Genomic DNA, 227,273 nt, shown 5'->3' on the forward strand with positions numbered 1-227,273 from the left:
CAAGCTTTTCAAATGCGGCATGAACATGGTTAATATTGGAGTCGACAAGCCCCATTTCTTCTCCTTTTAAGTACATGGACTTCAGTTTTCCTGAGTGGATGCCTTCGATCATTTCATGATTTGTCATTCCGATTTCTTTCGGCAGGTCTGTTCCCCAGCCCTGTTCATACTTTTTGCGGGCTTTTTCATCCGTTACTTTTTCATAGCCGGGGAAGCTGTCAGGCATACTGCCGAAATCACTGGCTCCCTGCACGTTATTATGGCCACGAAGCGGATATGAGCCTGCGCCGGGCTTGCCGTAATTTCCGGTCACGAGAAGCATGTTGGAAATGGCCGTGCTCGTATCGCTTCCTCCGATATGCTGGGTGACCCCCATCGCCCACAGTGCGCACACGCTGCCGGCTTCATGAATCATCCGGGCCACTTTGATTAGGGTATCCTTGTCCACACCGGTATGTTTTTCCGCATATTCCATTGTATAAGGTTCAAGACTTTTCACGAATTCATCTAATCCGTTCACTCTCTCATTCAGAAATGCAGTATCCGCCAAATCGTGATCAAGCAGATATTTCGATACGGCATTCAGCCAGACAATATCTGATCCGGCACGCGGCTGGAAAAACACATCGGAGCGCTCGGCCATTTCATGTTTTCGCAAGTCAGCGACGACGAGCTTCTGTCCGTGCAGCTTATGAGAACGTTTAATGCGTGTGGACAGGACGGGGTGAGACTCAGACGTATTTGAACCGATAATCAGCACGAGCTCAGCTTTTTCTATATCTGTAATCGATCCTGAATCACCGCCGTATCCGACCGTTCTGAACAATCCGGCCGTGGCGGGAGACTGGCAGTAGCGTGAGCAGTTGTCGACATTATTTGTGCCAATGACAGCTCTTGCAAGCTTCTGCATCACGTATGATTCTTCATTCGTGCATTTGGAAGATGTGATAAAGGCAAGTGCATCCGGGCCGAAATGTTCTTTTATATCGGTAAATTTATCAGCGATCAGCTGCAGCGCTTCATCCCATTCCGCCTCCCGAAACGAGTCTCCTTCCCGGATAAGCGGTTTGGTAAGGCGCTTTTCACTATTGACGAAATCCCAGCCGAATTTCCCTTTCACACACGTCGAAATGCCATTTGCGGGCGCCTCGGCCTGAGGCTCAACCTTTAAAATGTCTCTTCCTTTCGTCCATATATCAAAACTGCAGCCGACACCGCAGTAAGTGCATACGGTTTTCGTTTTTTTGATTCTTTCATCCCGCATGGCCGATTCCATGTCCGATATGGCCAAAATCGATCCGTACCCGGTTTCGACCCCTTTTGTGATGTCAATCATCGGCCGAAGCGTCTCTTGGTTAATGCCTGTTAAATACCCCGCTTCGCCTTCCATGCCTTTTTCCATCATGGCATTGCACGGACATACCGTCGAGCAATGTCCGCAGGAAACACATGATGATTCATTGATCGGCACATCCTGATCCCAAATGACCCGCGGGCGTTTCCGCTCCCAATCAATGCTTAACGTTTCGGTTACCTGTACGTCCTGACAGGCTTCGACGCAGCGTCCGCACAAAATGCACTGGTCGGGATCATATCGGTAAAACGGATTTGATTCATCTTTAGGATACGGTTTTTGATCGAACGGAATGCTTTGATGATTGATTTTCATTTCCTTTACGGTATTATGTACTTCGCAGCTCCCATTGTTGTAATCACAGACCGTGCAGTACAATTCATGGTTGTGCAAAATGTTGTCCATGCCGATAATCTGCGCTTTTTTCACATCGGACGAAAGCGTATCGATGACATCTCCGTCCTTTATTTGCGCGGAACACGAACGCACCAGTTCCCCGTTAACATTGACGATACAGGTATCGCACGTTTCAATCGGCCCGAGACTCGGGTGATAACACACGTGCGGCACGTCAATTGAACTATTGTTCAAAAGCTGCAAAACGGTTTGGCCGTCCGGCGCTTCCATTTCAACCCCATTGATTGTAACTTTCTTTGTATCAGCCATTTTCTTTTCCCCTTTCTGTCCCCCTCTATACATCCTCTATGATTCCCAGCAGGCCTTTTACTAAAACATCTCGTTTATCTCAGGAAACATACGGGTATGAGCGGTAAAAAGGAGGCGTTCACATATGTTGAAGAAAAAAACACTCGCCACGGGATTATCGGCAGTGATGCTCACGGGATGCGCATTCGGCGCAGAAGCATTTTCAGATACACAGCCCGTCCATGCCGCAGCCGCTTCAAAAACGGAAAACCAACGTGCACAAGAACTGGTGAACAGCCTTTACCAATCGGCGTTTAAAGGGGAAATGCCGCAACATGTGGAAGGCCTGAAAATCAACCAAAGCACAAGACAGGACGTTTACGATAAAATCGGCGAGCCGGAACAAAAAGCAGACAGCCGCAATCCATTTGATTTATACAGCTGGAACATGGGAAACCCCGGTTATGGATTTTCCTATCATAAAAACGAAAAAATCTCGGAAATACGCTATTTCGGAACAGGGGTCGAGCGGCGCTTAAACCTCGGAAGCGTCACACCTGACGTCTTAAGCAAACAAATCGGCAGCGCTGACAAAATCCTGACAGTGCCAAAAACGGGCGAAACAGATTACGTCTACCATACGGGGCAGTATGAGCTCCGCTTCGTCATCGGCAGTGACCAAAAAGCAGACCACGTCAACCTAAAAGCCAGATAACGCAAAAAAGCGGCCTCCCGGGCCGTTTTTTTCATAGACAGCTTCTCCGTCGTTCCTTACAATACATGGGAGTACAAAAAAAGGGGAACAGTGTGAAGTGAATAGACATCCATTGACATACGGAATATGTACCGTTTTTATCATCGCCCTCGGTTTGCTGTCCAGAACCGCATACATCACCGCCCTATTGCCCGGCATCATAAACGCTTATTTAGGAGATGCCTTGTGGGCGGCAATGATTTTTACAGGATTCGGGCTTTTCTTTCGGCACATCCGGACGGAAACAGCCGCATTTTTGAGCCTCTCGTTTTGCTGTCTGATTGAATGCAGCCAGCTGTATCACGCGCCTTGGATTGACGCAATCAGAAGCAGCACGCTCGGCGGGCTGATCCTCGGCTGGCAATTTGTCTGGAGTGACATTTTTGCCTATACTCTCGGGGTATGCGCTGCCGCACTTTTAGAATGGGCCGTAAAAAGAAACCGCCAGTCCCCTTCATAATCGGAGCACGCCGCCGATATGAAGGGATAAGGAGGTGGAAGCTATGGATATCCCTGCGTTATCAATCGCTATGCACCAGGCATCTCTGGCGCAGAATGTAAATATCGCTTTAACAAAAACGGTCATGCAGCATGCACAGGCTGCGGCGGAAGAAACAGTGAAAATGCTGCCGTCCCAGCACCCGACTGCCGGACATTCAATTGATGTGAAAGTGTAAAAAAAGATGCCGGATGAGAACCGGCGTCTTTTTTTTGCCCGTTGTACGTACACCATACCGGGCATACAGGAATAAGGTAAACGGAACCAACATTTGAAAAGGAGGTTTTCCTCTTGTACGATCCTTTCTATCATGAATACACAGCCGAGAGCCACGAACGGGTGCCATATCATTATCCGCGGCCGCCTTATTATTTCCCCAGACCATATCCATACTATCCGCGGCCGCCTTATTATTTCCCCAGACCGTATCCATACTATCCGCGGCCGTATATCCCGTACTATCCTTGGTATTAATGTTTGAAAAGAAATGACTGCAGACAGGAGGCTTCTCCTGTCTGCTATTCAACTTTGACCGACAGAATATACGGGAGAGCTTGAACTTTTTCCATTACCGCCGCTTTCCCGCTTTTGCTTTTCACCCTTCCCTTCACTTCAAGCACCGCCTTATTCAATTCATAGGACGTAATAAGAATTCCTTTTTCCTCAAGAGAAGTTAAAATATCATGCATGACGGCTTTCTCCTCAATCCTGAAACTGACAGACAAAGAATGCGCCGCCGGTTTAAACAGAAAATTTAACAGTTCAAGCCCGATTAACGCCAAAATCGTGCCGCTGATGCCGATGACATACATACCCGCCCCGATCGTCAGCCCGATCCCCGACGTAGCCCAAATCCCCGCGGCCGTCGTAAGCCCCCGCACGACATGCCGCTGCAAAATAATCGTGCCGGCTCCTAAAAATCCGACGCCGCTGACGACCTGCGCCGCCACCCGGCTCGGATCAAAGGACGTATGGCTGTTGGATAACAAATCAAAAAAGCCGTATTTAGAAACGATCATCATCAAGGCGCTGCCGACGGCCACTAAAAAATGCGTCCTCAAACCGGCTTCCTTCGCCCTGAATTCTCTCTCTAATCCAATAAGAGCCCCAAGCAGACCCGCAACCGCCAGACGAATCACAAAATCAAGTTCCATCCGTCTCTCTCCTTTCCTTATCTTCTTACCCGCTTTTTATCCCCCGTATCTTTTTCAATCAGCCCAGGACTGCCCAGCTGAAAAAAACTGCATTTGAATATATACTTTGGTTCTTTATCATATTGTCAGTGCTCTTATTTATATGCGGAAGGTATCAAGCTGACGTTTTCTAAAATAAGGAAAATAACTTATTGAGAGTATATTCAACAAGTTTATTCGTTGAAGCCGCGGCCGCTTGTCTCTTCCAATCTTCTAAAAACAGAACGAATGCCGCTCCCTCATGCTCAAAAATTGCTTTCAATCCGCAAAGATATATCGTAATATAAGATATAATCTTAATAAACGATGTAAGGTGGATGATGATGTCAAACGAAATCATGCGATTAAATGACCTCTGGACAGATATTTACTACCGGCTCCGTTATCAGCACCATGAAAAAATCACTCACCAAGGTGTACGGATTCTGCAAGTCATTCAAAAAGAGAAGGCAGTCGGAATAAAAGACATTGCCGAAGCGATTCAAGTATCACATAATACCGCTTCGGAACATATAAAGCGGTTACTGCAGAAAAAGTACGTTTATAAAACCAGAAGTGTTGAGGATGAGCGGAAAGTCATTTTAAAACTTACCAGTTTGGGGGCGGATGTCCTTTACCGGCATTCCGGTCTTGATGAAGAAAAGCTTAAACAGCTTCTTTTTGACAGCATGAATCATGAAGAACGAACACTTGTCTTAAAAGCATTCAGTTTGATGAAGGAGCGTGCTGAAGATGTTTACGATCGTTAAAATCATTGTCTCCGCTGCTATTATTGGGATTATCACTGAAATATCAAGAAGAAGCCCGAGTTATGGAGGTATTATAGCGGCATTACCAATTGTCAGTATGCTGAGCATGGTTTGGCTGTACATCCAAGGCGAAACGAAGGAGACATTAAGTCATTTTGCATTCAGCGTGGCTTACGGCATCCCCTCCACAGTCATTATGCTGGTCATTATCGGCATCGCCCTTCGCCATTCACTGTCTTTCATTGCCGCATCAGGGCTTGGACTTACAGGATGGCTGGTTTTCTTGTATGCTCAGGATTTTATCGTAAAACATATAAACAGTCAGCAATAAGCATCTTAGCGCTTGTTTGTAAATACGAGGAATTTAAAAAAACAGGGATACCCCTGTCTTAAAAGTGACTCCGATTAAAAAGCGAACCCCCTTTCTTCACGAGAAGCAGACACCGCCGAACACAAAAACATCCCGTGTTGCGAACGGAGTCCGCAGCCTGTACAGCCATATCGGCATAAAAAACCGGCTGATCTCTCAAACAGAATGTCCGGCAATCACCTCAAAAAACGAGGTGAAATCTGTCAGTATCCCGTCATCCGCCAGCTGCTTTTCTTCAAATAGCGCGCGGTTTTTTCCGAGCGGGTCAATGGCCATAATCTTGCCTGCACCTGCTTTTTTCGCCGCTGTGAGCCCCGAAAAGGCATCTTCAATGACTAAGCATTCTTCAGGTCTGAGGCCTAACTTTTCCGATGCGATGAGAAAAATATCCGGCGCCGGTTTTCCGGGGAAGCTCCCGTCATCAAACGTGACTTTGTCAAAATCAAACCACCGATCCAACTGAAAGACGTCAAAGTAAAACTCGACATTTTCCTTTACCGTAGCCGTGGCAATGGTCATTGGCGTTTCTGATTTTTTCAGATGGTTCAATACGCCGGTCAGTCCCTTCGTCAGCTTTAACTCATCTTTGTTTTCAAGGCATAATTCTCTGTAGTAGGCTTCTTTTTCAAAAGACAGCTTCTCGATTTCTTCATTTGTTAAATCGCCGGAAATAAAACACGTCAGGATTTCACTGTTTGTTCTCCCATGAATGTTAACGAAAATGTCTTCATCAGAAATGGTTTTCGGCGCGTATTTTTTCACCATGAAAAACCATGCTTTTTCGTGCAGATGCGAATCTTGAAACATCGTGCCGTTGAAATCAAAAATAACCCCTTTCATCGAACCGCCCGCCTTTTTTATTTTTTTGCGATTTTGACATCTACATATTGCTCGTAATGAATTTGAACATCTTTCATCACTTTATCATCCGTAATCAGATAATCCATATCATGTAAGTTATAGAACACGTAAAAATCTTCCCGGTTGAATTTTTTATTATCCGCCAGTAAAAATTTCGTCCGCGAATTATTCAGCGCGATTTGATGGGCTTCCCCTTCTTCAATGCTGTAAGAAGAAATCTCATCATTATGTATGCCGTTTGCGCTGATGAAAGCTTTCGTAAAATTGAATTTCTGCAGATTGCCGTTCACGATGGGCCCGACGAAGGCACCGGTATTTTTTCGGAAATCGCCGCCAATCAGGATGGTATCCGCAGTGTCACCATGTTTTAAAATATCAAATACGGGATAGTTGTTTGTGATAATCCTGATTCGCTTATGCAGCAGGTGTTTGGCTAAAAGTTCAATCGTCGTGCCGGGCCCTAAAAAAACGGTATCGCCGTCATTTACATATGAAGCTGCGAGTTCCGCGATTTTCTCCTTCTCATCCATTTGAACACCCAGTTTTTCATTATGCGATAATTCGTGATCAATGGAATAAGATATGCTCTGTGCGCCTCCGTGAATACGTACGATTTTTCCGGCCTTATCCAGCTCGTCCAGATCTCTTCTCACTGTCATATCAGAAACATCCAGTTCATCGATAATATCACTCACCGTAATAAACCCCCGCGAGTTTACGATATCGACGATTTTTAAAAGACGCTCTTTTTTTAACATGTTCAATCATCCCCTCAACTTTACACACAATCTAACACACTGCGGCAATCTGGTCAACAAAAACAAACACTAACAAACAATATAATCAGCATATAAAACAACGAAAAACTTATAAAACCCCTATTAAAACAGATGTTATTTCTTTACGAAGCTATTGACAACAAAAATGTATGCGTTTACTATTAAACAAAAGATAACAATTACGAACATTAACAAACTCCAATTCACACATTGGCGAAGGAGGATTCAGTAATGCTCAAATTACCTCATGACTTTATTTTCGGCGGGGCGACTGCGGCATATCAAGCGGAAGGCGCCACAAAAGAAGGCGGCAAAGGACCTGTAGCCTGGGATGAATTTCTTGAAAAACAGGGAAGATTCAGCCCTGATCCGGCAAGTGATTTTTACCGTCAGTTTCCGGAAGATATTAAACTATGTGAAAAATTCGGAATAAACGGCATCCGCCTTTCTATAGCCTGGACGAGAATTTTCCCTGACGGCACGGGCAAAATCAATCAGGAAGGTGTTGATTACTATCATCGTATTTTCTCAGAGTGCCATAAACGCAACGTCACCCCTTTTGTCACGCTGCATCATTTCGATACACCGAAAGGATTATTTGATCAGGGAGATTTCCTCAACCGCGCTGCAATAGAAGCGTTTGTCAGCTATGCGGAGTTTTGCTTTAAAGAATTCAGCGAAATCAGATATTGGAGCACGTTTAACGAAATTTATCCCACAGCCACCAACCAGTATTTACTCGGGGTTTTCCCGCCATCTATTAAAGGTGATATCACAAAAGTCATTCAATGCCTCCATCACATGATGGTAGCGCATGCGATGACCGTCAATCTTTTTAAAGACGGCGGCTATCCGGGAGAAATCGGTGTCGTTCACTCATTAGAAACAAAATATCCCGCCAGCGACTCAGAAGATGACCGCCACGCCTGTTTTCTGGATGACGCGTTATCAGTGAGATTCCTCCTCGACGCCACCTACCTCGGCTATTATTCTGAGGAAACCATGCGGGCTCTGGATGAAATCTGTGAGGCAAACGGCGCTTCCTACGAGTTTTCAGACAGTGACTTTGACGTGATGAAAAAAGCTTCAACGCGCAATGATTATCTCGGCATCAATCATTATCAATGCCATTTCGTCAAAGCGTACGACGGAGAAACCGTTATTCACCATAACGGAACGGGCGATAAGGGCACTTCGGTCTATAAAGTAAAAGGAATCGGCGAAAGAATTTACAAAGAAGGCCTGAAGCGGACCGATTGGGACTGGCTCATTTATCCTGAAGGCATGTATGACATGCTGATGCGCATCAAACGGGACTATCCGCAATATAACAAAATTTACATTACCGAAAACGGCATGGGCTATAAAGATGAGTTTGAAGACGGCATCATTATGGATAAGGCAAGAATCGACTATTTAAAAGTCTATTTAGAAGCCGTCAGTAAAGCGATTACCGACGGGGTCAACGTAAAGGGGTACTTCTTATGGTCCTTAATGGATTTATTTTCATGGACCAACGGCTACAACAAACGTTACGGTCTTTTTTACGTCGACTTTGACACCCAAAAACGGTATCCGAAAGAATCGGCCTACTGGTACAAACTTGTAAGTGAAACAAAAACAATCATTTAACGATCATACATGGTGAAAAGAGTCTCTTTTCATCATGTGTGCCGTCTTTAGGAGGTTTTTTTCATGACAAAGGAAGAATTGCAGATGCTCGGTTTTGAAATCGTCGCCTATGCCGGCGACGCCAGAAGCACTTTATTGAAAGTCCTGAAAGAAGTCCGTGCCGGAAACTTCGAAAACACGGAAGCAGCATTGAAAAGCGCCGATGAAAATTTAACCCTCGCCCACAATGCGCAAACGAAAATGTTAGCTGAAGAAGCTGACGGCAAGGACATGGAATTAGGGTTTATTTTCGTTCACGGTCAGGACCACTTGATGACAACCCTTTTGCTCCGTGATCTTATTCAGGATTTTATAGAACTCTACCGAAGCCGCCGATAAGGAGTGGAAAAATGAACGGTATCATCAAGCAAATCGAAAAGGGAAAACCGTTTTTTGAAAAAATCTCAAGAAACATTTATTTAGGCGCGATCCGCGACGGCTTCTTAACTGCCATGCCTGTTATTTTATTCGCCAGCATTTTCATCCTCACCGCCGCTGTGCCGGAAGTGTTGGGTTTCACTTGGCCTAAAAGTGTTTCTGAATGGCTTTGGAAAGTTTATAACTATTCAATGGGCGCCCTCGGTCTGATCGTTGCGGCAACAAGTGCGAAATGCCTGAGTGAATCAATGAACCGAAAAATGCCTAAAAACAAAGGGATCAACCCCGTTTCAGCGATGCTTGCTTCAGTCGTCGGGTTTCTCATTTTAAGCGTCACTCAAATCGATGGCGGATTCTCCACGGAATACCTCGGCACAAAAGGTCTTTTAGCCGCTTTTGTATCCGCTTTCATAACAGTGAACGTTTACAGATTCTGCGTGCTGAAAAATATTACGATTAAAATGCCTAAAGAAGTACCGGGTACCATTTCACAAACATTTAAAGATGTTTTTCCGTTCGCTTTTTCCGTTTTGGCTATGGTGATCGTTGATTTATTGATCAGGAATACGCTGAATGTATCGTTTGCAGAGGCTCTCTCCTCTCTCTTATCGCCGTTTTTTACCGCCGCAGACGGTTATCTTGGGATTTGTATCATTTGGGGAATGATGGCGCTGTTCTGGTTTGTCGGCGTTCACGGGCCTTCTATTGTGGAACCTGCCATCGCAGCTATTATTTACGCAAATGTGGAGGCGAATCTTCAGCTTCATAATGCCGGCGAGCAAGCGTCCAACGTGCTGACCGTCGGACTCGGGAACTTCGTCGGCACAATGGGAGGGACCGGCGCAACCCTTGTTGTTCCGTTTATCTTTCTTCTTTTCGCGAAATCCAAGCAATTGAAAGCAGTCGGAAAAGCATCCGCGGTTCCGGTGTCTTTCGCAGTAAACGAACCTCTTCTCTTTGCTGCGCCGATCATTTTAAATCCTTATTTTTTCATTCCGTTTGTTGTAACGCCGATGGTGAATGTCTGTCTGTTTAAATTTTTTGTGGATGTCATCGGAATGAACAGTTTTATGTATGTTCTTCCGTGGGCCACCCCGGCGCCCGCCGGCTTGATTCTCGGAACCGGCATGGGGCTCTCGGCTTTTGTACTGACGGCTGTATTAATCATCGTCGATTTCCTGATATACCTGCCATTCTGCAAAGCTTATGACAAAGTATTAGCGGCGAAAGAAGCCCAACACACCGAACCTGAAAGCGCGCCGCAAACATTACAGCCCGCCATGGCCGGCGCCTCCGAAGACGCGGCCTCCGTCATCAGCACAAATCTTCAGGAATCCTCATCCGCCTTGGAACACAGCACCAATGTGTTAGTGCTGTGCGCCGGAGCGGGAACGAGCGCCATGCTTGCGAACGCACTGACAGAAGGAGCCGAAGAATATAACGTGCCGATTACCGCCTCAGCAGGCGCCTACGGTTCCCATTACGACATCATGAAAGACTTCGATATGATCATTTTGGCTCCGCAAGTCGGCTCTTATTACGATGACATTAAAGAAGATGCGGATCGCCTGCAAGTGAAACTCATCGCAACGAAAGGAGCGGAATATATCAGCCTCACCAGAAATTCACAAAAAGCCATTCAGTTCATACTGGAGCATACCTCAAAATAGAATCGGGGGTTTATCATGGATGCCAAACTTTTGAAATTAAGATTCGAAGACGTTTTCAAGAGAAGTAACGGAGAACTGTTTTTCGCACCCGGCCGGATCAACCTGATCGGGGAACATACGGATTATATAGGCGGCCACGTTCTTCCATGCGCGATCACGATCGGAACTTATGCCGTATGCGCAAAACGCGAAGATCATCAGATCCGGTTATACTCAGAAAACTTTCCTGACAGCGGCATTGTCTGCCTTGATCTTTCCGCCACAGCATACAAAAAAGAAGACGGCTGGGCCAATTATCCGAAGGGGATGATCCATTACCTTCTTAAAGCCGGCGGCCAAATAGACAGCGGAATGGATATTCTTTTTCACGGTACGATTCCAAACGGAGCCGGTTTAAGCTCCTCCGCTTCTATTGAAATGTTAACCAGTTCCATTTTAAGGAAGTTATTCAGTCTGGATGTTTCCGATACTGAACTGGCGCTTATCGGAAAAAGAGTCGAAAATGAATTTATCGGCGTGAATTCAGGCATTATGGATCAATTCGCAGTGCAAAAAGGCAAAAAGAACATGGCTATTCTGTTAAACTGCGATAAGCTTGAGCACGAAATGATTCCGGCTGCTTTTAACGGATATAAAATCGTCATTATGAATACGAACAAGCGCCGGGAGCTGGCGGCTTCAAAATATAATGAACGCCGCAGCGAATGTGACGAGGCTCTCTCGGAACTGCGGCAATATCGGAATATCGCATCACTTGCGGAATTGACGGCAGAAGAATTCAACGAACTCGAATCCCTTCTCTCCTGTGAAACGTTGCGTAAAAGAGCCCGGCACGCGGTCAATGAAAACGAGCGAACCCTCTCAGCCGCGGAAGCTCTCAAATCGAATGATTTGAAAACGTTCGGCGAGCTGATGAATGCGTCCCACCGTTCGTTACGCGATGATTATGAAGTGACCGGTGACGAATTAGACGCGCTCGCTGAAGCAGCCTGGAAAGAAGGAGCACTCGGAGCGCGGATGACGGGCGCGGGGTTCGGCGGCTGCGCCATAGCCATTGTAGAAAGTGAAGAAACCGCCGGCTTTATACGGGCCGTTTCATCTCACTACCGCAGCAGGACAGGTCTTGAAGCTTCTTTTTACATCGCAGATATAAGCGATGGCGCGGCTGAATGGAGGGAAAACTAATCATGGCGATTCTCGTTCTCGGCGGCGCCGGCTATATCGGTTCTCATGCGGTTGATCAATTATTAAACAAAGGATTGAAAACGATAGCTGTGGATCATCTGCAGACAGGCCACCGGAAAGCTGTCCATGAAAAAGCAGTTTTTTACTATGGAGATATCCGTGACAAACCGTTTCTTCGCTCTGTGTTTGCGAAGGAGAACGTAACAGGCGTTCTCCATTTTGCCGCTCAATCCCTTGTGGGCGAATCAATGAAAGACCCTCTTTCATATTTCAATAATAATGTGTACGGTACACAAATTACGCTGGAGGTCATGCAGGAATTCGGGGTGAAACACATTGTGTTTTCTTCATCCGCCGCTGTATACGGCGAACCTGAAAAAGTGCCCATCACAGAAGACATGCCGGAAAAGCCGGAAAGCGCATACGGCGAATCAAAACTCATGGCAGAAAAAATGCTGAAGTGGTGTGAAACCGCCTGCGGCATAAAATATGTCTCGCTTCGGTATTTTAACGTTGCCGGCGCGAAAACGGACGGTTCCATCGGAGAAGATCATCATCCGGAAACCCATCTTATCCCTATCCTTTTACAAACCGCGCTCGGTCAGCGCGAGGAGGTTTTGATATTCGGCACTGACTATGATACAAAAGACGGCACGTGCATCCGCGATTATGTCCATGTTTCCGATTTAATCGATGCTCATATTCTCGCTCTGGAATATTTGCAAAACGGCGGAGACAGCGGCATTTTCAATTTAGGATCAAGCACCGGGTTTTCCGTATCAGAAATGGCGGAAGCGGCCCGGCAAGTGACCAAAAGAGACATAAAAGTAAGAGCGGCCGCAAGAAGACCCGGTGATCCAAGCACCCTCATCGCTTCCAGCGATAAAGCGCGGAACATTCTGGGCTGGAATCCGAAACAAACGAACATATCGGAAATCATTGCGTCAGCATGGAATTGGCATCGGCATCATCCAAACGGATACAAGGACAAATGAAATGGAGGCGGCGGTCATTGACGTTTTTGAATCAGTCGCAGGGTTTCTGAAAGAAAGCACTGTCTTAGGCGACATAAATGAAACAGATGTGATTTATACAAGAAACAGACTTCTCGATCTGCTCGGACTGACGAATTATGCAGAACCGAAACATATCAAGAAACAAAACAGGCTTCACTATTTGGACGAAATGGTGAAAGACGCGGTAAAACGGTCAATCATTAACGATACGCCGGCTGAAAGAGACATGCTGGAAAGCAGAATCATGGACGTGATCACACCGGCCCCTTCTCTGATCAATGCCGCATTCAGCAAATTGTTATCAGATTGCCCGAAAAAAGCAACAGATTATTTTTATAGATTGAGTCAAAACAACGACTATATTAAGACGCAGGCCATTCGAAAAAATATCGTGTACAGCTCACCAACACCTTTTGGAGAATTGGACATCACCATTAATTTATCAAAGCCCGAAAAAGACCCTAAAGACATCGCCGCGATAAAAAACAGCCCGGAAAACCGGTATCCGACATGCCTGCTCTGTATGGAAAACGAGGGGTATACCGGAACACCGCATCACCCCGCCCGTTCAAACCACCGCATCATCAGGCTTGACTTAGCGGGAGAACAGTGGGGGTTTCAATACTCTCCTTATGCGTATTACAGCGAGCATGCTATCTTTCTTTCAAGCGTGCACAAGCCGATGAACATCAGCCGTGACAGCTTCAGAAGGCTTCTGGCCATTACGGAAATTTTCCCGCATTATTTCGCGGGATCAAACGCTGACCTGCCGATCGTAGGAGGTTCCATTCTTTCACACGATCATTATCAAGGCGGCGCCCATGAGTTTCCGATGGCAAAAGCGGGTTCCCTCTACCCTTTTCATATGCGTCATTTTCCAGACGTTCAGGCCGAAGCCGTGAAGTGGCCGGTATCAGTGATCCGCCTTCGCGCAAAAGATCCGAATTTGCTGACAGATGCCGCTGCGTATGTTTTTGAAAAGTGGCGGGAATATTCAGACGAAACCGTCAGCATCATCGCAAAGACAAATGAACCCCATAATACCGTCACCCCAATTGCCAGACGCAGGGGAACGGATTTCGAAATCGATCTCGCTCTCAGAAACAACCGCACCTCCGAAGATTATCCGGATGGCATTTTTCACCCGCATCAAGATGTCCATCACATCAAAAAAGAAAATATCGGTCTGATTGAAGTGATGGGGCTCGCCGTTTTACCTCCCCGCCTGAAAGATGAGCTGGCAGAAGTGAAAAAGTATTTACTGAATGAACCTCATGACATCAAAGACATTCATCTTCCGTGGGCTGAAAACATCAAAGCGGATGAAGACGTGACACCGGAAAATGCAGCCGCTGTTTTACAAAAAGAAACCGCGAATGTATTTTTACGCGCGCTGACCGATTCAGGCGTTTTTAAAATGACACCCGAAGGAATTCAGGCGTTTCAGCGTTTCACGACGTTATTGGAGAATGGCAGCTGAAACATTCAGAGTGAAATCAATCAACAATCTTTTTTATCAGGAGGTATTGTGATGTTCAAAAACCGATTGAAACGTGTATTTGTAAACGCAATCTGTCTTTCTCTCATTTTCACTGCTTTTACATTCTTTGAGAAGTCTCCTAAAGCAAAAGCGGATGCCCCGTTTGCCTATGGCGCTGATATAGGATGGCTGAAACAAATGGAGGACGAAGGTGTGCGCTGGCTGGATGACGGCGGAAAACAGAAAGATGCCTTGCAGATTCTTAAAGATCACGGAATAAATGCCGTGAGACTGAGAGTGTTTGTGAATCCGCCAAGCAGCTATTATTGGCTGAAAGACGGCACAACATGGACCATGCTCGGCTATAGTGACAAAGCGGGCGTACTTGCGGCGGCCAAAAGGGCAAAAGCGTTAGGAATGAAGGTAATGGTTGACTTCCATTACAGTGATGTGTTCGCTGATCCCGGCCACCAGACCAAGCCGAACCAATGGACCGGCTATTCAAGCAGCCAGCTGCAGGCAGCCGTGTATAACCATACGTACGATGTCATGAAAGAACTTAAAAATCACGGCATCTCCCCTGATTGGGTGCAAGTAGGGAATGAAATGAATTCAGGAATTTTACTGCCCGACGGCAGCACGAACGATTTCAGCAAATTGACCGCCTTACTGAACAAAGGCTATGACGCCGTGAAATCCGTCAGCCCGGCCACCAAGGTCATCAGCCATTTGGCACACGGCACGGACAACAGCCTATTCAGATGGTGGTTTGATCAATTCTTTAAAAACGGAGGAAAAACCGACATCATCGGCGTTTCGTTCTATCCCTATTGGGAGGGTAAGCCGTACTGGGAGCTCACCGGCCAATTATCCTCTAATTTAAATGACATCGCCTCACGCTACAACAAGGAAGTTATGGTGGTTGAACTGGGCGGAGATGAAAATAATCCGAAAGATTCCTACTGGACCATAAAAGACACCATAAAACTGGTGAAAGCGGTTCCGAACGGTAAAGGAACCGGCGTATTTTACTGGGAGCCCGAGGCTCACTCCAGCGTTCTGTCAGACGCGTATCCATTAGGCGCAACCGCCAAAGTGTCTAAAAACGTCTTGAAATACACAACCGCAATTGACGCTTTTTATGACGCCGCAACAGGAAAATGATTGATGCGAATCTCAAGCAGGCTCATTGCGCAGCCTGCTTTTTTATAAGGCTGTAGAGTTAGCCTGTTATGAAACAGAGAAAGTAACGAATACGGAAAGAAAGATACCCGAAAAGCCGCTTTTTAAATAGAATACTTCTTCTGTTCCCCCTCCTTCTTATTTCTGCGCACTATCTCTCAGTTCCTAAATAATAACTTTACGATTGTTGAAAAAGAAACAAAAATTTTATAATATTGTGTAAGCACCACCGAGCAGGAGGACGGGCCATGGACAAAAAAGAACAGCTCCTCACGGATTTCAGGGACTTTTTTAACAAGATGGTGTGGCTGAATAGGCTGAAGATGGAAGAAAGCCTTAAGGGGCATAAACCTTCTGAAGTGCATTGCATCGAATTCATCGAAAAAATTGAAGACGCCAATGTGACAAAACTTGCGGAGTCTCTTTATATGACAAGAGGCGCCATAAGTAAATTAACGAAGAAGCTTATCAATAAAGGCCTTATCGAAAGCTATCAGAAGCCGCTTAACAAGAAAGAAATCTATTTCAGGCTTACTGAGCAAGGAAAAGTCATTTATAAAATTCACGAGGAATTGCACAAAGAGTTTCAAGAACGCGACAAAATCGTGTTTGAACAAGTAACCGATGAACAATTTGACACGATGCTGAACTTCGTGGAAACATACAGCAGGCATTTGGATTCAGAAATAAAGAAACTTGGTGCAGACATGAAATCGGAATAAATATGAATAAAACCATAGGCAGCCCTGCTCCATGAAAACGGGCTGCCTTTTTATATCCCTCTTATTGTTGACAAAGAAACAAAATCACTCTATTATTTTGTTGACAAGGAAACAAAGACAGCGATTTTGAGAGGAGAATACTATGTCAAGACATAAAAGAAAGGAACTTCGGCTGCCAAAAGAAGTTCTCACAGCCGCCTGGGCTATTGCACTGGGAGCAATCGCTCCAATGCTTGACTCTACGATGGTAAACATCGCCATCGACAAACTGACCAAAGACTTCAACACGACATTGGATACCATTCAGTGGTCCGTTACAGGCTATGTCTTAGCACTTGCGATTGCAGTACCCGTATCCGGCTGGCTTATGAACAAATATAACGGTAAGAAAATCTTCATCGGCTCAGTCATCGCCTTTGGTGTCATTTCTGTTTTTGCGGGGATGAGCCGTGACGTTTCCAGCTTCATCTTCTTTCGTTTGCTTCAAGGATTCAGCGCCGGCATTATGACTCCGCTTATGTCAACACTCTTGGTTAAAACGGCAGGTCCGGAAAACCTGGGAAAAGTGATGGCAATCGTCAGCACCCCTATGATCTTCGGCCCGATCTTAGGACCTGTCATCGGAGGCTTCATCGTCCAAGGCGCTTCATGGCATTGGATTTTTTACATCAACGTGTTCATCGTTTTGATTGCCGCACCGCTTATGATGAAAACCATTCCAGACTTTGAACCATTCAACAAAGATCGTAAACTCGATATTTTCGGGATTATCAATTTGTCATTAATGAGCGCGGCATTGATTTACGCTATTACAAAAGCGGCGGATCATGCATCATTTAACAATAGCGACACCATTTTATGGGCGGACATCGGTCTTGTTTCAGCAGCCATTTATCTTGTATATAATCTGATCAAGAAAAACCAAACCGTGCTGCCTATGAATTTGTTTGCAAACAAGAGCTTCTTATCATCTTCGATCGGGTTGTTCTTAGCGAATGTTGCCATCATGGGGCCGATGTTAATACTTCCGCTGTTTTTTCAAAACATTCGTCATTTCACGGCAGTCGGAGCAGCACTCGCTTTAATCCCTCAAGGAGTCGGAATGCTCGTGACTCGTCCGCTGATCGGAAAAATGATTGATAAAATCGGTGCGAAATACGTGGTTACGGTCAGTCTTGTTCTTTCGCTGATCGGATCTATCCCGCTTATTTTTATCACCGATAACACAAGTATGATCTGGATTTCCGTCGTATTATTTATCCGCGGCACCAGTTTTGGAGGAATTATGCTCCCATTAATGAGTGACGCTTATACAGGCCTTGACAGCAAACAGCTTCCGGAAGCGGGTGTCGGTATTCATATGATTGAAAACCTCGGTTCCAGCTTTGGCTCAGCTGTGATCGCAACCGTTACCGCAACTGTCATACAAGGATTGCAGCCAACGATTCCGAACAGTTTAAAAGGCTACCATGCCGGATTCTTAATATCCGTCATCATCCTTGCGGCCATCTTCATTCCAAGTCTGTTCCTTACCCATAAAAAGACTGCGATATAAAGAACTTTTTAAAGTAAAAAACCCTTGCGCAGCAAGGGTTTTAGTGAACGAAACTGATGATTGTTGTTGACAGAGTCGGCCAACAATAGACAAAGCCTTTTACTCATTCACATTGCTTTTCATTAACCATTCTACTTCCGTTAATTCTTGTTTTTGAACGTCTTTTGTATGTTTTTTCGTAAAATGGACTTTAACAGCTTCTTCGTTTTCCCAAATCTCCCAAAGCATGATTTTGCGTTCTGATGGTTCGAGCGGATGAGCATGGAACTGAATACAGCCTTCTTCTTTGTTCGTTTCTTCCTCAAGTTTTTTGAATTCCTTCATTATTTCATTAAGGTCTTTATCACTGATGATTTTTAAGCATGCCGTTATGTAATGCATCGAAATTCCCCCTCTTCCCATCTTTTTATGGCTTTACATTATAACATCGAAACCGGCATACCGCATTCTCAACATATAAAAAACCGTCCATAAAAAATGAACGGCAATGTTTATTTAAGGGCATTCAGAGCGACTTTTGCAGCCTCAGCGATAAGAGCATTATTATAATTGGCATCTTCCGTAAACCGGTTTGACAGGATTGCCAAAACAATTGGGGCTCTGTCAGGCGGCCAAACGATGGCAATGTCGTTTCGTGTGCCGTAGCTTCCGGCTCCGGATTTATCGCCGACTTCCCATCCTGCAGGAGCGCCTGCCCGAATCAGTTCGTCGCCGGTAGCGTTGCCCTGCATCCAATCCGTTAAGATCGTGCGCTTGTCAGTCGTTAGAGTGTTACCCAAAGCGAAAGTCTTAAGATCAGTTGCCAGTGCTTTTGCGGTGCTTGTGTCACGACGATCCCCGGGAATCGCCGAGTTTAAATCCGTCTCGAATCGATCAGCTTTCGTTACATGATCCCCGATCTGTTTCAATGACTTTTCGAAACCTTTAGGGCCGCCAAGCTGCTGCAGCAATAGGTTCCCGGCGGTATTATCGCTGTAACGGACAGCGGCTTCTGAGATTTCTTTCAGGCTCATGCCTGTATCCAGGTGTTTTTCTGTGATTGGAGAATATGTAACTAAATCGTCTTTGCTGTAGCGGATGATGGCATTAAGTTTTTCATTTGAGCTTTTCTTCAGAACAGCAGCCGCGGCCAGAACTTTATAAGTTGATGCGTAAGCAAACCGTTCATTCGGCCGATAGGCGATTGTCTTGTTTGAACCTGTATCAATCGCATAAACCCCAAGCCTGGCATCAAATTTTTTCTCAAGCTGAACAAATTTCTGATTCGTTATACAGCTTGTCATTTTTGTGTCTTCTATAGACTTCGCTTCAGCATGCGCTGAGCCGAATAAAGGATTGAAACCGGTAAAGCTTAAACATAAAAGTCCAATGCATATTCCAACTTGTATTCCCGCTTTATTTTTCACATTCAGGCCTCCTCATTAAAATGATTTTGTATACATCTTCTAATTAACATTACAAACAGGATGAAAGTCAATATATTTCCTGTGAATGATTAAATGCGCCGCCCTTGCCGCGTTTAAGTGTTTGCATGTTTCGTGTTCATCATCTATTTGTTATCCCTCCGTGCAAATAAAAACGGACACCAATCAGAGCACAGTGATGCTGTGCAATGATCAGAGTCCGCAGGCTTTCCGTCTTGGACCTATATATGTTTCTCTTGCAGACTATAAAAATCATAAGTAAGTTAACAAACGCATTACCTTAATCTCGCCAGTAAAAAAATTATATCATTTTATATATTTCAATAAGATTATTATCTGGATCTCTGAAATGAGCAACTCGTGCACGCCATTCCTGACGATCATGTGGTTCATTGACGCATTTAATCCCTTGCTTGTGCAGATACTCATACGTTTTATCAACATCTTCTACCTTAAACTGAAGCAAAAATCTTGATTGCGCATCTCCGTCTAAAGATTTTCTTTCTTCTCCAACTATTTCAGCCATATTTTCTCGAGATAAAAGCTCTATTTTCGTTTCTCCATTATCGAAAAGTGCATATTCCATTTCCTTCTCTAACCAACTTATTGGAAGTCCTAATAAATCTTTATAAAACTCGACGCTTTTCTTAAAGTCATTAACCAATAGTCTAATTTGCAGCAACTTCATATTGAACGCCTCCTATATTTTTACTGGCCATTCATTTAATCATACAATAGGGACCTGACAGCATTATGTCAAGTTTCCAAAAAAAATTTCCCATACTGCACCCAAATTTCGGATGAAAGCCTTCGGAGATTCATGAAACTGCGTTTGATCAATTCACATTCGTAGTTTGAATTCTCCTCCTCTCCGCCGTGTAAGTCGCGCATCCGTAAACATCCGGCCGCCGCTCCCGTTAGTAATACCGCTGATAGAATTTTCCTTGTTATTGCTTCCCCTGTTTTTTGTATTCTGCGATTTCCTTAGGGGTAGCCTTCCGCACTCCGTCTGCGTCTGTCCTGTTTGCCACTTGAACGCCTTCCATGTTTTTTATCTCGCTGACTATTCCCAAATGCTCTAAATACACATGATCACCAATCTTGAAACGATTCTGTTTGGCCCGCTCCTCGGTCATGCTCCTGTATTCAGTCGCGGCTTTCATTTTTAATTCAGCCAGACACATTTGACAAAGTGTTACTGTTACAGAATTGCCGTTAAAATCAGTAAACGAAACCGATCTGACAGATTCCTTTTCCGGGTGCATCGTGCATGTTTTCTTCATAGGTGATAGCCGTGTAAATTCAATCATTCCGCTTCCTCCTCAAAAAAAGTCTTTTCGTCCCTCTCACATAACTCCGGATGAACGGGAAGTTCCATACACTCGCATTCGAACTGTCACGACACCGCCATCTGACGGATTTTCATACATCCTTCATAGCTGCAAGCCTATATTCCTTTATATTCCCAATGCTTGCCGCACTTCCCTGTTAGGATGAAATTTCTAAAGCTGTTGACCAGTTTCCACATGTTGGTTCCATGCGAAAAGCCGTATCCCAATTCATACGGGTGAATTTCAGCCCTCTCATATGTGTGTATGCTTTGTAAAGGAGGTGCATCACATGATGTTCTAACAACCGATTCAACCTGAACAAAGTGATTTAGTCGACAAAAAGATTGCCGAGAACAAAAAGAACGGTGAATCTAAAAGTAATTGATCTTTTTGAATATGGATTGTTAGTCAACGCATATTCCAAATTAATAAGATAAATAAAAATAGACCCCCTCAAAGTTAATGGTGAGGGGGTCTTGAGTATGCGGCCGATATTTCTTTATTGAACTCCAAACGAAGAGATGCAAAAATGGATTGAAGAGGTGATGATTTTGCCGCCATGTTAATGTACAAATATTTAATTAATACTGTATCAGTTTATTCAATATGTTAATTTTACTTTGATCTTTATTACTCTTCTTTGTTCTTCTATATCCATCTAATAAAGACATATTATAAACCTTGAGGTAATCATCAATAGTCAGCAAATGATATTTGGCTCCGTCATCTTCAAAAACCCCTAGGTTATGATAATCTACATCTGCAAATGGTTTTAAATCCTCAATGTAAGCAATGCCTATTTTAGTATTAGTTTTCCTAAATTCATGCTCATGTAAATCAACCAATTTATATCCTTGCAGTTCCATAATTTTTTTAAGTTTTTCCCACTTTTCCTCTAAAAATATTAAAGGAATAAGGATGTCAATATCTTCTGGTGAAAAGTTCAACCCAGTTACCTTTTCAAGACCTAAAGAGCCATATAATAATGGGGTAATGTCTAACTCTTTATTAAGAGTTTTAGCTATATTTATAAATTCATTATACAATTTCATTTTATATCCTCAATTTTTGGCTATTTACTGCTCCTTGGAGTTTCTTTGGAATTTATTTTCACTTTAAAAGGATTCTTTTATCTCAATGGATCTCCTGAAGCTATATGCCAATGCAGATGCTTTGAATCCTGATAATCTCCTAAGTTTGTAAGCACCCTGCAAGAACCACTTTCTTTTGTCACCTTCGCTGCAACCTTTTTAATCACACCCAGCAACTCGAGTAAAAGTTCATTGTCGTCTTCTTCCAAAGTGATTAAAGAAGAGATATGTTTTTTAGGAATAGCAACAATATGCACCGGCCAAAAAGGTCTTGTATGATGATACGCCAATACATTCTCGGTTTCTAAAACTTTATTTACTTTTGTTTTTCCGCTTAATACTTCATCGCAATAAAAATCTTCTGTCATCATTAATCCCCCCCTTACTTTTTAGCGTTGATCTTCATAGTCAATATACAAATTTAACCCAATGCTCTACTTTATTTTTCACCTTTATCATTAAAATAAGAGAACCACAATAAACTTATGAACCCATCAGCTCCTATAATTGTAGATATAATGTAAGTCCAATTAAGTAAATTCATAAGCTTTCTCCTCTAAGAAATAATGTCTAAATAAAATGTTTACTCTTTATCGTATTGCTTTATAGAATTTTCCATTCCGTGCAATCCAGCCGCTTTTGATACGGTGTTTAAGGATTGCTACCTATTCTAACCAATACAAGACTGCCCTCATCTACTGCTTTTAACTAAACTAATTTTTGTATCTCTTTCAATGTATCTTTAATAATGTCAACAATAATCTGGGGTTGATCAACATGTAGACCGTGTGATGCATTCTTCACAACAATATGTTTGCTATTTGTTGATAAACGCAGAAAGTCTCTTTGAAATAGATTCCACGCAGCGAAGGATTCAGTTGTATGATAAGACTGTAAACCAGCGCTGACAACTATAAGTGGGATATCTCCTAATGATGTGCATTTGTCTATTTGTTCAAAACTATCTTGAATTTCACTTAAAGAACCTTCTACCGAAAATTGATTAAAGTAAAGAGATCTTGTTTCTTCACTGAATAGTGGTGGCATAATTTTGTTTTGATCTTCATGGCAGGAATCTAAGAGAATAACCGCTGCTACTTCTTCTGGATATGTACAAGCATATAATCTTACATTTGCTCCTCCAAATGAATGCCCTACGAGCATATATGGTGGTTTAATATTCGCATTTTGTAAAAGAGTACGAAGATTTTCAACAGACTGCTTGCTGTCTTTTGGTCTATCGTCTTTTTCACTTTTTCCTAAACCTGCTCTATCGTAGATGAAAAATTGCGCAAATTTTGAAATTTCACCTTTTATAGGGTCCCAAGAAGCAGAAGGGCATCCGTACCCTGATTCAAATATGACTGTAATGTTTTCATTTTGCCTTTCAAAAAATTCGTAATAGAGCTTAATACCACCAATATCTTGCATCTTGCCAGTATTGGTAATTTTATTCATACAAAAACCTCCAGTGTTTAATCATTAGATTTATAGGTTAAAACGGGGCATTCTGTCTCTGATTTTTTTAGTCAAATGCCATCATCTCATTCCAATAAACTCTTCTTCTCTAAAAAATACTTCTTTTAAACCCTTATCATCACTTAGAACACTATATGCTACCCTAGAAATCGAGACTCTCTATGTAATAATGGGTATTCATCTAATCTGTCATTTTTTAAGATATTAGTTAAGATATTTATCATTGTTCACATCTCTCTTTGTTAGAGTAAAGACGTGTTTAAACTTAAACCATTTGAAACACGGCATACAATGCAACTTCAGCTACAAGCAAATAAATCATATATCTAGCATAATTTAATACATCTTCATCAGTATTTTTCTCTTTTTTAAAAGTCCATGCAAATAAACCTAATACAGTTGCCACTAATGCGATTTCAATTATTGTTAATATTTACATACCTTCCTCCTAAAAAAGAACAGGGTAAATAGACTTATGTTAACTTTCATTCAATTAAGTCTCTTCAGTCAGGATTTATCTTATAAAAACTTTCCACTTCTTCATGTTCATCACATTCAATGAGTTCAAAGCTGCCCGGTACATTATACATTATTTTCCGTTAATATATCAATTCCGGTTAATAACTCACCTGCATCTTGAATTACGCCATTTTCATCTTTTACACACTACAATTCATTATCTAAAAATATGTTCCAGCCTTTTAACTGGCTTAATATTTCCAATTCATTCAAACACTGCCGAGTAATTCCTGCACTCCGGTTTCCCATCCATAAGCTCTCTTCTCAAATGCTTAATCACATAATTAAAAGGACAAAGAAGTGGGTCAAATGATTCATTTTACCATTTTAGATAGTACATTGACCTTATTCCACATTCCTCCATGGTAAAATCTTGTTGAAGTATTTCGAATGAAAGGATTATGGTCATGAAAGTTTTCGAAGCAACCACCCTCCTCGCCGCTGCCAAACAGCGTGCCGATGAATACAAAAAACTGCGCGGCCAGATGGTCAATCTGAAAAAAGCGTTTCAAGGTATGGCTGACCTCGGTGACAGCGACTTCTCAGGCCGGGGCGCCAATAACATTAAAGCTTTTTTCAAGGACCACGCCGGCGTCACAGACAGCTGGCTTGATCTGATCGATATGAAAATCGCATTTCTCACAAGCCTTCCCGGCAAAGTCGAAGATGCCGGACTTTCCGGTTCGCATGTGGAAGAATCTTTTCTGGAGCACGAGCTCACCCACGCCCTCAGTAAATCAAAGGCAATTATGGAAGGGCAAAAAAAAGACATGGGGTCCATCCTCAGAGAGATCAAAGACATCATCTCGCTCGAATTGTTTTCAACCGAAAGCACGGATCAGGAGCTTTCTTCAGCTGACAAAAAAAGAAGCGCAACAATACATAAGCTCGGCAAGCTTGACCACGATCTAACGAAAGAATACGCAGAAACCGAAGCAAACGAACAGTTCATCCAGGCCGACTTCCAGCAGCTCCAAAACGCCACGGGCAAAGGAAAAAGCGCCACGCCGCTTCATTACAATGCCAAGGCGTACCGTGAAAGTGATATTCATAAGAAAAAAGGCGAGATTGCTAGGCATTCGGATGCTTATTTGACGATTAAAAAGGAAGAAGCGAAAGAGCGGGAAATCAAGGATCTGAAGAAAAAGCTGGCCGATGGAGTCACTGATCCGGATGAATACTTAGAAATCGCCAAAAAGGTTGGCTATGAGAATCTCACCCCTGAACAGCTTGAATTTGTTTCATTTCTGGAACAGCGTAAAGCTTTCATTGATAACGGAAAAGAAGCATTGCGAATCATAGGTGATGGCGCCAAAGGTCTGCTTGTAGGTGTATACGATCTTGCCAAGGATACCGGTGAAGGAGCACTTCAACTCGGACGGAATATTGGTTGGACAATTGACAACTTAAACAAAGATCCTCAAAAAGTTCTGGATACTGTTCTGGAATACGACTATCTAGGTGTCTTTCAAAGTATGGTTGACACATTGAAGGATGATTGGGATAAAAAGATGATTCACGGCGATGCATATACACGGATGCACTATGTTACTTACTTGGGCGGAAGTCTTCTGTTATTGAAAGGCGGAAAGTCCTCTGTCTCAACAGGCTCAAAAGATCTTGCTAAAGCTGGCGGCACAATTAAGAAAGGCGGAAAGTCTGTAAAACAGTTTTACAAATCTCCTGTCAATCGGTATACTCCTGCATTAGAAGGAATCCTTCAAGATGCTGAGCATACTATTAACGTAAAAAATACACCACTCCTAAAAGGAATAGCCGATTCCACTAAAGATAGGGTACTCTTTAAATCAATCAATGGTAAGTCATCAAAAAACAAGGCAGTTAAAAAAGGCCTTTCCAAAAAATCAAGAGAAGTTGCGCTTCCAAAGGTAGACACATATGAACAAGCTAGAAATGAGGCGCTAAATCTAATTGGTGATTTAGGAATAGATTCAAAGCCTTTTATAGGTACTTTATCTAAAAGCGCAGGCTTTGGTAAAGTTACTGGCCGAATGTCTGAAGATAATAAAGTCCTTTGGAGATTAGATTATGATCCCGAAAAGGGACCTCATATAAATGTTGAGGATTATAGAAATGGAAAAGGAGATATGGCAAAGAAATATTATATACCTTTTAACGGAAACGAAGATACTTATAAATCCCTTTTAAAACATTTAAATAAATAGGAAGTGTTAATATGACCTTATACGAAGAATGTCTAGAAGCTCTTGGAGATAACAAAGAAGTCCTCACTATTTCTGAGACACGTAAATATCATGAGCATCTTGGCGAAAGTTTCCCCTTCACATCATGGGGAAGAATTAAATGGGATGAAGTAACTTATCACAGATCTATTGATTACGCTGAAGATATTGATGAATGGTTAGTTGAGAATAAAATAGATAATAAAACTGTTATTCTCCTTTGGGCTTACGGTGATTATCCAGCTGTAAAAACCAGCTTAGACAACGCCTTAAACGTAATTGATGATGTAACTGCTGTAGGTTCAGATACCTTCATGTTCAGCGAATCTGGTTATGTTATTGAATTTTTCCATGATGGAGATGTAACAATAGGAAAAGCAATATGAAAATATTAGCCCTTCTTAGTTAAGAGAATCAATATGAATTTAGAGAAAAAAATGAAAGATATATTAATTAAAAGAAAAAAACTTAATCTTAATGATGACTATGGCATTCAAAAAAGTTGGGATGAAATAATTGAAGTGCTTTCAGAAAACGAAGAAAATACAATCAGCTATCTAGAAAATTGTAATAAACAGATTTATATTGGGTCAGTGAGGTATTTGAAGATTTAGCTGAAAGTTTGCACAGTAAAGAACTTATTAATTGTTTAAAAAAATTAGATGAAAAGTGCCCTGACTTAGAAATGACAAACGATATTGATATAGCAGAAAGTTATATAGAATAACGATACGCACCATTTCTCAGATTTGAAGTTCATTTCTTGGTGGTGATAAGTAATGATTGAAATTAAAGTTTCTGATCCTGTATTTAGATTTCTCGGTGGACATTTCCACCAAGGAATAGAGTCTCCGGCAAATGCACTTGATAAATATTTAAATGAAGCATCACAAAAACTAAAAGAAAGAGATTTAATAGCACTAACTGAGTTTGTAAATAGTGATTATTCAGAAGAAGACAAGAATGAATTTATAGAGGAAGCAGCGGATGGCATATACTTTCCTGAAGATGATATAACTCCATTAGAATGGCTTAAGCAAGTCACTGAACAAATTAAAAAACACCTTAAAACAACATAGTTAGAAAAAGAGCCCTCTTATAAGAAGGGCTTCTTTTATAATTTCAATTTCACTTCTAGCTCCGCTTTCGTTTTTAGTCCGTAAATGCCGTATGTCTTCAAAACAAACATGGACTGAATCGTTCGACCGCATTTTTGATGACAGATAAATTGAAGTGGTATAAACTGCAGAAAAAGAGGGTAATAAAAAAACCCATAATAATGGACTTAATTTATATTCTTTTAATCTCATTTTATGGGATTTTTCCCATCTCTCTGATGAACAAAAAGTCGCTAAACCATATCGGCTGTATTAGATGTAGAGATGTATATTAATAAAGATGGCTCAATAGCTACTGCATATCCTTTATATAAAAAACCAAGGGAATGATTGATTTTATTATGGAATATTCATTTGAATGTAAAAGAGATCATTTAGGATACTTACGAGTAATTCTCCCCGCAGAGTTAGAATACTTTTCTGATTTCATTGAAGACATTGTTTCAGTAGATGAAGCTGATGAATACTTGAAATTGATTCAAGATGTATTGGATGGTTCTTCTGAAGAATATGAGATTCAACTAAATACAACCATTGCATATATAAAAGAAGATCAAACAGTCATAGAACACCTTTATACAGAAAATGAAAACGATAGAAGCTCCATGGAGACAGAAAAATTCAAAAAACTTATACTCGATTGGAGAGACAAGATCCCCCAAAGGTATAAGAGTGATGATTGAAACTTTAGGTCCCTTGAAATTCAAGGGACCTTTTTATTACTTAATACCGCTTCAAGTTTCACTTTGTTTTCGATCCGCAGTTACTATCTGGAGAACTCATTAGGAACCGTCTGACGAATTTTCGGTTTTCAGTGCATAATAGCTATCAATGCCATTTCCTTGCCCTTCTTACTGAAATAATGTAAGCCTCTAGAGCTGTTTCAATAAAAAGTAAAAAACCCTTGCTGCGCAAGGGTTTTGGCTATGATTCCGACTGGGCTCGAACCAGCGACCTCTACCCTGTCAAGGTAGCGCTCTCCCAGCTGAGCTACGGAATCATGATATGTATGTGTTGCTGGGTATGTTGTTGTCTCTCTGACATTTATAATTATATATCCTGATTTCTCATTCGTCAACACTTTTTTTATCTAAAATAAAAAAAAGGGCGCGTCGCAAAATTGACGGCGCCCTTTTCGTTTATGATCTCACTTGGGCGGGGGTTATTTTTTTCAATGCCTGTTCGAAGTCCCGTTCTAAATCTTCGGCGTTTTCGACTCCGACGCTCAGGCGCAGAAGGCCGTCTGTGATGCCGCGTTTCTCCCTCTCTGCTTTCGGCATGGCGGCATGCGACATGGCTGCAGGGTATGAGAGAATGGACTCGACGGCGCCGAGGCTGACGGCAAATACCGGAAGCGATACGTTTTCGACCAGCTTTTTGACGGCTTCTTTGCTTTCCAATTCAAAGGACAGGACGGCGCCCGCTCCGCTCGCTTGACGTTTATGGGTATCGGCTCCCGGGTGTCCGGCAAGGCCGGGATAGTAAACGTTTTTGACGGCGGGATGCCCGTCAAAATAGGCAGCCAGCCGCTCAGCCGTCCGGCTCGCTTTTTCCAGTCTGACCTGCAATGTTTTTAAGCCTCTCAATACGAGCCAGCAGTCCTGAACGCCGAGCACCGCTCCAAATGAATTTTGCAGCTTATACAGCTGATTGCCGAGCTCTTCATCTTTTACGGCGGCAAGGCCTGACAGCACGTCACTGTGTCCGCTCAGGAATTTTGTTGCGCTGTGAAGCACAATATCAACGCCGAGATCAAGCGGACGCTGCAGAGCAGGCGTCATGAATGTATTGTCAAGGTATGTCAGACAGCCGTGATCCTTTGCCAGTTTGACGACGCCCTTAATATCCGTGATGCCGAGCGTCGGATTTGACGGTGTTTCCATATAAATGACCTTTGTGTTCGGCTGGATATTCCGCGCCACTTCGTTGATATCCGTCATATCAACAAAGGTATGTTCGATTCCGAAACGGGACAGAACCTCAGTCACCATGCGGAATGTTCCGCCGTACACATCCTCCGTGACGAGGACATGGTCGCCTTGGGATAAGAGCAGAAATGCCGTCGAAATCGCCGCCATACCGGAGCTGAAAGCAAAACCTCTCGTTCCGCCTTCAAGACCTGCGATCGTTTCCTCAAGCGCTGTTCTTGTCGGTGTGCCCGAGCGGCTGTAGTCATATGTCCCGAATTCTTCAAATGAAGACTGATGGAATGTGGAAGCATGCTGGATCGGGACGCTGACGGCTCCGGTGGCTCCGTCTGTTTTAAATGGATTGTGCACAAGCTGGGTTTCCAGCGTCCAATTGTGATTACTCATATGATACGGCCCCCTCTTTTACTTGCTGTAATGCCTGCTTGACATCCCGCTTCAAATCTTCTGCATGTTCAATGCCCACTGAAAAACGCAGCAGACGGTTGCAGACGCCGTTTGCGATACGGATGTCTTCCGGAATGTCCATGTGCGTCTGCGTCGCGGGATATGTAATAAAGCTTTCCACCCCGCCGAGACTTTCTGCGAAACAGATCGTTTTCAGCGCCTTTAAAAACGGATTGACCCATTCCTCTTTTTGCAGCCGGAAAGACAGCATTCCGCCTTTTCCGGGATATAATACGTCGGCGATTTCTTTTTCCTGTTCTAAAAATTCTGCAAGTTCACGAGCGTTTTCTTCATGACGGCGCATTCTGAGTCCGAGTGTTTTCATCCCTCTCATTAAAAGCCACGAATCAAACGGCGAAAGAACCGCGCCGATCGCATTTTGGTGATTAAACATGATCTCGCCGAGCTCTTCATCCTTAACGACAGCCAGACCGGCAAGAAGATCATTGTGCCCGGCTAAATATTTTGTGGCGCTGTGAATGACGATGTCCGCTCCCAGTTCAAGCGGGCGCTGGAGCACCGGGGTATAAAACGTATTATCCACAATTAAAAGCAGGCCGGCTTCTTTCGTAATCCGGGCAATTTTTTCAATGTCCGCCTCCTGCATTAACGGGTTTGTCGGCGTTTCAACAAATACCGCTTTCGTGTTTTCCGTTATTTTGGAGCGTAAACAGTCTTCATCGCTGAAATCATCGTAAATAAAGCTTAAGCCGTATTTTCTCCATTCGTTTTCAAACAAACGGTACGTGCCTCCGTATAAATCGGAGGATACAATCAATTCATCCCCGCTTTTAAACAATGCCATAATGGTTTGAATGGCTGCCATTCCCGAGCTGAAGGCAAATCCTCTCGCACCGTTTTCCAACACGGCGATGGCGTCTTCGACGAGCTGGCGTGTCGGGTTTTTCGTGCGCACGTAGTCAAAACCTGTAGATTCTCCTATTCCTCTATGGCGGTAAGCGGTGGACAGATAAATCGGCGGACTGACCGTTCCCGTTGCTTCTTCGCTTCTATTTCCGATTTGGGCTAATTTTGTATCAACATGCTGCGTCATCAGTAAGCACCATCCTTTTTCAAAAATAAAAAAGCCCCCTCTTCATAAGAAGAAGGAGCTTTTCTCTTCCTCTTATCTTCCAAGCATGTGAATCGCTTGCTGGATTTAGCACCTTGGCACTTTGCCTTCCCGCGGCAAAGCAAACCGGTTGCTGAGGTTTCAAAGGGCCAGTCCCTCCACCTCTCGTGATAAGAATATTGTTTTGTATTTTCTGATTGTTCTATATTAACGCACAATAAAATGGATTTCAACAACTTTTTATTTATCTGAACTCTCGCAAGAAGTGCACCTGAAGAAAGAAATTTCTAATAATTCATGGTACAATAGGAAAAAACCATCAAGATAAGAAGCGGCCTGGAGGAATGCGATGTGGCATCAAAAAACGGAATCATTCATGAGAAAAAACTTTTCTCCCATGAGCTTGAAGAGGAAATGACCGTTTTGGTCTACCTGCCCGCCACCTACTCCCCTCTCTATAAATATCATACGGTCATCGCTCAGGACGGCCATGATTATTTCAGATTAGGAAGAATCGGGCGGCAGGCGGAAGAGCTTATGTCAACAGGGGAAATTGACCGCTGCATCATTATCGGCGTCCCTTATAAAAATGTGCGGGAGCGAAGAAACACATACCATCCAGAAGGCTCTAAGTTCGCCTCATATAAGCGGTTTATCGCAAATGAGCTCGTTCCTTTTATCGACAAAGAATACCCGACTTATCAAGTCGGATACGGCCGCACGATGATCGGGGATTCCCTCGGCGGAACCGTTTCGCTCATGACGGCGATTGACTATCCGAACATGTTTGGAAACGTCATCATGCAGTCTCCGTATGTTGACGGGCACGTGCTGGATGCCGTCCGGCAGTCGGAGGATCTCAAACAGATTTCCGTTTATCATCAAATCGGAGAAAAAGAAACCGCCGTTCACACGACGGACGGCCAGGTTCTTGATTTCACCGCGCCGAACGAAGAGCTCAAACAGCTGCTGGAAAGCAAACAGTCCGAATACACGTATGAAACCTTCGACGGGGATCATAAATGGACCTACTGGCAGCCGCTCATCACGCCGGCGCTGAAAAAAATGCTGTAACCATTCATTTAAGGAGGGAACTTTCATGAAATACGGTATTGTTTTATTTCCATCAAAAAAATTACAGGATCTCGCAAATTCGTACCGGAAACGCTACGACCCGAGCTACGCGCTCATTCCGCCGCATCTGACGGTAAGAGATCCGTTTGAAGCGACAGAACAGGAAATCGAGCAGGTCGTATCACAGCTGAGACAGACGGCGAAAGAGTCGCATCCGCTCGTTCTGAAAATCACAAAATACAGCTCGTTTTCTCCTGTGAATAATGTGATATATATGAAAGCAGAACCGACGGAGGAATTAAAATCTCTGAGTGAGAAATGCTACTCAGGAGCATTATCCGGCGAGCCGGAATACAGCTTCGTTCCGCATGTCACGGTCGGCCAGAAGCTGTCGTCAGATGAACATTCCGACGTACTCGGACAGCTGAAAATGCAGGACATTTCCCACGAAGAAGTCATCGACCGTTTTCACCTGCTCTATCAGCTGGATAACGGCTCATGGACTGTGTACGAAACATTTTTATTAGGCGGAGGAGAATAAGCTGCTTGGAATCCATCATCGCAAAAACTGAAAAACAGCTGAACGACGCTTTTTTCGTCAGAAAAGAGGTCTTTGTTAAAGAACAGCACGTTCCGGAAGAAGAAGAGATTGATCAATTCGAGGACACGTCAGAACATATAGTCATATATGACGGCGGCCAGCCGGTCGGAGCCGGCAGATGGCGCATGAAAGACGGACATGGAAAATTAGAACGCATCTGCGTGATGAAAAGCCATCGTTCTTTAGGCGTCGGAGCCATCATTATGCAGGCGCTTGAAAAAGCGGCGGCAGCCAAGGGCGCCGACAGCTTTCTCTTACATGCGCAGACGCAGGCGGTTCCGTTTTACGAAAAACAAGGCTACCGCGTCACATCCGGCGAAGAATTTCTCGATGCGGGCATCCCCCATCTGGAAATGATAAAGGAACACAAACGATAAAATCAAAAGCACCCCTGTTTATAGCAGGAGTGCTTTTTTTATGAAAATAATACTATTTCATGAATTTTATTGCATTTTATGGAAGGTTAATGTATGTTTAGTATACGAAGTATTACAATTCATACAAAAAATACAATTCATATTTCGGAGGGATAAACATGACGGCACCAAAAGGAAAACACATATTCGGGACTGTTAAAGTGGGTACAAAAGGACAGATTGTCATTCCTAAAGAAGCAAGAGATGTTTTCGATATAAATCCGGGGGACTCACTGCTTATGCTCGGGGATGACCAGCAAGGTATCGCACTTGTAAAACAAGAACTCTTTTTCGAATTTGCAAAAGATATTTTAAACGCTAAGCAAATCGATGAAGATAGCGAGGATGAGTAAATGCACGCGATTGAGCTGAAGCAATTAACGAAACATTATAAAGAAACCGCCGCCGTTGACCGTCTTGAGTTCTCAGTTGAGAAAGGGGAAGTTTTCGCTTTACTCGGTGAGAACGGAGCCGGAAAAACGACATTAATCAGTATGCTTTGCGGACTTCTTTCTCCGGATGACGGTGATGCATCAGTGCTTGGACACAGTATTTTGACTGATTTGGATAAAATAAAACCGAAATTGAATATGTCCCCGCAGGAAACAGCCATCGCTCCTCATCTAACCGTACGGGAAAACTTAGAGTTTATAGCCGGAGTCTACGGAATTCCGAAAAAAGAAGCAAAAAAAAGAACAGATGAGATGCTCGAATTGTTTCAATTAAAAGAGAAAGAAAGAGCAAAAACAAAAACATTATCAGGAGGAATGCAGCGCCGCCTCAGCATCGCAATGGGAATGATCACCAAGCCGGATATTTATTTCTTAGATGAGCCGACATTAGGGCTGGACGTCCGTTCACGCCGCGAGTTGTGGAAAAATCTTGAGGCATTAAAGGGAGACATGACGATTATATTAACGACACACTATTTAGAAGAGGCTGAAGCCCTGGCAGATCGTATTTGCATTTTAGAAAATGGGACTTTAAAAGCACTGGGCACGGCGGAGGCTCTGAAAATGCAAACTCATTCAGCCACATTTGAAGATGCCTTTTTAGCGATTTGTGACGGGGAGGCGGGTCTTTATGCTTGATTTCGCCATTCGCAACCGCAAAGAAATTTTTCGTGACCCCCTGTCTATTATCCTTGGAATCGCACTGCCTGTTATTCTATTGTTTCTGTTTACGGCGATTGAAAAAAATGCGCCGCTTGATACCTTTAAAATTCAGCACTTAGCACCCGGACTCATTGTTTTCGGTTTCGCTTTCCTTACGATGTTCTCTGCATTGCTGATCGCAAAAGACAAACAGACCGCCCTTTTGACCCGTTTGTTTGCTTCCCCTTTAAAAACAGCCGATTATGTCATCGGTTATGCACTGCCGATGCTGCCGTTAGCCATTTTACAAATCGTCATTTGTTTTATCGCAGCAGCGGCTGCCGGTTTATCCGCCGAGTGGATGAATCTTCTCGCAGGTATCGCTGTCTTGCTGCCGATTGCGATGATGTCCGTTTTCTTCGGTTTATGTTTAGGGGCTGTGTTTACGGACAAACAAATTTCAGGTATCGGAACGATTTATATTACACTCGTGCAATTTCTGGGCGGGGCTTGGATGGAGGTGAGCCTGCTCGGTGACACATTCAAACATATCGCTTATGCCTTACCGTTTATTCACTCGATCGAGCTGGCCCAGGAAGTCATATCCGGAGATTATTCTTCATTTCATCAGCATATTTGGCCGATAGCGGGATATACCGTTTTGGCGCTTGCACTTGCTTTCCTCAGTTTTATGAAAATCAGGAAGAAATAAAAAAAGCCGGCACTCCGTAATGGGAGCGCCGGTCTTCTTTATTACGTTTCTTTCAGAAGGCTTATCGTATGCGGCAGCAGACGGTCATCCCCCGGACTGCCATGGCCCGGAACGACAATGCTGATGTCCTGATATCTTTTCATGACTTTGCGGACGGCGCGCGGCCACTGATCCGGATAAAAGCCCGGAGTAGGCACGATTTCCTTTGTTTCTAAAGCCTTGATTAAGCATCCGCCGAATAAGAGCTTATCCTCAGGCAGCCAGACGGTCATATTGTCTTCCGTATGCCCTTTTCCCGGATAAAACGTTTCAATTTTCATATCGCCAAACTGCAGCTTTGTCACGTTTTTCAAATCTCCGAGCGGCCGGTCATATCCCTGCTGTCGGGCGAAGTCGGCGGTCAGTTTCGTGCTGTGCACCTTTACACCGTATTTGTACAGGGTGTTCAGACCGCCGATACGATCATCATGGGCGTGTGTCACAATGGCATCGGTCATCCTTTTTCCGGGAAACCGCTTTTTTATTTGTGTCATTAATTGCTCTGTGAGACTGTCATTCCACGGAGTATCAATCAGTACGATTCCTTTGGAAGTCTCAAGAAGCAATCCGTTCGCAGGGACGGGACTTCCGTCTGCCGTACCGATGCTTGTATGCATCCAGACATGCGGCGCCAGCTGTGTGAGAGTGACATCTTTTGCTGCGGAGCCATCCGCCGCATGTGCCGGTTTCATTCCGGCAGTAAAGAGGCCGAATAGAAATAACCCCGCAATTAATAATGAAAGCTTTCTCAAATTGAATCATTCCTTTCCGCATCTTTCATATATACGACTCAAAAAAACCCGGATATTTCCGGGCTTTTTCACACGTATTGATTTATTAACCGGCCTTTTCCCATGATTTGCGGCAGACGGGAAAGAGAGCGCTTACGTTTTTCCTCAAGTACTTTCTTTTCTGCGGCTGCGGTGTTTTCCTGGCGGCGTTCCACCTCTCTGTACACCCTGTCATTGGCGAGGGCGGCTGCTTTCGTAATGCCGGCGTAATCAGGCTTATAACCCGCTGCCCGGTTTGCGTATTGAGAATACTGCTGGTTTTGAATCCGTCCTGCATAAATCATATGTACCCCTCCCCTTCGCTTTTCATTTCCCTTAATCTTACTTTTTGAAACGCGGTTCTTTTGTTATGATATTCTTTGTCTATCAAATGGATGAACACCTTTTAATGGGAGGACCCCTTTTTGAAATGCGCCCGAATGAATAACCGAACGATACATTTACATAAATATTCTAGAGAACATTACCAATTCCTTTTTGAAGAAGCTCAGAAAGGAAATATTTTTTGCGCACATTGTGAGCAGCCCGTCTTGATGCGGCTTTCGATTTTAGAGCAGCCGGCATTTTATCACCGGCAAAAGGGAGACTTCACCGCCTGTGAAAAAGCATGCGCGGCCGAGGAACCGCAAGCGGAGAAAGAAAAAGAAGAGTATAAGAAAGCCGGCATGTTCCGCCTGCCGAAAGGAAAAGCGATTTCAGAGAATCCGAAACCGATCGTCTCAGAATGGAAAAGCCCGAAAAAAGTGCCTGCGGCCGAACCGTTTTCACCAACATCCGAGGCGGCTGATACATCTTTGTTCCCCGGCATCGGCCTGAACCGTGAACAGATGAAGGCAGTTACTGAAACGGACGGACCTTTGTTAGTGCTTGCCGGAGCGGGAAGCGGAAAAACAAGGGTGCTGACAGCACGCGCCGCCCATATGATTGAACACCTCGGCATTTCACCTGAGAATATGCTGCTTGTGACCTTTACGACAAAAGCCGTCGCCGAAATGAAAGAGCGGATGGCGAATGAGTACGGTCTGGCAGCCGGAAAAGTCTCCCGTCTCGTGACCGGAACATTCCACAGCTTTTTCTATAAAATACTCTATCACTATGATTCTTCAAAATGGAACGGCAGCCAGCTTTTAAAAATGGAGTGGCAAAAAGAGCAATATGTGAAAAAGGCGCTCTATGAAGAAAATTTGGATGAAAAAGAGTTTCCCGTCGACCAGGCGCTTCAGCTTATCGGCTGCTGGAAAAACACATATCTCCCCCATGAGACCATTCCGCTTGCGGACGACTGGGAGAAAAAAGTGTACAGGCTCTACGAACATTACGAACGGCAAAAGCGGGAAAAACGGCAATTTGATTTTGATGACATGGCCCAAGGCTGTTATGAACTGTTTCAAAGCCGGCCTGATATTCTCGCACAGTACCAAAACAGATTTTCTCATATTTTGATTGATGAGTTTCAAGATATCAATCCTGTCCAGTACAACATTATGCAAATGATCGCAAGCCCTGAGAATAACCTGTGCTGCGTGGGTGATGACGACCAATCCATTTATGCGTTCCGCGGCAGCAGCCCGTCTTTCATTTTAGATTTTCAAAAGGATTATCCGGCTGCAAAGACCATTTACTTAACGGCAAATTACCGATCGCCGCATCCGATCGTCTCAAGCGCTCATGCCGTCGTAAAGAAAAATAAAAAACGGTATGAAAAAACACTTTCTGCCGTCAAAGACGGCGTTCACAATCCCGTGATATTTTATCCTTACGATGAAGAAGAAGAAGCGACCATGATCGTTTCGGATATGAAAGAGAAGATTCAAAACGGGGCGAGTCCTGACGACTTTGCCGTGCTTTACCGGACAAACAGCGCCGGACGGGCCATTTATGAAAGACTGCATCAATCATCGATTCCTTATCATGCCGACAGGGGTGTGCAGACGTTCTACAGCCGCAGAATCGTACGCCAGATCCTCGCCTACTTATATGCGAGTCAGAATGAAGATGATCCGGATGCGGTGAAAGACCTGCTGCCCGCCTTATTTTTAAAGCAATCCGCCCTGCAAACGTTAAAGGCGCTGTCAATCACGGAAGATTGCACGATGATTAAGGCACTGACGAAACTGCCTAACCTGAAGCCTTTTCAAATAGGGAAGATCAAGCAGATCGTTCCGTTTTTCGCAAGCATCCGGACAATGAAGCCGGTTGAAGCCATCACCTTTGCAGAAAGCAAAATGGGTTTTTCCGAGTATTTAAAAAAACGGGGCAATGAGGGGAACAAACTGGAAAAAGGCTCTGATGATCTCAGGGATGTCAAAGTGGCCGCCAAAAAATTCAAAACGATTCCCGATTTTCTTGCGCATGTCGATCATATGCGCGCCGCTGAGAATCTGAAAACTGATGAAAACGGCGTCGAACTGCTGACCATTCACCGCTCTAAAGGTCTTGAATTCAATACGGTCTATATTTTAGGCGCGGCTGACGGCTCGATCCCCCATGACTTCGCGCTTGAGACGGCGAGACAGGGCGATCCCGCTCCGCTCGAAGAAGAAAGACGGCTTCTGTATGTCGCAATGACAAGGGCCATGCAGCATTTATATGTATCTTGTCCCGCGTACAGGCGGGGAAAAACAGCGCGCAGCTCAAGATTTCTCGAGCCCCTTCTTCGGACGGACAGACGGAGCGCACTCAGGATATAAAGAACCCGGCAGATCACTGCCGGGTTCTTCTCACATAAAAAGGCCTTTTTAGCAAGGCCGGCTGATGCCTATTTATTGTTCAGCATTTTAGAAATGGTGCCAAAATCAAGTTTCTCTTTACCGCTTGTAATAGATTGAACGATTTTGTCTTCCAATTCTTTCGGAACACGCTTGTTAGCCAGCTGGGACACCTTCTGAATGACGCCTCTCACCGTGTTTTCATCTTTGAAATTGGCATTTTGCAATGATCCTGCAAGGTTCATGACATCCTTCATGCTGACGCCTGTTTTCTTCTCAATATTTTTGAAAAATTGATTATCCATGGTGTGCCTCCTTTTGTGGAGTAATACGATATTGTATGAATAAAGAGCGGAACATGTGCCCGTAAGACAAGGAAAAAATTCCGAGTGCCCCGTCTCTATACTCCTTCATACATCAGGGAAGCACGGGACTGAACGGTCCCGCGCTTATCCAAGGTCTTGCTAAGGTTTAGCCAAAAAAGGATGCACCGACAATGATCAGAAGGATGAACAATACGACAACAAGAACAAATGTTGAGCCGTATCCGCCTCCGACATAGCCGCCTCCGTATCCGCCGCAGCCGCCATAACCGCCGTAGCCGCCGCCGAATCCGCCATATCCGAATCCCATATCTAAGCACCTCCTTTACTCTCTATACTCTATGTGAGCCGACTTGTTTGGCTTGGATAAATGCATAGGGCCGGTGCGGATTTCATTCATTTTAGTGAGAATGCTCATTTTTCTTCAGTTTTGCTTCTGTTTCGGCGGCAAACACATCTATCCATTCCTCAAAGCGCGATCCCGCTTCATCAAACTCAGACAGCTGTTTTTCAATAGATAAGATATATTTGTCATGCTCCCGCTGGTTTTGATTGTGCCGGCGGTATTTACCGTTTATGAATGATTCAAATATATTCATAACATCCCCTCCTTCTATGATCTATGCCGAACAGAGGCCGGCGTTCGGCAAAAAACAAAAAAACCGGAAGTTCCGGTTTTTTAGAAAACGGCTATTTCGGTTTTTTCTTTTGGCCGCAGCCGCAGCCTTTTTTCTTAATTTTTTTTTCGTAAGGCTGATGCACAGTTGACTTGTATGGAGAATGTTGGGAAGGTTTGCTTGATTGATTCATGGTGATCCTTCCTTTCCTTATGTCATATATGCCAGTTTATGCCGAAAGTGACGGTAAGTTGCTGGTGGAACCGCCTTATTCCTGCAGAAGACGAGAAACCGCAGCTTCAATGATCCCGGCCGCGCCGGCGATGGCTAACAGCAAAATCAGCCATTGCGCAGCCTCGGGTACCACAATCTGGGCCGCAATTAAAAAGGCGGCGCACCACACGCCCGTACACCAGTAGCAGCTGAGAAGTTCACCGATAAATGCCCTGATGCCTTTTCCTTTTATGACAATGTAGGTTTCTGTCGTGCCGTCTGGTGCGGTTTCTGTTTTTTCCTCGTGAAAAAGGCTCCGAAGCGGCGCCATAATGGTGTCAAATACGAAAAGCCTGGCCAGCCGGAAAACGGCAAACGATAACAGAATAAATGAAAGCCAATTGATAACCACCTGTTCACTCCTTTTCAAAACTTGACCTCTTTATACATATGCGAAAACCCTGATCTTCATGAATCGCACCTTGTCCGATAAAAAAATAGGTGCGATTTAGTTGTTTTTCTTATTCCGCTCGGCGTTTCATTTGCATTATATAAAGTATGAATGAGAAAGGAGTGAAGGTTATGTCGTTTGAAGAAAAAGTCGAAACACTGCAGCCGCAAATATTCGAACAATTATCCAACGAATTCGAGCAGAAGATCGAAGTGATTGATTGCGAAAATGTCACAATAGATACAACACTTATAACGGCCGCTCTTTCAATACAAGCTTCAGTTACTACGGCGATTATCCTTGCGACACAGCTCGCGATCGCAGATGAAGACACAGCCGACCAAATGGCAACCGAACTGCTGATCCTCGATGATTGCCAAATAAAAAAGCGAACCCTCATTCAAGTCATTAACAGCCGCAATGTCAAAATCACACTGACTGCAGACGATATCATGGCCTTTGTACAAACTTTGTTTCAATTATTAAATATACTTTTTGCTGAACTAGACATCCTTTAACCTTTCTTTTCAAATATTTAAATAGAGGTGAGAACAAATGGCAGATAACGAAAAAATAAAAAAAGAACTCGAAAGTCTACCAGAAGTGGATCCGCTTTTAAAAGTGCTTGTCAGCAATGTCTTCAAAAAACACGGCGTGACAAAGGATAAAATGAGGGAAATCCCTGATGAAGAAAAAGAAATGCTGATCGCATTAGTCAAAGACATGCAGGCGAAATCAGAAGCTTTTCTTGAAAGCCAGAAACAGAAAAAAGAGCAGGAAAAAGCGCAAGAACAGCAGACAAATCCGCAAACCCGCAGAGAACAATTAATCGAACAGCTCCGGCAAAGACGCCAAAATCCCGGTCAATAACTAAAAAATAGTGATTTTTATCAGGATAGATGCCTGAGTCAAAGTAAGGGGCCGGCTCATTTAATATTAGTAAAAGAAAAGGAGGAATAGATATGGAAAGCAGACCATACTCTTGGGTTGCACTTGATCCTGAATGCGAACATCCGCGAGAAGAAAAAGAAGAAAAAGAAGGCAGAAGATGCAGTGTTTGCTGTAACGGAAACGGATTCGGCGAAGATAATGCCTTCATCGACCAGGACCTGGCTCAAGCGAATCTCAACAAACAAGTTTCTGAAGAAGCGATTATTATCAGAGACTCTTGTGATATTAACGTAACGTCAACAGACGTTCAGGCAGTCGCTTCAGTCATGACAGCTCTTAATGCAGCAGTCGTAACGGCCACTCTCACTTCAATCGCTGACGGAGTCATCGCTGAATTGGTCGCACAAGACTTATTGCAGCTAACAGCTAACAAACAAATCAACCGTCAAAAACTGCTCATCGAAAACTCCCGCGGCGTAAACGTGACAACAGTAGATGCCGATATCGCAGTGTTGATCTCAACAGCGACAAATACACTGGTTGCCATCTTAGTCATCACCCTGATCCTCTAAAAAGAAAAAGCAGAGCTAAAAATGCTCTGCTTTTTCTTATTTTCTCCGCATATGATGAATATATAGACGTTCACCCACACCAAGTGAGGCTCGCGTACATATGTTGTTAAAGACAAAAGTCAAATACCCTAAAAGAAGGAGCTGAAATCCATGAGCTGCGGAAAACACCATGGCCGAGATGAAAGTTGTGTATGCGATGCAGTCGAGAAGATTTTAGCAGAACAAGAGGCTGTTGAAGAACAATGCCCGACTGGATGCTATACCAATCTGTTAAGCCCGACGGTTACCGGTAAAGATACCATCCCGTTTCTCTTGTTTGATAAAAAAGGCGGTTTGTTCTCCACATTCGGGAACGTCGGAGGATTTGCGGATGACAGCCAGTGCTTCGAGTCTATTTTCTTCCGGGCAGAAAGAGTTTGTGATTGCTGCGCAACGCTTTCAGTATTGCGCCCCGTAGATGTGCACGGCGACACCCTCAGCGTCTGCCATCCTTGTGACCCGGATTTCTTCGGTTTAGAAAAAACAGATTTTTGCATTGAAGTTGATCTGAGCTGCTTCAGCGCCATTCAATGCCTTTCACCGGAGCTTGTTGACCGGCCTGCGCCGCACAAAGAGAAAAAGCATCACGGATAGTCATTGATTCGCATCTTTCCTAAAGAAGAATCCCCTTCCAACCTTCTATTACAGATGCAATCATCAGCCCGCCCGGACTTCCGGGCGGCTGACTCTCCGATATCGTTTAATCCGGTATATAAAACGTGAAGTCAGGAGGGATATTATGAGCAAGCATACAACATACTGTGTGCGTGAAGCGGTAGAAAATATTGAAGACCTGCAAAATGCGGTCGAGGAAGATTGCCCGACCGGATGCTATTCCAACCTTTTATCGCCGGGTTTTTCATTAGGCGATACAGTTCCGTTTGTGCTTTTCACTTCTAAATCATCACCGTTTACCGCATTCGGAAATGTCGGCGAGCTGGATAACGGTCCGTGTTTTAACACCGTTTTTTTCAGAGTTGAAAGGGTCTGTGACGGCTGTGCCACATTAAGCCTGCTTATTGCTTTTGACGAGCATAAGCACATTCTTGATTTTACAGATAAAGACTCTCTCTGCGATGTATTCCGTTTAGAAAAAACGAACTATTGCGTTGAAGTCGATCTCCATAGCTTCTGCGCCATCAATTGCCTGAACCCGAGACTGATCAACCGCACACATTCTTAAATCAAAAAGCATAAAAATAAGCTGCCGGATTAAAGAATTCAGGCAGCTTTTTGTATGGTTAAAATCCAAGCGGATGCAGCGAGGTAATATCGTCTATTGCGAGTTCTGCCGGCGCTCCGTTGCTTGTCGTCCGCAGGAAGATCGCATTATTTTTTCTGCCGACGATTACGCCTCTGTAGGTTTTCCCGTTGGCTTCTATCAGACAAAGGGTCCGCGGCATATTATGCGGCAGCTTCGTTAAGAAATCAATTTTTTCAAGAATAGACATTCTGCTCATCGGCTTTTTCACGCGCTTTGGCGGAACCTTTTCCTCTGGGGCGGCATTGTGAACCGCTTCAGGCTCTTTTTCAGCGGCGTCAGGCTTGGCAGTGTCCTGCTCCGCTTGCGCCGGAACTTCTTGAACGGCTTCTTCTGCGCGGCTGTGCTGTTCAGGCACTTGCTTTTCTGGTTCGACAGCCGCTGCTCCTTCAGGCTGAGATTTACATTCTTCCTCCCGCTTTTCATGCATCGGCTCTTCTTCCGGCGGCTGAGGCGCTTTCCTTTTTTTGATTAATATGTCCTGCATTGATGATTGCGTGTCTGAATAATCCGCCTGAACAATATACATGAGCGGTTTTTTTTCCGCGTTTCTGTTTTGTTTTGACATCTTCATCCCTCCGATTCTGTCATGTTTTATTTATATGACGGAATGATTAAAATCAGAAGAAAGAAAAAAGCAATCCCTGAAAGGGACTGCTTGTTATTTAACGAGCGGTAATATGGAATCCTGAATCAACGTGAAGATTTTCGCCCGTGATGCCTCTTGACAGGTCACTGAACAAGAATGCAGCCGTGTCGCCCACTTCTTCAGGTGTTGTCGTGCGGCGCAGCGGCGCGCGCTCTTCAATTTCTTTCAGGATAGAGTTGAAATCACTGATTCCTTTTGCAGACAGCGTACGGATCGGTCCTGCTGAAATGCTGTTGACGCGGATGTTTTCTTTTCCTAAGTCAGCGGCTAAATATCTGACGCTCGCATCAAGGGACGCTTTTGCCACACCCATTACGTTATAGTTTGAAACGACGCGCTCTCCGCCGAGGTAAGTGAGTGTAACGATGCTTCCGCCTTCAGTCATAATCGGACGCGCAGCTTTTGCGACCGCTGTCAGAGAGTAAGAACTGATGTTATGCGCAAGCAGGAATCCTTCGCGGTTCGTATTTAAATATTCGCCGACAAGCTCTTCTTTGTTTGCGAACGCGATGCAGTGCGCGATGCCGTGAATCACGCCGACCTGCTCTTTAATGCTCGCAAAGCAAGTTTCGATCTCAGCGTCATTTGTCACATCACACGGAAGGATGATGGAATCATTTCTTTCTAATGTAGCCGCAAGGTCATGAACTGATTTTTCCAAGCGCTCTCCCGCGTAAGTGAAAATGAGGCGCGCTCCGGCTTCATGCAGCGAACGGGCGATTCCCCATGCGATACTGCGTTTATTGGCAACGCCCATCACAACGATGTTGCGGCCTTTAAGTGAGAAATTCATATGTATAAAGCCTCCTGTAATCGTCTTAAAGACATAGTTTTAGTACCTGATCTTAATTTTTATCATATCATAACCTTGTCCAGATTGAAAGCATGGGAAAAAGACCGCGGATGTTGAAGCGGTCTCTTTTTTATCTCGTCTGCAGACTGTTCCTTTTAAAGGCAAAATGATTGGTCGGGCCGTGTCCCTCTCCGATGCCGAGCGTATGTTCCACGGCTTCCCGCACAAAATTGACGGCTGTCTCAAACGCGGTCTGAATGCTTTTCCCCTTTGCCGTTTCCGCCGTCAGCGCGGCTGCGAACGTGCAGCCTGTTCCGTGGGTGTGTTTGGTGTCAATATAAGCGTGGCTGATTTGGGTAAAAGACGAACCGTCAAATAATAAATCAACGATTCTCCCCTGTTCAGGCTGGTGTCCGCCTTTTATGATGACATGCTTTGCACCAAGCTTGCAAAGGCATTCGGCCGCTTTTTTCCGGTCCTCAAACGTTCGGATTTCCATTCCCGTCAATACCTCAGCTTCCGGAACATTCGGCGTCACCGCATAGCTGCGCGGAATTAACAGCTCTTTTAACGCGGCCTGAGATTCCTCACGCAGCAGGGAAGCGCCTCCTTTGGCAATCATGACGGGGTCGGTGATGACATGATCAAGCCCGTACTGATCCATTTTTTCCGCAATTTCCGCAATCATTTCCGCGCTCCACAGCATTCCCGTTTTTACAGCGTCAGGCCGCAAATCTTCCGCCACCGCGTCAATCTGGCTGCCCAGCGCTTCCCGGGTGAGCGGATAAATGCCGTGAACGCCCAAAGTGTTCTGGGCGGTTACCGCTGTAATGGCTGACATCCCGAAAACGCCGAGCTCCTGAAAGGTTTTGAGATCCGCCTGTATACCGGCACCGCCTCCTGAATCTGATCCGGCAATCGTCAATGCTTTGCATATGCTCATGATGTTTTTCTCTCCTTTCGCATTATCCGATCCATTTATGATAAAAAGATTTCGCTCTGCTGATATCACTTGTGCCGTGTATTAATGCTCTGCCGTCACGAAACAGAACCATCTTGAACTTGTCTGTGCAAAACGAAATTAAATACGGGTTGGCTGAAACATCAAGCCCTGTCCGTCTGAGCTGTCCCGCAAGTTTTTGCAGATCAAACTGTTCGGAGATCCCCGTTCTGATCTGCACCGTGTTCCGCCCGCACAGAACCGCCGCTTTTGTCTGATTTTCATAGGATAAAAACGGAAAATTGTTTGTGCCGCAGCTTGGGCAATCAGCCGACTTAAGACGGGCGACGTTTATTTCTGACCGTTCATTTTTCCATAAATCAAAGGAACGGAGAACATGCTCGATAGATCCGCCCGTTAACAGCTTCAGCGCATCTGCTGCCTGAAAAACGGCCGTCTGCAATACAGCCGGGCTGATGATTCCCGCCGTATCGCATGTCATACCGCCTAAAGGCAATGTCTCAAGCAGACAGTGAAGGCACGGCGTGACACCGGGAATGACGGTAAAAGAGAGCCCGTAGCTGCCGACACAGGCGCCGTACAGAAAGGGAATCCCTTTCTGCACAGCCGCATCATTCACAATCAGCCTCGTTTCAAAGTTGTCGGCGGCATCCACGATGAGAGAGGCGTCACGAATCAATCCGGGTGCGTTTTCCGCAGTGACATCCATGACAAATCCCTCGACCTCTACATCACTATTTATAGATCGAAGCCGTTTTTCAGCCGCCGCGGCTTTCGGCATTTCCTGTCTGACATCGTCTTCGGTATAAAGCTGCTGGCGCTGGAGATTACTCCACTCCACATAATCTCTGTCAGCGATCGTTACCTTCCCGACTCCTGCTCTGACAAGCATCTCCGCACTTGCCGTCCCAAGCGCACCCGCGCCGATAATCACGGCATGAGACGACCGGAGCTTCTCTTGGCCGGAGGGACCGATCGGCTGAAACAGCTCCTGTCTGGAATATCTGTCCGTCATACCGGAAGACCGTCTCGCGGACTGCTTGCAGTTCCGTAATCTTTCACCGGAATTCTCCCGGCTTCATAAGAAAGGCGGCCCGCTTCTACGGCAAGCTTCATCGCCCGGGCCATCTTGACCGGATCATCAGCGCCTGACACAGCGGTATTTAACAGCACGCCGTCAGCCCCGAGCTCCATCGCGTAGGCGGCGTCTTTTGAAGATCCGACGCCGGCATCGACAATGACCGGCACCTTCGCCTGTTCAATGATAAAGGATAGATTCAGCGGATTTAAAATTCCCTGACCGGAACCGATCGGGGAAGCGCCCGGCATAATGGCATGCACTCCGAGCTCCTCAAGACGTCTTGCGAGCACGACATCGTCTGACGTATACGGAAGCACGATAAATCCCTCTTCGAGCAGCTGTTCTGATGCTTTCAGCGTTTCAACCGGATCAGGCAAAAGTGACCGGCTGCATCCGATGACTTCTACTTTTATCATGTCACAAAGCCCTGAAGCTTTGGCAAGCCTTGCGATTCGGACCGCCTCTTCAGCCGTTGCGGCACCGGCCGTATTCGGCAGAAGCGTGTATTTAGACAAATCAAGCTGTTCGAGAAAGTTAGGCTGAGACTCTTCAAAGATGTTCATCCGCCGCACCGCAAAGGTTAAAATATCTGATTCCGAGACAGCCACCGCCTCTTTCTGAATCTCAAAACTCGGATATTTTCCCGTTCCTAACAGCAATCTTGACTGAAACTGTTTTCCGCCTATTGTTAACATCCTCATCCGCCTCCTACAAAATGGACAATTTCTATGACATCGCGGTCACACAAACTTGTATTTTCATAATTCTTTTTTTCAATGATTTCTTTATTTCTCTCCACAACTACGATTCTTTGATCAAGCTGGTACGATTCAAGCAAATCCTGAACCGTCCCCTCATTTCGATTCCAATCAATTTGTTTTCCGTTCAGCTGAAGAATCATATATGAACAGCCTCCTTGCGATCAATTCGAAACGCTTCTTCCCATTCCTGTTTAATCTGTCTTTCCAGGATCATATCCCGCACCATTTCAGCCGTTGCCGGCGCCAACAGGATGCCGTTCCGAAAATGGCCGGCGGCGAAGATGATGCCGCTGTCTTCAGGATGCCGCCCGATAAACGGCTTTCCGTCTCTTGTTCCCGGCCTGAGTCCCGCCCAAAACCGGTCTATTTTCATATGTTCGATGGCGGGAAGCATGGTTTTCGCTTTTCCAATGACGGCCTCAATTCCTCCGATGTCAGGCGTATCGCTCCAGTCGCCCTGTTTCATCGTGGCGCCGATGACAAGCCGGCCGCTTTTTCTCGGGACGACATAACAATGATCATGGTAAAGGGTTTTGGTCAGCGGGGTATCGTCATTCCACACGGAAAGGCATTCTCCCTTCACAGGAAAAAAAGGCTGTCCCAAGCCGAGCTGGCTGAAAAACCGGCCGCTCCATACACCGCTTGCAACTGCGACTTTGTCAGCATAGACATCCCCGCCGGATGTTGTGATGCAATATTCTCCGTTCACCCGTTTTACGGAGGTGACTTGTGTATGCTCATATATGTCAGCGCCATAGCGCCGCGCTTCTTTTGCATACGCTTTGCAGACATAGTACGGTTCGACATGGACATCGTCTTTTATAAAACTTGCGCCGAGAATGTCTTCTGAAGCGTAAGGCTCTTTTTCAAGGGCATCTTCCGCTGAAAGCCAGGTGACGGAAGGCAGATCATCCATCTTCCGTAGACGGGCGATATCTTCTTCGGTATACGCCAGTTTAAGCATTCCGCCGTTATGGCGCCTGATGTCAATGCCGCAAGCTTCCTCAAGCTCTTGCCCCGCCGCTTCATACAGCCTTTGACTGTGCATGGCAAAATCAAAAAACGCATCCCGGTTTTCACATTCCGCATGAGCGCCCAGCATTCCCGCGGCAGCGCTTGTCGTTTTTCGGCCGACTTCTCCGGCTTCAAACAAGACAACGTTCTGCTGCGTCTTCGCCAGCTCATAAGAAATGGCGCACCCGATAATTCCGCCGCCGATCACCGCTGTATCATAGTGCTTCTTCATAATCGGCCTCCCTTACCGCGCGTGCATACCGTTTTGCCGCCTCCTCAGGATTTTCAGCTGAGAAAATACCTGACATGACGGCAATTCCGTCCGGTTTCGCCTGCTTTGTGTGTCCGATCGTCTGCATTGTCATTCCGCCGATTGCGATGACGGGGATGGAAAGCGTGCGTTTGATCTCTGAAAGCAGGCTGATGCCTCTTGCTTCAAGTCCTTGTTTACATTCGGTTTCAAATACATGGCCGAACACCACATAATCCGCATCTTCCTTTTCAGCTTGGATGGCTTCTTTCAGCGAATGAACCGAACGTCCGATATGAAGATGGGGAAATCTGCTTCGCACCTGCTTTACGGAAAAGCTGCGGGACGGAAGCTGAACACGGTGTATGTTGGCAAAAAGCGCGATATCCGCCCTGTCATTGATAATCAATTTGTCCTTATCCGCACCGCCCTTTTTCAAAAGGGACAAAAGCTGCATGATCTCTCCCGCTGTTTTATCCCGCTCACGGATATGGATAAAGCTTACTTCGCGCTGAATCGAAAGAATATCCTCGGCCAGCTCGGCAACGGGTTTGCGATTATCAGTTACCGCGTGCAGCTCCAAAGGATTCCACCTCTTTTCCGCCCTTCTCGGACCAGCCTTCTTTTTGATAGGCCATTCCCCAAAATTGATATTCATAATAGCTTGAAATCACAAAATTCTCTTTCATTTTCGCGCGGATGTCCTCTGTGCTGTTTTCAGCAATCTCGTCGAAACGGCTGATTTGTTCTTCGACTTGCTGCCTGAACCAGTCTCCGCCGTATGTACCGATCCATTTTTCATAAATCGGATGCTCCGGTTTGCACTCTTTTAAGTGTTCGCCGACTTCATAATAAAGCCAATAACAGGGCAGAAGCGCAGCTAATATTTCTCCAAAATTGCCGCTCATCACCGATCTGTACATATGAGACGTATAAGAATAGGCGGTCGGTGCCGGTTTAAATGCCGCACGGTCTTCTTCCGTAATCCCTAAAAGCTCCGTAAACTCGCGGTGCAGCGCCATTTCCGCTTCATATGTCCCTTGAGCGTGGCCCGCCATCCTGCCCGTCGTAAACAAGTCTTCGGCATATGCGGCGCCGAACGCCTGAACTTTTGCAAAATGCGTCAAATAGTAGGAATCTTGCAGCACGTAATAGCTGAAACGGTCTATCGGCAGGCTTCCGTCACCGATTCCCGTTACAAACGGATGAACAAAACTTCCGTCCCACCATTCGGCAGCCGCCTGTCTGCATTCTTCAGAAAATGTCATCATGTCTTCCCCCCTGATAAAATAAAAAAACCACTTTCCCGCATCGGAAAAGTGGTTTGGAATTTAAATGGATAAAAGGAACCCCAAAAAAATACCGCTCCACTTCCCTACGCAGGTCTGAACCTGTTCAAGTTATGAGGGTCTAAAAGTCTCACTTTTATCTCAGCCCTTATGAAGGACACCCCTAGTGGTCATACGATTAATGATTTAATTGTTATGCCTTCTATATTATCACGAATTGCAATTTGGTCAAGCTTCAAGGATTTTTCTCAGTTCCGACACGTAGTTGCGCGAGCCCGTAACGATGAGACGGTCTCCTGTTTTCAGCCGCGTGTCTCCGTGCGGAACGATGCTGTCCACACCTCTGAAAATCCGGACGAAAATCACATCGCCCATCAGCGGAAATTCCCGCAGAATGATGCCGTTATACGCCGGGTTTTCCAGATTGATCTGATATAACGAAGACTCCTCATTCGTCAGGAGGCTCATCACACCCGGCGCCTCAATTAATGCGCGCAAGAGCGTTTTTGTAGACAGAAGGATAGAAAAAATACTGATGCCCTCTTCCTTCAGTTTTGTTTCATGCTCAACCGAGCCGACGCTTGCGATGATACGCTCAGTCCCTTTCTCTTTCGCTATTAAGGAAATTTCGGCGTTCACATCTTCATTTCCCGTCGCCACGACAAGAATATCCGTTTTGAAAATACCGTGCGACTCAAGCGTACCGGGCTCGTAATCAGAAATCGTGTCAACCGAAAAAACCGATTCCGCAAGCGTTTCCCCGGCATTTTCCTGATACACATGGACGACCCGTACTTCATATTCCTCCTCAGGCAATTCCAGCGTAACCGGAAGTGTCATTTGGTTGGCGCCGATAAATGTAATGCGCTTTTTTTCCTGCGGCGCGCTTTGCCGTTTGTATAATTTCTTAAAGCCGATCGGCGTGATGATGCTGGCAATAACCGCAACTAAAGTCAGCGCGCCGGACATATTGGCGCTGATAATGTGGAGCCTTTCTCCGATCGTAGCCGCCGCGATAACAAGCGACAGCGTGGACGTCAGCAAAAAGCCCGAAGCAAACACGGTTCTTTTGTCATACCATTTCTTTAAATAAAACACCGGGAACATTTTGCTGATAAACAGCGCAAGCAGAAGCAGCGGAATCATCGTTACTGTTTTCGGATCTTGGAAAAGTGTCCAAATGTCCAATTTCACCCCGACCATGACGAAAAAGATCGGAATTAAAAACCCGTAGCCGAATGAATCCAGCTGTTCCACCATTTCTTTATTCGGAGACAGAAGCGATACCAGAACGCCTGCCAAAAACGCGCCGAGAATATTTTCCGCCCCGAGAGATTCCGATAAAGCGACAAGCACGATAATCAGTGTGAAAATGGCCCGCGTGCCGATCTGCACGGTGCCTTTAGACATCGACTGCACAAATGAACGGTGTTTAAAGATCCTGCCGAAGAAATACAGCACGACCCCCGCGGCAAAAAGAATCAACAGAAGCCACATATTTCCGCTGTCTTCTCCGTAAAGAGAAGAGAAAAAAGCGAGCAGAATCATCGTAGCCAAGTCCGCGATAACAGCGACAAGCAGGATGATCTGGCCGATATTGGAGTTCATGATCCGTTCTTCCTTTAAAGTCGGGACCACCACGCCGAGTGATATCGTCGAAATAATAAGCGTCATTAAAAATGCGTTTTGTATAAAACCGGCTAATACAAAAGCATAGGACAGCAGCAATGATAAAATAAAGATGCCGAAAAAGATAATCAGTGCGGCAGAAAACGTGTTGGGCGCTTCCTTGCCATTCGGAAGGAATTGTTTTTTCTTCCCTTTCTCAAATGAAGAAAAATCAATTTCCAAGCCGCTTAAAAACATTAAAAAGATAAAGCCGAGAACAGACAGCGTCTCCAGCCACGTGTCTCCCTGAACGACAAGATTCAGGCCGCTTTTTCCGATAATAAGCCCCATGATGATCTCCGCGACGACGACGGGGATGCTGAGCTTAAACCGATGTAAAAGGAGCGGCGTCAAAAAAGCGACGATCAGAACGACGACTAAAGATGCGACAGATGTGTGTTCCATTCGTAAATACCTCCTTAAAACAAGGGTTATAAAAGCCCGCTTAAAGCGGGCGAAACCTTACTTTTTTTTAAAAACATAACGCATATTCTAACAAGGCTGAACGCGAAAAAAAAGTGATAAGGCTTTATTTCTTTAATTCTTTTTTTAATTTGTGCAAAAACAGCGTAATTAGGTATAGGAATTAGCCCCATAATAAATAAAAAACCGTTAATAAGGAGGCTGACACGAATGGCTTATGACATCATCAGCGATATACACGGATGTTATGACGAAATGATCGCGTTAATGCAAAAGCTCGGATATGAAGTGAAAGACGGAACGCCCGTTCATTCTGAAGGCAGGACGCTTGTCTTTGCGGGGGATTTAACGGACAGAGGCCCAAAATCCGTAGAAGTGATGCGTTTTGTGGCAAAAGCATATGAAAAAGGAGCCGTCCGTTATGTCCCGGGAAATCATTGCAACAAACTGTATCGTTACTTAAAAGGAAACCCCGTAAAAGTGATGCACGGACTGGAAACGACGGCAGCCGAACTGAAAGAGCTGTCTCCCGCCGACAGAACGGAAGTCTCCAGACAATTCATCCGATTATATGAGTCAGCGCCGCTTTATGACATTTTACATAATGGCGATCTCGTTGTCGCCCACGCCGGCATAAAAGCTGACGATATCGGTAAATACTCGCGTAAGGTAAAAGAATTTGTTCTGTACGGCGATATCACGGGTGAAACGTATCCCGACGGCAGACCCGTCAGAAGAGACTGGGCCGCCGCTTACGAAGGCAAGGCATGGATTGTTTACGGCCATACCCCGGTAAAACGCCCCCGGATCGTCAACCGTACAATCAACATTGACACAGGCTGCGTCTTCGGCAATCAACTGACAGGCTTTCGTTTTCCCGAGCACGAAACCGTCTCTGTGGAAAGCTCAATGCCGTATGATGCTTCACGATTTCGCGAGGATCACGGCAGGCAGGCATGAAAAAAGCCCGAAACCGGCACACGGTTCGGGCTTTACATGTGTTCAATTAATGTTTTCATATCGTCAGGCACCGGGGCGTGAAAAACGAGCGTTTCTCCGGTCATGGGGTGTACGAATGAAAGCCGCTCACTGTGAAGAGCCTGCCGCGCAATTCCCTCATTTTTTCCGCCGTACAGTGTATCACCGACTAACGGATGGCCGAGGTAGCTCATGTGCACCCGGATTTGATGCGTCCGCCCCGTTTCCAGCCGCAGGGCTGCAAGCGTAAACGCATGTCCCGCTTTTTCCGTTTGAAAATGCGTCACCGCTCGTTGTCCCTCCGGCGTTACCATCCGCTCAATAATACTGTCGTGTTTTCTTCCGATGGGCGCGTCCACCGTTCCTTCCTTCTGCGGCATGATGCCGTGTACGACAGCGAGATACCGCCTGCTGACAAGCCCCTTCTTCTGCGCTGCTGACAAAAGAGAATGGGAAAGCCGATGTTTGGCGATCAGCATCGCCCCCGATGTATCCCTGTCAAGGCGGGTGACAAGATGAACCGTTGATGGCACGCCGCTTTTTCGGTAGTGGCTGATCACTCCGTTAGCGATGCTTCCCGACGGATGTTCTCTTGATGGAATTGAGGAGACATACGGCTGTTTATTGACCACAAGCACATGGTCATCTTCATAAAGAATATCAAGCGGAACCGGCTCAGGCAAAAGCGTTTCACTCACATGCTCCTTCGGAAATTCAATCTTAAGCACGTCTCCGTCCGCTAACACGGTGCGGACGGTTACATGCTCTCCGTTCACAAGCAGGTCTCCCCCGCCGAATTTAATGTCAGCGAGTAGCCGCTTTGAAATGCCGAGCTGCGCCGTATATTCTTTTATCGTCATGCCGGCTTCCCGGGCAGTCATGTTCTTTTGGATAAAAAAGTTGTCCAATCCGTTTCCTCTTTCTATTCGCCTTTTCCGATAAAGGAGTCCTGCACCCTTTTCCAAAACGGAAAAGGGCGGAATCTTGCAAATCTGACTTTTTCATTTGCCACACGGCATAGAATGGACTTGACATCCTTATGCAGCAAGGTTAAATGATCAATTGTGACTTGAAAGTCGACGTCGTTTCTCGGTTTGATGACACAGTTATGATGATCGGGAAGCAAAAGCGGCGAACCGACAGTCCTGAACACTCTGTTGTTGATGGATGCCATTTCCGCAAGCTGAATCGCCCTGATGGAAGGGTGGATGATTGCGCCGCCTAACGCCTTATTATAAGCCGTGCTTCCGGAAGGCGTAGACAGACATAAACCGTCCCCCCTGAACGTTTCAAACAGCTGGCCTTTAATTTCCACGTCAGCGACGAGACTGCCTTCTATGCTTTTGATCGTACATTCGTTCAAAGCCAGATACCGCTCCTCACGCTCTTCATCATGATAAGTGACAATCACCTCAAGAAGGGGATACTCCACGGTATGATACGGCGTTTTGGCAATGGCCAGAACGAGCTTTTCTATCTCCTGCGGAACCCAATCGGCATAAAAACCCAAATGCCCCGTGTGAACTCCGACAAACGCCGTTTTATCGAGACGGTCGCTGTACCTGTGAAATGCGTAAAGAAGCGTTCCGTCACCGCCGACGGAAATAACGATTTCCGGCTCTTTTTCATCCAAGGTCATATCAAAATCGAGTAAATACGCCTGTATTTTGCTTTTCAGTGTATCTGAAACCTCGTCTCCTTTTGAAGAAACGGCAAATTTCATGCCATTCCCCTCCTTTCCTACTGGCGGTCTCCCGCTTTTTTCTTTCGCGAGAACGCGGCTTGGGCTTCCTGGATTTCTCCGCGGATTTCTGACATTTCTTCATCGAGCCGGGATGCGGCTTCTGAGGCCCGCTGCAGCCTCAGCTTTACTTTTTCGGGAATGTTCCCGCTGTATTTGTAATTCAGTGAATGCTCAATGGTTGCCCAAAAGTTCATGGCAAGCGTCCGAATCTGTATTTCCACAAGAACGTGCTTTTCACCGGACGTTGTTTGTAAAGGATATAAAACGACAAGGTGGTAAGACCGATATCCGCTTTCCTTATGCTCTGCTATGTAATCCCGCTTATCGACAACGGTAAAATCTTTTCTGGCAAACAGCATATTTTTGACGATCTGGATATCATCGACAAATTGGCACATAATACGCAGCCCCGCGATATCCTGCATCGTTTCAATCTGATGAAGCGGTATGCTTTTTCGTCTCGCTTTTTCAAGTATGCTCGCCACCGGCTTCACGCGGCCTGTCACAAACTCAATCGGTGAGTGGTCATCTTCATACTCATAAAGGGTTCTGACGCCTTTCAGCTTCACCTTTAATTCTTCAACAGCCTGGCGGTATGGCGCTAGAAATTGCTCCCATTGTTTGTCATCCATCGTACATCCCCCAATTCCGAACCTGTTCTAAAGAAATACGTTTTTCACTTTTTCTTCCATATCTCCGTAGTTTGCATTATCTTTAATATTTTCAAGAAGATAATCGAGTTCTTCATGCAGCCCTGAAAGTTCAACCGTTTTTCCGCCGGCCTCAAGGACCGCCGGCTTTCTTTGGTCTAAGGCTTCTTTCAGATCCGGCCAGATATGTTCTTTTATAATGACATATTCAAAAGAGTCAGCTGATTCAAGTATGTATACAAAAGCAAAGTGATCGGAATCAACAAGCATTTGACCTGAGGCTTTGCGTTCCGCTCCGCTTAAGTCCTCTCCGCATTTCAAGCGGAGCGCGTCTTCTGTTAATGATGCATTTTGGATTTCAATTCTCTTTTGCATAATGTTCTCCTTTTTTAACAAAGTACAGCATTTATTTTATCATATCAAGGTCGATATTGATAAACGTAACCTCTAAAGAGATAATGGGAATTATACAATTTTTCGTCCTGAAAGGAAGACGGTCATGACCCAAGAAATAGAAATTGAATTCAAAAACCTGCTGACAAAATCAGAATTTCTGAAGCTGAGTGAAGCACTCTGCATGAAAGAACATGATTTTAAACAGCAGGTCAATCATTATTTCGACACGAAAGATTTTTCCCTGAAACAAAAAAAATCAGCACTCCGCATCCGAGAAAAAGACGGCGCGTTCGTCCTGACGTTAAAAGAGCCTGCTGCGGTCGGTCTGCTGGAAACGCATCAAGAGCTTGCGGCACCTGATCTTGACGTCTTCAAGATTCCGGAAGGCCCCGTCAAACGTCAGCTGGAAGGTCTCGGAATCAACTCAGAACACATTTGCTATTTCGGGACGCTGTCGACCGCACGCGCGGAAAAAGAATCAGAAAAAGGCTTAATCATTTTAGATCACAGCCGATATTTAGAGAAAGAAGACTTTGAATTGGAATTCGAGGCTGCTGACTGGGATGAAGGAAAACGGGCGTTTGAACAATTGCTCAAGCAATTCGGCATCCCAGAGCGGATCACGAAAAATAAAATCCAGCGTTTTTATGAACAGAAACAAAAAAAGGTGGAATGACACAGTGAATATAACGAATTGGGCGGCCCTTCTCCAGCTGCAATCAATGGCGCTGCAATCAATCTCTCATACAAGCACGGCTTCAGGCGGACAATCTTCAGAAAGCCCGCTTGCCAATTTCAGCGCGCTTCTCAGCCAGTATACGGACACAGCCGTCCGGCAGCAGCCGGAATCAGGGATTTTAAACGGTGTGCGGACCGCTCACGCTTCATATTCACCGAGAATTCCCGTTTCATCCGATTCCGCGGCAGCTTCACAGACCGCTTCCCCAAGCATAAAGTCTGCGAATGCGGCTTCTGACATCAGCACCGGAAACTTTTCAATAGACAGCGCCATTCAGAAAGCGGCCGAAAAATACGGTGTGGACGAAAAGCTGATCCGCGCGGTTATTAAACAGGAATCAGGCTTTAATCCGAAAGCGGTCAGCGGTGCGGGGGCAATGGGACTGATGCAGCTCATGCCTTCCACGGCAGAATCACTCGGGGTGTCAAACCCGCTTGATCCCGTCCAGAACGCTGAGGGCGGCACGAAGTACTTAAAGCAGATGCTCACGAAATACGACGGAGATGTATCTCTCGCGTTAGCCGCCTACAACGCAGGCCTCGGCAACGTAGATCGGTACGGAGGCATTCCGCCGTTTAAGGAAACACAGCAGTATGTCAAAAACATAACCAAACAGTATTACGCGTAAACCAGAGAGGCTTCCTTCGCCCTCTGGTTTTTTTGCGGAGTGAAATCTTACACATGAATGAAGGCGATGTGATATGATATGAAATACAAGCGCCTGACAGAAAGGCACTTTGTTTGTAGAAATAAAATGTTATTGCTAAAATATACAGTAACTGAAGATAGTAAAACAAAAAGATAAATTCGCAATGGGAATTATGATTCCTATTAGCCATATAAAGGAGTAGTCAACATGGGACAATCGTTTAACGCACCATATGAAGCGATTGGAGAGGAACTTCTATCGCAACTTGTTGATACTTTTTATGAGCGTGTCTCGTCTCATCCCTTGCTGAAGCCGATATTTCCAAGTGATTTGACTGAAACGGCCAGAAAACAAAAGCAATTTTTAACCCAGTATTTGGGCGGACCTCCTCTTTATACTGAAGAGCACGGACATCCCATGCTCAGGGCAAGGCATCTCCCCTTTCCGATTACGGACGAGAGGGCTGATGCGTGGCTAAGCTGTATGAGCAAAGCGATGGATCAGGTCGGGCTGGAGGGCGATATTCGTGAATTTCTGTACGGGCGTCTGGAACTGACGGCCAGGCATATGGTAAACCAGTCAGAAGCGGAGGATCGATCATATTGACGAATTATCAGCATGAGCAATACTTCGCCCATTGCCACGGACATCCAAAAAAACCGCTCGAAATTTACATGTTTGTCGACCCTTTATGTCCTGAATGCTGGTCGCTGGAGCCCGCCATAAAAAAATTAAAAATCAAATACGGACGTTTTTTTACGCTGCGGATCATTGTTTCCGCGAGCATTACATCGCTGAATAAGCAAAAACGGAAAAAACACCTTCTTGCCGAAGCTTGGGAAAAAATTGCGAACCGTTCCGGGATGCCCTGTGACGGAAGCCTTTGGCTCGAGCAGGATCAGCCTCTTTCATCGCCCTACCTTGCCGCACTCGCTTTAAAAGCGGCTGAACTGCAGGGAAGAAAAGCGGGCATTCTGTTTCTCCGCAGCATGCAGGAAAGCCTGTTTGTCTCCAAGCAGAATATTACAGATGAAGACGTTCTTTTAGAAATTGCCGAAAAGACGAAATTGGATGTTAAAGAATTCAAGCGCGACCTCCATTCGCAAAGCGCGGTAAAAGCGCTTCAGTGCGATATGAAAATCGCGGCGGAAATGGACGTCACCGTCAACCCGACATTGACGTTCTTTAACAGCCTGCATGATGATGAAGGGCTGAAGGTTCCCGGCAACTATTCTTATGACGTATACGAAGAGATCTTATTCGAAATGCTCGGGGATGAACCGAAGCCTTCTGAAACGCCGCCTTTGGAATGTTTCATTGAATATTTCCGGTTTGTCGCATCGAAAGAAATCGCACTCGTTTATGATTTGAGTCTAGAAGAAGTTGAAAAAGAAATGAAAAAACTGGCATTCGCCAAAAAGGTCGCCAGAGTGGAAGCAAAGCACGGTCTGTTTTGGAAATCTCTGGCCGGCACCCAGGAGGATGTCACCTGTTGTGATCATTAAAAAAAGCTGATTCCTTACGGAGCCGGCTTTTTTTTGTGCAAATAAAGAAACCGCGCCGGGATAAGCGCGGTTTCATATGTCTTAACGACAACAAAGGGGATGGGAGAAATTTTTCACGGTCAAACAAAGGGGTAATGTTTGTTTGTGATCAATTTCACATCCTTATCATATCAAATCTTGTCGAGTTTTGACAAGCCATAAGATTAATGTTCATATTTTTGTCACAAAACATAACTGACTGCTTGTTTTCATAGAATATATCAATGAAAAACAAGGAGGGAAATCAATGCTCCGCACCGTATTGATCATCGGAATGATTGTGTTTTTCTTCTTTTTAAACCTGCTGGCCATGATGCATATGCTGCCGATTTACATTACATCTCCCCTGCTGTTTCTGTCCATATTGTTTGCCTTGTACCGACTGAACCATAGAAAAACGTTTAAAGGGTTTTAAAAAGCCTGCGCATCTTATGCACAGGCTTTTTTGAATTACGAAGGGTTCACTTTCGAAAGAAGCTCTTCCATTTCATTCAGTTTCTCTTCAAACATTTTGCAGGCCGCCTCGATCGGTTCAGGCGATGTCATATCGACTCCCGCTTTTTTCAGTATGTCGATCGGATATTCCGAGCTTCCCGCTTTTAAGAATTCGGTATAGCGCTCCACCGCAGGCTTGCCTTCTTTTAAGATCTGGCTGCTCAGCGCTTGGGCCGCACTGTAGCCTGTCGCATATTGATACACATAATAATTGTAATAGAAATGCGGAATTCTTGACCATTCCAGACTGATTTCTTTATCAATCACCATGTTGTCACCGAAATACTTTTTATTCAGATCATAATAAAGTTCGTTCAGCAGTTCAGGCGTCAGCGGCTCGCCTTCCTGCGCTTTCGTATGAATCAGATGCTCAAATTCAGCGAACATCGTCTGTCTGAACACTGTGCCTCTGAATCCTTCAAGCATGTGGTTGAGCAGGTACAGACGCTGTTTTTCATCCTTTAAGCTGTTCAGCATATATTCACCGAGCAGCGCTTCATTGGTCGTTGAAGCGACTTCAGCGACAAAAATGCTGTAGTTACCGTACGGATACGGCTGATATTTTCTCGTATAGTAGCTGTGCACGGAATGGCCGAACTCGTGAACGAGCGTAAACAGATTATTGACATTATCATGCCAGTTCATCAAGATGTACGGATTCGTGCCGTATGTACCGGACGAATAAGCACCGCTGCGTTTTCCTTTGTTTTCGTATACATCGACCCAGCGGTTTTCAAGTCCTTCTTTTAAAATAGACGCGTATTCCTCGCCCAGCGGAGCAAGTCCTTTGAGCATATAATCTTTCGCTTCCTCATATGTGACCTTCATTCCCGAATCTTTTACAAGCGGTGTGTAAAGGTCATAAATATGGACTTCATCAAGGCCGAGCACCTTTTTCCGCAGGTCAATGTAACGGTGTAATAACGGAAGATGTTTATTGATCGTTTTAATCAGGTTATCGTAAACTTCTTCAGGGATGCTGTTATTGGATAAAGCCGCTTCCCGTGCTGATTTATATTTTTTCACACGGGCGTAAAAATTATCTTTTTTCACAGTGCCGCTGAGTGTAGTCGCCATCGTGTTTTTATACTGTCCGTATGTTTTATATACGGCTTCAAATGCGTTTTTGCGGACTTCACGATTGCTGCTTTCCAGGAAATTAATAAAGTTGCCGTGTGTGATTTGAGTTTCCTTGCCGTTTTCATCTTTAATCGACGGAAACGTAATATCGGCGTTATTTAAAACACTGAATGTATTGGAAGGCGACGACAGCGCTTCTGAGGCTTCCGCAAGCAGGGCCTCTTCTTGTTCGCTCAGCACGTGCGGGCGCTGTTTTGTAATTTCTTCAATTGCATGGGAGTAAAGCTTAAGCTCTTCTTTTTCCAGAATGAACTGGTGCAGCTTGTCCTCCTGAATCGCCAGAATTTCCGGTTCAATGTAAGCAGTCGCGCTGGCAGCCTGGGAATACAGGCTTGCGGCTTTGTCGTTCAGCCCTTGGTAGAAAGAATTTCCCGTATCCTGGTCTGAGCGCATATGCGCGTATGCATAAAGTTTGCCAAGGCGGTTCGTCACTTCATCCTGTGCCGTAAGCGCCGCGTATAAATTGTCAGCCGAATGAGCAAGCGTTCCTTTAAAAGAAGATAAATTCGGGATTAATTCTTTAACTGCTTGAAATTCTTTATTCCAGGCCTCATCACTAGGAAAAATATCCTCTAGTCTCCATGTATGCTCTGCCTTTACTTCACTTCTGTCAGGCAGCTGTGCTGCTTTATTTTCCTCAGTCATGGTGATCCCCCTCGTTTTCTTTACTTCAAGCCAATTGAAAAAACGATTGTTTCTCCAAAAACTTGTGTTGTGATTATCTTCCGGCTTTTCACTGCCTTTTGTCAAATCATATGCGGCATATAAGACCGAGCATACCAATAATACAGTGAAAAAACGAAAACAAAATGCTTGTACGCCCCTCACATTCGCCACCACCTTGACGTTAGGGTGAACGAAATGAAGCATTCTCATTCCCCAAAAAAGAGCAGATCCCGCCGGCGCAGCTCTTCTGCCGTTTGAGGGCGCTTCCATGGAGATGAGGGCATATATACTTCATTCTCAATTTCCCTTAAAAAATCCTGCAAGCATAAGAAATCAGCATATTGTTTTACCGCCATTCCGATAAGGCTATCTTGTGAACCATACCTCATCCGGATCTCCTTACCCCTGATTTTTTGCCGTAAATCATGAACCATGCCGGATAATCGGATCGGCGCGCCTTTTTTAAAAAGTTCCTCAAGCCGCAAGTATAAATGGCTCTGCCACACAAAAACGGGACTTGCAAACACAAAGCCCGCTGAAACGGGAATAAACACTTCAGAGGGGAGAAATGGAAATGCAACCTGATGTCTTTCGTAAAAAAGACGCCGGATAAGACCGGCATCTTCAGATAAAAACCGCCCGCTTTTGTTGCGGAAGCCGGCTACGGCACGTCCCCACGAGGAAAGTTTGACGCTGTGCCGCCCTTCCGGATGACAAATGTCGTTCAGGTTTGCTTTGTGAAGAGGGATTGCGGTTAAGCCGGCATAAGAATAGCCGGTGTAAAACGGAGTGATGGAATGCAGCCTGTAAAAGGAGCGGGCGTCGGGGCAGTAAAACAGTAAGGAGGAAAATGAATGGACTTCAAAGAACTGCCAGTGAAAAGCAGAAAGCCGGAAAAATTGCGTGGCCATCCGTTTTAACCGTTTTGCCCCGATGATCCAGACCGGCCGGTAACCGGCATTTTTCAGGCCTGCCGTCCGGCTCTTTAAAGAGTCCGCCGAAAGGTTCGCACATTGAAATTCAAAAGCCAGCCTCTCTTCTCCGCTTACTGCCGTCAAGTCAGGCCGCTGTCCAGCGGAAGTCAGATACGGTTCCAGGCTGACACTGCACCCTTGTGTCTTTAGCCAGAGAAAAAGCTGCCTTTTTCCTTCCAGATGGTATTCGCTTTCGGGTTCGGATTCCCCCGGACACAGCCTGCTTTTTTTATGAGCGAAGTGCGGCAGTTTCTCCCGTCCCAGTTTGATATCAAGCTCACTTTTGCAAACAGGGCAGAACCAGCTTTTCTTTCTCAGCTCCGCCGCTTTTTCCTTTGAATAGCTTCCGGCCAGCTGAATGAGCCGTCCGTCGGCAGTCACAGCACTGAACATGTTGCATCTTCTCCTTTCCTGAATCTTGTTGTATTCAGCAGGAAGAAGGCATAATCCTGTTTGCGGATGAGAGCCCGTTATACGGTTTTCAGCCGTTCATCGTGTCATTCAGAACAAAAAAAACCGATTTCTGCTGAGAGAAATCGGTTTGTTATGATGCAAAGTGTTTTTTTATTGTATATAACGCATGATCAGCGATCACCAATTTGCCGTATTCTTCAAGACGGTGAATGCTGACTGATGATTCGTGCGCGTACTCCAACAGGATGCTTAGCTGATTTTCAACCTCTTCATCAGTTTGCTCATAAAAATCTGCATATAAATAATATCGGTCTTCAAACGAATACAGGGTCGTTTTGATTCCGTTAAGATTCAATTTTGATAGCGAGATGAGATCCTCAAAATCATCGAACCGCAAAGTGAACTGAAGCTTTTGCTCCTTATCTTCCCGGCTCTCGGCCTGCTCTTCTTTCTGGAAATCATCAAGTAAAGCATCGAGATTTTCATCTGCCGGCTCTTGTTTTTTATCTTCCGGGATCGGCAGTTCGAGTTTTTGTCCGTCCTTTGAAAGCTGGGCTTTTGTTACGATTATTTCCAGTCCTTTGTCCAATGCCTGAACCTGAATCCAAAGAGGACCCTCGACAGCGAATTCTTCTTCATCATGCACTTCATCCATGACTTCCCAGAACAGTTCTTCACTGCGCTCGCGATTGTACCAGATTTCTTCTCTGTCAAAACCGCGATCTTCAATATCACCATAAGACATATAAAATTTTACAGTATGCTCATTAATTCTTTCTATTTCCATTTTGCCAACCTTCCCTTCTTTATAAGATGTTGAAGGGACATCTAAGCTCCCGATGAATAGTACTTTACTACACTTTACCCATTCCGTCCACATCTTAACCTTATAGAGGACAGCGCAAATTCTTTATATTTCTATTTTATGATAAAACAGTTATAAAAGAAATAAAAAAGCATTTTCACACCGAAAAACAGGCTTTCTCCCGGTTCCCATCATAAATAGCGCACTGCTTCATATATTAGCTGTACAAGCAATCGATCTATAAGCGAGGTGTTACCATGCCGCACGATTACCTGCTGTCCCTTCTGCTTATTATCGGGATTGACCTTATTCTCGGCGGCGACAATGCCGTCGTCATCGCGATGGCCAGCCGGAATCTGGCTCATAAACAAAGACAGCAAGCGATCATCTTCGGAACGTTTATCGCAGTCGTCTTGAGAATCGTTCTGACGAGCGCTGCGGTCTATTTATTGAATGTTCCTTTTTTACAATGCGCAGGCGGGGTATTTTTATTGTATCTCGGCTATCAGCTTCTGATTGAGAAGAAAGATGCGCAGCATGTGAAAAGCAGTTCTTCTCTTTGGAAAGCCATCCGCACAATCGTTCTGGCTGATATCTTTATGTCGCTTGACAATGTCATCGCAGTAGCCGGCGCTTCTCACGGTGAGCTGACACTTGTAGTGATCGGCCTCTTCATCTCGGTGCCGATTATCATTTGGGGCAGCAAGCTCGTTCATGCCGCCATGGACAAAATGCCTTTATTGATGTACGCCGGGAGCGGTCTTCTCGCATTTACCGGCGGTGAAATGATTGCCGGAGACAGCAAGCTGTCATTTTTCATGGCAGAACACGGCATTATACAAATGATGCTGCCGATTTTGACCGTCGTATTTGTTATCCTCGCCAGTATGATTTACCAGCAGACTGAAAAATAACAAAAAGCCCAAACCGCGATGGTTTTGGGCTTTTTCCATGCTATCGTAAGCTTATATCAGTTGGCAAGACGCTGTGCTTCTCTTAATTGGAAAGAACGCACTTTTCTTGGCAGGAATCGTCTGATTTCATCTTCGTTATAGCCGACTTGCAGACGTTTTTCATCAATGATGATCGGACGGCGGAGCAGTCCCGGATGCTCATTGATCAAAGTATATAAGTCTTGAAGCGGCATAGATTCAACATTTACGTTCAGTTTCTGGAATACTTTAGAACGGGTAGAGATAATTTCATCCGTACCGTCTTCAGTCATACGCAGAATCTGCTTGATCTCATCAATTGATAACGGCTCGGAGAAAATGTTTCTCTCTACAAACGGAATCTCGTGCTCTTCAAGCCAAGCTCTTGCTTTTCTGCATGACGTACAGCTAGGTGATGTGTATAATGTAACCATTAATCTTCACTCCTCTAATTAGTAGGATGAACATGTTTGTATTCTCAAATTGAAATGACTTTAAAAAAGGAATCTTTATAGGTATTATACTATAAAAAAGTAAGTGTGAACAGTCTCCTGAGAAAAAAATGTGTCAATCCGGCAAATTTACGGCTGGCGGATTTTTCCCCATTCTCAATTAGCTCAGCTGATCGAAAATGTTTTTTCGTTTTTTCTCATCAATGACTTTGAGAACTTCATCCGTTTTTTCGTATGATTCTCCGTACCATTTTTCATCTTTATAAGTGTGAATGTTTTCATATGTCTGTTTCATCGCTTCAAACATTTCTTCTTCTGATTCCGTCTTAGGTGACCAGTACAGAATCTCCATTTTGTTCACTTCATTCGTAGCCAATGACCGGCGCCGATACCCGATTGACTGCGCGTGCTTGAAATGCTCTCTTTGATAAAAACGCAAGCGTTTCTGTGTATCCGTGTCATCCTCGTCAACAGGCTCCACCTCAAGCAGAATCGGCTTGTTTTTCTTTTTCAGCCTGCCGATCAGCTTGCTTCCGAGGCCTTGTCCTCTGGATTTCTTTGACACAAACAGGTAATCAATAAAGATGAAAGAGTCAAATTCCGCATACATCAGCACGTGGTACTGCCCCTCTTCTTTATGATAAACATCGCTTTGCTCCTTTAACAGAGCTTCCATATGCGCTTTTGATTTCATTTCTTCAATCGGAAAATATTCACTCAGCTTTTCGTACCAGTTCATTCATTTGCTCCTTATGGGTTCGTTGTCTTCACACTTTTAGATATACCCCATTTCCGATTGTTTAAACAATCTTACATCTATTAAGACGTGTGATCCTTTAACATGGTTTCAATTTTTTAAAAATGGTGTGTAATCGACGTTTTTGGTATAACGGTTTGCCGCGTCCCACAGCAAAAATTCGTCAATTCCTTCATCATGCAGCGCTTTAACCTGTTCTTCCACCTGGCGTTTTCCGTACTTTTGATAATTTCCGCTGCCGAGATATGATGCCGTGAAGTCCTGAAGCCACGGACGCGATACAGGCGGGTGTTTCAGCTTAGACAGTTTTTTATTTTCCACCTTCGCGTATTCTTTGACGACATTGTAAGGCTCAAGATCCGGTTTATCAATGCCGAAATAGCTTGTCCAATGGCTCGGATAAATCATGGATGAAATGACATCGACCTGTTCTGAAATCTTGCTGAAATTCTGGCCGATCCCCGGCGCTTCCGGCAGCGTGGCAGAATAGCCGAAAATATCAACCGACACATCCGCGCCGTACGGCTTGAGTTTTTTCTTCGCATAACCGACAAAATCGGTGACGGCGTGAACGCGTTTTTGCACATTGCTGTCTGCTGTTTTTCCGTAATCGCCGTGACCGTATGTCAGTTCGTCATCACGTTTTTCAAATCCTTCAGGAAAACGGACATAATCAAACTGAATTTCTTGAAAACCCATCTTTACGGCTTGTTTTGCAATCTTTACATTGTAATCCCATACTTCTTTCATAAACGGATTGACGAACGATTCGCCGCGGCCGTTTTTCCAGACACTTCCGTTTTTTTCTTTAAAGGACCACTCCGGCTTTTTGTTCGCGAGTTCGCTGTCTTTAAATACGACAATACGCGCAATCGGATAGATCTTTTTTTCCTCCAGCTTTTTCATCATCTTTTTTGGATCTTTGATGTACGGCTTGGCGATTTTGGCATACTCAGAATGGCCGTCCGGCTTAAAGGTGAGGTTTCCGTTGTCGTCCTTGACATCAATCACCATTGTATTGAGCTCCGTTTTGTCCACAAAGTCTGTCAGCTCCCCGAATTTGCTTCCTCCCGCTGAATGCCCTGTGACGTAAATGCCCCGCACCTTATCAGGATGTGTAAAATGCAGCCCTGACGGATAAGCGAACCGTGAATTTGATTTCGGCAGTTCTTTTTCAGCCAGCGCTATTTTTACAAGCGGCTGCTCCTCTTTCGCAGCGGCGTGGGCCGGATAAGCGGCTGCACTGATAAACAGTCCCGCACAAATGGCGCACAAAATGGTTTTCATACTGATCTCCCCCTTTTTTTCCATTATAGAAAAACGGGAGCAGGCTTAATAAACTTGAATGTGCGCAAAAAAATCCTCCAAGACTGAGTCTTGGAGGATGATACTTTTATAGATAGGTTTTAAATTCAGCTTCTGTGCACATGACAAAATGTCCCGGTTTCACTTCTCTGAATTCCATTTTTTCTCCTTCTTGGAGCTGATGAATGGACGGATCGTATTTCTTTCGCATGCGATTTCTTTCATAGTCCGGATCAGGGAGCGGGATAGCGGACAGCAATGATTTCGTATATGGGTGAAGCGGGTTTTCGTAAAGCTCATCCGCCGGCGCAAGCTCCACCAATTTTCCGAAATACATGACGCCGATGCGGTCGCTGATGTATTTGACCATTGATAAATCATGGGCAATAAACAGGTAAGTGAGCCCTTTTTCTTTCTGCAATTCTTTCATTAAATTGACGACTTGCGCCTGAATGGAGACGTCAAGCGCCGAAATCGGTTCGTCCGCGATGATAAACTCCGGATCAACCGCCAGCGCTCTGGCGATTCCGATACGCTGGCGCTGTCCGCCCGAAAATTCATGCGGGTAGCGGTTGGCGTGCTCTTTATTTAAACCGACCGTTTCCAGCAGTTCGTGAACCCGCTGCATCCGCTCTTTTTTCGTTTTTGCCAGGCGGTGAATATCTATTCCCTCGGCAATAATGTCGGCGACTGTCATTCTCGGATTTAAAGATGCGTACGGATCCTGGAAAATCATCTGCATTTTCCGGTTAAATTCCAGCAGCTTCTTGCGGGATTTTTTCCCGTGGACATTTTCCCCGTTAAAGAGAACTTCCCCGCCGGTTGCCTCATACAGCCGGATAATACTGCGGCCCGTCGTTGATTTACCGCAGCCCGATTCTCCGACAAGGCCGAGCGTTTCGCCTTTATAAATATCAAATGACAAATCATCTACGGCTTTTACCGTTCCTTTCTGCGTGAAAAAATGCTGTTTTAAATGTTTGATTTCGAGAAGTTTCTCAGTCATTTTTTTCACCTTCCTTCATTAAAACAGGATGCTGATACGTATTCGGAAGCTGACGGATTTTAGCCTTCACCGCTTCAGGGGGCTCGACCTTAGGCGCATCAGGATGCAGAAGCCACGATTTCACAAAATGCGTATCAGACACTTTATACATCGGCGGTTCCTGTTCAAAGTCAATTTTCATCGCATATGAGCTGCGGAGCGCAAATGCATCCCCTTTCGGAGGATTCGTCAGATCAGGCGGCGTGCCCGGGATGGCCGTCAGTTTTTCCTGATCGGTGCTGTCCAGGCTAGGCATTGAGGCAAGCAGCCCCCACGTATACGGATGGCGCGGATCATAAAAGATTTCATCCACCGTGCCCGATTCGACGACCTGACCTGCGTACATGACGGCGACCCGGTCGGCGACATTGGCGACAACGCCAAGATCATGCGTGATAAAAATGATAGACGTATCAATTTTCTTTTGCAGATCTTTCATCAGCTCAAGGATCTGTGCCTGAATCGTCACATCAAGCGCTGTTGTCGGTTCATCGGCAATTAACAGTTTCGGATTTGCCGCAAGCGCCATCGCGATGACGACACGCTGTCTCATCCCGCCTGAAAATTCATGGGGGAATTGGCCGATCCGTTTTTCGGGCATCGGAATCCCGACGAGATCAAGCAGCTCTATGGCGCGCTTTTTCGCCGCTTCACTTGAGATTTTTTCATGTTTGAAAAGCACTTCCGTAATTTGTTTGCCGACTCTCATCGTCGGGTTCAGAGAGGTCATCGGGTCTTGGAAAATCATTCCGATGTCCTTTCCTCTGATGGCCTGCATTTCTTTTTCAGACATCGGCACGATATCGCGTCCGTCAAAAAGAATCTGTCCTCTTTTAAAGTAGCCCGGCGGCATCGGGATCAGCTTCATAATCGCTTGGGAGGTCACACTTTTTCCGGAACCCGACTCCCCCACGATCGCCAGCGTCTCTCCTTTATTCAAATGGAAATTCACGCCGCGGATTGCCTGTACCTCTCCGCCGTATGTTTTAAATGAAATGGCTAAGTCTTTTACTTCTAGCAAGCGTGTCACTCATATCACTCCTTATTTGCGTAACTTAGGATCCAGCGCGTCTCTTAACCCGTCGCCGACAACGTTAAAGCCGAACATCGCCAGGCAGATAAAGCCGGCAGGGAAGAACAGACGCCAAGGGTAATAGGTTAATGCAGGCAATCCGTCTGAGGCCATCGTTCCCCAGCTCGCAAGCGGCGCAGGTACGCCGAGGCCCAAATAACTTAAAAACGCTTCTGTAAAAATCGCCGTCGGAACCGTCAGTGTCATCGTTACGAGGATAGAGCCCATCGCGTTCGGGACGATATGCTTAAACAAAAGCCGGCCGGTTTTGGCGCCGAGTGTCTGTGAAGCAAGCACATACTCCTGATTCTTTAATTGCAGCACCTGTCCGCGGACGATTCTCGCCATATTGATCCAGCCCGTGATTGTCATGGCGACGATAATGGTGAGCAATCCTTTCGGCAGGACAACCATCAGCAAAATAACCATTAATAATGAAGGAACAGCCCACAGAATGTCGGCGATGCGCATCATCACTTCATCTGTGCGTCCGCCGCGGAATCCGGAAATGCTGCCCCAGATTACGCCGATTAATAAATCAAGCACGGCAGCTGCGACACCGATAAAGATGGAAATCCGCGCGCCCACCCATGTCCGGACGAATATATCCCTTCCAAGGTCATCCGTGCCGAACCAATGATCTTTCGACGGCGCTTTATCCGCATTTAATAGATTGGTAGTCGCATAATCATACCTTGAAAAGACAGGCGCAAAAATCGCCATCAGAATAATAAGAACGATCAGTACGAACCCGACCATCGCAAGCTTATTGCTGCGGAAGCGGAGCATGGCGTCTTTCCAGAGGGAAAGGCTTTTTTTATTTATTTTTTCGGCATCGCCGGCATTAGCTGAAGCTGGTTCAAACATATTTTTAGGAATGTTCTGCATGGTCTAGGCTCCTTTCTTTGCTTTGGAAAGCTTGATTCTCGGATTTCGGAATTCCCGGTTTAGGCGCGCATTTTGTAAACAGCTCGATTAATCCGTACAGCACGTCTACAATTAATACGCATAAAAGCAGGAGCACGCTGAAGAACACGGTAACTCCCATAATGACCGTATAATCACGGTTTGTAATGCTGTTTACAAAATGCGCGCCTAAACCGGGAATTCCGAAAATGGATTCAATGATGAAACTTCCCGTTAAAATGGATGCCGCCATCGGCCCCATATATGTCACGACCGGCAAAAGCGCGTTTCGAAGCGCATGGCGCACGGTGACTGACGGACGGGAAAGTCCTTTAGCTTTTGCAGTCCGTATGTAATCGCTGTTTAACACTTCAATCATGCTTGAACGGGAGAGTCTGGCAATGAACGCCATCGGCATGGAAGCGAGCGCAATAGAGGGCAGAAAGGTGTATGCCCAGGATTCCCACCCTGCGACCGGGAACAGTTCTAATTTAATTGAGAAAATATATTGCAAAATCGTCGCCAATATAAAGCTCGGAACTGAGATCCCAAAGATCGTTAAAATCGCAATGGTATAATCCTGCCATTTATTATGGTACAGGGCAGCAAGCACCCCGAAAAGCACACCGAACGCTAAAGCGAGGAGAATAGCTTCTGCACCGAGAGTGAATGAGACGGGGAAGCCTGAATTGATTAAATCATTAACACTTTGGCCTTTATATTTAAAAGAAGGTCCGAAGTCCCACATCGCCACAGATTTTAAGTAGCTGGCATATTGAACGAAAAGAGGCTTGTCCAGGCCATAGTGTTCGTTTAAGTTTGCCTCAATTTCAGGCGGCAGCTTTCTTTCGCCGGAAAATGGTCCGCCCGGCGCTGCCTGCATTAAGAAGAATGTGGCGGTCACAATCACAAACAATGTGATGATCATGTAAATGAATCGTTTACCGATATATTTCAGCAAGGTGAACACCTCCATGTTTTTTACAATTTTATACGTAATCAGTAAGAAAGGTATATGGGGACATCCTCCCCATATACCTTGGGTCTTTTGTTTTCAGAACCGTCTTTTATTCAAAAGAAGCGTTTCTGAAGTAAACTTCGCCTGTTCCGGTCAAGATTACATTTTTGAGGTTTTTATCCTGCACCCAAGGATCCGTATAGAAATAAACTGGCGCGACCGGCATTGCGTCAATAAAGATCTTTTCTGCTTTTTTCAGCTCTTCGATACGTTTATCCGGATCCGTTTCAAGCTGAGATTGGTTCAGCAGCTTTTTAAACTCAGGATCTTCCCATCCGGTATCATTGTTTCCGCCTTCTTTATCACGGAACAATTCAAGGAAGTTGATCGGATCGTTGAAATCGCCGAGCCAGCCCATACGTCCGATTTGGTAGTTCTGGCTGTGCAGCTTGTCGATGTAAACATTCCATTCGGAGTTATCAAGCTCAACTTTGACGCCTAAGTTCTTTTTCCACATTTCCTGTACGGCCTGTGCGATTTTCGCATGCGCGTCATCCGTATTGTAGGACAGTTTGATCGCCGGAAGGTCAGAGGCATTCTTGACGCCTAATTCCTTCAGTCCTTTATTTAAGAATTCTTTAGCTGATTTGACGTCATTGTCTTTGAAATAACCTTTTGTGTTATCCTTGAATCCCTTCATTGACGGCGGCACCGCAGCCATGGCCGGGATTTGTTCGCCCTGCGTTACATTTTTCACGATGGACGAGCGGTCGATCGCATAAGCAAGGGCTTTACGGATGTTCACATTGTTCAGCGGTTTCTCTTCTGTGTTGAATTTGTACCAATACACGCCTGCGATCGGTTCAACGTGAAGAGATCCGTCTTTTTTCAATGTCGGCAGAGATTCAGTCGGAAGCTGGCCGAGCGGCATTCCTGCCCAGTCAAGCTCACCGGCCTGGAATTTTTTCAGTTCGGTGTTGTTATTGTTAATCATCACCATGTTGATTTTCTTCAATTTCACAGCGTCTTTATCCCAATATTGATCGTTCTTTTCGAGCGTGATGGAACCGCTGTGTTTCCAAGCCGTCATTTTGAACGGGCCGTTTGACACATAATTTTCGCCCGCGTTTGTGTTCCAGTTTTTATGTTTTTCCGCAATTTTCTTGTTGACCGGCATATACGTATAGAATGAAGTTAATTGCGTGAAATAAGGTGTCGGGTTATTCAGTTCAACCTTTAATGTTTTGTCATTTACGGCTTTTACGCCTACATCATCAATCTTGCCTTTTCCTGTATTGGCAGCTTCAGCGCCTTTGATGTAGTAGAGCTGATAAGCGTATTGTGATTCGTTGTTCGGGTCAAGCGCCCATTTCCACGCATATTCAAAATCCTGCGCCGTCACAGGGTCGCCGTTAGACCATTTCGCACCGTCACGAATCGTAAATGTATAGGTCTTTCCGTCTTTGCTTGTTTCAATTTTAGATGCCATTCCTTCTTCAGGCTCACCTTTGGAGTTTACGCGTGTCAATCCTTCAAAAGTCTGTCGGATTACGCCTCCTGACACGGAATCATTCGCTAAACCCGGATGCAGTGAGAACGGCTCAGTTTTAATATTGATATTAAGTGAAGTCTGCCCTTTGGTGTCTTTTTTACCGCCGCCTGATCCGCCGCTGAATCCGCCGCACGCACTTAATACAAGCGAGAAGATAAGCATCAAACCTACAATAGACCAACGCTTTTTCATGCACTAACCCCCTAATCAAATTTTTCAGCCTTTACTACTAAATACTCAGAAATATCAGACAAAATAACTTAATATTTTTCTAAACTTTAATTGTGTTCCGTCTTTTCTGATTATTTTATGTAAAGAAGCTGTAACAATAGAGTGAACAAGTTCATTATAATGAAATGAATAATTTATTGCAATACTATTTTCTCAATTTAAAATATTTAAATTTGGTCAGTTTTTCTGTCAAAAAGGTGATACACTTCTATAGTTTAAAGCATGACCTAACTAAATTTTTTTATTGCAATTTCCAGTTCATATTGCTTTTTACATATAATATTCGTTATACGAAATGTTGATATACGTTATCATTTAAGCATTTTCAGTTCTTTTTGAGGATTTCCAGCCCTTTAGCAAACTGGAAATAAGCTTGTATTCCTCTGATGACATTTGGCTATAATTGATTTATAATAGATCAATCAAATACATTTGTTGTGATTGCGATGATGAAGAGTAGTACACATTTTCATCCGTTTGAAGAGAGTCTGCGGTGCTGGGAGCAGATAACGGGCGATGTGGAATGGACTTCTGAGCAGCTGACCGAACGTTAGTAGGCCCAGCCGGAGCAGCCTCCGTTACCAACGTCTCGAGCGATTCCATTGTAATGGAATAATCAGGGTGGCACCACGGTTCATTCGTCCCTTTTTTCTACGGGAAGAATGGGCTTTTTTTATTATGTTTTAAGAAATGAGGTAAGAAATATGAAGAAAACGATTTTTTCAGGCATTCAGCCGAGCGGTTCCGTTACCCTCGGCAACTATATCGGCGCAATGAAGCAATTTGTCGATTTGCAGCATGACTACAACGGCTACTTCTGCATTGTCGATCAGCATGCGATTACGGTTCCGCAGGATCGGCTTGAACTGCGGAAGAACATTCGCAATCTCGCGGCCCTTTACGTGGCCGTCGGACTTGATCCTGAGAAAGCGACCCTCTTTATCCAGTCGGAGGTTCCCGCTCATGCCCAGGCGGGGTGGATGCTCCAATGCGTCGCATATATCGGCGAGCTTGAGCGGATGACGCAATTCAAAGATAAGTCAAAGGGCAAAGAAGCCGTCGTGTCAGGACTGTTAACCTATCCGCCGCTGATGGCCGGCGATATTTTACTGTACGGAACGGATCTTGTTCCGGTCGGAGAAGACCAAAAACAGCACCTTGAACTGACCCGCAACCTGGCGGAACGCTTCAATAAAAAATATAATGACATCTTCACGATTCCTGAGGTGAAAATTCCTGAATCAGGCGCGCGCATCATGTCACTGGCTGATCCGCTCAAAAAAATGAGCAAATCAGATCCGAACCAAAAGGCATACATCACGCTGCTTGATGAGCCGAAGCAGCTCGAAAAGAAAATCAAGAGCGCCGTGACTGATTCTGAAGGCATTGTAAAGTATGATAAAGAAAACAAACCGGGCGTTTCTAATCTTTTGACGATCTATTCTATTTTAGGAAACACATCAATTGAAGATTTAGAGGCTAAATATGAAGGCAAAGGGTACGGTGAATTCAAAAGCGATTTAGCCGAAGTCGTTATCGGCGCATTGACACCGATCCAAGAGCGCTACCGTGAATTAATTGAGAGCGACGAGCTTGACCGCATTCTCGACGAAGGAGCGGCGCGCGCAAACAAAACGGCCGGCAAAATGGTGAAAAAAATGGAAAACGCCATGGGTCTCGGACGGAAAAGAAGATAAAGAAAAGAGGCGGGAGAATCCCCGCCTCTTTTTTAGTTCACTTTTGATTCCTGCTCCATTTCCCAAAGCTTTTCGAAAAACGGCTGCCCTTTAATCAAATTTTCACAGAACGCAAGATGTTTATCTGACCAGCCTTCAATTGTTTCATTGTAAAGCATGTCCCAAATTTCTTCAAAGCTCATCCGTTTGATCTGCTCATACATATGCGGATTCCATTCCGTGTACCAATACACAATTTCCGCACGGTTTTTCAGCCCTTTCAGCTGGTCGAGCGCCATAAACATCAGCTGCTTGATCTGCCGCTCTTTTCTCGTCAGCCCTCTGACATGCTCCGGCGCCAATGACAAAATGTGATATTCCTTTGAAGACTCCAATTGCGCCGGCTCAAATTGAAACGATTCCGGTTCTACATCCTTTACCATTTCATAAACAAGCTGCTCCTGTCTCGGAATCAGGCGGCTCTTTCTGACCGGAATGGTATATCCGATCGTATCCACGGCAATGATGCCGATCCCGTCTGTCACGACAAAACAATACTCCAGCTTTGTCCGCTCATGATTTTTTCGCACGTATGACTTTTGGTGGACTTGGTCAAGCAGCTCTTTCGGAAGCTCTGATAAGTCGTTTTCTATGTAATGAAATAATACCGACGGCACTCTGAGCAGCGGCGTCTGATCCAAAAGCTCAACCGTGTCTTCCTTCCGCCATTCGTGAAAATGGCATACATTGTAGCCGTTCTCTTCCCCTTCAAACCAATTGACCCATACATCATGAAGAAATAACATATTCGACCCCTCACTTTATAAAAACTGTTGTCCACAGTATAGGCAAGGGATAGATAAATTATTCCATTTCGATATGAGATTTCCGCAATACGGAACTGGATTTCTGACTGCATTGCAACAAAAAAATCTCCCGTTCCGTCCGGGAGATCATTTCACATTTTTCGGATCAAGCGCATCACGCAGCCCGTCTCCGACAAAGTTGAAGCACAATACGGTAAGAAGAATGAACAGTCCCGGAAATAACGGGTACCACCAAGCCTGGATCATAAGCGTAAAGTTCTGTGCATCCTGAAGCATATTGCCCCAGCTTGCGATCGGCGGCTGAATCCCGAAACCGAGATAACTTAATGTAGATTCCGCCAAAATAACCGTTCCCACCTTTAATGTCGCTGAGACAATGATCGGTCCGAGCGCATTCGGCAATATATGAGAAAAGATGATGTGATGATTTTTTGTACCGATCGTCTTTGCAGCTAATACAAACTCTCTGGAACGAAGCGATAAAAATTCCCCCCGGACAAGGCGTGCCGTTGTTGTCCAGCCTGTAAGGGAGAAAATTAAAATTAATTTATCCATTCCGGGCTGAAAAATCGTAACAAGTGTAATAAGCAAAAATATATCAGGTATGGATAATACGATATCAACGGTTCTCATGAGAACGGCATCGACAATCCCTTTAAAATATCCGGCAACGGCTCCGACAACTGTCCCGATTGTAATCGCGCCGATCACAGAAACGAATCCGACAAGCAAGGAGACGCGCGCCCCGTACAGAACCCTCGTAAAGATGTCTCTTCCGAATTTATCAGTTCCCATTAGATGTTTTAAGCTCGGCGGCTTCAAACGATTGATAAGAGATTGACTCTCCGGAGAGTAAGGAGCGATTACCGAAGCGAATAAGGCTGACAAGATGATGATGGTTAATATAACGGCTCCGATTACAGCTAGTTTATTTTGAAAGAACTTTTCGAAAAAAATCTTCGTCATTGTTTCCGGTTTGGATTGAATATTTTCCTTTAATTTTACTTCACTGGGGGGTGTGCCGGTATTGGGCTGTAACATTTGACCTCTCACCTCTCTTTGTTAATATTCAATGCGGGGATCAACCAGCGCATATAAGATGTCCGCAATTAAATTCCCCACTACAACCAAAACAGCTGAAATGACCGTCATGGCCATGATAACCGGATAATCCCGCGAAAAGGCTGAATCAATAAACAATTTGCCGAGACCCGGCCAAGTGAAAATCTGTTCTACCACTACCGCTCCCCCGATAAATGACGGTATCATCAGACCAAAAATAGTGATGACAGGAAGAAGTCCGTTTCTCAAACCGTGTTTAAAAATCACTTTATTATCTCGGAATCCTTTCGCACGCGCCGTTCGTATATAATCCTGTTTTAACACATCCAGCATACTGGATCTTGTGTATCTCGTTATCCCTGCCATGTCTGCCGTGGCGAGCACAAAAGCAGGCAGAATCAAGTGATGCAATCGGTCAAATATGTTAAAGTCAGCATTTAAAGTGCTTACTCCGCCAGTGGGAAACCACCCCAGATTTACAGATAAAACCATGATTAAAATCAAACCGAACCAAAAATTCGGTATGGCAAGCCCTAAAAATGAAGTAACAGTTATCCCGTAATCCAATTTTGAATAAGGACGTTTCGCTGACAGAACACCAAATGGAATAGAAATAAGAAGAGCGACAAGGGTTGAGAAAAGCATAAGCACAATCGTATTCGGTAAGCGGGATAAGATAAGTTCAGAAACTGGAGTGCCTTTCTTGACGATAGAAGTCCCGAAATCCCCTTGCAGCATATTCCCCAGCCATTTCACATATTGAACAGGTTCCGGATCATTCAACCCGTATTTTTCAATGAATTTCGCCCTGTCCGCTTGACTGATTGTAGGGTCCATCATAAGTGACATCGGGTCTCCCGGCGCTGCTTTCATGATGGCAAACGACAAAATTGTAATGCCTAAGAGAATCGGCAAGGACATTAATGTTCGCCGTAAAATATATGTAACCATGTTCTTGTCCCCTTTTTAAATAGGATAAGAGAGGAAAGGAACCTCCTTCCCTCTCCAGGGCTTTTGCTATTTTTGATCCAGCCACCATTTTTCGATATTGTACAAGTCATTTTTAGGGTGGAATACATAGCCTTGTAAATTATTCGGCATCGCTCTGTGGTAATTGTAATAGAATAAGAAGCTGTACGGCTGATCTTCAGCAATCAATTTGTATATCTCTTCATATTTCTTTTGGTATTCTTTTCTGTCAGTAATTGACTTCGCTTCTTCAAGCAGCTTGTCGACTTTCGGGTTTTTATACCAGATATTATTCAGCCCGTTTTTCGATTGGCTTGAATGGAAGATAGAGAATTGATCCGGGAACGTTGCAAGACTCCATCCGAGAAGAAGAGCGTCATAATCCCAATTAGGGGCACTTGTCTGTTCGATTAACGCACTGAATTCAACAATTCGCGGTTTAGCCTCGATTCCCACTTCTTTTAATTGCTGCTGAACGACAACAGCTAAATCTTCACGAATTTTATTGCCCTGATTCGTTTTAATTTCAAATGAGAATTTTTTCCCGTCTTTATCAAGGTAGCCGTCACCGTCATGGTCTTCCCATCCGGCTTCTTTTAGCAGCTGCTTTGCTTTTTTCGGATTATAATCAAATGTCGGCACTTTAGACTTCGGATAATTCCATGACAGCGGACTCTCAGGAACATCCGCTACCTTACCGTCTCCGTTCAGCACTTGATCCACCATTGCCTGCCTGTCAAGAGCGTAAGTCAATGCCTGACGCACTTTTTTGTCCTTAAAGATCTCTTTTTTCTCATTCCAGCCGATATAGCTGTAGTTTAAGCCAAGGTCAGATTTGACCTTCACGTTTCCAAACGTTTTAACCGTATCAAAATCTGTGCCCGGCACAACGAAGAAATCAATATCCCCCGCTTTTAACTGAGCCACAGCAGCGTTAGAATCAGGTATTGTTTTTACTGTCACTGTATTAAGGTAAGGTCTGCCGCCAAAGTAATCATCATTTGCTTCCAGTTTGACATACTCGCCCTTTTTCCACTCAACAAACTTAAACGGACCGGAACCGATTGGATTTTTACGGTTAAATTCATTCTCTCCCAGATCTGCAACCGGCACCTTACCCAATATATGTTTAGGCAAAATGCCGTAACTGTCGAGAACGACATTATAGAAATAGGCATCTTTTTTCTTCATTTTAAACTGAATTTCATATTTCCCTTTTTTCGTTACGGATTTAAGGGACTCAAAACCCGAGCCACGCTCACCGTTGTAATCTTTGTTAAGAGGGATGCTGTAGGTGAAAACAACATCATCGGCCGTCAGCTCTTTTCCATCATGGAATTTAACGCCTTTTTTCAGTTTTACATCATACGTTAATCCCCCGTCAGCTTCTGTTACTTTTTCAGCCAGCGACGGCTTGACGTTTAATTTCTCATCAGTTTCCAATAATGTGCTGTAAATCATTCCTTCAATATCAGAACTTGCAACATCGGTAGAATAAAGTGGATTAAAAAGTGTGGGTTCCCCGGTTGACCCGACAACCAAATCTCCGCCTTTTTGCGGTTTTCCTGCCGGTTTGGATTCGGTGCTTGTGGATTTTGAACCGGAGCAGGCTGACAGGAAGATGGCGAGCGCCATAAAAACACTTAGCATCATCAGTGCGCTTTTACGTAATTTCATATCAATTCCCCCTTTGTGATATATATGCAGCAAACTGGTTATGTAATCCGGCATACCCCCTCTCGATGCTTGTCATTTCAGGCATATAAATGGCAGGCGACGTAATGGCCGGGAGCGGCTTCTTCAAATGCCGGGATTTGTTCCTTGCAGATCGGTTTGGCCATCGGGCACCGCGTGTGGAACACGCAGCCTTTCGGCGGGTTTGCCGGGCTTGGCAGTTCTCCTTTCAGGATGATTCGTTCCCGCTTGACGGCGTCTTTTTTTCTCGTGACGGGCACTGAAGACAAAAGCGCCTGCGTATAAGGGTGAAGCGGATTGCCGTACAGCTCGTGTTTTTCAGTCAGCTCCATCATTTTTCCCAGATACATGACGCCGACTCTGTCGCTGATATGGCGGACAACACTCAAATCATGAGAAATAAACAAATAGGTCAGGTTGAATTCTTCCTGCAGTTCTTCCATCAGATTGATGACCTGGGCCTGAATGGAGACATCGAGTGCGGAAACGGGTTCATCCGCAATAATCAGCTCGGGATTCAATGTCAGAGCCCGCGCAATCCCGATCCGCTGGCGCTGCCCCCCGGAAAGGCGGTGCGGATATTCTTTCATCACTTGTTCCGCTCTGGAGAATCCGACGAGTTCCAGAAGCTCAACGGCTTTTTTGGACGCTTCTTTTTTATTCATTTTTTTATGGTATTCAAGCACTTCGGTAATTTGTTCGCCGATAGTCAGCACCGGATTCAGGGAAGTCATGGGCTCCTGAAAGATCATAGAGACGTCATTTCCGCGGATTTTGCAATATTCGTTTTCGGTGAAGGAGGCCAGGTCTCTGCCTTCAAGCTTAATCGAGCCATCCATAATTTTTCCGCCCGAGCCTTGGACAAGTCCCATAATAGAAAGCGAGGTGATGCTTTTGCCCGAGCCGGATTCTCCTACAAGAGCGACGGTTTCGCCTTTGTTAATGTGAAAATCAACCCCGTCGACTGCGGGGATCGGCTGTTTCTTTCTGAAAAAATAGGTCTTTAAATTATTCACTTCTAATAGTGTGCTCATGATACGCCCCTTTCTCATTCCGCTGAAGCAGAGGGAAACATACGTTTCGCTATCACAAAATATAGAATAGTCGAAAAATTTTATAGTTGTATATTATTACATCATTATTACAAAAGCAAGAATTTTTTAGGATAAATGTAATATCCTTAAATAATTTCCATTGTTTTAATCTATTAAAGCGTTGCCTCCAGAAAGGTTTTTGAAGGAATGGCCAATGCTTCTTTTACTGTTTTTTGATGGTCGGTTAAATATTTTTTTACTATATTGAATCCGACGGCATAGCCGAGCATTGAGGGGAAGTATCCTTTTCCGTATAACAGCTGGGAAAACATTCTGCTGTCTCTCGTTAAGCGGAGGTTCGGCTTGACTCTTTTTTCAAACAGAAAATCAAGCTGCTCAGGCGTATAGTAGGACGTCCATTCCGCCGTAAGACTTGAGCCGAACCGCTCATATACAGCATATTCTGCCAGTCCCTCCATCATGATTGTATCAAGGAATGTCTCATCTTTTTCGTCCTTTGTCACATGTTCTAACCGGCAGACGTGATTATATTCATGTGTCATAAGGGCGGATACAGCTGAATTGGAACTATCCGATGATAGAAAGAGGAACATTTTGTCCCGAAAGGCCAGACCGGATTTTGACCCGAATTCCTGACGGATTTTCCGGTTTCGTTCATCGACGGGCAAAACTACGATCGGCACGTCCGGCCCGTTCCACTTCTCCTTTAAATAGGCTTCCTCCTTTTGAATATGGCTGTAGCATCCTTTTTCTTTCAGCCGTTTACTGGTCCTAACGCCGTCCTTCAAATAGCGGAACATGCCGTGGTTTTGCAGCATCCCGAGTATCGGCTTCCACTCTTTCTTATCGGCCCCTGAAAAAAGCGGCAAAAGATGCTGGGCCAGATCATTTACGGATGCCGCCTTTTCCATCCATTGATATGTCTGCTTGACGCTCATACCGTTCGCCTCCTCTTGTTGTTATCATATGCACGCACAAAAAAACCGGCCACCTTTTTCAGGCAGCCGGTCAAAAACTGTATTATTGATATTTTTTAAAGATCAAAGTGGCATTATGTCCGCCGAAGCCGAGCGAGTTGCTGAGAACGATGTTGACATCCTGCTCGCGCGCTTTGTCCGGTACATAATCTAAATCACACTCTTCATCAGGTGTTTCGATGTTAATCGTCGGCGGGATAATGCTGTCTTTAATGGCCATGACGGAGAAGATTGCTTCAATTCCTCCGGCAGCGCCTAACAAATGACCCGTCATTGATTTTGTCGAACTGACGGCAAGCTTGTACGCATGATCACCGAAAACGGTCTTAATGGCTTTTGTCTCGTATTTATCATTGTAGTACGTGCTTGTGCCGTGAGCGTTGATATAATCAATTTCTTCAGGCTTGATGCCCGCATCTTTGATTGCTTCCTGCATCGCTCTCGCACCGCCTTCCCCGTCTTGGGCAGGCGCGGTAATGTGGTAGGCGTCACCCGTTGAGCCGTAGCCGACAATTTCCCCGTAGATTTTCGCACCGCGGGCAAGGGCATGCTCAAGCTCTTCAAGCACGATGATCCCCGCGCCTTCTCCCATGACAAAGCCGTCACGGTTTTTATCAAACGGGCGGCTTGCCGTTTTCGGATCAGGATTTGTAGAAAGGGCTTTGTTTGCACTGAAGCCCGCAAATGACATTCTTGTCAGCGGCGCTTCCGTTCCGCCCGTAATCATCGCATCGGCATCGCCGCGCTGAATGACTTTAAACGCGTCACCGATAGAGTTCGTTCCCGTGGCACATGCCGTCACCGTACAGGAGTTGACTCCTTTTGCTCCGAGAGCGATTGAGATTTGGCCTGTCGCCATATCCGGAATCATCATCGGAACAAAGAACGGGCTGACCCTTCTCGGCCCTTTTGTCAGGAAGATTTCGAATTGGGATTCAAGCGTTTCAAGACCGCCGATTCCGGACCCGACCCAAACGCCGACTCTCGGCGCGATCTCGTCTGTGATGTTCAGACCGGCATCTTGAACGGCCATTTTCGCGGCTACGACAGCGTATTGCGTGAAGCGGTCCATTTTTCGCGCTTCTTTTTTATCCATGTGATTTTCAATATTGAAATCTTTCAGTTCAGCAGCTACTTTCGCCGGATACTCGTCCGATTCCACACGTGTGATCGGTCCGATTCCGGATACGCCGCCGATTGCATTTTTCCAGCTTGTTTCGGCGTCGTTGCCAAGCGGAGACAGGGCTCCAAGCCCTGTAACGACTACTCTTTTTTTACTCATCTTGTGTGCACCTCACTTTTTTTTATCGTCCCCAGCGTATTGCTATGGCGCCCCATGTCAATCCTCCGCCGAAACCGACCATGACGATGACGTCGCCGTCTTTAATTTTGCCTGCTTCCAGTTCCTCTACTAATGAAATCGGAATGGATGCTGCGGATGTGTTTCCATATTTATGGACTGTTTTAGACATCTTTTCAACCGGAAGCTCCAAACGTTCCCGTGCCGCTTCCATGATGCGGATGTTTGCCTGATGCGGAATCAAAAAGTCTACGTCCTCTTTGGAGAGGCCGGCTTTTTCAATGACATTTACACTCGATTCACCCATTTGCCGGACGGCGAATTTGAATACTTCTCTTCCATGCATGATTGTATGCCCTTTTTCATCTAAGTACAAGTGCTGACCGCCTGTACCGTCTGCTCCGAGCTCAAATGACAGTATGCCTCTGTCGTCGCTGACCGGTCCGATGACCGCCGCTCCGGCTCCGTCTCCGAACAGCACAGCCGTATTGCGGTCGTCCCAGTCGGTAATGCTTGAGAGCTTTTCCACGCCGACCACGAGGACATGTTTGTATGTTTGCGATTCAATGAATTGTTTGGCGGTTACGATACCGTACATAAAGCCCGCACATGCGGCGCTGATATCCATCGCGCACGCTTTTTTGGCCCCGAGCTTCTCTTGTATCATACAGGAAACGGTAGGGAAGGACTGGTCAGGAGTAACCGTCGCCACGAGGATCATATCAAGCTCCTCAGCGGAAATGCCGGCCTGATCAAGCGCTTTTTGCGCTGCCTCAGCGGCCATGCCGGATGAATACATATCTTCCGCGGCGATTCTTCTTTCTTCTATACCTGTTCTCGTACGAATCCACTCGTCCGATGTATCTACCATTTGTTCAAGATCATGATTTGTCAGCACTTTTTCCGGGATGTAACGGCCGACGCCAAGAATTCCAGCTTTCATTGGAAAGACTCCTTTTTTATAATGAATTTAAAACTAATTAGTTATGATCAATTATTAGTATCAGGTACTAATTCTACCCTATTTTTTTTCTGTTGGCAATATATTCGTCTAAACTATCGGACGCTTCTCCTCATAGAATAAAAGGAAGACGAAAGGAGGCTTCACTATGGATATTTTCTCCAAAATGATGTTCGGCGATTCCAGAGACCGGGATAAAGAACCGGAAGAAAACCCGGAGCAGCCTCAGGCTGAAAACGAAGAAGAGATCGATTACAACCACGTGATGAATCAGCTGGGGTCCATCATGAACTCTCTGGATCAATTAAAGCCCGTATTTAAAGACTTCGCGCCGATGGTGTCCGCTATAAAGAAAAAAATCATGTGAAAAGCCACTTCATGAAAAGTGGCTCTCTTTATTTATTCAGCTCCCCGGCATCAGATCTGCCAAGCTCATACGCTTCCGCCATGACCGATGTAAACAGGTCCATAAACGGCTGAATTATTTCCATAGACAGATCTATGCCGGATTTCTCAAGCTCCGCCTTTGCTTCCGGCAGGTATTTCATCGCGATCTGCATAAATTCAAGAGACTTTTCATGCTGCATGTATATCCACCTCTATTCATTTGACGGCAGTTCATTTGTTCTGTTATACGTTTTGACAAGGTCTGAGATTTTGTCTTGAAATGCTTTGTCCACCAGAGGGCTGAACGTCCCCATTTCAACGACTCCTTCCCTGAAATCAAAGTTGTGATCTCCGCTCTTGAGCGTACCTTTATTATATTGCTCGGCAATTAATGTATAGGCTTTATCTACGTTTTGCACCGTGCTTGTCAGCACCGTGTTTTTGCCGAGATTCGATTGCTCGGCGACATAGCCGATGGCGTAAAGCCCGTCTTTTTTGATTTGCTGAATGACAGGAACATTATACCCGTCTCCGGCCGGATATACAACATCCGTGCCTTCCGCTTTTAACTTCTCGTAAAGATGCAGCGCTTCATTGCCGTTATCCCAGTGGTCCGTAAATTCAGTATTGACGGTGATATCAGGCTTTTCATATTTCGCTCCTTTGATAAAGCCGTCTACTTCAGGCTGCCACAAAAAAGAGGCGATGACGCCGACCTCATTGTTTTTTGACATATGGGCGGCCGTCATTCCCCCGAAAAAGCCCATTGCTTCTCCCATAAGATGAACGCTTGTGACATTATCGCTTTTCGCCGTTCCGTTTGCGACGACGAATTCCATGTCGGGATAATCCTTGCTGATCATATTGAAAATTTCCTCGTATTCATTTCCGTGCCCGTATAAAAGATTGACTCCTTTTTTATGAAAATCATCTATCGCTTTTAAAATATCTTCATCGGATCTGATATTTTCTTTATAATAAACGTCAACGTTAAATTCAGATTGTATCGCTAATAAACCTTTGTAACCTTTTGTCCCCCATACCAAGTCACTGATGGTATCGGGAAAAAGCATTCCGACCTTCTCAATTTTTCCTTTAAACGGAGTTTGTGCGCATCCGCTCAATAAAAGGAGGACAGAAAAGGTCATGACAAGCCTGGTGATCAAGCCATGTTCAACCCCTTTTCAAACTCATAACATGTATAAATTGATATACGTTTATTGTAGCGGTAATGCACATAACATGGAAGGTATTTCTTAAAAAATGTCGAATATTGATGAAAATTGTCTTTTCCACTCTTTAATTTTTTCTTCCGCTTCCGTTTTTTGTGTTTTTTCTTTTATTTCCAGGGTAATAATCTGGTTTTCGTCTTCTGTACCGTCAGCCTCAAGCTGATTCATCAGCCCGCAGACTGCGTCTTCTAAATAGATCCTGCTTTCGCCATCTTCTTTTGCTTCCGTCCACGGACCGTAGAGGGGAGGAAGGATAATCGCTTTTGCCGTATCCCGCTGACCGTTTTTTTCCCAGTCTCCGTGATCCTCACTGTAAACAATCCAATATAAAGGCTCAGCCCTTTCTTCAGGCAGACACCCGCTCCCGTATTGAACGCAGATACGATCGTATTCCTTTTCACCGATTTCATCTATTATTTGAAAAAGCCCGTTTCTCGCGAGCCACATTAAACGTTCTTCTAAATACAGCTGCCTCGTTTTGTCCTCCGGTTCTGCCAAAATGACATCAACATGCACACCCTCATCCATCAACCGTTCGCACAATGAAAGGCCGAGAAATTCATCTGCTCCAATGATCAACGCTGTCTTCATCACATCTGCCGCCTTTCCGGTTATTCATTCGCACACAAGCCAAACAGCCCTCTGAAAAGAGATGGCTGTTGTATTCTATTCATTACAGGTCTTTTTCATGACTGCGGAAAAACCGGCAGATGGCTCTGTACATACGCGCAGGGTTCTCAAGCAGGTGATACGTGATATCAGTCTTGCTTCCGGTCTTTTCCCGGGCTTCTTTATACGCGTTCGCATGCAGGGTGTACGGGTACGGCGCTCCGGTCGTTCTTTGCCATATATGTACCGGCGCGCGGGTGCGGCAGCCGGTAATGGTCTGATAGCTCAGTGAGCTTGCCTCTTTTTCAGAAACACCGAAGCTTTGTGCCGTTTCCCTCAGAAACTGCTTATAAAAAAACTTATTTTCTTTCTCTGATTCAAAATGGGCTTGAAGATCAAGACAAGGATCTAACATTGCGGCTGAACGGATATGCTCCGGTGAAGACTGCAGCAATTGATCGGCGATGAGGGCGCCCATGCCTTCTGCGAGCAAGTGTATTTTCGGATTGAGGGTTTCTTGTTTCAGCACATAATGAATCAGCTGTCTGGCGTAAAGGACGGCTTTTTCCGAACCCCAATGCCGTCCGTATAAATTGCTGTTGAAAATGGTGTACCCTCTGTCAAGCATCGTATTTAACAGCTGGTTTCTCCCTTCATGTTCGAGCCAAAAGCTTGAGTCCCGGCTGACAAAGTGGGTTCTGTCCCCCAGAATAAAGATACAGAAGCCGTTCGGCCGATACGGCAGATGGATGACGTTCAGCTCAGATCCGAATTGGAAGAATCTTTCCGTTATCCCCATGCCTGCCCGCCTCCTTTTACTCCTAATCTCTCTATTGGCTATCATATGTAAGAAGAATGAAAACGGATCGGATAAACTCCTATTTGCTGCTATGTTTTGGCTATTATCCCGAGCACGGGAACCGAATTTTCCTTCAGACGGCCTGACAGGCGGGCAAATGTCAGTTTCAGGCGCGCTTTTTGATGAGAAAATGACCTTCCGCCCGCGCTTTATGTATGGTATGATACAACGTAGAATAAAATGAAGGACGAGGTGGAAACGTGCGGTTTATTATCGGTTTTATTTGGACGTTCCTTTTAACACATATGGCCTGTTATTTGGTCGCCTCCATGAACAGTGCGGCGTACAATTTCAAGCAATCATCCGTTATTGCCGTAGTTATTGCGGTGCTTGTCTTTGTTCTTGCGGAGATCATGCCTGTCAAACAGGATGCAAGCCAGCATTAAATAAAAAAACCTGCTATTCAGCAGGTTTTTTTGTGTTCACGGTTTTCGTTGATACGTCCATAATCTGTTGTGGTTTGAAGTTTCAGGGAACATTTCTCCCACTGTGAGCTTGATTTTCTGCGGATTTTTGACCATGCTTCCCGTTTCGCCGATTTCAACGTACACACCGTTATTCGGCGCTTTTTGTCCCGGGCGGAATTGATGCTGCTGTCCCACGTCATTTCCTCCTTTTTCTTTTTTATGTAGTATGCGCTTGTATGCGGAGAAATATCAAAAACCGCTGAATGAGGTTCAGCGGTTTTTTTGTTCATCCTGTTTGTATAGAAGAGCTTTCAGGAGCGCTTTTTGCGCGTGAAGCCGGTTTTCCGCCTGCTGGAATACCGCAGAGTTCGGGCCGTCGATAATCTCGGACGTGACCTCTTCTTCCCGATGCGCGGGCAGGCAATGCAAAAATGTATAGTCAGGTTTGGCGAGACTGACAAGTGAGGCGTTGACTTGATACGGGGCAAACACATTCAGCCGCTGCTGCGTCTCTTCCTCCTGCCCCATGCTCGTGAAGACGTCGGAGTAAATCACGTCTGCATCCCGCACCGCTTCCTGCGGATTTTCGGTAAGTGTGATTTTCGCTCCGGAAACAGCCGCCGCTTCTTTTGCGGCATTCACAGCCTCTTCTTCGGCTTCATAGCCTTTCGGCGAAGCAACCGCAATGTCACAGCCCATTTTTGCGCAGCCGATCATTAGTGAATGCGCTACATTATTTCCGTCACCGATATAGGCGGCTTTTACTCCTTTTAATTTTCCTTTTATTTCTTGTATCGTTAACAGATCCGCGAGTGCCTGACACGGGTGATACCGGTCGGTCAGCCCGTTTATGACAGGAATATCTGCATGCTCAGCAAGCTCTTCGACTTTTTCATGTTCAAAGGTGCGGATCATTATGGCATCAACGAAGCCGGACAGCACCTTCGCCGTATCCGCGACCGTCTCCCCCCGCCCAAGCTGCAGGTCGCTGCTTGAAAGAAATAGTCCCGTTCCCCCGAGCTGGGCCATTCCCGCTTCAAAAGACACACGTGTGCGGGTTGAAGATTTTTCAAAAATCATCGCCAATGTTTTCCCTTGGAAAATCGGCTGTATCGGATGTTGTTTTAATAATGAAGCTTCTGTCAAAAGCGCATTGATGTCTGACGGGCTGACATCTTTTAAGGAAAGAAAATCTTTGCCGTACAAATGGGTTAATGTGTGTTCCGCTTTTATTGTGTGCATGATGCCACTTCCTTTTGATAAAGATCTTTGAGCGATACAGGCTGAGGTTTGCCGGAGCCGCTTGCTAAAAATGCCTTTACGGTTTCCGGTTCAGTAAAGACCGTCACGCCGTGCGTCATGGCTTCGATCCGTTGTTTACGCGCTTCTTCAGAGTAATTGAAATTGATATGGACCGCTTTATCCTTTCGCTCTGCCCATGCCGGGAACGCATCTTTGCATACCGTAAATCCCGCCTCTTGAGCCTGACGTTCCAATTCCGCATCACAGCCTTCCAGATAGATGCTGCCTTTTTTCTCCCAGACGTGCGCGTAGATTTTTTTCAGGGCGCTTTCTGCGTCAAACGCGACACACATGCCTTCTCCGGTCGACTTCATTTCCGGCCCGGGCTTTACGTCCACATCCTGAATGGCGTGCGAAGAAAAAACCGGGAATTTCACTGCCGTTCCGTGCTGATTTTGAACCTCGGGCTTGATGTCTTTAAGGGAAGCGCCGGCCAGCAATCTGGCGGCAAGCGGGATCATCGGCACCCCCATTACCTTAGACACGACAGGAACCGTGCGGCTTGCCCGCGGGTTCACTTCAAGAACGAGAATATCTCCTTTGTCATCAATGACAAACTGAATGTTCATGATGCCTTTAAAAGCCAGTTTTACCGCGATTTTTTCGGCGGCCTCTTTTATATTCCGCTGCATATCAGGTGTGACAGACGGACCCGGAAGAATCGCAAAACTGTCGCCCGAATGGACGCCGGCGCGTTCAATATGCTCTGTGTAAGTCGGCACGAATACTTCATGTCCGTCGGAAATCAGATCGATCTCCAATTCTTTTCCTGTAATGTACTGATCGATCAAAATCGGATACGGCATGCCCGCTTCATTTTCCAGCAGTTCTGACATTTGCGCTTCTGAATCAACGATGATCATGCCCATCCCACCGATGACATAAGACGGACGGATCAGCACGGGGTAGCCGATTCGGCTTGCTTTTTCCGTTGCTTCTTCTTTTGAATAAGCGGTTTCGCCTTTGGCATGTTTCAGGTCAAGATCATCAAGCAGCTGATAAAACAGATCCCGATCCTCCAGCGCATCAAGGGTTTCAAAGGATGTTCCGAGCAGCGGAATGCCCGCTTTTTCCAGCGGTTCAGCGGCATTGATCGCGGTCTGTCCCCCAAATTGGACGATGGCAAAATCAATGTTTTCATGTTCCGCCACGTTCAAAATATGTTCTGTCGTCAGCGGTTCAAAATAAAGCCGGTCGGCGATTTCATAATCCGTGCTTACTGTTTCCGGATTGTTATTGATCATAATCGTTTCATACCCCAGCTTTTGCAGGGTCAGAACGCCGTGGACGGCGCTGTAATCAAATTCCACTCCCTGACCGATGCGGATCGGGCCGGAGCCGATGATGAGGGCGCGTTTTTTCTCTTTTCGGCTGATATCTCCATCACTTTCCCCTAGATAGGTGGAGTAGAAATAATTCGTCTTGGCATCAAATTCAGCGGCGCATGTATCTACGATTTTAAACGACGGGACGATGCCTGATTTCTTTCTGAGAGCACGGATGTCTTCTTCCGTTTTTCCCGTGAGAGATGCGATCATGACATCAGTGAAGCCTTTTACCTTCGCCTGCTTTAAAAGCGGGACAGACAGATGATCCCCTTCTTCCATCAGCTTGTTTTCCAATGTGATGATATTTCGGAATACATGGAGAAAAAACGGGTCAATTTTCGTTTTGGCATGGATGTCTTCTATCGTTTCACCGCGGCTTAACAGTTCCATGACGACGAAAAATCTCCGGTCATCCGGCGTTACCGCTAATTCCCACAGCTGATTGATCGTACAGCCGCCGAGTTCAGGCAGGCGGGTGCCGATCGTTTTCAGCTCAAGGGAGGCCGCCGCTTTTTGAATGGCCGCTTCCATATTTCTTTCGATCGCCATGACCTCTCCCGTCGCTTTCATCTTCGTTCCGAGCGTGCGATCGGCATGTTTAAACTTATCAAACGGCCAGCGCGGGAATTTGACGATGACATAATCAAGCGCCGGTTCAAAGCTTGCATAAGTAGAGCCCGTCAGCGGATTTTTCAGTTCGTCGAGCGTATAGCCGACGGCAAGTTTCGCCGCCATTTTGGCAATCGGGTAGCCGGTCGCTTTTGACGCGAGGGCCGATGAACGGCTGACACGCGGGTTCACTTCAATGACATAGTACTGTTTGCTGAACGGATCCAGCGCAAATTGAATGTTGCAGCCGCCGACCACATCCAGCGCCGAAATAATCGCCAGGCTTGCTGAACGCAGCATCTGATATTCTTCATCCGTTAACGTCTGGGACGGTGCGACGACGATGGAGTCTCCTGTATGCACGCCGACGGGATCGATGTTTTCCATATTGCAGACGGTGATGCATGTATGATTGCTGTCGCGCATGACCTCATATTCGATTTCTTTAAATCCGGCGATGCTTTTTTCGACGAGGCATTGGCTGATCGGGCTTGCTAACAGCGCCTGTTTAATAAGCGTCTGAAACGCTTCTTTCGTTTTCGCGATTCCGCCTCCCTTTCCGCCTAACGTGTACGCCGGTCTCAGAATGACCGGAAATCCGATAGACTCAGCGAAACGGAGGGCGTCTTCTTCGTTGTCGACGATTTCGCTTTCCGGAACGGGCTGATCGAGCTCTTTCATCAGGGCGCGGAACTGCTCCCGGTCTTCGCCTTTTTGAATGGTTTCCACTGATGTTCCCAAAAGCTTGACGTGATGCTTCTTCAGCACGCCTGCTTCTTCAAGCTTAACGGCTAAATTCAATGCCGTCTGGCCGCCCAAATTGGCAAGCAGACCGTCCGGTTTTTCTTTTTCAATAATGGCCTCGATGCTGTCGGTTGTGAGCGGTTCAAAATATATTTCATCGGCAAACGCCTCATCCGTCATAATCGTTGCCGGGTTGTTGTTGACTAGAATAACGCGGTATCCTTCTTCTTTCAGAGCCATGCAGCCCTGCGTTCCTGAATAATCAAATTCTGCCGCCTGGCCGATGATGATGGGGCCGGAGCCGATGACTAATATGCTGGAAATGGTTGTATCTTTAGGCATGAGCGATTTCTCTCCTTGCTGGTATCACTTTCTCTAGAAATTCATCAAATATCCACTCGCTCTCAGCCGGGCCGGGATGAGCTTCAGGGTGGAACTGGACGCTTAATACGGGAAGGCGCTTATGAATGAGCCCTTCCACCGATGTGTCATTGACATGGTGAAATCTGATGGACAGCTCGTTTTCGTCAATTGATGCTTCATCGACGACATAGCTGTGGTTCTGGCTTGTCATAAACACCCGTTTCGTTTTCCGGTCAATGACGGGATGGTTGGCACCCCTGTGGCCGAACGGCAGCTTATACGTATTTCCTCCGAAAGCCAGGGCAATCAGCTGATGCCCGAGGCAAATGCCGAGTGCGGGGAAAGCCTTCAGTAAAGCCTTAATCCGGTTCATGTACGGCGCAATCGCTTTCGGGTCGCCCGGGCCGTTTGAGAGCACGATTCCGTCAGGCTGAATGTCATAAACGGCGTTCATCTGCTGATACGGAATGACCGTTACTTTACAGCCGCGCTTTACAAGTGACGAGGCGATTGATTTTTTATAACCGAAATCAATCAGCGCAATATGCCGGTCTCCGTTTCCCATTGACGTGATGTCTTCAGACTGCGCCAGCTCCGCCGGGTTTTCTGTTCCGGATGCTGCGGGAATCTCTCCTGTTGTTGACACGGCAGCGTTCATCGTGCCGCCGGAGCGGATGGTTTTGACGACGGCCCGTGTGTCCACTTCGGTTAAGAGCGGGATGTTCCATTTATTTAAATACTCTCTCAAGCTTGAAACTGCTTCATGGTGAGAAAAATGTTCACACGCTTCATAGACGGCAACAGCCTTGACTTGAGGAATCTTACTTTCGAGGTCTTTTTCATTAATTCCGTAGTTTCCGATCAGAGGATACGTAAAGACGACGATCTGACCCTTATATGACGGGTCAGTAAGCACTTCCTGATAGCCCGTCATTCCGGTGAAAAAAACCGCTTCGCCAACACAGCGGGCCTCTTTTTCAAGTTCACCGCCGAATGATGTTCCGTCTTCCAATACTAAATAGCCTTTCATCTAAAGCCCACCTCTTGATGAATAATTAATTAAAAACATGAATTTTTATACCCTTATATCGAAAAAAAATTACCGTTTCACTGCCGAATGCGCTTCGATCGCTGCTTTCAGCATACTGACGGCCGACAGCATTTCTTCTTCAGAAACTGTAAGCGGCGGAAGCAGCCTGATGACATTCGGTCCGGCCGGAAGCACGAGAAGTCCGCGTTCCTGCAGATCTCCGATGATGCCGGACACGGAACCTGCGCATTCAATGCCGATTAATAACCCTTTTCCGCGGATTTCTTTTACAAAAGGCCCTGTCAGTTCACGGTTCAGCTGCGCTTTTAAAAATGATCCTTTGTCTGCCGCCGCCTGGAGAAAGTCCGGCTGAAACACAATGTCCAAGGTTGCTTTCACAGCTGCCATGGCAAGCTTATTACCGCCGAAAGTCGTACCATGCGTACCCGGCGTAAAGGCGTCGCCAAGCTTCTTTTTGCCGATCACGGCTCCGACGGGAAAACCGTTTCCAAGCCCTTTCGCAGCAGTGATGATGTCCGGAGAGATGCCGAAATGCTCATAGCCGAATGCCTTGCCCGTCCGGCCGATTCCGGTTTGAATCTCGTCTGCGATAAGCAGCGTCTGTTTGTCTTGGCAAAATGTCTGTAAGGCTTCGATGAATTCCGGATCGGCGGGATTGACTCCCCCTTCTCCCTGCACCGTCTCAAGCATGACGGCGGCGATATCATCCTCTTTTGAAAGCGTGCTGAATGCCGACGGATCATTGAACGGAAGATAGTGAAAGCCTTGAAGCATCGGTCCGAAACCGGTCTTGATTTTGTCTTGTCCGGTGGCGGCCATCCCCGCATAGGTCCGGCCGTGAAAGGATTGATGAAATGTTACGATTTTTGTCTTTCCCGTTGCTTTACGGGCAAGCTTAATGGCGCCTTCATTCGCTTCGGCCCCGCTGTTGCAGAAGAAAACGAGATCCCCCGCGCTATGTTCGGCAAGCTTTGCCGCGGCTTTTTCCTGAAGATCATTTTCAAACAGATTGGAAACGTGCCATACGCTGTCAAGCTGTTCTTTCACCGCTTCTGTGACCTCATCATGACAATGGCCGAGATTGGAAACGGCGATGCCCTGAATAAAATCGAGATACGTTTTTCCGTTTTCATCCTCTGCGATTGTCCCTTTCGCTTTTTTGATATCGATGGGCCAGCGGCTGTAGGTTTGAAATAGACTGCTCATGACACGCTCTCCTTTTCTTTGACGATTTTTGTTCCTTGGAAGGCTTGATCGGTGAAAAACGCTCCTTTTCCGTTTACGATCATCACTTCCTCGACATCTTCACTCAGTGCCGATAATGCCGAGTTTACCTTCGGAATCATCCCTCCTGAAATCACGCCGTCATCTATGAGGGCCTGAATCTCTTGCGGCGTCAAAGTATCCAGCCTGTTCTCTCCGTCCATAATTCCTTCGACATCCGTGACAAATAAAAGTTTATCGGCGTGTAAGGCTGAAGCAACGGCCGATGCCGCGGCGTCTGCGTTGACGTTCAGCGTTTCGAAATCACTTGTCATGGAAAGCGGAGCGATAACGGGAATGATGCCTGCTTTCATTAACGCTTGGATGATTGACCGATCGGTTTTTTGTATTTCGCCGACTTCTCCGTATTTGTCTTGATTAAGATAGGATGCTTGAAGGAGACCGCCGTCCTTACCTGATATTCCCGCGGCTTTCAGCCCGTTTTTCGCGAGTTCGGTTACGAAAAATTTATTGATCGTCCCTGACAAGACCATTTCCGCTGTTTCCAGCACCGGTTTGGTCGTTTTCCGCTGTCCATCGACAAATTCCGTTTCAATCTGCAATGTTTTCAGCATTCTTGAAATGTCCGGGCCGCCTCCATGCACGACGGCAATGTTCCAGCCCGATTGCATAAGCTCTTTTACATTTTGAAAAAAATCGGCGGATAACTCGCGGATCACGCTTCCGCCGCACTTAAAAACGATGGTTTTCTTCATGCCGCTCCCCTTTGTTATGTGCGATAGCTCGCATTGATTTTGATATAATCATAGGTTAAGTCACAGCCCCATGCCCGGCCGCTGCCGGAGCCTTCCTGCATGCGGACTGCAATCATAATCTCATCACCTGATAAGTACTCCTTGGCATCAGTTTCCGAAAACGGCTGAGGTTCGTTGTTTTTAAACAGACACTGGCCGCCGAGGAAAACTTCCACTTGTTCGGCCGTTACGCTTGCCGCACTGTGCCCGATTGCGCCGATGATGCGCCCCCAATTGGCGTCTGTGCCGTAAACGGCGGTCTTCACAAGGCTTGAACCGACGATTTTTTTGGCGATAATATTCGCCTCAAGGTTATTTTTCGCGCCTTCGACTCTGGCTTCAATTAATTTCGTCGCTCCTTCACCGTCTCTGGCTATATCTTTGGCAAGGTCTTCGCATACAAGCTTTAATCCCTTTTTAAAAGCCGGCCAGTCAGGGTGCTGCTCCGTCAGGCAATCATTCCCCGCGCAGCCGTTCGCCATCACAAGCACCATGTCATTCGTCGATGTTTCTCCGTCAACGGTGATTTGGTTAAATGAAACATCCGTAATCTCTCTGAGCGCGTTTTTGAGCGCCTGTTCTTCCACGGCCGCGTCCGTTGTGACAAAGCCGAGCATTGTCGCCATGTTGGGGTGGATCATGCCGGAGCCTTTCGCCGCTCCGCCGATCGTGATGATGTCTCCGCCGATCACCAGTTCATAACACGTCTGTTTCGTCACTGTATCCGTCGTCAAAATGGCTTCTTCAAATGCTCCGGACACGGACGGCGCTTGACCGAGCTGTTCAATGCCCGCTTGAATTTTTTTCATATCTAAAAGCTCGCCGATCACCCCGGTTGACGAAACCGCAACGAGTTCCGGCTCAATGCCGAGCTGGCTCGCGAAGCCGTCCCGCATTTCATAGGCGTCCTTTAATCCTTGGTCTCCCGTACAGGCGTTGGCAATCGCGCTGTTGACGATAACCGCCTGAAGCACACCCTCTTTTTTCAAGCTGGCTTGCGTCACTTTCAGCGGCGCTGCCTGAAAATGGCTCTGCGTATATACCGCTGCACTGACTGCAGGCGCTTCGCTGATAATCGCTCCGAGATCTTTTTTTGAATAGCGCAGACCGCAGTGCACGCCCTTTGCCTCAAACCCTTTCGGCGAGGATACGCCGCCTTTTATTTTCGTGATTTCCTCACTCAGCTGAATCATATTTTTGAATCCCTCTTTCGTTCTATGGATAGACTGGCGTCATCGTAAGTCCCGTTTCTTCCTGCCAGCCATTCATGATATTTAAATTTTGAACCGCCTGCCCTGCGGCGCCTTTCATCAGATTATCTATGACAGAAACGATGGTGACACGGTTTGTTCTTTCGTCCACAGTGACACTGATATCACAAAAATTGCTGCCGTATACCTCTTTCGTCGCCGGAAATTCACCTTCCGGCCTGATTCTGACAAAATATGAATCTTTGTAGAATTCGGAATACAATTCTCTTACCTGTGCAGCAGACATACCCGGGGGAGCCTCCGTATACATCGTCGCCATAATGCCCCTTGTCATCGGCGCCAAATGAGCGGAAAACGTGATCGGGCCTGTGCCGGGCTGCCAAGCCGCTAATTGCTGTTCAATTTCCGGAGTATGCTGATGCTCATTAACCTTATAAATTTTGAAATTATCATTCAGCTCAGAATAATGAGTGCCCATGGATGCTTTTCGGCCGGCGCCGGATACGCCTGTTTTCGCATCAACAATCAGAAATGAATCTTGTAAAAGCTTATTCTTCGCCAGCGGGGCGAGCCCGAGCAGCACAGCCGTCGGAAAACATCCCGGATTGGCAATCAGCTTTGCAGTCTGAATCTCTTTTTTTTGCAGTTCGGCTAAACCGTAAACCGCGTTTTGAATCGTTTCTTCCGGAGCGGCCTTCCGCTTATACCACTTTTCATACACGGCCGGGTTTTGAATCCGCAGATCGCCGGATAGATCAATGACCGGGATGCCCGCCTCCGCCAGCTTGGGCGACCACTCTCCGGAGACGCCGGGCGGCGCGGCTATGAACATGACATCAATTTCGTTTCGGATCGTTTCTATGTGAAGCGGCTGAAGTGATTGTGACGCTATATTCCTCAAATGCGGATATGAAGCGGCATATTCTTTTCCTTCGTCGCTCGATGAATATAATATACAATCCTCTGCATAAGGGTGATGGTTAAGAATCCTGACAAGTTCGGCGCCTCCATAACCAGTAGCGCCTATAATACCTATTTTCAACGGGTTCACCTTCTTGGTTTTTGTGAAATTATTTAACATTATAACATGAATAAAAATTAATTCAATTGTATATTTAATATTTTTTCATTCATTTTCCATCTGCTTTTGCGGACAAAAAAACAGGCTGATCGGATCAGCCTGTTTTCTTCAGCATCATCAGCCCGCTTATAAAAAACAGCACGGAGCTGGCGTAAAAAATAATATAAACCGTAAAGAAATCAGCGAGAAACCCGCCGAGAATAATGGCGGCAGCTGAAAATACGGCCGTCCAGAAATGATAGCTGCCGACTTTTTTTCCCCGCTCCCCGCCGTCGGTGTAATCGGCGATCATGATTTTCTCGCCGTGTTTTTGCATCGCGCCGAACAGGCCCAAAAGCACCTGCACAACATAAACCTGGTGCACGCCGGTAATGTGCGGGAGCGTCAGAAGAAGCACCGCCATCCCCCACGAATTTGCCATAAGGAACCAGCGGGGGTCCAGTCTTGCCGACAGCCGGCCGAGCAGCGGATGAATCAATGCGCCGCTCAGGCCGAACAAGCCGTATGAGAGACCGAATTGCGTGTAGCTGGAACCGATGTTTTTAATAAATAAAATATAAAACGGAAAGATCAGGCTGCCGGCAAAAAAGACACTGCTCTGAGACAGGATCAGCCATTTTAAATGGTTGTGTTTCATGATTTGTACCTCTGATAAAAATAATTCATAAACAAGTCATCCGGATCATATTTGTGTTTTTTCTGAAAGAACATATCGCTTTTCGGATATGCCTCGCGCATCTGCTCTTTCGTTTGGTACAGCATATACGGGAGATAATAACTGCCGCGGTGGCGCAATGCCGTATCCGTCATTTTTCTGACAATCCGCGCCGCACTCGCCTGGCCGTCTTTTGAAAACCCTTCATTGATTAAAAGGACGAGTGAAAACATGTCTTCCTTTGCGTATGACAGATCGGCTTTTTCATTTTTTTGCACGTAGCGGATCGTAATATTTACGAGATTGAGATCTTCATGTGACAGCGTCTTGCGTAAATCATGAATGTACGGCGCAAATTCGCCGACGGGCACGAAGTATTCTTGTAGCACGTCGGTGTTGTCTGTGTTTTCATATTCCAAAAATTTCGATTCTGACCGCATGACATTGTTCCTGGAGACTTTCACGCCGTTTTGGCTGAGAAAATAAGACTGCTGGGTTGACCAGAACCAATTTCTCCCCCAGTCATACCGGCGGGAGAGGCCGAGCGCGAATTTCGTCAGCGCCGGATGCTCATCTTCTTTCAGTTCATTGTGCTGCTTTAATTCTTTCTGATTGTCTGAGAGCGTGTAATCAGTCACATACATGTCATGCAAAAAGCCTTTATCCCCTGTTGCGATCCGTGCGAGATGCATGCGCACGGCGGGGTTGCGCTGAACATGCTGCGTAAAATATTCACTGTATGTATCAGCGTTCATGCGTTTCGTTTTCATTTCATAAAGTTCATCATCCGTCAGCTCAATATCCGCGTCAAGGATGACGCCGAACAGGCCGTAGCCGCCGATGACGGCTGAAAACAGGTCATCTTTCGGAGTAACGGTGATGATTGTGCCGTCCGCCTTTAAAAGATGAAACGATTTGACCGTATCAATCAGCGAACCGTATCGGATATCCCGGCCGTGGGCGTTGGCGCTCAGTGAGCCGCCGATCGTAAAAATGTTTTGCGATTGCATGACTTTTACCGCGAGCCCGTACGGATTGACATAGCGCTGAATATCATTCCACGTCGCTCCCGCCTGCACTCTGATGATTTTTTTCTTTCGGTCGAGACCGAGTATTTTGTTGTAGCCCGTCATGTCGAGAACGATACCGTCTTCATAATACGTCTGGCCGCCCATTGAGTGCTGGGCGCCTGCGATTGAGATCTTCAGATGCTTTCTCTTTGCTTCCTTAATGGTTTCGATCAATGTTTCTTTCTCTTTTCCTTTGACCGTCTGCTTAATTTTCACGGGCATGAGACGGCTGACATCCGTCATTGTCCCTGCCTGCTGCTCCGGCTCTTTGTGAAAAGCGGAAACAGCGAACAGCGCCGTATAAACAAGAATGCTAAGGATAATGAGAAGTAATTTTTTCTTCATGGGTTCCTCCCTCGCATGCAGCCGGTCTATTATATCATGCCTTACGTCCGTTTTTTTCCTTTTTAATCCGATACCGGAAAACACACGGCATAAAAAATACACAGAAATCCTTAAAATGATTTTTTAGTCAGTATATAATCGATATATATGCAGATGTATTACCAAAGGGATTGTTTAAGACAAACATGTTAAATGAGGTGGGGAAAATAAACATAAAAGGAATCAATCATCTTCTTTTTTCTGTTTCAAATTTGGAAAAATCTATAGAATTTTATGAAAAAGTATTTCATGCACAACTCCTGGTTAAAGGGCAAAAAACAGCATATTTTGATCTGAACGGGCTTTGGCTTGCACTTAACTTAGAGGCGGATATACCAAGAAATGAAATACATAAATCTTATACGCATATGGCCTTTACAATTGACCCAAAAGATTTTGATGCAATACATCAACGGCTAAAAAATCTAAATGTAAATATATTAAATGGGCGTCCTAGAGATAAACAAGATCAAAAGTCAATTTATTTTACTGATCCTGATGGACATAAATTTGAATTCCACACAGGCACACTCCAAGACAGACTGTCCTATTACAAAAAAGATAAACCTCATATGAAATTTTATATATAAAGGTTTGTTTGCGATCCAAAACAAACCCTCACTGTCGCTTATATGCAGACAAAAGAAAAGCACCTCCAAACTTTAGGATGTACCTAAAATCCGAGGTGCATTTTCTTATTACTGAATCCCTAATGCGATTTTTGCGTAGCGTGACATTTTGTCTCTTGTCCACGGCGGATTCCAGACGATGTGGACCTCCGTCTCTTTTACATCCGGAATGTCGGCGAGCGCTTTTTTCACCTCGTCGACGATGATCGGAGCGAGCGGGCACCCCATTGATGTCAGTGTCATCGTAACGTGCGTCAGGCCGTCGTCATCCATATCAACGTCGTATACAAGGCCGAGATTGACGATATCGACGCCGAGCTCAGGGTCAACAACCTGCTCCAAGGCGCCCATGATGTTTTCTTTTAATGCTTCTTCCACGTTCCATCACTCCTTTTTCCTCAGTATAACGTAAAAGCGGGTTTTGTTAACACCTTTGTGCTTTATAAATGCTTATCGAACCAGGCGACGGTTTCTAAAACGGCGTATCTCGGGACTTTATGGTCAGCCCGTTCGTCTTTCAGAAACTGAAGATGGTCAGGCCGGCTGCTGTAATGAGGTTTAATCGTTTCATAAAAGCCGCGGGTCGGTGCATACGGAACGACTTTGTCTTGAACGCCGTGCCAGAACAGCAGCGGGCGGCTCCGGAGTTTTTCCGGTTCCAGACTGAGATCGAACGGTTTGAGCCGCGCAAACAGTTCATCGACCTGTTCTTTTGTGACGTCAATGTCGATGTCCTGCTTTTGAATGTGGTCAATCTGCTGCTGAAAAAACGCCGTATAGTTCGGGCTTCCCATCAGGCTGACGCCGGCTTTGACCCAATCATACGCGGCCATCGCGCCGAATGTCGTAATTCCGCCCATTGACGTGCCCGCAAGACCGATCCGCCCGTCTTCAATCAGACCGCGCGCTTCAAAATCCTTTTTCAGCACGTCAAGCTCCTCGATTTCATTTAATACAATGTCCCAAAAATGGACGGCGAGCTCTTCTGCTGACAGCTGTTCAGCGCGTTCACCGTGGTAAAGAGCTTCCGGCAGCACCGCCCTGAAGCCCTTTTCAGCAAGCAGGTAAGCGAAATGAAGATTATGCTCCTTCGCGCTTGTAAAACCGTGAATAAAGAAAACAAGGGGAGCGGGACGGTCCCGATTTTCTTCTTTTACAATATGTAAAAACGGAATGCCTGATACGGTTTGATGATCAATAAGAATCACGTTGACTCCCTCCTTAGGATAACCATAATCATAAGTGTAACATGTAGACAATAAAGATGGTAAAAAGCTACACTGTATATAAGAGAAAAACAGCAAATTACATGACAAAAGGAGTTATTTATGGAGACAAAACCTTACCTCATCGCTTTAGATCTGGATGGAACCTTATTAAAAGATGATAAAACCATTTCCCCTGAAACGGCGCGGACGATTCAGACGCTGAAAGAAGCGGGTCATCATGTCTGCATCTCAACCGGCCGCCCTTTCCGTTCCAGTTCGATGTATTATGACGAGCTCGGGCTGACAACGCCGATTGTCAATTTTAACGGGGCATTTGTCCACCACCCGAAAGACGAGTCATGGGGACGATACCACACGTCCTTATCTGTCGATGTGGTCAGACAGCTTGCCGAACTTACAGAGACCTATCAAATACATAATGTGCTCGCTGAGATCATTGATGATGTGTACTTCCATTATCATGATGAGCATTTAATTGAGGCGTTTCATATGAATACGGCGAATGTCACATTCGGCGATCTGCGCGAAACAGTCCAAGAAGATGTGACGTCCGTATTGATACATGCAAAGGAAGAGGACGTCGCGGACATACGCGCGCATTTATCCGATGTGCACGCCGAGGTCATTGACCACAGAAGATGGGCGGCTCCTTGGCATGTGATTGAAATTATTAAACACGGGATGAATAAAGCGGTCGGCCTGAAGAAAATCAGCGACTATTACCAAGTGCCGAGAGAACGGATCATCGCGTTCGGCGACGAAGACAACGATCTTGAAATGCTCCGATTTGCCGGGTGCGGCGTAGCGATGGGAAACGGCACGGATGAAGTCAAACAGGCCGCCGACCGCGTCACGGGATCAAATGAAGCGGACGGAATCGCCGAATTTTTAAAATCCTATTTCTCCCTGTGAGGTTTTGCCGCTCATAACACAAAGCCTTCCGCCCATACTAAAACAGACGACTCATCTCGTCTAAATATGGAAGGGGGACATTGCAATGGGTAAACGAAACAAATCAAAACGGTTTATTCAGCAAGGCAAGGACTCTGTCAGTCTTCATGACGCAAGATTTCCATATCGGTCTACATTAGAGGAAGCACAGCATGATGCAGCAAAAGATTCGGCTGAAAGGCAGGTTGACTTTTAATGAGAAACGAACTGTTTTCTCAAGCCAAGTCATTTGTCCAGCAGGCCGTCATGATTGCTAACGGTTTCGAGGACGGCGATCAGGAAAAAGCTGTCTCACGCGCCAAAAACGCCGTGTCTTCCGCGTACGCCAATTCGACGGATGCAGAACGTCAGCAGCTGCACCAATTTCAGGATCAGCTGGAGAAATTGCAATAAAAAAAGGCGCCCCGTTTAGACGAGGGCGCCGCTTTTTTATTTCACTTCAAATGTTTTTACCGTTTTCAGTCTTTTTCCGATCTGATCGGACTTCCCTAAAAACGTCACCGTCACCGTGTATGTTCCCGGACCGGGCACGTTTTTCCACACATCTGAAAAGTCATACGTTTCATTCGGCATTAAGGTCACGGTCTGAAACGCCTGAGTAAACATTCTGTCTTTTGAATAGCGGTACAGTTCTTTGTGATGTTGGTCATGTACGGTCAATTCGAATTTCTGCCCAGAGCTGAATGTGAAATCGATCGGGCTGCCGCTTTTGTTTTTTAAAGACATTTGAAATTCGATCTGCTGATCCGTCTGCACAGGGTTTACGGCTAATTCCGCTTGCTGTTCATTCATCTCTCCGGATACCTCCTCAGCGGGCTCCTTCTGCCCGGATTGACTGCTGCACCCGATCAATAAAATGACCGGTAATAACAGGCCAAACAGCCACTTCATTCTATCCGCTCCTATCAGTCTTTTCTGAAGAAACCAAAGATCCCCGTCGTTTGCACGATGTTTGTGAAGGCTTTCGGGTCGACTTCTTTCACGATTTTCTCAAGGTCATACAATTCGTACCGCGTGATGACGATGATCATCATTTCTTTCTGTTCGTTTGTGTAAGCGCCTTTTGCCGGCACCGTCGTAATGCCGCGGACCATTTTCCCGTAAATCGCTTCTTTGATTTCATCGGCTTTTTTCGTAACGATCATGGCGGTCAGTTTCATGTGGCGGGTGTGAATGGCGTCAATCACCCTTGTTGTGACATACAGAGCGACAAGGGTATATAATGCTTTCTCCCATCCTTGCAATAATCCTGCCGTCAAAATGATAATCCCGTTCAAAATGAAGAAATATGTGCCGACCGGTTTATCCTTCCATTTGGCCAGCACCATCGACACGATATCAAGACCGCCTGTCGAAGCACCGAATTTCAGCGTTAAACCGATGCCGATAGCTGAGATGACTCCTCCGAATACGGTATTCAGAAGAATATCGTGCGACAGTCTCATTTCCGGGAGAATTCCCATAAAGACGGACGTCATCGCTACGCTTAATATGCTGTATACGGTGAATGATCTGCCGACTTTCAGCCACCCTAACACACCGATGGGAATGTTTAAGAGGAACATGAGAACTCCTGTCGAAATATAAAAGGGGGCGTATTGATCAACGACGCTTGACAGCAGCTGGGCGACACCGGTAAAACCGCTGGCATATACATTCGCCGGTATCAGGAATAAATTCAGTCCCGCCGCATACAGAAACGCGCCGATGACGACGATTGCTAATTTTTTTGCTTGTTCTAGTACCATGGCTTGCTCCTCCGCTCATTTTCATTATTAGCTTTTCCCTTAAAACAAAGTTTTGAACACTATTTTGCCACATTTATATGATATAGTTGGCATCACTCTCACCAATCGGAAAGAAGGGAATTATGATGACAGTTCACCTTATTGCTGACAGCGCCTCTGACCTGCCGAAATCTTATATTGAAGAAAACCGGATCGGGTTCATTCCGCTGCACGTAACACTTGACGGAAACGAATATGAGGACGCGGTCACCATTCAGGCGGATCATATATTTCAAGCGATGCGGGACGGGAAAGTTCCGAAAACATCCCAGGCATCACCGGATACGATAAAAAAAGTATTTTTACAATACGCGGAACTGGGAGAACCGGCGATATACGTCGCCTTTTCCTCAGGTCTTTCCGGCACCTATCAGACGGCCGTAATGATGGCCAATGAAGTAAAAGAGGAATTTCCCGATTTTGATTTACGGATTGTAGATTCCAAATGCGCTTCATTGGGCTGCGGCCTCGCGGTGATGCACGCGCAAACACTCTGTGTTAACGGGAATACAATACAAGAAATCGAAACGTCTGTAAAGAGCTTTTGCGCACGGATGAAACATATATTTACGGTCGATGATGTCGCTTATCTCGCGCGGGGCGGCAGAATTTCAAAAACGTCCGCTTTTGTCGGGGGGCTTTTGAACATCAAACCGATTCTGCATGTGGATGACGGCAGGCTCGTGCCGCTCGAAAAATTGCGCGGACAAAAGAAACTGTTTAAACGGATTATAGAAATGATGAAGGAAGAAGGCGGCGATTGGGCGGATCAAACCGTGGGGATCAGCTATGCAGATAATGAGGAGACAGCGCTTCGGATGAAGGAAATGATTGAAGAAGCGTTCCATCCGAAAGAGATCATTCTTCATTCAATCGGCTCTGCGATCGGCGCCCACTCCGGGCCGGGCACGCTCGCGATTTTTTTCCTGAAGCCATAATTTCAATGCGGGCGGGCATCCTAACGGACAGAAGGGAGGCTTTGCCGCATGAAAGATGATGACAAAAAACCGTTGGACAATAACGCCGTAAATCAGAAAAAGAACCGGCTTGCCGAAAAAAACCGGCAGGCGGGAAAAAACCAGAATTCCAAAAAACCGGACCATCTGTAAAAGCAAAACAGCCCTCTTTGTCTTAGAAGAAAGAGGGCTGTTTTTTGTTCTATATGCGTCTAACATCACTTATCACGAATCCGCTTTCAGGCAATGCCGGCATTCTGGACAGGCTGAAGCTTAAATCTTGGGACGGAACATCGTACTCTATTTCATTGGCAAGAAACGCAAGGGAAGTTTTCATGACTTCCACGGTCATTCCCTCACCCGGACAGCGGTGGCCGTTAGCCGGATCACCTCCGCCCTGGGGAATGAAATCAAATTTATTTTCCTCCCGCCCCTGAAAACGTTCCGGGCGAAATTCATTCGGATTCTCCCAAAGCCGGGAATCATGGTTTGTCCCATATAGGTCAAGCATGACGGAAGCACCCTTTTTAAACTCACAGTTCTTCCATACGAAATCTTTTTTCACAACGGCTCCTAAAAACGGGGCAAACGGGTAATACCGCCGAACTTCATGTGCAAATCTTTCGGCTTCCTGATCATCTCTCGATCTAAGTTTGCCCCGATATTCAGGGTAATCATGCAATGCAAGAGCTGAAAACGTAATGAAGTAAGAAATGGCGGCAATCGGGCGCAGAACATTAATAAGCTCAACAGCAGCCATGTGAGAATCAAGTCTGTTCCCGTCAAGTTCAGTATGAAAAGCCATTTCATACAAGGCTGAGCCCTCCGGCGTTTGCAGCTTGCCGGACCGCACATCCTCAATGACCTCCTCTATCCATTTCTCCGTTTTCAGCCTCGCCCTTCTGCCTTTCCAATGACGCGGTCCGACAGCGCCGAATGCGTCTACCATATCGGTGAAATCCTCTGCCCGCTCTTTCACTTCTGAGTCTTTCAGCGGGACGCCGGCCCACTCACAGGCAGCCCGGCACAGCACTTTCTTCGCTTCATCAAAAAGGACAATTCGGTTTGAACCCTCCCACATTTCCGCAGATGCTTTCCACTGTTTTGCCACCGCTTCCGCAAGCCGTTTTTGCCGGGGCGGCGTCATCAGCGACATAAATAGAAGCTTCCTGTGCTTATGCCGTTCACCGTCCATTGCCTGGATTGCCCCTGTTCCGAATAACGTTTTCTGCACCCGTTTGGGGAGGGCCTGCTGCCGCTGAAATCGTTCTGTGTCATAAAAAAGCTTTGCGGCTTCCGCTCCGCTCATACAAATGAATGTCTTCCCTAATAAACGGGCGCGAAACACATCTGAGCGATAAGTCTCCGCTCGTTTTTTCACAAATACATAACCATCGCGTAATAAAGCCAGACTATTATCAAGACCCTTTTCATGCGGAATTTGTTCATCCATCCCGATTCCTCCCTTCTTTTTTCACCTTTCACGAAAAAGAATAAATATAAACACATGTATATTCAGTATTTGTGTTTCATTCAGAAGTTACTCATGTCAGGCTGCAAAAATCAGGGGCGGGGCAAAAGCCCGTTACAAAGTAAACCGGCGGACCTGATCGTTTAACCGCTCTGTCAGGCTCACCAGATTATTGACGCTTTCCGCCATTTTATGAAAAGAAGACAGCTGCTCAAGCGCGGAGGCAGAAATCTCTTCGCTTCCTGCAGCCGTTTCCTGAACGACGGCGCTGATGCTTTCGGCATGATGCAGCACTTGCCCGCCAAGCTGTTTCGATTCGATGATCCGTCCATCCAATTGAGTAAGCTCCGCTTTAATATGGGCGGCTTTTTGTTCAATATGGGCGAATGATTCTGACGTTTTCTCCATCAGCTCCTGCTGTCTGTCCGCTAAAGCGACGCCGGTCGTGACAGCTCCGGTAATAGACGTGATGCCGTCTTCAATTTGCTTTACCATATCGAAAATCTGCGCTGTCGCTTTGGCTGATCCGTCTGCGAGCTTCCGTATCTCCTCGGCAACGACGGCAAATCCTTTTCCGGACTCGCCTGCTCTGGCCGCCTCGATTGCGGCGTTTAATGACAGCAGATTGGTCTGGCCCGCAATGTCAGAAACGGTCTGCGCCATCATACTGATGCCTGCCGCATGCTCTATGAAGAGATCGGCGGCTTCGGAAATCTCTTTTGATGTCTCATTGCTTTTATCAATGGCTTGCTTGGTCTCAGCTAAAGCACCGCGCCCCGCAGCCACCGCCGCAATCGTCTCTTCGCTGCTTCTCGTCGTTTGTTTTGAACGTTCGGCGTTCGCCTTTGAATGTTCATCCATTTGTTCAATGAATTGCACCGCATGCTGCAGATCTTCTGAAATGGTTTGGGAGCCTTGCGCCATTTCTTCCGTCGACACGGACACCTGCTCGGTCATGTCCTTCAGCGTCTGGTTTTCCTTCGTCAAACCTTCCGCAAACGTCTCGACTTCACGGCCGACCTCTCCGATCGCCTGAATTAAGGTGCGGAGCTGTTCAGCCATCATTCCGAATGAGTCATTCAGCTCTTTCAGTTCGTCCTTCCCTTTATAATCAAGCATTTCAACAGCAAGGTTCCCTCCCGCAATACGACGGGCATTTTCAGCCATGCGGCGGATCGGCCCTGCAATTCTCTTCGTCAGCCTGATGGAAGATATGACGGTAACAATAAGTATCACGATGGTCAGCACGGCTGCGCTGTAAACGATAAACTGAATCTGGTCAGCCGTCTGCTTCTGCATGTCTTCATAGTGATCCCGGCTTTTCAGATTCAGCATATAAATATCATTCAGAAGACCGTTGATGCGGGCCGCCGTCCTTGTCGCTTCAGCCGGGCTTTTCGAATCAAGAGCAGCGTCCGCCTCCGCCTGCCACGATTCGTATTTTTTGGCGAGTTTGTCATAAGCGGCTTTGTCCGCATCGTCCGTCATCGTTTTTTCGAGCGCCGCCAGTTTGTCTGAGCTGCTTTTCATATAGCTTCGCACATCTTCTTTCTGAGCGTCTGCGAGCGTATAGGAATAGCCGGTGATGCTTTCTTTTAACGTATTAAGGTCAGCTTTTGCTTCCTGGACGTTTAACAGAGTGTCCACTTCATCTTCATTTGAAGCCTGAATCTTCATCATGTTTACGATGGTAAAGCCGATGACGGCGGCGAAGCAAATCATCGTAACGGCTGCGTTAACGAGCAGCCTTGTCCGTAATGTCACTTCAGATCGCCTCCTTTTTCAATCAGGCTGTTTTTCATATCCGTGATCTTTTTCGTCAGCCCGCCTGCGTTTTTGACAACTCTGATCTTAGCTAAGACCATGCCGTTTTCCTTCAGTCCGTAAACGATCTCACCGCTTTTGATCTCCTTGTTGTCTTTTAAATCTTTCGCCAATTCATAGATGACATGGTCGACATTTTTCACTAAAGATGAGATAACGGCGTGCTCGGCGGTGTAATATTGATCGCTGTCAACACCGATGGCGTATACTTTTTGCGCCTCCGCTTCTTTCAGTGCGCCGACGCCCGTGAAGCCGGCCGCCGTAAACAGGACATCGGCTTTTTTTCGGATCATGTTTTGGGCGATGCGCTTCCCGAGCTTATCATCATCAAACGTACCGCTGATGTCCGACAGTACGCGGATGTTCGGTTTGACTGATTCCGCGCCTTTCAGATAGCCTTTTTTAAACCGTTTAATGACGTCGGCATCGGAACCGCCGATAAATCCGATCGTGCCGGTTTTGCTCGTCATGGCCGCCAGCGCTCCGGCTAAGAAGCTTCCTTCATCCTCTTTAAACGTGACGGAGGTGACATTATCCAGGTCTGATACGGAATCAATCAGCACAAACCGCTGCTTCGGATATTTTTTGGCGACCTTTTCTAAATCCGCCTGCATGCTGTAACCGAGCCCCACAACAAGATCATTGCCTTCCCGGACAAGCTGGGTCAGTCCTTTTTCGTATGTACCGGTATCTTTTATTTCCCGGTAATCAAATGTGATGCCGAGCTCGTCTCTCGCTTTCATCAAACCTTGAAAGCCTGAATCATTAAATGATTGGTCGCCGAGGCCGTTGTCTGTCAGCATGATGCCGATTGTTTTCGTTTTTTCGGCCGCCGTTTCCTCAGATTTGCCGGCACATCCCGCCGCGCTGAGCGCAAGCAGCAGTACAGCCGCAAATATCGCCATTTTTCTCATTGAAACTCTCCTTTTGTTTTTTCTATAGTTATATATCGGTTCGGATGTCAGAATATTTTATTTCAATAAAATATGTATGTTCGGCAGGGTGTTAAACAAATGAGGAATATAGCAGCTTTTGAGAAAATAAAAAACATCGGTTTTGGTTCACCGATGTTTTTGCAGAACATTTATTGTTTTTCGTATGTCCAGCCGTCTTCCTGATAGACCTTGCCGTTTTTCATCAGATGCCCGAGCGCCCGCTTAAAGGCGGCTTTGCTTAAATGAAACCGTTCGCGGATATCGTCAGGATGGCTTTTGTCTCCGTAAGGCATCGCGCCGTTTCTTGATCTCAGATAGGTCAGAATCTCTTCCGCGTCAACCGAAAGCGCATCCTGCTTTCTCGGCAGCAGGGACATGTTGACGGAGCCGTCTTCCTTCACCTCGATGACACGCCCTGTCACGCGGCTGCCGAGTCTCGGCTCATCTTTTCTTTCTGAAGGGTGAATAAACGCGCGGATGCCTTCATCGGTAATCAGAAAAGATCCTGATGCAATCAGTCTGTACACCGTGCCTGTCAGGTCTTTATTCATGACGTCTTCCTCTGCATCCGTAAATAATTCACTGATGATATCCTCAGGCGCCGGTTTGGCAAACATGCGCCCGCGGCTTGTCACCTTCAGCATGCAATACAGTCTGTCTCCTTTTTGCGGCCAGACGGATTTGTACGGAGGCAGGTGCTCCGTTGCAACGAGCGCGTCTTTTGACAGACCGACGTCGACGAATACGCCCATATCTTCCACAGCGTCCGTCACTTCCACCCATCCGTAGTCATAAAAGCTGATGAGCGGCTTTTTCATCGTCGCCGCGAGTCTTTCCTGATGATCGACGTAGATAAATACGTCCACTTCATCTCTGTCTTCGATATCCTCTGTGATTTCACTGTTATGTAAAAGAACCGTATCCTCGCCGTCGGTTAAAAAATAACCGAAATCGGTTTGGTGATCTATACTAAGCGTGAGCTGCTGCCCTGGTCTCATGTTATCGTCCTTCCTGATTCGCCCGTATGAGGCTGATGTTTTTCTCATTTTTTCCAATATGCATAAATTCATGCTTTACGCTGTTGGACATTTCTCTTTATTCTACTATAATCAACTCATAAGTGAAATGTTATAGGAGGTTTTCTCATGGCAAAAGAAAGTTCTTTTGATATTGTATCCAAAGTTGAATTTCCCGAAGTGCAGAATGCGATTCAGATGACGCTGAAAGAAATCGGCACGCGCTATGACTTTAAAGGATCGAAAAGCGATGTGAAGTTAGAAAAGGAAGAACTTGTCCTGATTTCTGATGACGAGTTTAAACTGAATCAGCTCAAAGATGTGCTGAGCGGCAAGCTGATCAAACGGGACGTGCCGACGAAAAACATTGAATACGGCAAAATCGAAAATGCATCGGGAGGCACGGTGCGCCAGCGCGCGAAGCTTGTACAGGGCATTGATAAAGACAACGCCAAAAAAATCAACGCGGTGATTAAAAACTCCGGCTTGAAGGTCAAGTCGCAGATTCAGGACGACCAAGTGCGCGTCACCGGAAAAAATAAAGATGATCTGCAGCAGATTATCGCAGCCGTCCGCGGAGCAGACCTGCCGATTGACGTTCAATTTATTAATTTTAGATAAATTATGTGATTCCTATTGATTATTGTCTCTATTTTCGGTAAATTTGGAGAAAGGGATTTTCACAGTTAAGTTTTGGAAACCCATGACAATTACATGAACGTTCTTATCAAGAGAAGCCGAGGGACTGGCCCGACGACGCTTCAGCAACCGGTGTAGTGGTTTACCCAAACCATGACCAAGGTGCTAAATCCAGCAAGCTAAAAACAGCTTGGAAGATAAGAAGAGAGACAAATGATTACAAAGTCTTCTTCTTAAGAAGACTTTTTTTATTTCTCTTTTTTCCTTGCTGAATGTGATGAAGGAGGCAAACAATGGGACTATTACAAGACTTAAAAGAACGGATTTTAATCGGAGACGGCGCGATGGGCACTCTCCTCTATTCCTACGGCATTGACAGATGTTTTGAGGAACTGAACGTATCAAAGCCCGAAGAAATCAAGCGGATACATAAGGCTTACGTGGAAGCCGGGGCAGACATCATCCAGACAAATACGTACGGCGCGAATTTTATTAAGCTCTCAAGATACGGACTTGAGGATGAAACGAAAAAAATCAATCAGGAGGCGGTCAGAATCGCGCGCGCTTCCTCAGACGGCGCTTATGTATTGGGAACGATGGGCGGCATCCGCACCTTTAACAAAAACGCCTACAGCCTGGAGGAGATTAAACGCAGCTTTCGGGAGCAGCTTTATTTATTGCTGCACGAAGAGCCGGACGGTCTGCTTCTGGAAACATACTATGATTTAGAAGAGGCCCGCGAAGTGCTGAAGATCGCGAGAAAAGAAACGGAACTTCCGATTATGCTGAACGTATCCATGCACGAACAGGGCGTGCTGCAGGACGGAACGCCGCTTCGGGAAGCCCTCAGGTCCATTGCCGATCTCGGCGCTGACATAGCGGGAATCAATTGCCGGCTCGGCCCGTACCACATGATTGAAGCGCTCACCGAAGTGCCGATTTTCCGTGACGCTTATTTATCGGTCTATCCGAACAGCAGCCTTCCGTCTTTAGAAGAAGGCCGGCTTGTTTATGATACGGACGATGCCTATTTCCGGGAGAGCGCCGTACAGTTCCGCACTCAGGGCGCGCGCATTATCGGCGGCTGCTGCGGTACGACGCCAAACCATATCAGAGCCATGGCTGAAGCGGTCCGCGGACTTTCTCCCGTCACTGATAAAGAAGTGAAAATCAGACGGGAAGAGGAAGTCATCTCAGTCCGTAATGAACGGACCGAGCCTGGTTTAAACGAAATCGCCGCTCAAAAACGGTCAATTATCGTAGAGCTTGATCCGCCGAAGAAATTGAATTTTGACAAATTTCTGCAAGCGGCCGCTGAATTAAAAGAGACCGGCATAGAAGCGCTGACGCTCGCCGACAATTCATTGGCGACACCGCGGATCAGCAATGCCGCCTGCGGTTCATTGCTGAAAGAGCGCCTTGATATCCGTTCTCTCGTTCACATTACATGCAGAGACCGCAACATAATCGGCCTTCAGTCACATTTAATGGGCCTGGATACGCTCGGGCTCACCGACATTTTAGCCATCACGGGCGATCCTTCAAAAATCGGCGACTTTCCGGGGGCTACCTCCGTCTATGATTTAACGTCCTTTGATTTGATCAGGCTGATTAAACAATTCAACGAGGGCATTTCTTTATCAGGGAAACCGCTCGGCAAGAAAACGAACTTTTCCGTAGCCGGAGCATTTAATCCGAATGTCCGCCACCTTGATAAAGCAGTCAAACGGCTGGAGAAAAAAATCGAGTGCGGAGCTGACTACTTTGTGTCCCAGCCTGTCTACTCGGAGCAGCAGCTCATTGACATTCATCATGAAACGAAGCATCTCAAAACACCGGTGTATATCGGAATCATGCCGTTAACGAGCAGCCGCAACGCAGAGTTCATTCATCATGAAATCCCGGGCATTAAGCTGTCAGACAGCATCCGCGAAAAAATGGCGCTCGCCGGCGAAGACAAGCGAAAGCAGAAAGCCGAAGGCCTCGCCATCGCCAAGTCGCTTCTCGACACGGCGTGCGAACTGTTTAACGGAATTTATTTAATCACCCCGTTTCTCCGTTCTGATTTGACGTCAGAGCTTGCAGCTTATATTAAGCAAAAGGATGAAAAGCGGGCTGATGTATATTTGCATTGACGCGAAAGAAGCCGCCTGATATGACAGGCGGCTTTTTCATGGTACGATACAGAAAAAGAATCAAGCAAAGGAGGATTTTTTCATGGTTGAAGTAAAACCCATCACCGCAGAAGACACATACGCGATCAGACACAGCGTGCTGCGCCCCCATCAGACGATTGAGGATTGTAAATATGATCAGGACAGCGTCAAAGGAGCCTTTCATCTCGGAGGTTTTTACGACGGAACATTGATCAGCATCGCTTCTTTCTACCCGCAGAACCAGCAGGCTTTACAGGCAGCGCCCGCCTACCAGCTGCGCGGCATGGCGACGCTTGAGGAATACCGGACGCAAAAAGCGGGAAGCACGTTAATCGCCTATGCGGAACGGAAACTGGCAGATATGGGGGCGGCGCTTGTCTGGTGCAACGCCAGATGTCACGTAAAGGGATATTACGAAAAGCTCGGCTGGAAAAGCACGGGCAGCCCCTTTGATATACCCGGCATCGGCCCGCATGTAATCATGTATAAAGAACTCGCCTGAAACAGACAAAAGCCCTTGGGGACATGTCTCTAAGGGCATTACCTTGAAGGTCACGTCTGCTTTTATATGCGACACTATTGACGTCCTCCCGCTTTTACGCAACAGCAAAGATGGCAGGCAGAAAACGATATCTGTCAATTGCCGATTTCAGCGATTAATTCAGAAAAGGAAGTATGAGATGAATACGATCCAAAAACCGAAAATCCCGAAAGAATTGCCGGTGCTTTCTTTCACAGAAGCGCTTCAGGACGACCTCATCAAAGAAGTCGTCATAGAAAACGCCGTGATAAGCGGCAAACTGGACGGCCTGCGCGCCGAAAAAGTCATTTTCAGAAACACCGTTTTTACGGATGTCTCTTTCAGACATATGGAATGTACGGATGTCCTGTTTGACAAATGTGATGTCTCAAACGCTGACTTCAGCGGAAGCATCATCCATAGAACGGCGTTTCAGCATTCAAAACTTCTCGGCTTGAATCTGGCGGATTCCGCCATGCGTCATGTACGGTTTGAAGACTGCCTCGCACATTACAGCTCCTTCAGCTATTCCAATATGAAGCATGTCCGGTTTGACACGTGCGGCCTATCAGAAAGTGAGTGGAATGATGCCGTTCTTGAATACACAGATCTTGACGTCTGTGATTTGAACGGCGCAAACTTCATCGGCACGTCTCTTTTTAATATGGATATCAGCACGTGCACATTTGATCATCTGCACGTCTCGCTTGATAAGCTGAAAGGATGCCGCATCTCTCCGTCTCATGCCGTGACATTCGCAGAAGCGCTCGGAGCCATTGTGACGTGATCTTTTTATTAAACGAAACGGCGGGCAATGTCCACTATCGTTTGAATGCCTTTTTCCAAGTCCGGTAAGGATGCGTACGAATAGGAAAGACGCAGGCTTTGCCGGTCTTCGGGAAGATAGAGAGCTCCCGGATTGATCAGCACGCCGGCCTCCAAGGCACGGGTGAAAAGCTTCTGAACGGCGATTGCTTGATGAAAAGTGACCCAAATATAAAAGCCCCCCTCCGGCACACGCCACTCCGCAATATCTCCCGCGTATCTTTCAAGAAAACGCAATGCCGCATCTCTCCTGATTTTGAGTTCCTTTCTGAGACGCAAAAGACGCGCTTCATAGCGGCCGCTTGACAGCCATTGACATGCCGCCCATTGAGATAAAGCGCTGGAGCCGTAATCCGTCTGCATTTTAATATCGGCGAGCCTGTCTGCAACCGGCTCAGGGGCGACGACCCATCCGATGCGCAGACCCGGGCTTACGGTTTTTGACAGCGTGCCGATATACAGTACATTCCCCTCACCGTCCATGGATTTTAACGAAGGCGGCGGTTCTTTATCGATCCATATATCACCGTAAGCGTCATCTTCAATGACAGGCAGACGGTGATTTCTTGCGAGCGCGATGAGTTCCTTCCGCCGCTTAAGGGACATTACCGTTCCGGTCGGATTATGGAATGACGGAATGGTGTACAGCAGCCCTGCTTCGTATTGCCGACGGTAAGCGGGAAGATGATCCGTTTTGATTCCGCTCTCATCCATCGGCACTCCCTTAAGCCTGACGCCCGCTGATTGAAACACACGCAGGGAATGGAGGTACGACGGATTTTCAGTCAGCATGACAGAGTTTGGCTTTAACAGCCCGATTGAAATGAGCTGAAGCGCCTGCAGCGCGCCTGAGACGATTACGATGGATGCCGGGGACGCGTGAATCCCCTTTGTTTTTACATGTTCCGCGACGCTTTGCCGAAGCTTCAGGCTGCCCTTCGGCTCTTCATAGCCGAGCGCAAAAATGTTAGTTCCCGCTTCACGGAACAGTTCGGCCATCTCCTTCTCAGGCAGAAGCTCTTGACTCAGCTCACCCGTCCCCAGCCTGATCAGATCCGGACGCGGCTCGTTTTGATTAATGGCCTGAACCAAGGCTGAATTCGGCTGATGACTCCCCGATGTAACGTATGTGCTCCAATCAAGGGGCTTAGCCGCTGCCATGATGCTCCACGTACTGTTGACGACTTTTGTGCCTCCCCCTCTTTTTCCTTCCAGAAGACCTTGGGCGATTAACTCATCAACTGCTGCCGTCACTGTGCTTCGGTTGACCTGAAGCTCCTCGGCGAGCTTTCTTTGTGAGGGAATTTTCGTGCCGATGGTCCATTCGCCATGAAGTATTTTTTCTTTTATATGCTGTTCGATCTGGAGATAAAGCGGTATGTACGACTCCCGATCCGGACGCCAGCTGTTCATACGTCATCCCTCCTTCTTTATTTATTATACATTTGGCTGGTTCAAGTACCAGCCAAATGGACGGAGACATCAGCACATAGTACGGCTACAATGAGATTTAGTTGACGATTGGAGGGTTTTACGATATGAATGCCATTCTTCACGGAGTGATGCTCGCTTTCGGCCTTATTTTGCCATTGGGCGCGCAAAATGTATTTATTTTTCAGCAGGGAGCCTGGCAAAAACATGTGTGGCAGGCGTTTCCCGCAGTGATTGCCGCCGCGGTATGCGATACGATTCTCATCATCGCGGCCGTCGCAGGCGTTTCAATGATTATTGCAGAGATTCCCGTTTTTCAGACCGTCATGCTTATAGGCGGCTTTTTGTTTCTCAGTTTTTTAGGCTGGCAGACTTGGAGAAGCAAACCGCAGGCCGAACAGGCGAAAAAAACGGTTTTCTCGGCAAAAAAACAGGCGGTCACGGCCGCCATGGTATCCCTTTTGAACCCGCATGCGATTTTGGATACCGTCAGTGTCATCGGCACAAGCTCCGCCGCCTATCCGGGAATTGATAAATGGCTGTTTGCCGGTGCTTGTATCGCGGTTTCCTGGGTATGGTTCGCCGGACTGTCATTCGCGGGACGGCTCGTCCAAACGGCGGATACAGGAGGCCGGCTCCTCGGCATCCTGAATAAATGCTCGGCATTGGTGATGTGGGGTGCTGCTTTTTATTTTGCGGCGCTTTTGTTTCGATAAAAGGAATTCAGCCAGGTCATGTTGAATGTACCGGAAGGAAGAGGGGGAATTGGAATGTCAGACATTTTAAAGCTGTATCACTACCACAGATGGGCAAATGAGCAAGTTATTCAGCATCTGAAGACCCTGCCCGCGGCAAGCTTACAGCAGAAACTGAAAAGTGTTTTTCCGACTGTGAACGCCGTGCTTGTGCATATATACCGGGCTGATTACATTTGGCTTCACGTGCTTTACGGAGAAACTTACGAACAAATCGTCTCGCAGTTTGATCAATTTGAAAAGCTTGACGGAGATTTTGAGGCGATTGAACATAGAATGGCTGAACTGGACAAAGAATACAGCAAATTTTTAAAAGAATTGGAGAACACGGAAGGTCCGATTTCCATTTCTCATCCGCGCATGGGAACGCTCCGGACGACATATGCCGATGTGATCCGGCATGTTGTGAATCACGGCACATACCATCGCGGCAATATAAGCGCGATGCTTCACCAAATGGGCTATAAAAGCGTGCCGACTGACTACATTTTTTTCTCATACGAATCATAAAAAAGCAAAGGCCTCCCGGGCCTTTGCTTTTTCACTTCGAATCTATCATAGTCCGGCATAGCCGAAGGCGCCCGGGGTAAGCTTTACAGGCCTTCCGGTTTTAAACGATTCCGTCGCGGCGATCCCGATTTCTAAGTTAATCGTGGCATCGACGTCTGTCACAATCGGCGTTTCCCCTTTTTTCACACATTCGGCAAAGTGCTCAAGCTCCAGACGGTAAGCGTCTTTAAAGCGGGCTTGAAAATCCGGAATAATTTCGTAGCTGCTGCCTGACTCCGTTAAAACGGTGACATGGCTTTTCCGCAGCGTACCGACCAAGATGCTTCCCGCCGTCCCGATAATTTCGGCTCGGATATCATGCCCGTACGGAGAATTTCGGCTTGCCTCCACATCGCCGGCCGCGCCCGAATCAAATTCAAGATACGTTAATGCCTGATCAACGTCGCCGCACTCTTCCATGAACGGGTGCTTTAAAATTCTCCCGTGCCCGCAGACGGACGTAACTTCGGCATTCATGAGATATCTCGCGATGTCGTAATCATGAATCGAACAGTCAATGAAAAGCCCTCCGCTATGCTTGATAAATTCCGCGGGCGGTGCGCCTTGATCTCTTGTAAATCCTTTATAATAAATGGGCCTGCCGATTTCCCCGGCGTCGATTCTTCTTTTCGCGTCGGCGTATGCCGGATCAAACCGTCTCATAAAACCGACCTGGCAGATGACGCCCGTTTCTTCGATTTTTTTCATGACTTCTTTAGATTCCTCAAGACTCAGGGTGAGCGGCTTTTCAACAAAGATGTGCTTGCCGTTTTCAGCAGCCTTCATGATCATTTCCGCATGTGTGCTTGTCGGTGTGACAATGATGACGGCGTCAATCGTGTGATCTTCCAACAGGTCATACGGATTCTCCGTCCATTTGGCGATTCCTAATTCTTTCGCACACGCTTCCGCCTTTCCCTTCATCGGGTCACAGACGGCCGCAAGCTCGGCTCCCCGCACTTCGCTGACTAAATGCTTCGCATGAAAATACCCTAATCGTCCTAATCCCAGCACCGCACATCTGACTTGATCTGTCATCTATCACCGCTCCTTTTTTCTTGAGGCCGCATGCCGCAATGGCGCAAGCGGTTTCCCTTATTAAACAGAAATCATTATTTTGAAAGCGCTTTATTTATAACCCAAGCTGTTTGCTTTCTTTTCTTGCAATCCGCAGTTTGCGCAAGCGCTTTCTCAAAGCTGTTTTAATTTTACAATGCTTTTCGCTCGTTTGACAATGTTTTTCACAGAAAAAACGCGCCTTATCGCTGAGGGCGCGTTTTTGCCGGTGCCGTAGAATGCCTGATGACGAGTTCCGGAGATAAAATGATTTTGCTTTTTGTTTTTTTCTTCCCTTGAATCTCATCAATGAGAAGTTCAACGACACGCCGCCCCATTTCGCGTATGGGCTGAGAAATCGTCGTGAGCGGCGGTGCCGTCATTTCAGCGAGAATGGTATTGTCAAAGCCGATGACCGACAAGTCTTCCGGCACCCGAATGCCCCGGGAGCGCGCCGCCTGTATCGCCGCGCATGACAAGACGTCATTAAAGGCGAAAACGGCGGTCGGAAGGTCTCTGTCAAACAGCTCGCCCGCTGCCTGTTTTCCGCTTTCCAGCGAATATTCCGTCGGTATGATCAGCGATTCATCTAGTGTCATCCCCGCTTCCCGCATCGCTTTTCGAAAGCCTTTGATTCTGTCTCTTTCACCCGTCGTCGAACCGTTGCCGACGATACAGGCAATTCTTTTATGGCCTAAAGATATGAGATGCTCAGCCGCCGTATAGCCGCCGAGAAAGTCATCGATAATGACGACGTCCATCGGCGCGAGCGGTTTATCCTGCGTAATCATCGCAAGCGGGATGCCCGATTTCACCATATCATCAAGCGCTGTGACGCTGTCATCATGATCAAGTCCAGTCGCGAAAATAATGCCGTCCGCCTGCTTCTGCCGCAGCATCGAAAAATACTTCGTTTCTTTTTCAGGCTGATAATCGGTGCTGCAGATAATGATATGAAACCCCAGTGCACCGGCGCTGTCTTCAATGCTTTTCGCCAGTTCCCCGAAAAACGGGTTTGAAATATCCGGGGTGATCAGGCCGATCATATTCGTCTTTTTGCCCGTCAAAGCGGATGCGTGAACATTCGGATGATAGTCCATCTCCTCCATGACACGGAGCACCATCCGGCGGGTTTTGTCACTGATCCTCCCCGTATTGTTGATGACCCGCGAGACCGTCGAGATGGAGACGCCCGCTTTTTCGGCCACGTCGTAAATTGTCATTTTCATGCTTACCGATCCCTCTTTTTGTTCTCTGGTATTAGGTCAGTCCGTTTTCCGGCTTACGAATTTGCGGTATTCAAGCGGCGAAATGCCTTCAATCTGTTTAAACAGTTTGGAAAAATAGGTCGGGTCCTCCATGCCGATGGCGTCCGCGATCGCCCCCATTTTGTAATTGGTTGCGGACAAAAGACGTTTCGCCTCCGTCATTCTGACTTTGTTCGTATACTGGCCGGGCGTGACGCCGAGCACCTGCTGCATGCAGCGGGTCACGTAGTCTTGGTTGTAATGAAGAGCCGAAGAGAGCGCTTTGATGGTTGTTTTCTCCTGATAGTGCTCCTGCAGGTACCGGGCGGCCTCCCATGCGACTCTTTCCTTTGCGGACGGGATTTGGAACGCTTCTTTCTGAAGATGGAGCAGCAGCTCTTCAAACAGAATCTGCTTTCTGAGCGGCAGATCGGAGTTCTCTGCGCTGTCATCGGTCAGCACACTGAATTGCCCGGCCATAAACTGCGGGCGTCTCACCTTCCCTTTTTGCGGCAGGGACAGGCGGTAGCGGGACGGCTCTTCAAAGCTCCCTTTTTTTCGCCTCAGCTCCGACCAGTTGTTCCCGGTTGTTTCCGTCACCTCATAAGCCGCTCCTTCAAAATGAAGCCACGAATAGGATGTCGTTTCTTCACTGCCTTTTGTTCCGTAATGTTCAAGGCCGGGAGAAAGCAGAATATATTCTCCCGCTTCAACGGAAAAGGCGTTTTCGTCTTCTGTAATGTAGAGGACGCCTTTTTTCACATACAGCAGATCAAACACCGGGAAGACCCGTCTCACATGGGTTTCGCCTTTTTTGAACACTCCTTCTCCCGCAGCGATAAAGACCGGGAACGGAGGAACTGTGAACTCGAGAAAGGACATATTTTCGGCCCTCCTTTTTAAGTCGGATTTTTGCAAGAAGTTTCGTTTCTCTCCCTTTTTATTATAAGAAAATGGAGGTACACTTTTAAACGTTGATTTTGTCAGGAAAGGGGTTAAAAGAAATGAAACAAGCGATTTTAAAACGGGCTGCGTTCAAACAATCCTCTGATCACAAACTCTCATTATACGCGCTGACTTGGCCGATATTTATTGAGGTTTCATTATATATGTTTATGGGAAACGCCGACACTCTTATGCTTAGCCAATACTCTGACAACAGTGTGGCGGCCGTGGGTGTCAGCAATCAGATTTTAAATTTAATTATCGTGATGTTCAGCTTTATCGCTACGGGTACGACAATTGTGATTTCACAGTTTTTAGGATCTAAACAGAAAAAAGAGGCGCAGGAAGTGGCTTATGTATCAATAGGAGCGAACTTTGTCATCAGTCTCGCCATCAGCGCCGCCATATTTTTTGCGGCCGTTCCGCTGCTTCATGTGATGGGTCTTTCCAATGAATTGATGCCGGATGCCAAAGTCTTTTTGCAGGTGGTCGGCGGGCTGTCCTTCATTCAGGCTTTGATTATGACATTCAGCGCCATTTTAAAAAGCTACGGTCATACGAAGGATACGATGTTCGTTACGATCGGGATGAATATTTTAAATATTGCCGGAAACTTTCTTGTCATTTTCGGGCCGCTCGGCCTTCCGGTGTTAGGCGTCGCCGGTGTTGCGATGTCAACATCCATCGCGCGGATCATCGGGCTGATCGCGATGATTGTGATCGTCAAAAAACGCATCGGACTCGGTCTGACATGGCAAAAGATTTTTCACGTCCATAAAGAGCACTTGCGGAAACTCCTGAAAATCGGGATTCCGTCTGCCGGCGAACAGCTGTCTTACAACATTTCACAAATGGTTGTTACTTATTTTATCGCAATTATGGGCGCTCAGGCGCTTACAACAAAGGTTTATACGCAAAACATCACCATGTTTATCCTGCTGTTCGGAACGGCGATCAGCCAGGGCACACAGATTTTGATCGGCAGATATATCGGCGCCAAACGGTTTGACGACGCTTATGACCGCTGCATGAAAAGTCTGTACTGGGCGCTTGGCATTGCCGCTTTGACATCCGTGATCATGACCTTGTTTTCAAAGCAGCTGATCGGAATTTTCACAAGCAGCCCTGACATTATTGCGACGGCGAGCATGCTGATCGCCATGACGATCATTCTTGAGCCCGGCCGTTCATTTAATGTCATTATCATCAACTCGCTGCGGGCTGCCGGAGATGCAAAATTCCCCGTTTACATGGCGATGATTTCCATGTGGGGTATCGGACTGCCTCTCGCTTATCTGTTCGGCATCCATTTCGGATTGGGGCTTATGGGCATCTGGATTTCATTTATCGCGGATGAATGGGTCAGAGGCATTCTTATGTACAGAAGATGGCGGTCGCGGATTTGGATTCAAAAAGGGATTGCATAAACGCCCGAAGCTTCGTTATGAAGCCGGGCGTTTTTTTATGCTTGCGAAAGCTGTTTTCTCATGTCACCGAGCTCTGACCGGTAATATGCCAGCAAATTGGTAACGGCGGGCCTTGAGTATAACGGAAACAGCTCCAGCGCTTCAGACGCCTCCTCGAAATACGCCTCGGCCTCGAATGCGATGTACTCCCATACATTCATAAAAGCTTTGTTGACGGTATGGCTCTCCAGCTCTTCTTCCGTATAGCCGAATTGCTTCATCACATGGCGCGGGAGACGCTTTTTCGCCCGCTCATCCGTATGGACCCCCAGAAGCACCCGGGTCAGCTGAATGGCTGCTCCTAATGAAACGGCTGCATGGCGGAGTTTCTCTTGGTTCCGGCGCGCGCAAACCGGCAGCAGAAGCAGGCCGAGGGCTCCGCCTGTTTGGCCCGCGTACATCAGCAGGTCATCAAACTCTTGATACGTTACTTTTTCTCTGTCAGAGATTTGGCCGGCGATAAACTCACGTAACGGCTCTTCTTCAAGCGCAAATTGCTGCCGCACATCGGCGAGCGCTTCCCACAAAAAGCCGTCGGCGCGTGCCCCGTTCAGAAAGTCTTGTGCCGCCTGTTCAAATCCCCCAAGTTCCTGCACATCAAGCCGGTCAGCTTCGTGAAACAAAGCAAGCACCGCCCATGCGGCCCGCCTGTTTTTTGGCGGCAGGGTTGAGAAAGTCCGTTTATATAAAGGAAAGTGCGCCTCGGCAAGCTGGGCGCATGTTTCGTATTCGGTCATGGTATCACTCCTCTGTTTTTTAGTGTACCATATGTTTCACAATAAAAAGACCGATATCCTCAGCGGAAACCGGTCGCGGCACTGTTATTCTTCTATATCGATACGGTACGCCTCAAACCATGTATGGATCTGGGCAAGATGGGCGATCAGCTGCGGGCCTTTCATCAGCTGGCCGAACCACGGAACCTGAAAAGATGAACCTTCTGTCTCCAGCAGCATTTCCAGCTTCTTTCTGTCAAGCAGGGTGTGAAGCACGGAATCTTTCTGTTGCAAAATCGTTTTCAGCCATTCTGTGACCCCCTGCGTGTATTTCGGGTGATGCGTTTTCGGATAAGGGCTTTTTTTGCGGTACAAAATATCTTCAGGAAGCAGTCCTTCAAGCGCTTTCCGCAAGATGCCTTTTTCCCGGCTGCCATGCATTTTCATTTCCCAAGGAATATTCCAAACGTATTCCACAAGTCTGTGGTCGGCGAACGGCACCCGTACTTCAAGACTTGCGCCCATGCTCATGCGGTCTTTGCGGTCGAGCAGATTTGTCATAAACCAAAGCATATTTAAGTAGAACAGCTGCCGTCTCGCTTTATCTGTTCCCGTCTCACCGTCTAACAGCGGCGTTTCCGCAATGGTTTCTTCATATCTCGCATTCACGTATTCTCTAAGATTCAGCCGTTTTTGCCACTTTTCATCCAAGAGCGTGATTCTCTCCTCAGTCGACCTCATCCAAGGAAATCCGTCTTCTTCTGCTGCGGTGTGAAACCACGGATATCCGCCGAAAATTTCGTCCGCACATTCTCCGGAAAGGCTCACGACAAAATCTTTTTTAATTTCCCTGCAGAACCATAGTAGCGAGGAATCCACATCAGCCATGCCCGGCAGGTCTCTGACGAGAACGGATTCCTCCAGATGTTCAACCAGCTGATCCTGCGTAATCACGCACTTATGATGCTGTGTGCCGTATGCATTTGTCATTTTATCGATCCACGGGCCGTCATCATTCGGCTGAAAGGCGCTCGCTTTAAAAAATTTGCTGTTCTCCTCATAATCAATTGAATAAGTATGAAGGGGATCTCTGCCTTGTTTCTCAAAATGAGCGGCGGCTATCGCGGTTATCGCGCTCGAATCAAGCCCCCCTGATAAAAACGTGCAAACCGGCACGTCAGATACGAGCTGGCGTGTCACTGCATCCTGAAATAAGTACCGAATGTGAGCCGCGGTTTCATCGAAGCTGTCTGTATGCTTTTCGCTCTTTACATTCCAATAACGCCATATGGACAAACCGTCCTTTGAGAAAGTGAACGCATGAGCGGGACGCACCTCGTGAATTCCTTTAAACACCCCGCAGCCCGGAGTTCTGGACGGCCCGAGTCCGAATACTTCCGCAAGTCCGCCGCTGTCTGTGCGGGCTTTCACATCAGGATGAGCAAGGATGGCTTTCAATTCCGACCCAAACAGAAAGGAAGAGCCGTGTTCTTTATAAAAAAACGGTTTGACGCCGAGCCGGTCTCTTGCCCCGAACAGCCGCTCGCGCTTTTCATCCCAGATGGCAAAAGCGAAAATACCGTTCAAGCGGTTCACGCACTCCTCCCGCCACTCAATATAGCTGTGCAGCAGCACTTCTGTATCAGAGGTCCTCTCAAAACGGTGGCCCCTCGCCTGAAGCTCCTTCCGCAGTTCCTCCGTGTTATACAGCTCGCCATTATAAATGATGGTGTACGTCTCCTCTTGATGCGTGCAGGCCATCGGCTGGCGGCCGCCTTCAATGTCAACGACCGAAAGTCTTTTATGTCCGAATAAAACATGGGGCTCTCCCCAGACGTTTGAATCATCAGGCCCTCGTTTTGAAAGAGTGTCTATCATATTGTTCATAATATGTTTCTCTTGGACGAGCTGCTTTTGAAAATCGACCCAACCCGCAATTCCACACATGTGATATCAGCTCCAATCCCGTTTCTGTCGGTATCAAATTCGTTTCTATCAGCACTTTACCCAGTTTATGCAAAGAAACGCAGATAGTTGATTTGTCCCACTAAGAGTTGTATGAGACAAGCCCGATTTGGAAAGAACGGAAGAGAAGAAACAAACAAAGGAGACCGGCACGGTTATGAAACGAAAACAGCTTTTCTCAGAAAAAAACAAATGGGGGCGCGGCACCCTGATGATAGAGGACGGCATCTGCCTCGTCGAAAACGATGAAGGCGATATCCTGCTTGCAGACAGTCTAGGAAACGCAGACGTATTGATGAAACGCGGCGGCAGATGGCAGCCGGCACGGATTTGCGGCGGTGCGGCCGAAATCGGCGCTGACACCATCCCCCTGCTCGGCGGGGAAGAAATCCGTTATGAAAAGGCGGTCAAACGGCCGCTGTTAACCTTGCTCGATTCGCTGGACGATGAAACGTTTCTGCTGTTTCTCAGCCATCTTCACGGGTTCGGCCTGTCTGTATATGATTGCGTATTTTCCTACAATCAGGCGCTGTTTTCCGGTGAAGGCGTTTCGTTTTATCACTTCTCGGCGGATGACGCTCAATGCGCCCTGCAGCATCACCGCGGCAGCTCGGGTAAACACGACAGATTTGAATGGACGGCATCTGACGGGCGGCGCTCCATTATGTATTCAGCGGCAAAACAAGACGGCACCGCGTAACAAACAGGCAGCACTTTTAAATAGGTGCCGCCTGATGGATTTAGCTTTGTTTTTCGCGCTGATTGACGCCCGGCGTTTGCTTTTACCCTTTACAGCCGTAGCTTTTGCGGTAACGAGAGTGATTGACGCTGGCACAGTTGCGCAAAATGTATGCGCAACTAAAAAAACCCGGATGCATCCGGGTTTTTCAAGCGACTGATTAAAATACGTGAAAGCCGATCGGCAAGTGAAGGCCGAGCAGCACTGTCAGGACGAGCACGATAATAAAACCGATCCACAGTCCGCCGGTTGATTTGCCTTTTTTCTTGCGAATGACGAGCATTTCCATCAGTCCGATGGTAATGATGCCGAGCAGCATTTTTCCGGCGTATTCTCCGTTCCAATTCGCAAAACGGACAAAAAGCTCAGCTCCGGTCAGAATAATAATAATGTAGAATAAGCGCAGAATCATATGCGTAATTTTTGCGCCCCTCGCTTTTCCGGCACCGTACAGCCCGTAGCTGACAAACACCAGGATAAGCGCAACGACCCATGAAGTAATATGCCAATGTGTCATTATGTTCAATTCCCCCTATCAGATCAATCTGCCTCACTTATGGTACCACAACAAGCCGCTCGGAGCATTATCAATCGTGCGAAAGACACACAATTATCCGATTTGGTTCGACAGCGTGCCGATCGGTTCAATTGTAATGTCAATGCGGTCCCCCGGCTTTAAAAATTTCGGCGGCTTAAACCCTTTTCCGACACCGGACGGCGTCCCCGTCGCTATAATGTCACCGGCTTCAAGCGTCATCCCTTTTGACAGCGTCTCGATTAATTCAGCTATCGGAAAAATCATGTCCCCCGTTGATCCTGATTGGCGCAGTTCTCCGTTCACCCGCGTTTCAACTTTCAGGCTTTGCGGATCACTGACGGCCGACTTATGTACAATGACCGGGCCCATCGGGCATGTCGTATCCAGGCTTTTGCCGATAAAAAACTGTTTATGTTTTTTCTGCAGATCGCGCGCTGTTATATCATTTACAATGGTATAGCCGAATATATGATCAAGCGCATGTTCTTTGGAGATGTGCGATCCGCTTTTTGATATGATTACCGCAAGCTCCCCTTCATAATCAAGCTGCTCCGTTACGTCCAAGTGGCTGTTCACTGTTTCTCCGTGTCCTGTAACGGCAGCGGGGGCTTTCGTAAAAACCATGGGATGCTCCGGTATATCAGCCTCACTCCCCATTTCAACGGCATGATCACGATAATTTTTCCCGATGCAGATCACGTTCTTTGAAGGTCTCGGAATAGGCGCGCAAAGCTTTACGTCAGACAGCGCATACATAAATGAACCCGACTCGTCATTCGGTTTTTTCGCCCATTCCGCAAGCTGTCCGGCATGCGCGACAAACTTATCTCCTTTTTGAATGCACTCGATCAGCGAACCCGGAATCGTCTCAAGTTCAAACAATTTTTTTTCAGCCTTTTGCAGATCTAAGATTTTGTCATCATCAATGATCAGACCGACAAATTTTCGGCTGTTCAGTTCCCCTGTCGCAAATTTCATGTTAATCCCCCATCATTTTTAAATCTGGCATTCCTTTATGTATTCTTCCTCCGGGCGGGAAATTCCTCTTTTAAACAGGCTGAAAATAAGTGTAAAAGAGTATCAAAAATTGTCACTTTTTTAGTCATATTGACGAAATAAAACCTTCTTGGACAAAATGGGTTATACTATTATCATCCTATGTTTTCCAAAATAATCGAGAATTGGAGATCACACGATGAACAAAATTGAAGAAAAAAGATTAACTTTATTCGAGACAGCGCAAAAATTCGGAATCAATGCGACGGAGACCATCAGGTGCAGCCAAGAGCTGGACAGCCTTTTAAACGGGTGCCGGGGCGGGCTCATCCAACAAACGAAAGACAGCGGGCTGAACCCGTCCGTACAGATTGAGCACGGACGCACCGCAGGAAAAAAAGAGGCTTTCTCATAAACGTGATGTGTATATAAATCTGTATCATTTATGTATAAGGCCCGGCATGCGTATAGCGCCGGTGTTTTTACGTCTAAAGTTTTTTCCGCTCACAAAAATGTGCATTTGTCATAAGCTATTTTAGGCAGGCAGCCCAGATAAGCTCCTGGAGTGCAGTCATGAAAATCTTCACGAAAAGGATGTGCTCGTATGCCCGCAATTGTCGGAGCGTTTAAAATTAATGCCGTCGGTACGAGCGGAGTCGTTCATATAGGCGACTGCATCACCATTTCTCCAAAAGCAGAGGTTAAGACATTTGCCGGAGCGGGCAGTTTCAATACCGGAGACAATCTCACACTGACGAATTACAGAAATTCAACGAATGTGTACGATAATGATGTAATCGATCAGCCGATGGCAGGAAACGCATAAAGGAGGCGCCGTATGAATTTTTACGTCAATCAGTCGATCCATATCAATTACATGCGTGTAGAATCTGTCAGTAATTCCTCCATACTGCAAATCGGAAGCGCCGGTTCAATTAAATCTCTTTCCAATCTGTACAATACAGGGAGTTATGTTGAGCCGGCGCCGCCTGTTACCGCGGGGCAGCAGACTGTAACAACAGGGGGAGGTCCCGGCACCTCATCATTTGTACCGCTCCAGCCGCCAAGCCGGTAGTTTTAATGAAGGAAACGAGACGCGAGGTGAATGTCATGTATGATCAATCCGTTTCATCCTACCTGCAGAATTTAAATTCTTTCGTCCAGCAGCAGGCGCAGCAGATTCAGGAGCTCGAACGGCAGCTGAAAGAATTCCAAAATGAAATTTCAACGCTGAAGCAGCAGCCTTCTACAAGAATCGATCGGCTCGAGTATAAATTTGATCAGCTGAAAATTGAACGGCTGGAAGGAACGCTGAATATCGGATTGAATCCGACTGATCCGAATGCCGTGCAAAACTTCGAAGTCGGCCAGACATCTCCGCAGGTCGGAATGATGCAGCAGGAACAGGCGGGCCAGCAAATGCAGCAAATCCGTCAAAACGTCGATATGTACCTGAATGAAGAAATCCCCGCGCTTTTAGAGAAGCTCGAAACTCAGTATGAGAGCAGGCTGGACGAAGCGAACAAATATCATATTATTGAAGATATCAGAAAGCAGATGGACAGCCGGATTCAGTATTATCTGTCCCATGTCCCGAAAGAAGAAAATACGGCGCCCGCGCAATATGCCGAGCAGATTGCCGAACATGTGAAGCGTGATATTGTCAGGGCCGTCGAGCACTTTATTAAGCACATACCTGGTGAAATGAAAGGTGATGATCCGTCATGATTTTTACAGTGATTAACCGGAATATTGAAGTCGGCGACATCCGGTCTACTGGTGTATCCAGTTCTTCCTTATTATTAATCGGCGACACCGATTCCGTCTATCTGTCTTCCATCTTTGACACGCCTCCGGAATCTCTTATTATCGGGCCTTATGTGCCGCTGGCGCCGGAATAATGTTAAAGCGCATTTCACGCCTCCGGAACGCCAAAATCAATTCAGTCGGGATTGCGAGTGTCTTTCAAGCAGGCGATACGAATGAAATCAATATGCGGGTCAAAGTATTGGCCGATCAGCGTAGTCTTGCTGTATACAGAGATGATGAAGGCTCATTTAACAAAAAAGAATACCAGATCTTTCGGCAGCCGGCCGTCATGCCGTTACCGGAAACGGGAGTCCAAAGCGCATTCTGCCATGAAAACCCTTCAATTCGGGTAAGGAATGTGAAAGTTCAAGGGGTATCGTCAGCGTCCGTGGTTCAAATCGGATCGACGTCGATCGTTCTGGGAGATTCGCGGCTGAAACATATTAGGCAGATCTTCACATCAAGCTCACAATCACAGCAGCCCTGACATATAATGACGGTGAGACTTCTATAAAGGGTGTCGTTTATGCCAGCAATTACCGGACCTATAGCTATCAATTCCATATCGGGCGGAGTCGTAAACTTTGGTGATTCCTTTTACCTTTCTCCAAAAAGCTCTTCTAAATCTGCGCTCGGTTCGGGAGCAGGCAATACCGGAGATTTCCTGTTATTAAACAACGTTGTCAATGCGACAAACTATATAGACCCCGATGTCAGCGATCAAAATGTGGTCGGAAACGCCTAAAAAGCAGCCGCTCTTTCAGAAGAGGGCTGCTTTTGGTTCAGCGTTATGTTCGTTCATTTGCTTTTTTTGTTTTTACAAGCTTTTTTGGCGGCTGTTTTCTGATCCATTTCACAAACCGCGCGAGTTTCGGGTCACGCCGCAGCTCTTCTATTCCCGCGAGCCTTGCCGCAAGCTCCGGATTCGTATAGAGCGCGTGAACCTGTTTATGACAAGGGATGCAGAGCATTGCGGTCGGAAGGAATGTCCCGCCTTCTTCCTTAGGCGTTAAGTGGTGCTCCGTCAGCCGCACATGATGGCGGCCGCATAATTCACATGTGCCCTCGGCAGAATCGGCCATAATTCCTTCTCCTTTCTACATGATCTCCAATGTGACCCGGGTGCCTTTCCCGCCCGGTTCGGACGGATGAACGATTAATTTTTTCGGCAGACGCGCTCTCAGCTCCTGCACATGGCTGATCACTCCGACGGATAAGTTGTCCGATTGCAGCTTTTCGAGCGCTGTGACAACGGTGTCTAAGAGCCCTTGGTCAAGAGTCCCGAATCCTTCATCTAAGAAAAAGAATTGCAGCGGGTATTGCCCCCGCAGCTGAATCTGGGCGGACAAGGCAAGCGCAAGCGACAGCGATGTCAGAAACGTCTCCCCGCCGGAAAGGCTTGATACGGGCCGTTTGACGCCTCCATTCGCGTCATCACGCATGACGAAACCGCCTTCTGAATCGACTAATATGCCATACCGCTGCCTTGTCAGCGCTCCGAGACGGGCAGAGGCGTCCCGAGCCACGCTTTCCAGCTGTTCTTCCGCTAAAAATTCGACGAATGTATTGCCTTTACATACAGACTGGAGCTTATCAAGCCTGTCAATCTGTGTCTGCCAGCTTTTCAGTTCGGCTTCAATCTCTTTAAAGCGCTTATGCTGTTTTTGCATAACCGCGTAGGCTTTTGCCTGTGCTCCTTTTTCCTCCATGGCGGCGCCTGACTCAGCCTCTGCCTGCTTCAGCAGAGAAACGGATGCTGTCCATTCTTCCTCTGATATCCGGCGGTCGGCTAATTTATCAGTAACACGGCTGATATTTGCCGATAGCTGTTTTGAGGTGTCCAGGAACTCATCTATTTCTTTTTTCATTTCCTCTGCACGCCCTTGCGGAAGCAGACTTTTTTTGACTTGGTCCGGCTCGGTAAACCCGGTGTCTTTTGACCTCACGCGCCAGTCGTTTTGCGCTTTCTCAAGGGAGGTCTCAGCATCCCTGAGTGACATGAGACTCCCGGATTCCCGGCCTTTTGCGTCATTCAGTGATTGCTGCGCCCGCTTCAGCGCATCGAATAGGGACTGTTCTTTCGATTTTAACAGCTGTAATTCCTGCCGCACCGCTTCAAGCTTTGCGGAAATTGATGTTTCTTCAGCTGCTGTTCCGAGCTCTTGTTCATATCCGTCAATCACCTGATGCAGGCGCTCAGACGCATAGTGAAGCTCGAGCCGTTCCCGTTCAAGCCGATGCTTCATCTCCTGCAGGCGTTCTTTCTCCTCTTCATGTTCCTTGAGGAATGCGATGCTTGTTTCAATGCGCTTCTCACATTCTTCTGCCTGCCTGTCCTTCTCATCTATCGAAGCCTGCCAGGCGTCAATCCGGTTTGGCGGAATATCACCGCAGACTTCGTTGTACTGATTCAATCGGCTTTCTGACAGCGATTCAAGCTCTTCTAATGAATGTCTGAGACGGTCGGCTTCTTTTTCCTCGTAGCGGATTCGTTCGGCCAGCTGCTCAGCTTGTTTCACCGTCTGCTGATGCGCGCTGATCAGTCTTGTGACCTTCTCTTTTACCGACAGCATATCCTGTTTCATTTGTTTCCATTCCAAGCGGACGGCGCTGAACGCTTCATCAAGCGGGCGTCCGCTGATGGAGGAAGCGGCTTCCAGCTCCGGAACCCGGGCGCTTTGCAGAAACGGGCATTCTTCGGTAAAACGCCCCGACTGCTCTTCTAATGCAACCTTGGCTGTCAGCACTTCCTGAGAAAGAGCCGCCGCCTCAGAAAGCAGCGCTTCAACCTGCTGCAACTGTTCCTGTACAGCCGTATCAGGCGAGAATGTTTCATGAGCGGAACGCGGGCGGTCATGCTGCGTGGAGCCGCATACAGGACAAGGCTTTCCTTCGATTAGTTTTTCCGATAATTCTTTTGTTAATGCAGCCGTTCTCGCTTCCTCTGAGCGCCTGCGGAGATCGGCTTGCGTTTTGTCAGCCCGTTCGGCTGCGGCTTTCAGTGAACGTTCCGTTTCACAGACCATATGGTAAACGGTTTGAAGCGTTTGATAAGCGTGCGTAATGTCTTCCTCTTCCGTTTTCGCTTTCGCTGTGAGCGACTCGCTTTCTCCGTTCAGCTTCTCCACGTTTTTCAGCTGCGTTGTCAGATTGGCCCGTTCTTTCGTGATTTGTTCCTGTGTCTGCTGAAAGCCCGCCGCCAGCTGTGCTGCGGTCTGGCATTTTTTCCGTTCATCGGCGGTCACTTGAACTGCTTTCAGCTCTTTTTTCAGCTCATTCTGCCTGTTTTGGCCGCGGGTCAGGCGGTCTTTCACTCCGGCCAGCTGTTTCGAGGCGGCTTCGTATTCTTCCTCTTTTTTGCTGTGTTCCGCATTTGTTTTTTCCGCTTCTTTTTTCGCTTCAAGCAGTTTTTGTTCTATGGCTGAAAGTCTTTGATACAGCTCTTCTTCTTTGACAAGCTTCGGCTCCTGTTCGGCCTTATGGGCCCGCCATGCTTCATAGGCTTCATTTTGCCGGGTAAATGAAGCGGTTTCCGCCTCTGATTTCCGTTTGGCCAGTTCGTGCTCCTGTTCGGCGCGCTGCTTCCGGCGGACGGCTTCTGTGTAACGGTCTGCGTACGGCTCAAGGGCGAGAGCGGTTTCCGCCTCTTTAAGACGCTCAGTCAAATCCGTGATGTACGGGCGTCTTTCCTCAAGCTTTTTCTCCCGGCGCTCATATTCATCTCTTTCTGTCTGCAGGTTCCAAATTTCCTGGTGACTTTCAAAACGCTCTTTTGCCCGGACCCGTTTCTTCTCCGCTTCTTCAAGCCGTTCGTTCGCTTCGTGAAACTGCTGTTCAGCCTGCTTCAGCGCATCTTCTCCTGCGTCTCCGAGGCCGGATTGTTCGGCCAGCATTTCATTTTTTTTCGCTGCCGCTTCCTGCGCCCGCCTCCGCAATTTTTTGACAAGCCTGTCCCCGTACTGTTCCAGATTAAACAGGCGCTGGAGCATATGTCTTCTTTCCGCGCCTTTAAGCGACAGAAACTCGGCAAACTTTCCTTGCGGCAGCACGACGGCTCTTGTAAAGTCGTCAATGGTCAGGCCAAGAAGCTCCTCTACCTTTTTGTTCACTTCATTCGCTTTATCGGCCAGCACCGTTTGTTCGTCTTTGATTTCAATCAGGCGGCAGAGGGCGGTTTTTACTTTCGTTTCATCCGTTCTCTTAAAAACGCGCTCGACCTTGTAGGAAACCCGGTGGCCGGATTGAAGCGCGAATGTAAATGAGACGGCGAGCTGATCTTCGGCATGATTCAGGATGCCGTGCGTATTATTTGCGGCGCGCTCCACTTTTCCGTATAAAGCGAGTGTCATGGCATCAAGGATCGACGATTTTCCGCTTCCGGTCGGCCCGAAAATCCCGAACACCCCGGCTCCTGACAGTCCGGCAAAATCAATGGTCTGTTCCTCCCTGAAGCTGTGGAGCCCTTTTATCGTTAACAGAATCGGCTTCATGTCGCATCCTCCTCATCATCTGCTGACGCAAGCTCTAAAAACAGCTTGACCATCTCCTCATCCGGCACGCCGCCGCCCGTTTGTTTTTCATAAAACTTCTTAAATCGATCCTCAATTGATGTGTGTTTCACTTCAATCCGGTCATTGCCGGTCTCTTTTTCTTCAAAAACCGGCCTGATATGGATAAAGCCGGGATGCGCCTTTCTCAGCCGATGAATTTCCTCGAGAGAAAGCTGATCCGTCAAATGGATATCAAGGTCGATCCAGGCATTCCGGTCACGCCCTTCATCAAGCCAGCCGTGAACCTCGCTCAGCCCCTGCGCTTTCCATTTGACGAGCGGTTTACCGGAAGACAGAAAAATCTCTTCCCACTTCGCTTCTCCGCCGGGCTTCGCTTCTACCACCGTCACCGATTTGGCATAACCGGCTTCTGAAAAGCTGTATGCCAGCGGAGAGCCTGAATAACGGGCAGCCGTCTTGGCGCGCTTGATCGTTTGCGGACGGTGGAGATGGCCGAGAGCCACGTAAGCCGCACCAGCCGGCAGGCTGTCAGCGGCAACTGTGTAAGCGCCCCCGACTTCAATCGGACGCTCTGAATCGGTCTGATTTCCCCCCGCGACATAAATGTGGCTCGCCGCGATTTTCACGGCATCGTCCCGGCACAGTCCGCACATGTGAGCAAACGCCTCTCTGATTTTGACATCGTAATGATCGCGAAGAAGCTTTTCCTCAAACGTATCAGAAAGCACTTCGTTTAATCTCGCCTCTGACGGATATGCCAGCGCGGCTACGGCTAACAGCTCGTCCGCCGACGGCACCTCAATATGCACGGGTTCTGTCCGCGGATAGCCGATTAAATGAATGCCGCGCTCATTTGTTAACGGAGAAGCCGCCGCCAGCCTGTCGGGATTGTCATGGTTTCCGGCAATGACGACGACCGGTCGTTTTCCGCCGTCAGAAAGCGCGGAAAGACTTTCGTAATACAATTGTTCAGCGAGCGCAGGCGGGTTGACCGTATCAAATACATCCCCCGCCATAATGACCGCATCAATATTTTCTTCCTTGACAATGGTATTCAGCTCTTCCAATACCTCGGCCTGCTCGCTCAGCCGGCTTCTGCCTTCCAGCGTTTTGCCGAGGTGCCAGTCAGCTGTATGTAAAATGCGCATACCGCATTCACCTCACTTTTTGATAGAAAAAAAGATCCGCTCCAAAAAGGAGCTTCGGATCTTGTTACAGTGTAAGAACGTGACCTCCATCGAAGAAATAGAGCGCACGCCCTTTCACTTTCGTTTTCGTAATTTGTTCAACCGCTTTTGTATACAATTCGATTTGTGTTTCATACCTTTTTTGCAGAATCGGAGCCGCGCCTTCAAATCCGTTCCGGAATTTCCCCTCTATCCGATCTGTCTTATAGTCCAGCAAATAGAGACCGTCCGCAGTTTCGTAGAGGCAGTCAATAATCCCCTGCACGAGCAGCGGTTCACCGGCCGTTTCGGCATCCTTGTACACCTCGCCGGCCGGAAGCGCCATACTGAACGGCACTTCCCGGTCAATCCGCAGCGCCCCGAGAAGATCTTTCCCGATTTCAGTTCCGAAAAACTGAACAATTTCTTCTATATCAATAGCTTCCTGCTGCTCTTCTGTCAGCAGCTCTTTTTCGTAAAGCATCCGGACCGTCCGCTCCGCTTCTTCGGCAGTCGGCACGTGCGTCAGCGGTATGTGCTGCATCACCGTATGCATCGCCGTTCCTTTTTCGGCGGCTGTCAGCCCTTTTTTCATCATAAAACCGGGACGCCTGTATAAAAGCGTGTCTCCTGACGGTTTGATGAGAGAGCGGCCGCTGTATTCATCCTCGTATTCTTGCTTTCTCTTCAGCTCAGAAACTGACTGCTTCGTTCTGATAGCCGTCAGCTCTCGGTACGGATATTCCCATTCAAGCAGACGGCGCGCCTGATCATCAAATGAAAACGAACCAGGAATCGGCTCGCCCTGCTGAATCGCTTTGAGACGTTTGCTCTTTTCTTCAGCACGTTCTTTTGGATTCTCTTCCAGCAATTCACTTTGCTGCAGCATCCGGATGTGAAAACGCGACGGGTCGCGCGCGATATCCTCAGACGATGAAAGTCCCGGCGTCCTGTGCGCCTCCATGTCACGGTGGCGGATGAGCGCCGGCCCGATAAAGTCCAAATAAGATGACGCCTGATAGCGGTCGAATTCAGAAAGAAGCCAATCAGCCCGGTCTGCTTGCGCCTGCCATTTGGCCAGCTGTTTTTCCCGGTTTTTGCAGGAACCGACGAGAAACAGCTTTTCCTTCGCTCTGGTCAGCGCCACATACAATACGCGCAATTCTTCCGATAAGAGCTCTCTGCGCATCTTTTTCTTCATCGCCACAAGCGGCAGAGTCGGATAGCTGATTCTGAGTTCCGGATGAATGTACTTCGTGCCGAAACCGAGCTCTTTATCAAGCAGGTATGATTTGTTGAGATCCATCATATTAAAATTTCTGCCGAGTCCGGCGGTGAAAACGACGGGGAATTCAAGTCCTTTGCTGCTGTGGATCGTCATCAGCCGAACGACATCCTCCTGCTCGCTGAGCGCCCGGGCCGTCCCCAGATCATCGCCGCGCTCCTGCATCCGTTCAATGAACCGCAAAAAGCGAAATAACCCGCGGAACGCCGTCGCTTCGTACGAGCGCGCCCGGTCATACAAGACGCGCAGATTGGCCTGGCGCTGCTTTCCGCCGGGCATGCCGCCTGCATAGTCAAAATATCCGGTATCGCGGTATACTTCCCAAATCAGCTCAGACACCGAATGATTCGTCGAAAATGACCGCCACTTTTGCAGACTGTCATAAAAGGTTCTCAGTTTTTGATACAGGTCATCATGCCTGTCACCGTTCGCTATATATGCTTTCAGCGCTTCATAAAACGGCGCTTTTTTCTTTTCAAGGCGTATCAGCGCAAGTTCATTTTCGTCACATCCGACGATGGGCGAGCGCAGCACGGAAGCAAGCGGAATATCCTGATACGGATTATCAATCACCTTCAAGACTGAAAGCGCCGCAGCCACCTCCACGGCTTCAAAGTAACCCGACGTCAAATTGGCGTACACCGGAATGCCCTGGTTTTTCAGCTCTTCCATTAATTGCGGCGCCCACGGCATGGAGCGCAGCAAAATCACGATATCCCGGTACTGGATATTCCGGTGTGTTTTTGTTTTGCCGTCATATACCTTAAACGGAGATGAGACAAGCTTTCGGATCTCCCCGGCTATCGCTTTCGCTTCCCAGTGCACGGTTTCAAAGTCTTCGGCATCCTCGGCGCTGTCTGCGTCATCAGCGCTGTCAATCAGCAGCAGTTCCGTTTTTGCCGCGTCATTCGGCGGATACGATGCGCCGAGCTTCAATGCCGCCTGTTCATCGTAGTCCACTTCGCCGATTTTTCCGCCCATCAGCTGCTTAAACAAGAAATTCGTACTGTCCAAAATATCGGAGCGGCTGCGGAAATTTTGGTTCAGATCAATTTTCTGCCCCGCGCCTTCCCCGCTTTCTGTAAACCTTTTATATTTCCCGAGAAACAGCAGCGGCTCGGCAAGTCTGAAACGGTAGATCGATTGTTTAACGTCGCCTACCATAAACAGATTTCCCGCCTCTTCATCCCCGCTTTTAACAAGCTGCAGGATAGACTCCTGCACAAGATTGGTATCTTGATATTCATCAACCAGAACTTCATGAAACTGGTCTTGATAATAAACGGCCGCTTCGCTCGGCACCCGCCGGCCTTCTTCATCAACCGCAGTTAAAATCGCCAGGCAGTAATGTTCCAAATCTGAGAAATCAATAATTGATTTTTCTTGTTTCGCCGCTTCAAATCGTTTTCCGTACGATATCACGAGCTGAACGAGCGTTTCGATGACAGGCTTCATATCTGTTAAACTCTTTAAGTGATCTTGCGGACTTCTTGTAAAGTAATCTGTCTTTACCTTTTCGATCAGTTTCTTCGCGCCGTTTCGCAAATCGGTCGCTTCGTCCAAAAGCGCTTTGTCAAATTCATCACCCTTTACCGCCTTCGCCCGCTTAAATGAGACTGCGGGAACCCGTTCATACAGCGCATCGAAGTCATGCCGGCAGCTGATCAGCTCTTCTATCTGCTGAAGGTCATCCAGAAAATTATCAGCGCGCGGCGCCGGCCCGCCGGGCGCTTTTGTCAGTTCAAGCGCCTTCTCAAGCTTTTGTTTTGCCCCGAAGAGCGCCATTTCAACATCTTCTCTCACATACTGGTAAAACGGAAGCTCTTCCATTTTGCTTTCTTCCGTCACGTCATACAGGCGGACAAAGCTTTGCAGCCACGCTTCCGGGTCAGGATGCGACCGGGAATACTCGTACACCCGTTTGACAAGGTCTTGAAGATCCAGATCATGCCTGTCTGTCGTATATCTGTCCGCAAGCTCAAAAAACGCCTGATTCCCTTTTGCGTATTCATCTTCAAACAGCTCATCAAGCACTTCGTCTCCGAGCAATTCGCCTTCCGTCTGGTCAGCCATCCGAAAACCGGGGTCAAGATCAATCATATAATAATATTTTTTAAGCACTTGCAGACAGAAAGAGTGAAGCGTCGAAATGCTCGCCCGATTTAATAGAGAGAGCTGCCGTCTGATATGCAGAGATCCCGGATTTTTGGCGAGCTCTTTTTCTAATGCTTCCGCGATCCGATGCTTCATCTCCGCTGCTGAGGCGTTTGTAAAGGTCACCACAAGGAGCCTGTCAACATCAACCGGATCTTCCTCCGCGGTTATCTTTCTGATCATCCGTTCCACGAGCACGGCCGTTTTACCTGATCCGGCTGCGGCAGCGACCAGAATATCGCGCCGGGAAGAAACGATGGCGCTCCATTGGTCATCCGTCCATATGCTGTCTTTCGGTTTAGGAATTTGCATCATCATCCGCCTCCTTCTTCAGCCAATCCAGTATGGTGCCGTCTTTTTCCGCTTTCAGGCTGCGGTATTCATTTTCCTTAAGCGACTCATCAAACTGGCACACCGATTGAAACGCACAATACGTACAAGGCGTCTTATCTTTCAGCTTATACGGGGTAATGGACACAAGCCCGTCCGTTATCGCTTCGCCCGCCTGTTCAAATGTCCGCCGCACATGGTCTGTCAGCAGATGAAAATCCTGTTCACTGACCGCGGCTGAGTCGGATCTTAAAGAACCGTCCTTTTTCAAACCGGCATTGACGATATTTGAACGCCCTTCCTCCAACGTCGTGTCCATCAGGCTGATCGCCTCCCGGTCACCGAGGAGAAGGCCTTTCATTTTAAATTTCTTAAAAATTTCCTGCTCGATTTCATCAAGCCCCATCGGCAGACTGGCCTGAATCATCGGATCATGAATATGGAAATACAAAACGCCTGCCGGTGTCGCTTTCATGCCGAGCCAATCCGCGGAATGTGTAATCGATAAGTCAAGATATGTGAGCATTTGCAGAGCGAGCCCGTAATACACCTCCGCCAGATCAAGCCCCCTGTCGCTTGATTTATAATCAACGACTCTCAGCAGCAGGCCTTTTGAGCTTTCCGCTTTATCCACGCGGTCGATCCGTCCGACGAGTTCCATCGTACAGCCGTTTTTCAGCGTGAAAGTGAGCGGAGGCAGCGGCCCGCTTCCGCCGAAACCGAGTTCAAGACCGACCGGGACGAAACCGCTCGCCTTCGCATGCTCGCTTAATATGCCTGAAACACGCGTGACGATCTTCTGCAGTTTTTCCTTCACATAAAAGTGTCTGTTTGAGCTGAGCAGAATCTCTTTTTGCAGCTTTGGCGCAAGCCGTTCCACCGCTTCATAGGAGAAATTCCGGCACTGATCTTTCGTCAGATCGCGCCATTCCAGCTTCTGCTCACGAAGCCGGTCTGAAATCAGCTTCAGGCTGGAGTGAAACAGCTGGCCGATATCCGGCGCTTCCAGCTTGAAAAACTGCCGCTCTTTTAATTGAAGCCCGTGTGATGCAAAATGGGAAAACTGGCAGGCATTAAACGCCTCCATCCGGGAGACGCTTCCTTTAATATGCTCGCCGTAAAGCTGGCGCGAAACAGGCCGTTCAAGACGCTTCGCCTCATTGCGGAAAAACAGGCTTGAAAACAGCTTTTTCGCACGTTGGTGATCAGACTCTTTCATCAGCACATTGTATGCGCTCCACCATACGTCACTGATCTCGTACTCTCTTGTCCACAGCCTGAGCTGACTTGCCGTATATGTCTGAGCCACCTGTATATTGACGAGATACTGAAGCTGCTCTTCTTCGCTTACCTGCTCGGGATCAGCCGCTGACAGCTTTTCCTGATGATCGGGAAACAGCTCGCCAAGCCTGTTTACAACGATTGACGGCAGGAGCGTTTTTCCTTCCGCATCGGCAATCGGGTATGACACATAAAGACGGTCAGACGGACTCGACAGCGCCATATAGATGAGAAAATGCTCATCAAGCAGGCGCTCACGCCCCGCGGAAGACAGCTCCACTCCGACCGCTTTCAGCCACTCCCGGTCATCATCAGACAGCACGCCGTTTTCATCCGGGCGCGCCGGAAGAACGCCGTCATTGGCCCCGATGACGAATGTGCAGGACGTGCCGTACATTCTTGAGAGATCCATATTCCCTACAAATACTTGGTCAAGCGCAGGAGGAATTAAAGAAAAATGAAGCGATTCCGTTCCCGTTTCAAGCATTTGCTGGAACAGCGCCAAAGATATTTCATCTTCACCCATCATGCCGGCAAACTCCTCGAGAAGCTGGATAACGGCATCCCACGCCTGGCCGTGCTGCTGCGCTTCGATCATGTTTCCGGCCTCTTCGGCCCGCTGCCTTTTTCGGTCCAGCTTCAGGGGAACATCGGTATCTTCCAAAAAGAGATAAAGAGCCTCCGCCATGCTTTGAACCGTTTTCGCCTTTTTCATCCGGTTTTGAAGCCGGACAAGGGGCGCGGCCATCCACTCTTTCGTCTCATTCAGCATTTGCTCCATCTCTATTTCCTGATCTGTCTGCGCGAAATCCTCATCGAGCGATACGAAGCGCCTGTATACAAACCGCTCGCCGCTCGTCCAGCGCTCCCCTTTAATGCCGTAGGCGATACAGTAGTTTTCAAGCTGATCAACCTGCTCTCTTATTTTCTGCTCCGGCTGATCAAGCGGGAATAACAGTTCGGTTTTCGCACAGCGGAACACCGCTTCATATCTCCAGTTCCCCTTCACGACATCCAGGCTTGAACGGATGAATTCAATAAGCGGGTGATGCTGCATAGAAGCTTTTCCGTCAATAAAATAAGGAAGCCCGTAATCGGCAAACACTTCCTTCAGCAAATCTTTATAATCTTCCGGCTGACGGATGAGAATCGCCATATCTTTGTACCGGTATCCTCCGTCCCGGACAAGTGATTGAATTTCCCGGGCAATACCTTCAAGCTCAGCTCTTCTGTTTTGCGCCTGCATGACGGTAAAAGCTTCCTGTCCGCCGGTATACGCCGCGGCGGGACGCACATCGTACTGCGACTCTATACAGGCAAGCTCCGGCACATGCCGATGCCGCTTCGTGCCATGCAGTTCCTTGCAGGAAATATCGGCATTCAATTCCTTTGTCGTCTGATAAAGCTTATAGTATGTGCTTCCCGTCATTCTGAACAGATCGAGCTCATCCGGTGCCTGTTCCGCCGAAGGGCTGTCCGCCGTCAGCGAGAATGTGACATGTTCAGCATGCATGATCAGCTGCTCCAGCACCCTTAATTCCTGCGGCGTAAATTGATAGAATCCGTCGACGTAAACACGGGCGCCTTTTACAACGTCCGCCAAAGGAATCTGCTGAGCGAGCAGCTTCAAATAATCCTCTGAATGCAAATAGTGTCCGGCGAGGCTTCTTTCCATCTGCTGATATAAAATGCCTAAATCATGAAGTTTTTCAGACAGCATCCGCTCTCCGCGATATTCTGACGCCGTTCCGCTTTCCGCCATGCGGCGGACGTCTTCAGGTTCAATACAGTACCGCTTAAACTCTGTCAGCATCCGTTCCACCTGCTCAGTGAACCCGGTTTTGTCACTCGCTTTTTGATACACTTTAAACTCGTGCTTATATTCTTCAATCAGTTTCCTTAAAAGCATCTGCACACCCGTCGTCGTCACAAACGGGCGGTTCATGCCCCCGGTATGCTGAAGCACGCGCCACGCCAAACGCGAAAAACTGAACACTTGAGCGCGTATCATGCCGCCGATATCCGGCGTTTTAGCAAGCTCATATTCCATTAAAAACGTCATTTGATCCGGGACTAGAAAAATGATCGGTTTCCCGAACGGCTCCCGGCGCAGTTCATCTTGAATGCTGTCGATAATCAGCCTCGTTTTCCCACTCCCCGATCTGCCTACTAAAAACTCAACACCCAAATTAGAAGACCCCTCTCTTTTTATCTTTCTACATTTTATCGAAAGTTGACGAAAATGACCAATCTCATCTGCTGGTAAAAACGGGATGACTATTTTAAAAAATATCGTTTTTGACCAAAATAAAGAAAAAAGGACTAATGATGATGTCAGAATATCCCGAAGTGATTGTACGGACGGCTCTGTCGTTCAGCATTCTGTTTATCGGCGCCCGGATACTCGGTAAACAAACCATTTCACAGATGACGCTTTTTGATTTCATTGCGGCCATCTCGCTCGGCGCCATCACGGCAAATCTGTCGTTTAATACAAAGCTGCCGATTCATTATAATGTCATTGCCTACATTATTTTCGTGGCAATCATTTACCTTGTCGCATATCTTTCTATGAAAAACAGGGCCCTTAGGGGTTTCTTTGCAGGCAAACCGACCATTATCATTCAAAACGGTAAAATACTTGAGCATAATATGAAAACGATGCGTTATACCATCGACTACTTGAACCAGCAGCTGCGTGTAAATGACGTATTTGACATTTCTCAGGTTCAGACTGCCATCATTGAAACAAACGGCAGCATGTCAGTGGAGGTCAAACCGGAATTTGCGCCCGTTACAAGACAGGATCTCGGCATTTTTGCCGGACATGAAAAGAACTTTGCCGTTGAGCTGATTATGGACGGCCGGTTGGTGATGAAGAATCTGGAAGAAAACCACGTATCGGAAAAATGGCTGAGAGAAGAATTGGACAAGAGAAACCTCAAACCGGAAGACGTCGTATACGCTGTGCGCGGAAGCAACGGCCGGCTTTTTGTCGACACATACGACGACCATATTACATCGCCGCTAGATCAAGAATAAAAATGACATCCGCACATGTCACGGGCTGCCGCCGTATAATACCCTATAAACATCCGGGGGTGAGTCCAATGCACGAGAATTTTTTTCATTATACAGCCATCTGCAGTGACGATTCTGTGCTTATCAAGGATCTGGTAAAATCCATAAACGGTGAATACAGCGCTGTGATTTGCTACTCAATATTAGCCGAAAAAGCGCCGACCGCAGAAATCAGAAGACGAATCGAACATATCAGAGAAGAAGAAGTGCGCCACCTGCACGCTTTCTCTTCACTGTATACGTCAATTACCGGAAAACAGTTGACGCCGAAACAGACGGAGCATTGTCCGCACACATACAGAGAAGGACTGAGGGCGGCGTTTTATGATGAGCAGAAAACGAATGATTTTTATTTGCAGGCATCCGATAGAGCGGTGCATCCGGAAGCGAAGCGGTTATTTGCCCGCACGGCATTTGACGAGCAGCGTCATGCCGTCTGGTTTTTATACGATATGGCCCACTCTCCTTTCCACCATACAGGGGGAACGGTATCAAACGCGCCGAACACAAGCTACACCGAGGTAAATACCGGAAAATAACGGTTCAGGCAGACCGCAGACAACCCCCGTTCTTTCAACATGAGAGAATGGGGTTTACTTTTCGAGCCGTTTTTATACTCCCTCTAAACAATGGATAACTTCTTCATTGTATAATCAGCAAAAACCCTTTATAATAAAATAAACCAACTGGTCGGTTTTAAACGAACCGAGCCCCGCTTTGCCGGGACAACGATATGAATGAGGCGGAAAGGATCTGTGTGAAGTGACAAATACAAAAGGCGGTGCCGGAAAGAGCGAAAAGACGAAGAACAGGCTCGTATCCGCTTCGCGTGACTTATTTGCAAAAAAAGGATATTCAGAAACATCGATTCGGGATATTTTAGAGGCGGCCGAAATCAGTAAAGGCAATCTATATCACCATTTTAAAGGAAAAGAGTTTCTGTTTCTTCATATCATGGAAGAGGATCACCGCGTGATGATCGAGACGTGGAGGGAAATGGAAGCTGATCTGAAAGATGCTGCCGAAAAACTGGCGGGCTTTGCGGAGCTGCTCAGCCGGATGAGCATCAATTACCCGCTTATGAGAGCAAGTGAAGAGTTTTATGCGAGTGCGTTTACGTCAGAGGAGGTCGTAAAGCGGCTCAACAAAATTGATATTGAATATGACGATGTGATGAGGGAGATCTTAGAAGAGGGAAATCAAGACGGCAGCTGGTCCATTCATCATGTCGAATCAAAAGTGAAAATCCTGCTATCCGTCTTCTACGGTTTAGATGTGTTATATAAAAACGATACCATTCAGCAAAGAATCGAATTGCAAAAAGAAGCCATCTCCGCGTTTATTCACGGGTCGATCAGCGCTGATAAACAGAATGACAGCTGACAAAGGAGAAACAACATGCAAAAACCGATCAGAGAACAAAAAGCTGTACTCATCATCTTATTAAGCAACATATTTATTGCTTTTTTAGGCATCGGATTGATCATTCCCGTTATGCCGCTGTTTATGAATGTGATGCACTTGACGGGCAGCACAATGGGATACCTTGTCGCTGCCTTCGCCGTCGCGCAATTAATTGCATCCCCCATTGCGGGGAGATGGGTTGACCGCTTCGGCAGAAAAATCATGATTCTCGCCGGACTGTTTTTGTTCGCATTATCCGAACTGACCTTCGGATTGGGCACACATGTCTCCATTTTATATTTCGCAAGGGTGCTGGGGGGCATCAGTGCCGCTTTTATCATGCCCGCTGTTACAGCGTATGTCGCAGATATTACGACGGTGCAGGAAAGATCGAAGGCGATGGGCTATGTATCTGCCGCCATCAGCACAGGGTTTATCATCGGGCCCGGCATAGGAGGATTTATTGCCGATCACGGCGTTCGAATGCCGTTTTTCTTTGCGGCGGGAATTGCATTTATCGCAGTGATTTCCTCTGTCTTTATGCTGAAAGAGCCGTTAACTAAAGAAGAACGCGCAAAGCAGATGGAAAGCGTCAAAGAATCAACCTTCTTAAAAGATTTGAAAAAGTCGATTCATCCAAGCTACTTGATCGCCTTCATCATCGTCTTTGTTTTGGCATTCGGGCTGTCGGCGTACGAAACGGTATTCAGCTTATTTACAAACCATAAATTCGGCTTCACGCCAAAGGATATCGCCATTATTATTACGTTCAGCTCCATTGTGGCGGTCCTCATTCAAGTGCTCGCATTCGGCAGACTTGTCAACTTCCTCGGGGAGAAAAAAGTCATTCAGCTTTGTCTGATCATCGGCGCTGTGCTGGCTTTCGTTTCTACGGTGATGTCAGGATTTTTGCCCGTGCTCGCTGTCACCTGCATCATTTTCCTTGCGTTTGATTTACTGCGCCCGGCACTGACTACTTATTTATCGAAAATCGCAGGAAATCAGCAGGGGTTTGTTGCCGGTATGAACTCAACATACACGAGTTTGGGCACCATTTTCGGCCCGGCTCTGGGCGGTATTTTATTTGATATGAATATTCACTTCCCGTTTCTGTTCGCAGGTGTGGTTTTATTTCTCGGTCTGGGATTGACCTTTGTGTGGAAAGGAAAAGCGGGCGAGGTTTCGGAGTAGGGTGCACTCACCCATCTCCGGAGCTTTTTTTATGTTTGTGATAAGAAAAATGAATGGATTATGAGAAATAATTCATTATTTATTTATCTCAAAATCTATACTATAGTAATAGTAAGGTTAACGAGCTTAACAATTTAATATGAATGTTTCAGGAAGAAGGGTTTTCATTGAAGAAAGACAAACATCTCCTTACGGATATCTGGTTTATTCTCATCAGTGCGGCAGGGGGGTTTCTTCTTTCGCTTACAGGGATGTCGATCGCCTGGATGCTCGGAACGCTGGCCGCCGGCTGCATCCTCTCCATGACGAGGCCCCGCTGGCTGTTCATGGCGCCTGACAGAAGAGGGATTCACCGCAGATGGCTTGCGGCGGGACAAATGATCCTCGGCATCGAACTCGGCCAGAAACTGAACCTGTCCGTTCTGTCGGTTTTACGGGAGCATTGGCTTCCGGTAGGCTTCATGCTGATTTTCTCTATCGTGATGGCGCTTGTTTCCGGATATGTGCTCTTTCGGTTCAGCCGGACGGACATGATGACAAGCTTTGTAGGCACGGCGCCGGGCGGTTTATCCGCCATGCCCGGTATCGCCCAGGAAGTCGGCGCAAACACCGCGATTGTAAGCCTTATTCAGCTGACGCGCGTCCTTTTGGTCGTCATGACAATACCGTTTCTCGTCATTTTCTTATTTACCAAACAAAACGGTACGGCTCAGACATCAGCCGGAGCCGTTTCGGCAGGAGCTTCACACCCGGGCCTTATTCCCGTCTTGTTAACGGCCGGATTTATTTTGGCTGCCTGGCTTGCAAGCAAAGGCGCAAAACGGCTGAAATTTCCCGCCCCTTGGCTGCTCGGCAGCATGATCGGCGTTGCTGCTGCGGAAATCGGCGTGTCCGCCTTGGCAGGCAAAGACATGCTGGCCTGGTGGCCGCCGGAAGCGAACCAGCTGTCACAAATTTTTCTCGGCGCCACAATCGGATCAAAAATGTACAAAAGCATGTTCACCGGCGTGACGAGAGTGCTGACCGTCGGATTTATTTCTTCGGTCGGATTAATCGCCGCCATGATTCTGAGCGCGGTTGCGGTTTCTAAATTAACGGGCATCTCCATGATTACATCTGTTCTCGCCTTTTCTCCCGGCGGGATCGCCGAGATGGCGGCGACTTCGATCACCCTGCACGAAGACTCGACTTTCGTCGTCGCGGTTCAGGTCATCCGGATCGTTCTCGTCATCGCCATGCTTCCGCCCTTCTATCGGCTGCTGCACCACCTTTCTCAGCTGAAACGGGCACACGGCGAAAGAGGCCGGGCAGAAAGAGGAACATGATCCGAATAAAAAAACACGCATCCATATGCGTGTTTTTTATTTGAACAGCTCTCCGCCGCCATTTACAGACCGCCAGTTTGCTGAAAGATCACGGAACAGCCGTTCAGCAAATAACAGTTCTTCATCTGTATAGCGGTCTAAAAACGCCAAGAGCCGCTTTTTTATCAATTCATGATATTCATGATGAAGGGAATGCAGCTCTTTCCCGGCAGGAGTCAGCCGGAAATAGACTTCTTTTTTATTGTCGCTCAGCCGGGTTCTGCGCAGAAAGCCGGCTTCCAAAAACTTCGCGCAGCTTCTCGACACGGTCGGCTTTGTCGTCTTCATTTTTTCCGCTATTGACGTGACATTGATCGGTTCATGATCTCCGATACACGACAAAATGTGAATTTCCGTCAAGGTCAGCTGTAATTTTTTCCCGTTTTCTTCACGGAGTTCGTCCATCCGTCCGGCCAACGACGCCCTGATGTCCTCCTGACACCTCTCCTGCTCGTGAAAAATATCTGTCAGCCCTTCAAGAATCATGTGTTTTGCATGGTCTGGCTGTCTTCTGTCCAACTGCTGAGTCACCCTTCCGTATTGATTGTTTCTTTTACTATAACGTTTTGTTACACAAGAAACAATCACACAGGCGCATAAAAGGGTATCAGATGAATCCCCATCTCTCCAAACCGGCCAGAACGGCTTCTTCCGCTTCACGTCCCGAGCCGCCGGCTGCCCATGCCGCGTGGCCGTCCGGCCGGATTAAAACGGTGTGGACGTCATCCCAATCGGCACGTGTTTCAGCAAGATCCGCCCTGACAGCTGCCACGCTGTCCGTATCAATACCGGCGGGAATGCTCCCTCTTAATGACAGAAGCACAAAGGCGCCCTTATGAAGAAAATCATACAGCCGGGCCGGCCGCCCGTCATGAAGGGTCAATTCGATATCCGGCAGGCGTTTTCCGTTCAGGGTATGCAGCGGCAGCTCCGCATCCGGTTCATAATGCAGATCAAGCGCGGATACTTTTCCCGCCAATAAACGGTTGGACTCCTGAAAATCCAGCAAAGCGGTCATCGTTTCTCTTAATGCCATACCCGACTCGGTAAAATCCATGAGCTTTATCTGGGTTTTTATATTGTGCAACACTTCTTTTCCTGTGCTGTGCCTTTCCTGATGATAGCTGTCCAGAAGATGAGGCGCCGCTTTTCCCTTCATTTGCACCGCCAGCTTCCAGCCGAGGTTGAAGGCATCCTGAAGCCCCGTGTTCAGCCCTTGGCCGCCTGCGGGAAAATGAATGTGCGCCGCATCACCGGCCACAAAAACCCGGCCGGAGCGGTATTGTTCGGCCTGACGCTCGGCATTGCCGAACCGCGACATCCATACCGGATCACTCAATCCGAAATCAGTGCCGCATATCCGCCGCAGATCTTCTTTCAGCTCATTTTCGGTGACCGGCTCTTCCTTCCGCTTTTGCGGAGCATGCGGAGAAATGATGAGGACGCGGAAAAGTCCGTCCGTAAGAGGGACAATCACAACCGATCCCTCCAGGCGGCACGTTGACAAAAAGGAAGATTCGGGCGGATGTTTCAAAGCGGCATCACAGAGGGTTCCTGTTAAGTCGGCATCAGTGCCCGAAAAAGCGATGCCCGCCTGTTTCCTGACAATGCTCCCCGCTCCGTCTGTACCCGCTGCATAAAAGCTGTGAAGAGTGCGGATACCGCTTTCGTCCCGGAACACCGTCTCCACTCCGTCATCCGTCTGGGTGACAGCCACCGCTTCCGCCCCGCGGATGATGTCTGCGCCGAGACTTGATGCATACTCCTCCAAAATCCGCTCCGTTTCTGCCTGAGGCAGCATTAACGAATAATTCTGCTTCGTATCCAGCCGAGAAAAATCCAGCCGTGTATCCAGCATGGAAAAATGGCCGGAAGACACCTTCATCCCTTTTTCCAAAAAGCGTTCCAATATGCCTCTCATGGCAAAAAGCTCAAGTGTGCGCGGATGCATGATAAGCGCTTTGGAATATGGCACCGTCTTCTTCAATCGTTCAATGACAGTCGTTTTCACTCCGGCCAGCGCCAGTTCTGATGCAAGCATAAGCCCGACCGGACCTCCCCCGATAATGGCAGTCTGTGTTTTCATCTCATCAGTCCTCTTTCATATTTTTTGTTACACACGTAACAATATCACCAAAAATAAAACGCCTCTTTTTTGTTTCGTGCGTAACAATTTTCATTATAGTCTTTCCTCTGCTTTTTGACAATCATTTCCGAAAAAAAAGACGCCGTTCACTTGGCGTCTGATTCACTGATGACTCCGACAATGTCTTTATCCTTAATCGGACCGAAATGACGGCTGTCGAGGCTGTATATGCGGTTGTCGCCAATAACAAAGTATTGTCCCTTCGGTATGCTTTTGCGCCCGGTCGTTTCCTTCAGCGTATAATCACCGGTCACATGGCTCCCGGCGGACAATGATGACTTTAACGGTTTTAAAAACGGTTCCGCCACCCGTTTTCCATTCACATACAGCTGATCCTCCCTGTATGCGATTGACTCGCCGGGGAGCCCGATGACTCGTTTGATCAGCACTTTGCGGTGCGGGCCTTTAAACAGGACAATATCGAAACGGCGGATCGTTTTGTAACGATGGGAAAACTTGTTGACCATCAGCTCATTTCCTTGTTTAAAGGTCGGATTCATGCTGATTCCTTCGACTTTATAATCAATAAAAATGGCATTCTTTAATTGTATGGCCAAAACAACGATAAGCACGCCGGCTATAAACCAAAATCGTTTTTTCAAGATTCCTGTCTCCCTCCGTCTTTCTCATGCTGACTGATTCTCGTCTGTAAACGCCGTTCGATATGCTTTCCGGCATACCACAGCACCCCGATCACCGTTATAGCGCCCGCCATCCTGAAAGGCTGTGTCATGAGTGCGTGAAGATCATACCCGATAAAGCTGATCATAAAGATCATGACCATTTTCCCCATAGCGGCTGCTGATATAAACTGCAGCGCCCCCACCCGTGACAGACCGGCAACGATATGAACCGCAGCGGACGGCGTAAAGGGGAAGCAAAGTAAAATAAACAGCGGACCGAAACCGTGCCGCTCAACCCAGAGCATCATCCGCCTTATGGTCTGATGCCTGCGGATGAAACCGAAAGCTCTTTTCTGTCCGAAACGGCGGACGGCATAAAACATCAGTATCGATCCTGCCGCAGACCCGAGCCACGACAGAAAAAAACCTTCCCACAAACCAAATGCATTCGTATTCGCCACCACAAATACAACAAGCGGCAAAAACGGAAGAAACGCTTCAATAAAAGGCAGTGCAACCGCAGCCGCCGGGCCGAAAGCTCTATAGCTTTGGAACCATTCCGTCAGCTGTTCCTCAGTCAAATATGATAAAAAATGCTCCAACGTTTATACTCCTTAACGAGTTTGTCTATCCTTATTCTACACATTATCTCCAAAAAACGAAAATGTTTACGAGATTTTCCGCCTTGAAATATCGTGTAAGCGAGTATAAAATAAGAACAAACGTTCTCTTTTTTAAGAAAGAAGGAGTATTTATGCCTGACATCCGGAGCGGCACCCGCGATCTCATCGAAAAAGGGCTGTTTCTGCCCATGGCGGCTGCCATCCTGAACCGGGACCTCGAAGCGCTTGATTCGTGCCCGTTCAAATTAAAACAACCCTATAAACAGCTTATCGGCTGCTCTTTAAAATTAGCACAAAAGGATTTGAGTGATGTTCGAAAAGAGTTAAGAAAGCGTAAAATTAAACTATACGAAGCGGAAAGAGACGAAGCATTTACGCTTTATATATGCACCATTAACGGCTATGAAGAAAAACACCGTTATTTCAACCCGAGAATACGGGAACAGGTAACCGCCTTATTGGAATATTACCTGTCTCTTGCGACCATTTAAAAAGCAGCCGGGACTGCTTTTCCTTTTCAGTCAATAAATTTCAGACTATTCGCACTATACATTCGACATGATTTTCTTTATAATCGGGACACGCTGTTTCCAATGAAAAGGAGGAATGTTATGAAACTGATTCATGTTCTCGCCGCCCTGCCCTTTTTCGGAATTCTCGCCGGCATTCCATTTGCCAACCGGGTGACGCCTTATGTTTTCGGAATGCCTTTCATTCTCGCGTATGTCGTCATCTGGGCGGTGCTGACTTCCGTTCTGATGGCCGCTGTTTACAAATTGGACAAAGAAAACAAGGCGGGTGAGGCGGAATGAACGCAGCATTTCCCGTAATGGCCGTCGTGCTCCTGTTTTGTGTATATCTCGGAATCCGGGCCCGAAAAGGAAAAAATATGGACCTTGAACAATGGACAGTGGGCGGACGCGGCTTCGGCACGATGTTTGTCTTTTTATTAATGGCGGGAGAAATATACACGACCTTTACATTCCTCGGCGGAAGCGGATGGGCTTACGGAAAAGGAGGCCCCGCCTTTTATATTATCGCGTACGGCTGCCTTGCCTACATTTTGTCATATTGGCTTCTGCCAGCCGTGTGGACTTACGCCAAACAACACAAACTGATGTCGCAATCAGATTTTTTTATTTCAAAATACAACAGCCCGCTCCTCGGCATTCTCGTATCGCTCGTCGGCATCGCATCCCTCATCCCCTATCTCGTCCTGCAGCTGAAAGGGCTCGGATTAATTGTTTCAGCAACGTCATACGGACAGATTCCGCCCTCAGCCGCTGTCTGGATCGGCGCTGTCTCCATCACGATTTATGTGATGATATCAGGAATCCACGGTTCAGCGTGGATATCCGTCGTTAAAGATATCATGATTTTAGGCATCGTCCTGTATTTAGGCATTTATTTGCCCATTCATTACTATGGCGGGTTTACGGAAATGTTCAAACAAATTGACGCCGCAAAACCCGGTTTTCTCACGCTACCGGAAACCGGACAGAGCGTTTCCTGGTTCAGCTCAACGGTTTTGCTGACCGCCCTCGGCTTTTATATGTGGCCCCATACATTTGCCGCTTCCTATTCGGCGGAGCATCCGCGGGTGTTTCGGAAAAACGCAATCATCATGCCTCTTTATCAGCTCGTCCTGCTGTTTGTCATCTTTACCGGATTTGCGGCGATTCTGCAGGTGCCCGGTTTAAAAGGGGCGGACACGGATCTCGCCTTATTAAAGCTGTCTGTGAAAACCTTTGATCCCTGGTTTGTCGGACTGATCGGATCGGCGGGCATTCTGACGGCGCTTGTACCCGGTTCAATGATATTAATGGCCTCAAGCACGCTGTTCGCCAAAAATGTGTACAAAGCCATTCTGCCCGGCACGACTGACGAAAAAGTCTCACGGCTCGCAAAATACGCCGTACCCGTCATCGCGCTGATATCCGTATATTTTACGCTGAAAGGCGGAAATACCATCGTCACCTTGCTTTTAATGGGCTACAGCCTTGTCACCCAGCTTTTCCCTGCCCTCTTATTCAGCCTGCCGAAGCGGCGTTTCATCACAAGCCACGGCGCTTTTGCCGGCATAACGGCCGGGGTCGGAACGGTGTCCTTCATTACGCTGACCGAATCAACCATCGGAACCCTCTTTCCGTTTCTTCCGCAGATCGTTAAGGATATGAATACAGGCATCATCGCGCTGGTTCTGAACATTGCCGTCATGTTTGCAGTCAGCGCCGCAGTCAGAAAAAAACAAATCAGCGCAGCCGAAAAGGCGGCTTAAATGGTAAGATAGCGGTAAGATACACGAAAGGGGAAAAACGCATGATCATGACAACGACCGAAACCGTCGCCGGAAAACAGATTACGGAAGTGAAAGGCTTGGTGACAAGCAGTATCGTCCAGTCCAGACACATTGGCAAAGACTTGCTTGCAGGCTTAAAATCTGTCGTCGGCGGCGAATTGAAAAGCTATACTGAAATGCTGGAAGACTCCAAAAAAGCGGTGAAAGAGCGGCTGATCAGAGAGGCGGAGCAGCTCGGAGCGAACGCCATCGTCGGCCTGCGGTTCGAACTGACCGCAGGACAGAACACATCCGAATTAATCGGATACGGAACCGCCGTCACCGCCGAATCCATTTAAAAAAACAAGCCTCTTTAAAGAGGCTTGTTTTTTTATTTCTCACATGCGATATAGTCTTTATCTCGGTCAAGTCTTTTATTTGCATTGTAAAGCGCTTTTGATACATACGGCTTGTACTTTGTTCTGCCGCCCTTGTTTTTCACTTTCGACGATTTGGCCACGCCGCCCTTATACACCTTATTCAGCGCCTTGCAGTTTTGATACGTTTTTACCTTTGTTTTCGCTTCTGCCGTCTGCCCCGCTCCGTATGAACAACCGAACACCAGACCGAAAGACAAAAGCACAGCTGCCGTCTTTTTCATTTCTATCCTATCCCCTTTCCTGAATCATGCTGTATTGCTGAACATATCATAGTTCAAATAATCTCCATTTACAAGATAAATAGGAAAATAGTTTTGATTTACGTCCGCCCGTATATCTTTTATGGAATTTTTCCCAAAACCTTTTATAATATGAATTGATAGCGCTATCTGACTATGATGATAGGAGGAGAAATGATGATGAAAAAAGGGCTTCTTGCGGGTGTTCTCACTACAGCCGTTCTATTCGGCGCATGTACGGCGGATATTCCGGGGGTGATCAGTCCCAATACGGCGGAAGCGGCGTCCCAGCTCAGCAAAGGAATCGGCGGAAGGGCCTACCTGAACAGCACGGGCTCAGTTCTCGTCACGAAAATTCAGCTTCCAAGCTCGATTCAGGTGTCAAATGGGACAGCCTATATTTACTCAGGATTTACCGGAGGCACAGAGGCTGATATCGGGCTTCAGTACAGTGACACCTATCATGTATGGAAACCGATCATGAAAGTCGGTTCAAAGGGGCAAGGCCAGGTCCGGTATCTGGAAGGAGAAAGCCAATTCACCTATACGAAAGGCTTCCGGCCCGGCAGCACCGTACAGCTGACCATTTACAAAAATCTGAACGGCAATACCCGCGCCACATATTGGGGCACGAATAATGACGGATACACCGGCCGCATCATCTCAGAACTCGCCCAAACAAATGTAGGCTCTGTCTCAAAATGGAAAGCGCTCGCCACCGTCGCGGTCACATCAGAGGATCAGCGCCCTTACATCAAATCAAACTTCTCAACAGCCTTTACGAACATCACGATCGACAATAAAGCAGTCACCCCTGTGATTGATACACAGGATTTTGCCAAATTGACAGTGTCAGGCAGCAGCGTCAGCATGTCTGTCGTCAAATAAAGAATGTTGAACGCACGATTTCTGACATCGTGCGTTTCGTGAGGGTCTGCCGGATACGCAAATCCCTTATTTTTCGGATTACGTTTAATAAACAAACTCTGTTACATTCAAAATGTCGATTTCTATATAACAATTAGAGGAACCTCATTTGTTGAGGTTCCCCGTTATTCTCCAACTCACGCACCGGTTAACTTCACATACTGTCAGCCGGCTCAGGGCTGTCCAATTTTAGTTAGAATATAGCTTTAACAGGTCTTGTGCTGGAAAACGATCTGCATCGTTCGCCTCTACAAAATATGCCAACTGCCATTTTTGTGTTTTGATAGCTTGTTTGCTAGTGGGATTTTCCCATTTAGGGTAAACTCTAATTGCCATTTTTCCTTTTGCAGCGGCTGTTTTAAGGATATTTTGCTTTACAAGAACTTCTTTTGGAAAAACAAATTGTCCAAAATGATTATTACCGGCAAAAGTATTGATTACCAATTAATCAGCAGCTTTTTCATATGAAAAGGCTTGGTTTTTACCATCTCCATCTTTTTCCCAAAAAGCAACAAACTGTCCTATCTTGTTAGGCGTTATTTTTGCGACTCTGAATCGAACTGACTTTGAATGCAGTTGAAACATACCGGCCCCATACTCTGAGTTTTGAGCTTCTTCTTGAATATCATGTATCGTTAAGTGATTTGGTTCATAAAAAATTTTATTTACATATGTTAACGCCTTATAAAATTCATTCACTGCTTCGTACTCCTTATTTTTTATAGTACGTCATCCATTGCTTCTTGATTAAAATGGGCTGATCATGTGTTTCCAATAAAAAAACAGCCCTCGTCAGGGTTGTTTTTTTAACATTTCTTTCATTATTTCCGCCAAAATGCGTTCAAGCAGCTCATAATGCACCGGTTCAGTCCATTGAATTCTGAACAAACGGGAAGTAGCGCTGTAGCCGGCACGGGCAATGTCGTCGGCAAAATGCGCAATTCCAGCTTCTTCGGGGGAAACACTTACATGATGCTTTGCTGCCGCAAAGCCGATAATAAAGGTGCCGTGATCGGTAAACATCGGCGTGTTCCACTTGATCTGCGCTTCTAAGTTCGGAAATTGGTCAGCCGTCCACGACAGGATTTCCTCCATTCGCAGACGATGATCAGGGCTGTCGATACTTGATAAATAGTCTTTGAAAACGTCCATGTCTTCCTCCTTCAACATCACGTCCGCTAGCGCCAAAACCCCGGATTTTCAGCTTTTTCCTTGATGTTAAATTCGATGATCTTCTTAAGCAGATCATAGTGCACCGGATCAGTCCATCGAATTCTGAACAGGCGCGAAGAAGCGCTGTACCCGGCCTGAGCGATGTCATCGGCAAAATGCTCCATCGTCTCTTTTTCAGGTAAAATGCTCAAATGATTTTTTGCCGCAGCAAACATAATGATATAGGTGCCGTGATCGGTAAATGTCGGTTTGTTCCACTTGATCTGCGCTTCTAAATTCGGAAATTGGCCAGCCGTCCACGACAAAATTTCCTCTGCTTTGAGACGGTGATCCGGGTTATCGATTCCTGATACATATTTTGCAAACACATCCATGCCCATCTCTCCTAAAATGAAATATCATTACTCTTTACATCATCATAGCCAACAGACGGACACGATACAACTCTGCCCGGGCATGTAAATCGAAAAAAGCCCTCCCCAAAAGGAGAGGACCCGTCCCTTCACATCACAGCTTTCTCTAATATCTCTCCCCCAGCTCCCGCAAAATAAAGTCATAGATCATTCTTGTCCGCTCTTCTTTCGGATACAGCATGAATTCCTGCCGCTTCGGGATATGACTGCCCATCCTGTCCTGAAAAGTGGTTCTGAGATAGGCGGTTCTGTAAACCTGATTTTCAAAAGAATGATAGGATACTTCCAGTTCCATCGTTTTGCCGTTTGAGAACGTGACCGCTGTGTCATCAAATGCCGTCGGTTGAAAATCTTTAACGTGCACATGCGATATCCAGCCGCATTGAGGCCTTGCAGAAGAAAGTGTAGGGAATAAAAAGATGTGATTTGAAGGGTCCACCATAATCGGCGGCTTGTGAGAAATTTTAATCGCTTCATATGTTCCCGCTTTTCTCCCGGCATAGCTGGAGCCAAAGTAGCGGCAGCTTCTGTCGATGATGTGAATCGGCTTCATGCTGACATACAGAATGCAGTCTTTTTCAATGACCTTCGACCCCATTTTACCGTCTATTTCCTCAGGCAAAACAGCGATGGTTGAACGATTTACTTCATAGCTTTCTAAGGGTGCGTGTGTTTTCTGGCACATGATGTGCAGCCTCCAATCCTTTTCTTGAAAATTTATACTAATAATCTATCATCTGTCATTGAAAAACGACAGGTTTTTTTTGAATATAGCTAAAAATCACCTTTTAAAGATGTAATTTAGTCTTAAATTACTATTTAAATATTATTTTTCTTTTTCATTTCACCTCATTTATACAACGATCATTTTCGTTTTTTCGTCAATTTGCAGGATATGTCGATATATTTCCAAGTATTAGTTGTCTAAAGATTATAAAAATTAATTGATTTTTCCGGCCGTTATCCATATACTATAAAAAAGGCATTGGGGGGATTCTTTATGAAAGAGAAAAAGTCGTACACTGAGCTCATGAAGTCCCGCAACACGCAAAAAGCAAACGAATTCGATGTGACAATGGCCGATATTTACATTCAAATGGTGCTTGATGAATCCTTGTATAAACGCCGGATCGCCATGCTGACAATGCAGATTAATAAGGCGCTTGATGATAAAAATAAAGAAGCGTTCCTCACGCTTTCAAAAGAATATGCAGCACTCAAACAGAGTGAATAAGCCAATCCATATGGATTGGCTTTTTTTACATTATCCGTTTACGATGGTGCCGCCGTTCACATGAATCGTCTGGCCCGTGACATAGGAAGAATCATCGCTTGCTAAGTACAAATAGCTCGGCGCCACTTCAACAGGCTCTCCTGGGCGCTGCATCGGCACGTCTGAGCCGAAGACTTCCACTTCCTTCGCCGAGAAGCTCGCCGGGATCAGCGGCGTCCAGATCGGCCCCGGCGCCACTGCGTTTACCCTGATGCCCTGAGTGACAAGAGATTGGGAAAGAGATCTTGTAAACGTGACGATCGCCCCTTTTGTCGCTGAATAGTCAATCAATGTTTTGTGGCCTTTATAGGCGGTAATGGAGGCCGTATTAATAATTGAACTTCCTTTTTTCAGGTGAGGGAGCGCGGCTTTCGTTAAGTAAAACATTGAAAAAATATTCGTCTGAAACGTTCTGATGAGCTGGTGGCTCGTGATTTTCTCAATCCCCGGCTGCACGTGCTGCTCACCCGCGTTGTTGACCAGGATGTCAATGGAAGGAAAGGCTTGGCCCGCCTGGCGGATGACATCGTTGCAGAAGGCTTCGTCGCCGACATCCCCTGCGATCAGCAGACACTTCGCCCCCTCTTTTTCTACATATTGCTTCGTCTCTTCGGCATCCTGATGCTCATCAAAGTAAACGATGACCACATTAGCGCCTTCCTTCGCGAATAAAACGGATACGGCGCGGCCGATCCCGCTGTCTCCGCCCGTGATGATCGCCGTTTTCCCTTCAAGTTTTTTCGCCGCTTTCGGTTTGTCAAAAACGGGGCGCGGGTCCATTACATATTCAAAGCCCGGCTGCCGGTTTTGATGCTGCGGCGGCAAGGTTTTCTTCTTCTGATTAGCCATTTTGATCACTCCTTTACATTAATTACTATATTATGAGTAATTTGAGCAACTTATACGAATTTCATGTATGAACAGAGTCTTATTGGAAAAATTAAGAATATACAACAGAGGAGGTAAATCTGAATTGACTACTTTTTCAAACGAGGAACCGGCTTCCTATTGGAAAGCGACAGCTGACATTCCTTCCTTTCCCGCCCTCACTGAAGATACGGAATGTGACGTTGCGGTTATCGGCGGAGGAATTACGGGCCTGACAACGGCATATGAACTGACGAAAAGAGGTTTCCGTGTCGCTGTCATTGAAGCAGACCGGATTTTAAACGGGACGACCGCGGGCACGACCGCAAAAATCACCGCCCAGCATGATTTCATCTATGCCGATCTTATTCAGCAGATCGGACAGACCAGCGCAAGGCTGTATTTCGAAGCCCATCTCCGCGCCATGGAAGACATGAAGCAGATCATCAAGGACCTTTCGATTGACTGCAGACTGATTGAACAAGACGCATATCTTTACACCAATACAGAATCAGGCGCCAAAAAAATCCGCAGTGAGCAGGAAGCTTATACCAAGCTCGGTATTGAACACGAGCTTGTGAAAGAACTTCCCGTCCCTGTTGATTGCAGGCTCGGCCTCGCCATGAAGAATCAGGCGCAATTCCATCCGCTTTTATATGGCGCGGCGCTCGTCAAAGAGATCGTTAAAAACGGGGCGCGGATTTTTGAACAGACGGCTGCGATCGACATAAAAAAAGAACCGCAGCCGGAAGTGGTCACGAAAAACAGACACGGCATCAAGTGCAGCTACATTGTCTGCTCTTCCCACTTTCCTTTTTATGACGGAGGCGGGCTTTACGCCGCCAGAATGTATGCCAGCAGATCCTACGTACTCGCGGTAAAACCGAAACAAGCGTATCCGGACGGGATGTATCTCAGCATAGACAAGCCGTCCAGATCACTGCGATACACCGATTTGAACGGTGAAAAACTGGTTCTTGTCGGCGGCGAAAGCCACAAAACAGGCCAAGGAAAAGAAATGTCCGAGCATTACGAAGCACTGAAACAATTTGCGGAAGACACAATCGGAGTTGAAAGCATCCCATATCATTGGTCTGCACAAGACCTTGTCACCATTGACAAAATTCCGTTCATCGGTCCCATCTCGGGCGATGAAGAACATATTTTGGCGGCGACCGGTTTTAAAAAATGGGGCATGACAAGCTCAGCGCTCGCCGCGAAGCTTTTGGCTGATCATATTCAAAACAAAAAGAACCCGTTTTCCGGCCTGTTTATTCCGTCACGCTTCCACGCAGATCCGGGACTGAAAAAACTGATTTCTTATAATGCCGACGTGGCCAAACACCTTATCTCGGGCAAACTTGAGAGGCCGGACGCTTCACCTGAGACTCTTCGGCCCGGGGAGGGAAGAATCGTAACGGTAAACGGCAAACGGGCCGGCGCCTATAAAGATGAAAAAGGCTGTCTGCATCTTGTCGATACGACATGCACCCATTTGGGCTGTGAGGTCGAATGGAATGACGGCGAACGGACGTGGGACTGTCCTTGTCACGGGTCCCGGTTCACACCTGACGGCGGGGTTGCCGAAGGTCCCGCCATCAAGCCGCTGAAGCGCCTCAGCCAAGATTGACTAAACCATTCTGTACGAATGGTTTTATTTTTTTCCGCATTAAAATATTTTTATCAGATTCCTTCATTCAAGTTCCTTCCATACCGATAAAAAGAAAAAGAGAATATCTGGGGGAACTTATATTGTTATTTAAAAAAGACCGCAAAAAAGAAACAGCTTATTTTTCAGAAGCCGATGGAAAAAAACGCATCGCGCTTTCAAATCAATATGCAGATGTCCAAAAACAGCTGAAAATGGTCAGGCTCGGAAACGAAGAACTTCATGTGCTTGAAGAGCTGCAGCCGTTAATTAAAGAACATATCTCAACAATCGTCGATTCCTTTTACCGAAACCTGGATCACGAAAAGTCATTAATGACGATCATTAACGACCACAGCACGGTGGAGCGCCTGAAAAAAACATTACGGCGTCATATCCATGAGATGTTCGCCGGCACGATTGATGATGAATTCATTGAAAAAAGACAGCGCATTGCTTCCATCCACTTGCGGATCGGCCTTGAACCGAAATGGTATATGGGAGCGTTTCAGGATCTGCTTCTGTCGATGATGAACATATATGAAGCAGCAATTCCGGATTTGCATGAGCTTTTAAAAGCGATCAAAGCGACGACGAAAATATTGAATCTTGAACAGCAGCTCGTCCTTGAAGCATTCCAGAGCGAATATAACTGCCAGCGTGACGAACAAGAGGAAAAGAAAGCCCGTCTTCATCAAAAAATCCAGGAAACATCCGGATCACTCGCTGATTTGTTTTCAGAAACGAGCAGAGCCGTGCAGGAGCTGGTCGATAAATCCGAGGGCATTTCCGAGGCGTCAAAAGCCGGCACCGTCACTTCCGTACATGTCGAAGAAAAATCAATCGGCGGGAAAAAAGAGCTTGAAAGCCAGCAGAAGCAGATGAATAAAATCGACGCCAGCCTTCTGCAGATTGAAGAAGAAATGGACAAGCTGAATGACATCGCCCAGCAGATCGAAAAAATCTTCGGCATCGTGACGGGGATCGCCGAGCAAACGAATCTCCTGTCGCTCAACGCTTCAATAGAATCCGCGAGAGCCGGAGAGCACGGCAAAGGGTTCGCCGTTGTGGCGACGGAGGTAAGAAAGCTTTCAGAGGATACGAAAAAAACCGTTTCCACCGTATCAGAGCTCGTGAACAACACCAATACACAAATCAACATCGTGTCCAAACATATTAAAGATGTCAACGGACTTGTAAGTGAAACGAAAGAAAAAATGACGCAGATCAACCGTCTGTTTGATGACATCGTCCAAAGCATGAAAACGAGCAAAGACCAGACAGGCAAAATCGACGTTGATTTGCAGGCCTTTCTCGGCGGCCTTCAAGAAGTCAGCCGCGCCGTTTCCCACGTTGCATCATCCGTTGATTCACTTGTTATCCTTACAGAAGAATAAAGATAAACCGACCGGCCTTTTTCATAAAGGGCCGGTCTTTTTAATGTTAACTTAAAATATAATAGAGTTGACATATATAAAGACTCGCTTTATTGTATAAACATATTTTGATAAGCTGGAGGAATACATAATGAAATTGACAGAAATGATGCATATTGCCGTGTTTACCGCTATTATGGGACTTTTGGGGCTGCTCCCGCCGCTTTTCTTATCTTTTACGCCGGTTCCGATTACGCTCCAGACGATCGGTGTGCTCTTATCGGGAAGCATCCTAAAACCGAAAGCGGCGTTTTTAAGCCAATTGCTTTTTTTGCTGATTGTGGCATGCGGAGCGCCTCTCCTTTCAGGCGGCAGAGGCGGGTTCGGGGTTTTTTTCGGGCCGAGCGCCGGATATCTCATCGCATATCCGCTGGCGGCATTACTTCTGAGCCTCAGCATCCAAGGCCTTCGCTCAGCTGCTGTCCCCCATTTGTTTATCAGACAGTTCTTGTTCGGCGTGCTGTTTTTGTATGTCATCGGCATTCCCGTTCAGGCTTTTATAATGCACATTGATATCTTGACTGCCGTAAAGCTCAGCCTCATCTATGTGCCCGGAGATCTGCTTAAAGCGGCCGCAGCCTCATTCGCAGCCGTAAGAATCAGAAAAACTCTTCAAGCAAGCCGGCTTTTGCCGACGAAAGGAAGCTGATTTTAGTCGTCATGATTACATCATCATATTCAGATACAGCCGGACAAGCGCCGGAACAGATCGCAATTCAGACAGAAACAGAACAGATCAACTATCAAACTTGGAACAGGCTAGTAAACCAAACCGCAAACTGGCTTGGCAGCCTTATAGATAAGCCCGAAAACATTGCAATATTACTGCCGAACGGCATCCCATTTTTACAACTTTTCGCAGGCGCGGCGCATGCCGGCTGCACGGCGGTTCCGTTAGATCCCCGCTCTGCAGCGGCGGAACTCGCGGACCAGCTGAACATCAGCAAAACCGACCTCGTCATCTGTGACCGCCGGCTGAGCGGCAGACTGGACGGCGTCAAAACGCCTGTCATCCTGTGGGATGAATGCAGGCCTTTGATCGAGGCGGAAAAAACGGAAGGCGCTTTTATCGAAAACGCCGGCCTGCCCTTTTATACCGGATTCACCTCGGGATCGACCGGTAAGCCGAAAGCCTTCACCCGCTCTCACCGTTCGTGGCTGGAGAGCTTTTCTTGTACGAAACGTGAATTCGGCATTTCCCCTGATGACAAAGTGCTGGTACCGGGCACGCTTCGCTCGTCACACTTTTTATACGGCGCCGTCAGCACTTTGTTTATCGGCGGAACCGTCATCCTTCAAAGAAAATTCAATCCGGCCGGAATGAAAGACCGGCTCAGACAAGCTGACGTTCTATATACCGTTCCGACAATGACGGACGCCCTGCTCTCACTAGAGGCGTTTCCGGATACACCGCTCAAGGTGATTTCTTCCGGTGCAGACTGGCCCGCTTCGTCTAAACAAGCGCTGTCAGAGCGCTATCCCCATTTGCGGTTGTACGATTTTTACGGAACGTCCGAGCTGAGTTTCGTGGCGTTCTTATCGCCTGAAGACAGCGCCCGAAAGCCTGACGCGGCGGGCCGCCCGTTTGAAAATGTTACAATCGAAATCCGCCGGCCCGGCGGAGAACGCTGCATGCCGGGCGAAACGGGGAAGATTTTTGTGAACAGCCCGATGAAATTTTCCGGATACATCAACGGCGCAAAATCTGATGATTCCGGCTGGATGACGGTTGATGACATGGGATATATCGATCGTGAAGGCTATCTTTATATCGAAGGACGTGAAAACGGGATGATCGTATCAGGCGGCCTGAATGTATTCCCTGAAGAGATAGAACGTGTGCTCAACCGCTGTCCGGGCGTCAGAAAAGCGGCAGTCATCGGCATTCCTGATGATTATTGGGGCAGCATCGCCGTTGCGGTGATCGACGGACATGCAAATGTAAAGGAACTGAAGAAACAGTGCCGCGAGCAGCTGGCGGCATATAAAATCCCGAAAAAGTGGCTGTTTTCAGAAATACCGGAAACAGCCGGCGGAAAGATCGCCCGTGCCGCCGTACAAAAGCAGGCAAAGGACATGATGGAATGGAAGCTGTAATTACGGATGCGAAACGGACGATTTTCGCCCGGGAAAACGGCCTGTTAAAAGACTGTCTCCCAGAAGATTTGGCAGCTCCGCTGATTCGCCATTTGAGCCGAAACATGCCCGAAGACATTGATGAAGTCCTGATCGGAAACGCGACGGGCCGCGGCGGGAATCTCGCCCGGCTGTCAGCCTTGGCCGCCGGACTTCCTTTGAGCGTGTCCGGTACGACCATCGACAGACAGTGCGGCTCCGGACTGGACGCCGTGAGGGTCGCGTGCCACTTTGTTAAAGCCGGCGCGGGGAGCATGTACATCGCGGGAGGAGCGGAGAGCAGCAGCCGTTCCCCTTTCTCATCCCGGGCGCGCTTTTCTCCTGAACACATCGGCGATCCTGATATGGGCATAGCAGCCGAGTATACGGCACAGGCTTACGGCGTAACGAGAAAGATGCAGGACGAATATGCCCTTCTCAGCTATGAACGGAGCGTCAAAGCGCACGAAGACGGCTTGTACCGCCGGGAAATTCTTCCCTGTCACGGATTCGCCGCTGACGAAAACATGCTGAAAAAGCGGAACATGGAGCCTCTCATCTCCCGTGCCAAACCCGTCTTTCAGTCCGGAGGCTCTGTCACCGCCGCCAACAGCTGCGGAATTTCTGATGGGGCGGCGGCAGTTTGTGTGATGGAAGAACAAAAAGCGCGGTCTCTCGGTTTAAAGCCAAGATTGCGTTTTATCGGAAGCGCGGTAAGCGGCGTCCATCCGCATTATCCGTCAGCAGCCCCGGTTTATGCCGTCAAAAAGCTTTTGAAGGAACGGAACCTGTCACCGGATGATATTGATATATACGAAATCAACGAGGCGTATGCCGTCAAAATATGCGTTTTTTCACAGCAGCTTCAAGTGCCGTATTCTAAAATAAATGTCCGGGGCGGCGCTCTGGCCGTCGGGCATCCGTACGGGGCTTCCGGGGCGGCGCTTGTCACCCGGCTTTTTTATGAAGCAAAAAGACGCCCGGATTCCCGCTACGCAGCAGCTGCGATCGGCAGCGGAGGCGGAGTCGGACTGGCGCTTCTCTTTGAAGTGTTAACGTAACGGCAGTATAATAGATGATATCGATAAAAAATGATCGGAGTGGAGACTTTATGACTGCCGTTTGTTTAGTAAGACATGGAGAGACTGATTGGAATGCCCAAAAGAAGCTCCAAGGCAAATCGGATATTCCGTTAAATGCGACGGGAGAGCGTCAGGCGAAAGAAACAGGAGAGTACTTAAAGGGGTCCGAATGGGATGTCATCGTCTCAAGCCCGATGAAACGGGCCAGAAAAACAGCTGACATTATTAACGGGTTTTTGAATCTTCCCATTGTTGTCATGGAAGATTTCAGAGAACGGAGCTACGGTGATGCGGAAGGAATGTCCTTACCGGAACGGTCGAAGCGCTACCCGGATAAAAACTACCCGAATATGGAGACAGCAGAAGAGCTGACAGACAGAATGCTTGCCGGTTTAGTGAAAGTTCAGGAGCGGTTTCCTGAGCAAAAAGTACTGATCGTCGCTCACGGCGCAGCCATTCACGCCCTCTTGTCCGCCATTTCTGACGGTGATACCGACATACAAAACGCAAAGCTTGTCAATGCGTGCCTGAGCAATATCGAACGAATTGAAAATAAGTGGCGCGTCAAAGATTACAATATAAGCAGCCACCTATCAGAATCATAACAAAAAGGCCCGAATTCAGTTTTGGGCCTTTTTGGCGAGCATTTTTTTCTGAAGATCATGTAATATGGCGTCCGCACCGTCAATGCTCCGGCGCTCCGTCCATACCGCCCTGTCCGCGCGGTAAACGTGTCCGTTTTTTACGGCTGTCAGCTGTTTCCAGAGGTGATTTTTTTCGAGTTCTTTCTCACCGTCCAACAGTACGATGTAATCAGGATCGATATCCAAAAGCTGTCCGGACGTCATTTTGATAGAGTCTGATTTCCCGCCGGAATCCGTCTGGACCGCATATGTAAACCCTGCAAGCGTCAAAAGCCGGGATGTGAAAAACCGGTCATCCTTTACGGAAATGCTGTCATTTGCAGCGTCAATTAATAAAATCGTGCCGCCTTCTGCATCCAGCTTTCTTTTGATGTCATTCAGCTTTTCTTCCTGGGCCGACAATTGTTTCTCTATGATGCCATCTTTACCGACCGCCTTTTCAATAGTAAGGGCAGCGTCAACCGCATCCTGATAATCCGCAGCTTCATTTTGTAAAGCGATTGTCGGAGCGATCTTTGTCAGCTCATGGTATATCCCCCTGTGAAGGCTTGAGTCAGCAATGATGAGATCGGGTTTTAACGAAGTGATCTTTTTCAAATCGGGATGTGACGGGGGTCCGACAGACGGCCTGCCGTCGTTTCGCTCTTTCCGGTCATCCGCCGCAGCCGCCGGCTTTATGCCGAGATCTTGGAGGGTATCAATAAAGCCATCATTCAATACGGCGACGCGCTGCGGATGCGCCGGCACATGCGCGGTTCCCAGATCATGCCTGACGGCGGTTTCATGTTCCTGTTCTGAGCATGCCGTTATGAAGAGAACGGATAAGATCATCAGCATACTGAAAATTTGTTTCATCTGTTCCCCCTCTTTCATTTTTCCGCAATTATATCATTGACAATATAAGTATCAATGATATTCATTATCATTATTTTTATAAAATGGTTTCACAGCTTTTCTCCGTCAAGAAAGCCGAAGACTGATTCATGCCGGCCGCTTTATTTCATTCCGCTTTCGTTTCCATCAGACTTCTGCATTCAACAAAAGGTGACATTTATCCTGTTTTTGCCGCAGCTTCCAAAAATGGAATCAAACCGTTCGACCCAGCAAACAAGAGAGCGATCGCGGCTGTGTACAAATACTCATGTCCTTCCATCGGTTTTTTCCATTAAAATTTAAATATTTCGGGTTCCTATTAAACGAAAGAGAGATGATATACCTAAATAGAAATAAAACAAACTGAAAAAAATTGGGTCTACTAAAATATTATTCCATGCTATACAATTAATCCACAGAATAATCTGTCTATTGGTTGTTCTGCAAATGAAAAAAAGGAGAGGATAAAGAGTGAGAGGCAAAAAGGTATGGATCAGTTTGCTGTTTGCTTTAGCGTTAATCTTTACGATGGCGTTCGGCAGCACGTCTCCTGCCCAGGCGGCAGGGAAATCAAACGGGGAAAAGAAATACATTGTCGGATTTAAACAGACAATGAGCACGATGAGCGCCGCTAAGAAAAAAGATGTCATTTCTGAAAAAGGCGGGAAAGTGCAAAAGCAATTCAAATATGTAGACGCAGCTTCAGCTACATTAAATGAAAAAGCTGTAAAAGAGCTGAAAAAAGACCCTAGCGTCGCTTACGTTGAAGAAGATCACGTTGCACAGGCGTACGCGCAGTCCGTGCCTTACGGCGTATCACAGATTAAAGCCCCTGCTCTGCACTCTCAAGGCTTCACCGGATCAAATGTTAAAGTAGCGGTTATCGACAGCGGTATCGATTCTTCTCATCCTGATTTAAAGGTAGCAGGCGGAGCCAGCATGGTTCCTTCTGAAACAAATCCTTTCCAAGACAACAACTCTCACGGAACTCACGTTGCCGGTACAGTTGCGGCTCTTAATAACTCAGTCGGTGTATTAGGCGTTGCGCCAAGCGCATCTCTTTACGCTGTAAAAGTTCTCGGCGCTGACGGTTCCGGCCAGTACAGCTGGATCATTAACGGAATTGAGTGGGCGATCGCAAACAATATGGACGTTATTAACATGAGCCTCGGCGGACCTTCTGGTTCTGCAGCGTTAAAAGCGGCAGTTGACAAAGCCGTTGCTTCCGGCATCGTAGTCGTAGCGGCAGCCGGTAACGAAGGCACTTCCGGCAGCTCAAGCACAGTGGGCTACCCTGGTAAATACCCTTCTGTCATTGCGGTAGGGGCAGTTAACAGCAGCAACCAAAGAGCATCTTTCTCAAGCGTAGGTTCTGAGCTTGATGTCATGGCACCAGGCGTCTCTATCCAAAGCACGCTTCCTGGAAACAAATACGGCGCGTACAATGGTACGTCAATGGCATCTCCGCACGTTGCCGGAGCGGCTGCTTTGATTCTTTCTAAGCACCCGAACTGGACAAACACTCAAGTCCGCAGCAGTTTAGAAAACACCACTACAAAACTTGGTGATGCTTTCTACTACGGAAAAGGGCTGATCAACGTACAGGCGGCAGCTCAGTAAAACATAAAAAACCGGCGTCGGCCATGGCCCCGCCGGTTTTTTTATTATTTTTCTTCCTCCGCATGTTCAATCCGCTCCATGATCGACGGGTGGCTCCCTCTGAAAATTTTGACGAGAAACGGCGGGTTGACCCGGCTCAGTCCCGTATCGGCCAAGTCCTGAAACGTCTCAATCGCCGCTTCCCGGTTTCCGGTCAGCTCGATGCCGTAGCGGTCGGCGGCGTTTTCCTGATACCGGGAGACGGCATTCGTAACCGGATCAGAAGCAAAACTGAGAACGGATATGAGCAGCAATAACAGCGGGAGGGCGGCCAGATCTTCAGGCCCCTTTATATGGAGCATTCGGCCGAAGAATTTGGACAGCCGCTTATAAAGCTTGTCAATGATATAGAACCCGGCTAATGACAGCAGCAGATACCCGGCCAGTCCGATGTACACGTGCTTCATCACATAGTGCCCCATCTCATGCCCCATAATGAACAAAATTTCCCGATCCTTCAGTTTGTTAAGCGTCGTATCCCACAAAACGATTCGCTTATTCGAACCGATCCCCGTCACATACGCATTCAGCGCATTCGTTTTCTCCGACATATTTACTTCATAAACATGGCTGGCCGGAATGTCGGCCTTGTCGGCAAGCGACAAAATTTTGCTTTCCAGCTCCTTGTCTTTCAGCGGATAGAAATCATTGTATAAAGGATCAATCACGACCGGCTGCAGGAAAAACAAAAACAGGGTAAACGGCACAGTAAGACACCAAGCGTAAAACCACCATTTTTTTGTATGCTTTGTGATCAGCCAGTAAAACACAAGCACACACACGGCAAACAGCGGAAAGCTGATCCAGAAATCAATGACATGGTCTCTTATCCAGCTTGCTGTTGTCTGCGTCGAAATATGATACGCAAGCGAAACCCGATATCCGATCCACTCAAGCGGAAGCGAAGCCGCCGTAACGATGAGTGAAATCACAAAGACGAAGCTTACGATTTGCAGCACCCGAAAGCGCACCGCTGCTTCCAGCCAATGCTTTATTTTTTTGGCAAGCCCCGTAATGAGCAGCAGAAAAAATAAAAACCAATCTAACGGCGCTCCGATGAAAAACAAAAAATCCTTTACATTTGAAAAGTTTTCAGCGGCTGCCAGGCGGCCCGGGTCCATAAACGAGGACGGATCGGCTTTCGTTCCCTTTACGGCCTCCGGGACGGCGGAGTCTCCTGTCATAAAGAAATACCAATAGAAAAAAAGGCCGTACAGCACATAGGCAAGTCCCGCTGCCGCTATCCATTTGCGCATGGAAGTCTCCCTCCTTAGCCTTATGACTTACTCCTATTGTAAGCATAAATGCAAATAAATAGAACCAAGCCTCCAAACGGATGTTAATCTTTTCACAACAGAAAAGAATGGAACAACAGGAAGCGGGAAAGACTAAAAGACGGAGTGATGAATATGAAAAAAATAATTGCGTTTATTGTAGTAATCGCCCTTTTGGTTATTGCTTTCTTCTATGTATACAGCCGGACCGGCGATGTGTTTCCATCAAGCAACGCAGATCTGATTATTCTGTCTGAGCACGGAAAAAAAGAAATCAAAATTAAAGACAGGCAGAATGTAAAAGATATGCTCGATATCTTGAACCAAGGAAAACAAGTCAAACTGACCAAAAGCGTATCTCCCGATTACGACGGAACGGTCAAATACCATGAAGACCGTTTTGATTCATTCAGCATGTGGCTCGAAGGCGGCAATTATATGATGTACAAGTATAAAAACACGTATTACAAACTGACCCGGCATGATACGAAGCTTGTGCAAAGCATCATTAAGGAAGAATCGCAGAGCTGACCGGATCAGCATGTAAAAGCGAAGCCCCCCGGCTTCGCTTTTCGTCCGTCATTTCGGAAGCATGTCCCGGACCGCCCGTCTCAGCAGCTTCCCGGTCGCGTTCTTCGGAATCTCATCAAGAAAAACTACTTCCGCCGGCCGTTTATATTTTGCCAAATGTGTTTCACAGTAATCAAAAACCGCCTGCTCTGTCAGCTCACCGTCCCCAGGCACTATATAAGCATGCACCGCTTCCCCCGTTTTGGCGTCAGGAACGCCGATGACCACGGCTTCTTTAATGCCCTCATGGCTGTAGAGCACTTCTTCTACTTCGCGCGGATAGACGTTGTATCCGCCGACGAGAATCATATCTTTTTTTCTGTCGACGATATAAAAATAACCGTCTTCGTCGCGCTTCGCCAAATCACCCGTGTACAGCCAGCCGTCTTTCAGCGCGTGCTCCGTCTCCTCGGGCATCTTGTAATAGCCTTTCATCACATTCGGCCCTTTCACGATCAATTCTCCCACTTGATGGTCGGGCAATTCGCGTCCGAGTGTATCGACGACTTTATTTTCGACATGTAAAATATTCGTCCCGATCGAGCCGGGCTTTCTCCCCCGGTCAAACGGATTAAAACAAGTAACCGGCGACGCTTCAGAAAGTCCGTACCCCTCCAGAATGGTGACGTCAAAGGTTTGTTCAAACGTCTGCAACAGAGCGACCGGCATGGAGGCGCCGCCTGAAATGCACAGTCTGACGGACGCAAAATCCTCCGCCTTGCCGTGCTCGTATTGATACAGATAGTTATACATCGTCGGAACGCCGGCAAAAATGGTTGCCTGACGGCTTTTAATCAGTTTAAACACAGAAGCCGGGCTGAATTGCGGCTCGATTAAGACACACGCTCCGCTCATCAGAGGCGCATTCATACAAACGGTTAAACAAAAAACGTGAAACATCGGCAATGCCGCCACAATTTTGTCTTTCTCATTCATTCCTAAGTATCCGGCGACATCATTTGCATTGGAGAAAAGATTCTGTTGGGTGAGCATGGCGCCTTTCGGTTTTCCGGTCGTCCCTGAGGTGTATAAAATGACGGCAGTATCATCTTTTGACAATGTCGGATAAGTTCTGCTGCGCTCCGCCGGGCGAAGCATTTTTGTAAACGTTGTCATTTTTAAGCGCAATTGAGGGTCTTCTGTCGATGGAGCGTTCTCTGCTGTCTGGCTGATAATGATATGCTCCAGCAGCGGCAGCGAGCCGTGCAGGCTTTCAAATACGGGAATTAATAGATCGATGCCGGCGATCGCTTTGACATCGCCGTTTTTCAGCATGTATGCGATTTCTGAAGGTGTATATGCCGGATTAACAGGTATGACGACAATTCCCGCTTTTAACGCGCCGAAAAACGCAATAACAAAATCAGGCGTATTTCCGAGCAGCAGCGCGAGATGATCCCCTTTTTTCAGTCCCCTGTCCTCCAAGCCGTTTGCAAATGCTTTGATTTTACCTGCCAGCTCCTCATACGTCATGTACTGATCTTGAAACAGACAAGCTGGTTTTTCCGGTTTCTGCGATGCCGTTTCTTCCAATTTGGAAACCAGATTCATTTTCCCACCCCTTTAAAAATGTAATGAATGAATAGTCATTCATTTATCCGGAATAAACGTTCACTTTTATTATAGAAAAATATAGAAAAACACTCAAGGGCAAAAAGCCCCGAGTGCCGTAAAACCGGAAACTATAATTGTTTCAGCGCTTCACTGACCGGCGTGCCGCCCGCCGTCAGATCGAATGCTTTTTCATACGTATTCGGTTCATCAAGGGATGCGATAACGGTCTTGGCGACATCGTCTCTTGAAATGGAGCCTCTTTCTAAATCGGCCGCGGCTTTGATATTTCCCGTGCCGGGATCATTTAATAACCCGCCCGGCCGGATAATCGTATACGTCAGACCGCTCGCTTCAAGAATTTTATCCGCATAATGCTTTGCGGCGTAATACGGCTTCAGCGCTTCATTCCAATTGCCGCGGTTATGAGCCTGAAGGGCGCTTACCATAATGAACCGCTTGATGCCGGCTTTCTTTGCCGCTTCTACCGCTTTCGCCGCTCCGTCAAGATCAATCAAAAGCGTCTTATCGTATCCGGTGCTTCCTCCTGATCCGGCGGTAAACACAATCGCGTCACAGCCTTCGGCGGCTTTCGCGATGTCTTCCGGGCTTCCTTCCAAATCTGCAAGAACGGCTTCTGTTCCCGCGGCTTGAAGCGCTTCTTTCTGCTCTTGTTTCCGGACCATCGCCCGCAGCGTATGCGTGCCGTCTTTTTGAAACAGCCCGGTCAGCCGCTGTCCGATCTGTCCGTTTGCTCCGATGAGAAATACTTTCATCATGATCCCTCCCTATTCATTATGGTTCTATCATTTCACAAAAACGGGCGCTGATTCAAATCATGCGTTCGGCAAATGCTCTAATAAATCAGCTCGAGGAAATCTTCCAGCTCTATTTTGCCGAAATACTGTTTCAGATCGATTCCGGCCAGCGCCTCCCTGATAGCGGTTCGGTCATACTGTTTTCCGGTCAGTGCCTGTTCGACTTCACTCACATCTTTCGCACCGAAGAAATCACCGAAAATTTTGCAGTCCTGAATGATTCCTTTTTTCACTTCAAGACGCAGATCAATCGATCCGACCGGATAACGTTTCGAATGCTGAAGATTAAATGCGGGCGACCTTCCGAAATTCCAGTCCCAGTTTTGATAGCGCTCTTCGGAAATCTTCCGGATCGCTTTCCAGTCTTCATCGGTCAGTTTATATTCCGGCACTTCGGAAAGATCATTTGTATTAAAAATATGGTGAAGCAGGTGCTTTTTGAATTCGTCCGCCGTCATTTTGTCATCAAGAAACTCGCTGATGTTGGCGACACGGCTTCTGATTGACTTAATGCCTTTTGATTCGATTTTGTCTTTTTTCACTTTCAAGGCTGACACGACATGATCAATGGCGGAATCCAGCATTAATGTTCCGTGGCTGAAAATACGCCCTTTCGTCGAAAATTGAGCGTTGCCGGAAATTTTTCTGCCGTCCGCGACGATGTCGTTTCGGCCGCTTAATTCAGCTTCCACACCGAGCTGGCGCAGCGCCTGAATAACGGGTTCGGTGAATTTTTTAAAATTGTGAAAGCTGTCGCCGTCATCCTTGGTGATAAAACTGAAATTCAGATTCCCGAGGTCATGGTAAACCGCACCGCCCCCTGACAGCCTGCGGACGACGATGATTCCGTTATCTTCTACGTATTTCGTATTGATTTCTTCTATTGTGTTTTGGTTCTTCCCGATGATAATCGAGGGCTGATTGACATAAAACAGCAGGTATGTCTGTTCAGGGTCGAGATGCTTCACGCAATATTCCTCGATCGCGAGGTTGATCCTCGGGTCGGTTATGTTTTGATTGTCGATAAATAACATGGTGCTCCTCCTTTATTTCTCCCACTTCAATCCGGAAGCGGCGATTGTCACTTCGCCCCCGAACACGGATTCCGCTTCTTCTTTCAGCTTCCGGTGCTCGCCGAAATGAGGCAGATGCGTGAGAATCAGCTCCCCCGCTCCGGCCTCCTTCGCGATACGTCCGGCTTCCAAACTGTTCATATGGCCGGCTGACGTGCCGTCCTGGTCTGCGTAAAAATTGCACTCACAGATCAGCAGATCGGCATTTTCCGCAAACGGGATAAACGCGTCCTGGTAGCTTGAATCAGCCGTATACACAACAGAAGCTGAACCGTCAGTAATCCGCATCGCATAACAAGTGACCGGATGCACCGTTTTCAGAAAGGTAATGGTGAACGGCCCGGCAGAAAGCGGGCGGTCCGGCTGATAGGCCACTCCTTTTGTATGCGATTTATATGTAAGACGCTCAAACTGTTCTATATCAGCATCATGCCCGTAAATCGGCAGTGCATGCGTCCCTTTTCCGAGAAAGGAGCCGACCTGTTTGGCAAATTGAAGCGGCCCGATATCAGCGATGTGATCATGATGATAATGGGACAAAATGACGGCATCAAGCTCTTCTGCCGGAACATAGGCAAACAGCTTTGATAATACGGCGCTTCCGCAATCGACGAGCAGAGAATAGCCGCCGGACTGAAACAGATAGCCTGAAGTTGCTTCGTTTGCGGCCGGAAACCCGCCGCAGCATCCAATAACTGTAACTTTCATATAATCCTCCGAATGTTTATGATAAAAAGTTCCTTTCCTCCAATATACCTATTTTTCGTACAAATTTCATGTTTTAAACATTGTGCCAAAACAGCCGTTGATTTTCTCAAACTGTTATAATACAATGTAAAGACAAAACAATGAAAGAGGGATGGGTATGTTGGAAAAGATGTCGGATTTTTTCAGAAATTTACCCGCTAAGAAATGCGAAGAATGCGGAAATGAGATTGTTGAGCAGTATGAGTGTCACATTAATTTGTGTAATGACTGCTTGAAAATTAAGGATATGTGACAATAGGGCGCCGCACAATTCTAAGTTGTGCGGCGCCCGTTTTTTTCGTCCGTCATCATACTTTCTGAATAGGGCGTTATTCACCATTATTAGCAATTATCTGTACGTTTTAAAATATTCAGTATTTTCAATCTATATTTTTCTATAGACGGATTGTTTTCTTTTCTATTATAATTTGTTCTAATAGCTATCTTTTTAGATACTTATTGCACTTTTTTCTTCGGGAGGTAATCTATGAAAAAATTACGCTTTGGACTAGCGACGCAAATTTTCGTCGGACTCATACTAGGGGTTGTAGTCGGTGTCATCTGGTACGGCAATCCCGCCATTCCAACATATTTACAGCCTATCGGCGATTTGTTTTTACGCTTAATCAAAATGATAGTGATTCCAATTGTCGTCTCCAGCTTAATCATCGGCGTTGCCGGCGCGGGAAGCGGAAAACAAGTCGGAAAATTAGGCTTCAAAACGATTTTGTATTTTGAGATCATTACCACTTTTGCCATTATTCTCGGGCTGGCTTTGGCGAATCTGTTTCATCCGGGAACAGGCGTTAATATACATGAAGCTCAAAAGACAGATATCAGTCAATATGTTGAAACAGAAAAAGAACAAAATAACAAATCTATCGCAGACACATTCCTGCATATCGTACCGACAAACTTCTTCCAATCATTAGCCGAAGGAGATCTGCTTGCCATTATCTGCTTTACCGTGCTGTTTGCACTCGGCATCTCGGCAATCGGTGAAAAAGGAAAGCCTGTCTTGGCCTTCTTTGAAGGTGTTTCTCATGCGATGTTCCATGTTGTGAACCTGGTCATGAAAGTTGCGCCGTTTGGTGTTTTTGCGTTGATTGGTGTTACCGTTTCCAAATTTGGGCTCAGTTCCCTGCTTTCACTCGGTAAACTGGTCGGTTTAGTATATGTAGCTTTGGCTTTCTTTCTCATTGTTGTATTCGGAATCGTCGGAAAGCTTGCCGGAGTAAACATTTTCAAATTCCTCGCCTATATGAAGGATGAAATTTTATTGGCGTTCAGTACGTCAAGCTCCGAAACCGTACTCCCCCGCGTTATGGAAAAAATGGAGAAAATCGGCTGTCCGAAAGGTATTGTTTCCTTTGTTGTGCCGATCGGATATACCTTTAACTTAGACGGATCTGTGCTGTACCAATCTATCGCCGCTTTATTCCTCGCTCAGGTATACCACATTGACTTGTCCATTTGGCAGCAGATTACCCTTGTGCTTGTCTTGATGGTCACTTCCAAAGGAATGGCTGCCGTGCCCGGGACTTCTTTCGTCGTCCTGCTTGCGACATTAGGCGCATTCAACATTCCTGCAGAAGGCCTTGCATTCATCGCCGGGGTTGACCGGATTATGGACATGGCCCGTACGGTCGTCAATCTGACCGGAAACGCGCTGGCATCCGTTGTGATGTCAAAATGGGAAGGCCAGTATGATCCCGTTAAAGGCGCGAAGGTCATGAGCCTCGCCAAAACAGAACAAAACACAACCATCTCAGGTTAAAATGAAAACCCTGCACGGAATGATTTCCGCGCAGGGTTTTTTATGCCATCGGCGATAGAACGTACCGATGCAAAAGCTTCGCCGTATTAAGAAGCGATAATTCATGCGTGCGTTCAAAAGCGTGTGAAGCGTCAATTCCCGGGCCGATCAGCCCGTGGACGATGTCATGGCCCGAACGGATGGCTGCTGAGGCATCAGAACCGTAATACGGATAAATATCAAGCTGATAATCAATGCCATAGCGCTCCGCAAGCCCGGCCAGATGTTTTCTGAGCTGATAATGGTACGGGCCGCTCGCATCCTTCACGCAAATGGAGACGGTATATTCATCCGTAGACTGGCCGTCTCCGATCGCCCCCATATCAACAGCCAAGTATTCGACGGTCTCAGGAGGAATGTTGGAATTGCCGCCGTAGCCGATTTCTTCATTATTAGAAATCAGAAAATGCGTCGTATACGGAAGTTCGATTTTCTCTTCCGTGATGCGGCGGATTAAATTCAAGAGCAGTGCCACGCTCGCTTTGTCATCAAGATGCCGGGACTTAATAAAGCCGCTCGGCGTAATCTGCACACGCGGGTCAAATGAGATGAAATCGCCGACCCTGATGCCGAGATCGGACGTCTCTTCCTTCGTCCGGACAGGCTCATCAAGGCGGACTTCCATATTCTCCTGATTCCGCTCTGCCTTGCCGGCGTCCTTGTAGACGTGCACTGAAGTCTGATGCATTAAGATGGTGCCTGTATAGGTTTTGCCGGAAGAAGTTTGGATCTCGCAATATTCCCCTTCAATCGAGTTATATCGGAAGCCGCCGATCAAGTCAATCTTCAGCCGGCCGTCCGCCTTTATCTCCTTTACCATCGCGCCGAGCGTATCGACATGCGCCGTCAGCAATCTGTGTTTCTTGTCATCACGGCCGGGAATTGTGACAAAAAGACCGCCTTTGCGGTTTCTGTAAGAGGAGACGCCCCATTCTTTTAAAAGACTTTCTGTATAGGCGATAACCTCGTATGTATTGCCCGTCGGACTCGGAATCGACACCAATTCTTTAATCAGTTCCATCGTATGTTTCATATTTTCCACAGGTCATTCCTCCTATCAATTTTATTCTTCTTAAAATATACTCTTTTGATCCATAACCCGTCCAATCTTTTCCTTCTCTTTTTTCATAGAATGAAGGGAGCATGAGCATAGGAGGGAAATGTATGATCAGCCGTAAACCGCACAAGCGGAAAAGATTTCATAATGATTGGTTTGAGGATTGGTTTGAGGATAATTGGTCTGGTGCAGCCTTCTGGGGCTGTAAAAAAGAAAAAGATCACTGTAAAAAGAAAAAAGAAGACCCTTGTAAAAAGAAGAAAGATAAAAAGAAGAAAGATAAAAAGAAGCATCATCATTCATGCTGCCGCTGCCGTCATTGGTAATCGTTCACACAAGCCCGTTTTACAAATAGATTCTCATGCTCCCCAAACAGCGGATGCTGCTTGGGTTTTTTTATTAAAATTAGTACCAAGTAATAATATCAGGTGTTATAATCTGATATAAAGGAGTGATTTTTTCATGTCAAAATCTAAAATTACAGCAATCGGTACATATGCTCCGGCACGCCGATTAACAAACGCGGATTTGGAGCGCATCGTCGATACATCTGATGAATGGATCGTCCAGCGCACCGGTATGAAGGAAAGACGCATTGCCGGCGAACATGAATTCACATCGGATTTGTGTGTGGAAGCGGTGAAAAACCTTGCAGAACGATACAGCGGAACTCTTGATGATGTCGATATGATCCTTGTCGCCACAACGACGGCGGACTATGCGTTTCCAAGCACCGCGGCACGCGTGCAGGCTTACTTCGGCTGGCCGCAAACGGGGGCGCTTGATATTAACGCCACATGCGCCGGACTCACTTACGGCCTTCAGCTCGCAGACGCATTAATTACCGCCGGTTCCCATCAAAAAGTGATTGTCATTGCCGGTGAAACATTATCAAAGGTAACGGATTATACTGACCGGACGACCTGCGTTCTTTTCGGAGACGCTGCTGGCGCCCTATTGGTGGAACGCGATGAATCAGCGCCGGGCTTTTTGGCAGCCGTGCAAGGAACAGCGGGAGGCAGCGCGGACGTGCTGTATCGCACGGGACTGAGCGCAGAATTAAACGGCGAGCCGCTTAAAGGCGGAGGAAACATGGTGCAAAACGGGCGCGAAGTATATAAATGGGCGGCCAGAACAGTGCCTGAGGAATGCAATGCCCTTTTAGAAAAAGCCGGCTTTTCAAAAGACGATCTGGATTGGTTCGTTCCTCACAGCGCCAACATGCGGATGATCGAATCCATCTGTGAAAAACTGCCCTTCCCGCTTGAACGGACATTGACAAGCGTTGAATATTACGGCAACACTTCATCGGTTTCTATTATTCTCGCTTTGGATGAAGCTGTGAAAGCAAAAAAACTGTCGGAAGGCCAGACGCTGGTATTATTCGGGTTCGGCGGAGGATTGACGTATACCGGACTGTTGGTGAGATGGGGATTTTAATAGCACGACGATCGAAATCTAAAAAAAAAGAGGCCCTGAGCATCTGCTCAGAGCCTCTTTTTCTTATGCTGTTATTTCTTCTTCCGTTTTGTGTTCTTTTTTGCTTTGCACCGTAAAATACACGATGGTCAGCGCGATCATGACAACGGCGATGCCTAACAGAATGGATGCCTGCTGCCACATATAGCCGTAATCGCCATTTGAAATGACGGCGCGGAACCCGTTGATGCTGTAAGTCATCGGCAGTGCCCCGTGAATCACTTGATAGAATCCCGGCAGGAGTTCAAGCGGGAAGGTTCCTCCGCTTGCCCCGAGCTGGAGCACCAGAATGATGACAGCGATAAAGCGTCCCGGATTTCCCATCGTTGTCGCCAATAATTGAATCATGGACAGGAACGCGATGCTGGTAATCATCGTAAAGAGATAGAATCTCCAAGTGCTCTCCACATCAAGCCCGATTCCTTTTAACAGAACCGTGGCGACAATAACAGATTGAATCAGTCCGACAAGCAGAATAACGCTGAATTTGCTGAGGAACCATTCAAAACCGTTTCTCGGACGCCCTGAAGCTTCACTCAGAGGGAATACGACCGTCAGCATCAATCCGCCGACATACAAGCCCATAGAGAGAATATAAGGCGTCAGTCCGGTACCGTAGTTAGGCACGGAATGAATCGCGTTATCGTCCGTTTTTACCGGATCGGCAAACATGCTGTACGTTTTGTCATCTGTCTTAATGTCCCCGGTTTGATCGGCCGCATCTTTCAGCTGGCTGGACAATTGTCCGGTGCCGTCTAAAAGCTTGCTTAAACCGGTGCCGAGAGATGCTTGACCCTGCTCAATTTTGGACGAGCCGTCATGGATTTTGTTTTGCGCATCCAGGAGTTTCGTTAAGCCGCCTGATACTTGGCCGCTCCCTGACACTAACGCTTCTGATCCTGATTTGAGCTGTCCGAACTTGCTGTTGTATTCACCGATGCCGGCCGTCAGTTTGTTTTGGCTTTCAAAGACGGTCTGCGCTCCGCTGTACAATTTATCAGTTCCAGCTGTCAGCTGGTTAATCGCGTCTTGTACCGCCGCTGCGCCGTTATACAGTTTCGATGTGGACTGAGGCAGTGCTTTCAGCTGATCAGCCTTCGCTTTTACATCTTTGAGCGCGTTTTTTATGACTGACATATCCGGAAGCTGAATATCTCCGCCGGACGGAAGCTGGCTGACGATATTGTCTAAATCCGGAAGGTCGGCCTTCGGAAGCTTCTCATTCAGTAGCTGAACAAGTTTCGCTTTTTGCTCATCCGTTAAGAAATCACTGTCCTTAATCACCTTTTTGACCGCGTCATCCCGGGCATCCAGGTTGTTTTTCAGATCAGAAAGCTTCTTCTTAAACTGCTGCAGGTCCTTTTCAGTCTGCTCGAGCTGCCCAACCGCGTTTTCAATGTCTGACAGGTTGACTGAATTGATCGCATCTTCAAATGCCGCCGCTTTTTGCGACACTTCCTGCGCCTTGCTGTTTAACGCGCTTAATCCATTCGTTAAATCCGGAAGCTTTTGCTGGAGCTGCTTTTGTGCGTCAAGGCTTGTTTTCAGCCCGCTGGCCACTTGGCCTCCTCCTGAAGCAATCTGTCCTGATTTATCTTGAATTTCGGCGCTTGCGCTCTGAAGTTTTGCGATAGAGCTGTCAAGCGTTTGAATTCCGCTTGTCACTTTCGCCGCTCCGTCTGCAAGCTGCTGCGTTTTATCGCTGATGGTGGCGGTGCTTTCAGTAAGCTTCGCTAAATTTTCCTTCAGCTTGGCGCTGCCGTCTTTCGCGTTTTTCGTGCCGTCGTCTATTTTCTTGGCTCCGCTGCTGGCTTTGCCGAGCCCTTTGGCAATATCTTTAAAGTTATCAAAAATAACTTTTGCGTATTGCTCTGTCACTTCTTTCGACACGGAGGCTTTCAGTTTGTCGATCGCCTTTTCCCCGATTGTCGCGCCGACATAGTTTGATCCGGCATTCGTATGATATTTCAGATCCAGCTTCTTCGGATTTTTATCCATTACCGTGCTGGCGTTTTTCGAAAAATCTTCAGGAATCTCGACCAATAAATAATATTTAGCATTTAATAAGTCCTTTAACGATTGATCAAGATCGCTTGAAAAATGCCAATCAAAATTATCATTTTTCTTTAACTCTTTCACAAGATCGTCACCGATCTGAAGATGTTTCCCTTCGTAGTCCGCCCCTTTATCCTGGTTGACAACGACAACCGGCAGCTGATCCACCGTGCCGTACGGGTCCCAGTACGCCTTCAAAAACACTCCGCTGTAGATCAGCGGAACGAATAATATGGCAATGATGGGGATTAACAGTTTCTTGTTCGTTACAATGTCTTTCCACTGGCTTTTTATTGTATTCAACCCTGTTGCCTCCTTCCGCAAACTGACTCATTTGACAAAACGGTCACGGCACCTAAAAAGTGAAGGATCATCTATTATTTAGATAATCCTTGACCAACATACATTTCCAGCAATTCGGCGATCGTCTCTTTTTCAAGAGGCGGATGGTTTTTTTCCCAGTCAAATATCAGCGCGATGTAGAGCTTGAGCATCACAAAAGCGGTCAGTTCCGGATCACACGGTTTAATGCTTCCGTTTTCAATGGCTGTTTCTATCTTTTCTTTAATGTATGACAGAATGGCCCGCTCCATTTTCGCAATGACATCCTGAACGGCTATTGTACCAATCTCGGCGTTCTCCTGAAAAATTTTAATAGTCAGCTGGTGTGTTTTTCTGAATTCCAAAATCGCGACAAGCGCCCGGTGGACATTTTCGTGAAATGAAAGCTCCGGTTTCATCGCTTCGTCTGCGTGTTCCTTCATTTCTCTTAAAATAGTGGTGAAAATATCATCAAACAGTTCTTCTTTGTTTTTGAAAAACGTGTAGATGGTTCCCTTCCCCACATTTGCAAGCTTTGCCACCAGATCCATTGTCGTTGCTTTGTAGCCGAATTGTGTAAAAGACTTCGTTGCCGCTTCCAGAATGAGCTTTTTCCGATCGACGGACATGTTTCCCACCTCGTTAAATTGACCGTTTGAACGTTTTAGTCATTTTGTACATAAGATAACTTATCACAGTCGCAAAGAAGATTCAAATGTTTTTTCTCTTTATTGGTGTTCCCTTTACAGAACGGGAACATGCAAAAAAACCTCCGTTTTACGATAACGGAGGCTGGTACGTTTCAAATAAATAAGCCAGTGAATCATATACGGCGGCTTTTCCCTGGTCGATACAGTCGGGGATGCCCACCCCTTCGAAAGATGCGCCCGTCGCGTATACGCCCGGATAGGAAGCTTTCAGCGCATCTCTGAACTCTTTGATGCGCTCCTTATGGCCGACATGGTATTGCGGCATGCTTTCGTTCCAGCGGGTCACACAGGTCATTTCCGGTTCGCCATTCATTTTCATTACTTTTTTCAAATCTTCCATTACGATTTTAATGATCTCGTTATCTGAAAGATCTACGATGGATTCATCTCCGGCCTTTCCGACGTACGCCCTGAGAAGCGTTTTGCCCTCCGGCGCCGCGTGCGGCCATTTTTTATTCGTCCATGTGCAGGCCGTGATGGAGAAGTCGCTGTTTCTTGAGATTACGAATCCCGTACCTTCATGCTCCATCTTGACGGCTCCCTCAGGAAAACCTAAGGCGACGTTGGCAACGGACGTAGAATGCATGTCTTTGAGACATGAAACCGCCGGCAGATCAGAAAGCATTTTCGCCGCGGCTTTATGCGGGGCTGTTACTATGCATCCTTCCGCATAGAGCACTTTGCCGTTATCAAGCGTCACGGAATATCCTTTCTCCTCGCGGCCGATATGGGTGACTTTCGTTCCTTTCATCACCTTTGTCAGCGTAAGCTGCTTTTCCAGCTCCTCCACCAACGTTTGAAGCCCTGTCGTCAGCGTTAAAAACTGGCCCTGCTTTTTGGCCGTCAGCTGCTGTCCCGAAGGCTGCGGACGCGATTTTTTCATACCGAGAATCAGGCTTCTGTGCTTTTGCTCAGTCTGATAGAATTGCGGAAACGTGGACATGAGGCTCAGCTTATCAATATCTCCGGCATAAATCCCTGATAAAAGCGGTTCTATTAAATTCTCAACGACTTCGTCACCGACGCGTCTGCGGAAAAATTCCCCCAGAGACTGATCTTCCTTCGGTTTGCTCGCAGGCAGGACAAAGTCAAGCGCCGCCCGCGCCTTTCCGGGAACAGAAAATAAACCGGTGGAGATGAACGGAGCGATTTTGGTCGGAATGCCCATCACCGCGCCCTTCGGCATCGGATGAAGCGTCTCGTTGACGAGCACGTAAGACTGTCCGGTCGCATTGTTGACGAGCAGATGCTCAAGCCCCAAATCCTTGACGAGCTGCGGCGCGCTTTTTTTCCTTTCCAAAAAAGAATCCGGCCCCCGCTCAATGATGTAGCCGTCTTTATGCGCCGTCTGAATTTTGCCGCCGGCTCTCGGGCCCGCTTCGATCAGGGTGACCTCAAGCGGCAGCTGTTTTTCTTTGATTTCTTTTTCCATGTAGAAGGCGGCGGCTAATCCCGTTATGCCGCCGCCGATGATGACCAGATGTTTTTTATCGCCACTCATTTTTATCGCCTTCTTTACCGTTTAATTCTACTTGTCCAGCTCTTTCAGCACGACCGCTGCAAGCGCGTCGATAAATTCAGGCTGTGCGTTCGGCATGGCCGGACGATAGTAGCTTGCGCCGACTTCTTCGGTCACAGCTTTGCATTCATAATCATTATCGTAAAGCACCTCTAAATGATCGGCAACGAAGCCTGCAGGCACGTATACAAATGCCTTATAAGGATGCTTTTGATTCAGCTCGCGCGTAAGATCCTGCACATCCGGCCCGAGCCACGGATCAGGGGTGTTCCCTTCGCTTTGCCAGCCGACTGCGTAATCGGTAATTCCGGCGCCTTCGGCAATCAGTTTTGCGGATTCCTCCAGCTGGTCAGGATACGGATCGCCGTATTCTTTAATTTTTTCAGGAAGGCTGTGCGCTGAGACGATCAGCATCGCGTCATCCCGTTCTTCTTTCGGCATTGATTCATACGTTTTCTTCACCTGGCCGACCCAATAATCAACGAATTTCGGTTCATCATACCAGCTTTCAACGGACTTGATGGTCAAGCCGCCGAGCTTCTCCGCTTCTTCTTTCGCGCGTTTGTTGTATGACTGGACGCTGAATGTTGAAAAATGAGGGGCGAGCACAAGGCTGACAGCTTCTGTAATGCCGTCTTTATGCATGTCCGCCACCGCGTCTTCAATAAACGGTTCAATATGTTTTAATCCGATATACACTTTGAATGTTACATCATCCTGGATTTCATTTAAACGCTGTGCGAGCTTCTCCGCCTGCTCCTGCGTGATTTTCGCCAGCGGAGAAATGCCTCCGATCGCTTCATATCTGTCTTTTAAATCTTGAAGCATATGAGGCTCCGGCTTTCTTCCGCGTCTGATATGCGTATAATAACGTTCTATGTCCTCTTCTTTGTAAGGCGTTCCGTAAGCCATGACAAGAAGTCCCATTTTCTTTTTGCTGCTCATTTTGTTAAACACCTCTTTTGATGGTCTGTCTACCTTGATTTTGACAGGAAAATCTACTTATAACCAACGATCTGCTCAGGAAGATTGTTCCGTTTTTTTGGCAGCGGAATATTCATGTACAAACGCCGTCAGCTTTTTCAGCGTTTCCGGATTGACATCAGGGAATACGCCGTGCCCTAAATTGAAAATAAACCCGTCCGCTTTCATGCCTTGATCAAGTATCGCTTTCGCTTTTTTCTCGATGACTTCCCAAGGCGCAAGAAGAAGCGACGGATCAAGATTGCCCTGAACCGTTTTTGTAATGCCTTGTTTTCTGGCGTCATCTATGCCGAGTCTCCAATCAAGACCGACGACATCAAGAGGAAGGTCATGCCAATCCCCGGCCAGATGGCTTGCGCCTACGCCGAACATGATCAGCGGAACTTGCTCTGCAGAAAGCTCCCGGAAAATTCTGTCCATCACCGGTTTTATAAACTGCCGGTAATCTTCGCGGTTCAGCGCGCCGACCCATGAATCAAAAATCTGAATGGCTTTTGCGCCGGCGTTAATCTGCGCTTTTGCATAAACGATAATCATGTCCGCGAGCTTGTCCATCAGCATTTGCCACGCTTGCGGCATACTGTGCATAAACGCTTTTGTTTTGTTGTAATTTTTAGAAGGCCCGCCTTCAATCATATAACTGGCCAGCGTAAAAGGCGCTCCCGAAAAACCGATGAGCGGAACATTCAGCTGTTCGTTTACGAGTAATCGGATCGTTTCCAGCACGTAAGGAACATCCTGTTCGGGATTCAGTTCGCCGAGCTTTTCAATATCCGCAGCAGAGCGCACCGGCTGATCGATCACCGGGCCGATTCCGTTTTTTATTTCAACATCCACTCCGATATAAGGAAGCGGCGTCATAATGTCTTTATATAAAATGGCAGCGTCCACTCCGTACTGCTCGACCGGGAGCCTCGTCACATACGCGCACAGCTCGGGCTGATGCGTAATTTCGACTAAGCCGTACTTTTCCTTCAGCTTGCGGTATTCCGGCTGCGACCTCCCCGCCTGTCTCATGTACCAGACAGGGACGTGATTTGTCTTTTCTCCCCGTGCCGCTTTTAAAAACGTATCATTAAACGCTTCTCGTTTACTCATCTGAATTTCCACCTTTCCTCCTGCAACCATACGTTCGTGTTCTTCGCCCATTACACTATACCTTGTTTTTTCAAAAGCGTATAGAATTGAGGCTTAATGTTCAAAAAATCGCCGAATTCATGATTAAGAAGAAAAAAGCTTCGGCTGAACGTATTCCGTTCCCTCTCCTTCTTGATCCGTCTGTGAATTATATGGAACGACTTTGTATGAAGCCCCTGAAAACAGATTGGCGTACGGTATGTCAAAGCTGCCTTTTCCTTTCACTGAATCCAGAAGCTTGTCTTTTCCGTCTTTCTTCTCATATATTCGGTAAACAACCCGATCATCCTTTTGAATATCCCATTTTAATTGAACCGTAATCAGTCCCATCGCCTTAAATGTATAACGGGCCGACAGGGACTTTACCGCCTCCAGCTCAATCGGGCTGCCCAGTTCCTTCACATTTTCAGGCTTTTTGAATGTCCGGCCGTTTTCCCCCGCTTTTGTAACGATATCTTTAAAGAGTCTGACCGGGTATTGGCTTCCGCCTTTCAGGTAATGGGTTTTATCCGTTTTGTCATAGCCCATCCAGACGGCTCCCGTCAGTCCGGGAGTGTATCCCGCAAACCAGGCGTCCTTTGTCGCGCCGGGGACGCCGGTAAATGTGGTCGTGCCGGTTTTCCCCGCCAGGTCACCTTGATAGCTGCCTTGTGAAGCGGTTCCTTCTTTTACGACCTGCTGAAGCATTCTCGTCATATTCCATGCCGTCTGTCCGCTGAAGACGCGCGTTTTGCCGTTTTTAGGCCCGGACAACGTTTCTCCGTCTTCGTCCGTGATTTTCTCTATAAAAAATGGCTTCGTATACATTCCGCTTGCCGCAAAGGTATGATAAGCTCCGGCAAGCTGAAGCGGGGTGACGCCTTCAGACAGACCGCCCAGCGCAATCGCGAGTCCGTTGTCAGAAATGTTCATACCGTTTTTCTCAAGATACGATTTTCCCGTATCTACGCCGATCTGCTTCAATGTCCAGACAGCGGGCGCATTTATGCTGTAAGTGATCGCATCCTGCATCGTCACTTCCCCCTTGTACTGTCCGTCATAATTTTTCGGTTCATACCCGTCGTAGGACGTGAGTTTGTCTTGGAGAAGCGAATACGGTTTGAACTTGTCTTCCTGCATGGCGGGACCGTATACGGCAATCGGCTTAAACGTTGAGCCCGGCTGCCGCTTCGCCGTAACCCTGTTGTATCCTTTTGTCACGTAGTCGCGTCCGCCGACCGCCGCGCGCACGCCTCCGGTTTTATTATCAATAAAGACGGCGCTTCCCTCTGCCGCTTGATCCGTCCCCGGAAAATAGCCGCTTTCCTTCATGAGGGTGTATGCCGTTTTCTGCAGCTTGGAATCAAGTGACGTCCGGATCGTATAGCCGCCTTGAAGCAGCTGTTCACCCGACATCGAATAACGGGATTCCGCCTCCTTGATGACAAGATCGATATAACTGTCAAACCAAGGCGTTTCTGATGTTTTCTTGACATGAAGCCCCAATGTCCGGCCCTGGGCTCTGACGGCTTCCTTGGCGCTGATATAGCCTTGGTCGTTCATCATTGCAAGAATCGTATCGCGGCGTTCTTTATTTTTATCCGGATGCTGAATCGGCGAATAAAGAGATGGCGCCTTCGGAATCGCTGCCAGAACGGCTCCTTCCGCAACGGTTAAATCTTTTACTTCTTTATTAAAGTAGTAGTGGGACGCGGCTTGAATGCCGTAAACGCCATGGCCGAAATAAAGCTGGTTCAGGTACATTTCAAGCAGCTTGTCCTTGCTGTAATCACGCTCAAGATTGATGGCGATAATGACTTCCTTCGTCTTGCGCAAAAATGTTTTATCATGAGTCAGAAAAATGTTTTTCGCCAGCTGCTGGGTGATCGTGCTTCCGCCTTCCACCTTGCCGCCTGCTAAAACATCCCGGAACACCGCCCGGCCGACAGACTTCACATCAATGCCGTGATGTTCGTAAAACCGTTTATCTTCAACGGCGATAAAGGCATCTCTCACATCTTCCGGAACCTGCTGAATGGATACCGGCTCGCGATTTTCCGTATAGAGGCTCGCGATTTTATCACCGTTTTGATCGACGATTTTTGAAGATGCGTGCAGTATTAATTTCTTTTCATCGATGACATAATGGCCGAGAAATATAATGATAATGTATCCGATTAACGCGAGAAAAGCGGTTGCCGCCGCAATTACAGCCGGAATAAAGAATCTTTTTTTCTTTTTCAGCATAAGTCACCTCGCCTTTCTTAACTTGTAGTATGGGAAATATTGTTTCGAATTATGTCAGAATGAGTCGCCAATAGAAACTTATACCACTCTTTTGATATACTAGCAAGCAGGAGGTGGCTGATATGAAGGTTTATATTACATACGGGACAGCCGATTTTTTAAAGACGATTGCAAAGAAACACCCGAGTGAGAATATGGTGCTGATGCAAGGTGAGGATAATGCGGTTTTAATTCATGAAACAAATGGAGAAACCGTTTTTCAGGCGCCCCATTCCTATGAAAGCATCGACAGCGTCGGGGAAATCAAAAATCCGGGCTACGCCGTCCTCAACAACATCGCCGTTACCCAGGAAGGCCGTCCGCTGTTTGAAAACCGGTTTAAAAACCGCGCCGGCAAAGTGGAAAATGAACCCGGTTTTCAAGCCATCCGCGTATTAAGACCGCTCGAAGGCGATACGTATGTCATTTTGACCCTGTGGAAAGAGGAAAAAGCCTTTCAGGATTGGCAGCAGTCAAACTCTTATCAGGAAGCTCATAAAAAACGCGGAACATCTGCCGGCATCGACACGACGTCTATTTTCTCCCGGCCGTCTTATGTAACCGCTTATTACGCAATAGACTAAAAAACCGCCGGAGATTCTCCGGCTTTTTTAATGTCCCGATTTTACGCTTCGTTCTTTGCACCTTCCGCCCGCCTATGAATAACCTGTAGCAATCCTATTTATAAACGGAGTGGTTCAATTGGGGATCGGCGTCTACTCGGTACATCTGCTTTATGTTGCTTTTATCGCGGCCATTATCGTTTTTATGCTTCTCAGAAAAGATACAACCTTTATTTCACTCGCCGGCATTTTTGTGATTGCGCTATGGACGACGCATTCATTCTCCGCTTCGGTCAGCAGCCTGTTTCACAGCTTCACGTATGCCGCCGGAGAATTGCTGCCGACGATTTTTATCATTTGTTTTATCGTGGCGATGAGCGGCCTCTTGACCGAAACCGGTATTAATGAAGCGATGATTTCTCCGTTTGCAAAGCTGATGAAAGGGCCGGCTGTCGCGTATTGGGTTATCGGCTGTCTGATGTTTGCCATCTCTCTTTTTTTCTGGCCGTCACCAGGGGTGGCGCTGATCGGCGCTGTGCTGCTTCCCGCAGCGATCCGGGCGGGCCTTTCTCCGATCGCCGCGGCTATGGCGATGAACCTGTTCGGCCACGGATTCGCTTTATCGGGGGATTACGTCATTCAGGCGGCCCCGAAATTAACGGCCGATGCCGCGGGCATTCCCGTGGGCGATGTCATGCAGGCAAGTATTCCGCTCGTTTTGATCATGGGGTTAACGACGACAATCACCGCTTTCTTCCTCATCATGCGGGATCGAAAAAAAACGAAGGCCCCCCTCTCCTTGGACAGCTCCGGTTCTTTGGACACAAGTATGTATCTGCCGAAAAAACTCAGGGTGATCCTGGCGGTTTTCATTCCGCTTGTTTTTCTCGCCGATATTATCTGCATGATCGTATACCGTCTGCAGGGAAACGAGGCGACGGCACTCGTCGGAGGAACCGCGATCGGCATTCTCCTGATCGTTCATTTCATTGTATATAAAGAGCGGCATTTAGAAAAGATCACCGAGTATTTTATCGGCGGTTTTCAATTCGGCTTTAAAGTATTCGGCCCCGTCATTCCGATCGCGGCCTTCTTTTATCTCGGTGACGCGGGGTTTAAAAGTATTTTGAACACCCCGCTGCCGAAAGGATCTGCGGGGATCGTCAATGACCTCGGATTGGCCCTGTCCCATTCTTTTCCGATGTCCGGAGAATTCGCCGGCATCGCCCTGGCAGCAGTCGGTGCGATTACCGGGCTCGACGGGTCAGGGTTTTCCGGTATATCTCTTGCAGGCTCGATGGCAAAGCTGTTTTCCGCCGCGCTTCATACGGACCCGGCCGTTTTAACGGCGTTGGGCCAGATTTCAGCGATCTGGGTCGGGGGCGGAACATTGGTCCCTTGGGCACTGATCCCCGCTGCGGCTATTTGTAAAGTTGATCCGTTTGAGCTTGCCAGGAAAAACTTTATCCCGGTTGCGGCCGGGCTAGTCGTCACAACGATGGCCGCCATCATCATTCTCCCGTAGCAAAAGGATTGAAATCTTCTGACATTTTCTATACAATCATGGGAAAAGCAGACGAGGGGGGCATCGCTTTTGACGTTAACGACACTTCAAAAAAGCTTAAACGCTCAGCTTGACGGGCTGTATGAGGAAATGGTTGAAATCAGGCGTCACCTTCACATGAATCCCGAGCCATCCTTTAAGGAGAAAAAAACACCGGCGTTCATCGCCTCATTTTATGAAAAGCTCGGCGTCCCCATCCGGACGAATGTCGGGGGCAACGGTGTCACAGCCTATATTGAAGGCGGTGAACCGGGACCGGCCGTGGCACTCAGAGCTGATTTTGACGCTCTGCCGATACAGGATGAAAAAGATGTGCCCTATGCTTCACAAATTCCCGGCGTCATGCACGCCTGCGGGCACGACGGCCATACGGCGGCTCTGCTTGCGGTCGGAAAAGTGCTGTACCGCAACCGGGAAAAACTGAAAGGGTCATTTGTGATGATCCATCAGCACGCTGAGGAATTATCTCCCGGCGGAGCACAAGCAATGATTGAGGATGGCTGCCTCGAACATGTCGATGCCATTTTCGGCACACACCTTTGGGCGACTGAACCCGTCGGGACGGTCTTATGCCGCCCGGGCGCAGTGATGGCCGCCGCTGACGGCTTTACGATTAAAGTCATCGGCAAAGGCGGCCACGGCGCGATTCCTCACGATACGAAGGACGCCGTTTTAATCGGCTCACAAATCGTCACGGCTCTTCAGCATATCGTCAGCCGGCGGGTAAATCCGGTGCAGCCGGCCGTCATCTCAGCCGGCTCATTCATCGCTGAAAATCCGTTTAATGCGATTGCCGATCAGGCAGTCATATCAGGTACCGTCCGCTCGTTTGACGAAAGTGTGCGCAGCCTGCTCGAAGCAGAAATAGAAGCCGTCGTAAAAGGAATCTGTTCCATGCACTCCGCTTCCTATGAATATCGTTTCAAGCGCGGTTATCCCGCCGTCGTTAATCATCCTGAGGAAGCGGCGCACGCTGCGGCAGCCGCAGCGGAAACAGACGGCGTCACGAAGGTCGTTGAAGGAGAGCCGCAGATGGCCGGAGAGGATTTTTCCTATTATCTGCAGCATACAAAAGGCGCATTTTTCTTTACGGGCGCCGCTTTAGAAAACGCGGAAACCATTTATCCTCATCATCATCCGAAATTTGATTTTAATGAAAAAGCGATGCTGACGGCCGCCAAGGTGCTTATCGGTGCTGCGGTGAGCTACCCCCGCTGACATAAAAAACAGCCGGTACATTACGTACCGGCTGCTGTGATTCTTAAATGAAAAACGTGCCTTGCCGTCTCACCGAGCTGTGACAGCAGTTTATAATTGGCCGCTCCGCCCACGGCGGCTCCGACGACCGGCAAAAGCTGAAACAATTTCACCACGTCCAGATAATCGCGGTATTCCTGCTGAAAAACTCTCCAATCGACATCATGCTTTTTCGAATCCCATTGTTCAATCATTGAGTATATGCGTTTCCGCTGTTCACCGCTTGAGAAAGCCAGCTGAAAAATAAACAACAAAAACAATCGTTCATCCCTGTCTTTCACATCATAGCCGTAAATGGAGGCAAGATCGAACAGACATTTCATTTTAATGGATAACAGCAAAGGAAAATCAGCCATCCCTAAAAAAATTCCGCCGGCCCCCGTACCGATACCTTCAGCTGCCGCGACCTTTTGGTACGATGCGACGGTTTGTCTGGCGAGGGCATCTTTTTCAGCAAGCGTCATACCGTTTGTATCCCGCTTGCTTTTCACCAGATTTGAACCCGCCATTGTTGCTTCGGTCATTTTTTTAATGCTTTCTGTGATGACGGCATGAATTTTATCGGGAATCCGCTCATTTATTTTCGCCTGCATTCCTTTAGAAAAGCGTTCAAGCATGGAATCTTTGCGCAAAAAACGCGCTTTCCATTGCAGTGCTTCCTGTATCAGCTGCTGATCGTCGGTCATCTGTGTCTCCTTCTTTCATTGAGGTTTCAAAAACCCGATTGATTACAGCTTGCCGTACTTTTTCAATCTTCCGCCCATATACGAAGGCATGATCACAAAAATCAGAACGGCTGAAGCAACAGCCGCATACAGCGCCCCGCTGACTCCCGCGGCATAAGCTGACGCTGCACAGAACAGCAGCGCCTGCACGGTTAATGCCGATTTCATCAGCGAAAAGAAACTTTGCAGCTTCGCTTTCTGGTTGACCGGGTAAAGCTCCTGTAACGACAGATGATGAAAATGCCCGAACAGCGGTAGAAGCTGTATCCCCGTAATAAAGACGGTAAATACGGTTAACGCCGCCGTTATCCACGGATTGGCGGAAACGAGCATAATAATCAGGATAAAAATAATCGTGAGCCTGACCTGAATGCCGAGATAATCATTTGAACGCAGAAAGGCCCGCGCATACATATAGGAGAACGTTTTCCGCTGTTCAAACGGAATCATTCTGAGCAAAAAGTCGAGATACGCCCGGCGTTTTGCCTGTTTCTTCAGGTGAGGCACATCGGTAAACAGATTGGCGATTCTGTAAAACCGCTGCTTCCTTCTTAATTCATATTCAATATGGGCTTCCCATTTTAATGATTTATGTTTTGCGGCCGATGTGAAATACACATAAAGGCCGGCCATCACAATGTAGACGGCGGCAGCGTACACATAAAACGACTGTAAGACGAAGTATAAAAGCAGCATATTGCAGATAAAGCGTATGACCGCATCCATCATTTTCATGCTTCTGTCATTCATAAACGTCATCCGCCACTCCATGGCCTGATTCCACGCTTTTACCGCCAGCATCTGAATAAATACGGCGGCATACGACGCAAGCGACGCCCCCGGACTTACAGCGAAAAACAGAGGCATGCATACAAGCGACAGGGCAATAAGCGGAAACAGCTGTGACAGATAGCTGTACTTAAATGAATGCTTAAAGTATGTCCCCATTTTCGGTTCAAGCGGCAGCAGAAACACGAGGTCCGCTTCCTTTAACAGCGTCCGGACGTATGAACCGGTCAGCACAAATGAAAAGAGCACCGCCATCACCCAAAATGACGGAAAATGAACGGGAATGTCTTTGACCCACTTGCTGTACCAACTTGCCGCGCCGGCAATAAAAAAGATCAGCACAATGACGAGATGATCATTGAGCATATATTTCATATACATTCTGGTTTCCTTTATATGCTCTTCAAGCCGGGACTGCCAAATCGTAGACATATTATTCATGGCCGGCGTCTTCCTTCGTCAGTTCGATATACAAGTCATCAAGAGCTGCGTCTTTCATGCCGAACTGCTCTCTCAGTTCTTCCAGTGTGCCGCTTGCCCGCACTTCGCCGTTATGTAAAATAATGAAAGCGTCACAGTAGCGCTCTGCCGTAGCCAGGATATGCGTTGACATCAGCACGCTTGATCCGGCTTTTTTCGCGGCGTCCATCCGCTCCAGCAATGCATTGATCGCAAGCGGGTCAAGGCCGAGAAACGGCTCGTCAATGATATAAAGCGAAGGCTCCGCGAGAAACGCGCACATGATCATGACCTTCTGCTTCATCCCTTTGGAAAAGTGAGCGGGAAACCATTTCAGCCTTTTTTCCATTCTGAATTCTTTCAGAAGCGGAGGAAGCCTTTTTTCAAGTGTTTCTTTGGAAAGGCCGTACGCCATGGCCGTCAGCTCCAAATGCTCTTTGAGCGTCAGTTCTTCATACAGCACCGGCGTTTCGGGGATGTACGTAAATTGCGAGCGGTAGCTTTCCTTATCCTCCGAAAACGTCTTGCCGTTCAGCTCGATCGAGCCTTTATGCGGGTCCATTAATCCGATAATATGCCGGATCGTCGTGCTTTTGCCCGCGCCGTTTAATCCGATGAGTCCGACAATCTGGTTCGGCTCAAGGGTGAATGAAACATTTTTTAAGACCGGGTTTCTCGTATAACCGCCGGTTAAGTCTTTTACCGATAGCAGAGACATAATTTCTCCCCTTCTGATTCGTTTTTCTTCATAGTACCAAAAATAAAGTCTGATTTGAAACGATTCCCTTTTTTTCTCACGTGAAAATCGTGCATAGTTATCGTTTTGGCGGACATCATAATGTATGTAGAAGGAAACAGCTTTAATCAACTGAAAATGAGGTGTTTATAAAAGACGTCTTAGAACAGTTGGATGAAAATCAACATGTCCTGTGCTTACAATTTCTTCACACACTGCTTTGATGATGTTCTTCATTCATGATGAAATAATCAAATGAGGTGTTTGTCCCAGGAATGATTAAGCAGACCCATAAGTCTTCATTTTAAAAACAAATGAGGTGCTTACAAAAGGCATATTCAATTTTCTGTGGTAAAGCTCGTACTTCTGCATCAGGATGAACGCGCAGCCGTTCATCCTGTTTTTTGTTTTGGCCGTTTTTGTGGTACGATGAGAATATACATATATTTCTTTTCAGGGAGGAAACCCATCTATGCACAAAGCGGACGATTGTATTTTCTGCAAAATCATTGCCGGTGACATTCCGTCTTCAAAAGTATACGAAAATGAACACGTCGCGGCGTTTCTTGATATCAGCCAGGTCACAAAAGGCCATACGCTCGTGATTCCGAAAACACATATCGAAAACGTGTACGAGTTTACGCCTGAGCTTTCTAAAGAATATTTTGAAGCGGTGCCGAAAATCGCACGCGCCATCCGCGATGAATTCGAGCCGATCGGGCTGAATATTCTCAATAACAACGGTGAAAAAGCGGGCCAATCGGTGTTCCATTTTCACATGCATATCATTCCGCGTTACGGAAAAGGCGACGGTTTCGGGGCTGTCTGGAAGACCCACGCCGAAGACTATACGCCTGACGATCTTCAGGAGATCGCTTCAACCGTCAGAAAACGGCTTGCCTCATCTTAAAGATGAGGTTTTTTTGCGTCCGGAAACACAAAAAACATAAAATTATATTTTTTCATATCAAAAAAATCAAAAAATTGTGATAGGATAATTGTATTATTTCTTACACTAAAGCGGAAAACAGGGAGAGATCGTAAACATGGAACGTACAACGAATTTCAATGCAGGACCCGCAGCGCTTCCACTGGATGTGCTGCAAAAAGCACAAAAAGAATTTGTCAACTTCAATGATACCGGCATGTCCGTCATGGAGCTGTCCCACCGGAGCACGGAATATGATGCGGTGCACCAAAAAGCCAAAAGCCTTCTGAAAGAACTGATGGATATTCCCGACGATTATGATATTTTATTTCTTCAAGGCGGCGCAAGCCTTCAATTCTCCATGCTGCCGATGAACTTTTTAACACCGGAAAAAACGGCGCACTTCATCGTAACAGGCGCATGGTCTGAAAAAGCACTCGCCGAGGCGAAACTGTTCGGAAACACATCCGTCACGGCAACAAGCGCAGATTCAAACCACAACCACATACCGGAAGCGGACCTCTCAGGAATCAAAGACGGCGCCTACCTGCATATTACGTCAAACAACACGATTTTCGGAACGCAGTGGAAAGAGTTCCCGAATTCACCGATCCCGCTCGTAGCCGACATGTCAAGCGACATCCTGAGCAGAAAAATTGATGTCAAAACGTTTGATGTTATCTATGGCGGAGCCCAGAAAAACCTCGGGCCATCCGGCGTCACGGTCGTCATCATGAAAAAATCATGGCTTGAAAACGAAAACGCCAACGTCCCTAAAATGTTGAAATACTCCACTCACACAAAAGCCGACTCACTGTATAATACGCCGCCTACATTTGCGATTTATATGCTGAGCCTCGTCCTTGAATGGCTGGCTGAAAACGGCGGTGTCGAAGCGGCTGAACGGCGCAATCAGGAAAAGGCCGATGTCCTGTACGGCACAATCGACGCAAGCGGCGGGTTTTACGCGGGGCATGCCGCAAAAGACAGCCGTTCTCACATGAACGTCACGTTCACCCTCCGCGACAGCAGTCTAACGAAAAAATTCGTTGAAGAAGCGAAAGCGGCTAAAATGATCGGACTCGGAGGCCACCGCTCAGTCGGAGGCTGCAGGGCGTCTATCTACAACGCCGTCAGCCTGGCTGATTGTGAAAAACTGGCTCAGTTTATGAGAAAGTTCCAGCAGGAAAACGAATAAATTTCTTCTAACATAACGGTTCCTTTGATATACTGTTTGCATATCAATTTTTCCGGCCATCGCAATAAATGACGAGCATATTATTGGATGGCGAAAAAGCTTAGCAGAGGAGAGCTTAGTATGAAAACAAAAGAATTAGTCATTATGGCCCTGTTTGCGGCAATCGGAGCGGTGCTTCATTCCATTATGCCGCCGGTATTATTCGGAATGAAACCCGATATGATGCTTGTGATGATGTTTATGGGTATTCTGTTATTCCCCCGTGTGCAGAACGTGCTGATGATCGGGATTGTAACGGGAATCATTTCCGCACTCACGACATCTTTTCCGGGCGGACAGCTTCCGAATATCATTGAAAAACCGGTAACGGCGTTTCTGTTTCTCGCGCTGGCGCTTTTGGTGAAAAAGAGCGTGAAAACTGCGGCCGCCGCCGTCATTACGATAGCCGGCACCTTCATCTCCGGTTTGCTCTTTTTGGCGCTGGCCCTTCTGATTGTCGGCCTGCCGGGCGGATTCACCGCCTTGGTGCTCGCGGTCGTCCTTCCGGCGGCTGCGCTGAACGCGATCGCCATGATCATTATGCATCCGATTGTGCAGACGATCTTAAAACGGTCCAATATGATTGAAACGGTGAAATAACCGCATACCGAAACCTCTTCCGGCCGGAAGAGGTTTTTTAATGTGTTTCAGCATGTTTTATACAAGAAGTTTTGTGAAAAAGATAAGGAACAATGCGAGGGCGGTTCCTGCTGAGCAGACGATGGCCTTTTGGCGGACGACCCGCTTCGGCGGATATGAAGCGGCCTGGCCGAGCAGTTTCAGGTAATAAACGGCGCCCGCCGCAAAGACAAGAGCCATACAAGATAAAACAATCATAAAGACAGACAACCTTCTCCCTCCTTTTCCCTTAAAAAATATGCTAAAATAAAGCAAGCTATGTATAGAAGTTTATTCTTCTGAACAAAAATGATAAAAGTTATGAGAAAAAAAACGGGGTGATTTCAAATGGCTGACGGACGTTCCCTTTTAACAGGCCTTTTCGTAGGCGGATTGATCGGAGGCGCAGCGGTGTTACTCTCGGCTCCTTCATCCGGAAAAGAGCTGCGGGGCAAAATCAAAGAGAATTGCAATTCAATTGAGGACACAATCAAACGGTTAAAAAAAGACGGAATGGCGCTTAAGGACCAGCTTGTCCAAACGGCGAAAGAAAGCGCAGAAGTCATTAAAGACGTAGGCGGAGAGCTTCAGACCAGCATTAAAAGGTGGCAGGAGGAAATCAAGCCGCACCAGCAGGATCTCCAAAAGGAAATCGCTGATATTGAAGAGAAAATCAGACAGCTGGAGAAAACCTTACAAAACTAATATCCTATACAACCAAAAAAAGTGCGGACCTATTGCGTTCCGCACTTTTTTTTGCGGTTTAAAGCCTTTCCCAGCAAAGGATTAAGAATTTATTATAAAATTCTTAAATTTTCATCTTTATTAATCTTTATTTTATTGGCATAATAGAGGAAAAGAAAATGTGAAGCAGGTGATCTGTATTGAATCGTGTTGAACCGCCTTACGATCTAAAAGAAGCTTTAATCTATACCCAAAAAATGGCGCAGCTGTCCAAAGCGCTCTGGAAATCTATCGAGAAAGACTGGCAGAATTGGCTGAAGCCGTACGACCTTAATATTAATGAGCATCATATATTATGGATTGCCTATCAGCTTAAAGGAGCTTCTATTTCAGAAATCGCCAAATTCGGCGTTATGCACGTATCAACTGCATTTAACTTTTCAAAAAAGCTTGAAGAACGGGGATATCTGAAATTTTCCAAGCGGCTGAATGATAAACGGAACACGTACATTCAGTTAACTGAAGAAGGGGAAAATGTATTCGAAAGCCTGCTTGAGGAGTTTGATCCGTCGAGGAACGCGGTGTTTAAAGGCTCACAGCCGATCTACCACTTATTCGGGAAGTTTCCTGAGGTTGAAGAATTAACCTGTGTCATCCGCCACATTTACGGCGAAGATTTTATGGAGATATTCGAGAAATCATTGACAAACATAAACAATGATTTTGAAAGTGAAGACGGAAGGCTGAAGAAAAAAACGGACGAATCGGCTGTCCATGAAACGGCTGAAGAGCTGGAACCGATCAACAGTTAATCAAAGTGCTTCATAATCTCAATAAACTCTTCCATCAGCGCTGTATAAAGCCCCTGCTCATACAGAGCAAAAATCGTTTCATGAACATCTAATTTTTCGTTCAGCTGTCCCGCAAAAAGCGCAAGGAGCTTGTCAAACGTCACAAAGCCTTGCGCTTTTTGCGACTCCAGCTCGTCCTCCAATTCGCGGCAGATCCGCCCGACCTCTTCTCCTTCTTCTTCGGTCAGCCCTTTTTCAATCATCATCGCATAAAAAGGGTACTTATCCATATCCACCGTTTTCACCAGCAATTGTATGTAATATTCTAAACGCCCGATACGCTGATCCATTGAATCCATCCGTTTCACTTCTTTCTATCTTTAATCTTATTTTAGCTGATAATGAATGGAGAAGAAAGGTTAAACCGTACATTTCCATGTTTCACCGAGCTCTTCTGTTCTTCTCTTTCCAGATTTATTTTTTTCTTTAAAAAAGGATTGATTTTTTCTCCTGAAGAGAGTAAATTATTTTGAGATTGTATTCCATCTTTGTACGGAAGGATGACTCTGATGAATTGCTGGAAAACCATTAATCTGATCAAAGATTATGGTGCGGTTCGTTTATTATTGACTGCTGTAGGTTTTATGATCCTGTTTTTTATATGCAACTTCTTGGCATTCGGGCTGCTGCGTCCGAATATCAGTTTAAGTGACGGGCACGTGTTTGCTTTTTGTGTTCTGCTCGTTGTTACTTTATTTGTACATAAAGTCATACATGTCCTGCCGATGATCTGTAAAAAAAGAAAAAAGGAAATGAAAATGTACTTCTTGCGGATGCCGACATGGAAAGGCATACCGAAAACGACGATGCTGATTTCTACGATCAGCCCGTTTTTATTCATTACGCCGTTATTGTTTTATGCCGGACTGGCATTTCCGAGACACGCTCATTACTTTTATATGATTTCGAGCATTCATGCGGGGTATTGCCTGCCTGATCTTCTGTTTGCGCTCCATCTGGTCAAAGCGCCCAAATCATGTCTGATTGACCAGGAATCCGACGGTTTTGATATTTTAGTGAAAAAAGTGCCGGAGTCTTGATGTCCCGCTGATTTTTCAGGTTACATTCTATCTTTTTTAATAAATATTTGGTAATGTAATATGGGAGCAGTTCAGAGAGAGGGGGAATCTCCCATCATTTTATTCTATTTTATCGTGGCTGCCCTGTTTATTCTTTATTTCATAAACAGGCTCACAAATACATTATGCCTTGTCAGAGAGATTCCTGAAGACCGGCAGGATAAGGTATTCCGTTTTATTAATGTATCTATTTTAATTTTACTGATCTCTTCATTCGTCGAGATCTCCTTTACTGTGTAAACAGGCAAAAAAATATGGCTGACGGAGGTCTGACCCCCGACAGCCATATTTTTTTCTTAATAAAGCCAAGAAGCGCCGATGATGATCAATAAGATGAACAGAACAACCAATAATGCAAAACCGCCTGCAAATACTTCACCCATCTCCAAAAGCACCTCCTACAAAACGTTTTATTTTTCCAATTACATCATATGCAATTTACTTCTGAAACGATTAGGCGCCCGGGTAAGAAAACGGACCGCTTTTAGAAAAAGCGATCCGTTTCGCTTAACAAATGTAAGCTGCACCTACGATGATAAGCAATATGAACAGTACTACGAGCAGCGCGAAACCGTTTGAATATCCTCCGCCCATGGTTCATTACCTCCTTTTCATGATCAATATATTTGTATGTATCAGGAAAAAGTTTGACTAGACGAATGCCCTTTATTTAAAATCTTTTTACAGAAAGCCACAATATGTTATGATACGCATATGCAATTTAATTTGGATGATTAGGAGTGTTTAAAGGAATGAAGAAAATCGCGATAGCAGCTATTACGGCAACGAGCGTCCTGGCTCTCAGCGCTTGCAGCAGCGGCGACAACGACGTAATCGCCAAGACAGATGCCGGAAATGTAACAAAAGGCGAGCTCTACACGAACATGAAAAAAACCGCGGGTGCAAGTGTGCTGACACAGCTCGTACAAGAAAAAGTATTAGCAAAAAAATACAAAGTAACGGATAAAGAAATCGATAACAAGCTGAAAGAGTACAAAACGCAGCTCGGCGATCAGTACAGCGCCCTTAAACAGCAGTACGGCGAAGATTACCTGAAAGATCAGGTGAAGTACGAACTGCTTGCACAAAAAGCGGCGAAAGACAACATCAAAGTGACTGACGCTGATACGAAAGAATATTACGACGGCTTAAAAGGTAAAATCCGCGCGAGCCACATCCTTGTCGCTGACAAAAAGACAGCTGACGAAGTGGAGAAAAAGCTGAAAAAAGGCGAGAAGTTTGAAACGCTTGCGAAAGAATACTCAACTGACACATCAAAAGACAGCGGCGGCGACCTTGGCTGGTTCGATAAAAAGTCAATGGATGCAACATTCAGCAAAGCTGCATTCGGCCTGAAAGTCGGACAAGTCAGCGATCCGGTCAAAACAAAATTCGGTTATCATATCATCAAAAAGACGGAAGAACGCGGCAAATATGATGACATGAAAAAAGAACTGAAAGAAGAAGTTCTTAAACAGAAATTAAACGACAACTCAGCTGTACAGGCAGCGATTCAAAAAGTCATGAAAAAAGCTGACGTAAAAGTGGAAGACAAAGACTTAAAAGACACGTTTAACACTTCAACATCTTCTGAATCTAAATAAAAAAACTGTGCGGGCTCTCGGCGAGCCGCACAGTTTTTTTATGCGATGGAATGATTGGAGTTTTCTTCTGCATCCCCGTTTTCACTTGCGGGCGCAGCCATACGGCGCTCGCGTTCCTGTTCCATCCGTTCAATATACACCCTTCCTTCTTTTTCAATAAACGACTGGTCAAGCTTTTCCTCTTCTTTAGCTGTTGTGAAAAGCTTATATGCGCTGAAAATAATTCCGATAATGCAAAGGTATACCCACCAAGGAAAAAATAGCACGTCGGTTTCCTCCCTTTTTCACCCAGAGTCTTTATTCTAAGCTATGCTTGATAAAGACAAGTTATGAGAGCTGAACGTAAAAAAGACCGATCATAGAGAATCGGCCTTTTTATCTTATTGATGGAAAGTCGGTTTGTAGAAAGAACGGTTTTCAAGCGCAAATACACGCTCTGTGTATTCGCCCGGCTTCACCCGTTCCAGCGCTCTGTCCATCATGATCATTTTTGCATCCAGATTATCAATGTAGTGCAGAATTTCCGCTTCTTTCACCATCGGCGGTTTCGGGCTTCCCCATTCCGCTTTTCCGTGATGGCTTAAAATCAAATGTTTCAGAATCAGCACTTCTTCAGCGTCAATCTGAAGCTCTTCGGCTGCTTTTGAAAGCTCTGTCACCATGATCGAAATGTGCCCGAGCAGATTCCCTTCCACGGTGTACGTTGTGGAGACGGGGCCTGAAAGCTCTTTTACTTTGCCGAGATCATGCAGAATGACTCCGGCATACAGTAAATCCCGGTCAAGAGACGGATACAGATCGGCAATCGCTTTTGCCAGGTTCAGCATGGACACTACATGATACGCGAGCCCGGAGACGAACTCATGGTGGTTTTTAGCCGCAGCCGGGTAATCCATAAACTCAGCCGCATATTTTTTGACCAGATGTCTTGTGATCCGCTGGATGTTTGGATTTTTCATTTCAAAAATGTATTGAGTGACGGTTTCCATCATTTCATTTTTCGGAATCGGCGCCGTTTCCAGAAAATCATCAATGCTGACATTTTCGTTCTCGCCGGCCGGCCGGATGTTTCTCAGCTTAAGCTGGTTTCGTCCGCGATAGTGATGGACATCTCCGATCACCTTCACGATCGTCTGCGCCGCGTACGTTACTTCATCAGTCGGCTTGGCATCCCACAGCTTCGCTTCGATATCTCCCGATTGGTCCTGCAGTATTAACGTCAGGAATGGTTTTCCGTTGCTTGCGATTCCTTTAGTCGAAGATTTAATCAGAAAGTATTGATCGACCTGCTCGCCGACCTCGTGCAGCATAATACCTTTTGCCATTCTATTAAAAGCTCCCTCCATATCTTACATAATACCAGTATAGCACATACCTCTTTTTTGAAAATAAACTCTTTTATGACAGGAGCCGCATGACTTGTCCGCTGTGAAAAGACCGGCTGACATGCTCATGGCAGGTGAAATAAAGTATCTGCCGCCCGCCTTCTGAAAGCTGATTCAGCACATCAAACAGCCGCTGCAGCCGCTGCCTGTCAAAATGGACAAAACTGTCATCAAGTAAAAACGGCAGTGATACCGCAGACTCCCTCTCTGACGCAAGGGCAAAACGAATCGCCGCATAAAGCTGCTCGCATGCCGCCTGTGACAGTTCGCCTGCAGAAAACACCGTTCCGTCTTTCCGCATGACCATAATGGAATCATCAGCTTCGGAAAAATACAATTTGTGATAGCGTCCGTCCGTAAGCGGTCCGTATAATGCACCGGCGGTTTCTAACAGACGGGGAAGCGTCACTTTTTTATGCCGCTCCATTTTTTCCCTGATAATGTGTCTGACCGTCTGTAATGCGGCCCACTCTTTAGCGGTTTTTTTCACGCGCTCCTTCTGCATTTCTGTCTGCTGTTTTAAATCGGATACAAGCCCCGAGGACTCCAGCTGCTCTTGCTTCACCGTTAATAAAGCGGTTTGCTCACGGAGCTGGGCGCTTTTTTCCTCAAGCGTTTTTTTCTCTGTTTCCTTCTGAACGACTGTATGTTCAAGTTCGGACACTGTGCGGCTCATGTACGGCTCCAGCTGTTTTCCGCCTATGCCGGACAAGTGCGTTTTGATTTCGCGCAGCTGCCGCTCTGTTTCCCGGCGGCTTTCATTCAGCCTGGCGAGTTCACAAAAGTGTTCGCGGTTTTTTGCGCCTGCCGCCATGAAAAGCAGTTTGACCTGCTGTTCGTAGTAATGAACTTCTTCGTTTAATTCACGCATTTGCTCTTGTGCATGCAGCAGATCCGTTTCGAGCGCCTGTTTTCGTTTTGCTTCCTCACGGGCCCGTTCCGCCTGCGCCAGCAAAACGTGCAGTCTTTCTTTTACGGACAGCTCCCTTCCGTCTGAAGGACTCAGCTTTTTGACCCGGTCCTCAAATGCTCTTTGCAGCTTTTGCAGCCGGCCCGCTTCAATGGTCAGCTCATGCTTGTTAAGGATTTCTTTTTTGACATCTTTCATCACATGATATGCGTCAAGAAGATGGGAAGGACTTCCTGAAAACCCCAGTTCCTTCATAAAAAGTTCCGCCTGTTTTTCAGACGGCGCCATTTCCGCCTCCCATTCTTCATATTGGCGGATGACTCTTTCATATGCCGCTTCTTTCTGTTCAAGCACGGCTTGATCCGCAATCAGCTGCTGCCGGTGCCGGCCGTCACGCCAAAGCTCTTCCTGCAGAAGATCAGCCGCTTCTTTAGAGATCGCCGGCTTCTTTTTCTTGTGTCCGGGCCCTCCTCTTTCTGACGGCAGCGGCTTTTGCATGCCGGACAGCATATACAGCAGCAGAGCGCCGGTAAAAAGGGCGGCGGGCAGCCATTCTTTTAACATAGCGAAAATCGCAATGAACAGAATGCCCGCACCGAGAAAGAGCTTTTTTTGTTTGGCGCGCTGTTTTTCCAGATGCTGAACATGTGCCTGCCATTCGTTTCCTTCTGTATCAGCCGTTTGCTTATATAATTGTAAAGCGGCTTCTTTTTCTTTCCTGACAGCGGGGTCCAAAATGTTTTCCGCCGTCACGGCATGTTTTCGTTCGGCTTCTTCCAGCTCCAGCCGCGCTTGTTCGAACATCGCATCAAGCTGTGCCTTTCTTTCTCTTGCCTGTCCGGCGCTCTGCACGGCTTCCTGCAGCCGCCATTCATATTCATAATCGGTGTTCAGTGAAAGAATGCCGTCTTCCTCATGTCTTCCGAGCTGCTGCAATCCTGACGAAACGCGGGCAGATGTCTGCCGGATCTGTGATTGGATGGCGGCAAGCTGTTCGCCGCGCGATTCGTACATATGCTGCTCGCCGGAAAGCTCCTGCAGCTGCCGCTCTTTTTGCAGCAAGTCCTCATTTGGAGCGAGCAGCTCAGCCTGCCGCCGGAGTTCATCCGCTTTTGCCCGAAGCCCCTCAAGACGGGCCGCTTTCGGATGGAGATGCGATTCGTATTTTTCAAGCTGATGCATTCCGTCCTTCGGGAATTGCTTCAATGCTTCCGGATAAGAAGAAAGTTCGCTTTCCAAGGCTGTTTTTTTGTCTGCGAGCGGCTTTGCTTCTATCGCTGATTTTACTGTTTTGATTTCTTCAGTTATGTCTTTCAATCGTGCTTCGGCATCCTGCAAACGGCCGCCGGCGCTTTTTTTCTCTTCCAGAAGGCTGTGATAGCCCGCTTCCGCAGCTTCCGCCTGTTTCAGCTGGGCGCTGAGCCGCTTTAATGTATCCAACTCCTGATTTAAGCGGGGGTTCCGCCCGTTCGGCTTATACATCCTGTCAAGTTCTTTTGCCAGCCGCCCGTCAAGCTTTGCCGCCGCTTCCGACCCGAATAAGCTCGAATACAGGAGAAACTCGCCGATTTTGTCCCGGTTAAAAGCTTGAATCTCCTGCAGTCCGAATACATCGAACGAATAGATCGCTTCGTACAGCGCCCGATCTGTATCGGAAAGAAGCTGTTTGAGCCATTCTCCGTCCTTGATTTCGCCTGAAGCCGTATACACTCTGACTTTTTCGGCAGCGCCTTTTGTCCGTTCGATTTTGACAGCACCGTGATCGACATGCTTCAATTCCACAGTGCCGCCGTAAACCCCGCCATTTTTCGGTTCGTATTTTTTTGATTTCGGAAAACCGAACAGCACGCTTTTGATAAAGGACATCAATGTCGTTTTCCCCGCTTCATTTAACCCGTAGATCACTTGCACGGAAGAATCTGACAGCTGAAAACTTCGGTCGGAAAATTTTCCGTATTGGTAAATATGCATCGCCGTTATTTTCATCGCTGAAGCTCCTTCATCTGGCGTCTTAAAACGGCTTGAGCCTGCCGCTTAATATCCAGTATCTCTTCATCTGTAAATGAAGCTATCTGACGCCGGTATACGGGATGACGCTCAAGGGCTTCAAATACACCGCTCATGTCCGCGCATTGTTCTATGTCCTGAAGGAGCCCTTTAAAAAACGGATCGGGCGGCACGGTGTCTGTTTCATCCGTCCGATCCTCAAGCGCAAGCGGCCAGACGAAACATTCCTCTTCGGCCTCTTCCTCCTGTAAAGCGGAAAGAAGCTCCTCCGCGATGCCTGCGGGCGCCTCCGTCCAAAAGCGGGGCGCCGCGCCGCGAAGCACCAGCCTGACACATGCCGGGCGGCCCGCCGCGCGCAAGCCGGAGAATGTATCCGATGCGGCTTTCAGAAGTGAAGTCATATGTTCAGCTCCGGAGATATCAAGATCAATTTCCTCCCATAACACATCATGCGCTTCTTTGAATTCCCAAGACATCTCACCGTTTGCCGCCCGGACGAGATAATATCCCTTAGGCCCGGTTTCTTTTAAATGCCGTGCTTGAATATTCCCGGGGTAAATGGCGGCGGGATGCCGGGCGGACAGAACCTGCCGTTTATGAATGTGTCCGAGCGCCCAGTAATCCATGCCGCTTTTTTCAAGGTCTTCTTTCGTAAACGGGCAGTACGGGTCATGCCCTTCCGCTCCTGATAACATGCCGTGGAGCATGCCAATATGATAAGGCGCGCCGGTCATTTTCCGGTAACGGGCTGCCTGATTGACCATTACGCTTCTTTCTTGATAGCTGCATCCGTATATGCTTGCCGCAAGCTCTCCGTTTTTAAAGAAAGATTTTTCCTCCGGTGTATCCGAGGTGAAGATATGTACATTTTCCGGCCATTCAATCGGCGTCCACTTACCGCCCAAATGATCATGGTTGCCGAATATGACGAACACTTGGATATCCGCTTCCTGTAATCTCGTAAACTGTTTTCTCAAAAACAGCTGGGCTTTTAAACTTCTGTTGGCTTCGTCAAACAGATCCCCCGAAAGCAGCACGAAATCTGCCTGCTCCCGGAGTGCCCCGTCCGTCAGACGGCGGACGCTGTGAAATGTGCTTTCTTTAATACGCGCATATACCGGTTCAGGCAGATTCGAAATGCCGTAAAACGGGCTGTCCAGATGCAGGTCAGCTGCATGAATAAACGTCAGATCAGTCATCTCGCCCTCCCCTTTCTGCAAATTGAATTACCCTTATTTTAGCACCGTTTTTATACGAATGCACGTTCTGCAAAATAAAAAAACAGCCCGGCTGTTCCGGGCTGTTTCTCTTATTTTTTGGAGATGCGCAGCGCTTGTTTAATCGCTTTGAATCCGCTGGCGTTTCCGTAAATCAATACGCCGCCTTTGTAAATTTTCGCGCCGACCGCCGCAAAGATCACGATAGTGACCAGTGTCAGGGCGATTCCGGCCGCAGCCTGCCAAAACGGGATATCGAGCATCCCTACGCGTAAAAACATAATCATCGGCGTGAAAAACGGAATGTAAGATGTAACGGTAATAAAACCGGCGTCAGGATTGCCGATGCCGAACATGGCGATCATAAAACCTGCCACGACTAAAAAAACCATCGGCTGAATCGTCTGCTGTACGTCCTCTATCCGGCTGACAACACTGCCGAGAAACGCGGCAAGCGTCGCGTAAAGAAAATAGCCGAGCAAATAGAAAATGACGGCATAGACTATCGTCGAGACTGGAACATCCGTAAAATTGAGAAATGCACTGATCGGCGACGACGCCTCATTATGAGGGTTCAGCTTCAGTGAGAGATAACCCGCTGCAATCAGCACCGCAAACTGTGTGATCCCCACGAGCGCGATACCGAACAGCTTGGCAAACATCTGCTGAATCGGCGGCATGCTTGAAATTAAAATTTCCATGACGCGGGACGATTTTTCCGTCGCCACTTCCATCGCAATCATGCTTGCGTACATGATAACTGAGAAGTAGATGACAAACAGCATGATGTATACAAGCCCCATTACCTGACCGAGCTCTTCCTCAGACTTCGCCCCTTTTTCCAGCGCGTCTTTGCTGACTTCCGGCGGAGTGTAGAGGCTGCTGACTTTTTCTGCCGAAATGCCAAGCTTGGCGGTTTCGACAGCGGTTTTTGTCTGGGTTAAAGCCTGCTTGAGCAGTTTATACGCTGATTCATCGGAAATGGTCAGCGCCTTGTATGCTCCTGTTATCGTTCCTTTTTGATCTTGTCTGATGATAAACAGTCCGTCCCATTCACCGTCTTTGACACGCTTTACGGCATCTTTTTCGGACTCCTTCGTCTCCATTGCCTGGAGATCATTGTCTGTATCCGCCGCTTTAAGCTGTTTTGCAAACGCCGGGTACAGCCCGCCCGTTTCATCAATCACCGCGATTTGCTGCTTGCCGTCATCCGATTGAAACACGGATATAATCGATTGCAGGTTGGTCACCGCTAATACTAATAAAACGGTAATGGCGGTCGAAATAATGAATGACTTTGCCGCGATTTTGTTTTTATATGTATGAAACAGCATAATCCAAAATTTATTCATAAACGGCCCCCACCTTTTCTATAAAAATATCATGCAGTGACGGCTCTTCCAATTCGAACTTCCGTATAAAACCTTTCCCTTGCAGGGCCCGGAAAATATCCTGAGAAACCGGTTCATTCGCGACCTGCAGTCTGATCCCGTCATTTGTTTCCTTCCATTTCACGACGCCTTCATGCGTTTTTAAAAAGCTGAGGTCATCATCTGAATGAACGGTGACATTTTTTTTGCCGAAAGACCGCTTAATGTCTTTCAGATTGCCTTGAACGACGGGTTTTCCCTTCTGGAGAATGCACAAATTCTCGCAAAGCTCTTCCACATGCTCCATTCGGTGGCTTGAAAAAACGATAGAAACGCCGCTGTTTTTCAAAGAAATAACCGCTTCTTTCAGCAGCTCGACATTCACCGGATCAAGACCGCTGAAAGGTTCATCGAGAATCAGCAGTTCAGGCTTATGCAGGACGGCCGAAATGAACTGGATTTTCTGCTGGTTTCCTTTCGACAGCTCTTCGACTTTCTTATTCTTGTAATCTGTAATGCCGAACCGCTCGAGCCATGTCATGAGCTCTTTTTCCGCCTCTTTTTTGCCCATTCCTTTTAATCTCGCCAGATAGACAAGCTGGTCACTCACCTTCACTTTCGGATACAGCCCCCGCTCTTCCGGGAGATAGCCGATTTTTTCACTGATGGAATAATTGACCGGCTGCCCTTTCCAGGTGATATGCCCGTCAGTCAGGCTTAAAAGACCTAAAATCATCCGAAAGGTCGTCGTTTTTCCCGCGCCGTTTGCGCCGAGCAGCCCGAACATTTCCCTTTCAGGTATTTGCAGGTTCAAATTGTCAACAGCGGTAAAGCTGCCGAATGTTTTCGTTACGTTTTCAATTGTAAGCACAAATCCAACTCCTTCCTTGACCCATTATATACTAATAATGGGTAAAAATTAATGGAGGATTTTAAATTCTTTATCAGAATATCATTCTATAAAGGGGGTGACATGATGGGACAATATGTATTGACCGCATTCCATGCGTCGGGAGAAACGCTGCTGAATGAACGGATCGAAGCGGATAATGAGGCGGAGGCGAAGGCCGCCGGAGAGGCTTTATTGAAGGAAAAAAAGCTTGAGAACAGTACTCATCGCTTGGTAAATGAAGCCGGAAAGCTGATTTTATTCCACAGATAACAGAAGCTTTCCGGCTTCTGTATTTTACCGGTTAAATTGCGGCGTCCGTTTTTCTAAAAAGGCGCGGATGCCCTCTTTATGATCATCCGTTTTTCTCATATTTTCCTGGGCCTTTCGTTCAAGAGACAAAACGTCTTTTAACCGGCTGATATGGAGGCTCTGATAAATAGCCTTCGTTTCAATCATCGCTGACAGCGGCGCATGCAGCAATCGGTCGATATACGGTTGTGCCCCCTCCGCAGGGCCGCCGCTGAACAGCCCGTCGGCAAGCTTGAGCCGCACCGCTTTTTCAGCAGGCAATTTTTCACCGCTCCAAATCAGTTTTTTCGCTTCGATCTCACCGACGCGTCTCATTAATAAATAATGGCCTCCTCCATCGGGAACCAATCCGATGCCGATGAAATTCATCGCGAGGCGGGCGTTTTCTTCGGCGAGCACCACATCGGCGCACAGCGCGAAACTCAGCCCGAGCCCCGCCGCGGCTCCGTGGATGGCGGCAATCACAATTTTTTTCATATCATAGAGGGTCAGCGTAATGGATTCGATCATTTTCATGAGCCGTTCATATTCTCCTGAATCATGATCAGACGTCATCATCTGAATATCACCGCCCGCGGAAAATCCCCGGCCTTCCCCCCGTAAAAGCACGATAAGCGCCTCACTGTCGGCTGCCATCACGCATGCATTTTCCAATTCCCGGAGCATTTGTTCATTCAGCGCATTGTAACTGTCAGGCCGGTTCAGCACAATCTCCGCGATCTTTCCCTTTTCTTCATAACGAATATACTGCATGTTTACATCCCCCTTGAATCCGCTTACATATTTTGTTCAAATGATATATTCCTTCCCCCGAAGCGAAACTCCTTTATTTTTCAAGGTCAACAGATACCGAAAAATGCATATCATTTGAAACTGAACATACATTTTTATATAGTGAAATTGATATACAAAACAAAAGGGGGGAAAAACGCCGATAATGAAATATGTGATACTCAGCTTGTTACTGAGCTTTTTTATGGTGCTGTTCCCCCCTTCGGATGTCGCTCTTCCTTCCCAATTGGTGACAGAAACAGACAGCCATGTACAAATTTCGGTTTACCCGCAGGAAACGGATTCGGCAAAGACGCCGGTTCAAACCAAAACCGCTCCGCAAGGCCTGTCAAAAGGATACGGTGCGTTATCCCGGATGATCTCCCTGTTATCTGTCAAACCTCTTGATCAATTCATTGATTCCACCATGGAAAGGACATGCGCCATTCCGATACAATACCAGTCAAATTACCTCCGGCATCAGACCATTTCTCATTGCCAATCTGTATTTACGGTGTAAAAACAGTATATTCCGGAGGGATTTTTTATGAATATTAAAGAAAACGATCTGCCCGGCATCGGGAAAAAATTCGAAATCGAAACGAGAAATCATGAAAAAATGACGATCATCATTCATGATGACGGCAGGCGGGAAATTTACAGATTTGATGACCGCGACCCTGATGAGCTTCTGGCAAGCATTTCACTTGATGATGCGGAAGCAAGACAGATTGCCGCGATTATCGGCGGGATGGTGTATAAACCGCAGGCGCTTGAATCGATTGAAATGGCGTTCAACGATCTGATTATCGAATGGTTTAAAGTTGAAAAAGGGGCAAAAGCGGCAGGGCGGACGCTCGGCGAACTGGATGTGCGCCAGAACTATGACGTGACGGTCATCGCCATCATTAAGCATAACCAGAAAAAGCTTTTAAACCCGGGCGCTGATTCGCTCCTTGAAGCAAACGATACACTCGTCCTCTCAGGTGAAAGAAAGCATCTGAAGAAACTGATCCAAGACTTCCTCTCCAGAGACGGAGTGTGATCTGTTTATGGACCATCTCGTATTTGAAGTCGGTACGGCGTTAGTTCTTGTGGCCATTGCGAGTGTCATCGCCAATAAAATTAAATTCTCGATCATCCCCTTCCTGATCATTTTAGGAATGCTTGTCGGGCCGCACGCGCCCCAAGCGGGCATCATTGACCTGACGTTTATCGAAAGCCGGGAAGTGATTGAATTTTTCGGACGGATGGGCGTCCTGTTCCTCCTCTTTTACCTCGGGCTTGAATTCTCGGTCGGAAAATTAGTCAAATCCGGACGTTCAATTGCCGCCGGCGGAACGATTTATATTCTGATTAATTTCAGTTTAGGGCTGATCTACGGCTTTATCACGGGCTTTTCCTTTTTGGAAGTGCTTGTATTGGCGGGTGTCATCACGATATCATCAAGCGCCATTGTCGCAAAGGTGCTTGTCGACTTAAAGCGCACGGCCAATCCGGAAACGGAGCTGATTCTCGGCATCATTATGTTTGAGGATATCTTTCTGGCGGTTTACTTGTCCGTCGTCTCCGGGCTTGTTCTGGGAGACGCGACGTCTGTCGGAGGCGCGCTGATGTCAATCGTGATCGCTTTCGGATATATGCTGCTGTTTTTCATTGCCGCCCGAAAATTGCCGCCTCTGCTGAACAAGCTGCTTGATATCCGTTCAAACGAGGTATTTGTCATCGTCATTTTCGCCGCGCTCTTTTTCATTGCCGGCTTTTCCGAAACGATTCATGTCGCTGAAGCGATCGGCGCGCTCTTGCTCGGACTCGTATTTTCGGAGACGGCCCATTCTGACAGGATTGAGCATCTTGTCGTGCCGTTCCGTGACTTTTTCGGGGCCATGTTTTTCTTCAGCTTCGGTCTCAGCATTGATCCGTTTTCACTCGGAGATGCGGTATGGCTTGCCCTCGGCGCCGTTCTGCTGACGATTGCCGGAAACTTTATCGCCGGCATGATCGCCGGACGCCGGGCGGGGCTTTCTCATAAAGCATCGTCTAATATCGGGCTGACCATTGTGTCACGCGGCGAATTCTCCATTATCGTCGCAAATCTCGGCATCGCCGGCGGCCTGTCCGCTTCACTTAAACCTTTCGCCGCCTTATATGTTTTAATACTGGCCATCTTCGGCCCTTTGCTCACGAAAGAATCGAAGCGGATATATCTCCTGTTGAACAGCGTGTTCAAATGGAAGACGCCTGAAAAGAAGCCGCAGAAATCATAAAAAAAACTGACCTCTTCATAAGGGGTCAGTTTTTTTGAGCGGGAAGAAATTGCTGAAAAGCCGTTTTTTTATTAATGGAGAAATGCTCTTTCCCCAGAATGGTATTGATGATTTTTTGGTTTCTGTAAACAGACAGCTTCAAATTCGTAGCGCCTGTTCCGTGAGCATGATCAAGATTCGTTAATGTGAAAAAATGATGCCGCCTGTCGTCCTTAAAGATAAGACGGGAATCGGCCGTCACTTTAAACCGTTTCTCATCCTCCCATTCGATATCGGGGGCAATTGCCGTAAACCATTCCGGAATATGAGGTTTAAAGCCGGTCGCCAATATCACTTTTTCTGAATCGGCCGTAAAGGTTTCATCCATCTGCCATTGATGAAAGCTCAGTACGCAGCGCCCATTTTGCTTTTCAATTTTTTCAAGCTCCGCCATCGGCTGAATATACACGTCAGGCGAACCTCCGCTGATCGATCTGTGATACAGGGCATCGTAAATGGCGGCAAGTGTGTCAGAATCAATGCCGTGGCGCAGTCCGTCCAGCTCAGGGAGCGTGTTCAGCCGTTCTTTAAAAGGCAGGCGGTTAAAATATTCCACATAATCAGGTGTAAACATTTCCTGCCCGAGCTTGGCGGTTTCCAATTCTCGAAATCCGGCGGAGCGTGTCACCCATTGCAGCCGGCTGCGGCGGTATTGTTCATCGTGCAATAAGTCAGAAAAGATCTCCGCGGCGCTCTGTCCGGAACCGACCACCGTAATTGATTCGGCGCCGGCGAGCTCGTCTTTCCGAAACAAATATTCCGTGCTGACCATCGTGTCCTGACGCGCTTCGTCAGCAATCTCTGCGGGAATAAGCGGCTCAGACCCCGTCCCCATGACGAAATGCTTCGTTTGATAGACACTGATGCTTCCGTCCTCAATGTTCTTGACGCTGACGTCATAATGTCCGCCGGCATTTTTCACACCGATTACCTCTGAGCCGAAACGGCATGATTTGATTTCTGAAGCCGCCCAGCTCAAATAGTCGTTAAATTCCCGTCTCGGAATATCAAATTCATTAAACGTATAAAACCGGTACAGCCGGTCATGTTCATGGAGAAAGTTTAAAAACGTGTAGCGGCTTTTCGGATCGGCGAGCGTGACCAGGTCCGCCAGAAACGCCACCTGTAAATCCGTCCCTTTAATTAATAGACCGGGATGCCACGCAAATTCTTTCTTTTTATCGAAAAAAAGAGCGTCTGTTCCTGGTATATCCTCTAACAATGCGGCAAGCCCTAAATTAAACGGCCCGATTCCCGCTCCTATGACATCATACATAATTACACCTCTTACGAATAACAGTCTGATGGTCTTTTCCCATTTTTGCAGACGGTTAAACATAAAAAAACGGCACGCTGATTCCGTGCCATTTTTGATATTATAATGCAGATTTGACGAACATCTCATCTAAGTATTTGATTTTCTCTTCTGTATAATGCTCGAATCGGTCATTATATGATTTCGGATCTTTCGGATTGGCGAAGTGCGTGATTTTTCCGGTTTCCGGATGAATGAATTTGCTTGCCGCGCCGCAGCCGATACCGATAATCGTCTGCACTTCTTCCATAATCATAATGTTGTAGATGCTTTCTTGACCAGGGAAGGAGTAGCCGACATTTTCAAGGTTTCCGAGAATGTTTTTCTGCCGGTACAAGTAGTACGGCGTATAGCCGTGCTCTTTTGTCCAGCGGACGGCGTCATCCATCATGCGGGACACTTCCTGTCTGTCGGCAACTTTATACTTATGCTTGTTTCTCGTCATTTCTGACGCCCGTTTAAAAGAAAGCGTATGAACGGTCAAAGATTCAGGCATCAGCTTTTCCGTTTCTTCAAGACTGTGCCTGAACTCAGCCGTCCCTTCTCCCGGCAGGCCGATGATCAGGTCCATGTTGATGTTATTCATGCCGTGTTTGCGGGAAAGATGGTATTTTTCGATGGTTTCTTCAACTGTATGATGTCTGCCGATGGCCTTAAGCGTTTCGTTTTCATAAGATTGCGGGTTAATGCTGATTCTGTCAATCTTATACTTATTTAAAACGGCCAGCTTTTCCTCCGTAATCGTGTCGGGTCGGCCCGCTTCAACGGTAATCTCCCTGATATTCGCGACATCCGGGAAAGAGCGGACCATTTCTTCATATAAAAGATCCATTTCTTCAGCGGTAATGCTTGTCGGCGTGCCGCCGCCGAAATAAATGGTCGTCACTTTGATATCATGCCGCTTCAGCCATTCTCCGATTTTCTGCATTTCATAGTGAAGCCCCCATAAAAAGGAGCCGACTCTTCCCGCCTGTCCTTGAATGGCATATGCCGGAAACGTGCAGTAGGCGCATTTCGTCGGGCAGAACGGGATGCCGATATATATGCTGACTTCATCTTTGACCCGGTACAGATCGGGAACCGCCGCGAGCTGGCGGTCGACAATCTCCTGCATCAGATTGATTTTTTCATCATGGATCAGATAATCTTTTTTCAGATCGGCGTGCGCCTCTTCTTTTGTCAGGCCGCTCTGCAGCTTTTTATGAAGAAGTTTAGTAGGCCTGATGCCGGTTAAGATTCCCCATTTTTGTGTCATGCCCGTATGCGATTGAAGAAGATTTAAGTAGACGTATGACAGCGTGTTTTTCACCTGTTTAAATACTTCTTTTTCGCTCCATCCGGCAAGAAGCGGTTTCGTATGATGTTCCTTTTCGCCGGTTCCTTTGATTTCTCCGGATACCGACACGCTGTCTGCATCTTGAGAAATGGCAAGTGAGATGACGAGATCAGAGGGTTCCTCCGTTTCGCCGTACGCAAGAACACACTCTTCAAAAAATAAATTCGCGATGTTTTGCAGCGGACGATGCAGCCTGTCATCCGTGATGCCGTCTATTTTTATTTGCAATGTGATCACCTTATTTTTCAGATTCAAAACTTTCTTTAGTGTACAGAAAGAACAGGCTAAAATCAATCCGCGAAAAAGCCGCAGACCGGCGTTTCGCGTCTGCGGCTCTTGATTACGGCCGTTTCATATGGAACTTATCGAGAAAGCCTTTGCGGTGCTGCATGCGGAAATATTCCTTAATCATATAGGCGACTCCCTGTTCATCATTTGACCTTGTCACCCAGTCCGCTTTTCTTTTTAATTCATTTGAGGCATTCCCCATCGCGACGCCGAGACCGGCCAGCTCGATCATCGGCAGATCATCTTCCTGATGGCCGATAGCCACAACCTCTTCCATTGAAAGCCCGAGATCAGCGGCGACCATCGAAAGTCCGCTTTCTTTTGAAACCCCTTTAGGCACGATGTTCAGTTTTTCTCCGTTGACGCGGATCACATCGACGGCCGGGAATGCTTTCATTATCGTATCCGTTATATCAGCCTGCAGACCATCTTCGGCATGCACTTCAATGACGGGCGCTGAAACCGGCTCATCAAGGAGCAGGTCACTTAATGATTCGACAAACTGCACCGGATAAAAAATCGGGTCAGACGGATGAATCATCGTTTTCCCGACCAGATTGGAGTTCACTTTCTTCTTGTTTCCGATCGAATATTTTTCGTGAAGAAGCCGGATATTGCATGGATAGCTTTCCAGCACCTGAACGATATTAAACGTGTGATCTTCTGATATTTTCTTTTCAAAAAACGGCTCATCTATTTTTTCAGAAATGTATGCGCCGCTGTGGGTAATCAATTTTGCATTCAGCTTTAATATTTTCGCCACTTTTTGAGCGGAGCGAAAATGGCGGTTTGTGACCAGTGTGACGTAAATTCCTTTTTTCTTGACGTATTCGATGGCATCCTTTGTCGTCTGATGAAGTTTGCCGTTGGAGCGAAGAAGCGCTCCGTCTATATTTAACGCCAGCATTTGTTTTGACACAGAGAAGTCCCCCTCCTTGATGACTGTACTTGTCATTAGGATATGACCCTGTCTCTTTGTTTAGAACAACCTTTTCTCCGCAGCAAAAAAGCCTGCCTCAAGCAGACTTTGAACTGTCGTTTTGTTGGGATACGATCGATTTGCTGCCTTCTCCCCAATGTGTATTTCTATTTACGAAATATATCAGGAACCCCTTATTTGACCGTTGATGCGCTCGTTTCACTTACTCTCTGTTGCTACCCCTTAACATACCAGGCAGTATAGGCGACCGTATCCTTAGATCATCTGTAAGTGTAGGCGCTTTCAGAGTTATTATCTCAATTATATTGTTAAAAAACAAGGGTTTTTTTAACTAAAAAAATCAGAGGGAATATCTGTGCTGAATGTATGATAAAGTTGAAAGGGAACATACATTCTCATATAATAAAAGAAAAAAAGCGGTGACTGTCATGTCTCTATTAAAAGATATTTATAACGAAGAATTTGCAGAAGCACTTCTGAACAGAATCAAATCGGCGTATCCGGCTTTTGAGCGGGACAAGTGCCGGGCGCTGATGTTTCAGGAAGATTGGCCCGGACTGACGTTAAAACAGCGGATGCGCCGGATCACAGACTCTTTATATGAAACACTGCCGAAGGATTACATACGGGCGCTTAACGTCTTATATGAGACAGCTCCCCGCTTCTCAGGGCTCGCCGGGATTATTTTTCCCGATTATGTCCAACAGTACGGAACGGATCACTGGGACGAATCCATGAAGGCGCTTCAGTATTTCACTCGTTTTTCCACTTCCGAATTTGCGGTCCGCCCGTATATCAGGCTTGACCGGGAGCGGATGTTCAAAGAGTTCCTTTCCTGGACGGAGCATCCGGACGAACATGTCAGAAGGCTTGCCAGCGAAGGCTCAAGACCGCGCCTCCCATGGGGAATCTCCATTCCGGCTCTTCTTGACGATCCTTCTCCGATTCTCCCTGTTCTGGACCGCTTGATGCAGGATGACTCGTTATATGTCAGAAAAAGCGTGGCGAATAACCTGAATGACATCTCCAAAACACATCCGGATCTTCTGCTACAGATCGCAGCCGAGCGGTTCGGAAGCTGTCCGCACACGAACTGGATTTTGAAGCACGCCTGCAGGACACTGTTAAAAAGAGGAGACAAACAGGCGCTTGCGGTTTTCGGGTTTGAAGACGCCTCCCGGATTTCATTGGAACGTTTTACACTGAATTCGGAAACGGCCGCCATCGGAACAAGCATACATTTTTCTTTTCAGATCCGCTCATCCGCCCGGCAAAAAGTCAGGGTTGAATACGCGATTGATTTTGTAAAGAAAAGGGGGCACCGCAGCCGCAAGGTGTTTAAGATGTCGGAGTCCGCCATGGATAACGGGGACGTAAAAACCTTCAGCAAACATCATTCCCTTAAAGATTTAACCACCCGCAAGCATTATCGGGGAATTCACACTCTGTCTATCATCATTAACGGAACGGTAAAAGGTTCGCTTGATTTTTCTGTTGAATAAAAAAACCCCTCCATTTCATAGATGGAGGGGTTTGGAGCTTATTCCGGGCTGCCGTAAAGCTCTTCAAGAGGTTTCATAATGATTTTGTTTAACTCGCCGATCAGCATGCTCATGCGCTGTTCCGCTTCCATCAGCTGAGAAATCAATTCATGCTGCTGTACGAGAGCAACCGTTTTTTGTGCCTGCTCTACCTCTTCCTGAGTGATTTCTTCACCTGACATCTGTTTCTGCTGCAGCTGCAGCTGTACATTGCGGAAGTTATCAAACATGCGTTTTGCCGATTCATCTGCGTTTACTTGATCATAAAGCCCTCTCAGACGGCTGTATTCATCACTGTTTCGCAAAGCTTTTTCAAGATCATATGCTGCATCATAAAAATGAACTGCCATAGTAACCGCTCCTTTCTTCCTTTCGGACATACCACTCCACTATAACAGACTGCGGAGCGACTTTCATCATCGGCGTATGTTTTCCTTAGAAAAGAATGACAAACAAAGCCTGAATTGCTCCGATTATCCCGCCGAGCAAACCGCCTAAATACGTTATCATCTTAAATTCTCTCTTGGAAATCGACAGCACCATTTCCTCCAGCCGTTCAACGGGAAACTGATCAACCTGCTCTTTGACCACTTCCTCAAGACGCAGCCGTTTCAGTACATCCTCCAAATGAGCGGCAATACTGCCGAGTGCCGCATCAAGCAGCTTCGGCGCGTACGTTCCCGTAATCTCCCCTTCATAACGGGAGATGATGTCACCGAGCCGGCATTCGAAAAAGGGCGCGGTTTGAAGTGCGGCCAAAGCCCGCTTTTTCATGCTGAACAGCAGATCTTTCGCATTCCACTTTTCATCGGCCTCATAAAGTGTATAAGATTTGAGCTTGCCCCATTCTTGAGAAAGCAGATCAGCCAGAAGCTTTTTCGTTTCCTCATTGCGCAAAAACTTTAACAGCTCAGGCAGCACACGGTCTGCCAAGCTTGAATTGCCGAGGAACATCTGCACCATGCTGCCGAGCATCCCCCGGGAATTCAAAAAGTCGTCAATCATATTTCCGAGCCTGTCTTTCCCTTCTTCGCTCTCAAAATAATCAATGCTCCGCTTCAGGATATAATCTGCGGCCATCGGGACTTTTTCATCCAGCTTTTCCTGAAGCTCATCAGGAAGCCAGTCTTTTATGGCGCGGTGCTCATATTTCCGGTACAGTTCCGAAAGCTTTTCATCGGTAAAACGGTCAATCCAGGCATCCGTTTTTTCCTGCGGATTCCGGATGCCCGCGGCGGCCAAAGCTTCGTGCACCGTCATCTCGGAAGCGGCCATTTTTTGCGTGAATTGTTCGGCGAAAAGAAGCGCCTGGTTTTTAACGGTATCTGATAAAAGCCGTTTTTTTATTCCTTCCGGGGTTAAAAGGTGGTTCGTCACCATGAGCCCCATTTGTTTTGCCAATTCATCCCGCCTTTTCGGGATCAGCCCCGGCGTAAACGGAACCCGTTTTCCGAACAGGTAATACGGCCGGTACGGACGAAATAACATCTGAATGGCAAGATGATTCGTCACCGCGCCGATCGCGGCTCCGATCACAATCATAAATAGAAACGTTCCTGCTATGCCCATTCCTTTTCTTCTGCCTCCATCTAATGTTCTATTTTCTTGATGATATATCTATTCGTATTATAGAGGCTGGCGTGCATGCGGGCAAATGAAGAACCTGAATTGTTGTTTGTGAGGAATAAGGCAAGATGCTGTTTCGTACTCTTTACAGTAGATCATCTTTTATGATGCGCCTTAGCATATTTATTGGATGGAAGGGCCGTTCCATCAGCGGCTTTTTGAATAAAGGGGGAGTAATAATATGACAACACTCGGTTTTATGTCTGTATCCCGCCGGCACGAAGAAGATTACGCCGGGGAATTGGCTGAAAGAGCGCCTCAATATAATGTGCGCTTAGCCCGCTTTACACCGTTTGATATATTTCCGGATTCTTTGCGCGTAAAAGCGCTCGTCTATCACCCGCAAAGCGGAAAGTGGAACGAAACGGAAATCGATATTCCCGAATATATTTACGACCGCTGTTTTTACGGAAAATCCGCTGAAGCGCAAAAAGCCAAACCGATCGTCGAATGGCTGAAAAAATATCGGAAAACGGAATTTATCGGCCGGGGGCTTCCTGATAAATGGACGGTCACGGATGCGCTCCAAAAACATCATCTGATCAGTCCCTATATTCCTGAAACGGCCGAAGTCAGCCGCTATGAACAGGTGCAATCATACTTAGCCAAGGAAAAAGCATGTATACTTAAGCCCGCTTTCGGCGCGGGAGGCAGAGGCATCATCCTGCTTGAAACAGGCAAAAAATCAATTACGGCCACTTACTATATCGGAAAAAACAAACAAACAAAATCATTTTCCAATCACGTGTCTTTTAAGTCTTGGTGCAAAAAAGTGCTGCAGCACCGCTATTTGCTTCAATCCTACTTAAATATCCAGGATAAAGAGCGGCATCCGTGCGACATCCGCATTTTCATGCGCAAAACTGAGTCAGGCGTTTGGGAAACGGTCGGAAAAGCGGTCAGAAGGGGTTATCAGAACGGTCTTTTATCTCATTTCCCCGGAGGATCTGAACCGATTAAGTTTGACACATGGTTTGAGGAAATTCCGAGAAAGCAGCAGGCCGTTTTATTGGATGATGTCTTTTCGATCACCCAATCCGTCCCTTATTTCCTTGACGAACGGTTCGGGCCGCTGTTTGAGCTGGGGCTCGATATTTGTTATGCCAAAGACGGACGCATCTGGCTTTTGGATGTCAATTCAAAGCCGGGGCGGAAAGCTATTTTAAGCGTGGCTCCGGAGGCGAAAGAGGATTTGTATACGAGTCCGCTGAGACGCTTCCGCGAACTTCAGTCACAGGAAAGCCGGAAAGGAGTATTACCGCGTGAATCATAAAGGGATGATTGTCGGCATCGATAAAAAAAGCAAAAATACGCTGTTTCTCCCCTCCTCCATGAAACGGGAAGGGCTTTTATCCGCTGCCTTCGGGACCAAGGTTGTCAAATGCCGTGTAGCCTTTTCTCAATCACTTGAAAAAAGCGCGCTCCTTTCTGAAGATTTGTTTGAGGAGCTGTTGATACCGCATAAAAGCCGGGCTGACTTTCTCATACACGGCCAGACGGTGCACATCGGTCCGCTGATCGGCGTTTTCACAGCCGGGTTCACATCATCGCCGACCCGCCCGTTAAGAGACCGCACAGACTTCTTTTCCAAGATGCTCTCTCTTCATGAACAGGCGAACGGATATTGTTTTGTTTTCGGTGCTCATCAGATCAACTGGGAAGAAGGCACCGTCCAAGCGCTGATTTATAAAGAAAACAGCTGGAAACGGACGGCCGTCCCGCTTCCGAATGTCGTATATGACAGACTCCCGAGCCGAAAAACGGAAGAAGTTCCGCTTTTACAACAGACAAAACAAAGGCTGATGAATGTCTATCAGATTCCGTGGTTTAATCCGCAATTCTTTAATAAATGGGACATTCATAAGCTTCTGGAAAAAAACAGTCTCACCGCTTCACTTCTGCCAAAATCTATCCTGCACCCGAATGCGGAAGCGTTAGAAACGTTATGCAGCACGTTTGACACCGTCTATATCAAACCTGCAGACGGCGCACTCGGAACGGGGATTTACAAGGTGGAAAAAACAGATGCCGGCTTATCTGTCAAACACACGAATGAGGAAAAAACGGTGGTGACGGCAGAGTATTCAGATGCGGCATCCTTCATGACATCATTTAAAGAAAACAATGACCCGTCCGCATTTTTAATTCAGCAAGGCATTGACCTGATCCGGCTGGATGGGCGCCCCGTCGATTTCAGGGTGCACACGAATAAAAACGCCGAGGGGAAGTGGACAGTGACGGCCATTGCGGCAAAAATTTCCGGTGAAAACAGCATCACGACGCATCTGGCAACCGGCGGAGAAGTCAGGACGTTAGCTGAATTATACGGCGATCCGCGCGAGAGAGTCGGCATGATGCGGAAACTTTCAAAAGCCGCCTTGGCGGTCAGCCGCGTGTTAAATGAGCACATTGAAGGTTTTATCGGCGAAATCGGTTTTGACCTCGGCGTCGATCATTCAGGGAAAGTTTGGATGTTTGAAGCCAATTCCCGCCCCGGGCGCAGCATTTTTTCCCATCCGAAGCTGAGATCGGTCGATTACCTGACAAAACGGAGAAATTTTGAATACGCGTCGTATTTATCAGAACGGTCCATCACCGCCCCGGAAAAACTTTGGCGGTGAGGCTGTCTTTTTTTTGGTTTACCCGGGACAGGCAATGAACGATGAGCTACAATGAACAAGATCAACATTTCCCATAAGGAGCGTGAACGTCATGATTTCGCACTTCAGCTGGAAACCGTTATTCAAAAAAGAGAAACTGCCCGGATGGCGGATTTCATTTTACTGGCAGGGTACGCATTACGAAGGGATTTACCATAAGTCCGGAGACATTGAATGGGGACACACACATCCGGGAAAAGAAGAGCCGGCTCTCGTAAAAGAGCTGCATGAATTAATGCTTTATCACATATATGACTGAAAGCTAAAAGCTCAGCCGCACCAGGCTGGGCTTTTCTTTTTCCTTCCGCTATTTACCACACCGTTTTCCGAATGAGATGCCGTTTGCTTTACCATAATACGTAGTACAAAGCGGCAAACAGCATTGGGTGAAGCCGAGCTGGCAATGGTTTTCATTCCGAAAATCATCGGCTGGTGCAATTCCAGCAAACCCAACCATACTACTTTATAAAGGAGATCATACAAATGGCAAACAACAACTCTTCAAACCAACTCGTAGTACCCGGCGCTGCTCAAGCAATCGACCAAATGAAATACGAAATTGCTTCTGAGTTCGGCGTAAACCTTGGCGGAGAAACAACTTCTCGTGCAAACGGTTCTGTCGGAGGAGAAATCACGAAACGTTTAGTATCTTTCGCACAGCAGAGCATGGGCGGCCAAGGCGTACAATAACTCAATAAATGGCTTACAGAAGGCGCGGGATACCGCGTCTTCTTTTATGCCGTCACCCTTTTTTCCTATTCCACATACCCTAGGAAAAAAGGAGGGAAAACATGTCATTCATTGCCTCAGTCAATTGGGAGCTGTTTCAGTTCGTAAGTGTCTCTTTGGTCAATGAATATGTTGCCCACCATTTCCCGTTTATTCACAGGTATTCTTTTCCCCGCTGTTTTGAATGATATAATGAGCGGCGAGGAGGTTTTTTACATGAACATCGCTTTACTCGGAGCAACGGGAAGAGTCGGACAGGCTTTTATAAAAGAAGCGCAGAAACATGGACACATGGAGATATTCGCTCTTGTCAGATCAGCCGGAACAGTCCTTCCCATTCCTGAAAAACATATCATAACAGGGAATGCGAGGCGGCGGGAAGATGTAAGCCGATTGATTTCCAAAGCGGACACAGTCGTGAGCTGTCTCGGCACGGACGGTGACGATACCCTTTCAGCCGCTATGACCCATATCATAGACGGCATGAAACGGCATCATGTTCAGCGTCTGATTACGATCGGCACCGCGGGTATCCTTCAATCACGGCTTATGCCTGATCAATACCGTTTTGAATCGGCAGAATCAAAACGAAAATCAACAAGAGCCGCAAAAGAACACGCCCGCGTATACGAGATGCTGCTGGCAGAGGATCTTGACTGGACGATCATCTGTCCCACCTATCTTCCTGACGGAGATGCTGCCGGAGTTTACCGGTTCGAACAAGATCGCCTTCCTGAAGACGGCGCTGAAATCACCGTCGGAGACACGGCGCATTTTCTGTACCGTGAGCTGATCAGCCCGCAGTTTGTCAGAAAACGGGTGGGACTGGCTTACTGAATGAAAAAAAGGGCGAATCTTTAGATTCACCCTTTCCGATTACACCGCGGACTTCGCCGTTCCTTTCTGCAATTCATACATTTGATGGTACTGCCCCTTTTGCGCCATTAATTCGTCATGGCTTCCCTTTTCAATGATGCGGCCCTTTTCCAGCACGAGAATCTGGTCTGCGTGTCTGATCGTGGAAAGCCGATGGGCGATAATAAATGTCGTACGCCCTTCTTGAACGACTTGCAGCGCTTTTTGAATGACTGCTTCTGTTTCGGTGTCAATGTGCGCCGTCGCCTCATCCAAAATTAAAATGGCCGGATCAAACACAAGCGCTCTTGCAAAAGAAATCAGCTGACGCTGGCCTGAGGACAGTGTGCCGCCTTTTTCAGTAACGGGCTCTCTGATGCCCTTTGGCAGAGATTTCAGAAGACTTGCGGCGCCGACTTGGCGAAGCGCTTCTTCCGCCTGCTCCAAAGAAATACGCTGATCATCGAGTGTCACATTGGAGCCGATCGTGCCCGAGAAAAGATACGGGTCTTGCAGCACAATGCCCATATGCGACCTCAGCTCCTGCCTCGACATGCCGTATATGCTCTGACCATCCAGCAGAATATCCCCTTTTTGAGCATCATAAAAACGGAACAGAAGATTCAGGATGGAGCTTTTGCCGGACCCCGTATGGCCGACGAGGGCGACCGTCTCCCCTTTTTCAGCTGTAAAGCTGATGTGTTTCAGCACCTCTTCTCCCTTTCGATATCCAAAAGAAACATCGCGGAATTCCACAGTTCCTTTCGCCTTTCTGTCTGCGGGAGCGCCTTCTTCTTCCGTTTCCTCCTCCTGTAAAAGCTCGAATACCCTGGCGGCAGAGACACGGGCCAATTCAAGCTTCGAAAATTGGTTGACAATTCCCGTAACCGGCTGGAATAAACGGTTTAAATAATCAACAAATGCATATAAAACGCCGATCGAAACAATACCGGCCGCACTCAGACTCGCGCCTCCGAAATACCATATCAGCCCGACAAACGCCAGATTGCGCAACACATTGACAAGACTGTGGGACATGAGAGAATTTAAGGACAGCATTTTGTTTTTGTAGCGGAAATGAGATTCATTCAATTCTTCAAATTCCTTCATCGTTTCCTTCTCTCGGCGGAACGCCTGAATAATCGGCATTCCTTGAATGGATTCGTTCATTTTCGCATTGATGTCACTGTTAATGGAACGGATTTTTTGGTTGAAGACGGATGCGTATTTGCGGTACACAACCGACCAGACCATTAAAATCGGGATAATCAGCAGGCAAACGGCGGCCAGCCTGACGTCAAGCATAAACAGCGCCGTAAAAATGCCGAGCATATAAACGCCGCTTGTGATAAATGTCGACAGCACCGTTACATATAAATCCCTGACCGCTTCTGTGTCATTCGTAATGCGGGCCACGACTTTTCCGGCAGGCAGATTATCAAAGTAGCGGATCGGCATTTTCTGAATGTGTGAAAATACATCCTGCCTCATGCGCTGTATGATCCGGTTCGCTCCCATCTGCAGCAGATAATGCTGGCCGTAATGAAAACATACGGAAAACATGAGCAGTCCCGCGTAAATGGCGGTCAGCGTCAGCAATCCTTTTATTTCGGGACGGTAAAATTGAAAAATCTCCTGTCTTGATAACGTAATGGCGGGATATGACCTGCTTTCTTTACCGTTTGATATTGTCAGCCGGCCGTCAGACACCGAACGGTTTCCGTCAAAACTGACGGGACGGTCAACAAAATAGTAGCCCGCACCGACTTGATAAATGTGCGCCTCTCCGGTTTTGTCCGCCCCCGGTTTGAGCCGGTCCTCCCTGACATAATCATGCCCCCGGAACCTGACGGCGCCCGGATCGTCCGCAGAGGCTTTAACCCATGTTTTTTCAATGCCGAGAATGTGGTCGTCAATCATTTTTTTTCCGATAAACGGGCCGGTCAGCTCAGTGCCGACCGCAATGATGAGCAGGACGACCGCCCATATCAGCAGCTTCTTATATTGAAGCGCGTAATTCCATAATCTTCTCCCGGTCTTCATGCGCCCGTCCCCCCTTCTTCAAGAGAGGACAGCTGCTGCCTCTCATATTGTTTTCGATACCAGCCGTTCTGCGCCAATAGCTCCCGGTGCGTGCCTCTTTCAGATACCCGGCCTTCATCCATGACGAGAATGAGATCTGCGTGTTCAACTGCCGAGAGCCGGTGGGTGGTGATAATCGTTGTTTTATGCCGCCGTTTTTTACGGATGCTGTCAATGATGGCGGCTTCCGTTTTCGCGTCTACGGCAGATAGCGAATCATCTAATATGAGAATGTCCGGATCGGTCAAAAGCGCTCTCGCAATTGAGATGCGCTGCTTTTGTCCGCCAGAGAGCGCTACGCCCTTCTCGCCGACAAGCGTCTCAAGCCCGTCGGAAAGCATGCCGATATCGTTTTCAAAATGCGCATCTTTCAGCGCGCTGCCGATTTCCTCTTCGTTTGCATCCTGCCGTCCGTAAAGCAGATTCTCTTTTACAGTCTTTGAAAATAAAATATGATCCTGCGGCACATAGCCGATCCACCCGCGGAGCTCCTCAAGCGGAATCTCCTGAATCGGAACGCCTGTAAACGTGATTGCTCCCGCACCGGGCGGATATTCACGCAACAGCTGCTTAATGATCGTCGTCTTTCCGCTTCCCGTCTTCCCGACGATGCCGAGTGTCTGCCCTTTCTCAACGGAAAATGACACATCGGAAACCGCCGGTCCAGCTCCGATCGGATATGTGAAAGTCACATGTTCAAAAGCAAGACGCCCGGGCTCCTTGATGCCGGCGGGGTGCTTGGGTCCTGTCACGTCAGGCTCATAGGAAAGCGTCTCATTGACACGATCCAAGGAGGCATTTCCGCGCTGCATGATATTGATTAATTCTCCGATCGCAAACATCGGCCAGATCATCATTCCGAGGTACACGTTAAACGATACCAGCTCTCCCAGCGTCAGCCGGTTTTGAAAAACGAGATAAGCGCCGTAGCCGAGACCGATGAGATAGCTGAGGCCGACGAGAAGTTTCACAGTCGGTTCAAAAAGTGAATCGATAAACGCCACTTTCATATTTTTCTCATATACATCCGCCGTCATATCACCGAACCGGCTGACATCATTTTTTTCCTGCACGAATGCCCGGATGACCCGGACGCCGGATACTGACTCCAGCACCTTGTCATTTAATGATCCGAAAGCATCCTGCGCTTCCGTAAACCGCTCATGGATCTTTTTTCCGTACAGGCTGACCGCAGCCGCCATTATCGGCAGCGGAATAATCGCGGCAAATGTCAGCTTCCAGCTGATGAGAAGCCCCATTGTCAAAAATATCGTCAGCATATACATCGTCGAATCAATGAGCGTTAAGACCCCGAAGCCCGTCGTCATACTGACGGCCTGCAAGTCATTTGTCCCCCGCGCCATTAAATCGCCCGTTCTGTATTTCTCGTAAAACGGCGGTGACATTTGAAGAAGCCTTCCCATCAGCTTTGAACGGAGAATCTTCTCCATGACATTCGCCCCGCCGAAAAGCTGATACATCCAAAAATAAGACAGTAAATAGACGGCTGCCGTTAATGCGAGAAAAACACATATGTAAAACAGCATCCCGCTTTTTGTAAACACACCCGCCTTCATATCGTCTATCGCGTTACCAAGAAGTTTAGGCGGAAACATTTCAATGACATTCACAATCAATAACAGAACAATCGCTGTCGTATAGCGCAGCCAATAGGCTCTAAAAAACCACGCGAGCTTTTTTAATACAGTAAACAAATACCGTCATCCCCTTTCATCAATCAGCCGCCCTCAAGCTTTTCCGGATTGTTTTTCATTGTTTTCGCTAATACCGCCACATGCATCACACCTGTCTTTCTTTCATTTTTTTGTATAAAAAAAGACATGAAGCCTCAGCTCCATGCCTCTTATTATTATAAATAAGGTACAGACCCGCCGTTTATGCGCGACTGCCCCGTTTTTAAGCAAATGTTCAGAAAACGGAAGCTGTATGGGAGTCACGCCGGTATTCAGCTGAAGATGAGTTGACAAGCTTTAGTTTTGACATGATCCATACCTCCTTTTTCCCTATATTGTTCCTTCATCATATAAACAAATCCTTTTTTTGTCAATGCAGGTTTTACATTTCTGCCATACGGGTATTGTAAAACAAACCTTTTTTACTGAAAGGATGAGGCCGATGTTTCACGCGGACCGGTTGATAGCAGCTTTTGACGGAAGTGATGATAGTAAAAAAGCGCTCCAAAAAGCCATAGACCTTTCAAAAACGTTTCACGCGGATTTAACGGTCGTACATTCCCACAATGCAAAAGATACCCGGACGATTGTTGATCCCCCGAGGCCGGGAGCCGGGGCAACGTATATCGGCGGCGGGATTGCAAGCGTTCCTGACCCGCTCCAGGCGGAAAGAATCTCCCCTGATCCGATGATTTATGAAGACCGTACGGAAGAAATCGTTGCGGAAGCGAGAATGCTGATGAACGACAGCCAGATTGACGGGGATATCGACATTTTAGAAGGTGATCCCGCTGATGCCATTATCGAGCATGCCGACCGTATATCGGCGGATTTGATCGTCATGGGGAGCCGGGACCAGAACAGGCTGAAAAAACTTTTATTCGGAAGCGTCAGTGAAAAACTGTCATCGAAATCCGATATTCCCGTGCTGATCGTAAAATAATTCTTTCTGTAAAGCAGCTTAATCAAAAGCTGCTTTTTTTACAGCTCCCGGCTGTTTCTTCTTTTTTTCGGCATCACAAAAAAACTCGCCATGATCAAAAAATCGATGCACAATACGACAGACCAGCCCTTTAACAGTACGCTGAGCGCTTCGGTGCGGGAAGCGTCCTGAATGAGAAATACCGTTCCGGCTAAAAGAACGCCGCCGATGACAAACGCTAATACATGTCTCCCCCACCCTTTTGCATAATGTTTGGCATAATCCAGTCCGTACCGCTTGACCGGTTTTGCCCCTTCCTTGACCACATAATAGCGGAACCGCTCATCCGCCCATTGAATCATGCTTTTCCCGAAGGCGACAGACACTCCGATATAAATGGCCGCCACCGCATGCGCCATAGTCGCCGCCGCCCCTCTGTATAAATCAGCTGCGGCCGCCAGAAACAGTACGGCATCCAATAAAGGAATGAGAGCGAAAAAAAACATTCCGAGCTTTTGCCGCCTGAATATATAGCGCGCCGCCAATCCGAAGATGACAGCCGCCCAAAACGCAGCCTCACAAATGACAATCAACCAAGCAATCGCGTTCAATCCGGTTCCCCCTTATCGTTTTCTAAAATGCATTGTATCACTGCTTTTTATTTAATACAACTGTATTACAAAATTGCAAGAAAAAATATTTCCTGTTACACTGGAACCATGCCTAAAATAATCGATCATGAAAAAAGAAGAAAACAAATAGCCGAAGCCACTTGGCGGACGATTTTGGAGCGGGGAATGGAAGGAGCGACAGTGAGAAACATCGCCCAGGAAGCGGGTCTTTCTTTAGGCGCGCTGAGGCACTATTTCACCACACAGGATGAGCTTTTAGGGTATGCGATGACACTCGTAAAAGAAAAAGCGGCCGCCAGAATTAACGAAGTTGCCATGAAAGATCTGCCGCCGAAAGAAAAAGCGGTGCGTCTGATGCTTGAAATCATCCCGACAGATGAAGAAACGATGGCTGAAATGGAGGTATGGTTCGCTTTCACAGCTTATGCCAGACATAAGGGAGAAGAGTTTCATCCCCAGCAGGACGGGATCTTGGCATATATCCGCGGCCTGATTGACTGGCTGGATGAAAATAAGCTTCTGAAACCGAATCTTGATAAAGAGATCGAAGCGGAGAAAATGTACGCCATCGCCGACGGATTGGCGCTGCATGCCATGCTTGAACCTGATCGTCTTTCAAAAGAGAAGATCTCCCGTGTGCTCGTTCAGCATATCGAATCTCTTTTTATCTGACTGAAGCAAAAAGGCCGGATGTGTTCCGGCCTTTTTTTCAGCTTATGACTGAACGCCGAGCTCCTGCTGAATGTGCGACTGAAAAGCCTCCTGAATCGTTTTGGCTACAGGTCCCGGCGCGCCGCTTCCGACCGGTTTTCCGTCAAGGGTTACGATCGGGATTAATTCAGCCGTCGTTGACGAGATGAAAATTTCATCCGCATCCCTGAGTTCGTCTTCGGTAAGAGCCTTCTCCCGCACCTCAATCCCGTTTTCTTTCATCAGCTCTAACAGTTTCATCCGCGTAATGCCGTTTAAAATCAGCTCATTTGCAGGATGCGTCCGGACAGTGCCGTTTATGACGGCGTATACATTGGAAGAGGTTCCTTCCGTAACCGCTCCGTCCCTTATCAGCACCGCTTCATAAGCGCCTGCTTCATAGGCTTTTTGTTTAATCATCACATTATACAGTAAATTCAGACTCTTAATGTCACACCTCAGCCAGCGTTTGTCTTCCGCCGTTATGGCCTGCGCTCCGGCTTTTTGTTCATTTTCCGGTTTTTTCACTGAAAAGGTGTATGCCGTCGTCTGCGGTTCCAATCCTTCGTCATACTGGTGCTTCCGCGGCGCCTTCCCTCTCGTCGTCTGTATATAGACCCCGCCGTCAATGAGTTTGTTTTCCTGTACGAGCTTTTGCAGATCCCATTCTATGTCCTCTGCGGAGAACGGCAGGGTGATGCCGATTTCTGCGGCGCTTCTGAAAAGACGGACGATATGCTCACGCAGACCGAATAAGGCGCCGTTATACACTCTGATGACCTCATACACACCGTCACCGAATTGATATCCGCGGTCCTCAATATCAACTGCCGCTTCTTCACGATCAATCAACTGGCCGTTTACTAATGTCTTCATGTAAACCCTCCTAATCGTTATCTGCCGTGATGTACATTCTCAGCTGTTATTGTCAACTATTCTATCATACTGAACGAGCCGGCTGCGGAGTTTATTTTTTTCTTAAAATCTTATTATTCGACATCTTTTCTATGTCTTTTCCAGTTTTGTTCCTGTATACTTGATTCGACATACATATGCTGTTAACTTATGGCACTTCGCAAGCCTCCGCTGTTATCGGCATTATGCAGAAACTTATGCTACTGGAGAGATTGTTATGCGCAACACAAAAGAAGGTGCTTCCCCTTCTCTGTTTTCATTGGCTTTTAAACTTACGAGTTTAGCAGTTTTGTGCGGACTGCTTCTGGTAATCGTCATAATGGGATATTCCGCTTCCGCCGCAAAAAACAAACAGGTCACCGTGACCGCAAACGGGCAGCTTCGGGATGAAGCAGAAAGCCTGCGGCTGAAAAATGATTCTCCCGACGTCTT

General features: G+C 47.0%; 241 protein-coding genes, 1 tRNA gene, 5 pseudogenes, 3 riboswitches and 1 other annotated feature (2 of these 251 only partly in view). Of the genes and pseudogenes, 113 read left to right on the plus strand and 134 right to left on the minus strand.

What is annotated here, in order from left to right:
• Positions 1-2,020: the 5' portion of a formate dehydrogenase subunit alpha gene (fdhF, locus tag AR442_RS13375; protein WP_021494049.1), read on the minus strand. Its footprint begins 938 nt before the window's first position; the window shows 2,020 of its 2,958 coding nt (coding positions 1-2,020); the start codon lies at positions 2,018-2,020; its stop codon lies off the left edge, out of view.
• 124 nt (positions 2,021-2,144) lie between these two features.
• On the opposite strand from fdhF, the gene AR442_RS13380 reads away from it, so the two are divergent.
• From AR442_RS13380 to AR442_RS20060, 4 genes are all read left to right on the plus strand, one after another.
• Positions 2,145-2,714: a YjgB family protein gene (locus AR442_RS13380; protein ID WP_029973096.1), complete on the plus strand. Its 570-nt coding sequence runs from the start codon at positions 2,145-2,147 to the stop codon at positions 2,712-2,714.
• A gap of 97 nt (positions 2,715-2,811) precedes the next feature.
• Positions 2,812-3,213: a ribosomal maturation YjgA family protein gene (locus AR442_RS13385; RefSeq protein ID WP_029973097.1), complete on the plus strand. Its 402-nt coding sequence runs from the start codon at positions 2,812-2,814 to the stop codon at positions 3,211-3,213.
• 43 nt (positions 3,214-3,256) lie between these two features.
• A complete protein-coding gene (locus AR442_RS20055) occupies positions 3,257-3,430 on the plus strand; it encodes a YjfB family protein (protein ID WP_012117340.1) in 174 nt (57 codons plus the stop codon).
• Between the two features lie 113 nt (positions 3,431-3,543).
• The gene (locus AR442_RS20060) at positions 3,544-3,726 is read left to right on the plus strand and encodes a hypothetical protein (RefSeq protein WP_076983444.1); all 183 of its coding nucleotides are present in this window, start codon (positions 3,544-3,546) and stop codon (positions 3,724-3,726) included.
• 283 nt (positions 3,727-4,009) lie between these two features.
• On the opposite strand, the pseudogene AR442_RS21105 reads toward AR442_RS20060, so the two are convergent.
• Positions 4,010-4,406, minus strand: a pseudogene (locus AR442_RS21105) (MgtC/SapB family protein); the annotation flags it as partial.
• A 362-nt stretch (positions 4,407-4,768) separates the two neighbouring features.
• Between AR442_RS21105 and AR442_RS13400 the strand changes: the two are divergent.
• Both AR442_RS13400 and AR442_RS13405 read left to right on the plus strand, forming a co-directional pair.
• Positions 4,769-5,194 (plus strand): MarR family winged helix-turn-helix transcriptional regulator, encoded by a 426-nt coding sequence (locus AR442_RS13400; protein ID WP_025649618.1) that lies wholly within the window; start codon positions 4,769-4,771, stop codon positions 5,192-5,194.
• Positions 5,178-5,525, plus strand: a complete 348-nt coding sequence (locus AR442_RS13405) for a DUF3147 family protein (RefSeq protein WP_053285043.1) — start codon at positions 5,178-5,180, stop codon at positions 5,523-5,525. The genes AR442_RS13400 and AR442_RS13405 overlap by 17 nt, the downstream gene beginning before the upstream one ends.
• Before the next feature lie 195 nt (positions 5,526-5,720).
• Here AR442_RS13405 and AR442_RS13410 read toward each other — a convergent pair whose 3' ends face one another.
• Positions 5,721-6,404 (minus strand): HAD family hydrolase, encoded by a 684-nt coding sequence (locus AR442_RS13410; RefSeq protein ID WP_053285044.1) that lies wholly within the window; start codon positions 6,402-6,404, stop codon positions 5,721-5,723.
• A 17-nt stretch (positions 6,405-6,421) separates the two neighbouring features.
• A complete protein-coding gene (locus AR442_RS13415; protein WP_053285045.1) occupies positions 6,422-7,183 on the minus strand; it encodes a DeoR/GlpR family DNA-binding transcription regulator in 762 nt (253 codons plus the stop codon).
• 252 nt (positions 7,184-7,435) lie between these two features.
• Between AR442_RS13415 and lacG the strand changes: the two genes are divergently transcribed.
• The 9 genes from lacG (at position 7,436) to AR442_RS13460 (ending at position 18,063) form a co-directional block, all read left to right on the plus strand.
• Positions 7,436-8,836, plus strand: coding sequence for a 6-phospho-beta-galactosidase (lacG, locus tag AR442_RS13420; RefSeq protein ID WP_053285046.1), 1,401 nt, complete (start codon positions 7,436-7,438; stop codon positions 8,834-8,836).
• A 63-nt stretch (positions 8,837-8,899) separates the two neighbouring features.
• Positions 8,900-9,214 carry a PTS sugar transporter subunit IIA gene (locus AR442_RS13425; RefSeq protein WP_007407323.1) on the plus strand — a complete coding sequence of 105 codons (315 nt, stop codon included), beginning with the start codon at positions 8,900-8,902 and terminating at the stop codon, positions 9,212-9,214.
• An 11-nt stretch (positions 9,215-9,225) separates the two neighbouring features.
• The gene (locus AR442_RS13430) at positions 9,226-10,923 is read left to right on the plus strand and encodes a PTS lactose transporter subunit IIBC (protein ID WP_014417492.1); all 1,698 of its coding nucleotides are present in this window, start codon (positions 9,226-9,228) and stop codon (positions 10,921-10,923) included.
• Positions 10,924-10,938: 15 nt separating this feature from the next.
• On the plus strand, positions 10,939-12,108 hold the full coding sequence (locus AR442_RS13435; protein ID WP_014417491.1) for a galactokinase: 1,170 nt from the start codon (positions 10,939-10,941) through the stop codon (positions 12,106-12,108).
• Positions 12,109-12,110: 2 nt separating this feature from the next.
• Positions 12,111-13,103 (plus strand): UDP-glucose 4-epimerase GalE, encoded by a 993-nt coding sequence (gene galE, locus AR442_RS13440; protein WP_014417490.1) that lies wholly within the window; start codon positions 12,111-12,113, stop codon positions 13,101-13,103.
• 1 nt (position 13,104) lies between these two features.
• Complete coding sequence (galT, locus tag AR442_RS13445) at positions 13,105-14,604, plus strand: UDP-glucose--hexose-1-phosphate uridylyltransferase (protein ID WP_014417489.1); 1,500 nt, start codon at positions 13,105-13,107, stop codon at positions 14,602-14,604.
• 51 nt (positions 14,605-14,655) lie between these two features.
• The gene (locus AR442_RS13450) at positions 14,656-15,768 is read left to right on the plus strand and encodes a glycoside hydrolase family 53 protein (protein ID WP_014417488.1); all 1,113 of its coding nucleotides are present in this window, start codon (positions 14,656-14,658) and stop codon (positions 15,766-15,768) included.
• A 266-nt stretch (positions 15,769-16,034) separates the two neighbouring features.
• A complete protein-coding gene (locus tag AR442_RS13455) occupies positions 16,035-16,508 on the plus strand; it encodes a MarR family transcriptional regulator (RefSeq protein ID WP_007407329.1) in 474 nt (157 codons plus the stop codon).
• Between the two features lie 142 nt (positions 16,509-16,650).
• A complete protein-coding gene (locus AR442_RS13460) occupies positions 16,651-18,063 on the plus strand; it encodes an MDR family MFS transporter (protein WP_014417487.1) in 1,413 nt (470 codons plus the stop codon).
• A 99-nt stretch (positions 18,064-18,162) separates the two neighbouring features.
• On the opposite strand, the gene AR442_RS13465 is transcribed toward AR442_RS13460, so the two are convergent.
• The 7 genes from AR442_RS13465 to AR442_RS13495 form a co-directional block, all read right to left on the minus strand.
• Positions 18,163-18,444, minus strand: a complete 282-nt coding sequence (locus tag AR442_RS13465) for a putative quinol monooxygenase (protein ID WP_003154950.1) — start codon at positions 18,442-18,444, stop codon at positions 18,163-18,165.
• A 110-nt stretch (positions 18,445-18,554) separates the two neighbouring features.
• A complete protein-coding gene (gene bla, locus AR442_RS13470) occupies positions 18,555-19,475 on the minus strand; it encodes a class A beta-lactamase (RefSeq protein ID WP_088056525.1) in 921 nt (306 codons plus the stop codon).
• Positions 19,476-19,788: 313 nt separating this feature from the next.
• Positions 19,789-20,175 (minus strand): VOC family protein, encoded by a 387-nt coding sequence (locus tag AR442_RS13475; protein WP_014417485.1) that lies wholly within the window; start codon positions 20,173-20,175, stop codon positions 19,789-19,791.
• Positions 20,176-20,434: 259 nt separating this feature from the next.
• A complete protein-coding gene (locus AR442_RS13480) occupies positions 20,435-20,797 on the minus strand; it encodes a hypothetical protein (RefSeq protein ID WP_025649610.1) in 363 nt (120 codons plus the stop codon).
• A 602-nt stretch (positions 20,798-21,399) separates the two neighbouring features.
• Positions 21,400-21,870, minus strand: a complete 471-nt coding sequence (locus tag AR442_RS13485; RefSeq protein WP_014417483.1) for a hypothetical protein — start codon at positions 21,868-21,870, stop codon at positions 21,400-21,402.
• Positions 21,871-21,947: 77 nt separating this feature from the next.
• Positions 21,948-22,280, minus strand: a complete 333-nt coding sequence (locus AR442_RS13490; protein WP_014417482.1) for an HIT domain-containing protein — start codon at positions 22,278-22,280, stop codon at positions 21,948-21,950.
• A 337-nt stretch (positions 22,281-22,617) separates the two neighbouring features.
• A complete protein-coding gene (locus tag AR442_RS13495) occupies positions 22,618-23,367 on the minus strand; it encodes an alpha/beta fold hydrolase (protein WP_014417481.1) in 750 nt (249 codons plus the stop codon).
• A gap of 947 nt (positions 23,368-24,314) precedes the next feature.
• Here AR442_RS13495 and AR442_RS13500 point away from each other — a divergent pair.
• The 5 genes and pseudogenes from AR442_RS13500 (at position 24,315) to AR442_RS13520 (ending at position 27,912) form a co-directional block, all read left to right on the plus strand.
• Complete coding sequence (locus tag AR442_RS13500) at positions 24,315-26,093, plus strand: T7SS effector LXG polymorphic toxin (RefSeq protein ID WP_014417479.1); 1,779 nt, start codon at positions 24,315-24,317, stop codon at positions 26,091-26,093.
• Between the two features lie 11 nt (positions 26,094-26,104).
• Entirely contained in the window at positions 26,105-26,497 is a 393-nt protein-coding gene (locus AR442_RS13505; RefSeq protein WP_014417478.1) for a CDI toxin immunity protein, read from the plus strand.
• A 33-nt stretch (positions 26,498-26,530) separates the two neighbouring features.
• A pseudogene (locus tag AR442_RS20070) lies at positions 26,531-26,838 on the plus strand (hypothetical protein).
• A 52-nt stretch (positions 26,839-26,890) separates the two neighbouring features.
• A complete protein-coding gene (locus AR442_RS13515) occupies positions 26,891-27,190 on the plus strand; it encodes a contact-dependent growth inhibition system immunity protein (protein ID WP_014417475.1) in 300 nt (99 codons plus the stop codon).
• Between the two features lie 365 nt (positions 27,191-27,555).
• Complete coding sequence (locus AR442_RS13520) at positions 27,556-27,912, plus strand: hypothetical protein (RefSeq protein WP_014417474.1); 357 nt, start codon at positions 27,556-27,558, stop codon at positions 27,910-27,912.
• Between the two features lie 244 nt (positions 27,913-28,156).
• Here the strand turns inward: AR442_RS13520 and AR442_RS13525 are convergent.
• The 3 genes from AR442_RS13525 to AR442_RS13535 all read right to left on the minus strand — a co-directional run bounded on the left by AR442_RS13525 (position 28,157) and on the right by AR442_RS13535 (position 30,658).
• Positions 28,157-28,229 (minus strand) — tRNA-Val (locus AR442_RS13525).
• Positions 28,230-28,368: 139 nt separating this feature from the next.
• Positions 28,369-29,544, minus strand: coding sequence for a cystathionine beta-lyase (metC, locus tag AR442_RS13530; RefSeq protein ID WP_014417447.1), 1,176 nt, complete (start codon positions 29,542-29,544; stop codon positions 28,369-28,371).
• A complete protein-coding gene (locus AR442_RS13535) occupies positions 29,537-30,658 on the minus strand; it encodes a methionine biosynthesis PLP-dependent protein (RefSeq protein WP_014417446.1) in 1,122 nt (373 codons plus the stop codon). The genes metC and AR442_RS13535 overlap by 8 nt, the downstream gene beginning before the upstream one ends.
• A 69-nt stretch (positions 30,659-30,727) precedes the next feature.
• Positions 30,728-30,853: riboswitch (SAM riboswitch) on the minus strand.
• A gap of 174 nt (positions 30,854-31,027) precedes the next feature.
• On the opposite strand from AR442_RS13535, the gene AR442_RS13540 reads away from it, so the two are divergent.
• The 6 genes from AR442_RS13540 to AR442_RS13565 all read left to right on the plus strand — a co-directional run bounded on the left by AR442_RS13540 (position 31,028) and on the right by AR442_RS13565 (position 34,573).
• The gene (locus AR442_RS13540) at positions 31,028-31,750 is read left to right on the plus strand and encodes an esterase family protein (protein ID WP_014417445.1); all 723 of its coding nucleotides are present in this window, start codon (positions 31,028-31,030) and stop codon (positions 31,748-31,750) included.
• A 25-nt stretch (positions 31,751-31,775) separates the two neighbouring features.
• Positions 31,776-32,291 carry a YjcG family protein gene (locus tag AR442_RS13545; RefSeq protein ID WP_003154969.1) on the plus strand — a complete coding sequence of 172 codons (516 nt, stop codon included), beginning with the start codon at positions 31,776-31,778 and terminating at the stop codon, positions 32,289-32,291.
• A gap of 5 nt (positions 32,292-32,296) precedes the next feature.
• The gene (locus tag AR442_RS13550; RefSeq protein ID WP_014417444.1) at positions 32,297-32,728 is read left to right on the plus strand and encodes a GNAT family N-acetyltransferase; all 432 of its coding nucleotides are present in this window, start codon (positions 32,297-32,299) and stop codon (positions 32,726-32,728) included.
• 158 nt (positions 32,729-32,886) lie between these two features.
• Positions 32,887-33,120: an AbrB/MazE/SpoVT family DNA-binding domain-containing protein gene (locus AR442_RS13555; protein WP_007409078.1), complete on the plus strand. Its 234-nt coding sequence runs from the start codon at positions 32,887-32,889 to the stop codon at positions 33,118-33,120.
• Positions 33,121-33,858 carry an ABC transporter ATP-binding protein gene (locus AR442_RS13560; RefSeq protein WP_014417443.1) on the plus strand — a complete coding sequence of 246 codons (738 nt, stop codon included), beginning with the start codon at positions 33,121-33,123 and terminating at the stop codon, positions 33,856-33,858. It abuts the gene before it with no gap.
• On the plus strand, positions 33,851-34,573 hold the full coding sequence (locus tag AR442_RS13565) for an ABC transporter permease (protein WP_014417442.1): 723 nt from the start codon (positions 33,851-33,853) through the stop codon (positions 34,571-34,573). The genes AR442_RS13560 and AR442_RS13565 overlap by 8 nt, the downstream gene beginning before the upstream one ends.
• Positions 34,574-34,614: 41 nt before the next feature.
• Here AR442_RS13565 and bla (AR442_RS13570) read toward each other — a convergent pair whose 3' ends face one another.
• Positions 34,615-35,364: a subclass B1 metallo-beta-lactamase gene (bla, locus tag AR442_RS13570; protein ID WP_014417441.1), complete on the minus strand. Its 750-nt coding sequence runs from the start codon at positions 35,362-35,364 to the stop codon at positions 34,615-34,617.
• Positions 35,365-35,432: 68 nt separating this feature from the next.
• Entirely contained in the window at positions 35,433-35,687 is a 255-nt protein-coding gene (locus tag AR442_RS13575; RefSeq protein ID WP_014417440.1) for a hypothetical protein, read from the minus strand.
• Between the two features lie 120 nt (positions 35,688-35,807).
• On the opposite strand from AR442_RS13575, the gene AR442_RS13580 reads away from it, so the two are divergent.
• The gene (locus tag AR442_RS13580) at positions 35,808-38,093 is read left to right on the plus strand and encodes an ATP-dependent helicase (RefSeq protein ID WP_053285047.1); all 2,286 of its coding nucleotides are present in this window, start codon (positions 35,808-35,810) and stop codon (positions 38,091-38,093) included.
• A gap of 68 nt (positions 38,094-38,161) precedes the next feature.
• Here the strand turns inward: AR442_RS13580 and spoVIF are convergent, their stop codons facing one another.
• The 4 genes from spoVIF to AR442_RS13600 form a co-directional block, all read right to left on the minus strand.
• Positions 38,162-38,416 carry a sporulation-specific transcription regulator SpoVIF gene (spoVIF, locus tag AR442_RS13585; RefSeq protein WP_003154986.1) on the minus strand — a complete coding sequence of 85 codons (255 nt, stop codon included), beginning with the start codon at positions 38,414-38,416 and terminating at the stop codon, positions 38,162-38,164.
• A gap of 166 nt (positions 38,417-38,582) precedes the next feature.
• Entirely contained in the window at positions 38,583-38,744 is a 162-nt protein-coding gene (locus AR442_RS13590) for a YjcZ family sporulation protein (RefSeq protein ID WP_007610678.1), read from the minus strand.
• A 91-nt stretch (positions 38,745-38,835) separates the two neighbouring features.
• The gene (locus tag AR442_RS13595) at positions 38,836-39,033 is read right to left on the minus strand and encodes a hypothetical protein (protein ID WP_012117306.1); all 198 of its coding nucleotides are present in this window, start codon (positions 39,031-39,033) and stop codon (positions 38,836-38,838) included.
• Between the two features lie 286 nt (positions 39,034-39,319).
• Positions 39,320-39,676 (minus strand): DUF1360 domain-containing protein, encoded by a 357-nt coding sequence (locus AR442_RS13600; protein WP_014417437.1) that lies wholly within the window; start codon positions 39,674-39,676, stop codon positions 39,320-39,322.
• Positions 39,677-39,846: 170 nt separating this feature from the next.
• Between AR442_RS13600 and AR442_RS13605 the strand changes: the two genes are divergently transcribed.
• The 5 genes from AR442_RS13605 to cotZ all read left to right on the plus strand — a co-directional run bounded on the left by AR442_RS13605 (position 39,847) and on the right by cotZ (position 42,400).
• A complete protein-coding gene (locus AR442_RS13605) occupies positions 39,847-40,233 on the plus strand; it encodes a spore coat protein (protein ID WP_014417436.1) in 387 nt (128 codons plus the stop codon).
• Positions 40,234-40,270: 37 nt separating this feature from the next.
• Positions 40,271-40,585 (plus strand): hypothetical protein, encoded by a 315-nt coding sequence (locus AR442_RS13610; RefSeq protein ID WP_053285048.1) that lies wholly within the window; start codon positions 40,271-40,273, stop codon positions 40,583-40,585.
• Between the two features lie 92 nt (positions 40,586-40,677).
• Positions 40,678-41,178 carry a spore coat protein CotX gene (gene cotX / locus AR442_RS13615; protein ID WP_014417434.1) on the plus strand — a complete coding sequence of 167 codons (501 nt, stop codon included), beginning with the start codon at positions 40,678-40,680 and terminating at the stop codon, positions 41,176-41,178.
• Between the two features lie 150 nt (positions 41,179-41,328).
• Complete coding sequence (locus AR442_RS13620; RefSeq protein WP_029973132.1) at positions 41,329-41,811, plus strand: CotY/CotZ family spore coat protein; 483 nt, start codon at positions 41,329-41,331, stop codon at positions 41,809-41,811.
• A 145-nt stretch (positions 41,812-41,956) separates the two neighbouring features.
• Entirely contained in the window at positions 41,957-42,400 is a 444-nt protein-coding gene (gene cotZ, locus AR442_RS13625; protein WP_021494994.1) for a spore coat protein CotZ, read from the plus strand.
• Positions 42,401-42,458: 58 nt separating this feature from the next.
• Here cotZ and AR442_RS13630 read toward each other — a convergent pair whose 3' ends face one another.
• The 10 genes from AR442_RS13630 to AR442_RS13675 all read right to left on the minus strand — a co-directional run bounded on the left by AR442_RS13630 (position 42,459) and on the right by AR442_RS13675 (position 51,349).
• Positions 42,459-43,046 carry a CotO family spore coat protein gene (locus AR442_RS13630; RefSeq protein ID WP_053285049.1) on the minus strand — a complete coding sequence of 196 codons (588 nt, stop codon included), beginning with the start codon at positions 43,044-43,046 and terminating at the stop codon, positions 42,459-42,461.
• A 97-nt stretch (positions 43,047-43,143) separates the two neighbouring features.
• Entirely contained in the window at positions 43,144-43,920 is a 777-nt protein-coding gene (gene fabI, locus AR442_RS13635) for an enoyl-ACP reductase FabI (protein WP_053285050.1), read from the minus strand.
• 130 nt (positions 43,921-44,050) lie between these two features.
• Entirely contained in the window at positions 44,051-44,863 is an 813-nt protein-coding gene (gene thiD, locus AR442_RS13640; protein ID WP_053285051.1) for a bifunctional hydroxymethylpyrimidine kinase/phosphomethylpyrimidine kinase, read from the minus strand.
• A 22-nt stretch (positions 44,864-44,885) separates the two neighbouring features.
• Entirely contained in the window at positions 44,886-45,896 is a 1,011-nt protein-coding gene (gene thiF / locus AR442_RS13645) for a thiazole biosynthesis adenylyltransferase ThiF (RefSeq protein WP_053285052.1), read from the minus strand.
• A complete protein-coding gene (gene thiG, locus AR442_RS13650; RefSeq protein WP_007610655.1) occupies positions 45,893-46,663 on the minus strand; it encodes a thiazole synthase in 771 nt (256 codons plus the stop codon). Before thiG ends, thiF begins: the two co-directional genes overlap by 4 nt.
• A complete protein-coding gene (gene thiS, locus AR442_RS13655) occupies positions 46,660-46,863 on the minus strand; it encodes a sulfur carrier protein ThiS (protein ID WP_007409096.1) in 204 nt (67 codons plus the stop codon). Before thiS ends, thiG begins: the two co-directional genes overlap by 4 nt.
• The gene (thiO, locus tag AR442_RS13660; RefSeq protein WP_053285053.1) at positions 46,860-47,969 is read right to left on the minus strand and encodes a glycine oxidase ThiO; all 1,110 of its coding nucleotides are present in this window, start codon (positions 47,967-47,969) and stop codon (positions 46,860-46,862) included. The genes thiS and thiO overlap by 4 nt, the downstream gene beginning before the upstream one ends.
• Positions 47,953-48,570, minus strand: coding sequence for a thiazole tautomerase TenI (gene tenI / locus AR442_RS13665; RefSeq protein ID WP_014721002.1), 618 nt, complete (start codon positions 48,568-48,570; stop codon positions 47,953-47,955). Before tenI ends, thiO begins: the two co-directional genes overlap by 17 nt.
• A complete protein-coding gene (gene tenA / locus AR442_RS13670; protein ID WP_053285097.1) occupies positions 48,548-49,255 on the minus strand; it encodes a thiaminase II in 708 nt (235 codons plus the stop codon). The genes tenI and tenA overlap by 23 nt, the downstream gene beginning before the upstream one ends.
• Positions 49,256-49,342: 87 nt before the next feature.
• Positions 49,343-49,451: riboswitch (TPP riboswitch) on the minus strand.
• A 53-nt stretch (positions 49,452-49,504) separates the two neighbouring features.
• Positions 49,505-51,349, minus strand: coding sequence for a monovalent cation:proton antiporter family protein (locus AR442_RS13675; protein ID WP_053285054.1), 1,845 nt, complete (start codon positions 51,347-51,349; stop codon positions 49,505-49,507).
• A 228-nt stretch (positions 51,350-51,577) separates the two neighbouring features.
• Between AR442_RS13675 and prpE the strand changes: the two genes are divergently transcribed.
• Positions 51,578-52,327: a bis(5'-nucleosyl)-tetraphosphatase PrpE gene (gene prpE / locus AR442_RS13680; protein WP_007409101.1), complete on the plus strand. Its 750-nt coding sequence runs from the start codon at positions 51,578-51,580 to the stop codon at positions 52,325-52,327.
• 32 nt (positions 52,328-52,359) lie between these two features.
• Here the strand turns inward: prpE and AR442_RS13685 are convergent, their stop codons facing one another.
• The 4 genes from AR442_RS13685 to AR442_RS13700 are packed head-to-tail and all read right to left on the minus strand — an operon-like array spanning position 52,360 to position 55,114.
• Positions 52,360-53,253, minus strand: a complete 894-nt coding sequence (locus AR442_RS13685; RefSeq protein ID WP_014417427.1) for an RluA family pseudouridine synthase — start codon at positions 53,251-53,253, stop codon at positions 52,360-52,362.
• A gap of 14 nt (positions 53,254-53,267) precedes the next feature.
• The gene (locus tag AR442_RS13690) at positions 53,268-54,068 is read right to left on the minus strand and encodes an NAD kinase (RefSeq protein WP_003155018.1); all 801 of its coding nucleotides are present in this window, start codon (positions 54,066-54,068) and stop codon (positions 53,268-53,270) included.
• Positions 54,069-54,085: 17 nt separating this feature from the next.
• On the minus strand, positions 54,086-54,721 hold the full coding sequence (gene yjbM / locus AR442_RS13695; protein WP_003155019.1) for a GTP diphosphokinase: 636 nt from the start codon (positions 54,719-54,721) through the stop codon (positions 54,086-54,088).
• Between the two features lie 27 nt (positions 54,722-54,748).
• On the minus strand, positions 54,749-55,114 hold the full coding sequence (locus tag AR442_RS13700; RefSeq protein WP_012117290.1) for a UPF0738 family protein: 366 nt from the start codon (positions 55,112-55,114) through the stop codon (positions 54,749-54,751).
• 124 nt (positions 55,115-55,238) lie between these two features.
• Between AR442_RS13700 and AR442_RS13705 the strand changes: the two genes are divergently transcribed.
• From AR442_RS13705 to AR442_RS20665, 5 genes are all read left to right on the plus strand, one after another.
• Entirely contained in the window at positions 55,239-55,811 is a 573-nt protein-coding gene (locus AR442_RS13705) for a CYTH domain-containing protein (RefSeq protein ID WP_021494986.1), read from the plus strand.
• 4 nt (positions 55,812-55,815) lie between these two features.
• Positions 55,816-56,502: a lytic transglycosylase domain-containing protein gene (locus AR442_RS13710; protein ID WP_053285055.1), complete on the plus strand. Its 687-nt coding sequence runs from the start codon at positions 55,816-55,818 to the stop codon at positions 56,500-56,502.
• 228 nt (positions 56,503-56,730) lie between these two features.
• The gene (locus AR442_RS13715) at positions 56,731-57,129 is read left to right on the plus strand and encodes a globin domain-containing protein (protein WP_003155023.1); all 399 of its coding nucleotides are present in this window, start codon (positions 56,731-56,733) and stop codon (positions 57,127-57,129) included.
• Positions 57,126-58,028, plus strand: a complete 903-nt coding sequence (gene spxH, locus AR442_RS13720) for a protease adaptor protein SpxH (RefSeq protein ID WP_053285056.1) — start codon at positions 57,126-57,128, stop codon at positions 58,026-58,028. Before AR442_RS13715 ends, spxH begins: the two co-directional genes overlap by 4 nt.
• A gap of 286 nt (positions 58,029-58,314) precedes the next feature.
• Positions 58,315-58,482, plus strand: coding sequence for a hypothetical protein (locus AR442_RS20665; RefSeq protein ID WP_003155026.1), 168 nt, complete (start codon positions 58,315-58,317; stop codon positions 58,480-58,482).
• A gap of 35 nt (positions 58,483-58,517) precedes the next feature.
• Here AR442_RS20665 and pepF read toward each other — a convergent pair whose 3' ends face one another.
• The 3 genes from pepF to mecA form a co-directional block, all read right to left on the minus strand.
• The gene (pepF, locus tag AR442_RS13725) at positions 58,518-60,347 is read right to left on the minus strand and encodes an oligoendopeptidase F (RefSeq protein ID WP_003155028.1); all 1,830 of its coding nucleotides are present in this window, start codon (positions 60,345-60,347) and stop codon (positions 58,518-58,520) included.
• 227 nt (positions 60,348-60,574) lie between these two features.
• On the minus strand, positions 60,575-61,735 hold the full coding sequence (locus AR442_RS13730) for a competence protein CoiA family protein (protein WP_014417422.1): 1,161 nt from the start codon (positions 61,733-61,735) through the stop codon (positions 60,575-60,577).
• Between the two features lie 151 nt (positions 61,736-61,886).
• Positions 61,887-62,543, minus strand: coding sequence for an adaptor protein MecA (gene mecA / locus AR442_RS13735; RefSeq protein WP_003155032.1), 657 nt, complete (start codon positions 62,541-62,543; stop codon positions 61,887-61,889).
• 275 nt (positions 62,544-62,818) lie between these two features.
• Between mecA and AR442_RS13740 the strand changes: the two genes are divergently transcribed.
• Positions 62,819-63,475, plus strand: a complete 657-nt coding sequence (locus AR442_RS13740; protein WP_014417421.1) for a TerC family protein — start codon at positions 62,819-62,821, stop codon at positions 63,473-63,475.
• A 56-nt stretch (positions 63,476-63,531) separates the two neighbouring features.
• On the opposite strand, the gene spx is transcribed toward AR442_RS13740, so the two are convergent.
• The 8 genes and pseudogenes from spx to AR442_RS13780 form a co-directional block, all read right to left on the minus strand.
• Positions 63,532-63,927 carry a transcriptional regulator Spx gene (gene spx / locus AR442_RS13745; protein ID WP_003155034.1) on the minus strand — a complete coding sequence of 132 codons (396 nt, stop codon included), beginning with the start codon at positions 63,925-63,927 and terminating at the stop codon, positions 63,532-63,534.
• Between the two features lie 178 nt (positions 63,928-64,105).
• A complete protein-coding gene (locus AR442_RS13750; RefSeq protein WP_007409110.1) occupies positions 64,106-64,684 on the minus strand; it encodes a GNAT family N-acetyltransferase in 579 nt (192 codons plus the stop codon).
• Positions 64,685-64,792: 108 nt separating this feature from the next.
• Positions 64,793-65,989, minus strand: coding sequence for a putative glycoside hydrolase (locus AR442_RS13755; protein ID WP_014417420.1), 1,197 nt, complete (start codon positions 65,987-65,989; stop codon positions 64,793-64,795).
• A gap of 106 nt (positions 65,990-66,095) precedes the next feature.
• Positions 66,096-67,013, minus strand: a complete 918-nt coding sequence (gene oppF, locus AR442_RS13760; protein ID WP_014417419.1) for an oligopeptide ABC transporter ATP-binding protein OppF — start codon at positions 67,011-67,013, stop codon at positions 66,096-66,098.
• Entirely contained in the window at positions 67,006-68,082 is a 1,077-nt protein-coding gene (locus tag AR442_RS13765; RefSeq protein ID WP_003155039.1) for an ABC transporter ATP-binding protein, read from the minus strand. The genes oppF and AR442_RS13765 overlap by 8 nt, the downstream gene beginning before the upstream one ends.
• A gap of 12 nt (positions 68,083-68,094) precedes the next feature.
• The gene (oppC, locus tag AR442_RS13770; protein WP_007409113.1) at positions 68,095-69,012 is read right to left on the minus strand and encodes an oligopeptide ABC transporter permease OppC; all 918 of its coding nucleotides are present in this window, start codon (positions 69,010-69,012) and stop codon (positions 68,095-68,097) included.
• Positions 68,999-69,991 (minus strand): annotated as a pseudogene (locus AR442_RS13775) (ABC transporter permease); the annotation flags it as partial. The pseudogene AR442_RS13775 and the gene oppC, both read right to left, overlap by 14 nt.
• 106 nt (positions 69,992-70,097) lie before the next feature.
• Positions 70,098-71,732 carry a peptide ABC transporter substrate-binding protein gene (locus AR442_RS13780; RefSeq protein ID WP_022553558.1) on the minus strand — a complete coding sequence of 545 codons (1,635 nt, stop codon included), beginning with the start codon at positions 71,730-71,732 and terminating at the stop codon, positions 70,098-70,100.
• A gap of 476 nt (positions 71,733-72,208) precedes the next feature.
• Positions 72,209-72,420, plus strand: a binding site (T-box leader).
• A gap of 55 nt (positions 72,421-72,475) precedes the next feature.
• Here AR442_RS13780 and trpS point away from each other — a divergent pair.
• The gene (trpS, locus tag AR442_RS13785; protein WP_014417415.1) at positions 72,476-73,468 is read left to right on the plus strand and encodes a tryptophan--tRNA ligase; all 993 of its coding nucleotides are present in this window, start codon (positions 72,476-72,478) and stop codon (positions 73,466-73,468) included.
• A gap of 32 nt (positions 73,469-73,500) precedes the next feature.
• Here the strand turns inward: trpS and AR442_RS13790 are convergent, their stop codons facing one another.
• The 8 genes from AR442_RS13790 to AR442_RS13825 all read right to left on the minus strand — a co-directional run bounded on the left by AR442_RS13790 (position 73,501) and on the right by AR442_RS13825 (position 82,275).
• Positions 73,501-74,253 carry a YjbA family protein gene (locus tag AR442_RS13790; protein WP_007409116.1) on the minus strand — a complete coding sequence of 251 codons (753 nt, stop codon included), beginning with the start codon at positions 74,251-74,253 and terminating at the stop codon, positions 73,501-73,503.
• 147 nt (positions 74,254-74,400) lie between these two features.
• The gene (gene opp4C / locus AR442_RS13795) at positions 74,401-75,315 is read right to left on the minus strand and encodes an oligopeptide ABC transporter permease (RefSeq protein ID WP_014417414.1); all 915 of its coding nucleotides are present in this window, start codon (positions 75,313-75,315) and stop codon (positions 74,401-74,403) included.
• 21 nt (positions 75,316-75,336) lie between these two features.
• Entirely contained in the window at positions 75,337-76,287 is a 951-nt protein-coding gene (locus AR442_RS13800; RefSeq protein ID WP_003155051.1) for an ABC transporter permease, read from the minus strand.
• Between the two features lie 66 nt (positions 76,288-76,353).
• On the minus strand, positions 76,354-77,982 hold the full coding sequence (locus AR442_RS13805; RefSeq protein ID WP_032863796.1) for a peptide-binding protein: 1,629 nt from the start codon (positions 77,980-77,982) through the stop codon (positions 76,354-76,356).
• Positions 77,983-78,059: 77 nt separating this feature from the next.
• The gene (locus AR442_RS13810; protein ID WP_053285057.1) at positions 78,060-79,034 is read right to left on the minus strand and encodes an ABC transporter ATP-binding protein; all 975 of its coding nucleotides are present in this window, start codon (positions 79,032-79,034) and stop codon (positions 78,060-78,062) included.
• A gap of 173 nt (positions 79,035-79,207) precedes the next feature.
• Positions 79,208-79,993, minus strand: coding sequence for a DUF2268 domain-containing putative Zn-dependent protease (locus AR442_RS13815; RefSeq protein ID WP_014417410.1), 786 nt, complete (start codon positions 79,991-79,993; stop codon positions 79,208-79,210).
• 82 nt (positions 79,994-80,075) lie between these two features.
• Positions 80,076-81,314, minus strand: coding sequence for a beta-ketoacyl-ACP synthase II (gene fabF / locus AR442_RS13820; protein ID WP_014417409.1), 1,239 nt, complete (start codon positions 81,312-81,314; stop codon positions 80,076-80,078).
• A 22-nt stretch (positions 81,315-81,336) separates the two neighbouring features.
• Complete coding sequence (locus tag AR442_RS13825; protein WP_007409122.1) at positions 81,337-82,275, minus strand: beta-ketoacyl-ACP synthase III; 939 nt, start codon at positions 82,273-82,275, stop codon at positions 81,337-81,339.
• Positions 82,276-82,441: 166 nt separating this feature from the next.
• Between AR442_RS13825 and AR442_RS13830 the strand changes: the two genes are divergently transcribed.
• A complete protein-coding gene (locus AR442_RS13830; RefSeq protein ID WP_007409123.1) occupies positions 82,442-82,660 on the plus strand; it encodes a hypothetical protein in 219 nt (72 codons plus the stop codon).
• Between the two features lie 28 nt (positions 82,661-82,688).
• Here the strand turns inward: AR442_RS13830 and AR442_RS13835 are convergent, their stop codons facing one another.
• The 4 genes from AR442_RS13835 to AR442_RS13850 all read right to left on the minus strand — a co-directional run bounded on the left by AR442_RS13835 (position 82,689) and on the right by AR442_RS13850 (position 85,320).
• On the minus strand, positions 82,689-82,880 hold the full coding sequence (locus tag AR442_RS13835; protein WP_014417408.1) for a ComZ family protein: 192 nt from the start codon (positions 82,878-82,880) through the stop codon (positions 82,689-82,691).
• 12 nt (positions 82,881-82,892) lie between these two features.
• Complete coding sequence (locus AR442_RS13840) at positions 82,893-83,846, minus strand: BMP family ABC transporter substrate-binding protein (RefSeq protein ID WP_014417407.1); 954 nt, start codon at positions 83,844-83,846, stop codon at positions 82,893-82,895.
• A 90-nt stretch (positions 83,847-83,936) separates the two neighbouring features.
• Entirely contained in the window at positions 83,937-84,503 is a 567-nt protein-coding gene (locus AR442_RS13845) for a Rossmann-fold NAD(P)-binding domain-containing protein (protein WP_032863798.1), read from the minus strand.
• A gap of 82 nt (positions 84,504-84,585) precedes the next feature.
• Positions 84,586-85,320 carry a lipase family protein gene (locus AR442_RS13850; protein WP_014417405.1) on the minus strand — a complete coding sequence of 245 codons (735 nt, stop codon included), beginning with the start codon at positions 85,318-85,320 and terminating at the stop codon, positions 84,586-84,588.
• 260 nt (positions 85,321-85,580) lie between these two features.
• Here AR442_RS13850 and AR442_RS13860 point away from each other — a divergent pair, with 260 nt between their 5' ends.
• Positions 85,581-85,766: a YjzD family protein gene (locus AR442_RS13860; RefSeq protein WP_007409129.1), complete on the plus strand. Its 186-nt coding sequence runs from the start codon at positions 85,581-85,583 to the stop codon at positions 85,764-85,766.
• Positions 85,767-85,802: 36 nt separating this feature from the next.
• Here AR442_RS13860 and AR442_RS13865 read toward each other — a convergent pair whose 3' ends face one another.
• From AR442_RS13865 to AR442_RS13910, 10 genes are all read right to left on the minus strand, one after another.
• Positions 85,803-85,982, minus strand: coding sequence for a YjzC family protein (locus AR442_RS13865; protein ID WP_003155070.1), 180 nt, complete (start codon positions 85,980-85,982; stop codon positions 85,803-85,805).
• 75 nt (positions 85,983-86,057) lie between these two features.
• Entirely contained in the window at positions 86,058-87,029 is a 972-nt protein-coding gene (gene argF / locus AR442_RS13870) for an ornithine carbamoyltransferase (RefSeq protein ID WP_014417404.1), read from the minus strand.
• Positions 87,017-90,112: a carbamoyl-phosphate synthase (glutamine-hydrolyzing) large subunit gene (locus AR442_RS13875; RefSeq protein ID WP_014417403.1), complete on the minus strand. Its 3,096-nt coding sequence runs from the start codon at positions 90,110-90,112 to the stop codon at positions 87,017-87,019. The genes argF and AR442_RS13875 overlap by 13 nt, the downstream gene beginning before the upstream one ends.
• On the minus strand, positions 90,105-91,163 hold the full coding sequence (locus AR442_RS13880) for a carbamoyl phosphate synthase small subunit (protein WP_014417402.1): 1,059 nt from the start codon (positions 91,161-91,163) through the stop codon (positions 90,105-90,107). Before AR442_RS13880 ends, AR442_RS13875 begins: the two co-directional genes overlap by 8 nt.
• A 69-nt stretch (positions 91,164-91,232) precedes the next feature.
• Positions 91,233-92,390 (minus strand): acetylornithine transaminase, encoded by a 1,158-nt coding sequence (locus AR442_RS13885; RefSeq protein WP_014417401.1) that lies wholly within the window; start codon positions 92,388-92,390, stop codon positions 91,233-91,235.
• Positions 92,387-93,163, minus strand: a complete 777-nt coding sequence (gene argB, locus AR442_RS13890) for an acetylglutamate kinase (RefSeq protein WP_014417400.1) — start codon at positions 93,161-93,163, stop codon at positions 92,387-92,389. Before argB ends, AR442_RS13885 begins: the two co-directional genes overlap by 4 nt.
• A gap of 14 nt (positions 93,164-93,177) precedes the next feature.
• A complete protein-coding gene (gene argJ / locus AR442_RS13895) occupies positions 93,178-94,395 on the minus strand; it encodes a bifunctional ornithine acetyltransferase/N-acetylglutamate synthase (RefSeq protein ID WP_014417399.1) in 1,218 nt (405 codons plus the stop codon).
• A gap of 22 nt (positions 94,396-94,417) precedes the next feature.
• Positions 94,418-95,455 (minus strand): N-acetyl-gamma-glutamyl-phosphate reductase, encoded by a 1,038-nt coding sequence (gene argC / locus AR442_RS13900; RefSeq protein WP_053285058.1) that lies wholly within the window; start codon positions 95,453-95,455, stop codon positions 94,418-94,420.
• Between the two features lie 133 nt (positions 95,456-95,588).
• A complete protein-coding gene (locus tag AR442_RS13905; protein ID WP_003155082.1) occupies positions 95,589-96,131 on the minus strand; it encodes an MFS transporter in 543 nt (180 codons plus the stop codon).
• Positions 96,128-97,564, minus strand: coding sequence for an FAD-binding oxidoreductase (locus AR442_RS13910; protein ID WP_021494968.1), 1,437 nt, complete (start codon positions 97,562-97,564; stop codon positions 96,128-96,130). Before AR442_RS13910 ends, AR442_RS13905 begins: the two co-directional genes overlap by 4 nt.
• Before the next feature lie 185 nt (positions 97,565-97,749).
• On the opposite strand from AR442_RS13910, the gene fosM reads away from it, so the two are divergent.
• Positions 97,750-98,193, plus strand: a complete 444-nt coding sequence (fosM, locus tag AR442_RS13915; protein ID WP_007409139.1) for a FosM family fosfomycin resistance protein — start codon at positions 97,750-97,752, stop codon at positions 98,191-98,193.
• A gap of 108 nt (positions 98,194-98,301) precedes the next feature.
• Here the strand turns inward: fosM and AR442_RS13920 are convergent, their stop codons facing one another.
• Both AR442_RS13920 and AR442_RS13925 read right to left on the minus strand, forming a co-directional pair.
• Complete coding sequence (locus tag AR442_RS13920; protein WP_003155088.1) at positions 98,302-98,610, minus strand: metal-sulfur cluster assembly factor; 309 nt, start codon at positions 98,608-98,610, stop codon at positions 98,302-98,304.
• 62 nt (positions 98,611-98,672) lie between these two features.
• The gene (locus AR442_RS13925; protein WP_007409140.1) at positions 98,673-99,440 is read right to left on the minus strand and encodes a prolyl oligopeptidase family serine peptidase; all 768 of its coding nucleotides are present in this window, start codon (positions 99,438-99,440) and stop codon (positions 98,673-98,675) included.
• 120 nt (positions 99,441-99,560) lie between these two features.
• On the opposite strand from AR442_RS13925, the gene AR442_RS13930 reads away from it, so the two are divergent.
• The 3 genes from AR442_RS13930 to AR442_RS13935 all read left to right on the plus strand — a co-directional run bounded on the left by AR442_RS13930 (position 99,561) and on the right by AR442_RS13935 (position 100,805).
• The gene (locus AR442_RS13930) at positions 99,561-100,373 is read left to right on the plus strand and encodes a Cof-type HAD-IIB family hydrolase (RefSeq protein ID WP_007610550.1); all 813 of its coding nucleotides are present in this window, start codon (positions 99,561-99,563) and stop codon (positions 100,371-100,373) included.
• A gap of 85 nt (positions 100,374-100,458) precedes the next feature.
• Positions 100,459-100,608 carry a hypothetical protein gene (locus AR442_RS20670; RefSeq protein WP_003155094.1) on the plus strand — a complete coding sequence of 50 codons (150 nt, stop codon included), beginning with the start codon at positions 100,459-100,461 and terminating at the stop codon, positions 100,606-100,608.
• Entirely contained in the window at positions 100,608-100,805 is a 198-nt protein-coding gene (locus AR442_RS13935) for a DUF3813 domain-containing protein (RefSeq protein WP_003155097.1), read from the plus strand. Before AR442_RS20670 ends, AR442_RS13935 begins: the two co-directional genes overlap by 1 nt.
• Before the next feature lie 36 nt (positions 100,806-100,841).
• Here AR442_RS13935 and AR442_RS13940 read toward each other — a convergent pair whose 3' ends face one another.
• Entirely contained in the window at positions 100,842-101,303 is a 462-nt protein-coding gene (locus AR442_RS13940; RefSeq protein WP_017417434.1) for a BsuPI-related putative proteinase inhibitor, read from the minus strand.
• Between the two features lie 14 nt (positions 101,304-101,317).
• A complete protein-coding gene (locus tag AR442_RS13945; protein ID WP_007610547.1) occupies positions 101,318-102,160 on the minus strand; it encodes a YitT family protein in 843 nt (280 codons plus the stop codon).
• Positions 102,161-102,285: 125 nt separating this feature from the next.
• Between AR442_RS13945 and AR442_RS13950 the strand changes: the two genes are divergently transcribed.
• The gene (locus AR442_RS13950; RefSeq protein ID WP_014417393.1) at positions 102,286-103,137 is read left to right on the plus strand and encodes a DegV family protein; all 852 of its coding nucleotides are present in this window, start codon (positions 102,286-102,288) and stop codon (positions 103,135-103,137) included.
• Positions 103,138-103,185: 48 nt separating this feature from the next.
• Positions 103,186-103,308, plus strand: coding sequence for a hypothetical protein (locus tag AR442_RS20350; RefSeq protein WP_003155105.1), 123 nt, complete (start codon positions 103,186-103,188; stop codon positions 103,306-103,308).
• A 49-nt stretch (positions 103,309-103,357) separates the two neighbouring features.
• On the opposite strand, the gene cypC is transcribed toward AR442_RS20350, so the two are convergent.
• The 4 genes from cypC to AR442_RS13970 form a co-directional block, all read right to left on the minus strand.
• Positions 103,358-104,608 carry a CYP152 family fatty-acid peroxygenase CypC gene (gene cypC, locus AR442_RS13955; protein ID WP_053285059.1) on the minus strand — a complete coding sequence of 417 codons (1,251 nt, stop codon included), beginning with the start codon at positions 104,606-104,608 and terminating at the stop codon, positions 103,358-103,360.
• Positions 104,609-104,740: 132 nt separating this feature from the next.
• On the minus strand, positions 104,741-106,390 hold the full coding sequence (locus AR442_RS13960; RefSeq protein WP_053285060.1) for a methyl-accepting chemotaxis protein: 1,650 nt from the start codon (positions 106,388-106,390) through the stop codon (positions 104,741-104,743).
• A complete protein-coding gene (locus tag AR442_RS13965) occupies positions 106,387-107,364 on the minus strand; it encodes a BMP family lipoprotein (protein WP_053285061.1) in 978 nt (325 codons plus the stop codon). Before AR442_RS13965 ends, AR442_RS13960 begins: the two co-directional genes overlap by 4 nt.
• 170 nt (positions 107,365-107,534) lie before the next feature.
• Positions 107,535-108,431 (minus strand): CvfB family protein, encoded by an 897-nt coding sequence (locus AR442_RS13970; protein WP_176364447.1) that lies wholly within the window; start codon positions 108,429-108,431, stop codon positions 107,535-107,537.
• A 99-nt stretch (positions 108,432-108,530) separates the two neighbouring features.
• On the opposite strand from AR442_RS13970, the gene AR442_RS13975 reads away from it, so the two are divergent.
• The 4 genes from AR442_RS13975 (at position 108,531) to AR442_RS13990 (ending at position 112,503) form a co-directional block, all read left to right on the plus strand.
• A complete protein-coding gene (locus tag AR442_RS13975) occupies positions 108,531-109,022 on the plus strand; it encodes a YajQ family cyclic di-GMP-binding protein (RefSeq protein WP_022553573.1) in 492 nt (163 codons plus the stop codon).
• Positions 109,023-109,122: 100 nt separating this feature from the next.
• A riboswitch (SAM riboswitch) is annotated at positions 109,123-109,244 on the plus strand.
• 89 nt (positions 109,245-109,333) lie between these two features.
• Positions 109,334-111,175, plus strand: coding sequence for a bifunctional homocysteine S-methyltransferase/methylenetetrahydrofolate reductase (locus AR442_RS13980; RefSeq protein ID WP_017417430.1), 1,842 nt, complete (start codon positions 109,334-109,336; stop codon positions 111,173-111,175).
• An 82-nt stretch (positions 111,176-111,257) separates the two neighbouring features.
• On the plus strand, positions 111,258-111,698 hold the full coding sequence (locus tag AR442_RS13985; RefSeq protein WP_007409151.1) for a GNAT family N-acetyltransferase: 441 nt from the start codon (positions 111,258-111,260) through the stop codon (positions 111,696-111,698).
• A 178-nt stretch (positions 111,699-111,876) separates the two neighbouring features.
• Positions 111,877-112,503: a pentapeptide repeat-containing protein gene (locus AR442_RS13990; RefSeq protein ID WP_014417387.1), complete on the plus strand. Its 627-nt coding sequence runs from the start codon at positions 111,877-111,879 to the stop codon at positions 112,501-112,503.
• A gap of 8 nt (positions 112,504-112,511) precedes the next feature.
• On the opposite strand, the gene pdxR is transcribed toward AR442_RS13990, so the two are convergent.
• Positions 112,512-113,954, minus strand: a complete 1,443-nt coding sequence (gene pdxR / locus AR442_RS13995) for a MocR-like pyridoxine biosynthesis transcription factor PdxR (RefSeq protein ID WP_014417386.1) — start codon at positions 113,952-113,954, stop codon at positions 112,512-112,514.
• A 125-nt stretch (positions 113,955-114,079) separates the two neighbouring features.
• Between pdxR and AR442_RS14000 the strand changes: the two genes are divergently transcribed.
• Both AR442_RS14000 and AR442_RS14005 read left to right on the plus strand, forming a co-directional pair.
• Positions 114,080-114,688: a LysE/ArgO family amino acid transporter gene (locus AR442_RS14000; protein WP_053285063.1), complete on the plus strand. Its 609-nt coding sequence runs from the start codon at positions 114,080-114,082 to the stop codon at positions 114,686-114,688.
• 54 nt (positions 114,689-114,742) lie between these two features.
• Positions 114,743-115,237 carry a DinB family protein gene (locus AR442_RS14005; RefSeq protein WP_014417384.1) on the plus strand — a complete coding sequence of 165 codons (495 nt, stop codon included), beginning with the start codon at positions 114,743-114,745 and terminating at the stop codon, positions 115,235-115,237.
• Positions 115,238-115,282: 45 nt separating this feature from the next.
• Here the strand turns inward: AR442_RS14005 and iolX are convergent, their stop codons facing one another.
• From iolX to AR442_RS14020, 3 genes are all read right to left on the minus strand, one after another.
• Complete coding sequence (iolX, locus tag AR442_RS14010; RefSeq protein WP_014417383.1) at positions 115,283-116,314, minus strand: scyllo-inositol 2-dehydrogenase; 1,032 nt, start codon at positions 116,312-116,314, stop codon at positions 115,283-115,285.
• A 221-nt stretch (positions 116,315-116,535) separates the two neighbouring features.
• Complete coding sequence (locus tag AR442_RS14015; RefSeq protein ID WP_014417382.1) at positions 116,536-117,561, minus strand: LacI family DNA-binding transcriptional regulator; 1,026 nt, start codon at positions 117,559-117,561, stop codon at positions 116,536-116,538.
• A gap of 36 nt (positions 117,562-117,597) precedes the next feature.
• Positions 117,598-118,461: an AraC family transcriptional regulator gene (locus AR442_RS14020; protein WP_029973166.1), complete on the minus strand. Its 864-nt coding sequence runs from the start codon at positions 118,459-118,461 to the stop codon at positions 117,598-117,600.
• A gap of 122 nt (positions 118,462-118,583) precedes the next feature.
• On the opposite strand from AR442_RS14020, the gene AR442_RS14025 reads away from it, so the two are divergent.
• Entirely contained in the window at positions 118,584-119,951 is a 1,368-nt protein-coding gene (locus AR442_RS14025) for an MATE family efflux transporter (RefSeq protein ID WP_014417380.1), read from the plus strand.
• Between the two features lie 35 nt (positions 119,952-119,986).
• Here AR442_RS14025 and AR442_RS14030 read toward each other — a convergent pair whose 3' ends face one another.
• Positions 119,987-120,727, minus strand: a complete 741-nt coding sequence (locus AR442_RS14030) for a squalene/phytoene synthase family protein (RefSeq protein ID WP_053285064.1) — start codon at positions 120,725-120,727, stop codon at positions 119,987-119,989.
• Positions 120,728-120,811: 84 nt separating this feature from the next.
• Complete coding sequence (asnB, locus tag AR442_RS14035; protein WP_014417378.1) at positions 120,812-122,653, minus strand: asparagine synthase (glutamine-hydrolyzing); 1,842 nt, start codon at positions 122,651-122,653, stop codon at positions 120,812-120,814.
• 175 nt (positions 122,654-122,828) lie between these two features.
• Between asnB and AR442_RS14040 the strand changes: the two genes are divergently transcribed.
• Both AR442_RS14040 and AR442_RS20745 read left to right on the plus strand, forming a co-directional pair.
• Positions 122,829-123,371, plus strand: a complete 543-nt coding sequence (locus AR442_RS14040; RefSeq protein WP_014417377.1) for a DUF2777 family protein — start codon at positions 122,829-122,831, stop codon at positions 123,369-123,371.
• A gap of 34 nt (positions 123,372-123,405) precedes the next feature.
• Positions 123,406-123,570 carry a hypothetical protein gene (locus AR442_RS20745; RefSeq protein WP_014720979.1) on the plus strand — a complete coding sequence of 55 codons (165 nt, stop codon included), beginning with the start codon at positions 123,406-123,408 and terminating at the stop codon, positions 123,568-123,570.
• On the opposite strand, the gene AR442_RS14045 is transcribed toward AR442_RS20745, so the two are convergent.
• Together AR442_RS14045 and AR442_RS14050 are read right to left on the minus strand one after the other, a co-directional pair.
• Positions 123,571-123,927 (minus strand): YisL family protein, encoded by a 357-nt coding sequence (locus AR442_RS14045; RefSeq protein ID WP_014417376.1) that lies wholly within the window; start codon positions 123,925-123,927, stop codon positions 123,571-123,573. It abuts the gene before it with no gap.
• Between the two features lie 93 nt (positions 123,928-124,020).
• The gene (locus AR442_RS14050) at positions 124,021-124,926 is read right to left on the minus strand and encodes a fumarylacetoacetate hydrolase family protein (protein WP_014417375.1); all 906 of its coding nucleotides are present in this window, start codon (positions 124,924-124,926) and stop codon (positions 124,021-124,023) included.
• A gap of 217 nt (positions 124,927-125,143) precedes the next feature.
• On the opposite strand from AR442_RS14050, the gene AR442_RS14055 reads away from it, so the two are divergent.
• The 7 genes from AR442_RS14055 to AR442_RS14085 all read left to right on the plus strand — a co-directional run bounded on the left by AR442_RS14055 (position 125,144) and on the right by AR442_RS14085 (position 127,498).
• Positions 125,144-125,359: an aspartyl-phosphate phosphatase Spo0E family protein gene (locus AR442_RS14055; RefSeq protein WP_014417374.1), complete on the plus strand. Its 216-nt coding sequence runs from the start codon at positions 125,144-125,146 to the stop codon at positions 125,357-125,359.
• A 189-nt stretch (positions 125,360-125,548) separates the two neighbouring features.
• Positions 125,549-125,770 (plus strand): spore germination protein, encoded by a 222-nt coding sequence (locus AR442_RS14060; protein WP_003155135.1) that lies wholly within the window; start codon positions 125,549-125,551, stop codon positions 125,768-125,770.
• A 12-nt stretch (positions 125,771-125,782) separates the two neighbouring features.
• Positions 125,783-126,019 (plus strand): spore germination protein GerPB, encoded by a 237-nt coding sequence (locus tag AR442_RS14065; protein ID WP_007409164.1) that lies wholly within the window; start codon positions 125,783-125,785, stop codon positions 126,017-126,019.
• Between the two features lie 35 nt (positions 126,020-126,054).
• Complete coding sequence (gene gerPC / locus AR442_RS14070; protein ID WP_014417373.1) at positions 126,055-126,672, plus strand: spore germination protein GerPC; 618 nt, start codon at positions 126,055-126,057, stop codon at positions 126,670-126,672.
• Positions 126,669-126,845: a hypothetical protein gene (locus AR442_RS14075; protein WP_003155141.1), complete on the plus strand. Its 177-nt coding sequence runs from the start codon at positions 126,669-126,671 to the stop codon at positions 126,843-126,845. The genes gerPC and AR442_RS14075 overlap by 4 nt, the downstream gene beginning before the upstream one ends.
• Positions 126,845-127,240 (plus strand): spore germination protein GerPE, encoded by a 396-nt coding sequence (locus tag AR442_RS14080; RefSeq protein ID WP_014417372.1) that lies wholly within the window; start codon positions 126,845-126,847, stop codon positions 127,238-127,240. The genes AR442_RS14075 and AR442_RS14080 overlap by 1 nt, the downstream gene beginning before the upstream one ends.
• Before the next feature lie 39 nt (positions 127,241-127,279).
• Entirely contained in the window at positions 127,280-127,498 is a 219-nt protein-coding gene (locus AR442_RS14085) for a spore germination protein (protein WP_003155143.1), read from the plus strand.
• 43 nt (positions 127,499-127,541) lie between these two features.
• Here AR442_RS14085 and AR442_RS14090 read toward each other — a convergent pair whose 3' ends face one another.
• From AR442_RS14090 to addB, 5 genes are all read right to left on the minus strand, one after another.
• Entirely contained in the window at positions 127,542-127,835 is a 294-nt protein-coding gene (locus tag AR442_RS14090) for a hypothetical protein (protein ID WP_014417371.1), read from the minus strand.
• Positions 127,836-127,850: 15 nt separating this feature from the next.
• On the minus strand, positions 127,851-131,243 hold the full coding sequence (sbcC, locus tag AR442_RS14095) for an exonuclease subunit SbcC (RefSeq protein ID WP_053285065.1): 3,393 nt from the start codon (positions 131,241-131,243) through the stop codon (positions 127,851-127,853).
• On the minus strand, positions 131,240-132,412 hold the full coding sequence (gene sbcD / locus AR442_RS14100; RefSeq protein ID WP_014417369.1) for an exonuclease subunit SbcD: 1,173 nt from the start codon (positions 132,410-132,412) through the stop codon (positions 131,240-131,242). The genes sbcC and sbcD overlap by 4 nt, the downstream gene beginning before the upstream one ends.
• A 64-nt stretch (positions 132,413-132,476) precedes the next feature.
• Positions 132,477-136,181: a helicase-exonuclease AddAB subunit AddA gene (gene addA, locus AR442_RS14105; RefSeq protein WP_053285098.1), complete on the minus strand. Its 3,705-nt coding sequence runs from the start codon at positions 136,179-136,181 to the stop codon at positions 132,477-132,479.
• On the minus strand, positions 136,168-139,668 hold the full coding sequence (addB, locus tag AR442_RS14110; protein ID WP_053285066.1) for a helicase-exonuclease AddAB subunit AddB: 3,501 nt from the start codon (positions 139,666-139,668) through the stop codon (positions 136,168-136,170). Before addB ends, addA begins: the two co-directional genes overlap by 14 nt.
• A 140-nt stretch (positions 139,669-139,808) precedes the next feature.
• Here addB and AR442_RS14115 point away from each other — a divergent pair, with 140 nt between their 5' ends.
• The 5 genes from AR442_RS14115 (at position 139,809) to AR442_RS14135 (ending at position 144,481) form a co-directional block, all read left to right on the plus strand.
• A complete protein-coding gene (locus tag AR442_RS14115; protein WP_017417413.1) occupies positions 139,809-140,522 on the plus strand; it encodes a DUF421 domain-containing protein in 714 nt (237 codons plus the stop codon).
• Between the two features lie 68 nt (positions 140,523-140,590).
• Entirely contained in the window at positions 140,591-141,100 is a 510-nt protein-coding gene (locus tag AR442_RS14120) for a ferritin-like domain-containing protein (protein WP_007610501.1), read from the plus strand.
• Positions 141,101-141,323: 223 nt separating this feature from the next.
• The gene (locus tag AR442_RS14125) at positions 141,324-141,944 is read left to right on the plus strand and encodes a TetR/AcrR family transcriptional regulator (protein ID WP_017417412.1); all 621 of its coding nucleotides are present in this window, start codon (positions 141,324-141,326) and stop codon (positions 141,942-141,944) included.
• A 15-nt stretch (positions 141,945-141,959) separates the two neighbouring features.
• Complete coding sequence (locus AR442_RS14130) at positions 141,960-143,156, plus strand: MFS transporter (RefSeq protein ID WP_014417364.1); 1,197 nt, start codon at positions 141,960-141,962, stop codon at positions 143,154-143,156.
• A 167-nt stretch (positions 143,157-143,323) separates the two neighbouring features.
• Complete coding sequence (locus AR442_RS14135) at positions 143,324-144,481, plus strand: AbrB family transcriptional regulator (protein WP_022553582.1); 1,158 nt, start codon at positions 143,324-143,326, stop codon at positions 144,479-144,481.
• Positions 144,482-144,517: 36 nt separating this feature from the next.
• Here the strand turns inward: AR442_RS14135 and AR442_RS14140 are convergent, their stop codons facing one another.
• The 4 genes from AR442_RS14140 to AR442_RS14155 all read right to left on the minus strand — a co-directional run bounded on the left by AR442_RS14140 (position 144,518) and on the right by AR442_RS14155 (position 147,891).
• Positions 144,518-145,039, minus strand: coding sequence for a MarR family transcriptional regulator (locus tag AR442_RS14140; RefSeq protein ID WP_012117244.1), 522 nt, complete (start codon positions 145,037-145,039; stop codon positions 144,518-144,520).
• Between the two features lie 88 nt (positions 145,040-145,127).
• Entirely contained in the window at positions 145,128-146,606 is a 1,479-nt protein-coding gene (locus tag AR442_RS14145) for a monooxygenase (RefSeq protein WP_053285067.1), read from the minus strand.
• A gap of 146 nt (positions 146,607-146,752) precedes the next feature.
• The gene (lepB, locus tag AR442_RS14150; protein WP_003155158.1) at positions 146,753-147,268 is read right to left on the minus strand and encodes a signal peptidase I; all 516 of its coding nucleotides are present in this window, start codon (positions 147,266-147,268) and stop codon (positions 146,753-146,755) included.
• Positions 147,265-147,891: a TVP38/TMEM64 family protein gene (locus AR442_RS14155; protein WP_021494947.1), complete on the minus strand. Its 627-nt coding sequence runs from the start codon at positions 147,889-147,891 to the stop codon at positions 147,265-147,267. The genes lepB and AR442_RS14155 overlap by 4 nt, the downstream gene beginning before the upstream one ends.
• A gap of 152 nt (positions 147,892-148,043) precedes the next feature.
• On the opposite strand from AR442_RS14155, the gene AR442_RS14160 reads away from it, so the two are divergent.
• From AR442_RS14160 to AR442_RS14175, 4 genes are all read left to right on the plus strand, one after another.
• On the plus strand, positions 148,044-148,403 hold the full coding sequence (locus tag AR442_RS14160; protein WP_017417407.1) for a YhjD family protein: 360 nt from the start codon (positions 148,044-148,046) through the stop codon (positions 148,401-148,403).
• Between the two features lie 120 nt (positions 148,404-148,523).
• Positions 148,524-148,724, plus strand: a complete 201-nt coding sequence (locus AR442_RS14165) for a DUF3311 domain-containing protein (RefSeq protein ID WP_007409181.1) — start codon at positions 148,524-148,526, stop codon at positions 148,722-148,724.
• A complete protein-coding gene (locus AR442_RS14170; protein ID WP_053285068.1) occupies positions 148,721-150,190 on the plus strand; it encodes a sodium:solute symporter family protein in 1,470 nt (489 codons plus the stop codon). The genes AR442_RS14165 and AR442_RS14170 overlap by 4 nt, the downstream gene beginning before the upstream one ends.
• Before the next feature lie 41 nt (positions 150,191-150,231).
• Complete coding sequence (locus AR442_RS14175) at positions 150,232-150,549, plus strand: YbjQ family protein (protein ID WP_003155166.1); 318 nt, start codon at positions 150,232-150,234, stop codon at positions 150,547-150,549.
• A 32-nt stretch (positions 150,550-150,581) separates the two neighbouring features.
• Here AR442_RS14175 and AR442_RS14180 read toward each other — a convergent pair whose 3' ends face one another.
• A complete protein-coding gene (locus tag AR442_RS14180; RefSeq protein WP_003155168.1) occupies positions 150,582-150,851 on the minus strand; it encodes an excalibur calcium-binding domain-containing protein in 270 nt (89 codons plus the stop codon).
• 195 nt (positions 150,852-151,046) lie between these two features.
• On the opposite strand from AR442_RS14180, the gene AR442_RS14185 reads away from it, so the two are divergent.
• Entirely contained in the window at positions 151,047-151,757 is a 711-nt protein-coding gene (locus AR442_RS14185; RefSeq protein WP_029973179.1) for a YrpD family protein, read from the plus strand.
• A 228-nt stretch (positions 151,758-151,985) separates the two neighbouring features.
• Here the strand turns inward: AR442_RS14185 and AR442_RS14190 are convergent.
• The 4 genes and pseudogenes from AR442_RS14190 to AR442_RS14205 form a co-directional block, all read right to left on the minus strand.
• Positions 151,986-152,495, minus strand: a pseudogene (locus AR442_RS14190) (MepB family protein).
• A gap of 93 nt (positions 152,496-152,588) precedes the next feature.
• Positions 152,589-152,948: an iron chaperone gene (locus AR442_RS14195; protein WP_053285069.1), complete on the minus strand. Its 360-nt coding sequence runs from the start codon at positions 152,946-152,948 to the stop codon at positions 152,589-152,591.
• 26 nt (positions 152,949-152,974) lie between these two features.
• Positions 152,975-153,343 carry an iron chaperone gene (locus AR442_RS14200; RefSeq protein WP_012117235.1) on the minus strand — a complete coding sequence of 123 codons (369 nt, stop codon included), beginning with the start codon at positions 153,341-153,343 and terminating at the stop codon, positions 152,975-152,977.
• Positions 153,344-153,488: 145 nt separating this feature from the next.
• Positions 153,489-154,067 (minus strand): competence protein ComK, encoded by a 579-nt coding sequence (locus tag AR442_RS14205; RefSeq protein ID WP_003155179.1) that lies wholly within the window; start codon positions 154,065-154,067, stop codon positions 153,489-153,491.
• A 315-nt stretch (positions 154,068-154,382) separates the two neighbouring features.
• On the opposite strand from AR442_RS14205, the gene AR442_RS14210 reads away from it, so the two are divergent.
• On the plus strand, positions 154,383-154,616 hold the full coding sequence (locus AR442_RS14210; protein WP_007610478.1) for an IDEAL domain-containing protein: 234 nt from the start codon (positions 154,383-154,385) through the stop codon (positions 154,614-154,616).
• Between the two features lie 30 nt (positions 154,617-154,646).
• Here the strand turns inward: AR442_RS14210 and AR442_RS14215 are convergent, their stop codons facing one another.
• A complete protein-coding gene (locus AR442_RS14215; protein ID WP_007610477.1) occupies positions 154,647-155,504 on the minus strand; it encodes an SDR family oxidoreductase in 858 nt (285 codons plus the stop codon).
• A 124-nt stretch (positions 155,505-155,628) separates the two neighbouring features.
• On the opposite strand from AR442_RS14215, the gene AR442_RS14220 reads away from it, so the two are divergent.
• From AR442_RS14220 to AR442_RS14245, 7 genes and pseudogenes are all read left to right on the plus strand, one after another.
• Positions 155,629-157,152 (plus strand): FAD-dependent oxidoreductase, encoded by a 1,524-nt coding sequence (locus AR442_RS14220; protein ID WP_053285070.1) that lies wholly within the window; start codon positions 155,629-155,631, stop codon positions 157,150-157,152.
• Positions 157,153-157,274: 122 nt separating this feature from the next.
• Positions 157,275-157,808, plus strand: a pseudogene (locus AR442_RS21110) (protoglobin domain-containing protein); the annotation flags it as partial.
• 243 nt (positions 157,809-158,051) lie between these two features.
• Positions 158,052-158,567 (plus strand): methyl-accepting chemotaxis protein, encoded by a 516-nt coding sequence (locus AR442_RS21115; protein WP_369719112.1) that lies wholly within the window; start codon positions 158,052-158,054, stop codon positions 158,565-158,567.
• Between the two features lie 130 nt (positions 158,568-158,697).
• The gene (locus AR442_RS14230; protein WP_014304743.1) at positions 158,698-159,255 is read left to right on the plus strand and encodes a biotin transporter BioY; all 558 of its coding nucleotides are present in this window, start codon (positions 158,698-158,700) and stop codon (positions 159,253-159,255) included.
• A gap of 11 nt (positions 159,256-159,266) precedes the next feature.
• Entirely contained in the window at positions 159,267-160,703 is a 1,437-nt protein-coding gene (locus tag AR442_RS14235) for an acyl-CoA synthetase (RefSeq protein ID WP_053285071.1), read from the plus strand.
• Positions 160,691-161,782, plus strand: a complete 1,092-nt coding sequence (locus tag AR442_RS14240) for an acetyl-CoA C-acyltransferase (protein WP_017417398.1) — start codon at positions 160,691-160,693, stop codon at positions 161,780-161,782. Before AR442_RS14235 ends, AR442_RS14240 begins: the two co-directional genes overlap by 13 nt.
• A gap of 50 nt (positions 161,783-161,832) precedes the next feature.
• Positions 161,833-162,408 (plus strand): histidine phosphatase family protein, encoded by a 576-nt coding sequence (locus AR442_RS14245; RefSeq protein ID WP_017417397.1) that lies wholly within the window; start codon positions 161,833-161,835, stop codon positions 162,406-162,408.
• Positions 162,409-162,423: 15 nt separating this feature from the next.
• On the opposite strand, the gene AR442_RS14250 is transcribed toward AR442_RS14245, so the two are convergent.
• Positions 162,424-163,302, minus strand: a complete 879-nt coding sequence (locus AR442_RS14250) for an ABC transporter substrate-binding protein (protein WP_053285072.1) — start codon at positions 163,300-163,302, stop codon at positions 162,424-162,426.
• 489 nt (positions 163,303-163,791) lie between these two features.
• Here AR442_RS14250 and AR442_RS14260 point away from each other — a divergent pair, with 489 nt between their 5' ends.
• The gene (locus tag AR442_RS14260) at positions 163,792-164,940 is read left to right on the plus strand and encodes a S8 family peptidase (protein ID WP_014417349.1); all 1,149 of its coding nucleotides are present in this window, start codon (positions 163,792-163,794) and stop codon (positions 164,938-164,940) included.
• A 44-nt stretch (positions 164,941-164,984) separates the two neighbouring features.
• Here AR442_RS14260 and AR442_RS14265 read toward each other — a convergent pair whose 3' ends face one another.
• Complete coding sequence (locus AR442_RS14265; RefSeq protein ID WP_014417348.1) at positions 164,985-166,235, minus strand: M48 family metallopeptidase; 1,251 nt, start codon at positions 166,233-166,235, stop codon at positions 164,985-164,987.
• Positions 166,236-166,388: 153 nt separating this feature from the next.
• Between AR442_RS14265 and AR442_RS14270 the strand changes: the two genes are divergently transcribed.
• Positions 166,389-166,784, plus strand: a complete 396-nt coding sequence (locus tag AR442_RS14270) for a YhfM domain-containing protein (RefSeq protein ID WP_007409201.1) — start codon at positions 166,389-166,391, stop codon at positions 166,782-166,784.
• Positions 166,785-166,832: 48 nt separating this feature from the next.
• Here the strand turns inward: AR442_RS14270 and AR442_RS14275 are convergent, their stop codons facing one another.
• From AR442_RS14275 to AR442_RS14290, 4 genes are all read right to left on the minus strand, one after another.
• Complete coding sequence (locus tag AR442_RS14275; protein ID WP_014417347.1) at positions 166,833-168,374, minus strand: fatty acid--CoA ligase family protein; 1,542 nt, start codon at positions 168,372-168,374, stop codon at positions 166,833-166,835.
• A gap of 131 nt (positions 168,375-168,505) precedes the next feature.
• Positions 168,506-169,150: an SDR family oxidoreductase gene (locus tag AR442_RS14280; protein WP_032863814.1), complete on the minus strand. Its 645-nt coding sequence runs from the start codon at positions 169,148-169,150 to the stop codon at positions 168,506-168,508.
• An 80-nt stretch (positions 169,151-169,230) separates the two neighbouring features.
• Positions 169,231-170,226 (minus strand): lipoate--protein ligase, encoded by a 996-nt coding sequence (gene lplA / locus AR442_RS14285; RefSeq protein WP_003155205.1) that lies wholly within the window; start codon positions 170,224-170,226, stop codon positions 169,231-169,233.
• Positions 170,227-170,238: 12 nt separating this feature from the next.
• Positions 170,239-170,973: an MBL fold metallo-hydrolase gene (locus AR442_RS14290; RefSeq protein ID WP_014417345.1), complete on the minus strand. Its 735-nt coding sequence runs from the start codon at positions 170,971-170,973 to the stop codon at positions 170,239-170,241.
• A 169-nt stretch (positions 170,974-171,142) separates the two neighbouring features.
• Between AR442_RS14290 and yhfH the strand changes: the two genes are divergently transcribed.
• Both yhfH and AR442_RS14295 read left to right on the plus strand, forming a co-directional pair.
• Positions 171,143-171,265: a protein YhfH gene (gene yhfH, locus AR442_RS20080; RefSeq protein WP_412173816.1), complete on the plus strand. Its 123-nt coding sequence runs from the start codon at positions 171,143-171,145 to the stop codon at positions 171,263-171,265.
• A gap of 234 nt (positions 171,266-171,499) precedes the next feature.
• On the plus strand, positions 171,500-172,789 hold the full coding sequence (locus tag AR442_RS14295; RefSeq protein WP_003155211.1) for a glutamate/proton symporter GltT: 1,290 nt from the start codon (positions 171,500-171,502) through the stop codon (positions 172,787-172,789).
• 40 nt (positions 172,790-172,829) lie between these two features.
• Here AR442_RS14295 and AR442_RS14300 read toward each other — a convergent pair whose 3' ends face one another.
• Entirely contained in the window at positions 172,830-173,861 is a 1,032-nt protein-coding gene (locus AR442_RS14300) for a M42 family metallopeptidase (RefSeq protein ID WP_204283013.1), read from the minus strand.
• 131 nt (positions 173,862-173,992) lie between these two features.
• On the opposite strand from AR442_RS14300, the gene AR442_RS14305 reads away from it, so the two are divergent.
• Entirely contained in the window at positions 173,993-174,211 is a 219-nt protein-coding gene (locus AR442_RS14305) for a hypothetical protein (protein ID WP_017417388.1), read from the plus strand.
• A gap of 136 nt (positions 174,212-174,347) precedes the next feature.
• Positions 174,348-175,325 carry a beta-ketoacyl-ACP synthase III FabHB gene (gene fabHB, locus AR442_RS14310; RefSeq protein ID WP_014417343.1) on the plus strand — a complete coding sequence of 326 codons (978 nt, stop codon included), beginning with the start codon at positions 174,348-174,350 and terminating at the stop codon, positions 175,323-175,325.
• Between the two features lie 63 nt (positions 175,326-175,388).
• On the opposite strand, the gene AR442_RS14315 is transcribed toward fabHB, so the two are convergent.
• The 6 genes from AR442_RS14315 to AR442_RS14340 all read right to left on the minus strand — a co-directional run bounded on the left by AR442_RS14315 (position 175,389) and on the right by AR442_RS14340 (position 184,316).
• Entirely contained in the window at positions 175,389-177,722 is a 2,334-nt protein-coding gene (locus AR442_RS14315) for a YhgE/Pip domain-containing protein (RefSeq protein ID WP_014417342.1), read from the minus strand.
• A gap of 74 nt (positions 177,723-177,796) precedes the next feature.
• Complete coding sequence (locus AR442_RS14320; RefSeq protein WP_003155219.1) at positions 177,797-178,369, minus strand: TetR/AcrR family transcriptional regulator; 573 nt, start codon at positions 178,367-178,369, stop codon at positions 177,797-177,799.
• 148 nt (positions 178,370-178,517) lie between these two features.
• Positions 178,518-179,951, minus strand: a complete 1,434-nt coding sequence (hemY, locus tag AR442_RS14325) for a protoporphyrinogen oxidase (RefSeq protein WP_014417341.1) — start codon at positions 179,949-179,951, stop codon at positions 178,518-178,520.
• 27 nt (positions 179,952-179,978) lie between these two features.
• On the minus strand, positions 179,979-180,914 hold the full coding sequence (gene hemH, locus AR442_RS14330) for a ferrochelatase (RefSeq protein WP_014417340.1): 936 nt from the start codon (positions 180,912-180,914) through the stop codon (positions 179,979-179,981).
• A gap of 75 nt (positions 180,915-180,989) precedes the next feature.
• Positions 180,990-182,051 (minus strand): uroporphyrinogen decarboxylase, encoded by a 1,062-nt coding sequence (gene hemE / locus AR442_RS14335; RefSeq protein ID WP_014417339.1) that lies wholly within the window; start codon positions 182,049-182,051, stop codon positions 180,990-180,992.
• A gap of 123 nt (positions 182,052-182,174) precedes the next feature.
• On the minus strand, positions 182,175-184,316 hold the full coding sequence (locus AR442_RS14340) for a transglycosylase domain-containing protein (protein WP_014417338.1): 2,142 nt from the start codon (positions 184,314-184,316) through the stop codon (positions 182,175-182,177).
• A gap of 122 nt (positions 184,317-184,438) precedes the next feature.
• Between AR442_RS14340 and hmoB the strand changes: the two genes are divergently transcribed.
• The 3 genes from hmoB to AR442_RS14355 all read left to right on the plus strand — a co-directional run bounded on the left by hmoB (position 184,439) and on the right by AR442_RS14355 (position 187,700).
• Positions 184,439-184,939 (plus strand): heme-degrading oxygenase HmoB, encoded by a 501-nt coding sequence (gene hmoB / locus AR442_RS14345; protein WP_014417337.1) that lies wholly within the window; start codon positions 184,439-184,441, stop codon positions 184,937-184,939.
• A gap of 118 nt (positions 184,940-185,057) precedes the next feature.
• Complete coding sequence (locus tag AR442_RS14350; RefSeq protein WP_014417336.1) at positions 185,058-186,443, plus strand: membrane protein; 1,386 nt, start codon at positions 185,058-185,060, stop codon at positions 186,441-186,443.
• Positions 186,444-186,512: 69 nt separating this feature from the next.
• Positions 186,513-187,700 (plus strand): M20 family metallopeptidase, encoded by a 1,188-nt coding sequence (locus AR442_RS14355; protein ID WP_014417335.1) that lies wholly within the window; start codon positions 186,513-186,515, stop codon positions 187,698-187,700.
• 20 nt (positions 187,701-187,720) lie between these two features.
• Here the strand turns inward: AR442_RS14355 and AR442_RS14360 are convergent, their stop codons facing one another.
• The 3 genes from AR442_RS14360 to ecsA are packed head-to-tail and all read right to left on the minus strand — an operon-like array spanning position 187,721 to position 190,430.
• Complete coding sequence (locus tag AR442_RS14360) at positions 187,721-188,425, minus strand: EcsC family protein (RefSeq protein ID WP_014417334.1); 705 nt, start codon at positions 188,423-188,425, stop codon at positions 187,721-187,723.
• Positions 188,426-188,467: 42 nt separating this feature from the next.
• Positions 188,468-189,694: an ABC transporter permease gene (locus tag AR442_RS14365; RefSeq protein WP_007409219.1), complete on the minus strand. Its 1,227-nt coding sequence runs from the start codon at positions 189,692-189,694 to the stop codon at positions 188,468-188,470.
• On the minus strand, positions 189,687-190,430 hold the full coding sequence (gene ecsA, locus AR442_RS14370; RefSeq protein WP_003155231.1) for an ABC transporter ATP-binding protein EcsA: 744 nt from the start codon (positions 190,428-190,430) through the stop codon (positions 189,687-189,689). Before ecsA ends, AR442_RS14365 begins: the two co-directional genes overlap by 8 nt.
• Positions 190,431-190,920: 490 nt before the next feature.
• Between ecsA and AR442_RS14375 the strand changes: the two genes are divergently transcribed.
• The 3 genes from AR442_RS14375 to AR442_RS14385 all read left to right on the plus strand — a co-directional run bounded on the left by AR442_RS14375 (position 190,921) and on the right by AR442_RS14385 (position 193,213).
• Positions 190,921-191,358: an HIT family protein gene (locus tag AR442_RS14375; RefSeq protein ID WP_014417333.1), complete on the plus strand. Its 438-nt coding sequence runs from the start codon at positions 190,921-190,923 to the stop codon at positions 191,356-191,358.
• Between the two features lie 136 nt (positions 191,359-191,494).
• Positions 191,495-192,574, plus strand: coding sequence for a 3-phosphoserine/phosphohydroxythreonine transaminase (serC, locus tag AR442_RS14380; RefSeq protein WP_022553600.1), 1,080 nt, complete (start codon positions 191,495-191,497; stop codon positions 192,572-192,574).
• Between the two features lie 120 nt (positions 192,575-192,694).
• Complete coding sequence (locus tag AR442_RS14385) at positions 192,695-193,213, plus strand: tryptophan transporter (RefSeq protein WP_014417331.1); 519 nt, start codon at positions 192,695-192,697, stop codon at positions 193,211-193,213.
• 57 nt (positions 193,214-193,270) lie between these two features.
• On the opposite strand, the gene yhzF is transcribed toward AR442_RS14385, so the two are convergent.
• Complete coding sequence (yhzF, locus tag AR442_RS14390; RefSeq protein ID WP_007409223.1) at positions 193,271-193,462, minus strand: membrane protein YhzF; 192 nt, start codon at positions 193,460-193,462, stop codon at positions 193,271-193,273.
• A 117-nt stretch (positions 193,463-193,579) separates the two neighbouring features.
• Here yhzF and AR442_RS14395 point away from each other — a divergent pair, with 117 nt between their 5' ends.
• Together AR442_RS14395 and AR442_RS14400 are read left to right on the plus strand one after the other, a co-directional pair.
• Positions 193,580-193,936: a YtxH domain-containing protein gene (locus AR442_RS14395; RefSeq protein ID WP_014417330.1), complete on the plus strand. Its 357-nt coding sequence runs from the start codon at positions 193,580-193,582 to the stop codon at positions 193,934-193,936.
• A gap of 179 nt (positions 193,937-194,115) precedes the next feature.
• Entirely contained in the window at positions 194,116-194,727 is a 612-nt protein-coding gene (locus AR442_RS14400; RefSeq protein ID WP_014417329.1) for an HTH-type transcriptional regulator Hpr, read from the plus strand.
• On the opposite strand, the gene AR442_RS14405 is transcribed toward AR442_RS14400, so the two are convergent.
• Positions 194,724-195,065 carry a YhaI family protein gene (locus tag AR442_RS14405; protein WP_003155243.1) on the minus strand — a complete coding sequence of 114 codons (342 nt, stop codon included), beginning with the start codon at positions 195,063-195,065 and terminating at the stop codon, positions 194,724-194,726. The two genes, AR442_RS14400 and AR442_RS14405, sit on opposite strands and share 4 nt — an antisense overlap.
• Before the next feature lie 210 nt (positions 195,066-195,275).
• Between AR442_RS14405 and AR442_RS14410 the strand changes: the two genes are divergently transcribed.
• Positions 195,276-195,806: a DUF3267 domain-containing protein gene (locus AR442_RS14410; RefSeq protein ID WP_007409225.1), complete on the plus strand. Its 531-nt coding sequence runs from the start codon at positions 195,276-195,278 to the stop codon at positions 195,804-195,806.
• Between the two features lie 60 nt (positions 195,807-195,866).
• The gene (locus AR442_RS14415; RefSeq protein WP_003155245.1) at positions 195,867-196,085 is read left to right on the plus strand and encodes a hypothetical protein; all 219 of its coding nucleotides are present in this window, start codon (positions 195,867-195,869) and stop codon (positions 196,083-196,085) included.
• A 56-nt stretch (positions 196,086-196,141) separates the two neighbouring features.
• Here the strand turns inward: AR442_RS14415 and yhzE2 are convergent, their stop codons facing one another.
• Together yhzE2 and yhzE1 are read right to left on the minus strand one after the other, a co-directional pair.
• Positions 196,142-196,228, minus strand: a complete 87-nt coding sequence (gene yhzE2, locus AR442_RS14420) for a sporulation protein YhzE2 (protein ID WP_003155248.1) — start codon at positions 196,226-196,228, stop codon at positions 196,142-196,144.
• A gap of 124 nt (positions 196,229-196,352) precedes the next feature.
• Positions 196,353-196,439, minus strand: a complete 87-nt coding sequence (yhzE1, locus tag AR442_RS20090; RefSeq protein WP_017417375.1) for a sporulation protein YhzE1 — start codon at positions 196,437-196,439, stop codon at positions 196,353-196,355.
• A 158-nt stretch (positions 196,440-196,597) separates the two neighbouring features.
• Here yhzE1 and AR442_RS14425 point away from each other — a divergent pair, with 158 nt between their 5' ends.
• Positions 196,598-197,449, plus strand: a complete 852-nt coding sequence (locus AR442_RS14425; RefSeq protein ID WP_014417328.1) for a peptidylprolyl isomerase — start codon at positions 196,598-196,600, stop codon at positions 197,447-197,449.
• Positions 197,450-197,487: 38 nt separating this feature from the next.
• On the opposite strand, the gene AR442_RS14430 is transcribed toward AR442_RS14425, so the two are convergent.
• From AR442_RS14430 to AR442_RS14455, 6 genes are all read right to left on the minus strand, one after another.
• Positions 197,488-197,715 (minus strand): sporulation YhaL family protein, encoded by a 228-nt coding sequence (locus AR442_RS14430; protein WP_012117207.1) that lies wholly within the window; start codon positions 197,713-197,715, stop codon positions 197,488-197,490.
• A 114-nt stretch (positions 197,716-197,829) separates the two neighbouring features.
• A complete protein-coding gene (gene yhaM / locus AR442_RS14435) occupies positions 197,830-198,774 on the minus strand; it encodes a 3'-5' exoribonuclease YhaM (protein WP_014417327.1) in 945 nt (314 codons plus the stop codon).
• A gap of 73 nt (positions 198,775-198,847) precedes the next feature.
• Entirely contained in the window at positions 198,848-201,730 is a 2,883-nt protein-coding gene (locus tag AR442_RS14440) for an ATP-binding protein (protein WP_014417326.1), read from the minus strand.
• Positions 201,727-202,950, minus strand: coding sequence for a metallophosphoesterase family protein (locus tag AR442_RS14445; RefSeq protein WP_014417325.1), 1,224 nt, complete (start codon positions 202,948-202,950; stop codon positions 201,727-201,729). Before AR442_RS14445 ends, AR442_RS14440 begins: the two co-directional genes overlap by 4 nt.
• Positions 202,951-203,060: 110 nt before the next feature.
• The gene (locus AR442_RS14450) at positions 203,061-204,320 is read right to left on the minus strand and encodes an ABC transporter permease (RefSeq protein ID WP_014417324.1); all 1,260 of its coding nucleotides are present in this window, start codon (positions 204,318-204,320) and stop codon (positions 203,061-203,063) included.
• Positions 204,313-205,209: an ABC transporter ATP-binding protein gene (locus AR442_RS14455; RefSeq protein WP_007409231.1), complete on the minus strand. Its 897-nt coding sequence runs from the start codon at positions 205,207-205,209 to the stop codon at positions 204,313-204,315. The genes AR442_RS14450 and AR442_RS14455 overlap by 8 nt, the downstream gene beginning before the upstream one ends.
• 105 nt (positions 205,210-205,314) lie before the next feature.
• Here AR442_RS14455 and AR442_RS14460 point away from each other — a divergent pair, with 105 nt between their 5' ends.
• Positions 205,315-205,500, plus strand: a complete 186-nt coding sequence (locus tag AR442_RS14460; protein WP_015239502.1) for a YhzD family protein — start codon at positions 205,315-205,317, stop codon at positions 205,498-205,500.
• 24 nt (positions 205,501-205,524) lie between these two features.
• Here AR442_RS14460 and AR442_RS14465 read toward each other — a convergent pair whose 3' ends face one another.
• The gene (locus AR442_RS14465; protein WP_007409232.1) at positions 205,525-206,292 is read right to left on the minus strand and encodes an enoyl-CoA hydratase; all 768 of its coding nucleotides are present in this window, start codon (positions 206,290-206,292) and stop codon (positions 205,525-205,527) included.
• A gap of 184 nt (positions 206,293-206,476) precedes the next feature.
• On the opposite strand from AR442_RS14465, the gene AR442_RS14470 reads away from it, so the two are divergent.
• The 3 genes from AR442_RS14470 to AR442_RS14480 are packed head-to-tail and all read left to right on the plus strand — an operon-like array spanning position 206,477 to position 208,577.
• Positions 206,477-206,830: a hypothetical protein gene (locus tag AR442_RS14470; RefSeq protein WP_014417322.1), complete on the plus strand. Its 354-nt coding sequence runs from the start codon at positions 206,477-206,479 to the stop codon at positions 206,828-206,830.
• A 27-nt stretch (positions 206,831-206,857) separates the two neighbouring features.
• Positions 206,858-207,355 carry a cation:proton antiporter regulatory subunit gene (locus AR442_RS14475; protein WP_012117200.1) on the plus strand — a complete coding sequence of 166 codons (498 nt, stop codon included), beginning with the start codon at positions 206,858-206,860 and terminating at the stop codon, positions 207,353-207,355.
• Between the two features lie 7 nt (positions 207,356-207,362).
• Positions 207,363-208,577, plus strand: coding sequence for a cation:proton antiporter (locus AR442_RS14480; RefSeq protein WP_003155266.1), 1,215 nt, complete (start codon positions 207,363-207,365; stop codon positions 208,575-208,577).
• 25 nt (positions 208,578-208,602) lie between these two features.
• Here the strand turns inward: AR442_RS14480 and AR442_RS14485 are convergent, their stop codons facing one another.
• From AR442_RS14485 to AR442_RS14495, 3 genes are all read right to left on the minus strand, one after another.
• A complete protein-coding gene (locus tag AR442_RS14485) occupies positions 208,603-209,892 on the minus strand; it encodes a lysine N(6)-hydroxylase/L-ornithine N(5)-oxygenase family protein (RefSeq protein ID WP_014417321.1) in 1,290 nt (429 codons plus the stop codon).
• Positions 209,893-209,992: 100 nt separating this feature from the next.
• A complete protein-coding gene (locus tag AR442_RS14490; protein WP_007409236.1) occupies positions 209,993-211,495 on the minus strand; it encodes a coproporphyrinogen III oxidase in 1,503 nt (500 codons plus the stop codon).
• A 112-nt stretch (positions 211,496-211,607) separates the two neighbouring features.
• The gene (locus tag AR442_RS14495) at positions 211,608-212,474 is read right to left on the minus strand and encodes a Cof-type HAD-IIB family hydrolase (RefSeq protein ID WP_007409237.1); all 867 of its coding nucleotides are present in this window, start codon (positions 212,472-212,474) and stop codon (positions 211,608-211,610) included.
• 383 nt (positions 212,475-212,857) lie between these two features.
• On the opposite strand from AR442_RS14495, the gene AR442_RS14500 reads away from it, so the two are divergent.
• Positions 212,858-213,997 carry a DNA alkylation repair protein gene (locus AR442_RS14500; protein WP_014720938.1) on the plus strand — a complete coding sequence of 380 codons (1,140 nt, stop codon included), beginning with the start codon at positions 212,858-212,860 and terminating at the stop codon, positions 213,995-213,997.
• A gap of 38 nt (positions 213,998-214,035) precedes the next feature.
• Here the strand turns inward: AR442_RS14500 and AR442_RS14505 are convergent, their stop codons facing one another.
• Both AR442_RS14505 and AR442_RS14510 read right to left on the minus strand, forming a co-directional pair.
• The gene (locus tag AR442_RS14505) at positions 214,036-214,386 is read right to left on the minus strand and encodes a YlbF/YmcA family competence regulator (protein WP_014720937.1); all 351 of its coding nucleotides are present in this window, start codon (positions 214,384-214,386) and stop codon (positions 214,036-214,038) included.
• 85 nt (positions 214,387-214,471) lie between these two features.
• The gene (locus tag AR442_RS14510; RefSeq protein WP_014417318.1) at positions 214,472-215,605 is read right to left on the minus strand and encodes a DUF445 domain-containing protein; all 1,134 of its coding nucleotides are present in this window, start codon (positions 215,603-215,605) and stop codon (positions 214,472-214,474) included.
• A gap of 238 nt (positions 215,606-215,843) precedes the next feature.
• On the opposite strand from AR442_RS14510, the gene AR442_RS14515 reads away from it, so the two are divergent.
• The 6 genes from AR442_RS14515 to AR442_RS14535 all read left to right on the plus strand — a co-directional run bounded on the left by AR442_RS14515 (position 215,844) and on the right by AR442_RS14535 (position 219,888).
• A complete protein-coding gene (locus AR442_RS14515) occupies positions 215,844-216,935 on the plus strand; it encodes a YheC/YheD family endospore coat-associated protein (RefSeq protein WP_014417317.1) in 1,092 nt (363 codons plus the stop codon).
• Positions 216,925-218,283 carry a YheC/YheD family endospore coat-associated protein gene (locus tag AR442_RS14520; protein WP_014417316.1) on the plus strand — a complete coding sequence of 453 codons (1,359 nt, stop codon included), beginning with the start codon at positions 216,925-216,927 and terminating at the stop codon, positions 218,281-218,283. The genes AR442_RS14515 and AR442_RS14520 overlap by 11 nt, the downstream gene beginning before the upstream one ends.
• Before the next feature lie 82 nt (positions 218,284-218,365).
• Positions 218,366-218,581 (plus strand): YheE family protein, encoded by a 216-nt coding sequence (locus tag AR442_RS14525; RefSeq protein ID WP_012117190.1) that lies wholly within the window; start codon positions 218,366-218,368, stop codon positions 218,579-218,581.
• A gap of 224 nt (positions 218,582-218,805) precedes the next feature.
• Positions 218,806-219,012, plus strand: coding sequence for an alpha/beta-type small acid-soluble spore protein (locus AR442_RS14530; protein WP_014417315.1), 207 nt, complete (start codon positions 218,806-218,808; stop codon positions 219,010-219,012).
• Positions 219,013-219,113: 101 nt separating this feature from the next.
• Positions 219,114-219,239 (plus strand): hypothetical protein, encoded by a 126-nt coding sequence (locus AR442_RS20880; protein WP_007610363.1) that lies wholly within the window; start codon positions 219,114-219,116, stop codon positions 219,237-219,239.
• A 28-nt stretch (positions 219,240-219,267) separates the two neighbouring features.
• On the plus strand, positions 219,268-219,888 hold the full coding sequence (locus tag AR442_RS14535) for an NAD(P)-dependent oxidoreductase (protein ID WP_014417314.1): 621 nt from the start codon (positions 219,268-219,270) through the stop codon (positions 219,886-219,888).
• Between the two features lie 39 nt (positions 219,889-219,927).
• Here the strand turns inward: AR442_RS14535 and bmrD are convergent, their stop codons facing one another.
• Together bmrD and bmrC are read right to left on the minus strand one after the other, a co-directional pair.
• Entirely contained in the window at positions 219,928-221,949 is a 2,022-nt protein-coding gene (bmrD, locus tag AR442_RS14540) for a multidrug resistance ABC transporter ATP-binding protein/permease BmrD (RefSeq protein ID WP_014417313.1), read from the minus strand.
• Positions 221,946-223,703, minus strand: a complete 1,758-nt coding sequence (gene bmrC / locus AR442_RS14545) for a multidrug ABC transporter ATP-binding protein BmrC (protein WP_014417312.1) — start codon at positions 223,701-223,703, stop codon at positions 221,946-221,948. Before bmrC ends, bmrD begins: the two co-directional genes overlap by 4 nt.
• Positions 223,704-224,124: 421 nt before the next feature.
• Between bmrC and AR442_RS14550 the strand changes: the two genes are divergently transcribed.
• A complete protein-coding gene (locus tag AR442_RS14550) occupies positions 224,125-224,625 on the plus strand; it encodes a universal stress protein (RefSeq protein WP_007409250.1) in 501 nt (166 codons plus the stop codon).
• A 38-nt stretch (positions 224,626-224,663) separates the two neighbouring features.
• On the opposite strand, the gene AR442_RS14555 is transcribed toward AR442_RS14550, so the two are convergent.
• The gene (locus tag AR442_RS14555) at positions 224,664-225,215 is read right to left on the minus strand and encodes a hypothetical protein (protein WP_014417310.1); all 552 of its coding nucleotides are present in this window, start codon (positions 225,213-225,215) and stop codon (positions 224,664-224,666) included.
• A 108-nt stretch (positions 225,216-225,323) separates the two neighbouring features.
• Here AR442_RS14555 and AR442_RS14560 point away from each other — a divergent pair, with 108 nt between their 5' ends.
• Positions 225,324-225,908 (plus strand): TetR/AcrR family transcriptional regulator, encoded by a 585-nt coding sequence (locus tag AR442_RS14560; RefSeq protein WP_014720932.1) that lies wholly within the window; start codon positions 225,324-225,326, stop codon positions 225,906-225,908.
• 42 nt (positions 225,909-225,950) lie between these two features.
• Here the strand turns inward: AR442_RS14560 and dat are convergent, their stop codons facing one another.
• Positions 225,951-226,802 carry a D-amino-acid transaminase gene (dat, locus tag AR442_RS14565; RefSeq protein ID WP_014417308.1) on the minus strand — a complete coding sequence of 284 codons (852 nt, stop codon included), beginning with the start codon at positions 226,800-226,802 and terminating at the stop codon, positions 225,951-225,953.
• A 256-nt stretch (positions 226,803-227,058) separates the two neighbouring features.
• Between dat and AR442_RS14570 the strand changes: the two genes are divergently transcribed.
• Positions 227,059-227,273, plus strand: partial view of a polysaccharide deacetylase family protein gene (locus AR442_RS14570; RefSeq protein WP_014417307.1) — the beginning only. 634 nt of this gene lie beyond the right edge of the window; only the first 215 of its 849 coding nucleotides appear in the window; its start codon is at positions 227,059-227,061; the stop codon falls past the right edge of the window.

This window comes from Bacillus velezensis, assembly GCF_001461825.1.
Taxonomy (GTDB): Bacteria; Bacillota; Bacilli; order Bacillales; family Bacillaceae; genus Bacillus; species Bacillus velezensis.

What these genes read in the sequence shown, in the direction of transcription:
- AR442_RS14005 (WP_014417384.1), top strand. Translation starts at nt 114,743, where the DNA reads ATGTCAGACATTTTAAAGCTGTATCACTACCACAGATGGGCAAATGAG.
- serC (WP_022553600.1), top strand. Translation starts at nt 191,495, where the DNA reads ATGGAACGTACAACGAATTTCAATGCAGGACCCGCAGCGCTTCCACTG.
- AR442_RS14020 (WP_029973166.1), bottom strand. Translation starts at nt 118,461, where the DNA reads ATGTCCTTTCTCGAGTTCACAGTTCCTCCGTTCCCGGTCTTTATCGCT.
- AR442_RS13990 (WP_014417387.1), top strand. Translation starts at nt 111,877, where the DNA reads ATGAATACGATCCAAAAACCGAAAATCCCGAAAGAATTGCCGGTGCTT.
- AR442_RS13800 (WP_003155051.1), bottom strand. Translation starts at nt 76,287, where the DNA reads ATGGTTACATATATTTTACGGCGAACATTAATGTCCTTGCCGATTCTC.
- AR442_RS14485 (WP_014417321.1), bottom strand. Translation starts at nt 209,892, where the DNA reads ATGTATGATGTCATAGGAGCGGGAATCGGGCCGTTTAATTTAGGGCTT.
- AR442_RS14465 (WP_007409232.1), bottom strand. Translation starts at nt 206,292, where the DNA reads ATGCAGTATATTCGTTATGAAGAAAAGGGAAAGATCGCGGAGATTGTG.
- AR442_RS13835 (WP_014417408.1), bottom strand. Translation starts at nt 82,880, where the DNA reads ATGCAGCATGAAAAGTCTCTTGAATTTATGCAGATCGCGATGAAATAC.
- fabI (WP_053285050.1), bottom strand. Translation starts at nt 43,920, where the DNA reads ATGAATTTCTCACTTAAAGGCCGCAACATCGTTGTGATGGGCGTTGCC.
- AR442_RS14505 (WP_014720937.1), bottom strand. Translation starts at nt 214,386, where the DNA reads ATGGCAGTTCATTTTTATGATGCAGCATATGATCTTGAAAAAGCTTTG.
- AR442_RS14045 (WP_014417376.1), bottom strand. Translation starts at nt 123,927, where the DNA reads ATGACACATTGGCATATTACTTCATGGGTCGTTGCGCTTATCCTGGTG.
- metC (WP_014417447.1), bottom strand. Translation starts at nt 29,544, where the DNA reads ATGAGTAATCACAATTGGACGCTGGAAACCCAGCTTGTGCACAATCCA.
- hemH (WP_014417340.1), bottom strand. Translation starts at nt 180,914, where the DNA reads ATGAGCAGCAAAAAGAAAATGGGACTTCTTGTCATGGCTTACGGAACG.
- AR442_RS14055 (WP_014417374.1), top strand. Translation starts at nt 125,144, where the DNA reads ATGAACAAAATTGAAGAAAAAAGATTAACTTTATTCGAGACAGCGCAA.
- dat (WP_014417308.1), bottom strand. Translation starts at nt 226,802, where the DNA reads ATGAAGACATTAGTAAACGGCCAGTTGATTGATCGTGAAGAAGCGGCA.
- argB (WP_014417400.1), bottom strand. Translation starts at nt 93,163, where the DNA reads ATGAAGAAAACCATCGTTTTTAAGTGCGGCGGAAGCGTGATCCGCGAG.
- AR442_RS14060 (WP_003155135.1), top strand. Translation starts at nt 125,549, where the DNA reads ATGCCCGCAATTGTCGGAGCGTTTAAAATTAATGCCGTCGGTACGAGC.
- AR442_RS20055 (WP_012117340.1), top strand. Translation starts at nt 3,257, where the DNA reads ATGGATATCCCTGCGTTATCAATCGCTATGCACCAGGCATCTCTGGCG.
- AR442_RS13780 (WP_022553558.1), bottom strand. Translation starts at nt 71,732, where the DNA reads ATGAAAAAGCGTTGGTCTATTGTAGGTTTGATGCTTATCTTCTCGCTT.
- AR442_RS13490 (WP_014417482.1), bottom strand. Translation starts at nt 22,280, where the DNA reads ATGATGACAGAAGATTTTTATTGCGATGAAGTATTAAGCGGAAAAACA.
- AR442_RS13415 (WP_053285045.1), bottom strand. Translation starts at nt 7,183, where the DNA reads ATGTTAAAAAAAGAGCGTCTTTTAAAAATCGTCGATATCGTAAACTCG.
- AR442_RS14280 (WP_032863814.1), bottom strand. Translation starts at nt 169,150, where the DNA reads ATGAAAGTATTTCTCATCGGAGCAAACGGACAGATCGGACAGCGGCTG.
- AR442_RS20670 (WP_003155094.1), top strand. Translation starts at nt 100,459, where the DNA reads ATGGGTAAACGAAACAAATCAAAACGGTTTATTCAGCAAGGCAAGGAC.
- AR442_RS13630 (WP_053285049.1), bottom strand. Translation starts at nt 43,046, where the DNA reads ATGTCAAAACAAAACAGAAACGCGGAAAAAAAACCGCTCATGTATATT.
- prpE (WP_007409101.1), top strand. Translation starts at nt 51,578, where the DNA reads ATGGCTTATGACATCATCAGCGATATACACGGATGTTATGACGAAATG.
- AR442_RS14340 (WP_014417338.1), bottom strand. Translation starts at nt 184,316, where the DNA reads ATGCTGAAAAAGAAAAAAAGATTCTTTATTCCGGCTGTAATTGCGGCG.
- thiD (WP_053285051.1), bottom strand. Translation starts at nt 44,863, where the DNA reads ATGAGCATATGCAAAGCATTGACGATTGCCGGATCAGATTCAGGAGGC.
- AR442_RS14450 (WP_014417324.1), bottom strand. Translation starts at nt 204,320, where the DNA reads ATGAATAAATTTTGGATTATGCTGTTTCATACATATAAAAACAAAATC.
- AR442_RS14165 (WP_007409181.1), top strand. Translation starts at nt 148,524, where the DNA reads ATGAAACTGATTCATGTTCTCGCCGCCCTGCCCTTTTTCGGAATTCTC.
- fabF (WP_014417409.1), bottom strand. Translation starts at nt 81,314, where the DNA reads ATGAGTAAAAAAAGAGTAGTCGTTACAGGGCTTGGAGCCCTGTCTCCG.
- AR442_RS14445 (WP_014417325.1), bottom strand. Translation starts at nt 202,950, where the DNA reads ATGACTGATCTGACGTTTATTCATGCAGCTGACCTGCATCTGGACAGC.
- AR442_RS20665 (WP_003155026.1), top strand. Translation starts at nt 58,315, where the DNA reads ATGCTCCGCACCGTATTGATCATCGGAATGATTGTGTTTTTCTTCTTT.
- AR442_RS13465 (WP_003154950.1), bottom strand. Translation starts at nt 18,444, where the DNA reads ATGCATTACATAACGGCATGCTTAAAAATCATCAGTGATAAAGACCTT.
- AR442_RS14240 (WP_017417398.1), top strand. Translation starts at nt 160,691, where the DNA reads ATGGAAGCTGTAATTACGGATGCGAAACGGACGATTTTCGCCCGGGAA.
- AR442_RS14500 (WP_014720938.1), top strand. Translation starts at nt 212,858, where the DNA reads ATGTATGATAAAGTTGAAAGGGAACATACATTCTCATATAATAAAAGA.
- oppC (WP_007409113.1), bottom strand. Translation starts at nt 69,012, where the DNA reads ATGCAGAACATTCCTAAAAATATGTTTGAACCAGCTTCAGCTAATGCC.
- AR442_RS13930 (WP_007610550.1), top strand. Translation starts at nt 99,561, where the DNA reads ATGGAGACAAAACCTTACCTCATCGCTTTAGATCTGGATGGAACCTTA.
- thiO (WP_053285053.1), bottom strand. Translation starts at nt 47,969, where the DNA reads ATGAAGAAGCACTATGATACAGCGGTGATCGGCGGCGGAATTATCGGG.
- AR442_RS14550 (WP_007409250.1), top strand. Translation starts at nt 224,125, where the DNA reads ATGTTTCACGCGGACCGGTTGATAGCAGCTTTTGACGGAAGTGATGAT.
- yhzE2 (WP_003155248.1), bottom strand. Translation starts at nt 196,228, where the DNA reads ATGGGTGAAGTATTTGCAGGCGGTTTTGCATTATTGGTTGTTCTGTTC.
- AR442_RS13935 (WP_003155097.1), top strand. Translation starts at nt 100,608, where the DNA reads ATGAGAAACGAACTGTTTTCTCAAGCCAAGTCATTTGTCCAGCAGGCC.
- AR442_RS14185 (WP_029973179.1), top strand. Translation starts at nt 151,047, where the DNA reads ATGATGAAAAAAGGGCTTCTTGCGGGTGTTCTCACTACAGCCGTTCTA.
- spoVIF (WP_003154986.1), bottom strand. Translation starts at nt 38,416, where the DNA reads ATGGATAATCAATTTTTCAAAAATATTGAGAAGAAAACAGGCGTCAGC.
- AR442_RS13830 (WP_007409123.1), top strand. Translation starts at nt 82,442, where the DNA reads ATGGATATTTTCTCCAAAATGATGTTCGGCGATTCCAGAGACCGGGAT.
- AR442_RS14265 (WP_014417348.1), bottom strand. Translation starts at nt 166,235, where the DNA reads ATGCGCAAATGGATAGCGGCAGCGGGACTTGCCTATGTGCTGTACGGC.
- AR442_RS14235 (WP_053285071.1), top strand. Translation starts at nt 159,267, where the DNA reads ATGATTACATCATCATATTCAGATACAGCCGGACAAGCGCCGGAACAG.
- AR442_RS13755 (WP_014417420.1), bottom strand. Translation starts at nt 65,989, where the DNA reads ATGAAAACCATTTTGTGCGCCATTTGTGCGGGACTGTTTATCAGTGCA.
- AR442_RS14200 (WP_012117235.1), bottom strand. Translation starts at nt 153,343, where the DNA reads ATGGATGTGTTTGCAAAATATGTATCAGGAATCGATAACCCGGATCAC.
- AR442_RS13975 (WP_022553573.1), top strand. Translation starts at nt 108,531, where the DNA reads ATGGCAAAAGAAAGTTCTTTTGATATTGTATCCAAAGTTGAATTTCCC.
- AR442_RS13985 (WP_007409151.1), top strand. Translation starts at nt 111,258, where the DNA reads ATGGTTGAAGTAAAACCCATCACCGCAGAAGACACATACGCGATCAGA.
- AR442_RS14040 (WP_014417377.1), top strand. Translation starts at nt 122,829, where the DNA reads ATGAAACGAAAACAGCTTTTCTCAGAAAAAAACAAATGGGGGCGCGGC.
- AR442_RS13555 (WP_007409078.1), top strand. Translation starts at nt 32,887, where the DNA reads ATGACGGCACCAAAAGGAAAACACATATTCGGGACTGTTAAAGTGGGT.
- oppF (WP_014417419.1), bottom strand. Translation starts at nt 67,013, where the DNA reads ATGACTGAGAAACTTCTCGAAATCAAACATTTAAAACAGCATTTTTTC.
- AR442_RS13620 (WP_029973132.1), top strand. Translation starts at nt 41,329, where the DNA reads ATGAGCTGCGGAAAACACCATGGCCGAGATGAAAGTTGTGTATGCGAT.
- AR442_RS13605 (WP_014417436.1), top strand. Translation starts at nt 39,847, where the DNA reads ATGTCGTTTGAAGAAAAAGTCGAAACACTGCAGCCGCAAATATTCGAA.
- AR442_RS14415 (WP_003155245.1), top strand. Translation starts at nt 195,867, where the DNA reads ATGGGAGCAGTTCAGAGAGAGGGGGAATCTCCCATCATTTTATTCTAT.
- yhaM (WP_014417327.1), bottom strand. Translation starts at nt 198,774, where the DNA reads ATGGCAAAAGGTATTATGCTGCACGAGGTCGGCGAGCAGGTCGATCAA.
- AR442_RS13705 (WP_021494986.1), top strand. Translation starts at nt 55,239, where the DNA reads ATGACCCAAGAAATAGAAATTGAATTCAAAAACCTGCTGACAAAATCA.
- AR442_RS13950 (WP_014417393.1), top strand. Translation starts at nt 102,286, where the DNA reads ATGACAGTTCACCTTATTGCTGACAGCGCCTCTGACCTGCCGAAATCT.
- AR442_RS14230 (WP_014304743.1), top strand. Translation starts at nt 158,698, where the DNA reads ATGAAATTGACAGAAATGATGCATATTGCCGTGTTTACCGCTATTATG.
- AR442_RS13730 (WP_014417422.1), bottom strand. Translation starts at nt 61,735, where the DNA reads ATGTTCAGTGCTGTGACTGCCGACGGACGGCTCATTCAGCTGGCCGGA.
- hemE (WP_014417339.1), bottom strand. Translation starts at nt 182,051, where the DNA reads ATGAGTAAACGAGAAGCGTTTAATGATACGTTTTTAAAAGCGGCACGG.
- AR442_RS21115 (WP_369719112.1), top strand. Translation starts at nt 158,052, where the DNA reads ATGAATAAAATCGACGCCAGCCTTCTGCAGATTGAAGAAGAAATGGAC.
- AR442_RS14075 (WP_003155141.1), top strand. Translation starts at nt 126,669, where the DNA reads ATGATTTTTACAGTGATTAACCGGAATATTGAAGTCGGCGACATCCGG.
- AR442_RS14080 (WP_014417372.1), top strand. Translation starts at nt 126,845, where the DNA reads ATGTTAAAGCGCATTTCACGCCTCCGGAACGCCAAAATCAATTCAGTC.
- AR442_RS14215 (WP_007610477.1), bottom strand. Translation starts at nt 155,504, where the DNA reads ATGGCTAATCAGAAGAAGAAAACCTTGCCGCCGCAGCATCAAAACCGG.
- AR442_RS14300 (WP_204283013.1), bottom strand. Translation starts at nt 173,861, where the DNA reads ATGAAACATACGATGGAACTGATTAAAGAATTGGTGTCGATTCCGAGT.
- AR442_RS13575 (WP_014417440.1), bottom strand. Translation starts at nt 35,687, where the DNA reads ATGATTTATGCAGGACGGATTCAAAACCAGCAGTATTCTCAATACGCA.
- AR442_RS13505 (WP_014417478.1), top strand. Translation starts at nt 26,105, where the DNA reads ATGACCTTATACGAAGAATGTCTAGAAGCTCTTGGAGATAACAAAGAA.
- AR442_RS14535 (WP_014417314.1), top strand. Translation starts at nt 219,268, where the DNA reads ATGAACATCGCTTTACTCGGAGCAACGGGAAGAGTCGGACAGGCTTTT.
- AR442_RS14195 (WP_053285069.1), bottom strand. Translation starts at nt 152,948, where the DNA reads ATGGACGTTTTCAAAGACTATTTATCAAGTATCGACAGCCCTGATCAT.
- AR442_RS14175 (WP_003155166.1), top strand. Translation starts at nt 150,232, where the DNA reads ATGATCATGACAACGACCGAAACCGTCGCCGGAAAACAGATTACGGAA.
- asnB (WP_014417378.1), bottom strand. Translation starts at nt 122,653, where the DNA reads ATGTGTGGAATTGCGGGTTGGGTCGATTTTCAAAAGCAGCTCGTCCAA.
- ecsA (WP_003155231.1), bottom strand. Translation starts at nt 190,430, where the DNA reads ATGTCTCTGCTATCGGTAAAAGACTTAACCGGCGGTTATACGAGAAAC.
- AR442_RS14530 (WP_014417315.1), top strand. Translation starts at nt 218,806, where the DNA reads ATGGCAAACAACAACTCTTCAAACCAACTCGTAGTACCCGGCGCTGCT.
- AR442_RS14365 (WP_007409219.1), bottom strand. Translation starts at nt 189,694, where the DNA reads ATGAATAATATGTCTACGATTTGGCAGTCCCGGCTTGAAGAGCATATA.
- AR442_RS14290 (WP_014417345.1), bottom strand. Translation starts at nt 170,973, where the DNA reads ATGAAAGTTACAGTTATTGGATGCTGCGGCGGGTTTCCGGCCGCAAAC.
- AR442_RS13880 (WP_014417402.1), bottom strand. Translation starts at nt 91,163, where the DNA reads ATGAAAGGCTATTTAGTATTGGAAGACGGAACATCATTCGGCGGTGAA.
- AR442_RS14385 (WP_014417331.1), top strand. Translation starts at nt 192,695, where the DNA reads ATGAAAACAAAAGAATTAGTCATTATGGCCCTGTTTGCGGCAATCGGA.
- AR442_RS13560 (WP_014417443.1), top strand. Translation starts at nt 33,121, where the DNA reads ATGCACGCGATTGAGCTGAAGCAATTAACGAAACATTATAAAGAAACC.
- AR442_RS14405 (WP_003155243.1), bottom strand. Translation starts at nt 195,065, where the DNA reads ATGGATTCAATGGATCAGCGTATCGGGCGTTTAGAATATTACATACAA.
- AR442_RS13535 (WP_014417446.1), bottom strand. Translation starts at nt 30,658, where the DNA reads ATGACGCAGCATGTTGATACAAAATTAGCCCAAATCGGAAATAGAAGC.
- sbcC (WP_053285065.1), bottom strand. Translation starts at nt 131,243, where the DNA reads ATGAAGCCGATTCTGTTAACGATAAAAGGGCTCCACAGCTTCAGGGAG.
- argJ (WP_014417399.1), bottom strand. Translation starts at nt 94,395, where the DNA reads ATGATTCAGCTGAGTGAGGAAATCACGAAAATAAAAGGCGGCGTATCC.
- AR442_RS13885 (WP_014417401.1), bottom strand. Translation starts at nt 92,390, where the DNA reads ATGAGCAGTCTATTTCAAACCTACAGCCGCTGGCCCATCGATATCAAA.
- AR442_RS14120 (WP_007610501.1), top strand. Translation starts at nt 140,591, where the DNA reads ATGCACGAGAATTTTTTTCATTATACAGCCATCTGCAGTGACGATTCT.
- AR442_RS14245 (WP_017417397.1), top strand. Translation starts at nt 161,833, where the DNA reads ATGACTGCCGTTTGTTTAGTAAGACATGGAGAGACTGATTGGAATGCC.
- AR442_RS13455 (WP_007407329.1), top strand. Translation starts at nt 16,035, where the DNA reads ATGGACAAAAAAGAACAGCTCCTCACGGATTTCAGGGACTTTTTTAAC.
- AR442_RS13380 (WP_029973096.1), top strand. Translation starts at nt 2,145, where the DNA reads ATGTTGAAGAAAAAAACACTCGCCACGGGATTATCGGCAGTGATGCTC.
- AR442_RS13495 (WP_014417481.1), bottom strand. Translation starts at nt 23,367, where the DNA reads ATGAATAAAATTACCAATACTGGCAAGATGCAAGATATTGGTGGTATT.
- AR442_RS14030 (WP_053285064.1), bottom strand. Translation starts at nt 120,727, where the DNA reads ATGACCGAATACGAAACATGCGCCCAGCTTGCCGAGGCGCACTTTCCT.
- AR442_RS13435 (WP_014417491.1), top strand. Translation starts at nt 10,939, where the DNA reads ATGGATGCCAAACTTTTGAAATTAAGATTCGAAGACGTTTTCAAGAGA.
- AR442_RS14515 (WP_014417317.1), top strand. Translation starts at nt 215,844, where the DNA reads ATGACAACACTCGGTTTTATGTCTGTATCCCGCCGGCACGAAGAAGAT.
- trpS (WP_014417415.1), top strand. Translation starts at nt 72,476, where the DNA reads ATGAAGAAAACGATTTTTTCAGGCATTCAGCCGAGCGGTTCCGTTACC.
- AR442_RS14210 (WP_007610478.1), top strand. Translation starts at nt 154,383, where the DNA reads ATGAAAGAGAAAAAGTCGTACACTGAGCTCATGAAGTCCCGCAACACG.
- AR442_RS14115 (WP_017417413.1), top strand. Translation starts at nt 139,809, where the DNA reads ATGATGTCAGAATATCCCGAAGTGATTGTACGGACGGCTCTGTCGTTC.
- AR442_RS13480 (WP_025649610.1), bottom strand. Translation starts at nt 20,797, where the DNA reads ATGATTGAATTTACACGGCTATCACCTATGAAGAAAACATGCACGATG.
- AR442_RS13405 (WP_053285043.1), top strand. Translation starts at nt 5,178, where the DNA reads ATGTTTACGATCGTTAAAATCATTGTCTCCGCTGCTATTATTGGGATT.
- AR442_RS13815 (WP_014417410.1), bottom strand. Translation starts at nt 79,993, where the DNA reads ATGAGCGTCAAGCAGACATATCAATGGATGGAAAAGGCGGCATCCGTA.
- AR442_RS13595 (WP_012117306.1), bottom strand. Translation starts at nt 39,033, where the DNA reads ATGAATATATTTGAATCATTCATAAACGGTAAATACCGCCGGCACAAT.
- AR442_RS13715 (WP_003155023.1), top strand. Translation starts at nt 56,731, where the DNA reads ATGGGACAATCGTTTAACGCACCATATGAAGCGATTGGAGAGGAACTT.
- thiF (WP_053285052.1), bottom strand. Translation starts at nt 45,896, where the DNA reads ATGACGGACAGATATTCCAGACAGGAGCTGTTTCAGCCGATCGGTCCC.
- AR442_RS13520 (WP_014417474.1), top strand. Translation starts at nt 27,556, where the DNA reads ATGATTGATTTTATTATGGAATATTCATTTGAATGTAAAAGAGATCAT.
- AR442_RS14270 (WP_007409201.1), top strand. Translation starts at nt 166,389, where the DNA reads ATGAAAAAAATAATTGCGTTTATTGTAGTAATCGCCCTTTTGGTTATT.
- AR442_RS14410 (WP_007409225.1), top strand. Translation starts at nt 195,276, where the DNA reads ATGAATTGCTGGAAAACCATTAATCTGATCAAAGATTATGGTGCGGTT.
- AR442_RS14160 (WP_017417407.1), top strand. Translation starts at nt 148,044, where the DNA reads ATGCCTGACATCCGGAGCGGCACCCGCGATCTCATCGAAAAAGGGCTG.
- AR442_RS14250 (WP_053285072.1), bottom strand. Translation starts at nt 163,302, where the DNA reads ATGAAACAAATTTTCAGTATGCTGATGATCTTATCCGTTCTCTTCATA.
- AR442_RS14360 (WP_014417334.1), bottom strand. Translation starts at nt 188,425, where the DNA reads ATGACCGACGATCAGCAGCTGATACAGGAAGCACTGCAATGGAAAGCG.
- AR442_RS13825 (WP_007409122.1), bottom strand. Translation starts at nt 82,275, where the DNA reads ATGAAAGCTGGAATTCTTGGCGTCGGCCGTTACATCCCGGAAAAAGTG.
- AR442_RS14050 (WP_014417375.1), bottom strand. Translation starts at nt 124,926, where the DNA reads ATGAAATTTGCGACAGGGGAACTGAACAGCCGAAAATTTGTCGGTCTG.
- AR442_RS14130 (WP_014417364.1), top strand. Translation starts at nt 141,960, where the DNA reads ATGCAAAAACCGATCAGAGAACAAAAAGCTGTACTCATCATCTTATTA.
- fosM (WP_007409139.1), top strand. Translation starts at nt 97,750, where the DNA reads ATGTTAAATGAGGTGGGGAAAATAAACATAAAAGGAATCAATCATCTT.
- AR442_RS14425 (WP_014417328.1), top strand. Translation starts at nt 196,598, where the DNA reads ATGAAGAAAATCGCGATAGCAGCTATTACGGCAACGAGCGTCCTGGCT.
- yhfH (WP_412173816.1), top strand. Translation starts at nt 171,143, where the DNA reads ATGTCGGATTTTTTCAGAAATTTACCCGCTAAGAAATGCGAAGAATGC.
- pepF (WP_003155028.1), bottom strand. Translation starts at nt 60,347, where the DNA reads ATGACTGAGGAAAATAAAGCAGCACAGCTGCCTGACAGAAGTGAAGTA.
- mecA (WP_003155032.1), bottom strand. Translation starts at nt 62,543, where the DNA reads ATGGAAATAGAAAGAATTAATGAGCATACTGTAAAATTTTATATGTCT.
- AR442_RS14470 (WP_014417322.1), top strand. Translation starts at nt 206,477, where the DNA reads ATGAAATATGTGATACTCAGCTTGTTACTGAGCTTTTTTATGGTGCTG.
- AR442_RS13850 (WP_014417405.1), bottom strand. Translation starts at nt 85,320, where the DNA reads ATGGGGATAACGGAAAGATTCTTCCAATTCGGATCTGAGCTGAACGTC.
- AR442_RS14275 (WP_014417347.1), bottom strand. Translation starts at nt 168,374, where the DNA reads ATGAATCTGGTTTCCAAATTGGAAGAAACGGCATCGCAGAAACCGGAA.
- tenA (WP_053285097.1), bottom strand. Translation starts at nt 49,255, where the DNA reads ATGACATTTTCTGAAGAATGCAGACAGGCGGCTGCCGAATGGTGGGAC.
- AR442_RS13875 (WP_014417403.1), bottom strand. Translation starts at nt 90,112, where the DNA reads ATGCCTAAAGATACAACCATTTCCAGCATATTAGTCATCGGCTCCGGC.
- AR442_RS13460 (WP_014417487.1), top strand. Translation starts at nt 16,651, where the DNA reads ATGTCAAGACATAAAAGAAAGGAACTTCGGCTGCCAAAAGAAGTTCTC.
- AR442_RS13565 (WP_014417442.1), top strand. Translation starts at nt 33,851, where the DNA reads ATGCTTGATTTCGCCATTCGCAACCGCAAAGAAATTTTTCGTGACCCC.
- yjbM (WP_003155019.1), bottom strand. Translation starts at nt 54,721, where the DNA reads ATGGATGACAAACAATGGGAGCAATTTCTAGCGCCATACCGCCAGGCT.
- iolX (WP_014417383.1), bottom strand. Translation starts at nt 116,314, where the DNA reads ATGACAGATCAAGTCAGATGTGCGGTGCTGGGATTAGGACGATTAGGG.
- AR442_RS20880 (WP_007610363.1), top strand. Translation starts at nt 219,114, where the DNA reads ATGTCATTCATTGCCTCAGTCAATTGGGAGCTGTTTCAGTTCGTAAGT.
- AR442_RS13970 (WP_176364447.1), bottom strand. Translation starts at nt 108,431, where the DNA reads ATGAGAAAAACATCAGCCTCATACGGGCGAATCAGGAAGGACGATAAC.
- AR442_RS13500 (WP_014417479.1), top strand. Translation starts at nt 24,315, where the DNA reads ATGAAAGTTTTCGAAGCAACCACCCTCCTCGCCGCTGCCAAACAGCGT.
- AR442_RS13910 (WP_021494968.1), bottom strand. Translation starts at nt 97,564, where the DNA reads ATGAAGAAAAAATTACTTCTCATTATCCTTAGCATTCTTGTTTATACG.
- AR442_RS13810 (WP_053285057.1), bottom strand. Translation starts at nt 79,034, where the DNA reads ATGAGCACACTATTAGAAGTGAATAATTTAAAGACCTATTTTTTCAGA.
- thiG (WP_007610655.1), bottom strand. Translation starts at nt 46,663, where the DNA reads ATGAGGATGTTAACAATAGGCGGAAAACAGTTTCAGTCAAGATTGCTG.
- AR442_RS14475 (WP_012117200.1), top strand. Translation starts at nt 206,858, where the DNA reads ATGAATATTAAAGAAAACGATCTGCCCGGCATCGGGAAAAAATTCGAA.
- AR442_RS14460 (WP_015239502.1), top strand. Translation starts at nt 205,315, where the DNA reads ATGGGACAATATGTATTGACCGCATTCCATGCGTCGGGAGAAACGCTG.
- AR442_RS13940 (WP_017417434.1), bottom strand. Translation starts at nt 101,303, where the DNA reads ATGAAGTGGCTGTTTGGCCTGTTATTACCGGTCATTTTATTGATCGGG.
- gerPC (WP_014417373.1), top strand. Translation starts at nt 126,055, where the DNA reads ATGTATGATCAATCCGTTTCATCCTACCTGCAGAATTTAAATTCTTTC.
- AR442_RS14015 (WP_014417382.1), bottom strand. Translation starts at nt 117,561, where the DNA reads ATGAAAATGACAATTTACGACGTGGCCGAAAAAGCGGGCGTCTCCATC.
- cypC (WP_053285059.1), bottom strand. Translation starts at nt 104,608, where the DNA reads ATGGATGAACAAATTCCGCATGAAAAGGGTCTTGATAATAGTCTGGCT.
- AR442_RS13400 (WP_025649618.1), top strand. Translation starts at nt 4,769, where the DNA reads ATGTCAAACGAAATCATGCGATTAAATGACCTCTGGACAGATATTTAC.
- pdxR (WP_014417386.1), bottom strand. Translation starts at nt 113,954, where the DNA reads ATGAACAGCTGGCGTCCGGATCGGGAGTCGTACATACCGCTTTATCTC.
- lacG (WP_053285046.1), top strand. Translation starts at nt 7,436, where the DNA reads ATGCTCAAATTACCTCATGACTTTATTTTCGGCGGGGCGACTGCGGCA.
- AR442_RS14480 (WP_003155266.1), top strand. Translation starts at nt 207,363, where the DNA reads ATGGACCATCTCGTATTTGAAGTCGGTACGGCGTTAGTTCTTGTGGCC.
- AR442_RS13980 (WP_017417430.1), top strand. Translation starts at nt 109,334, where the DNA reads ATGGGACTATTACAAGACTTAAAAGAACGGATTTTAATCGGAGACGGC.
- AR442_RS20350 (WP_003155105.1), top strand. Translation starts at nt 103,186, where the DNA reads ATGAAAGATGATGACAAAAAACCGTTGGACAATAACGCCGTAAATCAG.
- addA (WP_053285098.1), bottom strand. Translation starts at nt 136,181, where the DNA reads ATGCAAATTCCTAAACCGAAAGACAGCATATGGACGGATGACCAATGG.
- yhzE1 (WP_017417375.1), bottom strand. Translation starts at nt 196,439, where the DNA reads ATGGGCGGAGGATATTCAAACGGTTTCGCGCTGCTCGTAGTACTGTTC.
- cotX (WP_014417434.1), top strand. Translation starts at nt 40,678, where the DNA reads ATGGAAAGCAGACCATACTCTTGGGTTGCACTTGATCCTGAATGCGAA.
- AR442_RS13740 (WP_014417421.1), top strand. Translation starts at nt 62,819, where the DNA reads ATGCCGCACGATTACCTGCTGTCCCTTCTGCTTATTATCGGGATTGAC.
- AR442_RS13945 (WP_007610547.1), bottom strand. Translation starts at nt 102,160, where the DNA reads ATGGTACTAGAACAAGCAAAAAAATTAGCAATCGTCGTCATCGGCGCG.
- AR442_RS13965 (WP_053285061.1), bottom strand. Translation starts at nt 107,364, where the DNA reads ATGAGAAAAATGGCGATATTTGCGGCTGTACTGCTGCTTGCGCTCAGC.
- AR442_RS13475 (WP_014417485.1), bottom strand. Translation starts at nt 20,175, where the DNA reads ATGAAGTTGCTGCAAATTAGACTATTGGTTAATGACTTTAAGAAAAGC.
- galE (WP_014417490.1), top strand. Translation starts at nt 12,111, where the DNA reads ATGGCGATTCTCGTTCTCGGCGGCGCCGGCTATATCGGTTCTCATGCG.
- AR442_RS14205 (WP_003155179.1), bottom strand. Translation starts at nt 154,067, where the DNA reads ATGTGCCAGAAAACACACGCACCCTTAGAAAGCTATGAAGTAAATCGT.
- AR442_RS14065 (WP_007409164.1), top strand. Translation starts at nt 125,783, where the DNA reads ATGAATTTTTACGTCAATCAGTCGATCCATATCAATTACATGCGTGTA.
- AR442_RS13905 (WP_003155082.1), bottom strand. Translation starts at nt 96,131, where the DNA reads ATGAAACACAACCATTTAAAATGGCTGATCCTGTCTCAGAGCAGTGTC.
- spx (WP_003155034.1), bottom strand. Translation starts at nt 63,927, where the DNA reads ATGGTTACATTATACACATCACCTAGCTGTACGTCATGCAGAAAAGCA.
- argF (WP_014417404.1), bottom strand. Translation starts at nt 87,029, where the DNA reads ATGCACACAATAAAAGCGGAACACACATTAACCCATTTGTACGGCAAA.
- AR442_RS14320 (WP_003155219.1), bottom strand. Translation starts at nt 178,369, where the DNA reads ATGTCCGTCGATCGGAAAAAGCTCATTCTGGAAGCGGCAACGAAGTCT.
- fabHB (WP_014417343.1), top strand. Translation starts at nt 174,348, where the DNA reads ATGTCAAAATCTAAAATTACAGCAATCGGTACATATGCTCCGGCACGC.
- AR442_RS14145 (WP_053285067.1), bottom strand. Translation starts at nt 146,606, where the DNA reads ATGAAAACACAGACTGCCATTATCGGGGGAGGTCCGGTCGGGCTTATG.
- AR442_RS13410 (WP_053285044.1), bottom strand. Translation starts at nt 6,404, where the DNA reads ATGAAAGGGGTTATTTTTGATTTCAACGGCACGATGTTTCAAGATTCG.
- AR442_RS13750 (WP_007409110.1), bottom strand. Translation starts at nt 64,684, where the DNA reads ATGAACTGGTACGAAAAGCTGAGTGAATATTTTCCGATTGAAGAAATG.
- AR442_RS13450 (WP_014417488.1), top strand. Translation starts at nt 14,656, where the DNA reads ATGTTCAAAAACCGATTGAAACGTGTATTTGTAAACGCAATCTGTCTT.
- AR442_RS14000 (WP_053285063.1), top strand. Translation starts at nt 114,080, where the DNA reads ATGAATGCCATTCTTCACGGAGTGATGCTCGCTTTCGGCCTTATTTTG.
- AR442_RS13430 (WP_014417492.1), top strand. Translation starts at nt 9,226, where the DNA reads ATGAACGGTATCATCAAGCAAATCGAAAAGGGAAAACCGTTTTTTGAA.
- AR442_RS14180 (WP_003155168.1), bottom strand. Translation starts at nt 150,851, where the DNA reads ATGAAAAAGACGGCAGCTGTGCTTTTGTCTTTCGGTCTGGTGTTCGGT.
- AR442_RS14295 (WP_003155211.1), top strand. Translation starts at nt 171,500, where the DNA reads ATGAAAAAATTACGCTTTGGACTAGCGACGCAAATTTTCGTCGGACTC.
- hemY (WP_014417341.1), bottom strand. Translation starts at nt 179,951, where the DNA reads ATGAGTGGCGATAAAAAACATCTGGTCATCATCGGCGGCGGCATAACG.
- AR442_RS13590 (WP_007610678.1), bottom strand. Translation starts at nt 38,744, where the DNA reads ATGGGATTCGGATATGGCGGATTCGGCGGCGGCTACGGCGGTTATGGC.
- bmrD (WP_014417313.1), bottom strand. Translation starts at nt 221,949, where the DNA reads ATGAAGACCGGGAGAAGATTATGGAATTACGCGCTTCAATATAAGAAG.
- thiS (WP_007409096.1), bottom strand. Translation starts at nt 46,863, where the DNA reads ATGATTCTTCAGCTGAACGGAAAACAAATTGATTGGAATCGAAATGAG.
- AR442_RS13545 (WP_003154969.1), top strand. Translation starts at nt 31,776, where the DNA reads ATGAAATACGGTATTGTTTTATTTCCATCAAAAAAATTACAGGATCTC.
- AR442_RS14090 (WP_014417371.1), bottom strand. Translation starts at nt 127,835, where the DNA reads ATGGCCGATTCTGCCGAGGGCACATGTGAATTATGCGGCCGCCATCAT.
- AR442_RS14440 (WP_014417326.1), bottom strand. Translation starts at nt 201,730, where the DNA reads ATGAAAATAACGGCGATGCATATTTACCAATACGGAAAATTTTCCGAC.
- AR442_RS13485 (WP_014417483.1), bottom strand. Translation starts at nt 21,870, where the DNA reads ATGAAATTGTATAATGAATTTATAAATATAGCTAAAACTCTTAATAAA.
- AR442_RS14375 (WP_014417333.1), top strand. Translation starts at nt 190,921, where the DNA reads ATGCACAAAGCGGACGATTGTATTTTCTGCAAAATCATTGCCGGTGAC.
- AR442_RS14305 (WP_017417388.1), top strand. Translation starts at nt 173,993, where the DNA reads ATGATCAGCCGTAAACCGCACAAGCGGAAAAGATTTCATAATGATTGG.
- AR442_RS14170 (WP_053285068.1), top strand. Translation starts at nt 148,721, where the DNA reads ATGAACGCAGCATTTCCCGTAATGGCCGTCGTGCTCCTGTTTTGTGTA.
- AR442_RS14085 (WP_003155143.1), top strand. Translation starts at nt 127,280, where the DNA reads ATGCCAGCAATTACCGGACCTATAGCTATCAATTCCATATCGGGCGGA.
- sbcD (WP_014417369.1), bottom strand. Translation starts at nt 132,412, where the DNA reads ATGCGCATTTTACATACAGCTGACTGGCACCTCGGCAAAACGCTGGAA.
- AR442_RS13805 (WP_032863796.1), bottom strand. Translation starts at nt 77,982, where the DNA reads ATGAAATTACGTAAAAGCGCACTGATGATGCTAAGTGTTTTTATGGCG.
- AR442_RS13610 (WP_053285048.1), top strand. Translation starts at nt 40,271, where the DNA reads ATGGCAGATAACGAAAAAATAAAAAAAGAACTCGAAAGTCTACCAGAA.
- AR442_RS13845 (WP_032863798.1), bottom strand. Translation starts at nt 84,503, where the DNA reads ATGAAGACAGCGTTGATCATTGGAGCAGATGAATTTCTCGGCCTTTCA.
- AR442_RS14395 (WP_014417330.1), top strand. Translation starts at nt 193,580, where the DNA reads ATGGCTGACGGACGTTCCCTTTTAACAGGCCTTTTCGTAGGCGGATTG.
- AR442_RS13690 (WP_003155018.1), bottom strand. Translation starts at nt 54,068, where the DNA reads ATGAAATTTGCCGTTTCTTCAAAAGGAGACGAGGTTTCAGATACACTG.
- AR442_RS13790 (WP_007409116.1), bottom strand. Translation starts at nt 74,253, where the DNA reads ATGTTATTTCTTCATGATGTATGGGTCAATTGGTTTGAAGGGGAAGAG.
- AR442_RS13675 (WP_053285054.1), bottom strand. Translation starts at nt 51,349, where the DNA reads ATGGAACACACATCTGTCGCATCTTTAGTCGTCGTTCTGATCGTCGCT.
- AR442_RS14025 (WP_014417380.1), top strand. Translation starts at nt 118,584, where the DNA reads ATGAAACAAGCGATTTTAAAACGGGCTGCGTTCAAACAATCCTCTGAT.
- hmoB (WP_014417337.1), top strand. Translation starts at nt 184,439, where the DNA reads ATGAAGGTTTATATTACATACGGGACAGCCGATTTTTTAAAGACGATT.
- cotZ (WP_021494994.1), top strand. Translation starts at nt 41,957, where the DNA reads ATGAGCAAGCATACAACATACTGTGTGCGTGAAGCGGTAGAAAATATT.
- lplA (WP_003155205.1), bottom strand. Translation starts at nt 170,226, where the DNA reads ATGTTATTTATCGACAATCAAAACATAACCGACCCGAGGATCAACCTC.
- AR442_RS14510 (WP_014417318.1), bottom strand. Translation starts at nt 215,605, where the DNA reads ATGGGCATAGCAGGAACGTTTCTATTTATGATTGTGATCGGAGCCGCG.
- AR442_RS13700 (WP_012117290.1), bottom strand. Translation starts at nt 55,114, where the DNA reads ATGCAAAAGAGAATTGAAATCCAAAATGCATCATTAACAGAAGACGCG.
- opp4C (WP_014417414.1), bottom strand. Translation starts at nt 75,315, where the DNA reads ATGTTACAGCCCAATACCGGCACACCCCCCAGTGAAGTAAAATTAAAG.
- galT (WP_014417489.1), top strand. Translation starts at nt 13,105, where the DNA reads ATGGAGGCGGCGGTCATTGACGTTTTTGAATCAGTCGCAGGGTTTCTG.
- AR442_RS13425 (WP_007407323.1), top strand. Translation starts at nt 8,900, where the DNA reads ATGACAAAGGAAGAATTGCAGATGCTCGGTTTTGAAATCGTCGCCTAT.
- AR442_RS13515 (WP_014417475.1), top strand. Translation starts at nt 26,891, where the DNA reads ATGATTGAAATTAAAGTTTCTGATCCTGTATTTAGATTTCTCGGTGGA.
- AR442_RS20745 (WP_014720979.1), top strand. Translation starts at nt 123,406, where the DNA reads ATGGATTTAGCTTTGTTTTTCGCGCTGATTGACGCCCGGCGTTTGCTT.
- AR442_RS14560 (WP_014720932.1), top strand. Translation starts at nt 225,324, where the DNA reads ATGCCTAAAATAATCGATCATGAAAAAAGAAGAAAACAAATAGCCGAA.